At 71.0% G+C, this 227,360-nt stretch carries 214 protein-coding genes, 3 rRNA genes, 1 pseudogene and 2 riboswitches (1 of these 220 only partly in view); of the genes and pseudogenes, 77 read left to right on the forward strand and 141 right to left on the reverse strand.

Annotated elements, in window-relative coordinates:
- Positions 1–329 precede the first annotated feature (329 nt).
- The 3 genes from OG472_RS10250 to OG472_RS10260 form a co-directional block, all read right to left on the reverse strand.
- Positions 330–1,133 (reverse strand): lysostaphin resistance A-like protein, encoded by an 804-nt coding sequence (locus OG472_RS10250; RefSeq protein ID WP_401612875.1) that lies wholly within the window; start codon positions 1,131–1,133, stop codon positions 330–332.
- A gap of 20 nt (positions 1,134–1,153) precedes the next feature.
- Positions 1,154–1,399: a hypothetical protein gene (locus OG472_RS10255; protein ID WP_405829131.1), complete on the reverse strand. Its 246-nt coding sequence runs from the start codon at positions 1,397–1,399 to the stop codon at positions 1,154–1,156.
- 607 nt (positions 1,400–2,006) lie between these two features.
- Positions 2,007–3,026, reverse strand: coding sequence for a hypothetical protein (locus OG472_RS10260; RefSeq protein ID WP_405829133.1), 1,020 nt, complete (start codon positions 3,024–3,026; stop codon positions 2,007–2,009).
- Positions 3,027–3,236: 210 nt separating this feature from the next.
- Here OG472_RS10260 and OG472_RS10265 point away from each other — a divergent pair, with 210 nt between their 5' ends.
- On the forward strand, positions 3,237–3,572 hold the full coding sequence (locus tag OG472_RS10265; protein WP_401612866.1) for an Lsr2 family protein: 336 nt from the start codon (positions 3,237–3,239) through the stop codon (positions 3,570–3,572).
- A 103-nt stretch (positions 3,573–3,675) separates the two neighbouring features.
- Here the strand turns inward: OG472_RS10265 and OG472_RS10270 are convergent, their stop codons facing one another.
- Positions 3,676–4,155 (reverse strand): SLOG family protein, encoded by a 480-nt coding sequence (locus OG472_RS10270; RefSeq protein WP_405829135.1) that lies wholly within the window; start codon positions 4,153–4,155, stop codon positions 3,676–3,678.
- A gap of 57 nt (positions 4,156–4,212) precedes the next feature.
- Positions 4,213–4,464: a hypothetical protein gene (locus OG472_RS10275; protein ID WP_405829137.1), complete on the reverse strand. Its 252-nt coding sequence runs from the start codon at positions 4,462–4,464 to the stop codon at positions 4,213–4,215.
- Between the two features lie 2,192 nt (positions 4,465–6,656).
- Between OG472_RS10275 and OG472_RS10280 the strand changes: the two genes are divergently transcribed.
- Both OG472_RS10280 and OG472_RS10285 read left to right on the forward strand, forming a co-directional pair.
- Positions 6,657–7,121 carry a hypothetical protein gene (locus OG472_RS10280; RefSeq protein ID WP_405829138.1) on the forward strand — a complete coding sequence of 155 codons (465 nt, stop codon included), beginning with the start codon at positions 6,657–6,659 and terminating at the stop codon, positions 7,119–7,121.
- A gap of 58 nt (positions 7,122–7,179) precedes the next feature.
- Positions 7,180–8,466, forward strand: coding sequence for a hypothetical protein (locus OG472_RS10285; RefSeq protein ID WP_405829140.1), 1,287 nt, complete (start codon positions 7,180–7,182; stop codon positions 8,464–8,466).
- Here the strand turns inward: OG472_RS10285 and OG472_RS10290 are convergent.
- The 9 genes from OG472_RS10290 to OG472_RS10330 all read right to left on the reverse strand — a co-directional run bounded on the left by OG472_RS10290 (position 8,463) and on the right by OG472_RS10330 (position 12,085).
- Positions 8,463–8,591 carry a hypothetical protein gene (locus tag OG472_RS10290; RefSeq protein ID WP_266843005.1) on the reverse strand — a complete coding sequence of 43 codons (129 nt, stop codon included), beginning with the start codon at positions 8,589–8,591 and terminating at the stop codon, positions 8,463–8,465. The genes OG472_RS10285 and OG472_RS10290 overlap by 4 nt on opposite strands.
- A gap of 166 nt (positions 8,592–8,757) precedes the next feature.
- Positions 8,758–9,111: a hypothetical protein gene (locus OG472_RS10295; protein ID WP_401612849.1), complete on the reverse strand. Its 354-nt coding sequence runs from the start codon at positions 9,109–9,111 to the stop codon at positions 8,758–8,760.
- Positions 9,030–9,353, reverse strand: coding sequence for a hypothetical protein (locus OG472_RS10300; RefSeq protein WP_405829141.1), 324 nt, complete (start codon positions 9,351–9,353; stop codon positions 9,030–9,032). Before OG472_RS10300 ends, OG472_RS10295 begins: the two co-directional genes overlap by 82 nt.
- Positions 9,350–9,541 (reverse strand): hypothetical protein, encoded by a 192-nt coding sequence (locus OG472_RS10305; protein WP_405829143.1) that lies wholly within the window; start codon positions 9,539–9,541, stop codon positions 9,350–9,352. Before OG472_RS10305 ends, OG472_RS10300 begins: the two co-directional genes overlap by 4 nt.
- A 137-nt stretch (positions 9,542–9,678) precedes the next feature.
- On the reverse strand, positions 9,679–10,167 hold the full coding sequence (locus OG472_RS10310) for a hypothetical protein (protein ID WP_405829145.1): 489 nt from the start codon (positions 10,165–10,167) through the stop codon (positions 9,679–9,681).
- Positions 10,164–10,337 carry a hypothetical protein gene (locus OG472_RS10315; RefSeq protein ID WP_405829146.1) on the reverse strand — a complete coding sequence of 58 codons (174 nt, stop codon included), beginning with the start codon at positions 10,335–10,337 and terminating at the stop codon, positions 10,164–10,166. The genes OG472_RS10310 and OG472_RS10315 overlap by 4 nt, the downstream gene beginning before the upstream one ends.
- A gap of 682 nt (positions 10,338–11,019) precedes the next feature.
- Positions 11,020–11,445, reverse strand: a complete 426-nt coding sequence (locus OG472_RS10320) for an NUDIX domain-containing protein (RefSeq protein WP_328964208.1) — start codon at positions 11,443–11,445, stop codon at positions 11,020–11,022.
- A 31-nt stretch (positions 11,446–11,476) separates the two neighbouring features.
- Complete coding sequence (locus tag OG472_RS10325; protein WP_405829147.1) at positions 11,477–11,857, reverse strand: SDR family oxidoreductase; 381 nt, start codon at positions 11,855–11,857, stop codon at positions 11,477–11,479.
- Between the two features lie 24 nt (positions 11,858–11,881).
- A complete protein-coding gene (locus tag OG472_RS10330; RefSeq protein WP_328964206.1) occupies positions 11,882–12,085 on the reverse strand; it encodes a hypothetical protein in 204 nt (67 codons plus the stop codon).
- Positions 12,086–12,557: 472 nt separating this feature from the next.
- On the opposite strand from OG472_RS10330, the gene OG472_RS10335 reads away from it, so the two are divergent.
- Complete coding sequence (locus OG472_RS10335; protein ID WP_401612837.1) at positions 12,558–13,310, forward strand: NUDIX hydrolase; 753 nt, start codon at positions 12,558–12,560, stop codon at positions 13,308–13,310.
- A 112-nt stretch (positions 13,311–13,422) separates the two neighbouring features.
- Here OG472_RS10335 and OG472_RS10340 read toward each other — a convergent pair whose 3' ends face one another.
- From OG472_RS10340 to OG472_RS10360, 5 genes are read right to left on the reverse strand one after another with little or no spacing between them, the layout of a single operon-like run.
- Entirely contained in the window at positions 13,423–14,394 is a 972-nt protein-coding gene (locus OG472_RS10340; RefSeq protein ID WP_405829148.1) for an NUDIX domain-containing protein, read from the reverse strand.
- Positions 14,395–15,795 carry a glutamate ligase domain-containing protein gene (locus OG472_RS10345; protein WP_405829149.1) on the reverse strand — a complete coding sequence of 467 codons (1,401 nt, stop codon included), beginning with the start codon at positions 15,793–15,795 and terminating at the stop codon, positions 14,395–14,397.
- Positions 15,792–16,592, reverse strand: a complete 801-nt coding sequence (locus OG472_RS10350) for an NTP transferase domain-containing protein (RefSeq protein WP_405829151.1) — start codon at positions 16,590–16,592, stop codon at positions 15,792–15,794. The genes OG472_RS10345 and OG472_RS10350 overlap by 4 nt, the downstream gene beginning before the upstream one ends.
- 23 nt (positions 16,593–16,615) lie before the next feature.
- Positions 16,616–17,278 carry a gamma-glutamyl-gamma-aminobutyrate hydrolase family protein gene (locus OG472_RS10355; RefSeq protein WP_401612828.1) on the reverse strand — a complete coding sequence of 221 codons (663 nt, stop codon included), beginning with the start codon at positions 17,276–17,278 and terminating at the stop codon, positions 16,616–16,618.
- Complete coding sequence (locus tag OG472_RS10360; RefSeq protein ID WP_405834836.1) at positions 17,275–20,310, reverse strand: PEP-utilizing enzyme; 3,036 nt, start codon at positions 20,308–20,310, stop codon at positions 17,275–17,277. The genes OG472_RS10355 and OG472_RS10360 overlap by 4 nt, the downstream gene beginning before the upstream one ends.
- A gap of 746 nt (positions 20,311–21,056) precedes the next feature.
- Between OG472_RS10360 and OG472_RS10365 the strand changes: the two genes are divergently transcribed.
- The 3 genes and pseudogenes from OG472_RS10365 (at position 21,057) to OG472_RS10375 (ending at position 21,683) form a co-directional block, all read left to right on the forward strand.
- Positions 21,057–21,197 carry a hypothetical protein gene (locus tag OG472_RS10365; RefSeq protein ID WP_405829153.1) on the forward strand — a complete coding sequence of 47 codons (141 nt, stop codon included), beginning with the start codon at positions 21,057–21,059 and terminating at the stop codon, positions 21,195–21,197.
- 76 nt (positions 21,198–21,273) lie between these two features.
- Positions 21,274–21,492: pseudogene (locus tag OG472_RS10370) on the forward strand (transposase); the annotation flags it as partial.
- Positions 21,474–21,683, forward strand: a complete 210-nt coding sequence (locus OG472_RS10375) for a transposase (protein ID WP_405829155.1) — start codon at positions 21,474–21,476, stop codon at positions 21,681–21,683. The pseudogene OG472_RS10370 and the gene OG472_RS10375, both read left to right, overlap by 19 nt.
- A 374-nt stretch (positions 21,684–22,057) precedes the next feature.
- Here OG472_RS10375 and OG472_RS10380 read toward each other — a convergent pair whose 3' ends face one another.
- From OG472_RS10380 to OG472_RS10390, 3 genes are all read right to left on the reverse strand, one after another.
- Positions 22,058–22,399, reverse strand: a complete 342-nt coding sequence (locus tag OG472_RS10380; RefSeq protein WP_405829157.1) for a hypothetical protein — start codon at positions 22,397–22,399, stop codon at positions 22,058–22,060.
- Between the two features lie 653 nt (positions 22,400–23,052).
- Positions 23,053–23,196 carry a hypothetical protein gene (locus OG472_RS10385; protein WP_405829158.1) on the reverse strand — a complete coding sequence of 48 codons (144 nt, stop codon included), beginning with the start codon at positions 23,194–23,196 and terminating at the stop codon, positions 23,053–23,055.
- A gap of 243 nt (positions 23,197–23,439) precedes the next feature.
- On the reverse strand, positions 23,440–23,889 hold the full coding sequence (locus tag OG472_RS10390; protein WP_401612815.1) for a homing endonuclease associated repeat-containing protein: 450 nt from the start codon (positions 23,887–23,889) through the stop codon (positions 23,440–23,442).
- An 884-nt stretch (positions 23,890–24,773) separates the two neighbouring features.
- On the opposite strand from OG472_RS10390, the gene OG472_RS10395 reads away from it, so the two are divergent.
- The 10 genes from OG472_RS10395 (at position 24,774) to OG472_RS10440 (ending at position 36,732) form a co-directional block, all read left to right on the forward strand.
- The gene (locus OG472_RS10395) at positions 24,774–25,349 is read left to right on the forward strand and encodes a hypothetical protein (protein ID WP_401612812.1); all 576 of its coding nucleotides are present in this window, start codon (positions 24,774–24,776) and stop codon (positions 25,347–25,349) included.
- A 179-nt stretch (positions 25,350–25,528) separates the two neighbouring features.
- Complete coding sequence (locus tag OG472_RS10400) at positions 25,529–25,936, forward strand: hypothetical protein (protein ID WP_405829160.1); 408 nt, start codon at positions 25,529–25,531, stop codon at positions 25,934–25,936.
- Positions 25,933–27,102, forward strand: a complete 1,170-nt coding sequence (locus OG472_RS10405; protein WP_405829161.1) for a hypothetical protein — start codon at positions 25,933–25,935, stop codon at positions 27,100–27,102. The genes OG472_RS10400 and OG472_RS10405 overlap by 4 nt, the downstream gene beginning before the upstream one ends.
- Before the next feature lie 357 nt (positions 27,103–27,459).
- On the forward strand, positions 27,460–27,765 hold the full coding sequence (locus tag OG472_RS10410; protein WP_405941336.1) for a hypothetical protein: 306 nt from the start codon (positions 27,460–27,462) through the stop codon (positions 27,763–27,765).
- On the forward strand, positions 27,762–28,412 hold the full coding sequence (locus OG472_RS10415; protein ID WP_405829162.1) for a DUF3945 domain-containing protein: 651 nt from the start codon (positions 27,762–27,764) through the stop codon (positions 28,410–28,412). The genes OG472_RS10410 and OG472_RS10415 overlap by 4 nt, the downstream gene beginning before the upstream one ends.
- Before the next feature lie 322 nt (positions 28,413–28,734).
- On the forward strand, positions 28,735–28,932 hold the full coding sequence (locus OG472_RS10420; protein ID WP_405829164.1) for a hypothetical protein: 198 nt from the start codon (positions 28,735–28,737) through the stop codon (positions 28,930–28,932).
- Between the two features lie 222 nt (positions 28,933–29,154).
- The gene (locus OG472_RS10425) at positions 29,155–30,054 is read left to right on the forward strand and encodes a hypothetical protein (RefSeq protein ID WP_405829165.1); all 900 of its coding nucleotides are present in this window, start codon (positions 29,155–29,157) and stop codon (positions 30,052–30,054) included.
- A 54-nt stretch (positions 30,055–30,108) separates the two neighbouring features.
- Complete coding sequence (locus OG472_RS10430) at positions 30,109–32,400, forward strand: hypothetical protein (RefSeq protein ID WP_405829167.1); 2,292 nt, start codon at positions 30,109–30,111, stop codon at positions 32,398–32,400.
- 44 nt (positions 32,401–32,444) lie between these two features.
- Positions 32,445–36,149: a hypothetical protein gene (locus tag OG472_RS10435; protein ID WP_405941337.1), complete on the forward strand. Its 3,705-nt coding sequence runs from the start codon at positions 32,445–32,447 to the stop codon at positions 36,147–36,149.
- Positions 36,150–36,252: 103 nt separating this feature from the next.
- Positions 36,253–36,732 carry a hypothetical protein gene (locus tag OG472_RS10440; protein WP_405829171.1) on the forward strand — a complete coding sequence of 160 codons (480 nt, stop codon included), beginning with the start codon at positions 36,253–36,255 and terminating at the stop codon, positions 36,730–36,732.
- A 97-nt stretch (positions 36,733–36,829) separates the two neighbouring features.
- Here OG472_RS10440 and OG472_RS10445 read toward each other — a convergent pair whose 3' ends face one another.
- Together OG472_RS10445 and OG472_RS10450 are read right to left on the reverse strand one after the other, a co-directional pair.
- Positions 36,830–37,240: a hypothetical protein gene (locus OG472_RS10445; protein WP_405829172.1), complete on the reverse strand. Its 411-nt coding sequence runs from the start codon at positions 37,238–37,240 to the stop codon at positions 36,830–36,832.
- Between the two features lie 548 nt (positions 37,241–37,788).
- Entirely contained in the window at positions 37,789–37,971 is a 183-nt protein-coding gene (locus OG472_RS10450) for a hypothetical protein (RefSeq protein WP_401612787.1), read from the reverse strand.
- Positions 37,972–38,407: 436 nt separating this feature from the next.
- Here OG472_RS10450 and OG472_RS10455 point away from each other — a divergent pair, with 436 nt between their 5' ends.
- The 3 genes from OG472_RS10455 (at position 38,408) to lnt (ending at position 40,743) form a co-directional block, all read left to right on the forward strand.
- Positions 38,408–38,584: a hypothetical protein gene (locus tag OG472_RS10455; protein WP_319729209.1), complete on the forward strand. Its 177-nt coding sequence runs from the start codon at positions 38,408–38,410 to the stop codon at positions 38,582–38,584.
- Positions 38,585–38,653: 69 nt separating this feature from the next.
- A complete protein-coding gene (locus OG472_RS10460; RefSeq protein WP_405829173.1) occupies positions 38,654–39,121 on the forward strand; it encodes a nuclear transport factor 2 family protein in 468 nt (155 codons plus the stop codon).
- Positions 39,122–39,165: 44 nt separating this feature from the next.
- Positions 39,166–40,743: an apolipoprotein N-acyltransferase gene (gene lnt, locus OG472_RS10465; RefSeq protein ID WP_405829174.1), complete on the forward strand. Its 1,578-nt coding sequence runs from the start codon at positions 39,166–39,168 to the stop codon at positions 40,741–40,743.
- On the opposite strand, the gene OG472_RS10470 is transcribed toward lnt, so the two are convergent.
- On the reverse strand, positions 40,688–41,593 hold the full coding sequence (locus OG472_RS10470) for a Gfo/Idh/MocA family protein (RefSeq protein ID WP_405941338.1): 906 nt from the start codon (positions 41,591–41,593) through the stop codon (positions 40,688–40,690). The two genes, lnt and OG472_RS10470, sit on opposite strands and share 56 nt — an antisense overlap.
- Before the next feature lie 84 nt (positions 41,594–41,677).
- Between OG472_RS10470 and OG472_RS10475 the strand changes: the two genes are divergently transcribed.
- Positions 41,678–42,202 (forward strand): DinB family protein, encoded by a 525-nt coding sequence (locus tag OG472_RS10475; RefSeq protein ID WP_401612775.1) that lies wholly within the window; start codon positions 41,678–41,680, stop codon positions 42,200–42,202.
- A 137-nt stretch (positions 42,203–42,339) separates the two neighbouring features.
- On the forward strand, positions 42,340–42,870 hold the full coding sequence (locus OG472_RS10480; RefSeq protein WP_401612772.1) for a hypothetical protein: 531 nt from the start codon (positions 42,340–42,342) through the stop codon (positions 42,868–42,870).
- A gap of 43 nt (positions 42,871–42,913) precedes the next feature.
- Here the strand turns inward: OG472_RS10480 and OG472_RS10485 are convergent, their stop codons facing one another.
- From OG472_RS10485 to OG472_RS10520, 8 genes are all read right to left on the reverse strand, one after another.
- Positions 42,914–43,450 carry a hypothetical protein gene (locus tag OG472_RS10485; protein ID WP_405829178.1) on the reverse strand — a complete coding sequence of 179 codons (537 nt, stop codon included), beginning with the start codon at positions 43,448–43,450 and terminating at the stop codon, positions 42,914–42,916.
- A gap of 96 nt (positions 43,451–43,546) precedes the next feature.
- Complete coding sequence (locus tag OG472_RS10490; protein WP_351303116.1) at positions 43,547–44,215, reverse strand: uracil-DNA glycosylase; 669 nt, start codon at positions 44,213–44,215, stop codon at positions 43,547–43,549.
- A gap of 110 nt (positions 44,216–44,325) precedes the next feature.
- A complete protein-coding gene (locus tag OG472_RS10495) occupies positions 44,326–45,909 on the reverse strand; it encodes an ABC transporter substrate-binding protein (protein ID WP_405941339.1) in 1,584 nt (527 codons plus the stop codon).
- A gap of 152 nt (positions 45,910–46,061) precedes the next feature.
- Entirely contained in the window at positions 46,062–46,823 is a 762-nt protein-coding gene (locus tag OG472_RS10500; protein ID WP_405941340.1) for an SDR family oxidoreductase, read from the reverse strand.
- Positions 46,824–46,857: 34 nt separating this feature from the next.
- Positions 46,858–47,619, reverse strand: coding sequence for a 3-oxoacyl-ACP reductase FabG (gene fabG, locus OG472_RS10505; RefSeq protein ID WP_266610951.1), 762 nt, complete (start codon positions 47,617–47,619; stop codon positions 46,858–46,860).
- Between the two features lie 237 nt (positions 47,620–47,856).
- Positions 47,857–48,240 (reverse strand): DUF3037 domain-containing protein, encoded by a 384-nt coding sequence (locus OG472_RS10510; RefSeq protein ID WP_383574067.1) that lies wholly within the window; start codon positions 48,238–48,240, stop codon positions 47,857–47,859.
- Positions 48,237–49,076: a HipA family kinase gene (locus OG472_RS10515; protein WP_383574065.1), complete on the reverse strand. Its 840-nt coding sequence runs from the start codon at positions 49,074–49,076 to the stop codon at positions 48,237–48,239. The genes OG472_RS10510 and OG472_RS10515 overlap by 4 nt, the downstream gene beginning before the upstream one ends.
- Positions 49,061–49,708 (reverse strand): cysteine hydrolase, encoded by a 648-nt coding sequence (locus OG472_RS10520; protein ID WP_405941341.1) that lies wholly within the window; start codon positions 49,706–49,708, stop codon positions 49,061–49,063. The genes OG472_RS10515 and OG472_RS10520 overlap by 16 nt, the downstream gene beginning before the upstream one ends.
- A gap of 76 nt (positions 49,709–49,784) precedes the next feature.
- On the opposite strand from OG472_RS10520, the gene OG472_RS10525 reads away from it, so the two are divergent.
- Positions 49,785–50,258, forward strand: a complete 474-nt coding sequence (locus tag OG472_RS10525) for a pyridoxamine 5'-phosphate oxidase family protein (protein ID WP_405941342.1) — start codon at positions 49,785–49,787, stop codon at positions 50,256–50,258.
- Between the two features lie 21 nt (positions 50,259–50,279).
- Here the strand turns inward: OG472_RS10525 and OG472_RS10530 are convergent, their stop codons facing one another.
- On the reverse strand, positions 50,280–51,182 hold the full coding sequence (locus tag OG472_RS10530; RefSeq protein ID WP_405829184.1) for a LysR family transcriptional regulator: 903 nt from the start codon (positions 51,180–51,182) through the stop codon (positions 50,280–50,282).
- A 74-nt stretch (positions 51,183–51,256) separates the two neighbouring features.
- Between OG472_RS10530 and OG472_RS10535 the strand changes: the two genes are divergently transcribed.
- Positions 51,257–52,240 (forward strand): DMT family transporter, encoded by a 984-nt coding sequence (locus tag OG472_RS10535; protein WP_405941343.1) that lies wholly within the window; start codon positions 51,257–51,259, stop codon positions 52,238–52,240.
- A 46-nt stretch (positions 52,241–52,286) separates the two neighbouring features.
- Positions 52,287–52,544 (forward strand): hypothetical protein, encoded by a 258-nt coding sequence (locus OG472_RS10540; protein WP_401612749.1) that lies wholly within the window; start codon positions 52,287–52,289, stop codon positions 52,542–52,544.
- A 96-nt stretch (positions 52,545–52,640) separates the two neighbouring features.
- Here the strand turns inward: OG472_RS10540 and OG472_RS10545 are convergent, their stop codons facing one another.
- Positions 52,641–53,975 (reverse strand): aminotransferase class I/II-fold pyridoxal phosphate-dependent enzyme, encoded by a 1,335-nt coding sequence (locus OG472_RS10545; RefSeq protein WP_401612747.1) that lies wholly within the window; start codon positions 53,973–53,975, stop codon positions 52,641–52,643.
- Positions 53,976–54,010: 35 nt separating this feature from the next.
- Here OG472_RS10545 and OG472_RS10550 point away from each other — a divergent pair, with 35 nt between their 5' ends.
- Entirely contained in the window at positions 54,011–54,712 is a 702-nt protein-coding gene (locus OG472_RS10550) for a pyridoxamine 5'-phosphate oxidase family protein (protein ID WP_401612745.1), read from the forward strand.
- On the opposite strand, the gene OG472_RS10555 is transcribed toward OG472_RS10550, so the two are convergent.
- Together OG472_RS10555 and OG472_RS10560 are read right to left on the reverse strand one after the other, a co-directional pair.
- Complete coding sequence (locus OG472_RS10555; RefSeq protein ID WP_405829187.1) at positions 54,694–55,656, reverse strand: DMT family transporter; 963 nt, start codon at positions 55,654–55,656, stop codon at positions 54,694–54,696. The two genes, OG472_RS10550 and OG472_RS10555, sit on opposite strands and share 19 nt — an antisense overlap.
- 160 nt (positions 55,657–55,816) lie before the next feature.
- On the reverse strand, positions 55,817–56,791 hold the full coding sequence (locus OG472_RS10560) for a DMT family transporter (protein WP_383574047.1): 975 nt from the start codon (positions 56,789–56,791) through the stop codon (positions 55,817–55,819).
- 172 nt (positions 56,792–56,963) lie between these two features.
- On the opposite strand from OG472_RS10560, the gene OG472_RS10565 reads away from it, so the two are divergent.
- Complete coding sequence (locus OG472_RS10565; RefSeq protein ID WP_405941344.1) at positions 56,964–57,392, forward strand: SRPBCC family protein; 429 nt, start codon at positions 56,964–56,966, stop codon at positions 57,390–57,392.
- Positions 57,393–57,478: 86 nt separating this feature from the next.
- On the opposite strand, the gene OG472_RS10570 is transcribed toward OG472_RS10565, so the two are convergent.
- On the reverse strand, positions 57,479–58,096 hold the full coding sequence (locus tag OG472_RS10570; RefSeq protein WP_401612735.1) for a PadR family transcriptional regulator: 618 nt from the start codon (positions 58,094–58,096) through the stop codon (positions 57,479–57,481).
- 190 nt (positions 58,097–58,286) lie between these two features.
- On the opposite strand from OG472_RS10570, the gene OG472_RS10575 reads away from it, so the two are divergent.
- Positions 58,287–59,129 (forward strand): PhzF family phenazine biosynthesis protein, encoded by an 843-nt coding sequence (locus OG472_RS10575; protein WP_405941345.1) that lies wholly within the window; start codon positions 58,287–58,289, stop codon positions 59,127–59,129.
- Between the two features lie 42 nt (positions 59,130–59,171).
- On the opposite strand, the gene OG472_RS10580 is transcribed toward OG472_RS10575, so the two are convergent.
- The 3 genes from OG472_RS10580 to OG472_RS10590 all read right to left on the reverse strand — a co-directional run bounded on the left by OG472_RS10580 (position 59,172) and on the right by OG472_RS10590 (position 62,505).
- Positions 59,172–59,903 carry a hypothetical protein gene (locus OG472_RS10580; RefSeq protein ID WP_405941346.1) on the reverse strand — a complete coding sequence of 244 codons (732 nt, stop codon included), beginning with the start codon at positions 59,901–59,903 and terminating at the stop codon, positions 59,172–59,174.
- Positions 59,904–59,989: 86 nt separating this feature from the next.
- Positions 59,990–60,811 carry a CPBP family intramembrane glutamic endopeptidase gene (locus tag OG472_RS10585; protein ID WP_383574037.1) on the reverse strand — a complete coding sequence of 274 codons (822 nt, stop codon included), beginning with the start codon at positions 60,809–60,811 and terminating at the stop codon, positions 59,990–59,992.
- A 161-nt stretch (positions 60,812–60,972) separates the two neighbouring features.
- Positions 60,973–62,505: a glutamate--cysteine ligase gene (locus tag OG472_RS10590; RefSeq protein ID WP_401612723.1), complete on the reverse strand. Its 1,533-nt coding sequence runs from the start codon at positions 62,503–62,505 to the stop codon at positions 60,973–60,975.
- Between the two features lie 494 nt (positions 62,506–62,999).
- Here OG472_RS10590 and OG472_RS10595 point away from each other — a divergent pair, with 494 nt between their 5' ends.
- Both OG472_RS10595 and OG472_RS10600 read left to right on the forward strand, forming a co-directional pair.
- Positions 63,000–63,620 carry a hypothetical protein gene (locus OG472_RS10595; RefSeq protein WP_319731696.1) on the forward strand — a complete coding sequence of 207 codons (621 nt, stop codon included), beginning with the start codon at positions 63,000–63,002 and terminating at the stop codon, positions 63,618–63,620.
- Between the two features lie 261 nt (positions 63,621–63,881).
- Entirely contained in the window at positions 63,882–64,070 is a 189-nt protein-coding gene (locus OG472_RS10600) for a DUF5999 family protein (protein WP_030009772.1), read from the forward strand.
- 98 nt (positions 64,071–64,168) lie between these two features.
- Here the strand turns inward: OG472_RS10600 and gcvP are convergent, their stop codons facing one another.
- Entirely contained in the window at positions 64,169–67,054 is a 2,886-nt protein-coding gene (gcvP, locus tag OG472_RS10605) for an aminomethyl-transferring glycine dehydrogenase (protein WP_401612720.1), read from the reverse strand.
- Between the two features lie 224 nt (positions 67,055–67,278).
- Positions 67,279–67,377: riboswitch (glycine riboswitch) on the reverse strand.
- Positions 67,378–67,489: 112 nt separating this feature from the next.
- On the opposite strand from gcvP, the gene OG472_RS10610 reads away from it, so the two are divergent.
- Positions 67,490–67,855 (forward strand): PRC-barrel domain-containing protein, encoded by a 366-nt coding sequence (locus OG472_RS10610; protein WP_401612717.1) that lies wholly within the window; start codon positions 67,490–67,492, stop codon positions 67,853–67,855.
- Positions 67,856–67,967: 112 nt separating this feature from the next.
- Here the strand turns inward: OG472_RS10610 and OG472_RS10615 are convergent, their stop codons facing one another.
- The 13 genes from OG472_RS10615 to OG472_RS10675 form a co-directional block, all read right to left on the reverse strand.
- A complete protein-coding gene (locus OG472_RS10615) occupies positions 67,968–69,428 on the reverse strand; it encodes a DNA polymerase IV (protein WP_405941347.1) in 1,461 nt (486 codons plus the stop codon).
- Between the two features lie 44 nt (positions 69,429–69,472).
- Positions 69,473–70,111: a MerR family transcriptional regulator gene (locus tag OG472_RS10620; RefSeq protein WP_405941348.1), complete on the reverse strand. Its 639-nt coding sequence runs from the start codon at positions 70,109–70,111 to the stop codon at positions 69,473–69,475.
- 189 nt (positions 70,112–70,300) lie between these two features.
- Positions 70,301–70,774: a bifunctional nuclease family protein gene (locus OG472_RS10625; protein WP_030009777.1), complete on the reverse strand. Its 474-nt coding sequence runs from the start codon at positions 70,772–70,774 to the stop codon at positions 70,301–70,303.
- Positions 70,775–70,837: 63 nt separating this feature from the next.
- Entirely contained in the window at positions 70,838–71,599 is a 762-nt protein-coding gene (locus OG472_RS10630; RefSeq protein WP_401612710.1) for a MerR family transcriptional regulator, read from the reverse strand.
- 71 nt (positions 71,600–71,670) lie between these two features.
- A complete protein-coding gene (locus OG472_RS10635) occupies positions 71,671–72,615 on the reverse strand; it encodes an FHA domain-containing protein (protein WP_319732228.1) in 945 nt (314 codons plus the stop codon).
- Between the two features lie 85 nt (positions 72,616–72,700).
- Positions 72,701–73,567, reverse strand: coding sequence for a DUF881 domain-containing protein (locus OG472_RS10640; protein WP_401612707.1), 867 nt, complete (start codon positions 73,565–73,567; stop codon positions 72,701–72,703).
- A gap of 5 nt (positions 73,568–73,572) precedes the next feature.
- Positions 73,573–73,905 (reverse strand): small basic family protein, encoded by a 333-nt coding sequence (locus OG472_RS10645; RefSeq protein ID WP_030722407.1) that lies wholly within the window; start codon positions 73,903–73,905, stop codon positions 73,573–73,575.
- On the reverse strand, positions 73,902–74,810 hold the full coding sequence (locus tag OG472_RS10650; RefSeq protein WP_401612704.1) for a DUF881 domain-containing protein: 909 nt from the start codon (positions 74,808–74,810) through the stop codon (positions 73,902–73,904). Before OG472_RS10650 ends, OG472_RS10645 begins: the two co-directional genes overlap by 4 nt.
- A gap of 112 nt (positions 74,811–74,922) precedes the next feature.
- The gene (locus OG472_RS10655; RefSeq protein ID WP_401612701.1) at positions 74,923–77,418 is read right to left on the reverse strand and encodes a sugar phosphate nucleotidyltransferase; all 2,496 of its coding nucleotides are present in this window, start codon (positions 77,416–77,418) and stop codon (positions 74,923–74,925) included.
- A gap of 100 nt (positions 77,419–77,518) precedes the next feature.
- Positions 77,519–78,109 (reverse strand): CDP-alcohol phosphatidyltransferase family protein, encoded by a 591-nt coding sequence (locus OG472_RS10660; RefSeq protein ID WP_383574018.1) that lies wholly within the window; start codon positions 78,107–78,109, stop codon positions 77,519–77,521.
- A 137-nt stretch (positions 78,110–78,246) separates the two neighbouring features.
- Positions 78,247–78,363, reverse strand: a 5S ribosomal RNA gene (gene rrf / locus OG472_RS10665).
- Between the two features lie 76 nt (positions 78,364–78,439).
- Positions 78,440–81,563, reverse strand: a 23S ribosomal RNA gene (locus OG472_RS10670).
- Positions 81,564–81,847: 284 nt separating this feature from the next.
- Positions 81,848–83,372, reverse strand: a 16S ribosomal RNA gene (locus tag OG472_RS10675).
- The 16S, 23S and 5S rRNA genes sit together here, the layout of an rRNA operon.
- 732 nt (positions 83,373–84,104) lie before the next feature.
- Here OG472_RS10675 and OG472_RS10680 point away from each other — a divergent pair.
- Both OG472_RS10680 and ptsP read left to right on the forward strand, forming a co-directional pair.
- On the forward strand, positions 84,105–84,554 hold the full coding sequence (locus tag OG472_RS10680; RefSeq protein ID WP_361769327.1) for a PTS glucose transporter subunit IIA: 450 nt from the start codon (positions 84,105–84,107) through the stop codon (positions 84,552–84,554).
- A gap of 79 nt (positions 84,555–84,633) precedes the next feature.
- Entirely contained in the window at positions 84,634–86,304 is a 1,671-nt protein-coding gene (gene ptsP, locus OG472_RS10685) for a phosphoenolpyruvate--protein phosphotransferase (RefSeq protein ID WP_401609652.1), read from the forward strand.
- Between the two features lie 76 nt (positions 86,305–86,380).
- Here the strand turns inward: ptsP and OG472_RS10690 are convergent, their stop codons facing one another.
- Positions 86,381–87,280, reverse strand: a complete 900-nt coding sequence (locus tag OG472_RS10690; RefSeq protein ID WP_405941349.1) for a hypothetical protein — start codon at positions 87,278–87,280, stop codon at positions 86,381–86,383.
- 75 nt (positions 87,281–87,355) lie between these two features.
- Entirely contained in the window at positions 87,356–89,332 is a 1,977-nt protein-coding gene (locus tag OG472_RS10695; RefSeq protein WP_401609648.1) for an acetoacetate--CoA ligase, read from the reverse strand.
- 221 nt (positions 89,333–89,553) lie between these two features.
- On the opposite strand from OG472_RS10695, the gene OG472_RS10700 reads away from it, so the two are divergent.
- From OG472_RS10700 to OG472_RS10715, 4 genes are all read left to right on the forward strand, one after another.
- On the forward strand, positions 89,554–92,145 hold the full coding sequence (locus OG472_RS10700; protein ID WP_405941350.1) for a glycoside hydrolase family 31 protein: 2,592 nt from the start codon (positions 89,554–89,556) through the stop codon (positions 92,143–92,145).
- A gap of 151 nt (positions 92,146–92,296) precedes the next feature.
- On the forward strand, positions 92,297–92,770 hold the full coding sequence (locus OG472_RS10705; protein WP_401609643.1) for an SRPBCC domain-containing protein: 474 nt from the start codon (positions 92,297–92,299) through the stop codon (positions 92,768–92,770).
- Entirely contained in the window at positions 92,767–93,111 is a 345-nt protein-coding gene (locus OG472_RS10710; RefSeq protein ID WP_351162346.1) for a metalloregulator ArsR/SmtB family transcription factor, read from the forward strand. Before OG472_RS10705 ends, OG472_RS10710 begins: the two co-directional genes overlap by 4 nt.
- Before the next feature lie 36 nt (positions 93,112–93,147).
- Positions 93,148–93,585, forward strand: a complete 438-nt coding sequence (locus OG472_RS10715; RefSeq protein WP_401609641.1) for an SRPBCC domain-containing protein — start codon at positions 93,148–93,150, stop codon at positions 93,583–93,585.
- A gap of 87 nt (positions 93,586–93,672) precedes the next feature.
- On the opposite strand, the gene OG472_RS10720 is transcribed toward OG472_RS10715, so the two are convergent.
- Positions 93,673–94,182, reverse strand: a complete 510-nt coding sequence (locus tag OG472_RS10720; RefSeq protein WP_401609638.1) for an NUDIX domain-containing protein — start codon at positions 94,180–94,182, stop codon at positions 93,673–93,675.
- Between the two features lie 29 nt (positions 94,183–94,211).
- Between OG472_RS10720 and OG472_RS10725 the strand changes: the two genes are divergently transcribed.
- The 4 genes from OG472_RS10725 to OG472_RS10740 are packed head-to-tail and all read left to right on the forward strand — an operon-like array spanning position 94,212 to position 96,991.
- Entirely contained in the window at positions 94,212–94,934 is a 723-nt protein-coding gene (locus OG472_RS10725; RefSeq protein WP_405941351.1) for a M15 family metallopeptidase, read from the forward strand.
- A 13-nt stretch (positions 94,935–94,947) separates the two neighbouring features.
- Complete coding sequence (locus OG472_RS10730) at positions 94,948–95,316, forward strand: DUF962 domain-containing protein (protein ID WP_361769315.1); 369 nt, start codon at positions 94,948–94,950, stop codon at positions 95,314–95,316.
- Between the two features lie 32 nt (positions 95,317–95,348).
- The gene (locus OG472_RS10735; protein WP_405941352.1) at positions 95,349–95,804 is read left to right on the forward strand and encodes a Zn-ribbon domain-containing OB-fold protein; all 456 of its coding nucleotides are present in this window, start codon (positions 95,349–95,351) and stop codon (positions 95,802–95,804) included.
- Positions 95,801–96,991, forward strand: coding sequence for a lipid-transfer protein (locus tag OG472_RS10740; protein ID WP_401609631.1), 1,191 nt, complete (start codon positions 95,801–95,803; stop codon positions 96,989–96,991). The genes OG472_RS10735 and OG472_RS10740 overlap by 4 nt, the downstream gene beginning before the upstream one ends.
- 219 nt (positions 96,992–97,210) lie before the next feature.
- On the opposite strand, the gene OG472_RS10745 is transcribed toward OG472_RS10740, so the two are convergent.
- From OG472_RS10745 to OG472_RS10760, 4 genes are read right to left on the reverse strand one after another with little or no spacing between them, the layout of a single operon-like run.
- Entirely contained in the window at positions 97,211–97,837 is a 627-nt protein-coding gene (locus OG472_RS10745) for a GTP-binding protein (RefSeq protein ID WP_401609629.1), read from the reverse strand.
- Positions 97,818–98,282, reverse strand: a complete 465-nt coding sequence (locus tag OG472_RS10750; protein WP_401609626.1) for a DUF742 domain-containing protein — start codon at positions 98,280–98,282, stop codon at positions 97,818–97,820. The genes OG472_RS10745 and OG472_RS10750 overlap by 20 nt, the downstream gene beginning before the upstream one ends.
- Before the next feature lie 10 nt (positions 98,283–98,292).
- Positions 98,293–98,730 (reverse strand): roadblock/LC7 domain-containing protein, encoded by a 438-nt coding sequence (locus tag OG472_RS10755; protein WP_030016314.1) that lies wholly within the window; start codon positions 98,728–98,730, stop codon positions 98,293–98,295.
- Complete coding sequence (locus OG472_RS10760; RefSeq protein WP_405941353.1) at positions 98,727–101,552, reverse strand: nitrate- and nitrite sensing domain-containing protein; 2,826 nt, start codon at positions 101,550–101,552, stop codon at positions 98,727–98,729. Before OG472_RS10760 ends, OG472_RS10755 begins: the two co-directional genes overlap by 4 nt.
- 386 nt (positions 101,553–101,938) lie before the next feature.
- Between OG472_RS10760 and OG472_RS10765 the strand changes: the two genes are divergently transcribed.
- A complete protein-coding gene (locus OG472_RS10765) occupies positions 101,939–102,388 on the forward strand; it encodes a hypothetical protein (RefSeq protein ID WP_401609621.1) in 450 nt (149 codons plus the stop codon).
- Between the two features lie 10 nt (positions 102,389–102,398).
- On the opposite strand, the gene OG472_RS10770 is transcribed toward OG472_RS10765, so the two are convergent.
- The 3 genes from OG472_RS10770 to OG472_RS10780 form a co-directional block, all read right to left on the reverse strand.
- Positions 102,399–107,081, reverse strand: coding sequence for a hypothetical protein (locus tag OG472_RS10770; protein ID WP_405941354.1), 4,683 nt, complete (start codon positions 107,079–107,081; stop codon positions 102,399–102,401).
- A gap of 54 nt (positions 107,082–107,135) precedes the next feature.
- Positions 107,136–108,035 carry a hypothetical protein gene (locus OG472_RS10775; protein ID WP_401609615.1) on the reverse strand — a complete coding sequence of 300 codons (900 nt, stop codon included), beginning with the start codon at positions 108,033–108,035 and terminating at the stop codon, positions 107,136–107,138.
- 283 nt (positions 108,036–108,318) lie between these two features.
- Positions 108,319–109,824 (reverse strand): hypothetical protein, encoded by a 1,506-nt coding sequence (locus OG472_RS10780; protein WP_401609612.1) that lies wholly within the window; start codon positions 109,822–109,824, stop codon positions 108,319–108,321.
- A gap of 100 nt (positions 109,825–109,924) precedes the next feature.
- On the opposite strand from OG472_RS10780, the gene OG472_RS10785 reads away from it, so the two are divergent.
- From OG472_RS10785 to OG472_RS10800, 4 genes are all read left to right on the forward strand, one after another.
- Positions 109,925–110,719 (forward strand): LamB/YcsF family protein, encoded by a 795-nt coding sequence (locus tag OG472_RS10785; RefSeq protein WP_405941355.1) that lies wholly within the window; start codon positions 109,925–109,927, stop codon positions 110,717–110,719.
- Positions 110,716–111,336: an allophanate hydrolase subunit 1 gene (locus OG472_RS10790; protein WP_401609608.1), complete on the forward strand. Its 621-nt coding sequence runs from the start codon at positions 110,716–110,718 to the stop codon at positions 111,334–111,336. The genes OG472_RS10785 and OG472_RS10790 overlap by 4 nt, the downstream gene beginning before the upstream one ends.
- A complete protein-coding gene (locus OG472_RS10795) occupies positions 111,329–112,195 on the forward strand; it encodes a biotin-dependent carboxyltransferase family protein (RefSeq protein ID WP_405829217.1) in 867 nt (288 codons plus the stop codon). The genes OG472_RS10790 and OG472_RS10795 overlap by 8 nt, the downstream gene beginning before the upstream one ends.
- Positions 112,196–112,343: 148 nt before the next feature.
- Positions 112,344–112,511, forward strand: coding sequence for a hypothetical protein (locus OG472_RS10800; protein WP_405941356.1), 168 nt, complete (start codon positions 112,344–112,346; stop codon positions 112,509–112,511).
- Between the two features lie 82 nt (positions 112,512–112,593).
- Here the strand turns inward: OG472_RS10800 and OG472_RS10805 are convergent, their stop codons facing one another.
- Positions 112,594–113,991, reverse strand: a complete 1,398-nt coding sequence (locus OG472_RS10805; protein ID WP_401609600.1) for a HEAT repeat domain-containing protein — start codon at positions 113,989–113,991, stop codon at positions 112,594–112,596.
- A 332-nt stretch (positions 113,992–114,323) separates the two neighbouring features.
- Positions 114,324–114,746 (reverse strand): ankyrin repeat domain-containing protein, encoded by a 423-nt coding sequence (locus OG472_RS10810; RefSeq protein ID WP_327412789.1) that lies wholly within the window; start codon positions 114,744–114,746, stop codon positions 114,324–114,326.
- A gap of 316 nt (positions 114,747–115,062) precedes the next feature.
- Here OG472_RS10810 and OG472_RS10815 point away from each other — a divergent pair, with 316 nt between their 5' ends.
- The gene (locus OG472_RS10815) at positions 115,063–115,257 is read left to right on the forward strand and encodes a hypothetical protein (protein ID WP_007262923.1); all 195 of its coding nucleotides are present in this window, start codon (positions 115,063–115,065) and stop codon (positions 115,255–115,257) included.
- 72 nt (positions 115,258–115,329) lie between these two features.
- Positions 115,330–116,943 (forward strand): hypothetical protein, encoded by a 1,614-nt coding sequence (locus OG472_RS10820; RefSeq protein ID WP_401609597.1) that lies wholly within the window; start codon positions 115,330–115,332, stop codon positions 116,941–116,943.
- 39 nt (positions 116,944–116,982) lie between these two features.
- Here the strand turns inward: OG472_RS10820 and OG472_RS10825 are convergent, their stop codons facing one another.
- The gene (locus OG472_RS10825; protein ID WP_401609595.1) at positions 116,983–118,485 is read right to left on the reverse strand and encodes a PLP-dependent aminotransferase family protein; all 1,503 of its coding nucleotides are present in this window, start codon (positions 118,483–118,485) and stop codon (positions 116,983–116,985) included.
- Positions 118,486–118,731: 246 nt separating this feature from the next.
- Between OG472_RS10825 and OG472_RS10830 the strand changes: the two genes are divergently transcribed.
- From OG472_RS10830 to OG472_RS10840, 3 genes are all read left to right on the forward strand, one after another.
- Entirely contained in the window at positions 118,732–119,502 is a 771-nt protein-coding gene (locus tag OG472_RS10830; RefSeq protein WP_401609593.1) for a glycerophosphodiester phosphodiesterase family protein, read from the forward strand.
- Positions 119,503–119,570: 68 nt separating this feature from the next.
- Positions 119,571–120,980, forward strand: a complete 1,410-nt coding sequence (locus OG472_RS10835) for an MFS transporter (protein WP_405829222.1) — start codon at positions 119,571–119,573, stop codon at positions 120,978–120,980.
- A 313-nt stretch (positions 120,981–121,293) separates the two neighbouring features.
- Positions 121,294–121,668, forward strand: coding sequence for an RNA polymerase-binding protein RbpA (locus tag OG472_RS10840; protein ID WP_007262928.1), 375 nt, complete (start codon positions 121,294–121,296; stop codon positions 121,666–121,668).
- Positions 121,669–121,777: 109 nt separating this feature from the next.
- Here OG472_RS10840 and fxsA read toward each other — a convergent pair whose 3' ends face one another.
- The 4 genes from fxsA to OG472_RS10860 all read right to left on the reverse strand — a co-directional run bounded on the left by fxsA (position 121,778) and on the right by OG472_RS10860 (position 125,740).
- Complete coding sequence (gene fxsA / locus OG472_RS10845) at positions 121,778–122,371, reverse strand: FxsA family membrane protein (RefSeq protein WP_401609590.1); 594 nt, start codon at positions 122,369–122,371, stop codon at positions 121,778–121,780.
- A 67-nt stretch (positions 122,372–122,438) separates the two neighbouring features.
- Positions 122,439–123,224, reverse strand: coding sequence for a polyprenol monophosphomannose synthase (locus OG472_RS10850; protein WP_401609587.1), 786 nt, complete (start codon positions 123,222–123,224; stop codon positions 122,439–122,441).
- Positions 123,225–123,553: 329 nt separating this feature from the next.
- The gene (locus OG472_RS10855) at positions 123,554–125,173 is read right to left on the reverse strand and encodes an amidohydrolase (RefSeq protein WP_401609585.1); all 1,620 of its coding nucleotides are present in this window, start codon (positions 125,171–125,173) and stop codon (positions 123,554–123,556) included.
- 126 nt (positions 125,174–125,299) lie between these two features.
- Entirely contained in the window at positions 125,300–125,740 is a 441-nt protein-coding gene (locus OG472_RS10860) for an Lrp/AsnC family transcriptional regulator (protein WP_030011705.1), read from the reverse strand.
- A 217-nt stretch (positions 125,741–125,957) separates the two neighbouring features.
- Here OG472_RS10860 and OG472_RS10865 point away from each other — a divergent pair, with 217 nt between their 5' ends.
- On the forward strand, positions 125,958–126,419 hold the full coding sequence (locus OG472_RS10865; RefSeq protein WP_401609584.1) for a hypothetical protein: 462 nt from the start codon (positions 125,958–125,960) through the stop codon (positions 126,417–126,419).
- Between the two features lie 34 nt (positions 126,420–126,453).
- On the opposite strand, the gene OG472_RS10870 is transcribed toward OG472_RS10865, so the two are convergent.
- Both OG472_RS10870 and OG472_RS10875 read right to left on the reverse strand, forming a co-directional pair.
- Complete coding sequence (locus OG472_RS10870; protein WP_405829224.1) at positions 126,454–127,545, reverse strand: phosphotransferase family protein; 1,092 nt, start codon at positions 127,543–127,545, stop codon at positions 126,454–126,456.
- Positions 127,546–127,560: 15 nt separating this feature from the next.
- Complete coding sequence (locus OG472_RS10875) at positions 127,561–128,694, reverse strand: hypothetical protein (RefSeq protein ID WP_405829226.1); 1,134 nt, start codon at positions 128,692–128,694, stop codon at positions 127,561–127,563.
- Positions 128,695–128,867: 173 nt separating this feature from the next.
- Here OG472_RS10875 and OG472_RS10880 point away from each other — a divergent pair, with 173 nt between their 5' ends.
- Positions 128,868–129,575, forward strand: a complete 708-nt coding sequence (locus OG472_RS10880; RefSeq protein ID WP_405941357.1) for a 2-phosphosulfolactate phosphatase — start codon at positions 128,868–128,870, stop codon at positions 129,573–129,575.
- A gap of 987 nt (positions 129,576–130,562) precedes the next feature.
- Here the strand turns inward: OG472_RS10880 and OG472_RS10885 are convergent.
- The 5 genes from OG472_RS10885 to OG472_RS10905 all read right to left on the reverse strand — a co-directional run bounded on the left by OG472_RS10885 (position 130,563) and on the right by OG472_RS10905 (position 134,960).
- Positions 130,563–131,735, reverse strand: coding sequence for an acyl-CoA dehydrogenase (locus OG472_RS10885; protein ID WP_401609571.1), 1,173 nt, complete (start codon positions 131,733–131,735; stop codon positions 130,563–130,565).
- A 147-nt stretch (positions 131,736–131,882) separates the two neighbouring features.
- Positions 131,883–132,599 carry a TetR/AcrR family transcriptional regulator gene (locus tag OG472_RS10890; protein ID WP_405829230.1) on the reverse strand — a complete coding sequence of 239 codons (717 nt, stop codon included), beginning with the start codon at positions 132,597–132,599 and terminating at the stop codon, positions 131,883–131,885.
- 99 nt (positions 132,600–132,698) lie between these two features.
- Positions 132,699–132,851: an SCO1431 family membrane protein gene (locus OG472_RS10895; protein ID WP_327412804.1), complete on the reverse strand. Its 153-nt coding sequence runs from the start codon at positions 132,849–132,851 to the stop codon at positions 132,699–132,701.
- Between the two features lie 171 nt (positions 132,852–133,022).
- Positions 133,023–133,457 carry an SPW repeat protein gene (locus tag OG472_RS10900; RefSeq protein ID WP_401609565.1) on the reverse strand — a complete coding sequence of 145 codons (435 nt, stop codon included), beginning with the start codon at positions 133,455–133,457 and terminating at the stop codon, positions 133,023–133,025.
- A 126-nt stretch (positions 133,458–133,583) separates the two neighbouring features.
- Complete coding sequence (locus OG472_RS10905; protein WP_405829232.1) at positions 133,584–134,960, reverse strand: peptidase C39 family protein; 1,377 nt, start codon at positions 134,958–134,960, stop codon at positions 133,584–133,586.
- A 108-nt stretch (positions 134,961–135,068) separates the two neighbouring features.
- On the opposite strand from OG472_RS10905, the gene OG472_RS10910 reads away from it, so the two are divergent.
- Positions 135,069–135,704 (forward strand): uridine kinase, encoded by a 636-nt coding sequence (locus OG472_RS10910; protein ID WP_401609561.1) that lies wholly within the window; start codon positions 135,069–135,071, stop codon positions 135,702–135,704.
- 387 nt (positions 135,705–136,091) lie between these two features.
- The gene (locus OG472_RS10915) at positions 136,092–138,011 is read left to right on the forward strand and encodes an AAA family ATPase (protein WP_405829234.1); all 1,920 of its coding nucleotides are present in this window, start codon (positions 136,092–136,094) and stop codon (positions 138,009–138,011) included.
- Positions 138,012–138,094: 83 nt separating this feature from the next.
- Here the strand turns inward: OG472_RS10915 and OG472_RS10920 are convergent, their stop codons facing one another.
- The 11 genes from OG472_RS10920 to ribD all read right to left on the reverse strand — a co-directional run bounded on the left by OG472_RS10920 (position 138,095) and on the right by ribD (position 147,301).
- Positions 138,095–138,502, reverse strand: coding sequence for a hypothetical protein (locus OG472_RS10920; RefSeq protein WP_405941358.1), 408 nt, complete (start codon positions 138,500–138,502; stop codon positions 138,095–138,097).
- 94 nt (positions 138,503–138,596) lie between these two features.
- On the reverse strand, positions 138,597–139,670 hold the full coding sequence (locus OG472_RS10925) for a hemolysin family protein (RefSeq protein ID WP_401609554.1): 1,074 nt from the start codon (positions 139,668–139,670) through the stop codon (positions 138,597–138,599).
- Positions 139,667–141,103, reverse strand: coding sequence for a hemolysin family protein (locus OG472_RS10930; RefSeq protein ID WP_401609552.1), 1,437 nt, complete (start codon positions 141,101–141,103; stop codon positions 139,667–139,669). Before OG472_RS10930 ends, OG472_RS10925 begins: the two co-directional genes overlap by 4 nt.
- 199 nt (positions 141,104–141,302) lie before the next feature.
- On the reverse strand, positions 141,303–141,767 hold the full coding sequence (locus OG472_RS10935; RefSeq protein WP_383574402.1) for a PH domain-containing protein: 465 nt from the start codon (positions 141,765–141,767) through the stop codon (positions 141,303–141,305).
- Positions 141,768–141,811: 44 nt separating this feature from the next.
- Complete coding sequence (gene hisG / locus OG472_RS10940) at positions 141,812–142,660, reverse strand: ATP phosphoribosyltransferase (protein ID WP_401609549.1); 849 nt, start codon at positions 142,658–142,660, stop codon at positions 141,812–141,814.
- 56 nt (positions 142,661–142,716) lie between these two features.
- Positions 142,717–142,998 carry a phosphoribosyl-ATP diphosphatase gene (locus OG472_RS10945; protein WP_383574398.1) on the reverse strand — a complete coding sequence of 94 codons (282 nt, stop codon included), beginning with the start codon at positions 142,996–142,998 and terminating at the stop codon, positions 142,717–142,719.
- Positions 142,999–143,056: 58 nt separating this feature from the next.
- Positions 143,057–143,542 carry a 6,7-dimethyl-8-ribityllumazine synthase gene (ribH, locus tag OG472_RS10950; RefSeq protein ID WP_007262951.1) on the reverse strand — a complete coding sequence of 162 codons (486 nt, stop codon included), beginning with the start codon at positions 143,540–143,542 and terminating at the stop codon, positions 143,057–143,059.
- Positions 143,543–143,595: 53 nt separating this feature from the next.
- Positions 143,596–144,885 carry a bifunctional 3,4-dihydroxy-2-butanone-4-phosphate synthase/GTP cyclohydrolase II gene (locus OG472_RS10955; RefSeq protein ID WP_401609545.1) on the reverse strand — a complete coding sequence of 430 codons (1,290 nt, stop codon included), beginning with the start codon at positions 144,883–144,885 and terminating at the stop codon, positions 143,596–143,598.
- Positions 144,882–145,538, reverse strand: a complete 657-nt coding sequence (locus OG472_RS10960; RefSeq protein ID WP_401609543.1) for a nicotinamide riboside transporter PnuC — start codon at positions 145,536–145,538, stop codon at positions 144,882–144,884. The genes OG472_RS10955 and OG472_RS10960 overlap by 4 nt, the downstream gene beginning before the upstream one ends.
- Positions 145,535–146,164: a riboflavin synthase gene (locus tag OG472_RS10965; protein WP_401609541.1), complete on the reverse strand. Its 630-nt coding sequence runs from the start codon at positions 146,162–146,164 to the stop codon at positions 145,535–145,537. Before OG472_RS10965 ends, OG472_RS10960 begins: the two co-directional genes overlap by 4 nt.
- Positions 146,165–147,301, reverse strand: a complete 1,137-nt coding sequence (gene ribD / locus OG472_RS10970) for a bifunctional diaminohydroxyphosphoribosylaminopyrimidine deaminase/5-amino-6-(5-phosphoribosylamino)uracil reductase RibD (protein WP_405941359.1) — start codon at positions 147,299–147,301, stop codon at positions 146,165–146,167.
- A 148-nt stretch (positions 147,302–147,449) separates the two neighbouring features.
- A riboswitch (FMN riboswitch) is annotated at positions 147,450–147,580 on the reverse strand.
- Positions 147,581–147,877: 297 nt separating this feature from the next.
- On the opposite strand from ribD, the gene OG472_RS10975 reads away from it, so the two are divergent.
- The 3 genes from OG472_RS10975 to OG472_RS10985 all read left to right on the forward strand — a co-directional run bounded on the left by OG472_RS10975 (position 147,878) and on the right by OG472_RS10985 (position 152,010).
- The gene (locus tag OG472_RS10975; protein ID WP_405941360.1) at positions 147,878–150,229 is read left to right on the forward strand and encodes a chitinase C-terminal domain-containing protein; all 2,352 of its coding nucleotides are present in this window, start codon (positions 147,878–147,880) and stop codon (positions 150,227–150,229) included.
- 78 nt (positions 150,230–150,307) lie between these two features.
- On the forward strand, positions 150,308–151,207 hold the full coding sequence (locus OG472_RS10980) for an RNA polymerase sigma-70 factor (RefSeq protein WP_405941361.1): 900 nt from the start codon (positions 150,308–150,310) through the stop codon (positions 151,205–151,207).
- Between the two features lie 53 nt (positions 151,208–151,260).
- Positions 151,261–152,010, forward strand: a complete 750-nt coding sequence (locus tag OG472_RS10985) for an SDR family oxidoreductase (protein ID WP_401609533.1) — start codon at positions 151,261–151,263, stop codon at positions 152,008–152,010.
- 612 nt (positions 152,011–152,622) lie between these two features.
- Here OG472_RS10985 and OG472_RS10990 read toward each other — a convergent pair.
- Positions 152,623–153,774, reverse strand: a complete 1,152-nt coding sequence (locus OG472_RS10990; protein WP_401609532.1) for an ROK family protein — start codon at positions 153,772–153,774, stop codon at positions 152,623–152,625.
- 55 nt (positions 153,775–153,829) lie between these two features.
- On the opposite strand from OG472_RS10990, the gene OG472_RS10995 reads away from it, so the two are divergent.
- The 4 genes from OG472_RS10995 (at position 153,830) to OG472_RS11010 (ending at position 159,157) form a co-directional block, all read left to right on the forward strand.
- A complete protein-coding gene (locus OG472_RS10995; RefSeq protein ID WP_405941362.1) occupies positions 153,830–155,068 on the forward strand; it encodes an MFS transporter in 1,239 nt (412 codons plus the stop codon).
- Between the two features lie 93 nt (positions 155,069–155,161).
- On the forward strand, positions 155,162–156,559 hold the full coding sequence (locus OG472_RS11000) for a uracil-xanthine permease family protein (RefSeq protein WP_401609528.1): 1,398 nt from the start codon (positions 155,162–155,164) through the stop codon (positions 156,557–156,559).
- Between the two features lie 76 nt (positions 156,560–156,635).
- Positions 156,636–157,313: a DUF5995 family protein gene (locus OG472_RS11005; protein WP_405829250.1), complete on the forward strand. Its 678-nt coding sequence runs from the start codon at positions 156,636–156,638 to the stop codon at positions 157,311–157,313.
- A gap of 374 nt (positions 157,314–157,687) precedes the next feature.
- On the forward strand, positions 157,688–159,157 hold the full coding sequence (locus OG472_RS11010) for a beta-propeller fold lactonase family protein (protein ID WP_405941363.1): 1,470 nt from the start codon (positions 157,688–157,690) through the stop codon (positions 159,155–159,157).
- A gap of 163 nt (positions 159,158–159,320) precedes the next feature.
- Here the strand turns inward: OG472_RS11010 and OG472_RS11015 are convergent, their stop codons facing one another.
- The 3 genes from OG472_RS11015 to OG472_RS11025 all read right to left on the reverse strand — a co-directional run bounded on the left by OG472_RS11015 (position 159,321) and on the right by OG472_RS11025 (position 162,502).
- The gene (locus OG472_RS11015) at positions 159,321–161,018 is read right to left on the reverse strand and encodes a flavin monoamine oxidase family protein (protein WP_383574372.1); all 1,698 of its coding nucleotides are present in this window, start codon (positions 161,016–161,018) and stop codon (positions 159,321–159,323) included.
- Between the two features lie 40 nt (positions 161,019–161,058).
- Positions 161,059–161,859, reverse strand: coding sequence for a carbon-nitrogen hydrolase family protein (locus tag OG472_RS11020; RefSeq protein WP_405941364.1), 801 nt, complete (start codon positions 161,857–161,859; stop codon positions 161,059–161,061).
- A 199-nt stretch (positions 161,860–162,058) separates the two neighbouring features.
- Positions 162,059–162,502: a hypothetical protein gene (locus tag OG472_RS11025; protein ID WP_405941365.1), complete on the reverse strand. Its 444-nt coding sequence runs from the start codon at positions 162,500–162,502 to the stop codon at positions 162,059–162,061.
- Positions 162,503–162,955: 453 nt separating this feature from the next.
- Between OG472_RS11025 and OG472_RS11030 the strand changes: the two genes are divergently transcribed.
- The gene (locus tag OG472_RS11030) at positions 162,956–163,672 is read left to right on the forward strand and encodes a GNAT family N-acetyltransferase (protein WP_401609514.1); all 717 of its coding nucleotides are present in this window, start codon (positions 162,956–162,958) and stop codon (positions 163,670–163,672) included.
- A gap of 92 nt (positions 163,673–163,764) precedes the next feature.
- Positions 163,765–164,064 carry a WhiB family transcriptional regulator gene (locus OG472_RS11035; protein ID WP_383574364.1) on the forward strand — a complete coding sequence of 100 codons (300 nt, stop codon included), beginning with the start codon at positions 163,765–163,767 and terminating at the stop codon, positions 164,062–164,064.
- A gap of 89 nt (positions 164,065–164,153) precedes the next feature.
- On the opposite strand, the gene OG472_RS11040 is transcribed toward OG472_RS11035, so the two are convergent.
- Together OG472_RS11040 and OG472_RS11045 are read right to left on the reverse strand one after the other, a co-directional pair.
- Positions 164,154–164,609: an Lrp/AsnC family transcriptional regulator gene (locus tag OG472_RS11040; protein WP_361764872.1), complete on the reverse strand. Its 456-nt coding sequence runs from the start codon at positions 164,607–164,609 to the stop codon at positions 164,154–164,156.
- A gap of 16 nt (positions 164,610–164,625) precedes the next feature.
- Entirely contained in the window at positions 164,626–166,101 is a 1,476-nt protein-coding gene (locus tag OG472_RS11045) for an amino acid permease (RefSeq protein WP_401609511.1), read from the reverse strand.
- Between the two features lie 445 nt (positions 166,102–166,546).
- Between OG472_RS11045 and OG472_RS11050 the strand changes: the two genes are divergently transcribed.
- The 7 genes from OG472_RS11050 to OG472_RS11080 all read left to right on the forward strand — a co-directional run bounded on the left by OG472_RS11050 (position 166,547) and on the right by OG472_RS11080 (position 176,098).
- Complete coding sequence (locus OG472_RS11050; protein ID WP_401609509.1) at positions 166,547–167,566, forward strand: GDSL-type esterase/lipase family protein; 1,020 nt, start codon at positions 166,547–166,549, stop codon at positions 167,564–167,566.
- 118 nt (positions 167,567–167,684) lie between these two features.
- Positions 167,685–168,638, forward strand: coding sequence for an SCO0930 family lipoprotein (locus OG472_RS11055; protein WP_405943164.1), 954 nt, complete (start codon positions 167,685–167,687; stop codon positions 168,636–168,638).
- A gap of 139 nt (positions 168,639–168,777) precedes the next feature.
- Positions 168,778–169,602 (forward strand): LytR/AlgR family response regulator transcription factor, encoded by an 825-nt coding sequence (locus OG472_RS11060; protein ID WP_401609507.1) that lies wholly within the window; start codon positions 168,778–168,780, stop codon positions 169,600–169,602.
- A gap of 196 nt (positions 169,603–169,798) precedes the next feature.
- Entirely contained in the window at positions 169,799–170,074 is a 276-nt protein-coding gene (locus OG472_RS11065; protein ID WP_362814223.1) for a hypothetical protein, read from the forward strand.
- Between the two features lie 144 nt (positions 170,075–170,218).
- Positions 170,219–171,976: a cation acetate symporter gene (locus OG472_RS11070; RefSeq protein WP_401609504.1), complete on the forward strand. Its 1,758-nt coding sequence runs from the start codon at positions 170,219–170,221 to the stop codon at positions 171,974–171,976.
- A gap of 5 nt (positions 171,977–171,981) precedes the next feature.
- Entirely contained in the window at positions 171,982–173,217 is a 1,236-nt protein-coding gene (locus OG472_RS11075) for a sensor histidine kinase (RefSeq protein ID WP_401609703.1), read from the forward strand.
- Positions 173,218–173,302: 85 nt separating this feature from the next.
- Positions 173,303–176,098, forward strand: a complete 2,796-nt coding sequence (locus OG472_RS11080) for a LuxR C-terminal-related transcriptional regulator (protein ID WP_405941366.1) — start codon at positions 173,303–173,305, stop codon at positions 176,096–176,098.
- Here OG472_RS11080 and OG472_RS11085 read toward each other — a convergent pair.
- The 29 genes from OG472_RS11085 to OG472_RS11225 all read right to left on the reverse strand — a co-directional run bounded on the left by OG472_RS11085 (position 176,062) and on the right by OG472_RS11225 (position 205,317).
- The gene (locus OG472_RS11085) at positions 176,062–176,595 is read right to left on the reverse strand and encodes a sigma-70 family RNA polymerase sigma factor (RefSeq protein ID WP_401609498.1); all 534 of its coding nucleotides are present in this window, start codon (positions 176,593–176,595) and stop codon (positions 176,062–176,064) included. The genes OG472_RS11080 and OG472_RS11085 overlap by 37 nt on opposite strands.
- Positions 176,596–176,835: 240 nt before the next feature.
- Positions 176,836–178,278, reverse strand: coding sequence for a GuaB1 family IMP dehydrogenase-related protein (locus OG472_RS11090; RefSeq protein ID WP_401609495.1), 1,443 nt, complete (start codon positions 178,276–178,278; stop codon positions 176,836–176,838).
- Positions 178,279–178,414: 136 nt separating this feature from the next.
- On the reverse strand, positions 178,415–179,575 hold the full coding sequence (locus tag OG472_RS11095) for an XdhC family protein (protein ID WP_405941367.1): 1,161 nt from the start codon (positions 179,573–179,575) through the stop codon (positions 178,415–178,417).
- Positions 179,575–180,891, reverse strand: coding sequence for an IS701 family transposase (locus OG472_RS11100; RefSeq protein ID WP_405829263.1), 1,317 nt, complete (start codon positions 180,889–180,891; stop codon positions 179,575–179,577). Before OG472_RS11100 ends, OG472_RS11095 begins: the two co-directional genes overlap by 1 nt.
- A gap of 72 nt (positions 180,892–180,963) precedes the next feature.
- Complete coding sequence (locus OG472_RS11105) at positions 180,964–181,611, reverse strand: TMEM175 family protein (RefSeq protein WP_401609487.1); 648 nt, start codon at positions 181,609–181,611, stop codon at positions 180,964–180,966.
- Between the two features lie 116 nt (positions 181,612–181,727).
- Entirely contained in the window at positions 181,728–182,069 is a 342-nt protein-coding gene (locus tag OG472_RS11110; RefSeq protein ID WP_030656331.1) for a nuclear transport factor 2 family protein, read from the reverse strand.
- Between the two features lie 12 nt (positions 182,070–182,081).
- Positions 182,082–183,593 carry an ATP-binding protein gene (locus OG472_RS11115; protein ID WP_401609484.1) on the reverse strand — a complete coding sequence of 504 codons (1,512 nt, stop codon included), beginning with the start codon at positions 183,591–183,593 and terminating at the stop codon, positions 182,082–182,084.
- Positions 183,590–184,846, reverse strand: coding sequence for an MFS transporter (locus OG472_RS11120; protein ID WP_405941368.1), 1,257 nt, complete (start codon positions 184,844–184,846; stop codon positions 183,590–183,592). Before OG472_RS11120 ends, OG472_RS11115 begins: the two co-directional genes overlap by 4 nt.
- Positions 184,847–184,900: 54 nt before the next feature.
- Positions 184,901–185,731, reverse strand: coding sequence for an FAD binding domain-containing protein (locus tag OG472_RS11125; RefSeq protein WP_405941369.1), 831 nt, complete (start codon positions 185,729–185,731; stop codon positions 184,901–184,903).
- On the reverse strand, positions 185,728–188,133 hold the full coding sequence (locus tag OG472_RS11130) for a xanthine dehydrogenase family protein molybdopterin-binding subunit (protein WP_405941370.1): 2,406 nt from the start codon (positions 188,131–188,133) through the stop codon (positions 185,728–185,730). The genes OG472_RS11125 and OG472_RS11130 overlap by 4 nt, the downstream gene beginning before the upstream one ends.
- A 5-nt stretch (positions 188,134–188,138) precedes the next feature.
- Entirely contained in the window at positions 188,139–188,669 is a 531-nt protein-coding gene (locus tag OG472_RS11135) for a (2Fe-2S)-binding protein (protein ID WP_405834840.1), read from the reverse strand.
- Positions 188,666–189,280 (reverse strand): NADPH-dependent F420 reductase, encoded by a 615-nt coding sequence (locus OG472_RS11140; RefSeq protein WP_405829269.1) that lies wholly within the window; start codon positions 189,278–189,280, stop codon positions 188,666–188,668. The genes OG472_RS11135 and OG472_RS11140 overlap by 4 nt, the downstream gene beginning before the upstream one ends.
- A 27-nt stretch (positions 189,281–189,307) precedes the next feature.
- Positions 189,308–190,801: an aldehyde dehydrogenase family protein gene (locus OG472_RS11145; protein ID WP_405829271.1), complete on the reverse strand. Its 1,494-nt coding sequence runs from the start codon at positions 190,799–190,801 to the stop codon at positions 189,308–189,310.
- Positions 190,802–190,833: 32 nt separating this feature from the next.
- Positions 190,834–191,574 carry a type 1 glutamine amidotransferase domain-containing protein gene (locus tag OG472_RS11150; protein WP_383574328.1) on the reverse strand — a complete coding sequence of 247 codons (741 nt, stop codon included), beginning with the start codon at positions 191,572–191,574 and terminating at the stop codon, positions 190,834–190,836.
- A gap of 69 nt (positions 191,575–191,643) precedes the next feature.
- A complete protein-coding gene (locus OG472_RS11155) occupies positions 191,644–192,405 on the reverse strand; it encodes a P-loop NTPase (protein WP_401609466.1) in 762 nt (253 codons plus the stop codon).
- Positions 192,406–193,665, reverse strand: coding sequence for a PP2C family protein-serine/threonine phosphatase (locus OG472_RS11160; protein WP_401609464.1), 1,260 nt, complete (start codon positions 193,663–193,665; stop codon positions 192,406–192,408).
- Positions 193,647–194,102, reverse strand: a complete 456-nt coding sequence (locus OG472_RS11165; protein WP_401609698.1) for an ATP-binding protein — start codon at positions 194,100–194,102, stop codon at positions 193,647–193,649. Before OG472_RS11165 ends, OG472_RS11160 begins: the two co-directional genes overlap by 19 nt.
- Before the next feature lie 15 nt (positions 194,103–194,117).
- A complete protein-coding gene (locus OG472_RS11170; RefSeq protein ID WP_215147958.1) occupies positions 194,118–194,429 on the reverse strand; it encodes an STAS domain-containing protein in 312 nt (103 codons plus the stop codon).
- Positions 194,430–194,445: 16 nt separating this feature from the next.
- Positions 194,446–196,584: a glycogen debranching protein GlgX gene (gene glgX / locus OG472_RS11175; RefSeq protein WP_405829275.1), complete on the reverse strand. Its 2,139-nt coding sequence runs from the start codon at positions 196,582–196,584 to the stop codon at positions 194,446–194,448.
- Positions 196,581–196,931, reverse strand: a complete 351-nt coding sequence (locus tag OG472_RS11180) for an STAS domain-containing protein (RefSeq protein WP_030008823.1) — start codon at positions 196,929–196,931, stop codon at positions 196,581–196,583. Before OG472_RS11180 ends, glgX begins: the two co-directional genes overlap by 4 nt.
- Positions 196,932–196,968: 37 nt before the next feature.
- On the reverse strand, positions 196,969–198,792 hold the full coding sequence (locus OG472_RS11185) for an AGE family epimerase/isomerase (RefSeq protein ID WP_401609459.1): 1,824 nt from the start codon (positions 198,790–198,792) through the stop codon (positions 196,969–196,971).
- Position 198,793: 1 nt separating this feature from the next.
- Entirely contained in the window at positions 198,794–199,252 is a 459-nt protein-coding gene (locus OG472_RS11190; RefSeq protein WP_383574318.1) for a VOC family protein, read from the reverse strand.
- Positions 199,252–199,863 (reverse strand): DJ-1/PfpI family protein, encoded by a 612-nt coding sequence (locus OG472_RS11195; protein WP_401609456.1) that lies wholly within the window; start codon positions 199,861–199,863, stop codon positions 199,252–199,254. The genes OG472_RS11190 and OG472_RS11195 overlap by 1 nt, the downstream gene beginning before the upstream one ends.
- The gene (locus tag OG472_RS11200) at positions 199,856–201,460 is read right to left on the reverse strand and encodes a GMC family oxidoreductase (protein ID WP_401609454.1); all 1,605 of its coding nucleotides are present in this window, start codon (positions 201,458–201,460) and stop codon (positions 199,856–199,858) included. The genes OG472_RS11195 and OG472_RS11200 overlap by 8 nt, the downstream gene beginning before the upstream one ends.
- 10 nt (positions 201,461–201,470) lie before the next feature.
- Positions 201,471–201,842 (reverse strand): nuclear transport factor 2 family protein, encoded by a 372-nt coding sequence (locus OG472_RS11205; protein ID WP_351297093.1) that lies wholly within the window; start codon positions 201,840–201,842, stop codon positions 201,471–201,473.
- 13 nt (positions 201,843–201,855) lie between these two features.
- Positions 201,856–202,311 (reverse strand): nuclear transport factor 2 family protein, encoded by a 456-nt coding sequence (locus OG472_RS11210; protein WP_327412859.1) that lies wholly within the window; start codon positions 202,309–202,311, stop codon positions 201,856–201,858.
- 23 nt (positions 202,312–202,334) lie between these two features.
- Positions 202,335–202,769 carry a nuclear transport factor 2 family protein gene (locus tag OG472_RS11215; protein WP_383574312.1) on the reverse strand — a complete coding sequence of 145 codons (435 nt, stop codon included), beginning with the start codon at positions 202,767–202,769 and terminating at the stop codon, positions 202,335–202,337.
- Positions 202,770–202,812: 43 nt separating this feature from the next.
- Complete coding sequence (locus tag OG472_RS11220; protein ID WP_405941371.1) at positions 202,813–204,450, reverse strand: thiamine pyrophosphate-binding protein; 1,638 nt, start codon at positions 204,448–204,450, stop codon at positions 202,813–202,815.
- A gap of 42 nt (positions 204,451–204,492) precedes the next feature.
- Positions 204,493–205,317, reverse strand: coding sequence for a type 1 glutamine amidotransferase domain-containing protein (locus tag OG472_RS11225; RefSeq protein ID WP_401609449.1), 825 nt, complete (start codon positions 205,315–205,317; stop codon positions 204,493–204,495).
- A 281-nt stretch (positions 205,318–205,598) separates the two neighbouring features.
- Here OG472_RS11225 and OG472_RS11230 point away from each other — a divergent pair, with 281 nt between their 5' ends.
- The 5 genes from OG472_RS11230 to OG472_RS11250 all read left to right on the forward strand — a co-directional run bounded on the left by OG472_RS11230 (position 205,599) and on the right by OG472_RS11250 (position 209,043).
- A complete protein-coding gene (locus OG472_RS11230) occupies positions 205,599–205,871 on the forward strand; it encodes a UBP-type zinc finger domain-containing protein (RefSeq protein WP_404961104.1) in 273 nt (90 codons plus the stop codon).
- Positions 205,868–207,595, forward strand: coding sequence for an FAD-dependent oxidoreductase (locus OG472_RS11235; protein ID WP_401609444.1), 1,728 nt, complete (start codon positions 205,868–205,870; stop codon positions 207,593–207,595). The genes OG472_RS11230 and OG472_RS11235 overlap by 4 nt, the downstream gene beginning before the upstream one ends.
- A gap of 68 nt (positions 207,596–207,663) precedes the next feature.
- The gene (locus OG472_RS11240; protein WP_383574304.1) at positions 207,664–208,173 is read left to right on the forward strand and encodes a hypothetical protein; all 510 of its coding nucleotides are present in this window, start codon (positions 207,664–207,666) and stop codon (positions 208,171–208,173) included.
- A gap of 73 nt (positions 208,174–208,246) precedes the next feature.
- Positions 208,247–208,567, forward strand: a complete 321-nt coding sequence (locus OG472_RS11245) for an antibiotic biosynthesis monooxygenase (protein WP_319722270.1) — start codon at positions 208,247–208,249, stop codon at positions 208,565–208,567.
- Between the two features lie 5 nt (positions 208,568–208,572).
- Positions 208,573–209,043, forward strand: coding sequence for a group II truncated hemoglobin (locus tag OG472_RS11250; protein ID WP_401609440.1), 471 nt, complete (start codon positions 208,573–208,575; stop codon positions 209,041–209,043).
- Positions 209,044–209,173: 130 nt separating this feature from the next.
- Here the strand turns inward: OG472_RS11250 and OG472_RS11255 are convergent, their stop codons facing one another.
- The 7 genes from OG472_RS11255 to fmt form a co-directional block, all read right to left on the reverse strand.
- Positions 209,174–209,599 (reverse strand): barstar family protein, encoded by a 426-nt coding sequence (locus OG472_RS11255; RefSeq protein ID WP_401609437.1) that lies wholly within the window; start codon positions 209,597–209,599, stop codon positions 209,174–209,176.
- The gene (locus tag OG472_RS11260; RefSeq protein ID WP_401609435.1) at positions 209,596–210,060 is read right to left on the reverse strand and encodes a ribonuclease domain-containing protein; all 465 of its coding nucleotides are present in this window, start codon (positions 210,058–210,060) and stop codon (positions 209,596–209,598) included. The genes OG472_RS11255 and OG472_RS11260 overlap by 4 nt, the downstream gene beginning before the upstream one ends.
- Positions 210,061–210,109: 49 nt before the next feature.
- On the reverse strand, positions 210,110–210,331 hold the full coding sequence (locus OG472_RS11265; RefSeq protein WP_189740325.1) for a CarD family transcriptional regulator: 222 nt from the start codon (positions 210,329–210,331) through the stop codon (positions 210,110–210,112).
- Positions 210,332–210,433: 102 nt separating this feature from the next.
- Positions 210,434–211,483 (reverse strand): sugar-binding domain-containing protein, encoded by a 1,050-nt coding sequence (locus tag OG472_RS11270; RefSeq protein WP_361764715.1) that lies wholly within the window; start codon positions 211,481–211,483, stop codon positions 210,434–210,436.
- A 91-nt stretch (positions 211,484–211,574) separates the two neighbouring features.
- Positions 211,575–212,261, reverse strand: coding sequence for a ribulose-phosphate 3-epimerase (gene rpe / locus OG472_RS11275; RefSeq protein WP_401609432.1), 687 nt, complete (start codon positions 212,259–212,261; stop codon positions 211,575–211,577).
- A 146-nt stretch (positions 212,262–212,407) separates the two neighbouring features.
- The gene (locus OG472_RS11280) at positions 212,408–213,868 is read right to left on the reverse strand and encodes an RsmB/NOP family class I SAM-dependent RNA methyltransferase (protein ID WP_401609430.1); all 1,461 of its coding nucleotides are present in this window, start codon (positions 213,866–213,868) and stop codon (positions 212,408–212,410) included.
- A gap of 140 nt (positions 213,869–214,008) precedes the next feature.
- Positions 214,009–214,953 carry a methionyl-tRNA formyltransferase gene (gene fmt, locus OG472_RS11285; protein WP_405941372.1) on the reverse strand — a complete coding sequence of 315 codons (945 nt, stop codon included), beginning with the start codon at positions 214,951–214,953 and terminating at the stop codon, positions 214,009–214,011.
- A 308-nt stretch (positions 214,954–215,261) separates the two neighbouring features.
- Between fmt and OG472_RS11290 the strand changes: the two genes are divergently transcribed.
- Positions 215,262–215,810: a hypothetical protein gene (locus OG472_RS11290; RefSeq protein WP_383574289.1), complete on the forward strand. Its 549-nt coding sequence runs from the start codon at positions 215,262–215,264 to the stop codon at positions 215,808–215,810.
- A gap of 157 nt (positions 215,811–215,967) precedes the next feature.
- Here the strand turns inward: OG472_RS11290 and OG472_RS11295 are convergent, their stop codons facing one another.
- From OG472_RS11295 to carB, 9 genes are all read right to left on the reverse strand, one after another.
- Positions 215,968–218,106, reverse strand: a complete 2,139-nt coding sequence (locus OG472_RS11295; RefSeq protein ID WP_405941373.1) for a primosomal protein N' — start codon at positions 218,104–218,106, stop codon at positions 215,968–215,970.
- 53 nt (positions 218,107–218,159) lie between these two features.
- Positions 218,160–219,368, reverse strand: coding sequence for a methionine adenosyltransferase (gene metK / locus OG472_RS11300; protein ID WP_079404387.1), 1,209 nt, complete (start codon positions 219,366–219,368; stop codon positions 218,160–218,162).
- A 196-nt stretch (positions 219,369–219,564) separates the two neighbouring features.
- Positions 219,565–220,779 (reverse strand): bifunctional phosphopantothenoylcysteine decarboxylase/phosphopantothenate--cysteine ligase CoaBC, encoded by a 1,215-nt coding sequence (coaBC, locus tag OG472_RS11305; protein ID WP_401609422.1) that lies wholly within the window; start codon positions 220,777–220,779, stop codon positions 219,565–219,567.
- A gap of 107 nt (positions 220,780–220,886) precedes the next feature.
- Positions 220,887–221,159 (reverse strand): DNA-directed RNA polymerase subunit omega, encoded by a 273-nt coding sequence (gene rpoZ, locus OG472_RS11310; protein WP_004948662.1) that lies wholly within the window; start codon positions 221,157–221,159, stop codon positions 220,887–220,889.
- 75 nt (positions 221,160–221,234) lie between these two features.
- Positions 221,235–221,798 carry a guanylate kinase gene (gene gmk, locus OG472_RS11315; protein ID WP_361764747.1) on the reverse strand — a complete coding sequence of 188 codons (564 nt, stop codon included), beginning with the start codon at positions 221,796–221,798 and terminating at the stop codon, positions 221,235–221,237.
- Positions 221,799–221,859: 61 nt separating this feature from the next.
- On the reverse strand, positions 221,860–222,183 hold the full coding sequence (locus tag OG472_RS11320) for an integration host factor (protein WP_030008746.1): 324 nt from the start codon (positions 222,181–222,183) through the stop codon (positions 221,860–221,862).
- A gap of 304 nt (positions 222,184–222,487) precedes the next feature.
- Positions 222,488–223,330 carry an orotidine-5'-phosphate decarboxylase gene (gene pyrF, locus OG472_RS11325; RefSeq protein ID WP_401609419.1) on the reverse strand — a complete coding sequence of 281 codons (843 nt, stop codon included), beginning with the start codon at positions 223,328–223,330 and terminating at the stop codon, positions 222,488–222,490.
- Positions 223,327–224,436: a quinone-dependent dihydroorotate dehydrogenase gene (locus OG472_RS11330; protein WP_401609417.1), complete on the reverse strand. Its 1,110-nt coding sequence runs from the start codon at positions 224,434–224,436 to the stop codon at positions 223,327–223,329. The genes pyrF and OG472_RS11330 overlap by 4 nt, the downstream gene beginning before the upstream one ends.
- A gap of 99 nt (positions 224,437–224,535) precedes the next feature.
- Positions 224,536–227,360, reverse strand: partial view of a carbamoyl-phosphate synthase large subunit gene (gene carB, locus OG472_RS11335; RefSeq protein WP_401609414.1) — the 3' portion only. It continues 484 nt past the right edge of the window; only the last 2,825 of its 3,309 coding nucleotides appear in the window; its start codon lies off the right edge, out of view; it ends in the stop codon at positions 224,536–224,538.

A 227,360-nucleotide genomic window follows, 5' to 3' on the forward strand; every position in this document is an offset into this window, starting at 1 on the left:
CAAGGTGAAGCGGACTTCCGCACCGAGCCGCCGTGCGGCTCACAGGCGGCGAGGACGAGCCCCATCGGGAGTGGAGCCGCAGGAACATCCTCAATGCCCTGAGGCTCTCGCCTCTCCGGCCTCTTTGCGTGCTCTGACGAGCGCGAGGCTCAGATGGCGCGATTCAGGGGCGACTGCGCTTCGAATAGTTACCTTCAGCCACACCCCCGGTGGCCGGATCGCCCCAGTCACCACGAACATGCCCTCCGTACGCGGGACCGGTGGCTGGCAGGCCGTCAGGTCCAGTGCGGAGGGCACCATCGTTTTCCAGAAGAGGCTGAGTACCTCGCTCACTGCATCGCGGACTCGTCTCCCGGGGCCTGGACTGCGCCTGGCGCGGTCAAGCCGGCGACCCGCCGGTAGAGCCCAAAGGCACAACCAGCGAAAGCCAGGTACAGGAGCACTGCGGAGACGGGGTTCGCCAGAGCGAAGAGCGCCTGTGCTGGGACAAGGGCGGCAGCGAGGTTGAAGCCCAGGTGCAGGAGCACGCAGGGCCACAGCACGCGCGTGTGTTCGTAGATCAGGGCCAGGAGCACCGCCAATGGCAGGGTCGAGGCGAACTGCACGGCGTTGCCGTGCAGCAGGCCGAACACCACGGCGGTGACCAGCGTGGAAGCGAGGATGCTCACCCGCTTGCGCAGCAATGGGTAGACCAGCCCTCGGAACAGGGCCTCCTCTCCCGCAGGAGCCGCGACCATGGCGAGCAGCAGGGTCGCCAGCACTCCAGCCGCGTGCCTCGTCTGGTTCGACGCGTCGAAGCCTGTGGACCCGGTCGCGGCGTAGATCCACAAGGCCAGCGACTGCCCGGCGAGGAATGCCAGAACCGCGCAGCCGACGGCGGTCCACCCGAAGCGCGGAATTTCCATGCTCGGTCGCGGGGCCGGCGCATGCGCGAGCCACTGGGGCCGCTGGATCCTCACTGAGCCGACCAGGACGACAACAAGCATGCCCAGGACGGAGGTCGCGACGATCGGCTCGCCGATGAGGCGGACTGCGACGGTGCCCAGACCGAGGTAGGCCGCGATGACGGCGAACGGCACGAGGGCGCACCACCCGATGCCGAGCAGACGCGAAGTGGTCGGTGGCGTCGTCATGGTCTTCTCCTCTACGGGGCTCAAGCAGCCGTGGTGATCTGTTCGTTGATGACGGCCTGGACGCGGGTGTCGCCGCGGAAGGTGTTCAGCTGCAACGTCGCCGTGAAGCGCAGCGTCCCGAGCTGGGTACGGCTGGCGCGCTGCACGAAGCTCTGGATCACGTCGAACTTCTCCTCAGCGACGTTCCACCACAGGCAGGACAGGCAGGACGGGCCGGACCGGGTGACCAGGCGCAGGTAGTGCGATTCGGATCCGATCCGGTCCACGCGCAGGCCCAGGGACTCGATCGCGATCTCGACGACCGGCGTGGTGAAGCCGTACCGAAGGGCTTGAGGCCCTCGGTCCGGCGCACCAGCTCGAACAGCGGCTGCAGATCTTCAAGGCCGGCGTCACAGTCGGCGTCCGGGCCGAGCACGAGATCGCCTTTGGGGCCATCGGCGCTGACGGCGAGCAGGGCAACCTGCGTGGTCTCCTGCAGCACGGCGGCCAGGCCGTCTCTTCCGGATCTTGCCGGACCCGCGACGCCCGGCACCGCACCTGATCCCCCAGACTCCCTCCGGAGAGACCCCCAGGTTGTCGGGGCGCCCGAGTACGTCCAGTACACGCTGCACCCCTCCGCCTTGCCATGTACGGCACCGGACGCCGCGGGCCCGGCCGACAAGATCCGAAAGGGACGACCTAGGTCGCCCAGCTTCTCGGCCTTCGCGACGCGAACGCCGCAGGCCTGCTGGTGTCCGATGGCGCTGAGACCGTCGTGCTGCTCCAGGCTGGTGATGATGTCGAACCACCTCGGCGCGCGGCCGGAACCGCTGACGAAATCGTCGGGGCCGGCAGGCCGGTTGACGAGGACGACCGGGTGGCCGTTGATCCCCATCATCCGGTTGGCCAGCAGCCCGTACGTGCCCGGGGGGCGTCCAAGAGGTACACCCACGGGGCCAGAGGCTGGTCCCCGGCGATCTTGCCGGCCTGGGCGAAGGCCTTGAGCACGATCGCGAAGCCCTCGAAGGCCCGGAGGAAGACCGGGTGATGCGGCTCGGTGCGCAGCAGCTGCATCAGCATCGACTGCTCGACGTCGATGTCGATGTCGATGTCGATGTCGATGTCGATGGCATCGGGGTCGGCGTCGAACCCACCCCAGGGATTGGGGATGGTCTTCGGCGCGGCGACGCGCAGCAGGCGGGCAATCGAGATCGCATCGCGCACCAGCTGGCGGTTCTCGTACGGCACGGGCATGACGTCGGAGACAGTGCCGAGGCCGGCGAACAGACGCAGCAGGCGGATCTCCCAGAGCTTCCCGGGCCGGTACACGCGGGTGTACGCCTCGATCACCCGGTAGAGGTCGTGGGCACCGCAGATCCCGGTATGGGCGTAGGTCTCGTCGATCCGGCACGGGTCGACAGTGATGTCCGCGGTCGAGCCCGGCGCGAGCTCCTCGTGGTGGCCGGTCACCAACGTCGTCCAGCCCAGGGCACGCGCGGCGGCGATACCGCGGTGGGAGTTCACTCCGCCGTCGCAGGTGAGCAGAACCCGGGTATCAGGCCACTTCGCATGGATCTCGGCGACGCCCTCGGGCGCGAGCTCGCGGCCGCGGCGGTAGTCGGGCAGGTGCAGCTCGACGTCGAAGCCATGCTCGGACAGGCCTGCGTGGCCGAGGACGCCAGAGGAGATGCCGTCCATGTAGAAGTCGGGGGCGATGCTGATCTTCTTGCCCGCGCTCCGGGAGTCATGAAGGGCTTCGACCATCTCGGCCAGGTCCAGGAGTTCGTCGTGCTCGGTGGACTCGATCTCCTTCAGGTACTGATCCGACCATCCTCTGCGTTGGCACAGCAGCATGAAGAGGTCGATGTCCTCGTCGGCGAGCGAGTGGTCGTCGACGGCATGAAGCGTGGACATCGTGGAGGCCCTCTCGATCGGGGTCGCTGGTCGGTGGAGAACGGGGCATGAGACGCCTTTCAACGTTACTGCGATTCTAGCAGTAACAGTCACTTCTTCTGCCAATTCACCAGCACCTTTGAGCATCATTCGGGCCCCAAATGGCACACTTATGTCGAACGATTGCGACAGGCTTTCCAAAGTCCTTGCGCATCAGCTACTCTCGCCAGTATGGCTATTCGAAGCATTGTCGAGTCAGATCTCAGCGGTAAGCCGGATGCGGCTACCGTGACCTTCGGCCTGGGAGACACCTGGTACGAAGTCGATCTCACAGCTGAAGAGAAGAAGAACCTTGAGGCTGCGCTGAAGTCGTACATGGAGGTCAGCCGGAAAGCCGGGAAGCCTGCACCCAAGAAGCGAGTCGTACCTGAGACGACTGCCGAGGAGCGAGACAAGATCCGCGAGTGGGCCAAGGAGAAGGGCCACGAGTTCGCGGATCGGGGGCGCATCCCGAAGAAGGTCATGAAGGCCTACGACGAGGCTCACGGCATCGATCGGAGCAACTAGCGCTGAGCCTGATGTTCGCCTCCTGGCCGACTTCTCCCGTTCGCCCCCGGAGGGCCCTGCAGCACACTGCAGGGCCCTTCGCGCGTCTTCAGACCGGGATGGATCACGTTGGTCGCCTTGATCCCCGCAGCTCGCGCTCGAGCCCTGCAGTGGATGGTGCCGTGCGAGAAGTGCCCCGATGCATCCGGCATGAGCTGCTCCTGGCTTCGCTTCGGGCATCCGGGCTGCCGGCAGAGGTTGAGGAAGGCCGTGCACAGCACCTGAGCCCCGGCCTCGCGGAAGACCTGGGCGGCGCCGACCATCTCCTGGTTCCGCTGGAAGCCGGCTGCTCCCCTGTGGCCGACCAATCGGCGGGAAGGATGGTGATCTCGGAGCCTGCTTCCCGCCACATCAGTTCAGCCATGCTGTCGGCCCCCTTGGGACAGTGCCCCGAAAGAAGCACCGGCCGGGTGGCGTTCTTGGGCCCCCAGCCGCGCCAGGCGTCGCTGAACGTCTCACGCATGCTCTTCGCGTCGTTCCAGCTGCGGGAACCGGTGACGAGGACGACGCGCGAGGACGATTCTGGAATCATTTCAGCAATCATTCGAGTCTCCTCTCCTTATGACTCGGTGGTCTCCACAGCTGGAATCGAGAGCTGTGGTCATGACGTCTGGGCAGGCGCGGCGGCCTGCATGCCGCTGCCCCATTCCGGCCAGCCGGTACTGGACCCGATCACGGCCAGGCCCTTCTCCCGATGGAGCTCGACGCGGATCTGATCGTCACTACACATCGGCATGAGGTGGGCGATGTACATCCCGTCACCGCTGCGGGGGATGCTCACGGTGACGACCGTTCTGTTCTCGTCGTCGGTGAAGTCGACACTATCGACGTCCCTGACTTCGCCGGAGCGCATGCTCGGCGACGGCTTCGCTGTTCGACTGCTACAACTTCGGCACGCAGCAGGCTCCTTTATCGCAGGACGAGTTCAGGCTGGGACCGTGTCGATGTTGTGCCTCTGCGTGGACTCGGGTGGGGTGGCGACCATCGAGTGCGGACCCCGGTGGGGTCCGTGCGATCTCGATGTTCAGCTCAGCTCCCGCGCCAGCCCTGCTGGCTGACGACCCGGAAGATCCCGCCTGAGTGATCCACCCCTGGCCGGATCGCAATGCGATCCACCGCGCGGAGCGTCACTTCTCGCCTGAGCCAGGCGCTGCCCGCCCGCCTATCCACTGCCGCACCCTTCAGCCCTCTCCGCTCGCTGGTCCGCACGTCTGTGGACAACTGCGGCGGGGCAGCGTTGGGGTTCGCCTCTCGAGCGCAGGGCTGGGCATGGCCAGAGGGAACGCCGGCGGCCGAGGGACCGGCGAGCTCAGCGACCGGTGGAAACCCGTCGGGCTATGCCTGACACGTCATCGGAGCGCAGTAAAGAGGCCGAGCGGAGCGAGGGTCCGCAGGGCACGCGTTATCACTTTCCCTTATGCCCTTTCACTTCCTTGTCGCCGTCCCCGCTGTTCCACGACTGGAGCATGAGCGGAAGCCTGGAACATCAGGGGAAACGGTCCGTACCCTCTCGACTCGTACCCCTCCCCCCTTTCGTGCGGCGGGAGTACGGGTCTGGCCGTTTCGCCTGGTCGTCACACCTTCTGGCCGTACCGCTGTTTCGTCGTTCCGGATACGGCCGTACCCCTGTGCCGATCCGTCCTCGTGAGGCACGAACGAGGCGGGGTACGGGTCTGCTCCCGACGGCGCACAGCTCCGGTTCACCACCGTGCTGCCGCAGGCGGCACAGCCCTCGCCTAGCAGCGGATCCGTCCTCGCGCGACGCCGTCGCTTCGGCCGTGGATAACGCTCTGCTTCATCGCTCGCCGCTGACGGCGTAGCCGGCCTCGCACCATCGTGTTGCTGGTTGCACCGACCTGGATTCGCCGTGCTCTGGCAGTTGCTCCGGTGCTGCCGCGGCGGCGTGCCAGCACGTGACGCACCGCGCCGGAGGCGGGCGTTCGGCACTACCTCGTCGACACACGATCCGGCCCCGGGCCGTGTTTCGTTTCGCGCTTGCGCGGCGAGCCCGGGGCGGTCTCTCGTGGATGCATCAGAAGAAGAGAGCCCCGGCTGCGGCGACCATCTGCCCATCGGGCACAGCGAGCAGCTCGAGGAGTATCGGAGCGTTGTCGTCTTCCTCCAGGGGGCGCCTCCGCAGCAATGCCTCCGAGCCCCTTCCACCCCACGGCCCGTGCTGCGCAAGCACTTCGTTCCTCGCACGCTCGCTGGGTGTGGGGCCTACTCCCCCCGTCGACCCTTCTCACTCTGCGCGACCGTGTCGGCTCGATGACGCCGCCGTGCCGACCGCCGCGCCAGCGCTGTGTCGGTGTCTCGCTGGCAGCTGTGCCGGCCACGCTCCGCCAGCGGTCCGTGACTGTCTCAACGTACCCGCCGGATGGCTTTGGCAAGGGGGCGGTCAGGCCTCGCGGCCCCGTGAAACAGCACTCCCCTCGCGTCTCTGCGGTGACCCATCGGAACACGCAGGGGCCGCGACTGGGACACGTATAAGACACCGACTGATGCTGCTGGGTCTTTCAGAGTCCCGCGCGTGTCCGCACAGTGTCTCGTGCGCGCTCCAACAGTGCCGCCCCGGTGTCGCATGCAGTGCCCTCGGAGGACACGTCTGCGTCGGGGAGCCGCGTGGTGTCTCTGAGGAGGCACGGTCGGGACACCAGTGGGAGCTTACGCGTACCTCCGTTCGGCTTCCCCAAGACCACGCCCTGACGTCAGGTGTCTCGCAGGTGTCCCGTGGGAGCCCTTGCTGTGTCGCATGTGGGACTCATAGGCGCACGGTGCCGTCGGCTTGCGCCCAGTCGTCTGCGGCAGGGGCGCTGCAGCGTCTCGCAGGCGTCCCCGCCAGAGACGACCGGGGGCATTAATGGCGTCCGACTCGCGTATCGAATGGGACTTGCATGGGACTCAATAGGGACACTAGAGTGAGCTCATAGTGATTCGAATCCGAATGGAAACATGAAGGGCGGTGAGTCCATGTGACAGAGCGAGAGACATCCGGCGAACGACTGGATGGAGTGCAGGAGCGAGCGGAAGGGCGAGGTGAGTGCAATGGCGAATCAGCCGAGTGAACCTCGCAAGATCCGCTGGACCGTGCCCGCTGCCGACACCTCGGTGATCGAGTGGCTCGATCAGCAGGAGAACATCTCGCAGTCGCTGCGACTGCTCATTCGGGAGTCCATTCAGCGCGACGGATACGTCGACGTCTACTACAAGCCCGTCGAGCAGCTGCCGCGTCGCGGCCGGCCGCCGCTGGAGAGCACCGAGCAGCGCGAGGACGACGAGGCGGTCACCGAGCGCCGTCCGGCCGCCATTCCTCGCCGGCCACAGCCCGTGGTCGCCGACCAGGCCGACGCCGTCGTCGAGAAGACAGCACCAGCGCCGGTAGCCCAACCCGAGCCGGTTCCCACACCTGTCGAGACGGTCGAGGATCCTGCGGTAAGTGCCCCCAGCCCAACACCGGAGCCGCCGAAGCTGGCCTCCATTGACGAAATCATGGCGAGTACTCGGCGCTGAGTGACGCGGTGAATTTCATTTTCCAGGCAGACAACACAGACACCGAGGGACCTGATTCATGAGCGCCAACAGCAACGACATCATCACCCTCACCGGCGGCATCGACGTCGGCAACGGCTACGTCAAGGGCGTCATCCAGAATACGAAGCGGGAGATCTTCGACGAGATCGATCTGCCCAGCGCAGTCGTCTCGACTTCCCGCACCTCGCCGAAGGTGCCGCTCCCCGACGCGGATGCGGCCTCCGTGATGGCCGGCGACTTCTACAACCAGCTCGACTGCTCGCTCACCACAACCCTGGTAGCGGCGTCGGACCGCCGAATCTTCGGCCGGGCAGCGCTGAGCGTGCGCGGCTCGAAGTTCACCGAGTTCGAGGTACTGGGCAAGCACTCCAAGGCTGATCAGGAGCTGAGCAAGGTCCTGGTCCTGGGTGCCTTTGCCGCGAAGGCCCTGCGCGACTACGTCCGCGAGAACGGCACGCTGCCCGATCACGAGCTGCGCGTGCACGTGCGCGCCGGCCTGGCGCTGCCGATCTCCGAGTTCGTCGCGCGCCGCCACGCCTACGCCGCGGAGTTCATCGGTCTGCTGGGCAGCTCCGACCCCGCGGTGCACCTGGTGACGATCAAGAACTTCAGCACCCCGGTCTCGGTGCGCCTGCAGTTCGTCGACATTCAGGTGATGGCCGAGGGTGCCTCCGCGCAGTTCGCCATCACCGACAAGGGCGAGCCGCTGGCCCAGGCTCTTCTCGATGATCTGCGCACTCGCGACGCCTCCGTCGTGGAAGGGGTCACGGCCTCCGATCTGGTGGCGGTGCAGAACACCATCGGCGTCGACATCGGTGAGGGCACCGTGAACTTCCCGGTCTTCACCGATGGGCGGTTCAACCCCGAGGCGGCAGCCACGCTCGACGAGGGCTACGGCACCGCGCTGATGAACGCCATGGAGCGCATGAGTGAGTCGGACGCCACGCTGCAGTTCTCCTCACGCAAGCAGCTGGCGGACTTCCTCCACGCGAAGCCGTCTGTGCTGGTGAAGAATCGTCACCAGCGCGCCGCCGGCTTCGTCGAGGACGAGGCCGGCTACCTGGTCGACGAGATCGTCTCCTCCTTCGGCGACGTCCTCTCCCAGGCCGGTGCGACGACCGAGGTCGTCTACGTCTACGGCGGCGGCTCGGGTCCTATCAAGCACCTGCTGCACCCTGCGCTTCTGAAGGCCGCTGGCGATGTGCCCGTGCTCTACCTCGACTCGAGCTACTCGCGACACCTGAACCGCGAGGGCCTGTACATCGCGGCACGGCACGTCGAGCAGCAGGCCGTCGCCGCGAAGCACGCGGGCAAGCACAGTTAAGGAGGTGGCCTGATCCTCAGGCTGATGCCAGAGATCGCGCTTTCGACTGCGGCGACACCCTGCTCGGCGAGGGCGTCGTCGACATACTTGATGTAGAGCAGGGTGTGCTCGGTGCGCTCAGGCATGGCGATCTCCCCCGGAAGATGTGATGGATTCGGCAGTGAGACCCCCGGCGCTGCTCTGCAGCGGAGCGCCTGGCTCACGGCTGTACTCCTGGCGTGGACGTGATCTTCCGAAGGCCAGACCGGATCAGCTCCGCTGATCATGCAGAAGGGGAGAGCCCCCAGTCGGCTACGGCTGGGTACTGCCGTCCGGCACGAGGATCGTGATCCGGTCCTGGCACAGTTGCCGGCCACCGTTCGAGAAGAGACGACTCAGGCTTCCTGTGACCGTGCCTTCCTGGTCGGGCCCGATCTTCGGCCGCCCCCTGGCGTGCGGGTCGCCGGTGTAGCTCGGGTTCGACGCATCGATGGGCGTGACCGTGCAGCGCAGCCGCTCGGGGCGTGGCGTCCGGTCTGCCTCGTGTGGATCGGTGATCCGGACCTCGATGTCGTTGGTGAAGGTCAGGTGGCGCCAGAAGGGGTTGCCGTGATGGCGACGCGCACCGTGTGTGGCCACTGGTGCCCGTCGGGCAGCATCGACCACCACTCCTTCCACTGTGCCTCGCTGCTCGCGCTGCCGGTGTACGGCGCCCAGGCCGCGCCGCGCGCGTAGTTGAACCCAAACCGCATCAGGTGCCACCCGGCGGCGATCTGCAGTCCTTCCGTGTTCGCGCCGTCGGTGACGGCGTCCAGGTAGATACCGGCGGGGTGGTTCTCCCGACCGGCCGCGCCCCGCTCCGTGAGCGGGATCATGTGGCGTTCGGTCGCGCTGCCCTCGGCGGTCATGAACCGCAGCGTGGCGCCCCCACCGGCGAGCGGATACGCCATCCGGATTTCCGCGACGGTCGGTCGGGCGCGGCGGCGGCCTTCTCCCGCTCGTGGGCAACCGCGCCGACCGCCAGCGCGAGCGCGCCCTTACGGGTGGTGCTATGGCTGCCGACCTGCCGCCGCTCGCCGCCGACTTCGCGCACCATCCAAACCGGTTCCGCGTACCTGGTGACCTGGTACACCGCACAGGTGCATTGCGGAAATCGGCGTGCGGTCAGTGCCCCGCCTCGCCTCGAACCGGGAGGGACCGGCCAAAGGCCCCGGATCCGGAGGCGCCGTGGCGTTAGAACGGAGGGCGGAAGAGGCCGCGGTCTTCGCACGAGCCGCACGGCGGTTCCGGGGTGTGCGGGGTCTCGCCGGACACGTATGACAACGGAGCCAGGGCGGTGGCGAGGTCGACCTTCCGGCCTCGGACAATCTCGGCGGCTGGGACATCGATGCGGAAGCCGCCGGCCGGGTAGTCCGGGTGGTCGGAGAACACCACGGCACACATCCAAGCGCCGGAGTGGCGCTTGCGCGGCAGCGGCTCCTCCTCGACACCCTCAGGCAGAGCCTCCTCCTGGAACTCGATCGGCACCACGACGACGCGGTAGGCCTGGTGAGTGCGCGGCTGCTGCCAGGGCAGTTCGACGAGCAGGTCCTTGGGCCACTCGTCGATGGTCACGGGCAGAGTTGACAGGTAGTGGTTCAGCGAGCCTTCGGGGGCCTGGGCCAGCCGGGTCCGCTCCTGCTCTTCGGTCTCGATGCAGCCGATGCGGCTGAGGAAACTCATGATGGTCCGTGCTCCTTGGTCAGTGCTTGTGCTGGGGGTGGGCCGCCCGCATGGGTTCGAAAGAAGACGAGTTCGTCGAGTTCGCAGCGCCCGCCGTAGATGTGTGCGGCCTCCAGGGCGGCGAGGCCGATGCCGATGAGGAGGGAGCTGGCGGCGGGCGAGCCCGTCATGGGTTCGCCCGAGATCGCAGTTGAAGGAGAGAAGCAGCCGCTCAGCGTGTTTCGCTGTATCCGCACTCGGAGCACGTGTGCGTGGCCTTCTTGCCAGCGCGGATGTCGTAGGCGCTCGACTCCATATCGCTGGCGCAGTTCGGGCAGTTCATGGCTCGACTCCTGGCGGGACAAGGACGTTCTTCAACGTCAGATCCGGATCAGCTCTGCTGATCCCTTGTGCTCACTGCCTTCACAGGGCGAGTAGGGCGAGTAGGGCGAGCCACGAAAAACACAGCACCCCGGCGCCGCACCTGCCCGAAGGCAGGGCGCGCACCGGGGTGCTGGGGAAGTTGGAGCTGCAGAGATCTCCAGGGACACGCCGCAGGGATCACCTGCAGCGCTCAGGAATCGAATCCCTTCCGTGGTCGGTCTGCATGGTGTGCCCACTGGCGTACGCCGAGGATCAGCCGGCGCACTGCGGACTTGATCCGCTCCGTGCAGAAGTCTGCGGTGGGCTTGTCAGGCCAACCGCCATACGGCTAACCGGCTTCCTTCGAAGGTGACGGGCTGCTCCGCCTGGACGTGAGATCCGAACACACCAGCTCACCCCACGGCCCTTGCACAGCTCGTGATCGACCAGACGGTCTTCCGCGCTGTCACGCGGCATTCGCGGCCAGAAGGCCGAATCTCCAGCGCCGCTTCACGCCCATTCGGACATGACCTCCTGGATCAGGGGCAGCACCGTGGGAGGCTGGAGGTTGAGGGTGGCCAGGGCCTCGGGGGTGGTGAGGGGGGTCTCGACGAGTTCGTAGGTGCCGCGATCGACACGCGTGAACTCGCTGCCGGTACGGTCATCGAAGGCCCAGGTGCGGACCTCGGCGAGATAGATGTGCTGGATCTCTTCGCGTTCGGTGTCGGCGAGAGTGCCCAGCAGCCGGACGATATGAGCCTTCCCGGCAATCTCCTCGTGGATCTCACGGTGGAGAGCCGCTTCCGGGGTGGGGTCGCCGTCCTCGATGCCGCCGCCGACGAGGACGTGGTAGACGTCGCGGCCGGGGACGGTGCGGCGGATGATGAGCATGGTGTGGGCCGGGGTGATCAGGACGGCACGCACGCGTTCTTTCACTGTGTCTCCTCAGGCGTTGCTGTCGAGGAGATCAGTTCATCATCCAGCCGCCATCGACGTGGAGACTCTGACCGGTGATGAACCCGGCCGAAGGACTTGCCACGAAGGCGACAGCGGCGGCCAGGTCATCCGGCCGCCCGCGGCGGGGAACGCACTGGCGGGCGATCTGGTGCTCGGGGGACACCCGGGCGGAGGGCGGGAGGGCATCTTCAGCAGGAACCTGGATCGCTCCGGGCAGGACCGAGTTGACGGTGATCCCGCACTCGCCGACCGCGACGCCAGTCGAGCACTCGGCCCCCTGTTCTTGCCCCGGGAGGGACCCGCCCGGAAACCTTCCGGTTAAAGACTCACCCCATCGACTATCAAGTGGCGCACATATATTCGCAGGCGCCGCAATTCCTCTTGTGCCCATTTCGGTAGCTTAGGTTTATGCGGGTCAGCCATTCGACTTCACCTCTTCGTACTGGACGCAATGGGTAACCACGGACGTACCGGGAACCGGCTTACCGTTCACTATGGTCAGCGTGCTCACAATCTGCGTGTCGTAGTCGAGACACTTACGGTCGTCACACCCGCTGAGGCTCAGCAGGAAGAGCGGCACCAGGAATGCCACGACGACAAGCCGCCACCGGATACTCATCAAACTCTCCTTAACGCCAACGGGCCACATACCGAAATTGGTATGTGGCCCGTGACAGAGTCGCTATTTAGCTTTCCTCGCGCAGAAGGTATCGGGCGAGTCTCAGAATGTCCTCAGGCTCAGCGTCCACCTGTAGCCGGGATGACTGAACCAGGCTTACGGCCGTCCGATACACATCCGCACGCATGGCAACCTCTTCGGCTTCGCGGATTTCTCGGCTGGTCGGCTCAGGCAGCGCCATGAGCGAGACCCTGAAGAAGGTTGGCAGCGTCAGCATGCGTCAGAACCACAGTGGCCACCGTGCGGCCCTCAGCGTTCCATCTGTACTTGGCGGAGCACTCAGAGGAGTACGCCGACACCTGACTCCTGAAGGTGTAGCTGTGGCCAGCATGGACATTCTGGAAAGAGACCGTCATCCTTCGATCCGGACCAATCTGCTCGCACGTCGCACGCGATGTGAGAGCATAGGTCAGTGACTAACGCATTCTCTGGTGTAGAGATTTTCGATGTCCGTCGCATCCGCTTCGTCGAAAAGGCGTGGCACCCAATTTCTGAGCCAGACCGCCTGACTATGGAACGTGCTTGGTCTGAAGCGGTTCAGGAAAATCCGAACCTTTTCGACGGGCCCACAGTAGCTTGCATGAATGTAGAGTGGAAGGAACCAGGGAGTTTGGTTCTCTCCTGGGCAAGGGCGGCATACAGATACCGTATGCTGCGTCAGATTTCCGACGCTCCCTCCGTTTCATCCGTTTTCGTGTGCGTTGCTCAGCCGACGGAGGACGGGCGTCTTTTGGTGGCCCGCATGTCTTCTTCAACGTCCACCCCCGGCCGATGGCAACTGCCGGGGGGCTCCATGGAGCCCCCTCTTAGGGGTGAGTCTCTCGACGTGGCTCTGCTTCGCCGACATGCGGCCCGAGAGCTTATGGAGGAGCTCGGCATCGACACATTGCCTGAATCCCTGTCTTTGTGGGTTGTCACGCGTGGCGCGCGGGGTAGTGTCGGTTTTGTGTTTCGCGCTCCTGCTCTACCTGCCGAATTCCTGCATCAACGATTTGCGGCTTTGGTGTCCTCGGAGCGAGAACAGGGTCGGGCTTCTGAACTCGACAGGATCGCGCTGATCGACTCCGAGGCCGAGTTGTCCTGTCTTGCTGGGGAACAAGTGGACTACCTGCAGCCGATCGTCCGCCGGAATTTTGAGTTTTCTGCTTCTTCTGGTTCCGCCTAGTTCCTGTCGAGGGTCTGGGCTGGGTTCGCCCTCCCAGGGGAGGCCCGTCGGTTTTCTCTCTGTGCAGGTGCGGCGTGTGCTGCCTGGTCCGATGGCCAGGCAGCACTTGCAGTCATTCCTCGGTGAACTCCAGGCCGGTTTCAGGCACGTACTGGGCGGGACGTGTCGTGAGGGGAGGCCAGATCCGTGAGACTGCGTGTGCTTGTGCGTCTCCCTCCGGCCCCCAGCCGAGCAGCAGGTTCGCCTGTCGAGCAGGAATGAGTACTCGTTGGTACTTCTCCCCGGTGTCCCGGTCTGGGGCTGCGGAATCGAGGCCCCGCAGGAGTGCTCCCAGGCGCAACTGAGCGTAAGGCGGACGGCCGTGCTCTCGCACTTGCTGATAGCCCAGCGGGTAGGGGGTGCTCAGCCTTGCTTGCACTTCTTCCTCCGCCTCGCGGGCCAGGGTTTCGCAGGGGCTCTCCCCGGCTTCGGGGCGCCCTCCCGGCAGGCTCGGAACGCCGTGCCGGTCGAGCATCACTAGAACACGGCCATGTGGATCGACGAGCCATCCCCAGGTCTGTTGCACTGGTATCTCTTCGGGCGGTGTGAGGCGGGGATGCCAGGTGAAGCGGGATCGGGTTCGCTCTGCTTTGGTTGCGGGTTGGAGAAGGTTGCGGCCGTCGACAAGCCTCAGGGGCTCCTGGCGGGTCGGCGACATGGTGTTGAGGATCGTTGCCCGGCAGACGGCTTTCAGCCGTGACGCGGCAGAGGGTGTCATGGCAGCGGTTGCCTGACCCACTGGGGTCAGGCAGTGTCCGGCTGCGGGTGGAGCACTGCTGGGAGACAGGCGTGCGGACATGACATGGACGGTCTGCGGTCCGTCGTAACCCTCGGCTTCGTCGATGGCCAGGAGCGTTGTCTCTGCGAGGGAGAGGTTCAGGCCAGCTGCCAGACGTCGTGCTGCGCTGTAGGGGTTCTCGCGGGTCCGAATTCTGCTATGGGGTAGGTCCCCGGGGCGGGGGCCGCCCTGCGTGAGCAGGACGGCCCCTTCGCGCGTAGTGACCAGCAGGGCGGTGACGCGTGCCGGTCGGCGGCGGGTGGACATCTACTCTCCTTCTTCCTGTGCGGGACTGCCGAGGGCGTTGATGGCCTGCCGGTGCAGCGTGGCGAATTCGGCTGCATTGGCGTCGTAGCCGGCGGTGGCGATGACGAGGCCCTTCGCACCATCTCCCGGAATTGGCAGGTCCATGTCATTCTTGATGGCGTGTGCGACGGTTCCCGAGCGGCGAAGCAACTCGGTAAGCCGGACATCAGCGTCCGGGTCCTCCCCTCCCGGGGTCGCGTTGTCGCCGACAGGCAGGACCCATACCGCGTCTGCCCCGGACAGCGATTCCGGCCAGGCGGTCAGGTCACGCTTGTTGCGGCGTCCCCAAGGGGCCACCGCGATGACGAGGGTCCGGTCGGGGTGGGCCTGGCGGAGGGCCTGGATGAGGGCACGGACCTGGTCCGGCTGACGTGCGTTGTCGTCCACGACGACCAGTCGCTCGTCCGAGTGCACGACGCTCATGCGCCGTCCCGGCAGACGGAAGTCAGCCAGTCCGGCGGCAATGTCGCTCGTCTGGAGCCCGAGGTGCAGCGCGGAGACGATGCCGCAGGCTGCGCCGGGAATCAGATGTGGTCCGGGAGCGGGGACGGTCCATGTTCCGGCATCGCGCCCGCCATGGGTGAGCCGGAAGGTGGAGTCCTTGGTGTCCTGCCGCAGAACGTGAACCTGCCACGGACCGCCGGCTCCGATCACCTCGATCTGCCCGGCAGTTCCGGCAGCGGTGAGGTGGGGGGACATCAGGCCTGCCACCTCGGAGGGCATGACGATCAGGCCGGGAGGAGTGGGTCCTTCGGTGAGAAACTTGGTCATGCTCCGCTCGAACCCGGCCGTTCCGGCGCCGAGATCGTCCTCGTGGTTCTGCACCATGTTCAGGGCGATCACGATCTCAGGGGTCAGAGCGCTGTAGGCACTGCGGTACTCGCAGGCTTCGACCACGGCCCATTCCCCGGTCGTGAGTTCTCCGCCGCACAGCAGCCCCGGCACATCGGCTCCGATGTAGGCGGAAGGAGCGACACGGGACAGGATGCGGTGAACCATGGCTGTGGCAGTGGACTTGCCCAGCGATCCGGCGACGGCCAGGATGCGCTTGCGGTGCTCGGAGAACAGGTGCTGGACGAATTCCAGGCGCGCCATCTGATGGATGGAGGCGGCTGTGTCCACGGGTACGGCCGCGCTGGAGACGAGCAGGTCGGCGTTGTGGGGCACGTGATTGCGGCCGAGGGTCACCGGTACGCCGTGGGCGGTGAAGATGTCAGTGCGGTGGTTGGGCACCAGGTCGTCGCCGGTCACTCGCATGCCGGCGGCCAGGGCCAGGGAGGCGGCGGGGGCGATTCCCTTGCCACCGAGACCGCTGAAGTGCACGGCCGTCGGGAGTTTGGTGCTGGGGAGGGTGTTCGTCATCGGTTGTCGCCGTCCTTTTCGGTGGTGTCGAGTGCGCAGATGGCGGCCAGGTGCCCGAGGCGGTGCAGTTCCTCGTAGCGGTCCTTGTCTTCGGGGGTGTCGACCTCCAGCCAGCCGCCGCGGACAGGCACGGTGTGGGCTGTTCCGCCAGCGTTCAGCCAGGCGCTGAGGAGAGTGGTGGTGTCCCAGCGCTCGGCTGCACTGTCGGCGTCGAGGGCGTCGCGGTAGAAGGAGATGAGCTGTCGGGCCCCGTCCGGGTCCAGACGCAGGAGTCCCATGAACTGCGCATGCACCTCGTGCAGGCCACGAGGGGCGCCGCCGATGTCCAGCAACCTTCCGTCGGCGTCGAGGATGAGGCGCTCGGCGTCGGCGAGGGGGTTCGTCATGCGCTCGCTCCACACGTCGAGCCAGGCGGTGTTGACCGGCAGGGTCAGCGGAGCGGGCGGGGCGCTGAGCAGAGTGGTCAGGACACGAGGCTCGACAACGATGTCGCTGTAGGAGATGACAGCGCCGTCCTCCAGCAGGCCTGCGTCTGCGGCTACCAGGAGGCTGGCGGCCATGTTGGTCTGGGCCCACCGGGGGCTGTGCAGGGTCCGGCAGTCGGGAGCGGCCTTGCCGATGAGGTCTGCCTGGTAGCCGGTGACGATGGTGATGTCACTCAGCCCTGCGGTGCGGAGGGCGTTGAGAAGCCGGGTCAGCATGGGGATGCCGGCCAGCGGCACGAGGGATTTGGGGCGCTGGTCGGTGAGCGGGCCGAGACGTGAACCGCGGCCGGCGGCGAGGATGATGGTGCGCATTTACGGGTGCTCCTTGTCTGGGATCAGTGGGGCGGATTCATGGAGTGGTCGAGGATGTAGGTGAGGGCGTCAGTCGCGGGACCTGCGGGCAACTCACGCTCGGGGTGCCACATCAGTCCCCACCAGGGAAGGTCACGGTGGGCGAACGCCTCGACAGTGTCGTCCTCCGCCAGGGCGAGGGGACGCAGTTGTTCCGGCAGACCGTCGGCCGGGATGGCCCAACGGTGGTGGGAAGCGACGTTGAACCTTTCAGGCCACTGCCAGGGGGCGTCGCCTGTGCTTCTGACGCAGTGGCGGGTACCAGCGTGGCCGTGCTGTCCGTCCACGAGCCGGGCACCGAAACGGTGGGCGATGGATTGAGCGCCACGGCAGATGCCGATGACTGGTGTCCGCAGTTCCTCCGCCTGCTCAAGGAGCCACGTCTCGACGCGGTCTCGCTCAGGGGCCACGTCGTCCGGGTCCGGGACGGACGGCAGATCGTTGCCGCCGGTGAGGATCACCGCTGTCAGGGGCAGGTCCCGCAGTGTGCGCTGGGCGGTGGTGAGATTGTTCGGTACGGGCAGGAGGCGTCGGTTGCTGAGCGCTTCCAGGGCGTACCACTGGCGGTCCAGGTAGTCGCCTTCTTCGGATCGGTGCGGGTAGCGGACGTGGCGCTGTGTGATCGCGATCCATCCGGGGCCTTTCACCGGATCACCTCCAACCGGCGTGCGTCGCAGTCGACGACCAGGCGGTCGGCGGCGGCGCAGGCCGCGTGGGACTGGGGGCCGGCTCCGATGGCTGCCGGGATGCCGAGTTCCGCGCACCGGATGGCCATGTGGCTGTTGGCGCCGCCGTAGGCGGTCACCAGTGCTCCCGGCCGGTGAGCGAAGATCCAGTCGTAGCCGGGGTCGGCGGATTCGATGACGATGATGCTGCCGGACTCCGGCGGGCTGGCCGGTGCGGGAGCAGCGTGCACACGTCCGTCCACGCGTCCGGTGCCGATGAAGTTGGTGCGCCCCGATCCCCGGCGGAAGCAGTGCAGGTCGCCGGTGTCGGTGATGACCTCGGGCAGTTCCACCTGCGCCTCCGCGGCCCCAATGGCCCGACGGCGAAGTACGGTCGCAGGCCAGGTGTCCGAGGGTGTGGTCAGGAGGTCGGCGATGGTGAGGTGGGTGATGTCGTCGCGGCTCAGGCCAGCGGTTGCACCCAGCGTCGCGATGGTTTCCAGTGAGGCGCTGACCCATGCCGCGTAGACGGCCTTGCCGTGTTCGCGGGCGGTTATGGCCTTGTGGAAGAAGTCCTCAGCGCCGTCCGCGTCGATCCCCAGGGGCTCCAGTACACCAGTGACCTGGTGGCTGAGTTCCGGGGACCACGGAGCGCCGCAAAGGGGCTCGGCGCGGTAGGGCTGCTCCAGCAGGGGGCGGAGGTAGCCCTCCGGGTCCTGCCCGTAGCTGGGGACCGTGAGGTCGTAGGTGCCAGGTCGGATCCATCGGTTCCGGTCGACGAACGTCTCCCAGCTCAGGCGGCCCGCGGCAACCTCGGCGGCGTCGCGCTGCATGCGTGTGGTGACGGTCCCGAGACCCCGCATCCAGTCGTCGTAGCGGTCGGCCTGCCCCGCCTCGCGCAGCGAGCGCAGCAGGTCGACGGCTACGAAGCCGGCGCGGGCGAGATGAGCGAAGACCTGGCCCGCGCGGCGCGTCCGTTCGAGGGTGGCCTCGAGGCGACTGGGGTGGGTGTCCTTCTCCGTCGGCAGGCCCAGCTGGGCGAGATCGTTCATGTCGCCCGTCAGCCGGACGATGCCGGCCCGCGTGATGCGCAGGAGGTGGTCGTGCAGGTTGTCGAGGGTTGTCTGGCTGACTCCCGACTGGGTGAGGTAGGAGGTGCGTCGGCTCAGGTCCGGCGTCCAGCAGGTGGCCGCGATCTCGAATTCGATCTTGTCGTGTGAGTCCGGGTCCTGGCTCAGTCGGGCGATCTGTGCCTGGAGCACCTCGCGCGCCTGCTTCTCGCTGAGGTCGGCCGGCAGGAAGGAGGCCAACGACGCGCGCACGTCGATGTAGGGGTGTCCGGCCAGGGTGTGCATGAGCGGGACACCACGCAGATCGCGGTACCCGTACTCCTGCCGCTGACGTGCCCATGACAAGTCAGTGATGAAGTGGCGGTAGAGCGAGATGGAGAGCGGGCGAGGTCGCCGGCCCAGCATCTCGGCAGGGTTCCAGTCCGCCATACAGGACAGGGCGGGCCGGTCTCCGAGCAGACGGTTGTCCGAGATGCTCATGTCCTCGACTGTCCGCCGGGCTGCCGACAGGATGGCGGTAATCTGGGCGTCGTCAGTCGTCCGGCCCCGCCCCGCGGCAAGCGGCCTGACCTGCAGCAGGTGCACGCCGTCTTCGGTGATCGCCAGTTCGGTGTCGAGGCGGTTCGTCCCTGCCGCATCCTCCGTCTGGGCCGCTGCCCCCAAAACGCGGGCGGCGAAGTCCGGCAGGCCGTGAGCGGACGGGTTCTCCAGAACACGCTCCAGGCTGTCCCGGTGGACGTACCAGGTGTCGACGTGGTCTCCGGTGCCGCTGGTGACCATGTCCGTGCGCCCCGAGGTGCTGTCGAGCGCCGCCACGTAGTAGGACGCTCCGGACACTGTGCGGGTGGTCACCACTGCGGCAGCGAGCACCGGCTGCAGAAAGCGCTGGACGAGCACCTTGTTGGCGGCGTCGGGGGCCGGGTAGGAGGCGAACACCTTGGTGATCGCCTGGGCCAGAAGCGTGTCACCGCCACCGGTCACAGGCACACTGTCGTATTCGCCGGCGGCCGAGCGCTCCCAGGAGTCTTCAGCTACGGCGCAGCTGCGGACGATCACGGGCGAGGTGCCGTAGACGCGGCGGATGTCGCGGAGTGCGGCTGCCCGGTTGTCTTGCCACGCCGTCCAGGTGAGCGTGTGGCCACGGTCGACATGCACTTCCGGCAAGACGGGAGCAAGCCTGCGCAGCGACACGTCCTTCCCTCCGAGCAGGAGCCGTGCCCGCTGGTCGCCGTCGGTCAGGGGCACCAGTCCGTACTCACATCCGTGGAACGGAACGTGATGCTCCTCGATGAGGTGTCGGACAGTCTCGATCATGGTTGCCTGGGCGCGCGGCGGGCAGTTGACGATGCAGGCGGCGTGGGCGCGCAGAGCAAGATGTCCGAAGCTGTAGGCGGCTCCCTCGTCGGCCTCCTTGCCCGTCCACACCCTGATTCCCTGGTCGTCAAGGAGGGCACGGCTGCACTCGGCGGTGGGCAGTGCCCTCAGCTGGCACCACAGCACGGAGGCGAAGGCGGTACGGTCCGGCAGCGACCGGAGATCGGTGTCCGTGTCCTGGAGTTCGACGACCCTGACACGGGTGCCAACAAGTTCGGTCAGGACCGAGGCGAGACGGTCGTTGTCGGACCACGGTCCCGCCGTCCTCGCCGGTCGGGGAAGTATCACGGCCACCTGCTTGGCCGGCGGGAAGCCGGTAGTGGCGTCCTTCGCAGAAGAGTCGTGGTCGTGCAGGGCGCCGGCGGGCGCCGCAGCCGGACCGATCCGGCGGGCCAGCAGGTCGATCTGCGTGGTCTCACCCGTGTTATCGGCCCCATTGAAAGCGACCGACAACTTCGTGGATTCGTGATTCATCAGGTTTCTCCTCCTACAGTGTGGGCAGCACAAAGCGCTGCCCACCACATGGGTGTTCAGGGAAAAGGGGTCAAGTGCGGGATCCGGCCTGAACACGGCCAACCCCGATGGGTTCAACACACAACACAGCGCCCGGATCGATGACATCGTCCGCGCACAGCCAGGTGATCTGGGCTGAGACATTCAGCTGTCTCTCATGCCACCACCCGGATCGGCTCCGCCGATCACATGATTTCCTCTTTCAACGCTTCATCCGAACCAGCCGCGCTGATCGAACACTTCGTCATTCCCAGTCCCGGATCGGCTTCGCCGATCTCCTCCTACAGCGCGGGCAGCACAAAGCGCCGCCCACCACATGGGTGTTCAGGGAAAAGGGATCAAGTGCGGGATCCGGCCTGAACACGGCCAACCCCGATGGGTTCAACACACAACACAGCGCCCGGATCGATGACATCGTCCGCGCACAGCCAGGTGATCTGGGCTGAGACATTCAGCTGTCTCTCATGCCACCACCCGGATCGGCTCCGCCGATCACATGATTTCCTCTTTCAACGCTTCATCCGAACCAGCCGCGCTGATCGAACACTTCGTCATTCCGAGTCCCGGATCGGCTACGCCGATCTCCTCCTACAGCGCGGGCAGCACAAAGCGCCGCCCACCACATGGGTGTTCAGGGAAAAGAGGTCAAGTGCGGGATCCGGCCTGAACACGGCCAACCCCGATGGGTTCAACACACAACACAGCGCCCGGATCGATGACATCGTCCGCGCACAGTTGAGTGATTTGGGCTGAGACATTCAGCTGTCTCTCATGCCACCACCCGGATCGGCTCCGCCGATCACATGATCTTCTCTCTCAACGCTTCATCCGAACCAGCCGCGCTGATCGAACACTTCGTCATTCCCAGTCCCGGATCGGCTTCGCCGATCAAACTCGCGTTCTTCGCTGATGTACCGGCCACTCCCGACCAGACCCCGGCATGATGTCCCCCAGCTCGGCATCCACTTGGTCTGCTTTGGGGCGTGTCTTCAAAGGGTTCTGATGGGGGATCACGTCGGCATGGTGCGTCGTCATGAGCTGACGGATGTGGAGTGGGAGGCGCTGGCCGGGCTGTTGCCGCGGTCCTCCTCGGGACGGCCGAGGTTGGACGACCGGCGGGTGCTGAACGGGATCGTGTGGAAGCCGCGGACAAGGTCGGCGTGGCGTGATGTGCCGGCACGGTACGGGCCCTGGAGGACCCTGTACACGCGTTTCCGCAGGTGGGCGCTGGACGGGACGTTCACGCGAATGCTGGCCGCAGCCGGCCTCTCGGCTTCGTCCTCACCGGCGGCAACGCCTCCGACTGCACCCGCTTCGAGGAGGTCATGGACACCATCAAGGTCCGCCGGGCCGGGCCCGGGCGACCCCGAACCCGCCCGGACCACGTCCTGGGCGACAACGGCTACAGCTCCCGCAAGACACGTGCCTAACTGCATAAACGCGGGATCGGCCACACCACCCCGAACGCCGCGACCATCCGAGATCCGTGACCTTGACCCTGCGGAGCACCAGGGCCATTGCGAAGACGAGGAATGACGGACGGCACGACACCGAGCCGGCGGATCAGGGTGAAAGACCGCCGCGGCACCGGGCGGAGCGGAAGGTGTACCGATCGCCCCGAACCCGGGCGGTCACCCAGTCGAGCTGGCCGGGCTCGATCGGGACCGGGTGCTGCTCGCCTGTCGCCGGGTCGGCGACTGTGGCGATCACGGGCGCTGTGCCCTCCGCGGGTCGGTCGGGTATCCGTCGGCCCGCTCGGCGAGCGCCTGGGCGAAGTCGGCGGCGGCCGTGGTGGTCTCGGTGCTCAGGCGTCGGCTTTCGTTCGCTGGGCGATCTCTTCGCCGAGTAGGTACGCCTCGCCCCACGGGTTCGGCTCCTCGACGGGGCGGCGGTGCCTGATGTCGCGCAGCCGTTCGCGGCGGCGGTCCTGGACGTAGCCGCGGCAGTGCAGGGCGTCGTGACGGGAGGTGGGCCAGTTCGAGGCGGTCGCGCACCACCCGCAGTGCGGCGTGCGGGTCAGGCTGCGCCAGATGGCGAGGGTGAGCAGAGTGGTGGCGCAGCCGAGCGCGCGCCGATCGCGAGCATCATGTCGGGTCTCCGTCCGTCGTGGTGGTGTTGGCGGCGAGGAAGGCGCCGGCGGCGGCATCTTCGCTCGTGTCGTGTGTGAGGTCCTCGGGTGCCTCCTGGACCTTGCGGTTCGCGGTGGTGGCAATTCACCACCGGGATGGGTGCACAGCCTTGGAGCTGACCGGTTGGGGCCAGCGCTTGCTGCGCCCTGGCGGGTCGTACCCCAGGCAGCGCCAAGGTTTGGGTAGTTCGCGCCGTGCATTCCGGCGATGGCCGCAAAGTCGTCGGCGAGGCGCTCGGCCTCGACCATGACCTGCCGCAGGGCCCGCGAAGCGATCGCGCCCGTGCGCGAGGGGGATGGCGATGCCTCTGCAGATCCACTTCCGGATCGACTGCGTCGATCCAGGTCAGTCACCACCCAGCCCCTGCTCGCAATAGAGCTCGCTGATTCGGGCCACGGCTCCAGCTGGACGTTCGTAGACCGGCAGCTTGCTGATCGCGATGTCGAGGTCTCTGACATCCGGCAACAGCGCGGGCCGCGGTATCGCTGCTCCTTCGACGGTGAGTGTGCGCCGGAGCAGTCGTCGTATCCATCCCCGGACTGCACGGGCACGTCCCCCACAGGGTGTGGGGCTCCTCCGAGCACGAGGGCCAAGCGGCAGCCGGGGCAGTTGATCGAGTCGGGGACCCGGCCGGGGGTGAGGTGCGACATGTGGCCCTGCTCCCACAACTTCACCCCGCCGGTCGTCTCCAGTCGATGGTCGGGAACGGGATCTCGACCGGCTCCCCGTGCCAGAAGTGCGTGGTCAGGGTGCCCTTGATCGGCGTGATCCGGAACCGCTCACCCTCCCGCGGCTCTCGCCCTCGTACAGCCATCCATCCGTCGACCCCCAGCCGCGCGCCTTGCACTGGTACTCGGCCTCGGCCTCCTCACGCGTCTTGTACGTGGTGATCGTCGCCTTATGCCGCTCGCTGCGCAGGTGGTTGCATGAGTCCGACCAGCCCGGGGTGCGCACGCAGTACGGCCTCGGTCTCGGCGTGAAACCCGGCTCCGTCTTCTCGCAGCACGGCTCAAGAACGCAGACGGCGAAGACGTCCACCATGAATCTCCTTCCCACTTCAGCTGCAAGCCAGCTCTGTGGCTCGTGACCAACTGCCCATCCGGAAGCGGATGGTGGCGGCCGACGGAACATCAGACTTCGGATCTGCCGGATCCGTGCGCCAGGCCTCGTAGGCCGCCAGCGTCGTGGATCCCGTTACCAGCAGACATCGGCGGATCGCGGCGATGAGCTGTTCCTGGGTCCACTTCGTCGTCGCGAACTGCAGTTGCTCCGGCTGTGCGACCGTGTCGAGTCCCGCGAGTTCTATCGCGCGGTTCCAGCTGCCGAAGCGCCGTTCGTAGAGCGGAGAAGAGGGGTCTGCGTCCCCGCGGCGCTGCTCGAACTCGCGACGTCCGAGGAGCCTCTCCCCCTGCGCCAGGCGGATGAGCACGCGGAGAAGCTGCTGGTCGCTATAGACGACCGGACCTGGCTTCATGGGCGCGGGGACGTGCGCAGCACGCATAGTCATGTCCGCCGCTCTCCTTCCGGAAGCGGACGCGCGTCAGAGTGTGGCCCCCTGCATGAGCTGCTGGTCGCAGGCGATGGACGCGAGCACTGCGTTGAAGGTCCGAGGGAGCCGACCGCAGCAGGTCGAGTCGTCCATATCGACTGCGAGGCACGGCAGTTCCCCCAGCCAGGCTGCGCCCTGCTTGTCGACGTAGACCGGGTCCTCGTCCTCGAAGACGGTCGGTACCAGGTCTTGTGCTCATCACTCACGTGCAGCGTGAGCGTCAGCAGATCGACGTCGGCGGTGGTCCGAGCAGAAGCAAGAGCAGTCATGGCGAGCAGTCCTTCGCGGGAGGAGATGAGAAGCCCACGAACAGCCGCCCGACAGGGGGCCACCCGTAGCCGACACGCGCACGGCGCCATCGCAGAGCCCTCCGGATCAGCTCTGTTGACCCCCAAGCGCCAAACAGGCCCGCAGGCACTCCGCACGCCCTAGTCCCGCTCTGCACAGCCTCTACATCCTCTATCTCGCGACATTCTGACTCATCGCAGACCATCATTCAATGACCACTCGAATGAGATACCATCATAGATCAGTGGATCCAATCAGACTGGTCGGCAACAGGGGATGCGAGGCGAGAAGAGATGAGGACCTGGAGGACGGGGAAGGCTGGACTCTCCACTGCGGCGCTGACTGCGGGCGTCGTGCTCGTTGGGTGCTCCAGCGGCAACGGCGGAACGGCCAAGGAGGCACAGCCATCGCCTGCATCAAGCCCGCCCGCGAGCACAGCCAAGGTCGCTGACAAAGCTCTCAGCAAGGCACTGGACAAGCTCGCCTTCCAAGGCGCCGGAAGCTCCAGAGAGGACGGCGGAGCCTGCCTGGCCAGCGCAGTGCGGAAGGCGGGAATGTCGGAGGAGGCGCTGGCCTACATCGTCAAGGCCGACAGCGACGACATAGGCGCAGTCATCGGCGGACTGAACAAGGTGAGCGAGGACGACGCCGCGCTCCTGGCCTCGCGGTCACTGCGCAAGGACTTCGACGGATGCATCAGCGAGGCCGCACTTCCGGACAGCGGTAGCCCCAAGGCTCAGAGCTACGCGCCGCCGGAGGCAGCCGCGAAGCCAGTGGTGGGCAAGCCGAACCTGAAGCCGGCATACCCAGTCCGCGCGGATCAGCCAGTCAGCTCGTCCATCGAGCTCACCAAGGGCCTGGTCTCGATGTTCTCCTCCTACGCCCGTGACGAGGGCCAGAAGAAGACCTACGCGGCGGCCGGCCAGTGCCTGTCGACCTTGGTGTACAAGGCAGGCTTCAGCCAGGAGGCGCTGCACTTCTTCGCCGGCGGTGCGCCGCTCGGCACCGGGTCAATCGTCGAACACCTGCCGAACGACAAGGACAAGGCGATCTGGCAGTCCCCGAGGTTCACCCAGGAACTTGTCGACTGCACGACGAACACGACGCCGACTCCCCTGCCCGCCTCCTGAGCGGGCACTCATCAGGCAGAGGACCACCGGCTGCGGCAATGCGTGGCGAGGGGGGCGACTGGGCACGTCTTCGACTCTACCGATGCTCGACAGGACATAGAGAGTGGCAGATGCCTTATCCACTAGCGTCGATAAGGCGACTTCACGGATTGGCAAGGCAAGGCATGGAGAAGCCGCAGATGACTGCCGCACACGAGTTGGAAAAGACAACGCAACCTGTGCGCGGCCCGAAGAAGAAGCTGCCGGGCGGGACACAGAGCAGCAGCGGTGGCCGCCAGGGCATGTTCGTCCGGCTGAGCTCGGACGACAAGCAGCGCGCGGAGTACTGGGCCGACAAGCGCGGGTTCTCCTCGGTGAGCGAGTACGTGGCCGAGGCGGTGGTCGAGAAGATCCGGCGCGAGAACCTCGACTATGACCTGCCGACCCTGGAGATCGCGCGGCTCAACGAGCTCGTCGATCAGGTCGCGGCGCTGGCGACGAACTCGGCGAACCTCGAACGCGTCGTCACCACGGGCTTCGACTCGCTGATCGGGCTCACCCGCGGCGACAACTACCTGCTCGACGAGGAGGACGGTGAGCTCGTATGAACCGGGACTTCGCAGAGATGCTGGAGGCGGCCACGCCCACCGACGAGGTGATGGATGTGGACACGTCCTTCCTCGACGCCTACCGGCGTGGTGGGAGCGAGGAGTTGAAGCGCGTCCAGGCTCAGGCCGCACCGCCTGAGCCTGAGGCGGCAACACCCGAGCCGGAGGCCCGGTTCGACGAGACCGGCGACATCGACTCTCAACTCGAGGTTGAAGGTCCGCAGGCTGGTCTCGATGGGGAAGCCGAAACGGATCGTCCGAACCTGGAGCCGGACCGCGAGCCCGACGTTGGCGACTCCGAGCGGGCCGGTCGATCCAATCAGCGCGGTGGCGCTGGCGGCGGACAGAACACCGCTGACGGGGTGCTCCCGGGCGGTGTGCCGGCGGGTCCTGCCGCCGATGCCGTTTCCGCTCCCGGGGCACATCCGGACGTGGAGGGCGCCGCTACAGCCGAAATCGCTGCTCATGACGGCGTCGCCGCACCGGACGAACCCGAGCGGGTGGGGCCCGGATCGCCGCAGTTCACCGGTGATCAGGGCGCCGTGCAAAGCGCGCCCCCGAAGGGGGGCTCGGGCAGTACAGCCGAGACCGCCACGCTCCCCCAGTCGGGCTTCCGGCTCGCCGGCGTGCAGAGCCAGCCGCACATCAAGGCACTGCCCGACAGCGTCATGAACGCGCTGCGGGAGCAGCTGCGAGCAGCCGCAGTCCGTGAGCTGGGCGTGAGCGACAGCGCCGCTCGGGGGTTCAGCCGGCGGCTGAGCCAGGGCACGCTGGTGATGGCGTTCCTGTTGGCACAGCTCGACCTGCACCTTGATGCCGATCCTGCCACCGAGCGCGCCGTGGAGCTGTTCCGCTCCCGCGACCCGCTGCTGGGCGGCGTGTTGACACGATTGATGAGCATCGAGGCTGTCGAACGCGAGCGGGACGGGTTGTTGCGCAAGCTGCGCGACGAGCTGGGCGAGGTGCGCCAGACCAGCGCGGTGATCGAGCAGGCGCTCGCATACTCCATCGCCGACCGCACGGAGAACTTCCTGCGGGGCTCGCACAACCTTCATGACGCGCCGATCACGCACAAGGAGGCGATCCATCTCCGGGACATGGCCCGTGAGGCGACCAGGAAGCAGTTGAGGCTCGAACGCGAGCGGGAAGGGCGGCCGTTCCGATGACCGCGACGAGCAGGGAGAAGCTCTTTCCCGTCCGTCAGCGCTGCAAGGCGTGGGGTTGTCGGGTCTCTGCGTCCAGGACCCGGGTGTGCCTCGGCTCGTACTGCACTCCGCGGTGTACGGGTATGGCCGCGCCGGCCTCGCGCCCCGAGGACGCGCCGCGCGGATGCCGGACGCAGCGCGAAGGGGCGTGGGCATCCAAGCGCCGCTACCGGAGCGAGCAGGAGATCCCCTCGAAGCTCCGGGAAGACGCGTCGACGGGCGGACGAGGGCGACGGGAACGGGTCCGGCAAGGGCCTGGGCCGGAACGCTGAGCCGTTCATCTTCGAGGGCGCGAACAAGCGCCCCGAGCACCCGACGATGAAGTGGCTCATGAAGCAGCTGGAGAAGCGCGACGTGGGTACAGGTGCGACCCGCACCTCGGCGTACTCGGAGGTCACCAACGACAAGGCGAAGTACCCCCTGCTGACCGAGAAGGGCCGGAAGCTCAGGCCGGCGCAGGCCGGCGAAATGAGCTGGAGGCTCCTGCCGGGCATGCGCATCGGTGATCTCGGGCTCACCGAGAAGGTCTACGCCGACATGCGCGACATCGCCGCCGGGATCGCGACGCCGAGGAGCGCCTGGCCGTCGTCGCCGACTGGGTGCGCGAGGACATCGCCACGATGACGAAGAACGCCTCGTCCATGCGCGCCGAGCTGGGCCTGAAAGAGCAGGTCGGCGTCGCCCGCGCCGAGGGCGTGTGGCAGGCCGCTCCAGGTGGCCCGACGAAGGTCGCCTTCAAGAAGGTCTGGTCGGGCCACGAGTTCAGCGATGACGAGGTGGCAAAGCTGCTCGCGGGCGAAACGATCTCGTTCGAGGCGAGGCCGAGGGAGAACAAGCCCTTCCCGGCCACCGGTGCGCTCGGCGTCGGCACATTCAAGGGTCGCAAGTTCGTCGGGTTCCAGCTGGAGGTGCCGGACAAGCCGACGAAGTGGTCTGGCCGGACGTTCACGCCGGCGGAGGTCGCGGTGCTCCTGGCGGGCCAGGCGCTGGAGATCGACGACTTCGTCAGCGCGCGGACGGGCAAGACCTTCGGTTGCAAGGTCACCTGGGACGCGAAGGCCAGGAAGATCACCCCTGATTTCGGCTCCGACGACGAGCCACCTCGGTCCTGGTGCCAGGTGACCTTCACCGATGCGCAGCGCAAGGACCTCGCGGCCGGTAAGACCATCCAGGGCACGGGCTTCGTCTCGGCCAAGGGCAGGACCTTCGACGCCCGCATCTCCTGGAAGAAGGAGGGCGGCAAGAAGAAGATCGTCCCGTCGTTCGGTTGATGTCGGCCGGGCACTGACGAGTAGCAGCGGGTCCCGGACCTCGGGGCCCGCTGCCGCCATTTCACGACAGGAACGAGGATGCGATGGGAACGATGCGCGAAATCGCGTAGCTGGACGACTTCAGGATGCTGGCGCGGCACCCGCAGCGGGATCCGTCCGGGCCCTGGAGGGGTTTGAACGAGCAGCTCGCCCTGCTGAGCGAGCGCCTGCACCACGAGGCGCCGGCGGTCCCGGGGTTGGTCCAGCGGCTCGTCACGGCCACGGCCGGCACCCCGACGCTCTGGCGTATGCGCGCGTGGTGCGTCAAGTGCACCACGCGCGAGTGCTCTCGGTGCTCGATCCGGCCAAGGAGACGCTGCGCGGCGCCGGGCACACACCCCCTCGGCACTCGGAGCAGGCAGTGCTCGACGGAATGCCGGTTCGTCAGGAAGGCCTCGACCAGAGCGGCTCCGCCGATGCGTTGGCCGTGCTCGGCCTAGGCGACGACGTTCCGCGCTTCGAGGCGGAAGCGATGGACTGAGCGCCACCGCTTCCGCGGTGCGACTGATCTGTCAGCCGCCCAAACGACACTCGATGACCCGGATCCACTAGTCAGACTCGCCCCACGCCACCACCCGAGCCCCTTTCGCGCTCGTTTCGAATGGCTTATCTAAGATAGGATGCCATTCGCGTGCCTCATGTATGAAGACTTCTCGATAGGTCGAGCAATGGCCATTGCGGTCGCAAGGGGGATGGAAGATTCATGGCGAAGCTGTCCTACAAGGTGCCAAGTTCGCTGAACAGGAGCTTTCTGGATCACGAGATCACGCTCAGCAAGGGCGGCTGGGCGGCGAAGCCCTCCCCGATCAAGCAGCTGCTCTTCTTCGCTGGCGGCATCCTCGCCCTGCTGTGGTTCAGCACGTCGACGTTCGTCGCGAGCTCGGGCCCAGTCGCCATCACGTTCTTCGTCCTCTGGGGACTGGCGGCGATCGCCTACTTCGGCGGGCTGATGAAGACGAAGGAGCTGCGCATCATGCGGGTGCCGGCCTTCCTTGCGTATCTGCCCCGCACGGCCCGCCACGTCCTCACCCGTCGCAGCTCGAACCCCACGGACTTCTACTCGATCGTCGGCATCGACGGGATCGACGAGGACGGGCTGATCCGTTTCTCCGACGGCGGCGAAGGCCGGGTCTACCTGGTCGTCGGCTCAGCGAGCTATCTGCTCTTCGACGAGGACCGGATCGGGATCCTCGACCGGGTCGACTCCTTCTGGCGCAAGGTTGAGACGGCCTGCGAGCACAGCTTCATCACGACGAAGGAGCCGCAGCGGATCTACCACCAGGTGGCGAACCTGGAGCAGCGCAACCAGGCCCTTCAGATCCGTGACCCCGATCTGATCGAGCTGCAGAACGAGCAGTACGACATCCTCACGCAGCACGTGGGCGGGAAGTTCCCCTCGATCCACCAGTACCTGCTGCTCAAGGGTAAGAACACCGACGCACTGCGCAAGGGACACCAAGTCCTCCAGGCCGAGGTCGGCGGCTCCACCCTCATGATCAAGGAAGCCACGATGCTCGACCGCGAGGAGGTCGAGCCGATGCTGCGGGTCTTCTACCAGGGCATCGACGACGACCTGCTCGATCTCAAGGCGTCGCTGAACTGACAGCGCCAGGCCGACCCACACGACGAGGAACGAACGAAGGACACCATGGCGCTGATGACGAAAGTCCGGGCACAGCTCGGCATCCCGGGAAAGAAGCCTGACGGGACGAACGAGAGCGCGGAGCTCCTGGTCGATGATCTGCCCGCGGACGACGCTGCTCAGGCTGAGGGCGTGCGGAACACCGCGGCAGCTCACGGCGTGGCCGACGAAGCCGCCGAGCCGAAGAAGAACTGGTGGCAGCGTCGCCGGGAGGTGAAGCACCTCCAGGGCACATTCGACGCCTATCCGCATCTGCTCGCGCTGAAGCCGAAGGAGAAGTACCTCTTCCGCTCCGACTACTTCGAGGTCGACGGCTCGGTCGCCTGCATCCTGGCGTACTTCCACGACGACGCCGCGCACGACAACTTCGCCGCCTTCTGGGGCATCGATCGGATCCCGGACGGCCTGGACGAGCGGGTCACCGCGGTCGTGCTTGAGCAGGTCAAGCGGATGGACGACAAGTGGATCGACTCCTATACGAAACAGTCCGAGAAGCTGGAACGGCTCGATGCCAACGAGCAGGAGGAGACGGGTACGACCTCTTCCAAGCGCAAGGCCGCGAAGATCTCCGGTGACCTCGGGGTCACGATCGGAGAGCTCCAAGACGGCGCGAGCTACCTCTCGGTGCACAACCGGCTCTTTCTCAAGGCCCCGGACCTTACGACCCTGGACGACACGATCGACCGGGTCACTCGCCTGTACATCGACCGCTTCGGCACGCTGAAGGCTGCGCCCTACGCCGGCGAGCAGCGCCAGGAGCTCTCGAGCCTGTGGAAGAACAACGAGAAGAAGAAGGGCAAGGGCTTCCACTTCACCTCGACCGAGCTGGCCGGCTCGTACTCGCTGGTGACCAACGGCCTCAACGACAAGGGCGGCGAGTACGTCGGCTACATGGTCGGCGACGTCAACAACAGCGCCGTGCTCATGGACGTCAACGCCTACGACCACCACGTGATCGTCGCCGACGCCACCCTCAGCGAGTACCTCGACCGCCAGCGGGTGGCCAACATGTGGTGTTCGAAGATCTCGCAGGCGGCGCTGCTGAACAACCGCCAGGTCGTCCACCTCGTCCTTGACGGGGCGAACCTCGACAAGCTCGGCCCGAGGTTCGAACGGCTCACCTCGCGCGTGGACCTGAACCAGGGCGACGTGAACATGTTCGAAATGTTCGGCGAGGAGGAGGACGAGCTGACGGTCTTCTCCGCGCAGATGGAGAAGCTCAAGCTGATGTTCGAGCAGCTCTACGAGAGCACCGATGGTGCCGTCGGCTCGATCATCCGCAGTGCCCTCGAAGACACTGCCACGGACTTCTACATCGAGCAGGGCATGTGGCGGCACAACGCCAAGGAGCAGCGTAACCGCCTGCGCGTGGTGAACATCCCGCACACCCAGGTGCCGCGTCTTCAGATGTTCGTCTCCTACCTGGCGACCGCGCACAAGGCGCTGTTGAACTCCAGCAAGACCGACCCGGACCAGCTGCGCGCCTACAACGTGCTCAGAGGCATCGCCAACGCGATGCTGAGCACCAACGGCGACCTGTTCAACAACCACACGGCCTCGGCCGTGGACGGGGTCCGGGATTCGCGGCGCGTGGTCTACGACTTCTCTCGGCTCATGCGCCGCGGCAAGGGCGTGGCGATGGCGCAGCTGGTGAACATAGTCGGCTTCGCCGTCGGCAAGCTGGGGCTCGGCGACACGGTGATCATCCACGGCACCGAGCACATCGACGACCGGGTGAAGAAGTACCTCAAGGACCAGTTCGACCACATGCACGAGCGCGGCGGCCGGGTGGTCTACAGCTACAACGACGTCGACAAGATGCTGGCCGACAGCGACTTCAACAAGTTCGACGCTGCGGACTACACGCTCTTCGGCCCGATGCGCGACAAGACAGTGGCGGAGTACCAGAAGCAGTTGCACCAGCGGATCCCGCCGGATCTCGCCCAGCTCATCACGACCAAGGACGAGAACCTCACGTACCTGCGCCGGGGCGTCTCCAACGTGGTCTTTCACCTGGATTTGGCACTGGGGATCAACCCCTACCGCGAGGCCCAACGCAGGCAGGTCCGACGGGAGGCGGCCAGGGCCGAAGAGGCGGCGCGGATGGACTCGATCATGCACGACAAGCCGGCACCGGGCGCGAACCTCACCAGCATCCGGAAGCACAGCGAGGGCGACGGCAGTGAGGCTGACGCGGGCCAGGCTGACGCGATCAAGCGCAACGACGGCAAGAGCCTGCGGCAGCCCGCGAACAACGCAAGGCGACCAGCGGCAAGGCCCAGGCCCAAGAAGCTGGAAAAGACATGAGCGAGGTCAGCACTGATACGAGGACGAGGAGTAGAGGAGAGACCATGAACGGGACGATCACGGCGGTGGCGAGGCTGCGCGCCTGGGCCGGCCACAGCGTGGGTGCAGTCCGCCCGGGCAGGCTCGCGCGCGGGCTCGCCCTCATGCTCCTGGCGGCGCTGCTCGTGCCGGTCTTCATGATGGCGACGTCTTCGCCGGCGTCTGCGGACGACAAGAAGGAGCGCGACAACTACAGCCTCTACCAGCTGGCCTCGAACGCGAGCTCGTACTTCAGCGAGAAGAACTCACCGCAGAACGACAAGGGCATGCACGAGAACTGGAAGCCGGTCATGTCCAGCCCGGCCTCGGGCGGTTCCATTCTCGGCTACGCCGACCCGGAGTTCAGCCTGGGCGACATCGTGGGCTGGTTCTTCGCCGAGGTGTCGGGGTCCTCGCAGACTGTCACCTACGAGACCCTGGCCGCGAAAGACGGCAAGGGCAACGCCAAGTACTCGGGCATGCTCGACTACGCGCACTTCGGGGCGGCCAACAACGACCTCGGCCTGGACACGATGTCCTCGGGCATCGGCGGCCAGATCGTGAGCGTGATCGGGGGGTCGATCATCTGGGTCCTCTACGCCCTGGCGCTGGCGGTCGGCACGCTGTTCTACGTCATCATCCAGTTCCTGAAGCTCATCAACCCCTTCGTGTGGTTCTACAACGCGGTGGCGGCGGTGAATCCGACCCTTGCCGAGGGTATGACCGGAGGCGATACCGGAGGCGGCGCGCTCTCGGGTCTGCAGCACTGGATCAGCGGCTGGTACAAATTGCTCGTCGAGATCTCGTGGCAGGCGCTCGTGCCGATCTTCATCGGCTTCCTGCTCATCGGCCTGGTCATGTTCAAGAAGATGGACCGGGGCTCGGCGATCAAGAAGCTCATCGTGCGCGTCGTCTTCATCGGCGTCGGCCTGCCGCTCGTCGGGTCGATGTACTCCAGCGTGCTCGGAAAGTTCGACGACTCCGTTCTTGGTCAACACGCCGGCCCGACGCGCGTCGTGCTGAGCACCTACGTCGACTTCGAGGCGTGGATGATGAACGACCGCCTGGGGATCCCGGACCAGGCCACTGTTTCCTGGGACGAGGACCAGGCCAGCCCGGACGCGATGATGGCCGTGCGCACGAGTGCGCTGGCGATCAACAAGCAGTCCCACGGGGCGACGTTCAACGACATCAACATCGGGACGAAGGCCAAGGACGCCGAGTCGGCTTGGAAGGACGGCACCGTCTCCGTCACCGGAAGTGCCTCGGACGACTTCAAAGCGGTGTTCTCGACCTTCGGGATCATCGGCAAGTACATCGCGAGCAACGAGATCGCGGCCTCCGACTTCGAGTCGGGGATCAAGACCTCGATCACGCAACTGGACGAGAGCGCGGATACCAAGAAGCTCTGGTTCATCGAGAAGAAGAGCTACGGCGACCCGAAGGAGTTCGGTGAGGAAAACGGGCCGAAGCCCGTCGATCACCCGGTGATCTCGGCCGACGGCACGGGCTTGACCTCCTCTCGTCCCGGTAAGGATTCGACGGTCTTCACCACGACGGGGACGAAGGGTGGCTGTGGCTTTACAGTGGCCAAGACGCCCTCCTCATGCAACCTGTCTCCCCTGGCGGCGTACAACTACCTCAACACCGGGTTCAATCCCGGCTCACTGGCCATGTACTCGTCGAACAACGCCACCAGCGGGTTCACCCGCGAGAACCACATGGCCGTCAGCCAGGTGGGCACGGGGCCGGCGAAGTTCATGTACTGGAGCAACTCGGCCACGGTCCTGGGCTCCATCGTCCTGCTCGGCTTCTGGTACGCCATCGGCATGCTGGCCGGGGCGATCAAGCGGACCTTCAGCCTGGTGGCCGCCGTACCGTTCGCGACGCTGGGCGCCATGCAGGCGATCGCCAAAGTGATCGTCTACTCCACGGCGATGATCCTGGAAGTCCTCGTCACGCTGTTCATCTACCAGTTCGTCTCGGAGTTCCTGATCTCGGTCCCGGACATCATGGCTGGCCCCGTGTCGAGCTTCATGAGCCCGGGCGGCCTGTGGGGCAACGCTGCGCTCGGCGGGATCATCGTGGTGGTCCTGACCCTGATCTCCTCGCTGGTGATCATGGGCATCACCTTCGCCCTGCTACGGGTGCGCAAGACCGTGCTGCAGGCGCTGGACGAGGTGGTCACCAAGCTCGTGGACAAGTTCCTCGAGACGAACAACACGCCGAAGCCGGACAAGGGCGGGCTGATGCCCGCTCTGGCCTCGGGTGCGGGGGCTGGCGCGGGCATGGCCATGGGCAACAAGCTCGCCGACGGGTTCAACAGCAAGACCAGCGGTCCGGCGTCCCCGAACACGGGCAAGCCCACAGGCAAGCCCACGGGCAAGACGGCGCCGACGAACGCCGGCGGCACGAACGGTGACGCCATGGAGTTGACGTCCGGTAAGCAGCAGCTGACCCTCGAGGGTGGCGGGCAGGACGGACCGGATGGCCCGGACAGTCCGGCGCTGGATGGTGGTCCTGGTGGTGGCTACGGCGGTGGCAGTGACGGCGTCAAGGCTCTGCCGGGCGGCACCGGTCCCGCCGGTGCTCTGGGCGCGGACGGTCGCGACGCACACGCCGACAACGGTGGTCCGCTGCAGCTGCCGCGTGGCGGAGCGGGCAGCCCGCGCTCGGACAAGCAGACGGCGCAGAGTCTGAGCAACCAGGGTGGCCTGTCGAATCTCGGGTACGGCGACAAGGTCATCCGCGGTGAGGTACTTTCCTCGTCGACGGAGCCGTCGAGTTCTCGTGGTGATGCTCAGGGCCAGAGCGGCGCCGGCGGCACGGGTTCTGTCCCGACCAGCGGAAACGGTAAGGCTGCCGCCGGTCAGACGGAACCGACGCAGTTCGGCACGGGTTTTGTCCCGACCAGCGGAAACGGTAAGGCTGTCGCCGGTCAGACGGGACCGACGCAGTTCGGCACGGGTTCTGTCCCGACCAGCGGAGGTCGTGAGGCTGTCGCCGGTCAGACGGAACCGACGCAGTTCGGCACGGGTTCTGTCCCGACCAGCGGAAACGGTAAGGCTGTCGCCGGTCAGACGGGACCGACGCAGTTCGGCGCGGGTTCCCAGGGTGCGCACAGCCAACAGGGCAGCAACCAGCAGGCTGTACCGCAGCGCTTCAGCGGCGACGCCGTGCCTGCCCCGGATCCTGCTCCGACGCAGCCGGGTGCGCCGAGCACGCGTCCGAAGGGCGCCGCTCCGGGCGCCACCCCTGCCCCGGCTCGGGCCGGGACCCCCGGCCGGCCGCCGGCACGGCAGAAGCAAGCCGAGGCGCAGGCGAACCGTGACCGGCCGCGGTCCGTCATCAACGCCCGCCGCGACGGCGCCCCGGCTCCGAAGCAGCCAGGGGCCAGTACCTCGGCTCCGAAGCAGCAAGGGGCCAGTGCCCCGGCTGTGGGTCAGCCAAGGGCCGGCGCTCCGGCTGTGGGTCAGACTCCGGCTGGGACGCAGGCACCGCGTCAGCCGCGTTCGACCCAGGCGTCGCCGCCGCACCAGACGCCCGCCCCGTCGGCTCCTGCTCCGCGGCCGCCAGCTCCTGCTCCGCGGCCGTCAGCTCCTGCGCCGGATCCTGCGCCGCCGCAGGCTCCGGTTCCGCCTCGGGGTGCCGATCCGACCCCGAACGTGGAGACCCCGAAGCCGCGGCAGCGGCAGCGGCAGCGGCAGCGGCAGCGGGGCGAGGGGGACTGATCGTCCGATCGAGGGCGAGCGTGGAGGCCTGACGCACCCGGTGAGAACGATCATCCTCACCGGGTGCGTCGCCCTTTGAGCAGCGTGAGGAGAAGGAGGGGGCATGAGGCTCGGATCGAGGCTTCGCGGCGAGTTCCCGCGTGGCTGGTGGAGCTCGGCGCGATGGTGGGTCACCGGGATCCGTGAGCTGGCACTGAGTACTGCGGCGGCTGTGGCTACCGTGGTGTTCGTCGGCGAGATGGTGCGCGCCGTGCGGCATCGCGACGAGCCGAGGATCCTGGCGCGTCTGGCCGGCACGTTCGAGGGGTACGTGTCGGGCCTTCTGGTCAACGGCGCAGGCTTGGGCGTTTTGGTCACCATGGAGATCGAGGATGATCTGCCTGTGGTGCTGATGGTGCTGCTGTCTGGGTGGTGTCTGTCCAACATCGGCGTCAGCGCCGTGGTGCTCGTCGTGGTGGCCCAGTCGAGGATTCGGAGGCCAGAGGCATGGGCCGAACTCGATTTCGTCGAGCGGCATGCCCCGAAGTACGGCCAGCCGCCGGAGACGATCGAGGAATACCGGGCGCTGCACCTTCAGGAGTAGACGTCAGAGGCTTGACCAGCCGAGGAAGGACAGAACCCCGTGGGCGCGATGCCCACGGGGTTCTGCGCTGCTCGGCCGGCCGAGCGGGACGTCGACGCTACTTCTTGCACTTGGTCTTGAAGCCGTCCAGCAGAGCCTTGCCAGCATCGGAGTTGTCACGCACGTACGCGCTACCGCTGATGCTGATCGAGGTTTCGCTGGTTGCGATGGGCTCGCTGCCGGTCCGCTCGTTGCGGGTGTCGTCTCCGACGACCGTCCAGATGATCTGGGACTGATCCTTGTTGAACTCGCCGGTGCTGGTCACGCCCGGCTTCTGGTAGACACCATCGCAGTTGTACTCATGATGCGAGACACTGTTGCCCTTGACGACCAGCTGGCCGAGGTCGGACGTGCCGTTGATGTCCTTGACGTAGTAGGTACCGTCGAGCTTGCTGGCGCTGTCGCTGCTTCCGCCGCAGGCGGTGAGTATGAGTGAGCTCGCGGCCAGGGCCGCGATGGACACGGTCATCTTGGCCCGCGTCCTACGTGCAGTGCTGGTGATCCTCATGGCGTTTCCCCTTCGTTCGTCATTCAAGTCGGCTTGAGACACAAGGCCAGTCAAAATAACCTATGGATAGGTGACTTTGGCGGATCGCGACCGTCTGTCAGGTGCCTTATAGGAGGTTGTCGAGCCGATGCTCAGTCAGCGCTGGCGCGAACTCGGCCTGATTGAGCGCGTGTTCGCCGTCCCGGATGCGCCACTGCAGACGCTGCACGGGCGGGGCGTCTGCTTCTTGGACTGCCAAGGTCGCCGAGTTCACCCAGCTCTGCGTACGCTCCCTGCAGCTGTTCCTCGTGGTGTGCCGACCTGACCCTGAGGCGGCCAGCCCGCTCTTCCCACCCGCGCACCCGCGACTCGCGGTCGAGCCTGGTCTTCCCCGCGATCCAGGCACGAAGCTCGGTTGGGTCGACGTCACTCGGGAGCCCGGTGGCGAAAGGCCCCGCGGGTTCCGGCTCATGCGGCCTGCCGAGCTCTACGCTCTGCGCCGCGAGTTCTGCCACCCGAACTGGCCGACCTCAGACCCCGACCTTGAACGGCGGAAAGAAGCCCTGGAACGCGACGGGCCAACGGCGCTGCCCGCGCTGCGCGTCCAGTGGCAGTTCCAACGCGAGTTCGGTAGGGGGCCGGTGAAGCTCTTCCCACCAAAGTACGAATCCCATCGAAATCTCTCCCTCCCCGGATTCATCGCGGAGCTGCACACGGCGCTCCTCGCCACCCATGACCACGAGTACCTGTTCCCAGCGATCAGCGGCGGGCTGCTGGCCGACACAAACTTCAGCTACTCCTACTGGCGGCCGGTCGCGCGCGGGCGACCAGCCTCCGAGGAGTTCGCGAGGATTCGCCCGGGCCAGCCCCCGCTGGCCGTCTCCCGCCGCCCCCCTTCCAGAGGTCCCTGCGACCGCGTACGCCGGGAAGCGGCTGTACCTGCTTCGCCACGGCGGCAAGGAGTGGCTCGACGAAGATCGACACAGTCGCATCGCCGTGGAGACCCGCATGGGCCACGAGGTCGCCGGCGCCCCGCTCCACCCCTTCGCGTGAACCGGAAGCCGCTCGGGAACGTTCCCGGGCGGCTTCCGCGTCGTTGTGCCTGAGAGACCTGAAGAGACCGGAAGGCAAGCAAGCAGGGGGTGTCCCATGGGTCGAGTGGTGCTGGAGCGTTTTCCGGCCGGAAGTCCGCGGGGGAGCTGGCCCGCCGAGGAGTACGCGGCGCAGCGCATGCGGGAGGGGGTGCCGGCCGAGGTGGTCATGGACCTGGACAGCGATGCGTTCCTCGTCGTGGTCCGCCAGCGGGAGGCCCGTTCCGGTCACTGAGCGCCCGCGGGAAGATCCGGTCCGCGCACGCCCCTTGGCCTCGCGCCCGCACAGCCCCACACTGACCCGATGACTCAGCGTGTGGATCTCGCGACGGTAATGGACCGGCTGGCGATCGACGAGGTGGTCACGGGCTACGCGGTGGCCGTCGACGACGGCGACTGGACCGCCTACCGCGCCCTCTTCACCGCAGCCGGGCGGGTCGACTACAGCTCGGCGGGCGGGATCGAGGGCTCGGTGGGGGAGGTCGCGGACTGGCTCGCGGAGACCATGAAGCTCTTCCCCGTGCGTCAGCACCTGATCGTCAACCGGCTGGTCCGGCTGGAGGACCTGGGCGGTTCGCCCGGCGACAGCGCCGAGGTCCGGGCGGACTTCCTCAACCCGATGCGCCTGGCGGGGCCGGAGTCCGATCCCGCGGTCACCGCTCCCAACTTCGTCGCCGCCGGACGCTACGCCTTCGCGCTCGCCCGCACCCGTGACGGCTGGCGGCTCACCCGCGTCACCGTGCACGAGACGTGGCGGCACATGTCCGCCTGAGCCTGCCCGGCCCTGCACTGCCAGACTGGAAGCGGAGGCGCGCCATGATCGCGATGCGGAACGAGTGGATGCGTCGATGGCGCGCGCCCGCCGCGGTCGCCGCCGGAGCGCTGCCCGCCCTCGCCTTCCCCGCCCCCGCCCTCTGGTGGTTCGCCTACGTCGCCCTCGTGCCCTGGATGCTGCTGCTGAGGTCGGCCCCCACCGGGCGGCGGGCCGCCCTGGAGGGCTGGCTCGGCGGCGCGGGGTTCATCGTGGCCGTCCACCACTGGCTGCTGCCCAGCCTGCACGTCTTCCTGATTCCGGTGGCCGCGCTGCTGGGGCTGCTCTGGATCCCCTGGGCGCTCCTGGTGCGGAAGCTGCTCGGCGGGGTCCCGTCGGCCGGCCGGGCGGTGTCCGCGCTGGTCCTCGTACCGGCCGGATGGCTGCTGTCGGAGCTGGTCCGGTCCTGGCAGGGGCTGGGCGGGCCCTGGGGGCTGCTGGGGGCGAGCCAGTGGCAGGTGCCGCCCGCGCTGCGGCTGGCCTCCGTGGGCGGCGTGTGGCTGGTCAGCCTGCTGGTGGTGGCGGTGAACTGCGGCGTTGTGCTGCTGCTGGCGGTGCCGGGGGCGCGGATCCCGGCGGTGGCCGGGATCACGGGGTGCGCGGTACTGACGGCTGCGGTGTGGGTGTGGGCGGCGGGCCCGACGGAGTCCGGCCGGCTGCGCGTGGCCGTCGTACAGCCGGGCCCGGTGCCGGACGGCCCCGACAGCGCGGAGCGGCGGTTCGCGGCCGGTGAGCGGCTGACCCGGCCGCTGGCCGGGCAGCGGGTCGACCTCGTGGTGTGGGGCGAGAGCAGCGTCGGCGAGGACCTGACGGCCCGCCCGGACCTGGCCCGGCGTTTGGCCTCGCTGTCGGCGGAGGTCGGGGCCCCGCTGCTGGTGAACGTGGACGCGCGGCGGGCGGACCGGCCGGGGATCTACAAGAGCGCGGTGCTGGTGGGACCCGGCGGCCCCACCGGCGACCGGTACGACAAGATGCGGCTCGTCCCCTTCGGGGAGTACGTGCCGGCCCGGGCCCTGCTCGGCTGGGCCACCTCGGTCGGAAAGGCGGCCGGCGAGGACCGCGTGCCGGGCGCGGCCCCGGTGGTCATGGACCTGCCCGCGCGCCCGGACGGGGCCGGCGCCTCCCCCACCGGGGTCCGCCTGGGCCCCCTGGTCTGCTTCGAGTCGGCCTTCCCCGACATGAGCCGGCGCCTGACCCTCGACGGGGCCTCGCTGCTCATCGCCCAGTCTGCGACCTCCACCTTCCAGGAGAGCTGGGCCCCGGCCCAGCACGCCTCACTGGCCGCCCTGCGCGCCGCCGAGAACGGCCGCCCGATGGTGCACGCCACCCTCACGGGCATCAGCGTCGTGCACGGCCCCTCCGGCGAGCGGATCGGCGCGGCCCTGCCGACCTCCGCGAGCACGGCGGCGGTGTACGAGGTCCCGCTCGCCCGGGGCACGACCCTCTACGGCCGCTTCGGCGACTGGCCGGTGGGGGCCGCCCTCGCCGCGCTCGCGGTGTACTGCGCGGTGGCGGGCGTCGGTTCGCTCAGGAGGCCTGCTCCAGAGCCGACTCCACCACCTGCTCGCACAACCGGTGGGTGAGCAGCGCGTCCCGCGCGCTGAGGGTCTTGCCGGCCTCGACGGCCTCCAGGAAGTGGTCCACGACCTGCTCGATGCCGCGCTGGCGGGCGACGGGCACCCAGTCCCCGCGGCGCCGCACGGTCGGCTGGCCCTTGTGGTCGATGACCTCGGCGAGGTTGACGACCTGCCGCTTGGTGTCCCGGCCGGACACCTCCAGGATCTCCTCGGCGGAGCCGGACAGCCGGTTCATGATGCCGAGCGCGGTGAAGCCGTCACCGGACAGCTGGAGCACCACCTGGTGCATCAGCCCCTCGCGCACCACGGCCCGCACGTCGACGCGATCGGTCTCCCCCGGCAGCAGGAAGCGCAGGGTGTCGACGACGTGGATGAAGTCGTCCAAGACCAGCGTGCGCGGGTCCTCGGGCAGCCCGATCCGGTTCTTCTGCATGATGATCAGCTCGCGCGGGTGGTCGGCGCACTGCGCGTAGGCGGGCGCGTGTCGGCGGTTGAAGCCGACGGCGAGCGAGACCCCCTGCTCCTCGGCCAGTTCCACCAGCCGCACCGAGTCCGCGAGCTCGTAGGCGAGGGGCTTGTCCACGTACGTCGGCACGCCGGCCCGCAGCAGCCGCGTGACGATCTCGGGGTGGGCCGGGGTCGAGGCGTGCACGAAGGCCGCGTCGAGCCCCTCGGCGAGCAGCGCGTCGAGGTCGGTGTGCCGGCGCGCGGCGGGGACGTGGTGGATCGCGCCGACCCGCTCCAGCGTGGCGGGGGTACGGGTCTGCAGGTGCAGCTCGAGGCCCGGGCGGGTGGTGAGGACGGGCAGGTACGCCTTCTGCGCGATGTCGCCGAGTCCGATGCAGCCGACCTTCACCGGGAGACCTCCAGGTTGATCCTTGTGGGACTTCAGCAGCTTAATCCCTGGTGGCAAGGGCCCTGTTCACCGAGGATGTCCCTCATGACCACCAGTTCTGGATCACATCGCACCGAGCCCGCGACCACCGCCGACGAGCGGGACATGCTCGACGGCTGGCTCGACTACCACCGCGCGACCCTCGCCTGGAAGTGCGAGGGGCTCCAGGACGAGCAGCTGCGCCGCACCCCGCTCGCACCCTCCGAGCTGAGCCTCCTGGGCCTCGTACGGCACATGGCGGAGGTGGAGCGGTACTGGTTCCGGGAGATCATGCTCGGCGAGGACCTTCCCGAGCTGTACTGCACCGACGAGGACCCGGACGGCGACTTCCACTTCGCCGACGACACCACCTGGGCCGAGAACGAGCAGGTGTGGCAGACCGAGGTCGAACTGGCGCGGCAGGCCGCCGCCGGCCGTCCGCTGGACCTGCTGTCGCAGGCCGAGAGCCACCACCGCGGCGAGGTCTTCAGCCTGCGTTGGGTCTACACCCACATGATCGAGGAGTACGCGCGCCACAACGGCCACGCGGACCTGCTGCGCGAGCAGATAGACGGCGCCACGGGCGACTAGGGCCCCGCTTCCGGCCCGGGCGTGACCGAACCGGATCGGGCCGGATCCGCCGGACACCCCGCTCGCCGTCACCCGTGCGGGGTGAATATCCGCTCCGGGTTTTCGCAACGGGGTCCTCGCACAGCAGAGTTGCGCGGGTGCATCCAACCCGAACCACGACAACCCTGCTGCTCGGAGTCGCCTGTGCCGTCTCGGCCGTCTCCGGCTGTGTGAACGTGAGCCCCGGTCCCGTGCGGCCGGCGGCGGTCCCCGCCACCGGCGAGCCGCCCCGCCACGAGCCGCGCGGCAGGCCCGGGGCCGCACCCGTGGTCGTCCAGGCGCCCGCTCTGGAGGCGCTGAAGGCGGCTCCGGAGCAGCCCGCGCACCCGGTGGCCCCCGCACCCGCCCGGCCGGCCGCCCGGCAGCCCGGTCAGGGCGCCTCCGGCGGGCCCGTACCGGCCGTGCCGCCGGTCCCCGACATCCCGGAGCCGCCGAAGCCTGCCGGGCCCGCCTCCGGGCGGCCTGGCGGCCGCCCCGAGCATTCCCGGCGCGATGCCGAGGTGGAGCGCGAGCTGGTACGGAAGCTGCCGGTGCGGCCGGCCGACGTGTGCGCGCTGGGCCGCCGGCACGGCCGCTGGCACCCGGACAGCCCGGAGGCCCGCATCTGCGCGGGCGTGCGCGACGGCTGACCGCCGGGGCCTGTCATGCGGGATCGGGGCGGGACGCGGCGCCCTACGGGGACTGCTCGGGAAACGGCCGGGGCCCGGCGCCCGGTTCCGTGGCCAGGCGCCGCTCCAGCCGTGCGATGGCCTCCCGCACGCCGTTCCCGTACCCGTCGTCCGGGAGGGCCCCGGTGGCCGCCCGGGCCCGCGCCAGGTGGACCCGGGCGGCCTCCGGACGCTGCAGCTTCACGTAGTCGGCGGCCAGGCTGAGGTGCAGGGACGGGTAGAACACGCGCATCGCGAGATGCGGCTCCCGCGGCGCCCTCCCCCCGTCCCGGGCCCCGGTGACGGGCGGGTCGCGCAGGGCTTCGGCGGCGGTCAGGGCCCGCAGGTCCCAGGCCAGTTCGTCGGCGGGATCGTCCTGGGCGTCGGCCATGTAGTGGGCGAGGGTGCAGCGGTGGAGGTCGTCCCCCTCCTCGCCGATCTCCGACCAGATCGCGCCGAGCCGGTTGCGGGCCTCCTCGCGGTCCCCGGCGTGCAGCAGGATGACCGCCTGGCCGATCCTGGTCATGACGGCGTCCTCCGACGCCTCCTGCTGCTCCGTCACCGCGGCCTCCGGCTTGCTCCGCCAGACCTGCTCCGGGTCTGATCATCACGAAGCTAGCCGGAGGTGGCGGCAATGGCGCCGAGGCGCGGTGTGGCGTCAGCCGAGGTCCGGGATCCGCCAGTCGATCGGCTCATGGCCCTGCGCGGCGATGGCCTCGTTGATCTGCGTGAAGGGCCGGGATCCGAAGAACTTCTTGGCCGACAGCGGGGAGGGGTGGGCCCCCTTGACCACGACGTGCCGCTCCTCGTCGATCAGCGGGATCTTCTTCTGGGCGTAGGCGCCCCACAGGACGAAGACGGCCGGGTCGGGCCGCTCGGACACCGCGCGGATCACGGCGTCGGTGAACTTCTCCCAGCCCTTGCCCTTGTGCGAATTGGGCTCGGCCTCCCGGACGGTGAGGACCGCGTTGAGCAGCAGGACGCCCTGCTGCGCCCACGGCATCAGGTACCCGTTGTCCGGGACCGGCAGGCCGAGCTCCTCCTTCATCTCCTTGTAGATGTTGCGCAGCGACGGCGGGGTCTTGACCCCGGGCTGCACGGAGAAGCACAGGCCGTGCCCCTGGCCGGCCCCGTGGTAGGGGTCCTGGCCCAGGACGAGCACCTTCACCTGGTCGAAGGGAGTGGCCTCCAGGGCGGCGAACACCTGCTCGCGGGGCGGGTAGACCGGCCCGTTCGCCCGTTCCTTCTCGACGAACTCGGTGAGTTCTTTGAAGTAGGGCTGGTCCAGCTCCCCGCCGAGGACGGGAAGCCAGGACTCGGGCAGCATCTGGGTCACGGCGAAAACCTCCGGTACAAGTTCGTGCAACTGCTCCAGAACCTACCGGGGGCCACTGACAACGCGTCGGCCGCCCGGGGCGGCTGCCCCGGGCGGGGTCGCTACCAGCTGGTCTTGCGGTACAGCTCCCACATCTGCATGGCGGTCTGCGGGTCCAGCGCGCGCTCGGCGCCGGCGATGTCCTCCTGCGCGGCGACGTACAGCTTGCCCTGCCACAGGGGCAGCAGCCGGACGTCCTCGGCGAAGATCTGCTGTGCCTTCTCGAACTGCTGGACCCCGGCGGAGCGGTCGCCGTCGCGGCGGGACTTGGGCAGCAGGTCGGTCAGGATCTCCGCGGGCTCGTACGGGGTACCGACCGCGTTCTCCTTGCCGACGAACGGCGCGATGAAGTTGTCCGGGTCCGGGAAGTCGGGGAACCAGCCTCGGCCGAAGATCGGGTACTCCTGGCCCTTGTAGCCCTCCTGGAAGGCCTTCCAGGGCTGGCTGCGCAGGGTGATCCGGAAGAGCTGGCTCTCGTCCAGCTGCCGCTTGAGCTCGGTGAACTCCTCGGCGGTGGAGGAGCCGTACCGGTCGGTGGTGTACCAGAAGGTCAGGTCGACCGGCGTGGGGACCCCGGCGTCCTTGAGGATCTTCTTGGCCTTGGCGGCGTCCGCGGCGCCGTACTTGTCGTAGAACGGCGTCTTGTGGCCGACCACGCCCTTGGGAACCATCGAGTACAGCGGCTCCGCGGTGCCCTGGTAGACCTTGGAGACGAGGGTCCCGCGGTCGACGGTCTGGGCGATCGCCTGGCGGACCGCGAGCTTGTTGACGGCCGGGTCCTTGGGGTTGAAGACCAGGTAGCGGATCTCGGCGCCGACGTTCTCGACGACCTGGACGCCCTGCGCGTGCGCGGCGGGGGTCTGCAGGTCCGTGATCTCCGTGGCCGACAGGCCTCGGTAGGTGGCGTCGATCTCCTTGGCCTTCAGGGCCGAGACCATCTTCTGGGAGTCCTGGAAGTAGCGGATGGTCACCGCCTTGTTACGGCGGTTGGCGAAGCCCGCGTAGGTCCCGTTGTTGCCGAGGACGGCCTCGCTGCCCTCCTTGTACGACTCGAGCACGTACGGGCCGGAGCCGGTGATCTTGCCGTCCTGGCGCACCTTGTCGGCGGGGTAGTCCTTGGGCGCGACCAGCGAGGCGGCGGGCGAGCCGAGGACGTACGGGAAGGTGGCGTCCGAGGTGTTCAGGTGGAAGACGACCGTCTGGGCGTCCGGCGTCTCGATCTTGTCGAGGCTGCCGAAGAGGTCCTTCGGGCCGACCTTGGAGCCGATCGTCTTGATGCGGTCGAGGGAGTACTTGACGGCCTTGGCGTCGAGCGGCTCGCCGTTGGAGAACTTCAGGCCCTTGCGCAGGGTGCACCGGTAGGCCTGGCTCGCGCCGTCCGTGAACTCGCAGCTCTGTGCGGCGTCGGGCTGGGGCTTGGTGGAGCCCGTGGGGAACGCCAGCAGCGTCTGGTAGACGTTCCGGTACAGCTCCCAGGAGCCGTCCCACGCCGCGGCGGGATCGAGGGTGCTCGGTGCGCTCGTGGTGCCGACGACGATCCTCTTGGCGTCGTCGTCGTGGTCCTCCGACAGCAGGCCGCATCCGGCGAGCAGGGATATGGACGCAAGGGCCGCAGTGATCTGCAGGCATCTGGTCCGGTTGAACACGTGCACGCTCCTCGATCAGCCAGGGGTGCGGCAGACCCTACCGCAGTGCCCCACGAATCCAATGGGGTGGTTTCGTGGGGCACTTGACCGGTTCCGTGCACATTCGATACACATTTACCTCCCTTTCGGAGGGAAATGTGTCCGGTTATCGGTCAGTGCACTCCAGCATTGAGGAACATCCCACCGTCGACCACCAGAGTTTGGCCCGTGATCCATTCCGCTTGTGCAGATGTAAGAAACGCGGCGGCCCCTCCGATGTCCTCCGGGTGCCCCAGCCGGCCGAGCGGATAGGCGGCCGCGGCCTCCTGCTCCCGGCCCTCGTAGAGCGCCTGCGCGAACTTGGTCTTGACCACCGCGGGGGCGATCGCGTTGACCCGGACACCCGGTGCCATCTCGTGGGCGAGCTGGAGGGTGAGGTTGACCATGGCGGCCTTGCTCATCCCGTACGCCCCGATGAAGGGCGAGGCCGAGACGCCGGCGATCGAGGCGATGTTCACGATCGCTCCGCCGTTGTCCTTCTGCCAGGCGTGCCAGGTCCGCTGGGCGAAGCCGAGCGCCGAGATCACATTGGTCTCGAAGACCTTGCGGGCGACCCCGAGGTCCAGGTCCGCGATCGGCCCGAAGACCGGATTGGTGCCCGCGTTGTTCACCAGGAAGTCGACGCGGCCGAAGGCCTCCATCGTGCACTCGACGGCGACGGCCTGGTGGGCCTCGTCGTGCGCCTTGCCGGCGACCCCGATCACCCGGTCCGCACCGAGCCGCTCGACGGCCTCCTTGAGTGCCTCCTCGTTGCGCCCGGTGATGCAGACCCGGTCGCCGCGGGCGACCAGCGCCTCGGCGATGCCGTAGCCGATGCCCCGGCTCGCCCCGGTGATGAGCGCGACCTTGCCGCTGTCGATACCGTCGTACGTCATGACGTGCGCCTGCCTCTCGTGATCTCTTCGCTCGTCAGTTGAGCGGGCCGCCGGCGACGTACATGACCTGGCCGGAGACGAAGCCGGCCGCCTCGCCGGTGAAGAAGGCGATGGCATTGGCGATGTCGTCCGGGCGGCCGACGCGCTGGACGGGGATCTGGGTGGCGGCCGCCGCCTGGAAGTCCTCGAAGCCCATGCCGACGCGGGCGGCCGTCTGGGCGGTCATCTCGGTGACGATGAAACCGGGGGCGACGGCGTTGGCGGTGACCCCGAACTTGCCGAGCTCGATGGCCAGGGTCTTGGTGAAGCCCTGCAGGCCGGCCTTGGCCGCGGAGTAGTTGACCTGGCCGCGGTTGCCGAGCGCCGAGCTGCTGGAGAGGTTCACGATGCGGCCGAACTTGGCCTCCACCATGTACTTCTGACAGGCCTTGGACATCAGGAAGGCACCGCGCAGGTGCACGTTCATGACGGTGTCCCAGTCGGTCTCGCTCATCTTGAAGAGCAGGTTGTCGCGCAGCACGCCGGCGTTGTTGACCAGGATGGTCGGGGCGCCGAGCTCGCTCGCGACGCGCGCGACGGCGGCCTCCACCTGCGCGCCGTCGGAGACGTCGCAGCCGACCGCCAGGGCCTTGCCCCCGGCCGCCGTGATCGCCTCCACGGTGTCCTTGCAGGCCGCCTCGTCGAGGTCGAGTACGGCGACGGCCCGGCCCTCGGCGGCCAGGCGTACGGCGGTGGCCGCGCCGATGCCCCGGGCCGCCCCGGTCACGATCGCGACGCGCTGCTCGGTGGTGGACATGCTGGATCTCCTCGCCCTTGAGAGACGGCCGCCCAGAGGTGAGCAACCGCTTAGTAGCTTCAGCTGAGGAGACGCTAGGAGCCCCGGCACCCGGTGTCAACGGCGGCACTTCGGGACGCGCCACCGTTCGAGGTGCCGGGGCGCATTCAGCCCCGCCGGCGTTTGAGGCGCGGCATCCGGGGCAGCGCCCCGCCAACGGCGCCGCACCGGCCCACCGGCGGGACCGGCGACCAGTGGTCAGCGGACCAGCAGGTCGAGCAGCCGCTCCACTTCCGCCGCGGGGTCGGCCGTCAGGCCGGTGTGCACCGGACCCGGCTGCACCACCGTGCTCCGCGGGGCGATCAGCCACCGGAACCGCCGCCCGGCGTCGTCCCCCGCCGCCTGCCCGGCGGACTCCCCGCCCGCACACACGCCCTCGACCCCGCGCAGCGCCGCCCGCACCCCGGCCACATCGGCCCGGGGATCCAGCGCGAGGAGCTTCGCCTCGTCGAGATGGGTGCGCGCCGCCACGTACGCGTGGGCCCGGCAGTAGACGATCACACCGGCGTTGAAGCACTCGCCCCGTTCCATCCGGGGCACCACCCGCACCAGCGCGTACTCGAACACGTCCCGCTTGGTCACTCGTCGTCGCTCTTCTTCTTGTGGGGCAGGGGGGCGAGGCGTTCGGCCAGCCAGCCCGGCGGACCGGACCGCTGCTTGACCTCGGCCTCCATGGTGATCCTCTCGTGGATCGTGGCCGCGCGCGGCAGCAACGCCTCCACGTAGGCGCGGCGCAGCGCGTCGGTGGAGTCGAAGCCCGGCTCGTCGACCAGCCATTCGTCGGGGACGTCGGCCGCGACCTCCGTCAGCAGTTCCTCGGTGACCAGCGGCGCGAGGGCCGCGGCCGCGGCCTCGATGTCCGGGCCCACGGGGGCCAGTACGTGGTCGGAGGCGTTGTAGGGCTTGGCGGCCGCGGCCGTGGCGGTCGGCCAGTTGTGGTGCCAGATCATGGTGGCGCCGTGGTCGATGAGCCAGAGGTCCCCGTGCCAGACCAGCATGTTCGGGTTGCGCCAGGACCGGTCGACGTTGTTGATGAGGGCGTCGAACCAGACCACGCGTCCCGCCTCGACCGGGTCCACCTGGTAGGCGAGCGGGTCGAAGCCGATCGAGCCGGGCAGGTAGTCCATGCCGAGGTTGAGTCCGCCGCTGGCCTTGAGCAGCTCCTGGACCTCCTGGTCGGGCTCGCCGAGCCCGATGACGGGGTCGAGCTGCATCTGGACCAGGGTCGGGACGCGCAGCCCCAGCCGCTGGGCCAGGCGGCCGCAGATGACCTCGGCGACCAGGGTCTTGCGGCCCTGGCCGGCTCCGGTGAATTTCATGACGTAGGTACCGAGGTCGTCGGCCTCGACGATTCCCGGGAGCGAGCCGCCCTCACGCAGGGGCGTGACGTAACGGGTCGCGATCACTTCGGACAGCATCCGCCCAGGTTACGGGGATCAGTGGACGGGGCCCACTGCTCGAGGAGGTCTTCGGCCGTGGTGATGGACGCCACGAGTGCGAGGGAGTTGCGGATCACCTCGGCGGTGCAGGAGGCGGGCACCCCGGCTATCGCGTCGGCGGGGACCACGACCTGGTAGCCGAGGTTCACGGCGTCGAAGACGGTGTTGGGGATGGCGATGTTGGAGGAGACGCCGGTGACGACGAGGGTGCGGATGCCGAGGTTGCGCAGCAGGGGGTCGAGATCGGTGCCGGCCATCGGGGAGAGCCCGTGCAGCCGGCGGACCACCAGGTCCTGCCCGGCGACGACGATGGGGGCGGCGACCTCCACGGCCCGGCTTCCGGTCAGTTGGCGCACGGACAGCCTTCCCGCAGCCCGGAACAGCCGGGCGTTGGTGTTCGCACCGAGCCCGTCGGGCCGCCGCTCCGCGACGGCGTGCAGCACCTGTACGCCGGCCCCGCGCGCGGCGTCGACCAGTGCGGCCACCCGCCCCAGCATCCCGGAGTCCCGGGCCTCCTTGGCGAGCTCGGGAAGCGCGCTCTCCTCGCCCACGACACCGTTCTGGCACTCGACGGTGAGCAGCGCGGTGGTGGCGGGATCGAGAACGGGCATGGCTCCCCCTGGCGTGGCGACGGAAGAGCCCTCATGATTCCTGACACACAGTCAGATGTGAAGGGGTGCAGGACGGATGGACGAGTCACGAACCGGAAGCCCGCAGCGGCGGGGCCGGCGCATCATGATGAGCGACGCGGAAGTGGACTCCTTCCTGCGCGAGCAGAAGACCTGCCGTGTCGCGACGGTCTCCCCCAACGGGCGTCCGCACGTGGGCGCCCTGTGGTTCGCCTGGGACGGCGGATCGCTGTGGCTGTACTCGATCACGCGCAGCCGCCGCTGGTCCGATCTGCGCAAGGATCCGCGGATCTCCGTGGTCGTCGACTCGGGCGAGTCGTACGACGAACTGCGCGGGGTGGAGCTGTCCGGCAGCGCCGTCTTCGTGGGCGAGGCCCCGCGCACCGGCGAGCCGTGCCCCGAACTGGCGGAGGCGGAGCGGATCTTCCCCGTCAAGAACTTCGGCATCGAGGAGATGCCGCACGACGGGCGGCACGCCTGGATCCGCCTGACCCCCGACTCGATCGTCTCCTGGGACTTCCGCAAGCTGTAGAGCGGGGGCCGGGCGGGCGGACTACGGGAGTCCGGCGGCCGCCTCCCGCAGGGCGTCGACGGCGGCCCGGATCGAGGGCCGCCGGTCGGCGTCCGCGCGCCAGACGGCGTACACGTGGCGGCGTACGGAGTCGCAGACCGGCAGCAGCCGCACCCCCGGCGGCACCGGGCCGCGGCCCAGCCTCGGCGCCACGCACACGCCGAGTCCGGCCTCCACGAAGGCCAGCTGGGTGTGGTGCTCCTCGGCGATGTGCGCGATGCGCGGCTCGACGCCCGTGCCGCGCAGGGTGAAGACCAGCCACTCGTGGCAGAACTGCCCCTCGTTCCAGGAGATCCAGTCGTCGTCGGCGAAGTCGGCGAGCGAGATCCTGCTCCGGTCGGCCAGCGGGTGACCGGCCGGGACCGCGATGTCGACGGAGTCGTCCAGCAGGTGGGTCCGGGTGAGCTCGGCGGGCACCGGCATCCGCTTGTTGTGCCAGTCGATGGCCAGCGCCAGGTCCAGGTCCCCGCGCACGACGGCGGCCATGCTCTCCTCGGGCTCCTGCTCGCGCACCCGGGCCCGCACGTCCGGGTGCCCGGCGCGCAGCGCGGACAGGGCCTGCGGCAGCAGCCCGCGCATGGCGGTCGGGAAGGCGCCGATCCGCAGCTCGCCGACGGCGCACCCGCGCTGGGCCTCGACGTCGGCCTGGGCGAGCTCCACCTGGGAGATGATCCGGGCCGCGTGATCGGCGAGCAGCCGCCCGGCGTCGGTGAGCCGGACCCCGCGCCCGTTCTTGGCCAGCAGCGGCTGGCCGACCTCGCGCTCCAGCTTCGCCATCTGCTGGGACACGGCGGAGGTGGTGACGTGGAGCCCGTCGGCCGCGCCGCTGACCGAGCCGTGGCGGGCGAGGGCATCGAGGGTGCGCAGGCGCTCCAGGTTCAACATGTAAGCAATGCTACGCCGTGGGCTGGAGAAACTTTCGCTTGTCCTACGAAGTTGACGCGAGCACAGTAAAGGCCATGAGCGCACCGACAGCCCCGCGGCCCACCCTCTCCACCACCGCCACCCTCCCTTCGAGCGCCACCACGGCCGCCACCGCCGCCGGCCGGCGCACCAGGCTCCTCGACTGGCGCGTCCGGTTCGCGGTCCTCTCGGTCGTCTGGGGCTTCAGCTTCCTCCTGATCAAGGTCGGCACGGAAGCGTACGCACCCTTCCAAGTGGCCCTGGGCCGGGTCCTGTTCGGCGCGCTCGCCCTCCTCGCCGTGCTGCTGGTCCGCCGGGAGAAGCTGCCCCGGGGCCTGCGCACCTGGGGCCACCTCAGCGTGGCCGCGCTCCTGCTCAACACCCTCCCGTTCTCCCTCTTCGCGTACGCGGAGCTGAGCATCCCCTCCACCCTGGCGGGCATCTGCAACGCGACCTCCCCGCTGTGGGGCATGGCGCTGTCGATGGTCGCCCTGTCCGAGGACCGCCCCACGCGCCGCCGCTTCGCGGGCCTGGGCCTGGGCTTCCTCGGCGTCCTCATCGTCCTCGGCGCCTGGCAGGGCTTCGCCGGCGTCGACGCCCGGGGCACCGCGCTCGCCCTGCTGGCCTCGCTCTGCTACCCCATCGGCTGGATCTACGTCCGCCGCACGCTGTCCGGTGCCCCGGGCTCCCCGGTCGCCCTGACCGGCGGCCAGCTCATGGTCTCCACGCTCCAGCTCTCGCTGGTCAGCGTCCTCTTCACCGCGGCGCCGACCTCGTTCCCGCTCTGGCCGACCCTCTCGGTGATCGCCCTGGGCGCCCTCGGCACGGGCATGGCCCTGCAGATGCAGTACGGCCTGGTGACGGAGGTCGGCCCGACCACCGCCCAGATGGTCACCTACTTCATCCCGGTCATCGCCACCGCGGCGGGCGTCCTGGTCCTCGGCGAGCAGCTGCACTGGAACACCCCGGTCGGCGCCGCGATCGTCCTGGCCGGAGCCGCCCTCAGCCAGACCCGCCCCGGGGCCCGGAAGCCCGTCTGACCAGTGCTAATGTCCGGGCGATCAGCACATCGCCCGGAGGCACTCCTTGAGCTTGGCCGTCGTCCTGCTGACCGTCGGACCCACCGCGATCGTCGCGGGCGGCGGGGTCGCGCTGAACATCCGCGGCGCCGCCGCCGCGCTGGAGCGCTGGGCAGCCGCCAACGCCGAGCTCGCGATGCACGCCCGGGGAGATCTCGGCCCGCCCCGGCGGGTCGCCTCCGCCGTGTTCTACCGCTACCTGGGCTCGGTGATCGCCCTGTGCGGAGTCGTCTTCAGCCTGGGCGGCCTGCTCGAACTCGCCTGACCCCGGCCCGCCCGGACCGCCTCCCGCAGTCCTGTCGGCAGGACCGGGCCGGGCCGGGCGACACCGGGCCGCGGGGCCGGGTGCCGCCGGGCCCGGTCAGTCGTTCCGCCCGCCCGCCACCCCCGTACGGACGGCCGCGGCCACGGCGTCCGCCAGGCCCGGCACCTCCGAGACCCCCAGCTGCGACACGGTCAGCCGTACTCCCGGTCCCGCCTCGACCCGGAAGATCGCCCCGGGGGCGACCGCCCATCCCGCGGCGAGCAGCCTCGTGACCACCACCGTCTCGTCGGCCACCGGCACCCACACGTTCAGTCCGCTCCGGCCGTGCGCCCGCACCCCGCGCTCCCGCAGGGCCGCGACCAGGGCGTCCCGCCGCTCCCCGTACGCGCGGGCCACCGCGGCGGGGTCCACGGAGTCCGAGGTCCACAGCTCCACCACCGCGTGCTGGAGCAGCCGGCTCACCCAGCCCGGGCCCAGCCGCTGGCGTCCGCGTACGCGATCCAGGGTCACGGCGTCGCCCGTGAGCACGGCGAGCCGCAGGTCGGGCCCGTAGGCCTTCGCCGTGGACCGGATCAGCGCCCAGTGGGCGGTCACCCCGCCCAGCGGGTGCAGCGGCAGGTCGACGATCCCGTGGCCGTGGTCGTCCTCGATGAGCAGCACCCCGGGGTGGCGCGCCAGCAGTTCCCGCAGCTCCTCCGACCTCTCCGCGCTCACCGCGGCGCCGGTCGGGTTCTGCGCCCGCGAGGTCACCACCAGCGCCCGGGCCCCGGCGGCGAGCGCCCGGGCCACCGCGTCGGCCCGTGGCCCGTCGTCGTCCACCGCGACCGGCAGCACCCGTAGGCCCAGCGCCGGGACCAGGTCGAGCGAGCCTCCCCAGCCCGGGTCCTCGACCGCCACTGCGTCGCCCGGCCGCAGGTGGGCGACGAGCACCCGTTCCATCGCGTCCAGCGCTCCCGAGGTCACCGCCACCGGGCCGGGCGGCACGCCGTCCGCATCGAAGTCCGCCCGGGCGAGCCGGGCCAGGTCCGGCGTGACCGGGTCCGCTCCGTAGAGGGTCGGGGCCTGCGCGTACCGCCGGGCCGCGGCCGCCAGCGCCCCGTCCAGGGCGGGGAGCAGCGACACGTCCGGATTGCCCTCCGCGATGTCGCGCACGCCCGCCGGCACCACCATCCGCAGCGCGTCCCGCGGGGTGCTGGAGGGGCGGGGCCGCACCCTGCTTCCCCGCCGCCCGTCGGTTTCGATGACCCCGCGCTCGCGCAGTGTCCTGTAGGCAGCCGCCACGGTGTTGGGGTTGACGCCCAGTTCGCCCGCCAGCTCCCGCATCGGGGGCAGCAGCGATCCGGGCGGCAGCGCGCCCGATGCCACGCCGGCCTCGACGCTGGCCGCGATATCCGCTGTGCCCCGCCCTGTGATCCGATACTCTACTAGCACAAACCCAAGTATGCACTAGTGCAATGGAGTCGGCAATGACCGCCACGCCCGCCACGGGGACGACGACCGAGAGCACCGGGACGACCGGCGCGTACGAGCCCACCGACCGCACGGTCCCCACCCGGTCCCGCGACCGGGCGCGCTACGACCGCGAGACGGTGCACTCGATACTCGACGAGGCCTACATCTGCCACCTGGGCTTCGTCCGCGACGGCGCTCCCGTCGTCCTGCCCACGCTGTTCGCCCGGGTCGGCGAAGCGATCTACATGCACGGCTCGACCGGCTCCCGCCCCCTGCTCGCGGCCGGCAAGGCCGATCCGGGCCTGGCCGTCTGCGTGACCGTGACCCACGTCGACGGTCTCGTGCTGGCCCGCTCGGCCTTCCACCACTCGCTCAACTACCGCTCGGTGATCGTGCACGGCACCGCCCACCAGGTCACCGACGAGGCGGAGTGCCGGATGGCCCTGGACGCCCTGGTCGACTCCGCCGTCCCGGGCCGCTCCGCCGACATCCGGCCCGCCAACGCCAGGGAACTCGCCGCCACGGCGGTGATCCGCGTGGATCTGACCGAGGTGTCCGCGAAGCTGCGTACCGGTCCGAGCAACGACGACGCCGAGGACCTGGGCCTGCCGTACTGGGCGGGCGTGGTCCCGGTCGCCCCCGCGTTCGGCGCTCCGGTGCCCGCCGCGGACCTGGCCCCCGGCATCACCGTTCCGGACTACATCACCGCGCTCTGAGGACTCCGCTGCACGGCGGTGGGTGCGGCCTCCTCCGGACGGCGCGATTCCGCCGCGATGAGGGCGCCCACCGCCGTCAGCAGCAGTACGGTGCCCAGCACCACGGCGGCGGTCAGCCGCTCCCCGAGCAGCAGGACGGCGATCGCCGCTGCGCTCACCGGCTCGATCAGCATGATCACCGAGACGGTGGCGGCCCGTACGGCGGCCGCCCCGGTGAAGTAGAGCGCGTACGCCAGCGCCGTCGGCACGGTGGCCACGTACACGAGCAGCCAGAGCACCCGTCCGAGATCGGCGGTGTGCGGCAACAGCCCCTCCACCGCGGCCAGCGGGAGCAGGCACACCGTGCCCACCGCGACCGACCACGCGGTGGTCACCAGCGGGTCCCCGCCGGCGCCGCGCTGCCCGAGCCAGCGGGCCCGCAGGGTCATCGCCGCGTAGCCGGCGGCGGACAGCAGGGCCCAGCCGACGCCGAGCGGCCGCACCTCGCCGCCCCCGCTGCCCAGCACCAGGACGGCGAGCCCCGCCAGCGCGCCGAGGACGGCGGCCGCGCCGCCGCGGCCGAGCCGCTCGCCCATCCAGTACCGGGCCCCGAGCGCGATGAGCACGGGACCGGCGCCGAGCGTGACCACGGTGCCCACCGCGAGGCCCGTCTCGCGCACCGCGGCGAAGTACGCGGCCTGGAAGAGGGTGAACAGCAGCCCGGTGCCGATCAGCGATCCCGCCGAGGGCCGCGTCCGTCCCGGCCCGGTACGGGACCCCCGTACGGCGAGCACCCCCAGCAGCACCACGAGCCCGCCCGCGCACCGCCAGAACGACAGGGCGAGCGGGCCGAGGTCACTGGCCAGGAAGAGGAGTGAGGCGGCCGCCCCGGCGGTGCCCCAGGCGGCTCCGGCGACGACGAGGTACAGCAGACTGCGCCCGGCAGCGGGCGAATGGTTCGACACGAGACTCTCCGCGCATGCGTGAAGGATGAAAGAAGCAGGTCATCGCTTCGCGGGCAGCGCGAACCGGCCCGGGAACCCCCGGGCCGGGTCATGATCGTCGAGGCGCCGCCCGCGCTAGGCGGCGGGAGGCGGAAGCACGGTCGAATGCATGATCGCCACCCTAGGCCGTCGTGGTCTCGCGGTCCAGGAGGGCCGGACCGCCCACGGCGGGCGGGACCGGAGGAACCGGCGGGGCCGGCCGGGAGGACTGGGCGATGAAGGCCCCGCCCAGCACCAGTGCGCCACCGACGATCTGCCAGGTCGAGAGGTACTCGCCGAGCAGGATCCAGGCCAGCACGGTGGCGACGACCGCCTCCAGGAAGGCCACCACGCCCGCCACCTGCGGCGAGAGCTTGCGCACCGAGACCACGCCGGTCAGATACGCGAAGACGGTCGCGACCAGCACCACCCAGGCGAGCAGCACCGGCGCGGGCATCATCGTGCCGCCCACGGAGGCCTGGCCGCCCAGCACCTGCCAGTCGATCTCCCACGGCCGGGCGATCACCGTCATCACCAGGGCGCCGACGAGCATGCCGTACGCGATCACCCCGAGCGGGTCGGGGGCGTCGTCCCCGTCGGCGCCCTGGTCGGCGAAGACGAAGTAGAAGGCCTGGCAGCAGGCCGCGGCGAGGCCGAAGAGCACGCCGAGCGGGTCCAGGCTCAGCCCGGCCCAGATCTCGACCACGCAGGCCAGGCCCACGACGGCCACGGCCGCGCCGGCGGCCGCGCCCCGCGTCACGGGCTTGCGCTGCACGAAGCGGATGTAGCCGAGCAGCAGCGCCGGGCCCAGGTACTCCAGCAGCAGGGCCACGCCGACCGGGATCCGGGACAGGGAGGCGAAGTAGAAGGCCTGCACACCCGCGACGGCGATCAGTCCGAAGCCGGCCAGCAGCAGGGGCTTGCGCAGGACGAGGTCACGGTGGCGCCAGGCCAGCGGGGACAGCACGAGCGCTGCCCCGGCCACCCTGAGCCAGACCATGTGGAGGGGGTCCAGACCCGCCTCGATCAGCGGCTTCGCCGCAACTCCGGAACCACCGAACGCGAACGCCGAGACGAGGGCGAGGCCCAGGCCGGCGTTTTTCCCTGACGCTTGCATCCCGCCATCATGACAGGGTCGGTCAGTACCGTCACGGCGGTGACGCCTGTTGAGACGGAGTCGATATCGCGACCCGCCGGCCCCCACGGTTTCTGACAGGTCGTCAGTATTGAATGTTCCGCCCGCCGGGGCTACCTTCCGCCGCACGTACCCGACGAGAAGGGGTGGTCGCATGGCTGAAGTCACCGCGGAATCACGCATCGAGGCGCCCGCCGCGATGCTCTGGTCCCGGCTCACGGACTGGGACGCGTACGGCCAGTGGAGCATGACCCACACGAACTTCCCGAAGGGCGGACCGGAGACCCTCGCGATCGGATCCACCTTCGCCGAGAACATGAAGATGATGGGCTTCCCGGCCGAGATCCTCTGGACCGTCTCGGAACTGGAGGACGAGCGCCTCTTCGCCATCACCGGCAAGGGCCCGATGGGCGTGGCCGTCCTGACGCGGTACACCCTGATCCCGGATGGCGGGGCCACCACGGTCCGCATCGACGGAGAGTTCACCGGGGCCGCCGTCTCGCTGATGGCGGGCAAGCTCAAGGACTCGGCCACCGCCGCGCTGAACGAGTCGCTGCGCAAGCTGGCCGCCCTGGTGGCCTGACCGCCCGCCTCCCACCCCGTACGCGTCAGCGCGCCCCGCGAGAGGACTCGCGGGGCGCGCTGCGTGGAGCCGGGGCCTTCCGGCCCTCAGTGCTCGTCGGCCAGGATCAGGTAGAGCTTCTTGCGGGCGTCGTTGATGACCCCGAGCGCCTTCTCGCGCTGCTCGGGCGAGCCGGTCTTGAAGACCTGCCCGAAGGCCTCCATCAGGCCGATTCCGGCCGTCCGGACCTCGTGCATCGCCTCGAAGTCGAAACCGCGCCCGGCGTCGGCCCACGGCGCGTCCGGGCCCGACTCGGCCTCGGTGCGGCCGGCGTCGGTGAGCGTGAACAGCTTCTTGCCGCCCTCGCTCTCATTCGTGATGAGCCCCTCGTCCTCGAGCAGCTGCAGGGTCGGGTAGACCGAGCCCGGGCTGGGCTTCCAGGCCCCGCCGCTGCGCTCACCAATCTCCTGGATCATCTCGTAGCCGTGCATCGGCCGGTCGGCGAGCAGCGCCAGGATCGAGGCGCGCACGTCACCGCGCCGGGCCCGGCCGCCGCCCCGCCCACCGCGCCCGCCGCGGCCTCCGAAGGGCCCGCCGCCGAAGGGCGGCCCGAACGGCCCGAAGGCGGCGCGCAGCCCCCTGAACTCCTCCCGACGGTCCGGCCCGCAGTGGCCGTGACCCCGTCCGTGCTCATGCCCGTGGTCGTGCTGTCCGCGTGAACGCATGACTGCGCTCCTTTCGTCACTTTGTCGTTCCTTCGTCATCGGTTGTCCGATGACTCAACTATCGTTGATCCATCGCGATGCGTCAACGATATATCGGAACCTGTCGTCAACGATCGAGGGTGCGACGGCCGGTCCAGTCACCCCGGATTGGCCTTTGTCGGTGATCGGCGAACCGTCCTACCGTCGCCCCATGCGCATCCGAATCGTCGACGCCTTCACCGACCGGCCCTTCCACGGGAACCCCGCCGGAGTCCTGCTCCTCGACACCGCCTTCCCCCCGGACGCCTGGCTCCAGCAGGTCGCTTCCGAGGTGAACCTCTCCGAGACCGCCTTCGCCCATCCCCTGCCGCCCGGCGGGGACGCCGACTGGGCGCTGCGCTGGTTCACCCCGGCCGCCGAGGTCGACATGTGCGGCCACGGCACGCTCGCCACGGCGCACGTCCTGGCCTCCGCAGGCCTCGCCGCGGGCCGGATCCGCTTCGCCGCGCGCTGCGGGATCCTCACGGCCGAGACCGCCGAGGACGGCACGGTCACCATGGACTTCCCGACGTCCTCACTGACCCCGGTCGCGGCGCCGGCCGCCGTGGACCACGCGCTCGGCGGGGCGCCGATCCTCTCCGTGCACGACACCGCCGCGCACATCGGTGACCTCGTGATCGAGCTCGCCGACGAGAAGACCGTCCGCGAGCTGACGCCGGACCACGGCGCCCTGCGCGCCTTCGCCAAGCGCGGGGTCATCGTCACCGCGGCCGCCGAGGATCCCTCCCGCGGGTACGACTTCGTCTCCCGGGGCTTCTTCCCGGCCTTCGGGATCGACGAGGACCCTGTCACCGGCAGTGCGCACACCGCGCTCGCCCCCTTCTGGGCCGAGCGCCTGGGCCGCACCGAGCTGACCGGTCTCCAGGGCGGCGCGCGCCGCGGTCTCGTACGGGTGACCCTGGCGGGCGACCGCACGCTGCTGACCGGCCGGGCCGTCACCGTCGTCGACGGCGAGCTCTTCGCGACCCCGCCAGGGGCCGAACAGGCGGTGTGACCACGGGGCACGGCCCCGGCCGCAGGGCAGGGCCGGGCCGGGTCAGCCCGCGGACCCGTCCCCGTCGCCCGTCCCGTTCCCCTTCACCCGCGGCTCCGATCGCGCCTTCGCATCCGCCTTCGCGCGCGCGGCGCTCCGCCACTTCTGCTCCTGCTCCTCCCAGGCCGCCGAGTCGATCCGCTTGCGGTAGACCTGCTCCGGCTCCGCCGCGCCCAGGTGCACCGTCCACACCCACAGGACGGCCGACACCGCGAAAAAAACGCCCGCCAATGCCAGATAGGAGGCCACTTCCTCGGACTCGGAGGCACCGTCCATGTGCGCGAAACCGGGTACGCCGATGACGAGCGCGTTCACCCACCACGCGAGCGCCCCGTTGAACAGGACGAGGGAGATCCAGTACACGACCCGCATGCTCCTCGCCGGGCCGCTCACCTCCCCCAGCAGGAGGAGGCGCCGCAGCGAGACCGGCCCGGTCCGGTGGCGGCCGCCCGTGTCCGCCTTGGCGCGGCGCACCGACGCGTAGCACTCGTCCAGCCAGCGCCCAGGCTCCGGGTCGGGGGTGGGGGCGTCGGTGGGCGCCAGCTGCTTGGCCTGGATCCAGCCGCTGAGGAACTGGATCTCCAGCTGGGCCTTCTCCAGTCGCCTGCGGTAGTGGTGGTCGGAGCTGCGTGCCTCGCGGCGGTCCCGGATGAGGAGGCTGGCCCCGCCCACCAGGCCGCTGACCACGGGCACGAAGAACGGCGCGAACGGGATCAGGGAGTCCAGAACTGCCACCGGGCGCGCCTCCTCACTCCCCTCCAGCGTGGCACCGGTTCGGCCTCCGCCCCCGCCCGGCCGGGCCGATCGGGTGAGCCGCCGCATCACGGCGTGGGCAGCCAGCCCACCTTCCCCGCGAGCAGTGCGTAGCCGCCGAAGGCCACGATGTCGAGCAGCGCGTGCGCGACGACGAGCGGTCCCACCCGGCCCCAGCGCCGGTAGGCGAGGACGAAGACGACGCCCATCACCATGTTGCCGATGAAGCCGCCGATGCCCTGGTAGAGGTGGTAGGAGCCGCGCAGCACCGAGCTGGCCAGCAGTGCGGCCGTCGGCGACCAGCCGAGCTGGTCGAGCCGGCGCAGCAGGTAGGCCAGCACGATGACCTCCTCCACCACGGCGTTCTGCAGCGCGGAGAGGATCAGTACGGGGAACTTCCACCACACGTCGGGCAGCGCCTCCGGCACCACCGTGAGGTTGAATCCGGCGGCCCGCGCCCCCAGGTAGAAGGCGAGCCCCGCGCTCCCGATCCCCGCGGCGACGAGCGCGCCCCGGGCCAGGTCTCCCAGGGGCCGGGTGCGGTCGAAGCCCAGCACCCGCAGCCCGGGGGCGCCCTCGCGGGTCAGCAGGTGCGCCACCAGCAGGACGGGGACCAGCGCGCTCGCGATGCCGAACAGCTGCCACGCCAGGTCCAGCCAGGGCCGGCCCGGGGCCTGCGAGGCGTTGAGCGTGGCGGCCTGGTCCTTCAGGCCCCCCGGCTTGGTGAGCGAACCGATGAAGCTGATGAGCGCCGAGACACCGCTCGCGCCCAGCGACAGCGCGAGGACGAGCAGCGTCTCGTTGCGCAGGAGACCCCGCCGCCCGTCCTCGTCCAGCCTCACGAACACCGGCTCCGGATCCGCCCGCACGCCCGACTCCCGTCCTGCCATCCCGTTGCGACCACCCCATACTGCCTCCTCGGGCGACCGGGAGGATCACTGCGGGGGGACAACGGGATCAACGGGACGGCGAGACCGGCAAGATCGGCGGGACGACCCGACGGCTCCGGCCACGCGCGCCGGTCACGCTCCGACTCCGGCCACGCACCGGCTCAGCGCGCCGCCGGCACCGAGGGGCTCACCTCCTCCCCCAGACCCACGGGCCAGGTGTGCACGGGGTCGCCCTTGTGCATCAGCTCGCTGTACCTCCGGGTGGTCGCGGCCAGCGCCTCGTCCCGCTCCAGCCCGGCCGCCATGGCCCGGTGGTAGGTGTCCACCTGCCAGGTCGCCCCGTTGACCCTCCGCCGGCAGCGCTCCTCGATGATGCCGAGGTAGTGGTCCCGGTCCGCGGGCTCGATGCCCCAGGCGTCCAGCCCCGCCGCCGCCATCGGCAGCAGCTCGTCCAGGACCAGCCGTACGGCGGGCACGCTCGCCAGTCCCCCGGCCCGACCCCGGCGCGGCCACCGCAGCCGTGCGTCGATCCCGTACCGGCAGGCCGCGTCGAAGTTCGCCTCCGCCTCGGCGAAGGGCAGCCGGGTCCACACCGGGCGCGGCTCGTCGGCGAGGGTGCGGACGAGCCCGTAGTAGAAGGCGGCGTTGGCGACGACGTCGGCGACCGTCGGCCCGGCCGGCAGCACCCGGTTCTCGACCCGCAGGTGCGGCACCCCGTCCGCGACCCCGTACACGGGCCGGTTCCAGCGGTAGACGGTCCCGTTGTGCAGGACCAGCTCCTGCAGTGCCGGCACCCCGCCCTCGGCGAGCACCCTCAGCGGCTCCTCCTCGTCGCATATCGGCAGCAGGGCGGGGAAGTAGCGGACGTTCTCGGCGAAGAGCTCGTACGCCGAGTCCACCCACCGCTCCCCGAACCAGGTGCGCGGCCGCACTCCCTGCGCCTGGAGTTCGGGCGGCCGGGTGTCGGTGGCCTGTGTGAACAGCGGCGGCCGCGACTCCCGCCACAGCTCGCGCCCGAACAGGAAGGGCGAGTTGGCGCCCACGGCTATCTGTGCGGCGGCCACCACCTGCGCCGCGTTCCACACGGCCGGGAACCGGGCCGGCGTCACCTGCAGGTGCAGTTGTACGGAGGTGCAGGCGGCCTCCGGCACGATCGACCCGGAGGTCCAGATCAGCCGCTCGACCCCGTCGATGTCGAGCGTGAAGTCCTCCCCGCGCATCATCAGGATCTGCTCGTTCAGCAGCGAGTAGCGGTCCACGGCCGACAGGTTCGCGGTGACCAGGTCGGAGCGGGAGATCGTCGGCAGAATGCCGATCATCACCACACCGGCGTCGATCTCCGCGGCCTGCCGGTGGGCATAGCCCAGCCCCGCGCTGAGTTCCTCGGCGAGCTGGTCGAATACCCGGCCGCCGAGCCGGTGCGGCAGAACGTTCACCTCCAGATTGAACATTCCCAGTTCCGTCTGGAAATCAGGACTCGCTATCCGCTCCAGCACCTGGGCATTCACCATTCTCGGCAACCCGTCGGCGCCCGCGAGATTCAGCTCGATCTCCAGTCCCATCATGTTCTTCGGGCGATCGAACCTCTTCTCCGCCAGGAGTCGCTCCAGCCCCTCCAGACACTCGTGAAGCTTCCTTCGATACCGCTGCCGATCGGACAGGTCGAATCCGCCCGCCACGACCTTCTCCCCCATCGAAGCGTCCCTCCTCGAGTGGGCCCGGCCCGGGACACCCAGGCGCGCATTACGGTCGATGATGCCCCGCCTCCGTGATCCATAACGCGGTGGGGGCGTGCGTGGCGAGGAGCGCGCGCCGGTTTGGCCGAAGGGCGCTTCGGCACATTCACCTGGCAAGTCGCTTCGCGCAAATTCCTCTTCGACTTTGCACGCGCCGCAAAACCGATGCTTTCCAGCCGAGCCCCCGTCCGGTAACCTCCGAGGTCAGCGCGGCACGTTCGCGCACATCCGGCATGAATGCCATGTCAGCGGGACCGGTAAGCGTCTTGTCGGCAATAGGCGGGACAGCTAGCCGAAACACTGCGTGAACACATGTCGTATAAACTCCGCAAACGAGGCAGAGAGTTGGCGCGCGGCCATTGCCCCTCGGCCCCCCTCTGGCCCCAGAATGCGACAGCGCCGTCCGCACCTGCCCCCGTTCCACAGGTCTCCCAAGTGAGAGGCGACCCACCATGCCGCTGCATGTCCCTCCGGCTCCCGCGCCCGCCCTGCGCAGCGTCCTCGCGGCACTCGGTTCTCCCACCGCCGTCCACGAGGCGCACACCCCGGCCCTGCGCGCGATCCAGGGGCCGCTGACCGCCGAACTCCCCCTTCCGGTGCACGTCCTCGACCGGCTGGGCATGTCCACCCTCGCGGCCGGCGGCAGGCCGCCCCGCACGCGGCTCACGGGCTGGCGGTTCCTGATCCGCAGTGGGGACCGCCACGTCGCGGCGGCCGACACCCGCCTGACCCCCGACGGCTGGACCTTCTCCCATTTCTTCGAGGGGCCCTACGTCGCCGCCACCGAACGCGCCCTGCGCCAGGCGGAGTCCCTCGGTACGAACTACCAGCCGCGGCTGCTGTCCGTACCGGAGCTCTACATGCTGACCCTGTGGCTGCACGGGGCGGTCGGCGCCGACGCCTCCGCCGGGCTGCCCGCCGGCGAGGACCTGCTGGTGCCGCTGGCCCCGGCCCCGCCCGGCATCGCCGCGTACCGGCCGCATCCGGTCTCCGAGCTGCTGCCCGTGCTCACCCACCGGCTGACCCCCGCCACGGCACCCCTGCCTCCGTCGCTGGCCGCGCCCGCCGCCTGACCCGGATAACCCATTCGGCCTAGTCCGCTCGGGTCACGTGCGAACCATCCAAAATGATAGGGGAGTTGGCCTGAACCGCCCGCACGAGTGATGCGTCATCAATCTGTGAGGACAGCTGCGGGGAAATCCCTGCGAAGCGGCTGTCGTGGGGGAAGACTGATGACACGCTCCCCGCGGGTGCGGGGATGACCCAGGGGGACGGCCATGAATCACGCATCGAGCCGTAGCACGCAGACCACACCGCAGCGAAAGAACGCATCCATGTGCCAGCACCAGCCAGCCTGCCCGTCAGCCGAATCCGCCGACCGGGAGGCTGCTCGCCCGGTGGCCAACCACCCGGAGCAGGGCTGGAGCCTGCTGTGCAATGGCGTCCTGCTCTTCGAGGACACCGGTGAACTGCTGCCGGACGGCCAGATCATCGCCCCGCACCGCCCGCTCGCGGCGGCCTAGGCGCTGAGGACGGCCCGGCACGGAAGCCACGACGAAGGGGCCGGTCCGGGAGATTCTCCCGGACCGGCCCCTTGCTCATGTCACTTCACCGCTCGGTGTCAGTGGTCGTACTCGTCCAGCGGCGGGCAGGAGCAGACCAGGTTGCGGTCGCCGAAGGCGCCGTCGATGCGGCGGACCGGCGGCCAGTACTTCTCGGCGGCCGTGACGCCGCCCGGGAAGACGGCCTCGTCACGGGTGTACGGGTGGTTCCACTCGCCGCCCAGCGCCGCCGCGGTGTGCGGGGAGTTGGCCAGCGGGTTGTCGTCCGCCGGCCACTCACCGGCCGCGACCCGCTCGATCTCGCCGCGGATGGCGATCATCGCGTCGCAGAAGCGGTCGATCTCGGCGAGGTCCTCGGACTCCGTCGGCTCGATCATCAGCGTGCCGGCGACCGGGAAGGACATCGTCGGGGCGTGGAAGCCGTAGTCGATCAGACGCTTGGCGATGTCGTCCACGCTCACGCCCGTGGACTTCGACAGCGGCCGCAGGTCGATGATGCACTCGTGCGCGACCAGGTTGCCCGGGCCGGTGTAGAGCACCGGGTAGTGCGGCTCCAGGCGCTTGGCGATGTAGTTGGCACCGAGCACCGCCACCTGGGTGGCGCGCTTGAGGCCCTCGCCGCCCATCAGGCGCACGTACGACCACGAGATCGGCAGGATGCCGGCCGAACCCCACGGGGCGGCCGAGATCGGGCCGACGCCCGTCTCCGGGCCGGCGGTCGGCTGGAGCGGGTGGTTCGGCAGGTACGGGGCCAGGTGCGCCCGGACACCGACCGGGCCGACGCCCGGACCGCCGCCGCCGTGCGGGATGCAGAAGGTCTTGTGCAGGTTCAGGTGCGAGACGTCGCCCCCGAAGTGACCCGGCTTGGCGAGGCCCACCAGAGCGTTCAGGTTGGCGCCGTCGACGTAGACCTGGCCGCCGGCCTCGTGCACCTGGGCGCAGATGTCGGCGACGTGCTCCTCGAACACACCGTGCGTGGAGGGGTACGTGATCATCAGCACGGCGAGCTCGTCGCGGTACTGCTCGATCTTGGCGCGCAGGTCGGCCGCGTCCACCTCGCCGTCGTCGGCGGTCTTGACGACGACGACCTTCATGCCGGCCATCACGGCGCTGGCGGCGTTGGTGCCGTGCGCGGAGGACGGGATGAGGCAGATGGTGCGCTGCTCGTCGCCGTTCGCGCGGTGGTAGGCGCGGACGGCCAGCAGGCCGGCGAGCTCACCCTGGGAGCCGGCGTTGGGCTGGATGGACACCTTGTCGTAGCCGGTGACCTCGCAGAGACGTTCCTCCAGCTCGGTGATGAGCGTGAGGTAGCCCTCGGCCTGCTCCACCGGGGCGAAGGGGTGCAGCTGGCCGAATTCGGGCCAGGTGACCGACTCCATCTCGGTGGTCGCGTTGAGCTTCATGGTGCAGGAGCCCAGCGGGATCATGCCGCGGTCCAGCGCGTAGTCCTTGTCCGAGAGCTTGCGCAGGTAACGCAGCATCGCGGTCTCGGAGCGGTGCTGGTGGAAGACCGGGTGCGTCAGGTAGTCGTCCGAGCGCAGCAGGCCCTCGGGCAGCGTGTCGTCCGTGGTCGCGTCGAGCGCCTCGATGTCGGCGGTGACGCCGAAGGCGGCCCAGACGGCCTCGACGTCGGCGCGCAGGGTGGTCTCGTCACAGGCGAGGGAGACGTGGTCGGCGTCGACCGGGTGCAGGTTGATGCCACCCTCGCGGGCGGCGGCGACGACCTCGGCCGCACGGCCCGGAACACGGGCGGTGACCGTGTCGAAGTACGAGCCGTGCACGATCTCGACCCCGCCGGCCGTCAGGCCCGCGGCGATCAGGGCCGCGTAGCGGTGGGTCCGGCGGGCGATCGTCCGCAGGCCGTCCGGGCCGTGGTAGACGGCGTACATGGCGGCCATGACGGCGAGGAGCACCTGCGCGGTACAGATGTTGCTGGTGGCCTTCTCGCGGCGGATGTGCTGCTCGCGGGTCTGCAGCGCCAGGCGGTACGCCTTGTTGCCGTCCGCGTCCACCGAGACGCCGACGAGGCGGCCGGGCAGCGAACGGGCGTGCTTGTCCTGGACGGCCATGTAGCCGGCGTGCGGTCCGCCGAAGCCCATCGGGACGCCGAAGCGCTGGGTGGTGCCGACGGCGATGTCCGCGCCCAGCGCGCCCGGGGAGGTCAGCAGGGTCAGCGCGAGCAGGTCGGCGGCGACGGCGACGATGGCGCCGAGCTCGTGCGCCTGGTCGATGACCGGCTTGATGTCGCGGACGGCACCGGAGGCGCCCGGGTACTGGATCAGCACGCCGTAGACACCGCGCTCGGCGACCTCGGCCGGGATGCCCTCGGACAGGTCGGCGACGACGACCTCGATGCCGATCGGCTCGGCGCGGGTCTCGATCACGGCGATGGTCTGCGGCAGCGCGTCGGCGTCCACGAGGAAGACGTTGCCCTTGGCCTTGCCCACGCGGCGGGCCAGCGTCATGGCCTCGGCGGCCGCGGTGCCCTCGTCGAGCAGCGAGGCGCCCGACGTCGGCAGCCCGGTGAGCTCGGCGACGACGGTCTGGAAGTTCAGGAGGGCCTCGAGGCGGCCCTGCGAGATCTCCGGCTGGTACGGCGTGTATGCCGTGTACCAGGCCGGGTTCTCCATGACGTTGCGGAGGATCACCGGGGGCGTGAAGGTCCCGTAGTAGCCGAGACCGATCATCGAGGAGAGGACCTGGTTGCGGTCGGCGAGCGAGCGCAGCTCGGCGAGCACCTCGGCCTCGGTCCGCGCCTCGGGCAGGTCGAGCGCCTCGGCGGTCTTGATCACATCCGGTACCGCGGCGGCGGTCAGTTCGTCCAGGGAGCCGTAGCCCACATGGGCGAGCATCTTCGCCTGCGCCTCGGCATCCGGGCCGATGTGGCGCTGTTCGAAGGGGATGCCTCGCTCCAGCTGGGAGAGCGGAATGCGGTTGGCGGTCATGTACGGAGGCCTCCTGGTCGTATGACCTGCGAGGGGCACCACGGCGCGGGCACCCGGACGGCCTCCCCCTCTGTCATCTGCACCTGAGAGTTTCACCGGAGTCGCGGGGGTCGCTCCCCCAGCCATCGCTGGGATGCGGCCCCGGAGAGCTCCGGCTTTCACCGTCGGTGAGGAGTGGGACCGGCACTGCACGCCCGGTACCCGCCCCTGCTTTCCAGAGTGGCCTCGTCCGTGCGGTACGTATGCCTGAGAGATTCCGGGGAGGATTTGCTCCTTCGGCGCCTCCGTCTTGCTCACTCGGAGGACTCTCCCGCACAGGGTCGACAGCCATCACCCAGCCTACCAGCGAGGATCCGGGGCCTCCCCGAGTGGCCTCCGCTGCCGTTATGCACTTCTGTAGTCATTACGGAGGAGTTGCGACCATTTGGAGGGACCGTGCAGACCGACATCGATCCGCGCAGCCTGATCGGCCGCAAGGCGTTCGACCGCAATGGCACCAAGATCGGCACCGTGGACGAGGTCTACCTCGACGATGCCACGGGCGTCCCGGAATGGGCGGCCGTCCGTACGGGCCTGTTCAGCCGGGACGCCTTCGTCCCGCTGGAGCCGAGCGAGATGGTGGGCGACACCTTGCGGGTGCCCTTCGAGCGCTCCCTCATCAGGGACGCCCCGGACTTCGGCGTCGGCCGCCACCTCTCCCCCGAACAGGAGCTGCAGCTCTACCACCACTACGGCCTGGACACGACCCTGCCGACGGACTTCCAGCGGGACTTCGGCCGCCTGGCGGGCGACGAGGGCTGAGTCGGGAGCCGGGGGCTGAGACGAGGGCTGCGCGGGCCCGGCGGCGTGGGCCGGCGGCCGTGAGGCGGAGCCCGGACCGGGGCGCGCGACGCCCCGCCGCCGGGCTTCCCGATCAGGCCGGGCCGGCCGCTCCCGGCTCCCCGTCCCCCACCAGCGGCAGCGGATCGGAAGGCTCCAGCTCGGGGTCCTCCACCCGGAAGGTCCGCACCCGGCCGGGCTCCGATCCGGGCTGCTCGAACCGTACGGTCACCCGCCCGACCCCGCTGCCCTGCACCCACCCGGGCCCGTACACCGTGTGCCGTACGTCGCTCCCGGCCGGCCAGCGCCGCTCGGGAGCCGGCTCGGGCTCCCCGGGCGGTTCGGCGGCTGCCGGGGCTCCGGAAGCCTCGGAAGCCCCCACAGGCGCGGCAGCGGCTCCGGTCCCGTCGGCGACGGCCGTCCCGGCCTCCTCGCCCGTCCCGCCCGCGCCGCCCGCTCCATCCGCCCCGTCCGGCTCAGTGGCGAGCGACTGCGCGAAAAGGTCCTCCTGCGTGTAGTCCGCGAGGCCCGTCACCCCCACCCCCAGCAGTCGCACCCCTCCCGTGGTGTCCACGCCCTCCAGCAGCCGCGCCGCGGCCTCCCGCACCACAGCGGGGTCGTCCGTGGGCCCGCGCAGCGTCTCGGACCGCGTCAGCGTCGAGAAGTCGTACCGCCGCACCTTCAGCACGATCGTCCGCCCCGAGTGCCCCGAGCCCCGCAGCCGCTGCACACACCGGTCGGCGAGCCGCTGCACCTCGGTCCGGATGCGTACCCGGTCGTGCAGGTCCACGTCGAAGGTGTCCTCGACCGACACCGACTTCGCGTCCCGCTCCGCGACCACCGGCCGGTCGTCCAGCCCCAGCGCCATCCGGTACAGGCCCACGCCGTGCGCACGCCCGAGCATCCGGACCAGCTCGTCCTCCCCGGCCTCCGCGAGGTCCCCCACCGTGGTGATCCCGGCGCGGCGCAGGTGCTCCCCCGTGGCCGGCCCCACCCCGGGCAGCGTCCGTACGGACATCGGGGCGAGCAGCTCGCGCTCGGTTCCCGGCTCGATCAGCAGCAGCCCCGCCGGCTTGGCCTCCTCGGACGCCACCTTGGCCAGCATCTTGGACCCCGCCAGCCCCACCGACCCGCTGAGCCCCGTGGCGGCCCTGATGTCGGCCCGCAGCCGCTCCCCCGTCGACCGGGCGGTCCGCGAGTCGAAGGCCACCCCGCCCGCCTCCAGGTCCACGAATGCCTCGTCCAGGCTGAGCGGCTCCACCAGCGGCGACAGCTCCCGCAGCAGGGCCATCACCACGTCACTGACCTGCCGGTAGAGGCTGAAGCGCGGGATCAGGTAGGCGCCGTTCGGGCAGAGCCGCCGCGCCTGCGCCGTCGGCATCGCGGAGTGCACCCCGAACCGCCTGGCCTCGTACGACGCCGTGGCGACGACCCCGCGCGGCCCCAGCCCGCCGACGATGACGGCCTTGCCCCGCAGACTGGGCTTCGACGCCTGCTCCACGGAGGCGTAGAAGGCATCCATGTCCAGATGCAGAATGGTCGGCGCGGCTCTCACAGCCCCGATGCTGCCCTACGGCACTGACATTGCTCCGGCCCGGATCAGACGGCGCGGTTGCGGCGGGCGGCCAGCTCGTCCGTCGGGTTGTGCCCGACGAGGGTCTCGCCGGTGTCCACCCGCTCCCCGTGCAGCTGCGAGAGCGCGCTCTCGACATCGCGCCACACCACGCCCACGGCGATGCCGAAGACGCCCTGCCCGCCCTGGAGCAGGCTCACGACCTGGTCCGGCGAGGTGCACTCGTACACGGTGGCGCCGTCGCTCATCAGCGTCAGCCGCTCGAGGTCCGAGAACCCGCGGTCACGCAGGTGCTGCACCGCCGTACGGATGTTCTGCAGCGCCACCCCGGTGTCCAGGAAGCGCTTGACGATCTTGAGGACCACGACGTCGCGGAAGCTGTAGAGCCGCTGGGTGCCCGAACCGTAGGCGGGGCGCACACTCGGCTCCACCAGCCCGGTCCGCGCCCAGTAGTCCAGCTGCCGGTACGTGATGCCGGCCGCGGCACACGCCGTCGGCCCGCGGTATCCGATCTGCTCGGGCGCCGGGTCGCCGCTCACCGGTCCGACCGGCGTCGACTCCGGCTGACGGCGCGCGGAACCCACCGCTCCACCGTGCAGCGGGTACGGCCCAGCGTCACTCCGTACGGGGGTGCCCCCGGTCGTACCGTCGCCCGTGATCCTCACGCCGACCCTCCGTCCTTGACCTGCCACCTTGAAGGTAGGCAGTCACCAGGGGTGCGTCAACGATCGCCACACTCGGCACGCCGAGTGATAATCACCCTGAGAGTGGTTTCCCGTATCCCGTTATGGGGAAAGGCTAATCGAATGGGCTGAAAGTTCGCCGCGGATCGCGCGGGCGACGCGGCCCACGCCTCACTGCGGGCCGGTGCCGAAGTCCTCGGGCGAGATCTGGTCGAGGAACTCGCGGAACTTCTCCACCTCGTCCTCCTGCTCGTCCGGAATGGCGATTCCGGCGTCGTCCAGCACGCCGTCACTGCCGTAGATCGGCGTCCCCGTCCGCAGGGCCAGCGCTATGGCGTCGGAAGGCCGCGCGCTCACCTCGACCCCGCTGGCGAAGACGAGCTCCGCGTAGAAGACGCCCTCCCGCAGATCCGTGATCCGGACCTCGGTGAGCTCCTCGCCGATCGCCTCCAGCACGTCCTTGAACAGGTCGTGCGTCAGCGGTCGGGCAGGGGCCATCCCCTGCTGCGCGAAGGCAATGGCGGTCGCCTCCCCTGGACCGATCCAGATGGGGAGGTATCGATCGCCTCCCACTTCACGCAGGAGCACGATCGGTTGGTTGGAGGGCATTTCCACCCGGACACCCACAACGTCGAGCTCGTTCACACAGCAACCCTAGGACCTGCCCGGCAGGTTTGGGTAGTCGGGGCTCCACTCCGACCAGCGCGGTCACCTCGGCCGAACTCCCAGAGCGGTCTGCACGAGGGCCTCGTGGAGCCGTACGGACAGCCCCGCCAGCTCCTTCAACGTGGCCTCTGCATGCGCTCTGGTCTGCGGGTTGCGGTGCCGGCGCAGCGGTGCCACGACCTGCTCCACCAGGCCCGCCTCCCGGTCGGCCGCTGCCTTCATCGCGCGCAGGTGCCGCGGCTCCAGCCCGAAGCGCCCCAGATCGGCCACGAGCCGGGCCACCGTGACCGCCTCGGCGTCGAAACCACCGCCCGGCGCCTCGGCCAGCAGCCCGTACGACTCCCACTCGACCAGCTGGACCTCGTCCACCTCGGCGGCGGCGATCAGCTCCGCCCGGCCCACGCGGGCCGCGGTGGGCCGCTCCCGCCCGACCTCGCCGTACACGGCCACCGGGCTGGTGGGATCGTCGGAATCCCCGTGCGCGGTGGGCGCCGGGATGCGGATCTGCTCACCGCGGGCGAGCGCGTCGAGCTGCTCGCGGATGACCTTCAGCGGCAGGTAGTGGTCGCGCTGCAGACGCAGGATGCGCGCGAGGCGCTCCACGTCCTCGGTGCTGAACTTGCGGTATCCCGAAGGGGTGCGCCGGGGCTCGACGAGCCCCTCCGCCTCCAGAAAACGGATCTTCGAGATGGTGACTTCGGGGAACTCGTCACGCAGCGTGGTGAGCACCGTGCCGATGCTCACCAGCCGCCCGGCCGAGCCGGTGGCGCCGTTTCCGGCACCCCCTGTCGGGTTGCGCAGCATGGGACCTTCCCTGGGAAGCCCCCGGACGGGGTCCGGGGGTGGGGGTCCCCCCGGACGGAGTCCGGAAGGGGTCAGATGCCCCGCAGGCTCGCGTAGAAGACCAGCCGGTACTTGCCGATCTGCACCTCGTCGCCGTTGTGCAGGGCGACGGAGTCGATCGGTTCCCGGTTCACGTACGTGCCGTTGAGGCTGCCCACGTCGGAGACGGTGAAGCCGCCGTCCGGGCCCCGGCGGAAGTCGACATGGCGCCGGGAGACGGTGACGTCGTCCAGGAAGATGTCGCTCTGCGGGTGCCGGCCGGCCGTGGTCAGCTCGCCGTCCAGCAGGAAGCGGCTACCGGAGTTGGGACCGCGCCGCACGATGAGCAGGGCGGAACCGGGGGGCAGCGCTTCCACCGCGGCCTGGGCCTCGGGGGACAGCGAGGACGACACGTGCGTTTGTCCCGACACCTCGGCCTCGTAGGCCTCCAGGCCCGAGATCGAGATGGTGGACGTGGTCTCCGAGGCACGCTCCGGCGTCAGACCCGGCCGCAGCGGCGCCCCGCAGTTGGAGCAGAACCGGCTGGCCGCATCGCTGCGGTGTCCGCACCTGCTGCAAATCTGCTCGGCCGACATGGACGGCTCCTCGCGCCGCGGCTGCCCCGCGGAGGCATTGGTGGCGTACGGGTCGGGGGCGAACCCTCCACCCGCAGTTGAGGTTGATGGTTCACCGAAACCTATGCCTCCGGTACCGGCAGGGTCAACGGACGACGCGCCGTGTGCGCCCGAAACATCACCCGGGCCGGCAACCTCGTCGCGGAAGAGCGGCCGGTCGCCCTGCCCTTCCACGTCGCCGTGCCCCGCACGGTGCCGTGCCGCACCGCTGTCCTCGCGGTTCTTCTTGCCGAACAACTTCTCAAACAACTTCACGGGCGATTCCCCTTGACCGAAACAGACCCGCCCGTGGGGCAGGACGAACTCCGAATGCAGACACCTGCCGACCCGGACATTCTCACAACGTCCGTAACCACCAGACAGTTTCCACCACGCACCGCGACTTCAGTGCGCCGACCCCCCGCAGGCATCCGCCCGCGTGAGCCGCTCCACCCTCCACTCCCGTTCCTCACGATGACGACCGAGCGTAGTCAGGCTGCTTCGCAGCCCGCAAGGCATCCACAACGATCTTCGCCGACCGTGTGACGGCAACGGTCGCCTGCTCCTTCTCCAGCGTCTGGACGACACCACCGGGGATGTTGAGCGCGGGCTCCAGATCCTGGGGCTTGCCGATCACCCTGAACTCGTAGGGTTGCGTGATCTTCTTACCGTCGATGGCGATTGCGCCGTTCTCGTCGGAGAAGTACGAGCCGGCCACGATGCGCACGCCGTTGATCTGGATCGCCTCGGCCCCTGCCGCCCGCAGCTCCTGAAGGGTGTCCAGCAGCTGGTCGGACTGCACCTGCCCCGTGGGATCGGTGATCTTCAGCGTGATGCCCGGTCCCTGCGCTGCCACCGTACCGGCCAGGATCCCGAGTTGACGCTCCTTCTCCACGGTCTGCTTGCGGGCCTCCTCGGCCTGGTTGGAGCTGCTCTCCAGCTCCTTGCGCTGATCCTCCAGCGCCTGCTTCTCCTCTTCCAGGCGCTTGGTCCGCCCGTCGAGCTCGTCCAGGATCCGTACGAGGTCCTCCTGGCGCGCCCCGCGCAGCGCGCTGGAGTCGCTGTTCGACCGGACTTGGATGGCCAGCCCCAGCCCCAGGACGAACAGCAGCAGCGCGACGATCAGTTGGGCCCGGCTCACCCGCGGCGGCCACAGCCCGGCCGCGAGCCGCTGCCGGCCGGTCTCCTCGGTCTGAGCGGCGGCCTGCGCGGGCTCCTGCTCGGGCTCCTGCTCAGGCTGCTGCTCAGGCTGCTGCGCGGGCTGCGCAGGCACGTCCTTCGGCGGCTGCCCTGCAGGCTCCGGCCCCGACTCCTCGGGACTGTCGTTCGTACTCATCGGCCTCACGCCCGGAACACGTGCCGGCGGATGGCCGCGGCGTTGGAGAAGATGCGGATGCCGAAGACCACGACCACGCCCGTGGACAGCTGCGAGCCGACGCCGAGCTTGTCACCGAGGAAGACGATCAGCGCCGCCACGACCACGTTCGACAGGAACGACACCACGAAGACCTTGTCGACGAAGATCCCGTCCAGCATCGCGCGCAGACCGCCGAACACCGCGTCCAGCGCCGCCACCACGGCGATCGGCAGATAAGGCTCCACCACGGCCGGTACTTCGGGCCGGACCAGAAGTCCGACCACCACTCCGGCCAAGAGGCCCAGTACCGCGATCACGATGCACCCTTCTGCTGCTCTACCGGTGTAGCTGTACGTACGGTCAGGCTCGACGCGGCCGGCAGCCGCACCTCGTCCGCGGCGGACAGGGTGTAGCGGATCCCGTAGCTCTCCTGCAGCACGTGCAGGTACTGGCCGTCCGCGGAGTCCTGGAAGGTCGTGCCGAGCCGCTTCTTGTCCCCCACCGCCAGCACCTCGTACGGCGGCACCAGCGGCCTGTTGTCGACCAGTATCGCGTCACCCGCGGCCCTGATCGCCGACAGTTCCGTGAGTCGCTGCCCGTTGATGGAGACGGCTTCCGCCCCGGACTGCCACAGCCCGTTGACGATCTTCTGCATGTCGCGGTCGCGGAGCCGGCCCGTGTCCGAGAAGCCGGCGCTCTCACGCGGCTTGCCACCGCCTCCGGAAGAGGCGCCCTTCGCATCGTCCACGACCAGCTTGATCCCGGGCCCGCGGACCTCCGTGGCACCGGCCAGCAGCGCCACGAGCTCGCCCTGGCCCCCGCCTGGCTGCTTCAGCGCCGCACGCTGGCGGGCCGCGACATTCGTCCTCAGGCTGTCGATCTGCCGCTCCAGGCCGTCCGCGCGCTCGTCGGCCCGCTCCACCCGGTCGATCAGCTCGTGACGCTCCTTGGCCAGCACGGGAGCGGCTATCCGCGCCTCGGCCGCACCGAGCGTGACGACCATGGCGGTGATCACGAGCCCGGCGGCGAGCCCCAGTTTGGCCTTGAGGGGGCGGGGCAGGCCCGCCGTTCCGTCCGCCTGGCGCCGGGCCGTGGTCTCCGCGTAGCCCTCGTCGAGACTGTGGTCCATCACGTGCGTCAGCAGCGACATGGAAGCGTCCGGGCGCGGGGGCGCAGAAGACGCCGGAGTCCGGTTGTGGGGCGGCTGCGACATGCCGCACATCGTCGCATGTCGGCGCCGTACACACCCAATGCGTCCGTCCGGCGGACCGGAGCGGGACTCCCGCACCCGGCCCACCGGACTCTGTCCTACGCGGTCACGCGACGACCGGCGCTCAGTGCCCGGCCCCGTCCACCACGGCCGCCCACTCGTCGAGCAGGGCCTGCGCGGTGGCGTCGTCGGGACCTTCGGCCCACAGGTGGGTGACCGCCTCCGCCGGGTCCGGCAGGACCAGCGCCCACCGGCCGTCGGCCTCGACCACCCGTACCCCGTCGGTGGTGTCCACCTGCCGGTCGCCGGCGGCCTCCACGACCCGCCGCATGACGAGCCCCTTCACCGCCCACGGCGTCGGAACGTCGCGCTTGAGCACGTGGGCCCGCGGAATCCGGGCGTCGATCTGGCTCAGCGTGAGCTGGGTGCGCGCCACCAGACCGAGCAGCTGCACGAAGGCCGCCGAACCGTCGAAGACGCTGCTGAACTCCGGAACGATGAAGCCGCCCCGGCCGTCCCCGCCGAAGATGGTGTTCTCCGCCCGCCCGACCCGGGTCAGGTCGTCGGGCGACGTCGTCGTCCACTCCACCTGTGTGCCGTGGTACGCCGCCACCTGCTCGGCGACCCGTGTCGTGGTCACCGGCAGCGCGACCTTGCCGCTGCGCTTCTCCGCGGCCACCAGGTCGAGCATCACCAGCAGCGCGCGGTCGTCCTCGATGATCCGTCCGCGCTCGTCCACGAGGGAGATCCGCTCGCCCACCGGGTCGAAACGCACCCCGAAGGCCGCCCGCGCCGAGGCGACGATCTCCCCGAGCCGCACCAGCCCGGCCCGCCGGGACTCGCTGGTCTCGGTCGGCCTGGACTCGTCGAGCCCGGGATTGATCGTCAGGGCGTCCACACCGAGCCGCCCGAGGAGGCTCGGCAGTACGAGCCCGGCGCTGCCGTTGGAGGCGTCCACGACCACCTTGAGCCCGGCATCGCCGATCCCGGTGGTGTCCACCCGCCGCAGCAGCGAGCCCGTGTAGGCGTCGAAGACGCTGCCCGGGAACTGCAGGTCGCCGATCTCGCCGGGGAAGGCACGCCGGTACTCCTGGCGTGCGTACACCCGGTCCAGCTTGCGCTGCTGCTGGAGCGAGAGGTCCGCTCCGCGCTCGTCCAGGAACATGATGTCCACGGAGTCCGGCACACCCGGCGAGGTCCGGAGCACGATCCCGCCGGCGGTGCCTCGCGCGGTCTGCTGCCGCGCGACCGGCAGCGGTACGTTCTCCAGGTCCCGTACGTTGATCGCGCTGGCCTGCAGCGCCGAGATCACGGCCCGCTTGAGCGCTCTCGCGCCTCGGGAGTGGTCACGGGCCGTGGTGACCGTCGCCCCCTTCTTCAGGGTGGTCGCATAGGCGCCGGCGAGCCGGACCACCAGCTCGGGGGTGATCTCGACGTTCAGGATCCCGGAGACTCCCCGGGCACCGAACAGATGGGCCTGCCCGCGGGACTCCCAGATGACGGACGTGTTGACGAAGGCGCCGGCCTCGATCGTCTTGAAGGGATAGACCCGCACGTTCCCCTGAACGATCGATTCCTCACCGACGAGGCACTCGTCACCGATGACGGCCCCGTCCTCGATCCGCGCGGAACGCATAATGTCGGTGTTCTTGCCGATGACACAGCCGCGGAGATTGCTGTGGGGCCCGATGTAGACGTTGTCGTGGATGACGGCCCTGTGCAGGAAGGCCCCGCTCTTGACGACGACGTTCGATCCGATGACGGTGTGCTCGCGGATCTCCACGCCGGCCTCGATCTTGGCGTAGTCACCGATGTACAGCGGCCCGCGCAGCACCGCGTCCGGACTCACCTCGGCGCCTTCGGCGATCCACACCCCGGGCGAGATCTCGAAGCCGTCCATCTCGATGTCGACCTTGCCCTCGAGCACGTCGGCCTGCGCCTTGACGTAGCTCTCGTGGGTGCCCACGTCCTCCCAGTAGCCCTCGGCCACGTAGCCGTAGATGGGCCGGCCTTCCTTCATCAGCTGCGGGAAGACATCGCCGGACCAGTCGACGGAGACATCCGGATCCACGTAATTGAAGACCTCGGGCTCCATGACGTAGATGCCGGTGTTGACGGTGTCGGAGAACACCTGGCCCCAGGTCGGCTTCTCGAGGAAGCGCTCGACCTTGCCCTCCTCGTCCACGATCGTGATGCCGAATTCCAGCGGGTTCGGCACCCGGGTCAGGCACACCGTGACGAGTGCGCCCTTCTCCTTGTGGAAGCGGATCAGATCGGTGAGGTCGAAGTCGGTGAGCGCATCGCCGGAAATGACGACGAAGGCGTCATCCTTCAAGGCCTCCTCGGCATTCTTCACACTGCCGGCAGTGCCGAGTGGCTTCTCCTCGTTGGCATAGGTGAGCTCCATTCCGAGCTCTTCGCCATCCCCGAAGTAGTTCTTGACGAGCGACGCCAGGAACTGCACGGTGACCACGGTCTCGCTGAGCCCATGGCGCTTGAGCAGCCTGAGCACGTGCTCCATGATCGGCCGGTTGGCCACCGGCAGGAGCGGCTTGGGCATGCTTGAGGTCATGGGACGAAGACGCGTACCTTCGCCACCGGCCATCACGACGGCCTTCATGTCGGAAGAATCCTCCTTGAGAGATGACAGTCGTGCCGACTCTCACCCGTCTCGGTCGGTGACTCCGCGACTCTTCCGCGTCATCCGGCGCCGGTCGGGCTCAATCGGCCGTGGCGTCAGCCTTCACGAGACGGCGGACTTGAACCACGTAAAGGATTCCTGCCCACCAATAGAGGGTTGTACCCCATCCCGCGAACGCCCATCCGAAAACTGACCCCAACCAGGCCAACCAACCCGTGCCATCACTGAGCAGCAGCAAGGGAAACGCGTACATCAGGTTGAAGGTCGCCGCCTTGCCGAGGAAGTTGACCTGCGGCGGCGGATAGCCGTGACGGCGCAGGATCCACACCATGACCAGCAACATCAGCTCACGCAAGAGCAGTGCCCCGGTGAGCCACAGCGGCAGCAGCTCGCGATAGGTCAGACCGAAGAGCGTCGACAGGATGTAGAGGCGGTCCGCAGCCGGATCCAGCAGCCGGCCGAGCTTGCTGATCTGATTCCAGCGCCGCGCGAGCTTCCCGTCGAGGTAGTCGCTGATCCCGCTGAGCATGAGGACGGCCAGGGCCCATCCGTCGTACTCCGCAAGGATCAGCCACAGGAACAGGGGCACGCCGGCCAGGCGAGCCATGCTCAGGACGTTCGGAATGGTGAAAATTCGGTCAGTCTGAACCCGAGTCTCCTGGACCTCCACCCGGGGGCCTCCACTGTGACTGTAGAAAACGGTCGTTCGATGCCCCCTGACCCTACAGGAGACCGCACACGTGTCCTGAACGCAGAAAAGCCCCGCACCGAACCCGAGGGTTTGGTGCGGGGCTTCCCGCAATGATTGTTCGGCGGCGTCCTACTCTCCCACAGGGTCCCCCCTGCAGTACCATCGGCGCTGAAAGGCTTAGCTTCCGGGTTCGGAATGTAACCGGGCGTTTCCCTAACGCTATGACCACCGAAACACTATGAAATTTGAACGCTGGCATGGACACAGCTGTTCGTTATTTCAGAACTAACACAGTGGACGCGAGCAACTGAGGACAAGCCCTCGGCCTATTAGTACCAGTCAGCTTCACCCGTTACCGGGCTTCCACATCTGGCCTATCAACCCAGTCGTCTACTGGGAGCCTTACCCTCTCAAGGAGGTGGGAATACTCATCTTGAAGCAGGCTTCCCGCTTAGATGCTTTCAGCGGTTATCCCTCCCGAACGTAGCCAACCAGCCATGCCCTTGGCAGGACAACTGGCACACCAGAGGTTCGTCCGTCCCGGTCCTCTCGTACTAGGGACAGCCCTTCTCAATATTCCTACGCGCACAGCGGATAGGGACCGAACTGTCTCACGACGTTCTAAACCCAGCTCGCGTACCGCTTTAATGGGCGAACAGCCCAACCCTTGGGACCGACTCCAGCCCCAGGATGCGACGAGCCGACATCGAGGTGCCAAACCATCCCGTCGATATGGACTCTTGGGGAAGATCAGCCTGTTATCCCCGGGGTACCTTTTATCCGTTGAGCGACGGCGCTTCCACAAGCCACCGCCGGATCACTAGTCCCGACTTTCGTCCCTGCTCGACCCGTCGGTCTCACAGTCAAGCTCCCTTGTGCACTTACACTCAACACCTGATTGCCAACCAGGCTGAGGGAACCTTTGGGCGCCTCCGTTACCCTTTGGGAGGCAACCGCCCCAGTTAAACTACCCATCAGACACTGTCCCTGATCCGGATCACGGACCGAGGTTAGACATCCAGCACGACCAGAGTGGTATTTCAACGATGACTCCACCCCAACTGGCGTTGGGGTTTCACAGTCTCCCACCTATCCTACACAAGCCGAACCGAACACCAATATCAAACTGTAGTAAAGGTCCCGGGGTCTTTCCGTCCTGCTGCGCGAAACGAGCATCTTTACTCGTAGTGCAATTTCACCGGGCCTATGGTTGAGACAGTCGAGAAGTCGTTACGCCATTCGTGCAGGTCGGAACTTACCCGACAAGGAATTTCGCTACCTTAGGATGGTTATAGTTACCACCGCCGTTTACTGGCGCTTAAGTTCTCAGCTTCGCACGCCCGAAAGCGCACTAACCGGTCCCCTTAACGTTCCAGCACCGGGCAGGCGTCAGTCCGTATACATCGCCTTACGGCTTCGCACGGACCTGTGTTTTTAGTAAACAGTCGCTTCTCGCTGGTCTCTGCGGCCACCCCCAGCTCAGGAAGCAAGTTCCTTCACCAGTGATGGCCCCCCTTCTCCCGAAGTTACGGGGGCATTTTGCCGAGTTCCTTAACCATAGTTCACCCGAACGCCTCGGTATTCTCTACCTGACCACCTGAGTCGGTTTAGGGTACGGGCCGCCATGAAACTCGCTAGAGGCTTTTCTCGACAGCATAGGATCATCCACTTCACCACAATCGGCTCGGCATCAGGTCTCAGCCTTATATGAGGGACGGATTTGCCTACCCCTCGGCCTACACCCTTACCCCGGGACAACCACCGCCCGGGCTGGACTACCTTCCTGCGTCACCCCATCGCTTACCTACTACAAGTCTGGTTCGTCGGCTCCACCACTTTCCTTTCCCCGAAGGGTCCGGAACGGCTTCACGGACTTAGCATCGCCTGATTCGATATTGGGCGTTTCAAAGCGGGTACCGGAATATCAACCGGTTGTCCATCGACTACGCCTGTCGGCCTCGCCTTAGGTCCCGACTTACCCTGGGCAGATCAGCTTGACCCAGGAACCCTTAGTCAATCGGCGCACACGTTTCTCACGTGTGTATCGCTACTCATGCCTGCATTCTCACTCGTGAACCGTCCACAACTAGCTTCCGCTGCTGCTTCACCCGGCACACGACGCTCCCCTACCCATCACAGCGGGCGTTGGCCCTATTGCTGCAATGACACGACTTCGGCGGTACGCTTGAGCCCCGCTACATTGTCGGCGCGGAATCACTTGACCAGTGAGCTATTACGCACTCTTTCAAGGGTGGCTGCTTCTAAGCCAACCTCCTGGTTGTCTCTGCGACTCCACATCCTTTCCCACTTAGCGTACGCTTAGGGGCCTTAGTCGATGCTCTGGGCTGTTTCCCTCTCGACCATGGAGCTTATCCCCCACAGTCTCACTGCCGTGCTCTCACTTACCGGCATTCGGAGTTTGGCTAAGGTCAGTAACCCGGTAGGGCCCATCGCCTATCCAGTGCTCTACCTCCGGCAAGAAACACACGACGCTGCACCTAAATGCATTTCGGGGAGAACCAGCTATCACGGAGTTTGATTGGCCTTTCACCCCTAACCACAGGTCATCCCCCAGGTTTTCAACCCTGGTGGGTTCGGTCCTCCACGAAGTCTTACCTCCGCTTCAACCTGCCCATGGCTAGATCACTCCGCTTCGGGTCTAGAGCGTGCAACTCAATCGCCCTATTCGGACTCGCTTTCGCTACGGCTTCCCCACACGGGTTAACCTCGCTACACACCGCTAACTCGCAGGCTCATTCTTCAAAAGGCACGCAGTCACGACCGTCATTCCGAAGAATGACGGCGACGCTCCCACGGCTTGTAGGCACACGGTTTCAGGTACTATTTCACTCCGCTCCCGCGGTACTTTTCACCATTCCCTCACGGTACTATCCGCTATCGGTCACCAGGGAATATTTAGGCTTAGCGGGTGGTCCCGCCAGATTCACACGGGATTTCTCGGGCCCCGTGCTACTTGGGAGATGAGCAAGCAAGCCGCTGATGTTTCGTCTACGGGGGTCTTACCCTCTACGCCGGACCTTTCGCATGTCCTTCGACTACATCAACGGTTTCTGACTCGCCGACCGGCCGGCAGACCGATCAAGCTCATTCCCACAACCCCGCATGCGCAACCCCTGCCGGGTATCACACGCATACGGTTTGGCCTCATCCGGTTTCGCTCGCCACTACTCCCGGAATCACGGTTGTTTTCTCTTCCTGCGGGTACTGAGATGTTTCACTTCCCCGCGTTCCCTCCACATGCCCTATGTGTTCAGGCATGGGTGACAGCCCATGACGACTGCCGGGTTTCCCCATTCGGACACCCCCGGATCAAAGCTCAGTTGGCAGCTCCCCGGGGCCTATCGCGGCCTCTCACGTCCTTCATCGGTTCCTGGTGCCAAGGCATCCACCGTGCGCCCTTAAAAACTTGGCCACAGATGCTCGCGTCCACTGTGTAGTTCTCAAACAACGACCAGCCACCCATCACCCTGCTCCCTCAAGGAGAACAAGTTCACTGGGGCCGGCACTGAAGACATGACCTTACGGCCGTACCTTCAGGACCCAACAACGTGCCAAGCATCCCCGTTCATCCGTCTCCTCTTTCCACGCCGAAGCAGTACTCGAGAACCATCAGACCGAAGATGCCAACTAATCAACGTTCCACCCATGAGCTGACCGTGCAGAACGTTTGTCTGCAATCGGTACTGTGCTCCTTAGAAAGGAGGTGATCCAGCCGCACCTTCCGGTACGGCTACCTTGTTACGACTTCGTCCCAATCGCCAGTCCCACCTTCGACAGCTCCCTCCCTTACGGGTTGGGCCACCGGCTTCGGGTGTTACCGACTTTCGTGACGTGACGGGCGGTGTGTACAAGGCCCGGGAACGTATTCACCGCAGCAATGCTGATCTGCGATTACTAGCGACTCCGACTTCATGGGGTCGAGTTGCAGACCCCAATCCGAACTGAGACCGGCTTTTTGAGATTCGCTCCACCTCACGGTATCGCAGCTCATTGTACCGGCCATTGTAGCACGTGTGCAGCCCAAGACATAAGGGGCATGATGACTTGACGTCGTCCCCACCTTCCTCCGAGTTGACCCCGGCGGTCTCCTGTGAGTCCCCATCACCCCGAAGGGCATGCTGGCAACACAGGACAAGGGTTGCGCTCGTTGCGGGACTTAACCCAACATCTCACGACACGAGCTGACGACAGCCATGCACCACCTGTATACCGACCACAAGGGGGGCACTATCTCTAATGCTTTCCGGTATATGTCAAGCCTTGGTAAGGTTCTTCGCGTTGCGTCGAATTAAGCCACATGCTCCGCCGCTTGTGCGGGCCCCCGTCAATTCCTTTGAGTTTTAGCCTTGCGGCCGTACTCCCCAGGCGGGGAACTTAATGCGTTAGCTGCGGCACCGACGACGTGGAATGTCGCCAACACCTAGTTCCCAACGTTTACGGCGTGGACTACCAGGGTATCTAATCCTGTTCGCTCCCCACGCTTTCGCTCCTCAGCGTCAGTAATGGCCCAGAGATCCGCCTTCGCCACCGGTGTTCCTCCTGATATCTGCGCATTTCACCGCTACACCAGGAATTCCGATCTCCCCTACCACACTCTAGCTAGCCCGTATCGAATGCAGACCCGAGGTTAAGCCTCGGGCTTTCACATCCGACGTGACAAGCCGCCTACGAGCTCTTTACGCCCAATAATTCCGGACAACGCTTGCGCCCTACGTATTACCGCGGCTGCTGGCACGTAGTTAGCCGGCGCTTCTTCTGCAGGTACCGTCACTTTCGCTTCTTCCCTGCTGAAAGAGGTTTACAACCCGAAGGCCGTCATCCCTCACGCGGCGTCGCTGCATCAGGCTTTCGCCCATTGTGCAATATTCCCCACTGCTGCCTCCCGTAGGAGTCTGGGCCGTGTCTCAGTCCCAGTGTGGCCGGTCGCCCTCTCAGGCCGGCTACCCGTCGTCGCCTTGGTGGGCCATTACCCCACCAACAAGCTGATAGGCCGCGGGCTCATCCTTCACCGCCGGAGCTTTCAACCCCCGCCCATGCAGGCAGGAGTGGTATCCGGTATTAGACCCCGTTTCCAGGGCTTGTCCCAGAGTGAAGGGCAGATTGCCCACGTGTTACTCACCCGTTCGCCACTAATCCACCCCGAAGGGCTTCATCGTTCGACTTGCATGTGTTAAGCACGCCGCCAGCGTTCGTCCTGAGCCAGGATCAAACTCTCCATGAATGTTTACCCGTAATCGGGTGCACACATCACTTAGAGCGGGCACGTCATGTCGGAATAAGACCGACGCGCCACAACGTCCTCGCTGTGTAATTGCCTGCCAGTGCCCGAAGGCCCGACAGGACTTTTTCAAAGGAACCTCATCCACCGAAGTGGACGGGGTATCAACTTCTGGCGTTGATTTTTGGCACGCTGTTGAGTTCTCAAGGAACGGACGCTTCCTTTGTACTCACCCTCTCGGGCTTTCCTCCGGGCTTTCGTTCTGTGTTCCTGCGTTTCCGACTCTATCAGACTCTCTCGGGCCCGACTTCCTCGATGCTTTCCAGTTCCCGCGCTTTCGCGCTTTCCCTTTCCGGCGATTCCGACTCTATCAGCGATTTCCCGGCCCTCTGACCACTCGCCGTATTACCGAAAAGGCATACGAAAAGACGGACGGAGATCAAGATCGTTGAGGAAGAGGAGGAGTCCCGTCCATCTGCCGTTCGCGAAAAGTTCACACGAGGCGTCCTGGCGGGAGTCACGACAGTACAGGCCCCGTAGTGCCCAAGCAAATCGATTCAGGCGTATGGTCTAGTCCACCGGTCTAGTCCACTAGTCTCCGTGCCTAAGGGTCAGCCCGGACCGGGACCTACATCGGGCGAACCCGAACATCAAGTGACATATCCTTCAGAAGAGTACGCCGTTCGCGACAGGCAGTGACGGCGACACGATGAGCCCCACCCCTGGGAGGCCCCCATGACCAGCGTGACGTCCCCACTTGCCGGGATCGCCATCGGACTCGCGGCAGTGCCCGATCCGGTGTTCTCCGGCGCGATGGTGGGACCGGGCACCGCCATCGACCCCGTGCGCGAGCCCTCGGAGGCGGTGTCCCCCGTCGACGGTGTGGTCGTCTCCCTGCACCCGCACGCGTACGTAGTAGTCGACAGCGAGGGCCACGGCGTACTCACGCACCTCGGGATCGACACGGTTCAGCTCAACGGCGAGGGCTTCGAGCTGCTGGTGAACAAGGGCGACACCGTGACCCGCGGCCAGGCCGTCATCCGCTGGAACCCCGCTGCGGTCGAGGCCGCCGGCAAGTCGCCCATCTGCCCCGTCGTGGCGCTCGAGGCGACGGCCGATTCTCTCTCCGACGTCGTCGACTCCGGCGATGTGAAGGCTGACGACGCACTCTTCAGCTGGCAGTGACGCTTCCGCCCGTCATGGGCGAGTGAGTCGGACATCCACCGCGGCGGCTCGGCCCGCCGCTCAATCGGAGACGGGTGAAATGGAGACAACGCTGCGAGGCGTCGGCGTGAGCCACGGTGTGGCGATCGGCGAGGTGCGGCACATGGGCACGGCGGTCCTGGAACCGCCGGCCAAGCAGATCACCGCGGACGAGGCGGAGCGCGAGCAGGGGCGCGCCCGTCAGGCGGTGAGTGCTGTGGCGGCCGATCTGATCGCGCGTGGCCAGCTGGCCGGTGGCGAGGCCCAGCACGTGCTCGAGGCCCAGGCGATGATCGCCGAGGACCCTGAGCTGATGGCGGACGTCGACCGGCGGATCGCCGTCGGCAGCACAGCCGAGCGGGGCGTGTACGACGCCTTCGCCGCCTACCGCGATCTGCTCGCGGGGGCCGGCGAGTACATGGCCGGCCGGGTGGCCGACCTGGACGACGTGCGCAACCGCATCGTGGCGCGGCTGCTCGGTGTGCCGATGCCCGGCGTGCCCGACAGTGACGAGCCGTACGTGCTGATCGCGCGGGACCTGGCTCCCGCCGACACGGCGCTGCTGGACCCGACGCTCGTCCTCGGTTTCGTGACCGAGGAGGGCGGGCCGACCAGCCACAGCGCGATCCTCGCGCGGGCGCTGGGCGTGCCGGCGATCGTGGCGCTGCCGGGTGCCGGTGAGATCGCCGAGGGTACGGTCATCGCCGTCGACGGCAGCACCGGTGACCTGTTCGTCGAGCCCACCGCGGAGAAGCGGGCCGAGCTGGAGGCGGCGGCCGCCGAGCGCAGGGCGGCCCTCGCCGCCTCGTCGGGTCCGGGTGCGACCTCCGACGGCCACAAGGTGCCGCTGCTGGCCAATGTCGGCGGTCCCGCCGACGTACCGGCGGCCGTCGAGGCGGGGGCGGAGGGTGTGGGTCTGTTCCGCACCGAGTTCCTGTTCCTGGACGACAGCAAGAAGGCGCCGTCGGAGGAGAAGCAGATCGAGTCCTACCGCAAGGTGCTCGAGGCGTTTCCCGAGGGGCGTGTCGTCGTGCGGGTGCTGGACGCCGGCGCCGACAAGCCGCTGGACTTCCTGACTCCGGCCGACGAGCCGAACCCGGCGCTCGGCGTACGCGGGCTGCGCTCGCTGCTGGACCACCCGGACGTGCTGCGTACGCAGCTCACCGCGCTGGCCAAGGCGGCCGAGGGGCTGCCGGTCTACCTCGAGGTCATGGCCCCGATGGTCGCCGACCGCATCGATGCCAAGGCGTTCGCGGACGCCTGCCGGGAGGCGGGGCTCAAGGCCAAGTTCGGCGCGATGGTGGAGATCCCCTCCGCCGCGCTCCGGGCGCGCTCGATCCTGCAGGAGGTCGAGTTCCTGTCGCTGGGTACGAACGACCTCGCGCAGTACGCCTTCGCCGCGGACCGGCAGGTGGGTGCGGTGTCGCGGCTGCAGGACCCGTGGCAGCCGGCACTGCTCGACCTCATCGCCATGTCGGCCGACGCGGCCAGGGCCGAGGGCAAGAGCTGCGGTGTCTGTGGTGAGGCCGCTTCGGACCCACTGCTGGCCTGTGTGCTGACGGGTCTGGGTGTCACCTCCCTGTCCATGGGTGCCGCGTCGATTCCCTATGTGCGGGCGACGCTCGCGAAGTACACGCTCGCCCAGTGCGAGCGTGCCGCGGCGGCCGCCCGGGCGGCGGACAGCGCCGAGGAGGCCCGCGTGGCCGCGCAGGCGGTGCTCTCCGGCGAATAGACCGGACGGATCGTCGTTCCCCGAGGGGCCCTCGCCGGTGGCGAGGGCCCCTCGGGCGTCGAGGGCTTTGGACGGCCTAGTGGTGGGGGCCCGGGGTGTCCACTTCGTAGCCCGGGCAGTATTCGACGCCTGGTTCTGGGGCGACGGGCTCCCCCGTGTCGGCGTCCGTGCAGTAGGCGTTGAAGACGGCTGCGGCCGAGAGTGCGACGAGGCGGCCGCGGTCCAGGCGCCAGCCGTGGACCCGGTCGCGGTCATTGACGGTGCTCCGCACCACCAGTCCCCCGGGTCCGCCCTGGGCGAGCCCGGCGGCCAGCACGGTCACGAAGTCGAGGCCTTCGCGGCCCTCGATGCGGGGCGGGGTGTCCGGGTCCTCGGTGGTCTCGGCGTGGAGGACGGCGACGAGCTGTTCCGCTTCGGTCGGGATGCTGCAGACGAAGTGGTGGTGGCCGGGCCCGGCGCCGGCGACGAGGCGTTTGAGCGCGTCGGAGGCACGGTCGAAGGAGGCGTGGCCGATGTCCTCGCCGCAGTCCGCGCAGCGGCCGATCCCGGCGAGGAGGGTGGTGGCGTATTCCCAGGTGGCCTGGCGGACCGCCTCGTCGATGAGGAGCGGGACGATCTCGTCGACGGGCTGGCCGGTGTACGGCAGGACGGCGCTGCTGCCGGCGAGCTCCGCGGTGAAGCGGGTGCGGGTCTCGGCCGTGTCGGGGTCGAGGCCGTGTTCCCCGCAGTACTCGGCGTACTCGTCGGGGTCGAAGAGGGCGACGGTGGTGTGGATGCCCCGGGCCGCGAGGGACCGGAGCAGGCCGTCGACGTGGCGGAGGTACTCGGCGTAGTCGGCGGGGTGGTCGAACGTGAAGCTGCGGTAGCCGCACATGGCCGCGAAGTCCCCGGCGTCGGCCAGCAGGCCGAGGGTGCTGGGAACTTCGCGGCGCAGCGTGCGGCGCCTGTCCGTGTCGTGGTCGTTCCTGCGTGGCATGGCTCCCCCTGAGTGATGCGATCTCCTGCTCACTCAGAGTAATCGTCACCACTGACAGTGACCGCGGCGAATGCGTCAGCCGCGGGTGCGGGCCAGCTCCTCGTAGAAGTGGAGGAGGTCCAGGTTGTCCACGGAGCCCGGGTTGACCGCCTTGGCCAGGGGCGTGCCCTGGAGGAGGCGCTTGACCGGGACCTCGATGCGCTTGCCGGTGAGGGTGTGCGGGATGCCCGGGACCTCGATGATCTCGTCGGGGACGTGGCGCGGGGAGAGTTCCTCGCGGATCGTGGCCTTGATCCGGGCGCGCAGGTCCTCGTCGAGGGTGGCGCCGGGGGCGAGGTGCACGAAGAGCGGCATCCAGTAGCCGCCGTTCGGCTCCTCCAGCCCGATGACCAGGGACTCCTTGATCTCGGGGAGCCGCTCGACGGCCTCGTAGATGTCGGCGGACCCCATCCGGACGCCCTGGCGGTTGAGGGTGGAGTCGGAGCGGCCGTGGATGATCACCGAGCCGTGGTCGGTGATCGTGATCCAGTCCCCGTGGCGCCAGACCCCCGGGAACATCTCGAAGTAGCTGTCGCGGTAGCGGCTGCCGTCGGGGTCGTTCCAGAAGTGGATCGGCATGGACGGCATGGGGTTGGTGACAACGAGTTCGCCCACCTCGCCCGTGACCGGCTTGCCCGAGGGGTCCCAGGACTGGAGGTCCGTGCCGAGGCAGGCCGCCTGGAGCTCGCCGATGTGCACGGGGAGGGTGGGGACGGCGCCCGCGAAGCAGCTGCAGACGTCGGTGCCGCCGCTGACGGAGGCGATCCAGAGGTCCTCGGCCACCTCGTCGTGGAGCCAGCGGAAGCCGTCGGGCGGGAGCGGGGAGCCGGTGGTGGCCACGCACTTCACGGCGGAGAGGTCGAAGTCGCGCGCCGGGTGCACCTCGGCCTTGCGGCAGGCCATGACGTACGCGGCGGAGGTGCCGTACAGGGTGGCCTTCGTCCGCTCGGCGATGCGCCACTGGGCGCCCGTGTCGGGGTAGCCGGGGCTGCCGTCGTAGAGGACGACCGTCGTGCCGGTGAGCAGTCCGGAGACGAGGAAGTTCCACATCATCCAGCCGGTGGAGGTGTACCAGAAGAACCGGTCCTCCGGCCCCAGGTCGCAGTGCAGGCCGAGCTGCTTGAGGTGTTCGAGGAGGATGCCGCCCTGCGACTGGACGATGGCCTTGGGCAGGCCCGTCGTACCGGAGGAGTACAGCACCCAGAGGGGGTGGTCGAAGGGGACCGCCTCGAAGACGGGCTCGGTGTCGGCGGCGGTGAGGGCGGACCAGTCGAGGGCGCCCTCGGGGGCGGGCGTGCCGAGGAGCGGGATGTGGACGACCGCGCGCAGGGAGGGGAGCTCGGCGCGGAGTTCGGCGACGGTGTCGCGGCGGTCGTGCTGCTTGCCGCCGTAGCGGTAGCCGTCCACGGTGAACAGGACGACGGGCTCGACCTGCTGGAAGCGGTCGAGGACGCTGCGGGCGCCGAAGTCGGGGGCGCAGGAGGTCCAGACACCGCCGACGGCGGCGGTCGCGAGGAGGGCGACGGTGGCCTCGGGGATGTTGGGGAGGTAGCCGCTGACCCGGTCGCCGGGGCGTACGCCGAGGGCGCGCAGTTCGGCGGCGAGCGAGCCGACCTGGCGGCGGAGCTCGGCCCAGCTGACCGGGGTGACCTCGTGGGTCTCGTCCACGTACAGCAGGGCGGCATCGCCGGCGCGGGCCGGGTCCTCGGCGGCGCGCAGGGCGTGCTCGGCGTAGTTGAGGGTGGCTCCGGTGAACCAGCGTGCGCCCGGCATGGAGCGGTCGGCGAGGACCGATTCGTACGGGGTGGTGAAGCGGACGTCGAACCACTCGGCGACGGCCTGCCAGAAGGTGTCGAGCTCGTCGACGGACCAGCGGTGCAGGGCGGGGTAGCCGCCGTCGGCGGGGGCCCCGTGGCGCTCGGCGGCCCACGCCTGGAAGGCGGTGATCCGGGCCGCGGCGATCCGGTCGGGGCCCGGCGCCCAGAGGGGTTCCGGCTGCGTGGCTGAGGTCATGGGTCGGCTCCCGGTCAAGTCTGCGGCTCGCGCTTCGTGTGCGTACGGTGCCATCGCGCGGGGGGTGTACGCGCGGCGGCTCACAGGGACGATGCCATGTGATCGACCGCTGCACCAGGTCTGTCCTGGCCGGTCGGGTGACCTGCGGAGGGTGCCGCTGCCGGGTGAACGGCAGTTGAACGCAGTCCCCTCGGCCGGGGGCCGGTGGCAGGGTGAGCGGCATGAACGGTCGTGATCTGGTGCGTGCGGTGAAGGACATCGGTACGGAGCGCGGACGGCGCGCCTGGCTTTCGGCCTGGCGCCACCGGCGCGCGGACACGGTGGGGCTCCCACGCCGGGGCGCGGAGCGGGCGCGCGTGCCGGGGCTGCTGACCGGCACGGAGCCCCGCCCGGGCGGGGGTGTGCTGCGGTTCGCGCGCTCGGAGCTGCTGGTACGGGTCACGGTGGGCGGCGCGGTGTTCTGGGGCTGGGACGGGGCCGGGCCGACGCCCTCGTACGCGGTGGTGGGCGACGGGCCGGAGCCGGATCCGCGGGCCGTGCTGGAGCCGGACACCGGGGGCGGCTGGCGGGTGGTGTCGGAACGGGTCACGGTGGCGGTGTCCCGGCACGGGGCGGTGGAGGTGCGCACCCCGGGCGGGACGGTGCTGCGGCGGGAGGCGCCGCCGCGGTGGTGGGAGCCGGTTCCCCTCGCCGGGGAGGCTGCGGGTGGGGCCGGGGCACCCGGGGCCGGGACCGTCGGCGGCGGCGCGGTCGGGGACGAGGCCTACGGGAACGGGACCTCCCGGGACGGGACCTACCAGGAAAGGGCGGTGGGGCACGGGACGCCCGTGGACGGGACTGGCGGGCGGGCCGTGGGCGGAGGCGGGATCTCCGGGGACAGCGCGGTCGCGGAGGGAAAGGCTGCGGACGGGTCCGGCGGGCGCGGGGTGGGCCTGGGGCGTGGGGGCCGGTGGGTGCAGCGCAGTGAGGTGGCGGCCGATGCGCGGTTCTTCGGGCTGGGCGGGCGGGCCGCGGGGCCGCGGCTGCGGGACGGGACGTACCGGCTGTGGAACACGGACCCGAAGGGGGGCTTCGGGCCGGGTGTCGATCCGCTGTACCTGACGATGCCGGTGCAGATGGTGGTCGCGGACGCGGGGACGCACCTGCTCTTCCACGACAACACCTGGGACGGGCGGGTGGTGCTGCGGGAGGGCGAGGAGGGTGCGGGCTCGGGGGCGGACCGCCCCGGGGCGAGCGAACTGCGCATGGAGGGCGGGCCGCTGCGGTGCTGGGTGCTGGTGGGGACGCCGGCGCGGGTGCTGCAGGGCTGGTCGGCGCTGACGGGTGCGGCCGCGGTGCCGCCGGAGTGGGCGCTGGGGTACCAGCACGCGCGGTGGGGGTTCGGGAGCGCGGCGGAGGTGCGGCGGGTGGTCGAGGGGTACGCCTCGCGCGGGCTCGCGCTGTCGGCCGTACATCTGGACATCGACCACTACGACGGGCACCGGGTGTTCACGGTGGACGAGCAGGCCTTCCCCGATCTGCCGGGGCTGGCCAGGGAGTTGCGGGAGCAGGGGGTACGGCTGGTCTCCATCGTGGATCCGGCGGTGAAGACGGGGGACGCCGTGCACGTGTCGGGGGCTGCGGTGGGGCCGGCGGGCGCCTTCGTGCGGGACGCGCGGGGCGAGGAGGTGCGCGGCGAGGTGTGGCCGGGCGAGTGCGCGTATCCGGACTTCACGGATCCGGCCGTGCGGGAGTGGTGGGGCGGGCTGTACGAGGAGAGGCTCGCGCAGGGCTTCGCCGGTTTCTGGCACGACATGAACGAGCCGGTGTCCTTCGCGCCGTTCGGGGACGCCACGTTGCCGCGGTCGGCGCGGCACGCGATGGACGGGGCCGGCGGGGACCATCGCGAAGGGCACAACGTGTATGCGCTGGGCATGGCGCGGGCGGGGTGGGAGGGGCTGCTGCGGCTGCGCCCGGCCGAGCGGCCGTTCCTGTTCTCCCGGTCGGGCTGGGCGGGGATGCAGCGGTACGGGGGCACCTGGTCGGGCGATGTGGAGACCAGCTGGGAGGGGCTGCGGGCCTCACTGGCGCTGGCGTTGGGGCTCGGATTGTGCGGGGTGCCGTACTCGGGCCCGGACGTGGGTGGTTTCGGCGGCTCGCCCTCGCCGGAGTTGTACGTGCGGTGGCTGCAACTGGGGTCGTACCTGCCGCTGTTCCGGACCCACTCGGCGATCTGGGCGGGACGGCGGGAGCCGTGGGAGTTCGGGCCCGAGGTCGCGGAGCAGGCGGCGGCGGTGATGGCGGAGCGGGAGCGGCTGCGGCCGTACTTCGTGACGCTGGCGCACCTGGCGCGGCGGACGGGTGCCCCGTACGTACGGCCGGTGTGGTGGGGGACGCCGGAGGAGCGGCGACTGCGGGACTGCGAGGACGCGTTCCTGCTGGGCGACGCGCTGCTGGTCGCGCCGGTGCTGGAGTGCGGGGCGGACCGGCGGGCGGTACGGCTGCCACGGGGCCGGTGGTACGACACCGCGACCGGGGCGGCGTACGAGGGCCCGGGACAGATCCTGCTGGACGCCCCGCAGGGCCGGATCCCGGTGCTGGCACGGGCGGGGGCCCTCCTGCCGGTGCGTGCCGCCTCCGGGGACGGGGTGCAGCTGGAGGTCTGGGCTCCGGCGCGCGGGCGTACGGGAGGCGGGGTGGTGATCCGGGACCCGGGGCCGGGCTTCGAGGCGGGTGAGGTGGAGCGGTACACGGTGCGGTGGCTGGGGGACGCGGTGGTGGTGGAGGACGAGACGGGGAACCGGGTGGAGGGGGTCACCGTACGGGGCCTGTAGGCGCACCGGACCGGTGGCCGTACGGACCGGTGGCCGTGCGGGACCAGGGCGTCGTAGCCTCCTCCGACGGATACGCAACCATCGGTTGCATATCCGTCGGAGGAGGGCTAGCTTTACATGCAACCGAAGGTTGCGAAAGAGGGAGACGGCCGTGGAGTACGGGAGCATCGAGCGCGAGCTGCACATCGACGCCTCGCCCGAGGTGGTGTTCGAGGTGCTCAGCAGCCCCGAGCACATCCGGGAGTGGTGGAGCGCCGAGACCACCGCGTTCGAGCCGGCCGCGGGCGCGACGGCCCGTCTCACGTGGACGGATCAGGACACCGGGCGGCGCCAGTCCGCGCCCTTCACGGTCGTCGAGGCCGACCCGCCCCGGATGTTCTCGTTCCGGTGGACCTACGACGAGACGGAGACGGAGGCGGCGGGTCCGGGCAACTCGCTGCTGGTGACCTTCGAGCTCGCCCCCGCGGGGACGGGAACCACGGTCCGCTTCCGCGAGAGCGGCTTCCGCGAGCGGGGCTGGGAGGCGGCCGTGCTCGAAGCCCACTACAACGACCACCGGCAGGGCTGGGACTTCTACCTGCCGCGCCTGGTCGCGACCGCCGACCGGCTGGCGGCCGCACGATGAGCACCGCCGTCGACGACGACCTGTGGTCCGCGATAGGCGACCCGACCCGGCGCCGGATGATCGACCTGCTGCTGGCCGACGGCCAGGGGACCGCGACGACCCTCAGCGCGCACCTGCCGGTGACCAGGCAGGCCGTGACCAAACACCTGGCCGTGCTCGACCGGGTCGGGCTGGTCCGGTCCGCGCCGGCGGGACGGGAGAAGCGCTACCAGGTGGACGAGGCCCAGCTGGCCCGGGCCGTGGCGCAGCTGAACTCGGTCGGCGAGATGTGGGACGCCCGCCTGCGGCGCGTCAAGAGCCTCGCCGAAGCGATCCAGCGGGCCAAGGACGCAGAAAAGTGACACGGAGAAGCGACACGGAGAAGTGAGGAGAGCGAGATGGTGGACATCCTGCACCGGGTAGGCATCACCGCGAGCCCGGAGAAGGTGTACGAAGCACTCACCACGGTCGAGGGTCTGGCCGCGTGGTGGACGACCGACACGAGCGGGACCGGCGATGGCGTCCTGGAGTTCCGGTTCGGCGACCTCGGCGGCTTCGACATGAAGGTGCTCGACCTGCAGCCGAACGCACGGGTGCTGTGGGAGGTCGTCGACGGTCCGGCCGAGTGGGTCGGGACCACGGTCGGCTTCGACCTGACCCAGGACGGCGAGTGGACGATCCTCATGTTCGCGCACGCGGGCTGGCGCGAACCGGTCGAGTTCATGAACCACTGCAGCACCAAGTGGGCGATCTTCCTGATGAGCCTGAAGTCCCTGCTGGAGACGGGCTCCGGCGCGCCGCATCCGCGCGACGTGCAGATCGGCAACTGGCACTGACGCCACCGCTGCGGGGCCGTCACGAGCCCGACGCCCGAAGGCCGGACCGGCTCTCAGGCGTCGGGCTCAGGGCATCGGGCATCGGGCTCAGGTGTACTTGCCCGCGAACCAGGACGCCGCCGCCTGGGTGTGGAGGGGGAAGGCCAGGGGTGACGGGGCGTGCAGGACGTGCCAGCCGGTGGTCTCGTCCGTCGGCTTCGAGGCGGGGAGGTCCGCCGCCGGGCGGACCGGGAGGAGGCCGAAGAGGAGGAGGTGGCCCGCCGGGGAACTCAGGGCGTCGGCCAGGGTGACCTCGGAGGCCGGGGCCGTGATGCCGGTCTCCTCGCGAAGCTCGCGGACGACCGCGTCGCGCCAGTCCTCGCCGAAGTCGATGAAGCCGCCGGGGAGGGCGACGCCGCCGAGGGCCGGTTCGATGGTGCGGGTGATGACCACGAGGCCGGTGCCGTCAACATCCTCGACGGGGAGGAGGGTGACGGCCACGGGGAGCGGGTTGCGGTAGGCGGTCGCCCCGCAGGCGGTGCAGGAGCGGGGCCACGCCTGGGTGGAGTAGGGCGCTCCGCAGGTGGAGCAGTGCGAGTCCTTCAGCTGTGCCGGCATCCGGCGATGGTATGCCAAGGGGTATGCGGATGACGGCTGTTGTGGGTGTGCTCGCGGTGCTGGCCGGCGGGGCGGCGGCGCCCACCGGGAACGGGGTCGGACCCGGGTCCGGGCACGGGTCCGGACCCGGTTTCGTGGCGCTGCGCGAGGTGGATCCGAGCGTCCGGCAGGACATGCGGTACGCCGGTGCGCGGAATTTCACCGGTGGGGTGGTGGACGGGTACGAGGAGCCGGTGTGCCTGCTGGCCCGGCCCGCCGCCGAGGCGCTGCGGCGGGCGCAGCGGGGTCTGCTGCGGCGCGGGTATTCGCTGTGGGTGTACGACTGCTACCGGCCGCAGCGGGCGGTCGACCGGTTCGTGCGGTGGGCGCGGGAGGCGGACGGCCCGGACGACCGGGCGGCGAAGGCGGAGTTCTATCCGAACGTGGAGCGGAGCCGGCTCATTCCGGAGGGGTACATCGCGGAGAAGTCCGGGCACAGCCGCGGGAGCACGCTCGATGTGACTCTGGAGGAACTGTCGGGCCGGCCGGTGGACATGGCGACCGCCTTCGACTTCTTCGATCCGCTCTCGCACACGGATGATCCGCGGGTCACGGGCGCCGCGCGCGCCCACCGGCAGTTGCTGAAGGGGGCGCTGGCCGAGCAGGGGTTCGTGAATCTTCCCGAGGAGTGGTGGCACTTCACGTACAAGCCGGAGGCGTATCCGGACACGTATTTCGATTTCCCGGTCGCTGTCGCCTCCGTCCGCCCGTGAGTACCGTGCCCGCATGACTTTCAGCTCGTACGAGGAATTCTGGCCGTACTACGTCGCGATGCACTCCCGGGCCGCCACCCGCTGGATCCATCTCACCGGCACGCTCACCGGGCTCGCGCTGAGCGTCTACGGGGTGGCGCGGGGCCGCAAGCGCTACCTCGCCGCGCTCCCCCTGATCGGGTACGGGACCGCCTGGCCGGCGCACTTCCTGATCGAGGGGAACAATCCGGCCACCTTCGGCCATCCGGGATGGTCGCTGCGCGGGGACGCGCAGATGATCCGGATGATGCTGGCCGGGCGGGACGCGGAGCTGGGCGAGATCGCCCGGAAGTGGCTCGCCGAGAACCCGTGCCAGGGGTGCCCGCCCGTGACAGACTTCTGACGATCCGTCAGAAGTCTGGCTAGGGAGGGGTCTTGGCACGCACACGCACACCCGTCGTGAAGGGGTGGTTCACCGAGGACGGTCCGGACGGCGGCTTCCGGCTGCTCGGCACCCGCTGCTCGGCCTGCACCGCGGTGTTCTTCCCGCGCGAGGACGCGTACTGCCGCAATCCGCACTGCCCGGGGGACGGCGAGCTCACCGAGGTGCCGCTGTCCCCGCGGGGCCGGGTCTGGTCCTGCACCGACGGGCGCTACCGGCCGCCCGCGCCGTACGTGTCCGACCCCGGCGTGCCCTGGGAGCCGTACACGCTGGTCGCGGTGGAACTGGAAGCCGAGGGCATGGTCGTGCTGGGGCAGGCGGCGCCCGGGGTGGGGGTCGCCGATCTGCCGGTCGGGACGGAGGTCGAGGTGGTCGGCGGCGTGCTGAACGAGGACGCCGAAACCGTCTGGACCACCTGGCGGTTCAAGCCGGTGGGAGGGGCCGCATGAGCGCCGACATCGCCGTCCTCGGGGCCGGAATGCACCCCTGGGGCAAATGGGGCCGCAGCTTCGTCGAATACGGCCGGACCGCCGCCCGGGCCGCGCTCGCGGACGCCGGGCTGGACTGGACGGACGTGCAGTCGATCGTCGGCGCCGACACCGTGCGCTCGGGCTACCCGGGCTACGTGGCCGGCGCCACCTTCGCGCAGGCCCTCGGCTGGCAGGGCGCACGGGTGACCAGCGTGTACGCGGCCTGCGCCTCCGGGGCGCAGGCGATCGGCGCGGCCCGCGCGCAGATCCTGGCGGGCCTGGCCGACGTGGTCCTCGTGGTGGGTGCGGACGCCGCGCCCAAGGGGTTCTTCGCCCCGGCGGGCGGCGACCGGCCGGACGATCCGGACTGGCTGCGGTTCCGCGTGCTGGGGGCCACCAACCCGGCGTACTTCGCGCTGTACGCCCGGCGCCGGATGGCCGTCTACGGGGACACCCCGGAGGACTTCGCCCAGGTCAAGGTGAAGAACGCGGCGGCGGGGGTGCTCAACCCGCACGCCCGCTACCGCAAGAGCGTGAGCGCCGAGGAGGTCGCGGCCTCCGCGGTCGTCGCCGACCCGCTCCGGCTGCTCGACATCTGCGCCACCTCCGACGGGGGCGCGGCGCTGGTGCTGAGCAGCATGGACTTCGCGCGTGCGCGCGGGGTGGCCGATCCGGTGCGGATCCGCGCGGTGTCCACGGTGACGCCCACGTATCCGCGGACGGTGCTGGACCTGCCGGACATCGCGACCGACTCGGCGGTGGCCGTGGATCCGGCGGCCGGATCCTTCCGGTCGTCGATCGCGCGCGCCGCGTACGAGGAGGCGGGGCTGGGTCCGGACGAGCTCTCGCTCGCCGAGGTGTACGACCTGTCCACCGCCCTCGAACTGGAGTGGTACGAGGACATCGGGCTGTGCGGGGAGGGCGAGGGGGCGAAGCTCGTCCGGGAGGGGGCGACCGCGCTGGGCGGCCGGATCCCGGTCAACACCAGTGGCGGGCTGGCCTCCTTCGGGGAGGCGGTGCCGGCGCAGGCCATCGCGCAGGTGTGCGAGCTGACGTGGCAGCTGCGCGGGACGGCCGGGGACCGGCAGGTACCGGGGGCGAGGGCCGGGATCACGGCCAATCAGGGGCTGTTCGGGCACGGATCGGCCGTCGTCGCCGTGCGCTGAACAGCCCGTGTTGTCCGAACGCTTGACGGCCCCCTGCGGCAGGTTCACACTCGCTCCACAGTCCCGCGCCGCGACCGGGACCCCGAACCCCCCGTGAGAGCTGCGGCCCGTACCCCAGTCGGCGGGGGTACGGGTCGCCTCCATGTCGGGCCGTCGTACGGGTGCCGGTCCCGGGCCCCTCGTACGGGCCTCGCGACGGCCCTTGTGCGGGCCCGCCCGTCAGGCCCCCGCGGACAGGCTCCGGCGCCGCTCGCGAGCCAGGGACATCGCGTGTTCCACGACCCCCACCAGCACGTCCTTCACGGATTCCCGGTCCCGTGCGTCGCACAGCAGCACCGGTACCCCGGGGTCGAGGTCGAGTGCCGTCCGTACGGTCTGGACGGGGTGCCGATCGGCTCCGTCGAAGCAGTTGACCGCGACCACGAACGGGATCCCGCGCCGCTCGAAGTAGTCGACGGCCGCGAAGCAGTCGGCGAGGCGGCGGGTGTCGGCGAGGACCACGGCGCCGAGCGCGCCCTGGGCCAGCTCGTCCCACAGGAACCAGAAGCGGTCCTGCCCGGGCGTGCCGAACAGGTACAGCACCAGGTCCTCGCGGAGCGTGATGCGCCCGAAGTCCATGGCCACGGTCGTGGTGCTCTTGCCCTCCACTCCCCCGGTGTCGTCGACACCGACGCCCGGCTCGGAGAGCCGTTCCTCGGTCCGCAGCGGTCTGATCTCGCTCACCGCACTGACCAGGGTGGTCTTGCCCACCCCGAAGCCGCCCGCGACCAGGATCTTCAAGGTCAGCGGCTCGACCGGCGACACCGCGTGCATGGCACCGGTGCGGCTAAAGCGCCCGAAGGCCATCGATCACCTCACGCAGAATGGATTCATCGGGCAGTTCGGCCGGTGGTACCGGCCTGGTCACATGGACCAGTTCCTCGTCGACCAGGTCGCCGATGAGGACGCGTACGACCCCGACCGCGAGGTCGAGGTCGGCCGCGAGTTCGGCCACCGACTGCGGCCGGTCCCGGCACAGCCCGAGGATGTGGGCGTGTTCCGGGGAGAGGGTCATGTCCCAGACCGGATCGTCGGCCGCCGCTTCGGCGACGACGAGCGCGATCAGGTCGAGGCGGTGCTGACCCGCGTGACTGGTCCGGCCGCGGGTCATGGCGTACGGGCGTACGACGGGACCCGCGTCGTCGTCGAACCAGTGCGCGTGGTCGGGGCCGTCGGCCGACGGATCGACGGGGAAGCCGATGCCGGCGGCGATGTCGGTGCCGGTGGAGTGGTCCTGGCCTGAATCGCTCATGCCGTACGACTCACCCTCCGGCTGGCAGCCCGGTGCGCGGGGCGGTCGCCAGGTGGTCGCCCACTCGCTTGACCATCAGCGTCATCTCGTACGCGACCTGCCCGACGTCGGAGTCCGCGTCGGCCAGCACGGCGAGGCAGCTGCCGTCGCCCGCGGCCATGACGAAGAGGAAGGCCTCGTCGAGTTCGACCACGGTCTGGCGGACCCGGCCGGAGTCGAAGTGCCGGCCGACGCCCTTGGCCAGGCTGTGGAAGCCGGAGGCCACGGCCGCCAGGTGCTCGCTGTCCTCGCGGGTCAGGTCCTTGGAGCTGCCGGTGGGCAGGCCGTCGCCGGAGAGGACCACCGCCTTGCGGATGGAGCCGACCCGGTCGACGAGCTCGTCGAGGAGCCAGTTGAGCGGGCCGGAGCCGCGGCCCCTGGTGTCGTTGCCGGTCTGCGGTGCGGTCATCGACCGTCCCCTTCGTTCTCGTTTCCGTGACCGCCGGCGGCGGAGGTGCCTGCCTCGGTCTCGGACTGCTGCGGAGCGTGCTGGTTGCGGCCCGCCGTCCAGCCACGCTGGAGTGCGGACATGCGCGTACGTACGTCTTCCGCATCGCGGTCGGCCACCTGGTCAGTGGCGGCTTCGGCGGGTGCGGCGGACGGGGTCTTCTTCAGCTGGGGTGCCAGGCTGGCCTGGCGGACCCGGCGGGGCAGCCCGCCGGTGCCCGGGCCGGGTGCGGGGTCCGTGTCACCGGATCCGGCCGTCGGGGCGGAGCTGGGCTGCGGGACCACCGACACCGGGCGTTCCACCCGGCGGCCGTGATCGGCGACCAGGGTCGGGGCGGGGCGGCGGCGCGGCAGCGGTACGGCTCCCGGGGTGCGGGGGGCATCGGGTCGCGAGGCCTCCACGCGGTGGGTTTCCAGCCGGACGGGGCCGGTGGGGGCGAGCGATTCGCGGTCGCGGTCGTTCTTGCGGGCGCCGCCCCGCTCGGTGTGGCGGTCGGTGTGCGGCCGGTCGGCCGGGCGCAGGCCGAGCAGGGCGCTGCGCGGGGTGCCGTTCGGCGGGGTCTCGTCGTCGAGGGTGGCCATGACGGGGCGGCCGGCGGCGCCGGTGCGGCGCGTGATCCCGGGGGTGGCGTCGTCCAGGACGGCGGGGTCGTCGAGGCCGTCCAGCGGGTCCAGGCCGTGGCCCACGAGCGGGGCCTCCAGCTCGACCGGGCCGCGCAGTTCGGCGGCGGGGAGCGGGCGGCCGGACGGGGCGCGCTCCACGGCGACGGGCGCGGGCCGCTCGGGCGTCGTCCGGCCGGTGTGGACGGCGTTCGCGGGCGAGGCGGCCCGTACGGACGTGGCAGCCGCGCGGGCGCCGTCGAGGCGCACGCCGTTGCCGTTGGTCTCGGGGGCGTCGGTGAGCAGCGCCACGGGGAGGAAGACCACCGCGGTGGTGCCCCCGTACGGGCTGGGCTGGAGGACGACCTTGACGCTGTGGCGCTGCGCGAGGCGGCTGACGACGAACAGGCCGAGGCGGTCGGTGTCGGAGAGTTCGAACTCGGGGGTCTCGGCGAGCCGCAGGTTCGCGTCGAGCAGTGCCTCCGGGGTCATGCCGAGGCCGCGGTCGTGGATCTCCAGGGTGAAGCCGTTGGCCACGCGCTCGCCGTGCACCTGGACCGCGGTGTGCGGCGGGGAGAACACCGTGGCGTTCTCGAGGAGTTCGGCGATGAGGTGGGTGATGTCGGCGACGGCGGGGCCGACGATGCCCAGGCGCGTGAGGCGGCGCACCTCTATTCGCTCGTAGTCCTCGACCTCGGCGACGGCGGCCCGTACGACGTCCATCAGCTGGACGGGCTTGCGCCACTGGCGGGAGGGCGCGGCGCCGGAGAGGATCACGAGGCCCTCGGCGTGGCGGCGCATGCGGGTGGTCATGTGGTCGAGGCGGAAGAGGTCGGCGAGTTCCTCGGTGTCCTCGGTGCGGCGTTCCATGGTGTCGAGGAGCGTCAGCTGGCGGTGCAGCAGCACCTGGTTGCGGCGGGCCAGGTTGACGAACACCTCGGAGACACCGCGCCGCAGGTCGGCCTGCTTGACGGCGGCCTCGACGGCGGCGCGCTGGAGGGTGTTGAGGGCCTGGCCGACCTGGCCGACCTCGTCCTTCTCGTATTCGAGGTGGGGCGCCTCGGTCTCCACGTCCACCGGCTCGCCGGCGGCGAGGCGGCGCATCACGCTGGGCAGCCGGACGCCGGAGGCCTCGTGGGCCTCCTTGCGCAGCCGGGACAGGTCGCGGACGAGGTCGCGGCCGATGCGCACGGAGAGGACCAGGGACACGATCAGGGCGAGGAAGCCGAGCACACCGGCGGCGGCGGCCTGGACCATGACGTCCATGGCGACGGGCTCGATGCGCTGCTGGTAGCGGTCGCCCGCGGCCGTGTTCATGGCTGCCAGGTCTTCGAGGACCTTGGCGGCGGCCTCGTCCCACTGGGCGGGGGTGACGCTGCGCGGCTTGTTGACCGCGCCGCCTGCGATGAACCGTTCCTCGGCGTCGCGCAGGGGCTTGGTCTCGGGGTCCTTCCAGTACTTCTCGAAACGCTCCCGGTCGTCGGCGGGGAGGGTGACGAGGTTGAACTCGTAGAGCAGCGCGCGGTTGGCGGCGAAGTCGGAGACGTGGCGCACGTCGGGTGCGGTCACGTTGCGCGCGGCGAGGGCGGAGGCGACGACGGCGTCCTCGCGGGAGAGCAGCTCGCGGGCGCGGCTGATGCCGACGAGGGCGCGGCCCTCCTTGTCGACCTCCACGTTGTCCAGACCGTGGAGGTTCATGAGGAAGTCGTAGCAGGGGTCGACCAGCCGGTTGTAGAGCTCCAGGGCCTGGGTGGGGTCCAGGGCGTTCTGATCGACGGAGCGGCGCATGGCACCGATGCCCTGGAAGGCGCCGACGATGGAGCGCAGGCGCTGGGCGCTCTGCGAGCTCAGCTCGTCGATGACCTTGGGGTCGCGTGCGCTGACGCTGATCTCCTCGACGGCCGCGTCGGTTTCGGCGCGGCGCTTGGTGAGTTCGGCGGTGGCCGTGGCGGCCCGCGGGTCGCCCAGGACGACGAGGGTCTGGCGCCGTTCCTTCTGGATGACGCGGACGACGTCCTCGATGGGGTAGCCGACCTTGTCGATCACGTAGGCCACGTCGAAGAGTTGGATCGCCTCGCGGCCGGTGATGACCGTGGCGAAGCCCCAGAGAGCGGTCAGGGAGACGAGCGGCACAAGGAGCAACGCCACGATCTTCCGGCGGATGGACTTCCCGCGAAAGCGCATGGCCTCCCCAGCCTCCCCCAGGTCAACCCCGTTACCGGGGGTCGGTGTTCCGTCATTTAAACGGCGTGAGCCTACTACTGCTCCGGAGTAGGTTCGAAGGCGTGTCCGGACGTTTTCGGCCGGACCCCCGGGCGAAGATCACCAGTTGTCCGACACTTCCGGTCAAGTGCAGCCCGATATGTGGCAGATGACACTCGGTGGGGCGTCGGTTCCTGCAACCTGATGGATGGCTGGAATTGTTCGTTCCGCGATCATTGGGGCGCGTGGAGGCTTCCGCGATCCGGGAATCTCTCGGTGCCGCCGGACGTCTGTCTGTTCGAGGGCCACGTCGGGGGTAGACGTGGTGGGTAGGCATGACGGACCGCGGCGTGGGGAGTGAGCGGACCATGAGCAGTGACGAGCGCGGCGGATCGGTTTCGGGCGCGTACGCCGGAGCGGCGGGGCGGGGGCTGTGGGTGGAGGAGCCGGCCCGCCGGCGCCGGATGCCCGATCCGGTGCGGACCTCCGCGGTGCGGGCGGTGTTGATCGTGGCCGTGACCCTGACCCAGGCGGCGATCACGTTCTTCCTGACCCTGACCGGCTCCTGGCTGGCCCTGCCGATGGCGCTCGGCGCGATAGCGGGGACGATCGTGGCCACGTGGGGCGTGCTGGACGTGTGGATCACCCGGCAGACCTGGAACCAGCGGTACGGGGTCCTCTCGGAGCCGAGCAGCACGGCGCGCAGCCGCCGCCGCGAGGCCCGCAGGGCTGCCCGGGCCGCGCGCGAGGCCGCCCCGGGCCGAATACCCCGGGACGACGGCCCCCTGACGGCCTTCGGCCGCTCCGCGTCCCCCTGACGCGTGCGCGTCAGGAAGGGACGCCGCTGCGGCGGAACATGCGGGTGGCGGTGATCTCCCCGTGGATGGTCTCCTCCTCCGGGGACTGCTGCGGCAGGCCCGGGCGCAGGTGTTCCTCGACGCTGATGTACTTCAGGCCCGCCCGCAGGTCCGCGTCGTTGCGCAGCCGGATCACCAGCGGGAACTCGGCGAGGGCCGTGGTGTCGAACAGGCCCGTCGTGTAGAGCAGCTGGACGCCGAGCGCGTCGGAGACGGCCCGCTGGAGCTCCAGCAGGTACGTGGCGTTCGCGCGGCCGATCGGGTTGTCGAGGAACAGCGTGCCTGCGTGGCGGTGCTTGTCGCGGCCGCGGTCGTTGCTGCGCAGCGCCGCCATCGTGCAGTAGAGGGCGATCGCGGCGGTGAGCAGCTGCCCGCCGGAGAAGACGTCCCCCATCTGGCCGACGGGGACGCGTTCGGCGCGCAGCACCGCGTCCGGCTTGAGGATCTCCACGGAGATGCCCTTGGGTTCGAGGGCCGCCTGGACGCCCCTCAGCAGCAGGGACATGCCGTCGCGGCGGCCCTCGCCGAAGGAGGCGGTGCTGTTCTTCTTCACGGCCGCGCGGGTGGCCTCGTCGATGACCTCGCCGAGCCGTTCCGTGAGCGTGGCCTGGTCCGGCTCCTCGAAGCGGATCCGCAGGAACTCCTGGCCCGACCATTCGCCCAGGCCCTCCGGCAGCTGGGAGAGGCGCTGCGCGGAGCGGAGCGTGGCCAGGGACGATTCGACGAGGCCGCGCAGGCGGTCGACGATGCTGTCGCGGTTGCGCTCCAGCTGCGCCAGTTCGTCGGTGAGGACGCGAAGCCGGGGGGCGAAGGCCGCCGCCCAGGCTGCCGCGTGCTCGGGCAGGGCGGCGGCGGGCAGTTCCCGGATCTGCTGGCGCGCGGGGGTGCGTACCTGCTCGTAGCGGGTGGCGTTGGCGTGCCGGACCAGGATGTCGCTCGCCTCGCGCACCGCGGACTCGGCGGCCGAGAGGTCGGCCGCGCAGGCGCGCAGGGAGCGGCGGGCCTCGGTGGCCGACTGGCGGGCCTCCTCCAGGGTGCCCGGGTGGGGCACCGGCTCCTGCTCGTCCTCGGCGTGCGCGTGGTCGCGCAGGAGGTCGCGCAGCAGGGCCGCGGTCTCGTCGAAGCCGCCGGCGCCGTCCTCGGCGGTGCGGTGGGCGCGCAGCAGGTCCGCGTGGGCGGCGCGGGCGCTCTCCACGGCCGCGGTGTGTGCGGCGAGCTGGGCGGTGGCCGTACGGAGCAGGGCCTGGGCCTGTTCGACGTCCTCGGGTACCAGTTCCTCGGGCAGTTCGGTGTGCGCCCCGCCCTCGGCGGGGGCGTGCCGCTCGGCCTCGCCGCGCAGTCGGCCGAGCTGCTCGCTGGCCGTGGACGCGCGGGTCTCCAGCATCTGCACGAGGGACTCGGCGCGGGCGGCGGCGGCCTGCCGGGAGGGGCCGTCGGCGCCGTCGGTGCCTTCGAGGAGCTGGGCGGCGCGGGTACGGACCTTGTTGGTGAGGCGGTCGAGTTCGGCGAGGGCGGCGCTCTCGTCGCTCTCGGCGCGGGCCTGTTCGGCGCGCAGGTCGGCGCCGACGCCCACCTTCTCGTAGAGCTGGGAGGCCGCGCGGTAGGCCTCGCGGAGGTCCGGGAGGGGCACCCGCGGGCCGTCCGCGTCCGCGCCGGGCAGCTGGTCGGGGGCGCCGGCGATCTCGGCGCGCTCGGCGCGCAGGGCGCGGGCGGTGCGGCGGGCGTCGTCGGCGGCGCGCTGGGCGGCGCGGCGGTCCTCGTCGGCGGCGCGGGCGCGGTCCAGGCAGACCTCGGCGCGGGCCTCGGACTCGGCGGCCTCGTCGGCGAGTTCGCGGAGCCTGGCCTGCCAGCCGGCCCGCTCGCGCAGGCGGAAGGCGAGCCCGGCGAGGGCGTCGGCGACGCGGCGGGCGCGCTGGGCGGTGTCCTGGCGCTCCTCGCGGACGCGGGCGGCGTCGGCGGCGGCCTCGTCGGCCTCGGCGCGTACGGTACGGGCCTCCGCGAGCTCGGCGTCGGCCTCCTCGGCGAACCCACGGGCGGCCGCGGCCTGTTCCGCGAGCTCGGCGAGGCGGCCGGGCGGGCAGCCGGTGCGCCAGGAGACGAGGCGGGCCGCGAGTTCGCGGTCGCCGGAGAGGCGTGCGGCGAGTTCGCGGATCTCGGTGTCGCGGGCGCCGGCGCGGGTGCGCAGGGCCTGGCGCTCCTCGTCGGCGGCGTGCTCGTCGTGCATGGCCGGGTTCGGCGGGACGAGGAAGACAGCGGTGTCGGTGTCTGCCGCGGGCGGTACGGGCGCCAGCAGGGCGGCGGCGGTCCCGACGGCGACGGTGGAGCGGGGCAGCAGGGCGGCGCCGGAGAGGACCTCGCGGGCCCGGCTGTGGGTGTCGGGGTCGGTGATGACGACGCCGTCGACGAGTTCGGGGCGGGCGGCGAGGACGGCGGCGTGGTCGGCGGGGTCGACGGACTGGGCGAGGTAACGCCAGCCGGGAAGGGCCGGGATGCCGTGCTCGCCGAGGTACTCGACGGTGGCGAGGACGTCGGGGCCGGGCGGCAGGAGGCCGCCGTCGCCGAGCGCGCCGAGGATGCGGGAGTCGTCGGCGGCGGCGGTGCGCAGCTCGAACAGCTGGCGTTCCGCCGAGGTGACCCCGTCTGTGAGCAGCCGGCGGAGGTCGTCGGCGTTCCGGTCGAGGTCCGCGACCGTGAGGCCCTCGCCTCCGGCGGTCGCGGTGTGGCCGGACTCCGGGGTGTCGGAGCCGGTGCCCGCGCCTGCGCCGGCCGGCGTACCGGACCGGGGGCGCGGGAAGGCCGGGGCGTGCGCGGAGGGCAGGCCGAGGAGCTCGGCGAGGCGGGGGGAGGCGGCGAGGGAGGCAGCCGCCCGGTACTCGGCGTCGTGGGCGGCCTCGGCGGCGTCGGCGGCGTCCGCTGCACGGGCGGCGGTGAGCTCGGCGCGGGATTCCGCGGCGGCGGCCTCGCGGGCGGCTTCGGCGCCGGCGCGGGCGGCCTCCCGGGCCTCGTCCCAGGCGGCCACTGCGGTCTTCTCGGCGTCGGTGGCGGCGAGGGCCGCGCGCGCCGGGTCGGCGTCGGGGGCGGAGTCGTCGAGCCAGCCGGCGCGGACGGCCTCGGCGGTCTCCTGCTGGACCTCGGCGAGGCGCGAGCGGAGGTGCTCGGCCTCGCTGCGGGCCCGCTGGGCGGCCGTGGCGGCGGCGGTGGCGTCGCGGTGGGAGTCCTCGCCGGTGGCCTGGAGGGCGGCGGAACGCTCCTCCTCCTCGTTGGCGAGCCGTTCCCCGTGCTCGGCGGCTGTGTGCAGGGCCCGTACGAGCTCGCCGGCGGCCGTGGCGCGTGCGGCCAGCGCCGGGGCGGCGTCCCGCTCGGCCTCGCGGATCGCGGCGGCGACGCGGGCGGAACGGTCGGCGGCTGCGCGGTGGCGGAGCACGATCTCGGCGGCCTGCCACGCGGAGTGCAGCGTGCGGGCTTCGAGGAGTTCGCGGCGCTGGGCGGCGGCGGCCTTGTCGGCGACGGTCAGGGCCAGCGAGGCGTGCCGGTAGGCGAGTTCGGCGGAGACGGCGGCGGTGCGGGCGCGGGCGGAGTCGGCGGCGGTGACCTGGTGGGCGGCGGCGGTGACCTGCTGGGCGAGGTCGGCGGCGCGGCCGCGTTCCCCGGCGGCGCGGGCGGACAGCCGCCGGGCGAGGGTGCGCGTACGGCGTTCCGCGCCCGCGTGGACGTCGCGCAGCCGGGAGCGGGTCCCGGCGGCCTCGACGATCTTGGTCAGCAGGTCCACCGAGCCGGCGGTGAAATCGCGTTCGGCCATGAGCTCGGCGCGGCGGCCGAGCTTGTTGCCGAAGCCGTGGACGAGGTCGGCGAGGCCGTCGGTATCGCGGGTGTCGGTGACGGCGCGCAGCAGGAGGTCGGTGAAGTCGGAGTCCTTCTTCACCGCGAAGAGGCCGGCCGCCTCGCCCTCGTCGGCGTTCATCTCGCGCTGGTAGCGGAAGAGTTCGGGGTCGAGGCCGAGTTCGGTGAGGTGCTCGTTCCAGCGGTCGTGGATCTCCTCGAAGTACACCTCGAGGTGCGGGTAGGCCTTGCCGGCCTCGGTCAGGGCGTCGCGGAAGCCCTTCATGGTGCGGCGGCGGCCCTGGGCACCGGAGGCGCCCTCGACGGGCGCGCGCACGGCGGTGGCCTCGGCGACGGGCAGGTTGTCCAGGCCGAGGCCCGGGCCGGGGCGGAAGGAGTACCAGGCCTCGGCGAACTTGCGCGGGTCGTTGGAGACCTGGCGGCCGCGCCATTCGCTGACCTTGCCGACGACCACGCACTCGCCGGTCTGGGTGTGCTGCCACTCCAGGGCCACGTGGCCGCAGTCGTCGGCGAGCAGGAACTTGCGCAGGACGCCGGAGCTCGCGCCGCCGAGGGTGTTGCGGTGGCCGGGCAGCATCACCGAGAAGATCAGCTTGAGCAGGACGGACTTGCCGCCGCCGTTCTCCAGGAAGAGCACGCCGGCGGGGGCGGGGCGGCGCGGCGGGCCGGTGGGCTCGTCCTCGAAGAACTCCGCCTGGGCCGGCGCCGGGTGGGGCACCGGCTCGCCGACTCCGCGCAGGTCGAGCACGGTGTCGGCGTAGCGCGCACCGGCGGGCCCGATGGAGTAGAGGCGGATCCGGGACAGCTCGTACATGGCGGCGGACTCTCGTGGTGTCTGGTGACTCAGGGCGTACGGAGGACGGGTGGCTCAGGCGTGGAACGGGAGCCCGGCGTCGGCGGCCAGGTCCAGGTCGTCGCCTTCGGGCGGCGGCAGGAGGGTGGCGGAGCCGTCGGAGACGGGGACCACGCCGAGTTCCAGCAGTTCGGCCATGGCCGCACTGCCCGCCATGTCGCGGACCTGGAGCTGGTAGCGGGGGGTGGTGCGGTACGTGCCGCCGGACTCGTCGCCGGTGCGCTGCAGGAAACCGGAGTCGGTGAGGAAGGCGGCGGCCTTGCCGACGATGCCGGTGGTGGAGCCGGCCAGGCGGCGGGCGTCCTTGGTGGCGCCGGTCGCGCTGCGGCGGGCGTAGACGCGCCAGGCGGCCTCCAGGCCGGGGGCGTCGGAGGCCGGGTCGGTGTTCTCACCGCTCTCCTCGGCGCGCTCCTCCAGACGGCGGCAGGTCTGCCGGACGAAGGAGTCGACGCCGTTGACGGTGATGCGGCCGATGTAGCCGTCGTCGGCGAGGTCCTCGGGGCGGGGGAAGGCGAGGGCGGCGACGGCGAGGTGGGCCAGGCCGTGCAGGAACCGGTCGGCGGAGTCGGCGGCGGTGCGGCGGGCGTAGTCGCCCATCCGGACGGCGAAGACGGAGTCCTCGCCGGCGGCCACGGCCATGCCCGCGCGCGGGGACACCTCCAGGACGACGAGGCCGAGGCCGGTGGCGACGGCGTCGGCGAGGCGGCCGAAGCCTGGGTCCTCGCGGTAGCGGCGGAGCAGCTCGGCGTACTCGGCGTCCCGGGCGGGGAGCAGCTTGGGCTGCAGCCCGAAGGCGACGAGCCGGGCCGCGTCGGCGGCGTCGGCGGGGGTCACCGCCGGGCCCGCGGCCGCGACGGGGGTCGCGGGAGCCGCGGGCTCGCTCCACGCGGGGTGCTCGGCGTGGTGGTCGCTCACGGGTGGGTCTCCTCGGCGGTGCGGGTGGTTCGGGCGGTGCGGGCGGGTTCGCTGCGCGGAGCCAGCGGGGGCCGATTCAGCCTCGCCGGCGTTTGAGCAGGGGGCACCTCCCAGCGGTAGCTGGGGGAGGGTCCGGGCAGAGCCCGGTGCCCGGCGGAGCCGGGTTTCCTGGGGCTCCGCCCCAGACCCCGCTCCTCAAACGCCGGAGGGGCTGAATCGGGTGCCGGAGGGGCTGGAGCGGAAGCCGGTGAGACTGCGACGGGCCCGGCCAGGGCAATGGCGGTCATGAGGCCTCCGCGCGGTCCGCGGCCATGCCGGCGGCGTCGAGGAGGGCGGTGCCGACGATGAGGTCGGCGCCGCCGAACTCGGGGTCGTCGAGCTGCGTCCCGTCGTCCACCGCGAAGAGCAGCCGCTCCTCCCCCTGCCGGTACGCCGTGCCGACGGCCGGGCTCGCCGCGTGGACGGCCAGCAGGGCCACCAGGTACGGCAGGTCCGCATCGCTGCGCCGGGCCTCCGCGAGGAGCCCCGAGAGCCGCCGCGGTGCGTCGTGCGGGAGGTCGAGGAGCTGCATCGCGGCGGCGAGCTGCTCCTCGCTGAAACGGCTGTCGTCCGGGGTGGCGATGAGGTCGGGTTCGGGCATCTCCGCGCCGAGGTGCTCGCGCTCCACGGGCGGGGTGAGCAGGATCTCGACCAGGTCGGCCACGCGCACCGAGACCGGCGTGCGCAGCCCGGCGCCGGAGGCGAAGAAGGCGTCGGTCACCCGGCTCGCCTGCTCCAGGGGCAGCGGCAGGAGCGGGGCCACGAGCTGGCCGTACAGGTCGATGCCGGAGCGCGGCGCCGGGGCGGCGAAGGCCTGGCGGTCCTGCTCGGCACGGAACAACGGGCCCGCGTCCAGCAGCCGGGACTGGAGCTGGGTGTGGCGGCGGATGCAGTCCTTGACGATGTCGACGAGCTCGGCGGCCCGCCGCTTGCTCTCCGGCTCCTCGGCCTCGTCGCGCGCCTTGCGGATGTTGGTGAGGATCGCGTTCTCGTGGCGGTAGCGGTCGGCGACGTGGTCGAGGGCCTCGGCGATCATGTCGGGCACGGCCTGGAGCCAGTCCACGGCCCGGACGTTGCGCCGGGTCGCGTCCAGCGTGCGGCGCAGGGTCTCGGCGTACTGGACGGTCCGGTAGCGGGCCTGCTCGGCGGCCAGCTGGGCGTCGGCCAGCCGCCCGCGGCTGATCAGCACCTCCAGCTTGACCTCGGCGGCGATCTGGGCGCTGGTGACGTCGGTGTCGAGGGCGCCGACCAGGACGTTGACGGCCTCGTCGGTGGTGCGCAGGTAGACGGCGCCGCCGTAGCCCGGGACCTCCTCGATCAGCTTGAAGTCGTAGTCCCGGCGGACGTAGACCCCGTCCGGGCCGAAGGTGCCGTAGATCGCGCGGAAGCCGCGGTCGACGCTGCCGACGTTGATCAGGTTCTCCAGCACCCAGCGGGCCACCCGCTCGTGCTCGGCCGCCGGGCGGGAGGGGGCCTGGGCCGCGACGCGCGGCAGCAGCCTGGCCACTATCTGCTCGTGGTCGGCGCCCGTGTCGAAGTCCATGTTGAGCGTGACCAGGTCGATCGCGGCCAGCGCGACCTCGGCCATCGCGTAGACCCCGTACTCGCCCGCCAGATTGGCCTTGCGTACGTCGAGGTCGTGGAGCGGGGCGGTGCAGGCGAGGGCGCGCAGCCGCCGGGCCAGGCCCTCGTCGGCGGCCGGGCCCGGCGCCGGGGACGGGAGGGTCTTCGCCGGGGCTGGGAGAGTCACGGACAAAGACTAGGCGCTGTTGCTGACAACATCCCAAACGGCATGGTTCGGCCGGATCGTCCCCGGCCGGTCCGTCGGACGCCTGCTCTACGCTCAGCGCATGGATTCCATGATCGCATCCTCTCCCCTGGTCGACCTCAACGCCGACCTCGGCGAGGGCTTCGGGCGCTGGACCCTCACCGACGACGAGGCACTGCTGTCCGTCGTCACGAGCGCCAACGTGGCCTGCGGTTTCCACGCCGGGGACCCGTCCATCATGCGCCGGGTCTGCGAACTGGCCGCCGAGCGGGGCGTGCGGATCGGCGCACAGGTCTCCTACCGCGACCTGGCCGGCTTCGGACGGCGCGCGATGGACGTGCCGGCCGGCGAGCTGGCGGACGAGGTGGCCTACCAGATCGGCGCGCTGGAGGTGTTCGCGCGGGCGGCCGGCTCCCGGGTGTCGTACGTGAAACCGCACGGCGCGCTCTACAACCGGACCGTGCACGACGGCGACCAGGCCGCCGCCGTGGTCGCCGGCGTCCGGCTGGCCGCCGGGTCCGGTGCCACCGGGGGCCTGCCCGTCCTGGGGCTGCCCGGATCGCTCCTGCTCGCCGCCGCCGAGGGGGCCGGGCTGGCCGCCGTGCCGGAGGCCTTCGCCGACCGCGCCTACACGCCCGCCGGGACGCTGGTGCCGCGCACCGAGCCGGGAGCGGTGCTGCACGATCCGGACGCGGTGGTGGCGCGGGCCGTGCGGATGGCCGCCGAGGGGACGGTGACGGCTGCCGACGGGTCGCCGGTCCCGGTGGCCGCACGCTCGCTGTGCCTGCACGGGGACACCCCGGGCGCGGCCGTGCTCGCGCGGCGGGTCCGGGAGGCGCTGGCCGCGGCCGGGGTCCGCGTGGAGGCCTTCGCGTGAGGCCCCTGGTGGTGGGCGGCGAGGCACTGCTGATCGAGCTGGACTCGGCCGCGGAGGTGGCCGCGCTCCACGCCGAGCTGCTGCGCCGCCGGGACGAGGGCGAGCTGGGCCCCGTACGGGACCTGGTGCCGGCGGCGCGGACCGTGCTGCTGGACGGGGTGCGGGACCCGGCCGCGCTGGCGGTCCGGATCGCCCGCTGGGAGGTGCCCGCGCTCGCGGAGGCGGAGGGGCCGCTGGTGACCGTCCCGGTGCGGTACGACGGCCCGGACCTGGCGGAGGTGGCCCGGCGGTGGGGGGTGTCCCCGCAGGAGGTCCCGGGGATCGTCGGCGGCACCGGCTTCCGGGTGGCCTTCTGCGGCTTCGCCCCCGGATTCGGCTATCTGACGGGGCTCCCGGAACGCTTCCACCTGCCTCGGCGGGACACGCCCCGTACGGCCGTCCCGGCGGGCTCGCTGGCGCTGGCCGGCGAGTACGCGGGCGTGTATCCGCGCTCCTCCCCCGGCGGCTGGCAGCTGATCGGCTCCACGGACGCGGTGCTCTGGGACCCGGAGCGGGAACCGGCGGCGCTGTTCGCGCCGGGCGTCCGGGTGCGGTTCACGGAGGCGGGCCGTGGCTGAGCTGCTGGTGGTGCGGCCGGGCGCGCTGACGACGGTCCAGGACCGGGGGCGCCCGGGATACGCGCACCTGGGCGTCCCGCGCTCGGGTGCGCTGGACACGGCGGCGTACGCGCTGGCCAACCGGCTGGTCGGCAACCCGCCGGACGCGGCAGCGCTGGAGACGACCCTGGACGGGACCGTGCTGCGGGCGCTCGCCGCGACGGTCGTGGCGGTCACCGGCGCCCCCTGTTCCGTACGGATCTCCGGTCGCCCGGCGGCCTGGGGAGCGGCGGTCCGGCTGCCGGCCGGGGCGGAGCTGGAGGTGGGCCCGGCGGAATCGGGGCTGCGCAGCTATGTCGCGGTACGGGGAGGCCTGGCCGTCCCGCCGGTCCTCGGCAGTCGCTCGGCGGACCTGCTGTCGGGCCTGGGGCCGGCCGTCCTGTCGGCCGGGATGCGGCTGGCGGTGGGCCCCGCCGGGCCGGATCCGGTGCCCGGGGCGGACCTCTGCGCCCTGCCCGGGCCGCCCGCGGAACTGCTGCTCCCGCTCCGCCCGGGGCCGCGCGCGGACTGGTTCGCGCCGGCTTCACTGGCCGGGCTGTGGCGTGCGGAGTTCCGGGTGTCGGCGAGGTCCAACCGCATCGGCCTGCGCACTGAGGCGGGCCCTCCGCTGGTCCGGGCCCGGCCCGGGGAGCTGCCGAGCGAGGGCATGGTGCTGGGCGCGGTCCAGGTCCCGCCGGACGGCCTGCCGGTGGTGTTCCTGGCCGACCACCCGGTGACGGGCGGCTACCCGGTGGTGGGCGTGGTCCCGCCGGGCCCGGCGCTGGACGCGGCGGCGCAGGCCCGTCCGGGGACACCGGTGAGGTTCCTGCGGTCCCGGTGAAGCGTTTGCGGGGGCTCCGGCCAAGTACGGAGTGAGGGGCCGGCCGGGCCCCCGGCGCAGGGGGAGGAACCAGGGTGCGAAGCCCAGGACGGAGGACCGGGCCGCCGGGCCCCGGCGCATGCTCCACCGGTCGGGCGTCGGGACGGGCGTGAAGGGGACGGCGGAGGTGACGCCGTGCGAGGGCACCGGCGTTCCGAGCGTCGAGGAGGAGCAGCGGCAGGAGGAGGAGATGCAGAAGGCGCTCGAACGCCTGCAGGGCGTCGCCACGGCGCCTCCCGGCGGCCCCGTGGCGGCGCCCGTCACCCCGGCGCCGTAGCCCGGCGGCCCGGGCCCGCACAGCACTCGGCCCGGCCCCTTCTCCAGGGGGCCGGGCCGATGCCTGTCGTGGTGGCGGGGTGCTACACCGCGGACTCCGGAGCGATCCGGCTGCGTACGGCCGACTGGACGTCCTCTTCCTCGGCCGGGTCCGTCGCCAGGCGGCGCAGCCGGGGTGCGACCCGGGCGTCGGCGGTCTCGGCGTGGCGGGCCGCCACCTCGCGGGTGGTCTCCTCGCAGTCCCAGAGGCATTCGACGGCGAAGCCCGCCGCGAAGGAGGGGTCCGTGCTGGCGAGGGCCCGTGCGGCCCGGCCGCGCAGGTGGGACGAGGCCGTCTCGCGGTAGATGTGGCGCAGGACGGGGGCCGCGCAGCCGATGGCGAGGCGGCCGGCTCCGTCGACGAGGGCATAGAGCCGCCGGGTGTCGGGGCCCGAGCCGCGGACCGTGGAGCGCAGGGCGCCGAGGACCAGTTCCGCGTCCTCGGATCCGCCCCGGGCGGCGAGGATGGCCGCGGCGGCCGCGCCCAGGGCGTCGGGGCGGTGGATCCAGCGCCGGGCCCGTTCGACGGCCCCGGGGCCGCACATGCGCTCGTAGGCGGCCACGGCGGGTTCGTCGGCGGCGGCCTCGATGAGGTCCAGCACGGCCGGGTTCTCCGGCTCGGCGAGGACCAGGTGGTGCAGGGCCGTGGCGCGGGCGGCCTCGCCGGAGGCGCCGGCGGCGGCCGCGAGGATGGCGGAGCGGTCCTCGGGCGCCGCCACGGCGGCCAGGCAGCGCGCGGCGGGCACGTGCAGCGGTGTGCCGCGGCGCAGCCCGTCGGCGGCCCAGTCGAAGACGGCCTGGACTCCCCAGCCGGGCCGGGGGCCGTTCGGGTTCAGCTGGCGCTGCCAGCGGTCGAAGGAGCCCTGCTGACGGGCGGCGCGCAGGCGCTCGCCGTGCTGCGGGGTCTCCTCCCACAGGCACCACGGCCGGGGCTCGTAGGCGTCGCGGACGGCGGCGGCCAGCCGCGCCTCGCCCTCCGCCGTGGCGGGGAATCTGGCGAGGACGGGCGCGGCCAGGGACCGCAGGCCTTCGTCGTCGTCGCGCAGGGCGAGCTCGTCGAGGGCCCAGGCCCAGTTCGCCCCTGAGGCGGCATACCGGCGCAGGAGCATGAGCGCGTCGTCGCGGCCGTACGAGGCCAGGTGGCCGAGGACGGACAGGGCGAGGCCGGTCCGGTGGTCCTCTTCGTCGACGAGGTCGTCGGCGCTGAAGAGGTGGTTCTCGATCTCGCCCAGGGGACCGTTGAGGTCCAGGTAGAGCCGGGCGTAGTACAAGGAGCGGTTCTCGACCTGCCAGTCCTGGCGCGGGTCTCGGAGCACGCACTGGTTGAGGGCCTCGAGGGCCTCGACCCTGGGTGCCGCGAGTGCGTGCAGCGTGCCGTCGCCGCGGCCGCGCTGGAGGAGCCCGAGCAGGGTACCGCTCGGCGCTATGACTGGTTCGAACATGGGAATGGCCTCAAATCAAGCTGGGGACGCAACCGGGAATCGGGATTCACAAGGCCGCGTAACAGCATGTGAGGACGTCCGCCGTCATGTTCCGCTCGATGTAGACCATTGCCTTCTCACTCTCGTCAGTTCTTCGTGACCATGGTGGCCGGGTCGGGCCGGGACACTCTTCGTGTCCTACCCGCTCCGGCCCGCCCCCCGTGCTCGCGAATCGAATCCGACGCCATGATGGCCCAGCCGGTTTGTGCACCGCGACCACATTTACGGCCGCCGTGACCAACCTGTGAGGTCGGGAAGCGGCCGGGCCCGGCCAGATCCCCGGCAAAAGCGGACTACTTGGCTCCGAAAAGTTCCAGCAGGTCGGCCTTGGCGAACATGCGCGCCGTGTCCACGGCGGAGGGCGTTCCGGCGTTCGGATCGGCCCCGCCGGCGAGCAGGGCGCGGATGACGGCCTCCTCGCCCTTGAAGACCGCCCCGGCGAGCGGGGTCTGGCCGCGGTCGTTGGCGCGGTCGGCCTCGGCGCCGCGGGCCAGCAGGGCCGAGACCGCCTCGGCGTGGCCGTGGTAGGCGGCGAGCATGACGAGGGTGTCGCCGCGGTCGTTGGTGAGGTTCGCCGGGACCCCGGCGTCGAGGTAGGCGGTGAGCGTCTCGGTCTCACCCTGACGGGCGAGGTCGAAGATCTTGGTGGCCAGTTCGATGACGTCCTCGTCGGGGACGCCCTGGGAACCGGCGCCTTCTGCAGCCTGCTCGCTCATCGTTCGTACCGCCTTTCACTCGTTGCTGACATGGTCCGCCCCGCAGCCCCGTCCCCAGGACGGGCGGGCAGGGGGGTGCACGGCACTGCGTCCGTACGGGTGAATCGCCAGAGTAGCGCCCTGGCCTGCACATGTCCGGGCCGGGCCGAGGCAAGGATCACCCTCGACCCCCTGCGCGCCGGACGCGCCAGCCGGGCTGAGCCGGTCAAGTGAAAAACCTGGAGATTCACCCGTATGCACCTTTTGTCGCATTGATACTTGCTGTGAGCCTGGAAGAACTGATGGTGACTGTCCCCACCAACCAGGAGAACCTCTCATGGTCCTGTCCATCTCAGGCGTGGTCCTGCTCGGCATCATCTGCTTCCTCTTCTTCAAGAAGGACGGGATGAAGCTGACGCACGCGTTCGTGTGCGCGCTCTTCGGTTTCTTCCTCGCCGGCTCCGCCATCGCCCCGAGCATCACGGCGAGCACGGCGAGCCTCGCGAGCCTGCTCGGCGGGATCAAGCTCTAGGCCGGCCCCATCGCGCAGCGCCACCAGCAACACCCGAAGCACCCGTCACACCCACAACTCCAGGAGACGCCCGTGGCCCGGCGCCCACTTCCCCGCATCCTCAACAGCGGCACCGCGTCGCTGTCCCGGGGCCGCGACCTCGCTCGCACGGCCGCCGACACCGCCACGGACGTCCTCCATCCGCTCCTCACCATCGGACGCGGGCTGCGCATCCTGGCCTCGGCCGGGCGGCGCAGATGGTCCGAGACCCCCAAGGACAAGCGTGGTCCCGCGCTGTTCCTGGGAGCCGCCTGCGTCCTCGTGGTCGCGCTCGTCCCCTACGGTCCGCTCCTCGCCCTGATCACCCTCATGGCGGCCGCGGCCTGGCAGGGACGCGACCGCACCCCGGTGAAGACCGGGCCCAGCGATGCCGAGACCGAACGGCTCGGCTCCCTCTACGAAGCCCTCGTGCCGTACTTCTCCATCCCGGAGGACCCGAACCCCCTCTTCGCCCACGGCGGGGACTGGGACAAGGCCTTCAGCGGCTACGAGTTCGACGAGGCGGGCCGCATCACCCGGCTCCACATCCGCTACCCGGCCTACTTCACCGATGGCGAGGCCGCCTCACGGGCCCGGATCGAGGCACTGCTGCACGCCAAGTCCGGGCGCGGACGGGAGTATCTCTTCGACTGGGACGAGGAGGGCAACCAGCTCGACCTGAGTGTGCTGGCGGCGCTGCCGACGGGCATCGCCGCCCAGCCGTTCGTCACCTCGCCCGGCGAGACCGTGCTCGGCTTCACCGACGCGTGCGGCGTGCAGCGCACCCTGCCCGTCCTGGAGGGCGACGAGCCCCGCGACGTGCCGCCGGTGATCTGGCGCACCGGGCCCCGCTCCACCGAGCCCCACCTGCTGGCCGTCGGCCAGCCCGGCACCGGCACCTCCACCCTGCTCCGCTCCCTCGCCCTGCAGGCCCTGCGGCACGGCGGCGACGTCCTGATCGTCGACGGCGGCGGCAGCGGCGACTACTCCTGCCTGTCGGGCCGCGCCGGCGTCCTCGCCGTGGAATGCGGGCCGACCGGGGCACAGGCCACCCTGGAGTGGGCCGCGCAGGAGACCGAGCGGCGGCTCATCGCCACCCACCGGGCCCGTGAGTCCGGCCGGCCCGCGCCCGAGGACACCCGGCGCCCGCTGTGGATCCTGCTGGACCAGCCGAGCGTGCTGGCCCACCTCGCGGTCGCCGAAGGGGGCCCCGACCCGCTCGCCCAGCTGCAGGTGCCGCTGCGGCACGGCCGGCCCGCGCACGTCACGGTGGTGGTGGCCGAGCACTTCGACCACCTGGAACTGCTGAACGACGCCGTCTGGCAGCACACCCGCGCCCGGATCGTCCTCGGGCCCGCCGGGATCCAGCAGATCGCCGACGTGCTGGGGCTGCCGCCGCACACCACCCCGACCGCCCAGGTGCCGGCCGGCCGCGGGTACGCCCGGCTCGGCGCGGGTCCCGTACACCGGCTGCAGGTGCCCGCCACCCCGGACCCGTACGACGAGGCCGCGAACGCGGTGTTCCGCCAGGCCGTGCGGGAGCTGCTGCCGGACCGGCAGCAGGGCCCGGGCCGCGGCCCGGGCAGGCCCCTGCACGCCCTGCCGCCGGCCCAGGGCTCGGCCGTCGGCGTCTCGGGGATCCCGGAGGTCCCGGCCGAGGCGCCGTGACCCCGGCGCGCTCCCGCTGCACCGGGGCCGGGGCCGCTGTTACGCCACGAACGTGCGCGGCGGCTCCGCTCCGCTGCCGCCGGCGCCCGTTCCGACGAGCCGGGCCGCCGCCGCCAGCCGGGAGGCTGCCTCCTCGGCCACCGGCCCGCCCACGGTGAACGGCAGCCGGACGTAGCCCTCGAAGGCCCCGTCCACGCCGAACCTCGGCCCCGAGGGGACCCGTACGCCGACCCGCTCCCCCACCTCGGCGAGCCGCGAGCCCGACAGGCCGCCCGCGCGGGCCCAGAGGGTCAGCCCGCCCTGCGGAACCTCGAACTCCCAGTCCGGCAGCTCCCGGCGGACCGCCGCGACCAGCGCGTCGCGGTTCTCCCGGGCCTGGTCGCGGCGGATCCCGACGGCCTCCCGCCAGCCCCCGGTGCGCATCAGCCAGTTCACCGCGAGCTGCTCCAGCACGGGCGTGCCCAGGTCGGCGTAGGCGCGGGCGGCGACCAGGCTGCGGATCACGTCGGGGGCGGCGCGGACCCAGCCGATCCGCATGCCCGCCCAGAAGGCCTTGCTGGCGGAGCCCACGGTGATGACCGTGCTGCCGGACGGGTCGAAGGAGCAGACCGGGCGGGGCATCTCCAGCTCCGGGTCCAGCTGGAGTTCCTGCATGGTCTCGTCGGCGACCAGGACGGTGCCGGCCGAGCGCGCGGCCGCCACCATGGCGCGGCGCTGCTCGTCGGAGGCCAGGGCTCCGGTCGGGTTGTGGAAGTCGGCCACGACATAGGCGAGGCGGGGGGCCGAGTCGCGCAGCACCTGCCGCCAGACGTCCATGTCCCAGCCGCCCAGCCCGTCCGCCATGGCGACGGGCACGAGGCGGACCCCGGCGGCGCGCATGAGCTGGAGGATGTTGGCGTAGGACGGCGACTCGACGGCGATCCGCTCCCCGCGCCCGGCGAAGAGGCTGCAGATGGCGTCGATCGCGCCCATCGCACCGGTGGTGACCATGATCTGCTCGGGCATGGTGGGGATGCCCTGCTCGGTGTACCGGTCGGCGAGCATCCGGCGCAGCGCGGGCAGGCCGGCCGGGTAGTCGCCGTGGGTGTGCGCGTACGGGGGCAGCTCCTCCAGGGCGCCCTGGACGGCCTTGGTGAGCCAGGGCTCGGGGGCGGGGAGGGCGGCGCAGCCGAGGTCGATCATCGAGCCGAGCGACTCGGGCGGCAGCGGCTCCAGGCCGCGCGCGGGCAGCGGGTTCCCGGCCGGTACGGAGGTCCAGCTGCCGGCGCCCCGGCGGGACTCCAGGAACCCCTCCCCGCGCAGGGCCTCGTACGCCGCGGCGACGGTCGTGCGGCTGAGGGAGAGGGCGACGGCCAGCTCCCGCTCGGCGGGGAGCCGGGCGGCGACCGGGACGCGGCCCTCGAGGACGAGGAGGCGGATGCCGTCGGCGAGGGTGCGGTACGCGGGCAGTTTGCGGGCGCCGGGGACTGCGGGGCGCTCCTGCTGCGAGGTGATGAGACGGGCGAGCTGCGCGGCGCCGACCGCCGAGGTCCATTCGGCCATTGCGTCCGGTCCACCTTCGTCGGATTGGCCTCGACGGCGGGCGCCGGTAGCCGGGATTGGATTGATGTCTGCGGGCACAGCCTGTCACGTGCCAGTCCACTTGCACCAGGGGTGTCATTTCGGGGCGCCGGGTGGGACACCGGAGGGGCGCCGGAGGACCATCGGCGGGACCGGTTCGGGCGGCGCCCCGTCCGCCGTTCACCTCGCGTACCACCGTCCACTCACGTCCCGGGGGATACTGCCGCCGTGACGCACGTACGCCTTCGCCATCCGTATCTGGACCACCCGGCTCCGATCCCCTTCGCTCACCGGGGAGGTGCCGCGGACGGGCTCGAGAACACCGCCGCCGCCTTCCGCCGGGCCGCCGAAGCGGGCTACCGGTACTTCGAGACCGATGTGCACGCCACGGCCGACGGGAAGCTCGTCGCCTTCCACGACTCCACGCTGGACCGGGTCACCGACGGCCGGGGCCGGATCGCCGAGCTGTCCTGGAAGCAGGTCCGCGAGGCGCGCGTGGCGGGCACCGAGCCGCTGCCGCTCTTCGAGGAGCTGCTGGAGGAGTTCCCGGACGCCCGCTGGAACATCGACATCAAGGCCGAGTCCGCGCTGCACCCGCTGGTCAACCTGATCGCGCGGACCGGGATCTGGGACCGGGTCTGCGTGGGCTCCTTCTCGGAGAGCCGGGTGGCCCGCGCCCAGAAGATCGCCGGCCCCCGGCTGGCGACCTCGTACGGCGTACGCGGGGTGCTCGGCCTGCGGCTGCGCTCGTACGCGATCCCGGCGGCGCTGCGCGTGGGCGCGGTGGCGGCGCAGGTGCCGGAGACCCAGGCGGGCATCCGCGTGGTCGACCGGCGCTTCGTGCGGACCGCGCACGAGCGGGGCCTCCAGGTCCACGTGTGGACCGTGAACGAACCGGAACGTATGGAGGCTCTCCTCGACCTGGGTGTCGATGGCATCATGACCGACCGGATCGACATCTTGCGCACGGTGCTGGACCGGCGCGGGGCCTGGGCCTGACACGCTCCTCGGCCGCCGCGCGGGCACGGGGGCCGCTGCGGTACGGGGACCAGCGAGGGGGACACCAGGTGAGCGCGGAAGACAGCAGGACGACCGAGGAAGCGGAACCAGCGGAACCGGGAGCCGAGGACGGCAGATCGGCCGCGACGGGCGCTGCGGCGACGGCCGCGCGCAAGCGCGAGCAGCGGGGCTGGTACTTCTACGACTTCGCCGTGTCGGTGTACTCGGCGAGCGTGCTCACCGTGTTCCTCGGGCCGTACCTGACCTCGGTGGCCAAGGCCGCCGCGGACGCCGAGGGCTTCGTCCACCCGCTGGGCATCCCGGTGCGGGCCGGATCCTTCTTCGCCTACTCGGTGTCGGCTTCGGTGATCCTCGCCGTGCTGCTCATGCCGCTCGTGGGCGCCGCGGCGGACCGGACCGGGCGCAAGAAGCCGCTGCTGGCGGTGGCCGCCTACGTCGGCGCCGCGGCGACGGCCGGGATGTTCTTCCTGGGCGGTGAGCGCTACCTGCTGGGCGGGCTGCTGCTCATCGTGGCGAACGCCTCGCTGTCCGTCTCGATGGTGCTGTACAACGCCTACCTGCCGCAGATCTCCACGCCGGACGAGCGGGACACCGTCTCCTCCCGGGGCTGGGCCTTCGGTTACACCGCGGGCTCCGTGATGCTCGTGATGAACCTGGTGCTCTACATGGGCCACGACTCCTTCGGCCTCACCGAGGGCATGGCCGTACGGATCTGCCTGGCCTCGGCCGGCCTGTGGTGGGGCGCCTTCGCCCTGATCCCGCTGCGCCGGCTGCGGGACCGGGCCGTGGTCCGGGAGCCGGGGGCCGGGCCGGCGGTCAGCGGCTGGAAGCAGCTCGTCGCCACCCTGAAGGACATGCGGCGCTACCCGCTGACGCTGTCGTTCCTGCTGGCCTACCTGATCTACAACGACGGCGTGCAGACCGTGATCTCCCAGGCCTCCATCTACGGCTCGGAGGAGCTGGAGCTGGACCAGTCCACCCTCATCGGGGCGGTGCTGCTGGTGCAGGTCCTGGCGGTGGCCGGGGCGCTGGGGATGGGCCGCCTGGCGCGGATCTACGGTGCCAAGCGGACGATTCTGGGCTCGCTGGCCGCGTGGGGCGTGACCCTCGCGGTCGGATACTTCCTGCCCGCCCGGACCCCGGTGTGGTTCTTCGCGCTCGCCGCGATGATCGGACTGGTGCTGGGCGGCAGCCAGGCGCTGTCGCGCTCGCTCTTCTCTCACCTGGTGCCGGCGGGCAAGGAGGCCGAGTACTTCTCGGCGTACGAGATGAGCGACCGCGGGCTGAGCTGGGTGGGTCCGCTCGTCTTCGGCCTGACCTACCAGCTCACGGGGAGCTACCGGGACGCGATCATCTCGCTGGTGGCCTTCTTCGCACTGGGATTCGTGCTCCTGGCGCGAGTGCCGGTGCGGCGCGCGGTGGAAGCGGCAGGCAATCCTGTACCGGAGCGGATCTGAGAGCGGGTCCGCGAGTGCGCACGGCCCGGATCCACGAACGAATTCCGAACGAATTTAGACGTTGAAGCAAAGGGCCGGTAGTGTACGCCTTTGGCCTGCCAGGCGGACCGTTACTGCGCGCTAAAGATGCGTGGACGTTGGGTGACATCTGCTGCCAGATGTGACAAAACGGGCATTGGTGGGTACAACAAGGGGCGGCACGACGGGCGACGCACGACCCGGAGCGGGAATCTATACCGCCGACCGGACGTTGACCGGATGACGACGACAGCGACACCTGTCCTGTGGGCGACAAGCCCGGGAGGCACGATTCATGAGTGAGCGAGCTCTCCGCGGTACGCGCCTCGTGGTTACCAGCTACGAGACGGACCGCGGCATCGATCTGGCCCCGCGCCAGGCGGTGGAGTACGCATGCCAGAACGGACATCGATTTGAGATGCCGTTCTCGGTTGAGGCAGAAATTCCGCCGGAGTGGGAGTGCAAGGCGTGCGGCGCCATGGCACTCCTGGTGGACGGGGACGGGCCCGAAGAGAAGAAGGGCAAGCCTGCGCGAACGCACTGGGACATGCTCATGGAGCGACGCACCCGCGAGGAGCTGGAGGAAGTGCTGGCCGAAAGGCTTGCAGTCCTGCGTTCCGGCGCCATGAACATTGCCGTGCATCCGCGGGACAGCCGCAAGTCCGCCTGACAGCCGGACGGATACACAAGCCGAGGGGCCCCGCCACACAGTGTGGCGGGGCCCCTCGGCTTTTCTCCTGCGCTCTGCCCGGTCGGGCCGGTGTTCTACGGGGTCTGTTCTACGGGGTCAGGGGCGGGCGGTGGCCCGTGTCCGGGCCGCCCGGGCCCCCGGGCCGGTCCTCGCGGATGACCTCGCCCTGGACGATCTTGCCGTCGGGGTAGTGGATGCGGGCCTGCTGGAAGGCGTCGCCGAAGCTCCCGGCCGGGGCCGAGGCCATCTTCCGCTCCAGCGAACGGGCCGCACGGCGGCCGATCCAGGCCCGGACGGGCGGCAGCAGGAGGAACAGTCCCGCCACGTCGGAGAGCAGACCCGGCATCATCAGGAGCAGGCCCGCCAGCATGGTGAGGCCGTTGCCCTGGCCGGGCTGCTGCGGGGCGGGCTGCTGCCCCTGCTGGGCCTGCTGGAAGGTGTCCGCCAGGTTCTTGAAGGCGCGCCGCCCGGCCCGCTTGATGACCACGGCGCCCAGCACCATGGAGCCCGCGAGCAGCGCGGCGACGCCCAGCCCGCCGGCCACGTCCGCGACCAGGGTGAGCAGCCAGATCTCCAGGATCAGCCAGGCGGCGATCGCCAGGGGGAGGAAGGTTCGGGCGGGCGAACGCCGCCGGGGGGCCGTCGAGGTCCCCGGCCGCAGGGATCCAGTGCCGGTCGTCATACCAACCAGTGTGCCTGGGGCCGCATAAAAGTGTCCTCAGCCGGAGGTACCGGACCGCCCCTAGGGGTCAGCGCTTGGAGTCGGGCTTGCCGCCGTCCTTGCCCAGCAGCTTGGCCGCCTGGGCCTTGAGGCCCCACTGGGTGACCCGCCAGAGCGCCTCGACCACGATGTCCTTGCTCATCTTGCTGTCGCCGAACTCACGCTCGACGAACGTGATGGGCACCTCCACCACGCGGAAACCCTTCTGCACCGCCCTGCGGGCCAGGTCGACCTGGAAGCAGTAGCCCGCGGAGGCCACCTCCTCCAGGCCCAGGCCCTCCAGGGTCTCGCGGCGGAAGGCGCGGTAGCCGCCGGTGACGTCGCGGATCGGGACGTTCAGCATCAGCCGCGAGTACGTCGAACCGCCGCGCGAGAGGATCTCCCGGCTCTTGGGCCAGTTGACGACGCGGCCGCCCGGCACCCAGCGGGAGCCGAGGACCAGGTCGGCGCCGGCCAGTGCGGTGAGCAGGCGGGGCAGCTCCTCCGGCTGGTGGGAACCGTCGGCGTCCATCTCGACGATCACTCCGTAGCCGGCGTCCAGGGCCCAGAGGAAGCCCGCCAGATAGGCCGCGCCGAGCCCTTCCTTGCCCTTGCGGTGCAGCACGTGCACGTGGTCGTCGCCGACCGCGAGCTCGTCGGCGAGCTTGCCGGTGCCGTCGGGGCTGTTGTCGTCGGCGACCAGGATGTGGGCCTCGGGCACCGCCGCGCGGACGCGGCCGACGATCAGCCCGATGTTCTCCGCCTCGTTGTAGGTCGGAATGATCACCAAGGCCGTACCGAGCGGCCCGTAGGTCCGCTGTCCGCCGTCGCTCACTGAGTCCCCTTTTGTGCGCTTGCACGTCCTGTACGTCTGGTCGCAGAGGATGACTTTAGAACAGTGATCGGGGCCCGCGGTCCTTCGGGCCGGTCAGACGCCCGCTGGCTGCGGGCCACCGTGACCGTTGTCTACTGGACCGCCGGGCCCCGACCCGGGGCCACCCTCCCCCAACTGCCACTGGGGGTGCCCTCACCGGCGAAACCTTCCCTCGCCCCCGAGGCGCGGGCGCGCTGAGCAGACGGATCCGTCCGGCACGGACGTCCTGTGGTGGACCCGGCCGAACCTATCCGGGTCCGACCGCCCGTACCGAACCGAGGCACACCGGATCACCCCTGTGGGCGTACGAATACCTCCCGCCCGCCGACGACGGTGGCGAGGCACACCGGCAGTGCGGATCCGGGGGTCAGGTCGGGCAGTCCGGGGGTGCCCGAGCGGGGGTCGGTGGACCAGCGGGCGACCCGGTCGTCGGGGGCCTGGACCACCAGTTCGCCGGTCTGCCAGACCGCGTAGTCGGCCGGGGCGCCCGGTACGAGGACCCCCGCGTCGTCGCGGCCCAGCGCCCGCCAGCCGCCCCGGGTGTGGGCGGTGAAGGAGGCCCGTACGGAGATGCGGTGCTCGGGGGTCCGGTGGAACGCGGCCGCGCGGACCGTGCCCCAGGGGTCGAGCGGGGTGACCGGTGCGTCCGAGCCGAAGGCCAGCGGCACGCCGGCCTTGAGCATGGCCGCGTACGGGTTCAGGGTGCGGGCGCGCTCGGCGCCCAGCCGGTCGGCGTACATGCCGTCCTCGCCGCCCCAGGCCGCGTCGAAGGCGGGCTGCACGGAGGCGGTGAGCCCCAGTTCCGCGAAGGCGGCGATGGCGGCGGGCGTCATCATCTCGGCGTGCTCGACCCGGTGCCGGGCGGCGCGGACCCGGGCCAGGCCGACCTTCTCGGCGGCCGCCCGGACGCCCTCGACGACGGCGGTGATCGCGGCGTCGCCGATGGCGTGGAAACCGGCCTGGAGGCCCTCCTCGGTGCAGGCGGCCACGTGTTCGGTGACGGCCTGCCGGTCGAGGTAGCCGGTGCCGGTGTGCGAGGCGTCGGCGTAGGGGGCGTGCAGGCAGGCGGTGTGCGAGCCGAGGGCGCCGTCGACGAAGAGGTCACCGGCCGCCCCGACGGCCCCGAGCGCCTTGGCCAGCTCCAGGTCCCGGTCGGCCCAGTATCCGAAGACGCGCGGCCCGGGCCGCTCGGCGGCCAGGGCGAGCAGGCCGGTGAAGTCCTCGGCGGAGGAGATGTCGGGCCCGCCGCACTCGTGCAGGGAGCCGATGCCGAGGGAGGCGGCCCGGTCGAGGGCGGCCCGCTGGGCCTCGGCGCGCTGGGCCGGGGTGACCGCGGCCAGGGCGGCCCGCCGTACGGCGTGGTGGTCGTCTGCGGTCAGCGGCTGGTCCCCGTCGGGCCGCACGGCCGGGACGAGGTCGAGCAGGGCCGTGGTGACCACCGCCGAGTGGACGTCGATGCGGCTGAGGTAGAGCGGTCGGCCGCCGGCGGCCTCGTCCAGCTCGGCCCGGCGCGGCGCCCGGCGCTCCGGCCAGCGGGCCGCGTCCCAGCCGTGCCCGAGGAGCACCCGGTCGGCCGGCCGGCTCGCGGCGTACGCGCGTACGAGGTCCAGCGCGGCCGTCAGCGACCGCGCTCCGCTGAGGTCCAGCCCGGTGAGGGCCAGTCCCGCGGAGGTGGTGTGGACGTGGGCGTCGGTGAACGCGGGCGTGACGAGCGCCCCGCCGAGGTCGACGACCTCGTCCACGCCCTGCGCGAAGGCGTCGGCCGCGCCCTCGGAGCCGACCCAGGCGATGCGGCCGCGCTCGACGACCATCGCGGTGGCGAAGGGGTCGGCGGGGCTGTGGACCTCGCCCCCGCGGAGGAGGACGGTGCGGGTGGGGTCGGTGGGGGCGGGTGTCGCGCGCTCGGTCATGGGGACAAGTTTCGCGTGTTCGCCGGGCGCACATGGACGCGGGTGCGGGGCGGCCCCTGCGGGCCGCCGTTCCCCGGCCCGCCCCTCCGCCGGGCGGGGCCGGGTCGTGCAGGGGACGCGGAAGGATCAGACGCGGGGCGGGCGGGCCTCGTAGGGGGTGGACAGGACCACCGTCGTGCGCGTCGAGACGTGGGCGAGGGCGCGCAGCCGGCCCAGGAGGTCCTCCAGCTCCAGGGGCGTGGCGACGCGCACCTTGAGGATGTAGTTCTCGTCGCCCGCGACGCTGTGACAGGCCTCGATCTCGGGGACGCCGGCCAGCCGGTCGGCGATGTCGTCCGGGGCGCTCGGGTCGAAGGGCTTGACCGAGATGAACGCCGTCAGCGGCAGGCCGACGGCCTCCGGGTCGACCACGGCCGCGTACCCGCGGATCACCCCGCGCTGCTCGAGACGGCGTACTCGCTGATGGACTGCCGACGTGGACAGTCCCGTGGCCTTGCCCAGATCCGTGTAGCTCATCCGCCCGTCCCGTACGAGCAGATCCACGATCTGGCGGTCCAGCTCCTCCATTGCGCTCATAGCCGCTCAACTTAAGGCCCAAGGGCACTCCAAGCCCAGTGGTGTCCGCCCACTGGAGGCATCTGCGCCAGGCATGTGACCAAGGCCACAGGGGTATGCAGGCGCAGGCCGGTCTGATGTGGTTACTCGTGACGCTCGACGGGAAGTGCTTGCTGTGGCCGAGGCCGTAGAACCTGCCCGCCCGGCCCACCCAAGGGGGAGTACATCCATGCTGAACACCAAGCGCGCCGGTCGCACCGAACCGGAGCCCCTGGAACCGCTCGAGTCCGAGGACGGCTCGTACGCCGAATACCCGGACGACCTCGACGGATTCGAGATCCACCACGCGATCTGCCCCGACTGCGGCCAGTCGATCGCCCTCGTCGCGGACGAGGAGTTCCTGCCGCAGCACGCGCTCTGCCTGACCCCGTGGAACCCCTTCGGACTCACGGTGTGCGCGGGCACCGGGCGGCCGGCCACGGACGCGCTGCCCACCGTCGGCGCGATCCAGCCGGTGGAGGCCACGGAGCTCGATTCCGTCGTCCTGTCGACCCTGCCCCAGGGCCTGGACTGGCGGACGCAGCCCTTCTCGCACGTGGGCGGCCCGGGTTCGCGTCCGGTCCGCGTGGTGAGCCCGGTGCTCCCGCAGCCGCAGGCGCAGACGCGGCAGCAGCACGCCCAGGCGGCCTGACCACCGCCCGGGCGTCCCGCCCCTGCTCCGACCCCTACCAGTACGTTCCCTGCACCATGGCGGCCAGGCTGGCGTGGTGCAGGATCAGGCTGTCCGGGTCCGCGGGGATCTCCACCTCGCCGAAGTGCGCCTGCCGGTAGGCGATGCGCAGCATCACGATGGCGTGCCGCAGGGCGGCGTAGAGGGTGTGGAACTCCATGTCGCGCGGGGTGTGGCCGGTGAGTTCGGCGTACCGGCGCTCCAGGTCCTCGCGGCGCAGGAAGTCCGGCAGTCCGGGCTGTCCGAAACCGACGGTCAGGTCCTGGAAGAACCGGTGGAGGTAGACGGTCCAGCCGAGGTCCACCTCGCGCGGGGCGCAGGCCGCCATCTCCCAGTCCAGGACGGCCACCGGCGTGAAACCGTCGTAGATGACGTTGCCGATGCGGGCGTCGCCCCAGTTGAGGACCGCGGGGCCCTCGTCCGCCGGCCACAGCTCCTCCAGGCGGGCGAAGGCCCGCTCGATGAGCGGGGACGGGGCGAGTCCGCCCACCACCCAGGCGTAGTAGGCGCGTTGGCCGTCCACGTGCCGGCGCAGGGGACTCCCCTCACCCGCGGCCAGGAGGAACTCGGCCTCCTTGGCCGGGAATTGGTCGTGCAGACGGGCCAGCAGCGAGATGCTCGCCTCCTGGAGCCCGGCGCGCTCGGCGTCGGTCGCGGCGTGCAGCCAGTTCCCCTCGTAGGTGTACGGCATGACGTCGGGCGGGACCCGGCCCTCGGCACGGGCCATCACGAAGAACGGCGCCCCCAGCGGCCCCGGATCCTCCTCCAGCCACTGCACCCGCGGGACGGGCAGGTCCGTGTGCTCGGCGACCAGACGCATCACCCGGTGCTGGCGCGGCATGTCGTACGTCGGGAAGACGGTGTAGGCGGCCGGGTCGGCGGCGAGCCGCAGCGCGCAGGCGCGGAGCGGGGTGTCGGGGTGCTCTATGTCGAAGAGCAGGGTCTCGCTGGACATCCCGTTGGATCCGGGGACCGAGACGTTGGTGACCTTCGCTCCGGGCAGCCTGCCGTCCAGCCAGACGGCGAGGCGCCGGCCGAGCTCTTCGGGCTCCCGGGTGGAAGTGCGCGGGCGTGGTGCGGTGGCCATGGTCGATCCCCTTTCCTACTGGGCGACGGAGGAGTAGTCGGTGAAGCCGCTCGGGTCGTGGCGGCCGAAACTGCCGTGCTCGAAGATGCCGTGGCCGGTCTGCCCGTCGAGGGTGAAGCGGGCCGAGTGGTCGGTCACCCCGAAGGCGGCCATGGGGTGGGCCGCGGGGTCGGACAGGTCGTAGGTGCGGCGGTCGGTCCAGCCGCGCCCCTGCCAGGTGCCGTGCTGCCAGTCGCCGGCGGGCGGGTAGCCGGCGCCGACGGCCAGCGGCGAGCTGTTGAGGATCTCCACGCCCAGTTCGAGGGGCTTGCGGGACGGGTCGGTGAGATGGACGACGGCCCGCTCGGGGTGGCGGCCGCCCGGCCGGTAGCGGATCTCGGTGTGCGGCCAGCCGAGCTGGACGTCGTGGCGGCCGCTGCCCTCGGGGAAGACCTGCACCGCCTCGTTGAGGGTGCGGTGCCCGTCGGCGTCCTCCTGGGCGATGACCATGACGAAGCGGTCCTCGAAGCGGACCGGGATCCAGAGCCAGTGGAAGCCCTCGGGCCGGTACTCCTCGGCCGCCCTCCCCCCGTCCTCACCGGGTATCGGCCGCACCCCCCAACTCCGGTCGCGGGTACCGGTCCACTCCCCCGGCGTGAGGACGAACTCCTCCCCCTTCGCCCGGATGACCCCGCTGACGCCACCGGCCTGGACGAAGCGGCGCCCCTCCAGCATGAGCCGGTCGCCGCGCCGCTGGACGTGGTGCGGCTCCCAGACGGCGGGGAACTCGGCGGTCCAGGTGACGTCGTACGAGAGCCCGTCCGGGTCTGCCGGGTCCGCCGCGCAGCGCAGCGTGAGCCGCTTGAGCGGAACGTCGACGGTGATGGACAGCGGCCCCACCGAGAGGTTCATCCGATCATCCGTCAAGGCATCGGAGGCCCGGACGGCGAGGAGCTCGTCGCCGAGTCGGAGGGTGGCGTAGGCGTCGATCACCCCGGCGTTGGGGTAGACGCCGAGGCCGAGGATGAGGACGGCACGGCCGGCATGGTCGAAGACGTGGAAGATGCAGCGGTCGTAGGCGTTGCGGTCGCCGCTGACGAGGTGCTTCATCGACAAGGGGGCCTGGTGGATGGGGTACTCGTCGAGGGCGACGGGCCGGTCGGCGGACATGGCGGACCTCCTGGACGGACGACTTCGGGGGGCGGCTCAGGCGAATATGACGGTACGTCAGAAACGCCACCCAGGACCACCCTTCTGGCACGCTCTGACACCCCGGCACACCACGCCGCCCTGCCGTCAGGCCTGTCGGAGTCAGCGATGCGGGCCTCCGCGAGAATGGCGGGATGAACCATCGCTTCGTCGGTATTCCGGAGCTGAACGATGTTCCGCGCGTTGCGGTCGTCGTAGACGTGATGCGGGCCTTCACCGTGGCTGCCTGGGCGTTCTCACGTGGCGCCGAAAGGATCGTCCTGGCCGCGTCGGAGGGTGAGGCACTGGCCTTGAAGGAGGGTCGTCCGGGTTGGCTGGCTCTGAAGGACGGCGCTCCGGCACCGGGCTTCGACGCGGTGAACTCACCCGGTCTGATCAGGTCGCTCGATCTGACCGGTCGCACGGTGGTGCAGAAGACGACGGCAGGAACCGTCGGCGCGCTGGCCGTCGCGAGCGCGCCGCTGGTCTTGTGCGCGAGTTTCGTCGTGGCCGGCGCGACAGCGCGGTTCCTGAAGACCGAGGGTTCCGGGCCGGTGACGTTCGTCGTCGCCGGCGACGACGGCCAGGCCGCCGAGGACCTGGCCTGCGCTGAATACATCGGCCAGCATCTCGCCGGAGGCGATGCCGAGGCGGCCCCGTATCTCCACCGCGCGAGGACCTCCCGGGCAGCCGCCGACCTTGCCGACGGCGTGCAACGCGGATACCAGGGTGTTCACCCCGACGATGTCGACCTGCGCCTGGAGCTGGACAGGTTCTCCTTCGCGATGGTCGCCCGCCAGGAAGACTCTCTGACCGTGCTGCGTCCCGCCGCGGCGCCCGCCGGATCAGCCGACGCCGGCTGACCTGCTGCCACTCTTCGGTCATCCCGCTTCGGCGGGCGGGGAGCCCCTCGTTCCGGCCGACGCGACCCTCGGTGCCCTGCCCTGCCGGGGAATCCGAGAGGGGCCACCAGGCACGGCTCGCAGCCGCCGAGCCGTGCGAACCGCGCACCGATCGGTGGCGGCTTATGCCCGGCCCACAGACGGCCGGCAGCCGCCAAGCCTCGCGTACCGCGCACCGATCAGAGGCGGCTCGTACCCAGCTCCAGACGGCCGGCAGCCGCCGAGCAATGCGATGTGCGCAGCGACCTGATGCGCCCCCTGACCGGGGCCGGCGGTCACCGACGCGCCCGTCCCTGCCTCGATCGCCCGGCCCGTTCTTTCGGGCTTTCCCGGCTGTCTTCGATTTTCCGTGGCGGGACGGTCGGTCAGGGGTGGCCGCAGGCCATCGCGCAGCGACGCGACGAAGGAGCGCCCTTGAGGGACCGGCCCGACACGGAAGACGATGAGACCGACGGAAAACCCCCAGCACCTCTCCGATCCCCCGAACGCCCGACCCCCGGCCCCCGACCCCCCGGGGACGGCTCGAACGGATACCCGTACCCCGGGGGCGATTACCCGGCCCTTCGCTCCCGCGTTGGCCGTGCATGACCATGCTTCAGTCTTCAACCGGCCGAAGGCGTCGGCCGACGCCGCCGGGATTCGAAGAATCGGTTCAGCGGCAGCATCCCCACCAGCGGGAGCAACAGCAACAGCAGCAACAGGCTCCCGATCCGCCGATCTACCGCGAGCTGCTGGCCCGGTGGGCCGATGCCGGCCGCACCCTGCCCGGTCGGCGCGACCCGGAATGGTCCCGGCTCACGTCCTCCCCGGTCTGGCCCACCACGAGCAGCGGGCTGTACTGACCCGCACGGCCCTTCACGGCTTCACGGCCGTTCGCGGCCCTTCACCGCCCCGCACCGCAACGGCCCCGCACCGCCCCCGCCCCACGACCGCCCCGGGCGGCCAGGATCAGCGGGTCTCCGGTCCCGCCAGGTGGCGGGCGATGACCATGCGCTGGATCTGGTTGGTGCCCTCCACGATCTGGAGCACCTTCGCCTCGCGCATCAGGCGCTCGACAGGGAAGTCCGCGGTGTAGCCGTAGCCGCCGAGGACCTGCACCGCGTCCGTGGTGACCGCCATCGCCGCATCCGTGCAGAACAGCTTCGCCATGGCCGCCTGGCGGGAGAACGGCTTGCCCGCGTCCCGCAGCCGCGCCGCTGCGAGGTACAGCGCGCGCCCCGCCTCGATCTTGGTGGCCATGTCGGCCAGCATGAAGCGCAGCCCCTGGAAGTCGGCGATCGGGTGCCCGAACTGCTTGCGGTCCAGCGCGTACGTGAGCGCCTCGTCCAGCGCCGCCTGGGCGACGCCGATGGCGCAGGCGGCGATGCCCAGACGCCCCGCGTCCAGCGCGGCCAGGGCGATGGTGAAGCCCTGCCCCTCCTCGCCGATCCGGCGCGCGTCCGGCACCCGTACGCCGTCGAAGTGCAGCTGGGCGGTGGGCGAGCCCTTCATGCCCATCTTCTTCTCGGGCACGGCCGCCGTCAGGCCTTCCGCGTCACCGGGGACCAGGAAGGCGGTGATGCCCTTGGGGCCCTCGGCGCCCGTCCGTGCCAGGACGGTGTAGAAGTCGGCGACTCCGCCGTGGGTGATCCAGGCCTTGGTGCCGGTGATGATCCAGTCGTCGCCGTCGCGCACCGCCTTGGTGGTGAGCGAGGCGGCGTCGGAGCCGGCGGCCGGCTCGGACAGGCAGTAGGCGCCCAGCAGGCCGCCGCCGAGCATCGCGGGCAGGTGCGCGCCCTGCTGCTCCTTGGTGCCGTAGCCGGCCAGGCCGTGGCAGGCCAGGGAGTGCACGCTGACGCCGAGGCCGACGGTCAGGCGGGCCGCGGCCAGCTCCTCCAGGACCTGGAGGTAGACCTCGTACGGCTGCTCGCCGCCGCCGTACTCGCCGGGGTACGGGAGGCCGAGCAGCCCCGCCTCGGAGAGCAGCGTGAAGACCTCGCGGGGGAACCTCCCGGAGTCCTCTTCCTCGGCGGCCTTCGGACGGATCTCCCGCTGGGCGATCTCGCGGACGAGGGCGAGGAGGTCGCGGGACTCCTCGGTGGGCAGCTGACGGTCCACCGGCTGCGGGGCGCGGTCTGTCATGGCGGCGCTCTCCTCCCTGATAGGGCACGGCGGCGACGCGTGAGGTGTGGGACGCGCCGCCGGGTCTCGGTGCTCTCACAGCCGATGGTGCCCTCCCGGATCACGGAATGGGCTGTTCAGCGGCTGCGGCGGCTTGAGTATGCCCGATCAGGGGCTTCCCGTCACCGGGGCAAGATCGTCACGCTGACCGAACGGTCCTTCGGTAGCGGGAGGTGCCGGACACTCCGGGACGAATTCCTCGATCACCGTCAGTGTCGCGCGCAGCTGGCGCACGAGAAGGGCTCCGAGCTCGGCGCGATCGGGCTGCCCCACCACGTCGATCCCGCCCGGCCGACCGATCCCACCCAGCCCGCCGATCCATTCCAGGGTGACCCCCTCGACCGAGGAGAGCCAGCCGACGAGGGCGAGCCGGGCGACCTGCGGGAGTGCGCGGTGCCCGTACGCGCCTTCGGCGATGGTGGCGACCAGCTCCTCGCGGACGGCGTCGCGGATGGCGAGCACCTCGGCGTCTGCGCCGACGCCGCCGGTGACGATGGTGCGGTAGGCGGCGCGGTGATGCTCGGCGTAGTGCAGGTAGCCGTCGATGGTGCGGCGGACGCGCTCCGCGTTGGGGAGGTCCGCGTCGCCGCCGGCGCGGGCGACGAGCTCGGCGACCGAGTCCTCGACGATGGCGAGGTAGTAGCCGCGCTTGCTCTTGAAGTAGTAGTAGATCAAGCCCTTGGCGACGCCCGCGTGCTTGGCGATGTCGTCCACGGAGAGCGCGTCGTACGAGGTGTCGGCGAACAACTTGCGCCCGGTCGCTATGAGTTCGGCCCGGCGAACCTGCGAACGCCCGGTCGCACCCCGCTGTTGACCACTATCCAAATTCAGCCCCAGCCTCGAACCGCCACAACGTGCCCGAAGTATGGCAGCACTTACCGGCGGTACTGAGGATGCAGGCGGCCTCGCCCGGGGCGGATGCGGTTACAGCCAGCCGACCTGGGTGACGAACATGGCGACGACGACCACGAGGGTCCAGCCGAGGACGTGCTCCAGCCAGGAGGAGTCGTCCTTGGGGCCTCCGGTGCGCACGAGGTCCAGGGCGGGGGCGGTCGGGGCGGCGCTGTCGGCAGTCATGATGTCCAATGTGCCAGCGTTCGCGGCCTTCGCGGTAGATGACGATGGTCACGTGGTGGCACGCATCACACCGCCGGGCCCCCGCCGCTCCCGAAAGGAAGGGTGCGGCGGGGGCCCGGCGCCCGGTTGACCGTCTTCGCCAGACGCGGGAATCCTCAGATGCGGGGATCCTCAGATGCGGGTATCGCGGTTGCGACCCGCCATGCCCGCCATCGCGAGGCCGAGGCAGAGTGCGACGGCTCCGGTGATCACGTTGCTGACCACCGAACGAGTCGTGTCCATCTCTCCGGCGATGGCCCACGGGGCGATGATCGTCCACGCGCCGAGTGCGACGGCGGTCCAGGCCATCGCATGGGTGCGTTCGTAAGCGGACCCCAGACCGCCCATGCACAGGCAGAACGCCAGGCCGGCGATCAGGTTGTTGATGGCCAGCGGGGTCAGGACGCTGAACCCGGCTATCCACGGCGAAGCCGCCAGGTACAGGCCCGTGACCAGGGCCAGTGCTTCAACGGCTTGCGCGGCAGGGGTGCTGGTCACCCGCTCGAACCGAGTGCGCATCTCGGCAAGGTCCGGGTGGTGCTCGATGCTGCTGGGATGAGTGGTCATGGCGGACTGCCTCCTACAAGGAGCCTTATATGCCCTTTATGCCCATATTCTTCCGATTAAGCCATCCTGACCAGCGGAGCTTCCCCGGAATTTTCCCCTGGCTTCCCCGGAGCCCTCTCCGAGCCCTCAGAGCACGCCGACCGCCGTCAGCGCGGCCGCGTGCGCCGCGCCGAGAGCCGCCGGGAAGTAGAGGTAGCAAATACCGCCCGTACCCGAGGCGACCTTGCCGGCGGCCGCGTGGCGCTTGGTGCGCAACCAGATGGTCTCCCATTCAGAGCGCTTGTAGACGCGGCGGACGGCGGGATTGTCGGGCGAGTTGGGGTCGTTGGCGATCACGTCCCCGGCGGCCGTGAAGCCGATGACGGTCATCAGGTGGCCCGCGGTGCCGTAGCCCGCGCCGGTGAGCTCCTCCGTGCGGAAGGACTGCGAGGTGATGGCGGGGATGCCCGCCCGGACCAGGGTCTCCAGGTCGGACATTGCGGTGAGGCGGGTGACGACGCCGGCGAGCCCTCGGTAGGTGGCCGCGTACGCGGGGTTGAAGGGCCAGTTGCCGCAGCCCTTGTAGGCGGCGTCGTAGGTGGAGCGGGCCGCGTGGCAGACCTGCGGGTCGGCGTACCTCGGGTTCACCCAGGTCAGGGCGGTGTCGCTGGCCTTGCCGCCCCAGTACTCGATGATCATCTGCGAGGAGGTGGGGCTGCACCAGGCCTCGCCGCCGTTGTCGTACTCGGGGTACTGCCCGGCGTGGGTCTCCTGCGAGTAGCGCGGGACCTCCAGCTCGTGGGCGCGGCCGGAGGGGGCTGAGGGGGCGGAGGCGGGAACCGTGAACCGGTCCGGGACGTCGGAGACCATCGCGCCCGCCAGCCACACGGTGGGGCCGCGGTCCGCGCCGGGCTTTCGGTGCAGGGTGAGGCGCAGCTGCCAGTCCGCGATCCGCAGCCCGGCGGCCGCGGCCGGTGCATCGACGGCCAGGGTGTCGGTCCAGACGGTGGACTTGCCGTCGGTCTGACCGTCCACCGACGTGCGGCGGATGTCGCGGTCCCCGGAGGCCCACCGCCCCATCACGTACCAGGGGGTGGGGCTGCCGTCCGTGTAGGTGCCGCGCAGCTCGATCTGGATCCAGGTGCCGGCCGGCGTACGGGCGTTCCAGGAGGCGATGGCCTCGGTGGCGGGCACGGTGGAGCGGTGCACCGGGGAGGTCCAGGTGGCGTACTCCCAGACGCTCTTCCTCCCGGTGTGCGGATCGGCGTACTCGGTGCGGCCGGCGGCGGTCTTGATCTCCAGGCCGGGACGGGCGCCGCCGACGGCGGTGGTGCCCTTGTGGGTGCCGGCCAGCCAGTGGGCGAAGGAGTACCAGAAGCGGTTGTCGACGGTGCGGCCCGCTGCCCGTGGGGTCGGCCGGGCCGCCGCCGAGGCGCTGCCGCCGGGGACACCGGCGGCGGTCGCCGCGGTGGCGACCGCGAGTGCGGCGACGAGTACGGCCCTGCGTGGCGTGGATGCTGTCATCGCGAGGTTCCCCCGGGGTGGGTCGGCGCTTCGGTGGCTCACCCTTCCAGTTCCCGGTGGCCGTACGCCGAAGCCACGGGTCGTGTCGGGCTTGTCTACGCTGGTCGGGTGGAGCCACACCAGTCACTTGAGTCACTCGCCCGGGAGCTTGCCGCATTGCCGGTCTCCCTCGGCCCGGTGCGTCTGATCGGGATCGACGGTCACGCCGGATCCGGGAAGAGCACCTTCGCGGGGCGGCTCGCCGAAGCGCTGGGCGGGGCGCCCGTCCTGCACCTGGACGACGTGGCCAGCCACGAGGAGCTGTTCGGCTGGGAGGACCGGCTGCGCGCGCAGGTGCTGGAGCCGCTCGCCGAGGGGCGGCCCGCGCTGTGGGCCCCCTACGACTGGGTGGAGCGCCGTTTCGGGCCGGAGCGGGTGCTGGATCCGGCGCCGGTACTGCTGATCGAGGGGGTCGGGGCCGGCCGGCGGGCGCTGCGCCCGCATCTGGCGGGGCTGCTGTGGATGGAGACGCCTCGTGTGCAGTCCTGGCTGCGGGGGCGAAACCGGGACGGGCGTGAACTTTCCGACTTCTGGGACGGATGGGAGCGCGCGGAGCGCGCGCACTTCTCCAATGACCCTTCGCGCCCCTTCGCCGACACCCTGGTGCGCCAGTGCGGTACGGGATACGAGTGGTCTTCCGGGGCCGGAGCGACGGCGGGAACCACCGCTTCCGTCACCGACGGTGACGAACTCCCCCGGGCCTGAGCAGCCCGGAAAATCCCCTCCGCCAGGCCTCCACCGACCTGCTTGACCTGGGGCCCGCACCGGCCTTACGTTCTCAATGCGCGGCCTTACGGCTGCCGCAGACACGAAGCCCCCGATTGTTCCCCCGTGATCGGGGGCTTCGTTCTGCCCGCGAACCCCCTCCCGCGGCTGTCCCGGGAGGCGAATCCGCCCCGCTTCTTCACCCTGAGTCACCGAGCGCCCTCGGGGCGCACGCCCGAACCCGCCCCGTCGCGCCCTACGTAAGGTGCGAAACCGCAGGTACGATGCAGCCCTGATTTCAGCGACGCCAGCCGGGGGCAACGGTCAACTCGCGCGCTCGAAGCGGGGGTTGCCGCGCACCACGGGGGCAGGCTTGTGGGGGACGTGATGGATTTCGGCACGCCGGGCAGCATGCACGCCCCGGCCGAACTCGCCTGGCTGCGCGGAGTCGACGCCTGCACCATGGGCGCGTATCCGCAGGCCGAGGAGGAGTTCCGGGCGGCCGTACGACTCGATCCCTCGATGGCCGACGCCTGGCTGGGGCTGCACGCGCTCCGGGTGGACACCGGCAACGCGTTACTCCGGATGTACGCGCACCGGGACCGCTTCGGCGAGCAGCGGGCCCGGCACCGGAGGACGCTGAACTCCTGGTACTGGCTGGGCTGGTGGGTGCAGCCGGTGCTGGAGAGCCGGCGGGACCTGCTGCTCGCCCACGCCTCGCACTGGCTGGACGGCCGTCACGTGCCCGAGCTGGACCAGGCCCTCGCGGCGCTGCCGCCGGTGGACACCGACTCCCAGGTGCGGTTCCTGCACGCCTGCCGGGCCTACCTGGTCAAGGACTGGGATCAACTGGTCCGGCACACCGAGCCGCTGGTGAACGATCCGCTGCTGGGGATCGAGGCGGGGCTGTTCGGCGGTATGGCCCGGGTCCGGCTGGAGATGTACGGGCAGGCGGAGCCGATGCTGTCGGCGGCGCTGATGCGATGTCGCAGCGAGCAGCCGCAGCGCAAGGAGCTGCGGTACTGGCTGGCGCGGGCGCACGAGGGCACCGGGCGCAGCGCGGCGGCGCTGCCGCTGTACCGGGCGGTGCACCGGGTGGATCCCTCGTTCATGGACACCGCGGCCCGGCTGACGGCCATCGAGGACGGCGACGACACCGACGGCATGGCCGATCTGGCGGGTCTGGCGGGGTACGCCGGCTACGGGGCCTACGCCGGGCACGGCCCGTCCCCGGCCGGCGGGGACTTCGCGGCGGTCGCGCTGGGCGGCGGGCCCGTCCAGGACATCGCGGCCGACAACCAGGCCGAGCCGGACCCGCTGGCTCCGCCGACCCCCCCGGCGGGCCGGGTGGAGGGCGCCCGGCGCAAGGTGCCCGTCCCGCCGCAGGGCGGCCCCGAGGGGCTGCCGGCCGGGCCGGCCGACCCGGCGGCGCTCGCCGAGGCGCTGGCGGAGCTGGAGCGGATGGTGGGCCTGGAACCGGTCAAAAGGCAGGTGAAGGCGCTCTCTGCGCAGCTGCACATGGCGCGGCTGAGGGCTGGTCAGGGGCTGCCGGTGCAGCCGCCGAAACGCCACTTCGTCTTCTCGGGGCCGTCGGGGACGGGCAAGACGACGGTGGCGCGGATCCTGGGGCGGGTCTTCTACGCGCTGGGGCTGCTGGGCGGGGACCATCTCGTGGAGGCCCAGCGGGCGGACCTGGTGGGCGAGTTCCTGGGCCAGACCGCGGTGAAGGCGAACGAGCTGATCGATTCGGCGATCGGCGGGGTGCTGTTCGTGGACGAGGCGTACTCGCTGTCGAACTCGGGCTACAGCAAGGGCGACGCGTACGGGGACGAGGCCCTGCAGGTGCTGCTCAAGCGGGCCGAGGACAACCGGGACCACCTGGTGGTGATCCTGGCGGGCTATCCGGCGGGGATGGACCGGCTGCTGGCCGCCAATCCGGGGCTGTCCTCGCGGTTCACCACCCGGGTTGACTTCCCCAGCTACCGGCCGCTGGAGCTGACCGCGATCGGCGGGGTGCTGGCGGACGCGAACGGGGACCACTGGGACGAGGAGTCGCTGGAGGAGCTGCGCAGCATCAGCGGGCACGTGGTGGAGCAGGGCTGGATCGACGAGCTCGGCAACGGGCGGTTCCTGCGGACGCTGTACGAGAAGAGCTGCGCGTACCGGGACCTGCGGCTGGCGGGCTTCGCGGGTGAGCCCTCGCGGGACGACCTGGCCACGCTGCGGCTGCCGGACCTGATGCAGGCGTACGGGGAGGTGCTGTCGGGCCGCGGCCCGCAGGAACGGCCGGAGCCGCCGCCGCTGTGAGCCGGGCCGGGCCGTGACGGCTCCGCCGGGCCGCGGCGCGGGGTCCTCCTGTCGCGGCCGGATGCGGCGGGTGCCGTCCTGCGCTACGGCATGTCCGGGGGTGCTCCGGAGAAGGCCGCGATGGCGTTGAGGACCAGCCAGAGGACGAGCAGGGGGATCACGAACCAGAGGACGGAGAGCGGGCGTCCGCCGTTGCGCGCGGCCCAGGCCGCGTCCTGCAGGCTGCCGAGGTCGCCCCGCAGCAGGGCGTCGGCCTCCGCCGCGAACGCCGGATCCGCCTCGGTCAGGTTGAGGAGCGCCGCCGTGAGCCGGTCGGCCGCTTCCGGTACGGAGGGGTCACGCTCGAAGGCGGCCAGGAAGGCCAGGCCCTGTTCCGTCAACCGGTCGCGCAGCAGCGCGCGGAGCCGGCGCGCCACCGGGGAGGCCACGTCCGGGTCCTCCCTCAGCAGGGCCACCATCCTGGCGGCCGTCTCGCCGTGCTCCCCTGACATCCGACCGCCCCCTCCCGCATACGGTCAGTAGTGCCCCGGCACCCGGCCGTCCAACCCGCCGGACCCGCCGCGGGACGGCGGGTCCGGCGACAGGTCAGCCGGTCAGTGCCCGCTCCGGGCGAGGTCCCGGACGGCCCGCCGGGACGCGGTGTGACGGGTCGCGGACCTCGCCGACCAGCATTTCCAGGACGTCCTCGAGGGCGACCAGGCCCAGGACCCGGCCGCCGGGGTCGGCGACCTGCGCCAGGTGGGTGGCGTCGCGGCGCATCACGCCGAGGGCGTCGTCCAGCGGGACGGTGGCACACAGCGTGGTCATCCGGCGCCAGACCCGCTGGGGCACGGCCCGCTCCCGGTCTTCCAGGTCCAGTACGTCCTTGACGTGCAGGTAGCCCATGAAGGCGCCGCTGGCGGCCCGGACGGGGAAGCGGGAGTAGCCGGTGCGCACGGTCAGCTGCTCGATCTGGCGCGGGGTCACGTCGGGGCCGACCGTGACCAGGCGGTCCCGGTCGAGGAGGACGTCGCTGACGGGGCGGCTGCCCAGTTCGAGGGCGTCCTCCAGCCGCTCCTGCTCGACCGGCTCCAGGAGCCCGGCCTGCCGGGAGTCCTTGAGGAGCCGGCCCAGCTGGGCGGAGGTGTAGACGGCTTCGACCTCGTCCTTGGGTTCGACCTTGAAGAGCTTCAGGACGAGCTTGGCGCAGGCGCCGAGCGCGGTCGTGACCGGCCCGCACAGACGGGCGAAGGCGACCAGGCCGGGGCTGAACCACAGGGCGGTCTTCTCGGGGGCGGCCATGGCGAGGTTCTTGGGGACCATCTCGCCGATGACCAGGTGCAGGAAGACCACGGCGGCGAGCGCGAGCGCGTAGCCGAGGGGGTGGATCAGGCCCTGCGGTACGTGGACGGCGTGGAAGACGGGCTCCAGCAGCCGGGCCACGGTGGGTTCGGCGACCGCGCCGAGGGTGAGCGAGCAGATGGTGATGCCGAACTGCGCGGCGGCCATCATGCGCGGCAGGTTCTCCAGGCCGTGGAGCACCTGGCGGGCCCGCTTGGAGTCGGCGGCGAGGGGCTCGATCTGGCTGCGCCGCACGGAGACGAGTGCGAACTCGGCGCCGACGAAGAAGCCGTTGGCGAGGACCAGCAGCAGGGCGAAGAGGAGCTGGAGCGCGTTCACCGGGAGGCGCCTTCCAGCTCGGCCCGCTGCGGGGCGCCTTCGCCGCGCCGGCCGGAGCCGACCAGGCCGGCGCCGCCGGCCACGGAGGCGGAGGCGGACCGGTACCCGCCGGCGGCGGGCACCGCCGTCAGCCGGACCAGGCGTACGAGCTCGGCGCGGTTGCGGCCGACCCGGCGGACGGACAGCTTCCATCCGGGGAGATCGGCGCGGTCCCCGGGGGCGGGGATCCGGCCGAGCAGGTCGGCGACGAGGCCCGCGACGGTCTCGTACGGCCCTTCGGGCACCTCGAGGCCTATCCGGCGCAGGGTCTGCACCCGGCAGCTGCCGTCGGCCTCCCAGGACGGGCGGCCGTCCTCGGCGGCCACGGCGGCCAGTTCGGGGCCGCCGTCCTCGGCGAGGTCGTGCTCGTCGCGGACCTCGCCGACGAGCTCCTCGACGATGTCCTCCAGCGTGACCACGCCGGCGGTGCCGCCGTACTCGTCGACGACCACGGCCATCGGCTGTTCGCTGCGCAACCGTTCCAGCAGCGGCTGCACCGGCAGGGAGCCGGGCACCAGCAGCGGGGCGACGCAGATCCGGCTCACGGTGGTGCGGTCGCGGTCGGACTCGGGCACGGCGAGGGCGTCCTTGAGGTGGACCACGCCGGTGACCTCGTCGATGCGGTCGCGGTAGACCGGGAAGCGGGACAGGCCCGTGGCGCGGGTCAGGTTCAGCACGTCGGCCGCGGTGGCCGTGTGCATGAGGGCGCTGACCTTCACCCGGGGGGTCATGACGTGCTGGGCCGTGAGCTCGCCCAGCGAGAGGGTCCGGACGAAGAGGTCGGCCGTGTCCTGTTCGAGTGCGCCCGCCTGGGCCGAATGGCGTACGAGGGAGACCAGTTCGCCGGGGGTGCGGGCGGAGGCCATCTCGTCGGTCGGCTCCACGCCGAGCGCCCGCACGAGGCGGTTGGCGACGGCGTTGAGGCCGGCGATGACCGGCCGGAAGGCGCGGGAGAAGGCGTTCTGGGGGCCGGCGACGAAGCGGGCCACCTGGAGCGGCCGGGAGACCGCCCAGTTCTTCGGTACGAGCTCGCCGACGACCATCTGGACGGCGGAGGCGAGCAGCATGCCGATGACGACGGCGACGCCGGGGACGGCTCCCTTCGGCAGGCCGGTCGCGGCGAGCGGCCCGGCCAGCAGTGCGGCGAGGGCGGGCTCGGCGAGCATGCCGACCACGAGGGAGGTGATGGTGATGCCGAGCTGGGTGCCCGAGAGCTGGAAGGAGAGCTCTTTCAGGGCCTCGACCACCGTGCGGGCACGGCGGTCACCGTCGGCTGCGGCGCGCTCGGCCTCGGGTCTCTCCACGGTGACGAGGCCGAATTCGGCTGCCACGAAGAAACCGTTGGCGAGGATCAGGGCGAATGCCGCCGCGAGCAGGAGTAGCGGAATGGTCATGCCGCCGCCTCCGGAGGGAGGGCGGCGCGGGTACTACCGGACGATCCGTCCATTGCTGGAGGGAGTCACTCCTCAAGTTGCAGGTGCCCACGGACCTCGGGGTCCCGGGGCCGGTGGGAGGGCGCATGCTGCGCCCCGCCACCAGGGTAGTCATTGAGATCCCGGCCGCAACGGTACGCAGCGACGAGGATGGGCGGTCTCAGTTGTCGTTCGCGCCGGTTCCGCGGGAGTCGGCGAGGGCGCGCAGGGCGCGGGCGTCGCCGATCGCCTGCTGCTTGGCGACACCCGGCTGGATGCCGAGGACGGGCAGGCTGGTGCCGTCGCTGAGGTCCAGGAAGACCCACGGGTCGCCGGGGCGGAGGTTGACGCGCAGGATCTGCGCCCACTCCAGGCGGCGGGTGGTGGTCAGGTTGACCACGGTGACTCCGGCCTCGTCCGCGACCACCTTGGGACGGCTGAGCAGGACGAGCACGGAGGACAGCAGGACGGCGACGAGGACGAAGCTGATCCGCTCGCCGGGCTGCAGGCGCTCCAGCATCACCGCGATGGAGGTGATGGTGGCGAACATGGCGAGGCCGACGCCCAGCAGGACCACCCGGGTACGGGTCGGCCGGAAGGTGACCGGCAGGGCGGGCGGTTCGGGCTGGGCGGCGGGCTCGGCCATGGTGGTTCGGGTGCCTTCTGCAGTGGTGGTGCGGGTCGGACGGGTCAGAGCCGGCACGCGTGGATCGACGTGGTGAGGATCGCGCGCGCGCCGAGCTCGTACAGGTCGTCCATGATCCGCTGGGCCTCCTTGGCCGGGACCATGGCACGGACCGCGACCCAGCCCTCGTTGTGCAGCGGGGAGACGGTCGGCGACTCCAGGCCCGGGGTGAGGGCGACCGCGCGCTCCAGGTGCTCGGCGCGGCAGTCGTAGTCCATCATCACGTAGCTGCGGGCGACCAGGACGCCCTGGAGGCGGCGCAGGAACTGCTGGACCTGCGGGTCGTCCGCGTCGGCGCCGTTGCCCCGGATCACGACGGCCTCGGAGGTGAGGATCGGCTCGCCGATGACCTCCAGGCCCGCGTTGCGCAGGCTGGTGCCGGTCTCGACGACGTCCGCGATGATCTGGGCGACGCCGAGCTGGATGGCGGTCTCGACCGCGCCGTCGAGGTGGACGACGGAGGCGTCGATCCCCTTGTCGGCGAGGTGCTTGGCGACGATTCCCTCGTACGAGGTCGCGATCGTCATCCCGTGGAAGTCCTCGGGACCCTTCGCCGTGCCGGGGGTGGTGGCGTAGCGGAAGGTGGACCGGCCGAAGTTCAGCGGCAGGATCTCCTCGGCGCTGGCGCCGGAGTCGAGCAGCAGGTCGCGGCCGGTGATGCCGATGTCGAGCTTGCCGGAGGAGACGTAGATCGCGATGTCCTTGGGGCGGAGGTAGAAGAACTCCACCTCGTTCTCGGGGTCGACGACCACGAGCTCCTTGGACTCCTTGCGCATCCGGTAGCCGGCCTCATGGAGCATCGCCGACGCCGGTCCGGAGAGTGAACCCTTGTTGGGGACGGCGATGCGCAGCATGGGGCTTCCTTTGGTGCGTGGTTTGCGTGGTTACGGGCGGGTGTGCGTGCCGAGGATCAGAGGTGCGCGTAGACGTCGTCGAGGGAGATCCCGCGCGCGACCATCATCACCTGGACGTGGTACAGCAGCTGGGAGATCTCCTCGGCGGCGGCTTCCTTGCCCTCGTACTCGGCGGCCATCCAGACCTCGGCGGCCTCCTCGACGACCTTCTTGCCGATGGCATGGACGCCCTTGTGGACGAGCTCGGCGGTGCGGGAGGTGCCGGGGTCGCCTTCGGCGGCCTTGAGCTGGAGCTCGGTGAAGAGCTCTTCGAAGGTCTTGGAGGGTTTGTTCGCCATGATGTCCTTAGGGTAAGGGCTCACCCGGGTGTCCCCGTGCCGGGGTTCACTCCTTGGACTACCGCCAGGGTTCGCTGACGGTGCGCAGGGTCATGGCGGTGGAGACGGCGGCGGTGACCGCTTCGTGCCCCTTGTCCTCGTTGGACCCCTCGAGCCCGGCGCGGTCCAGCGCCTGCTCGTCGTTGTCGCAGGTCAGCACGCCGAAGCCGACGGGGACTCCGGTGTCGATCGACACCTGTACCAGGCCCTGGGTGACGCCCTGGCAGACGTAGTCGAAGTGCGGGGTGCCGCCGCGGATGACCACGCCGAGGGCGACGATCGCATCGTAGCCGCGACCGGCCAGCACCTTCGCCACGACCGGCAGCTCGAAGCTGCCCGGGACGCGGAGCAGGGTGGGCTCGTCGATGCCCAGCTCGTGCAGGGCCCGCAGGGCGCCGTCGACCAGTCCGTCCATGACCTTCTCGTGCCACTGGGCCGCGATCACGGCGACTCGGAGGTCTCCGCAGTTCTTCACGCTCAGTTCGGGTGCGCCCTTGCCGCTCACAGCTCTACTCCTCGGTGGTTCGTGGATGTACGTACGGGGGTGGTGGTGCTTGCTTACTGGTTGCCGCAGGCGGACGTGGTCACGGCCCCGTCCAGCCAGGGCAGGTCGTGGCCCATCCGGTCCCGCTTGGTGCGCAGGTACCGCAGATTGTGCTCGCCCGCCTCCATCGGCATGGCCTCCCGGCTGGTGACCTCGATGCCGTGCCGCTCGAGGGCGGCGGACTTGTCGGGGTTGTTGGTCAGCAGCCGGACCTCGTGCACGCCGAGGTCGGCGAGGATCTGCGCGCCGGCCGCGTAGTCGCGGGCGTCGGCGGGCAGCCCCAGTTCCAGGTTGGCGTCGAGGGTGTCGCGGCCGCGCTCTTGCAGTTCGTAGGCGCGCAGCTTGGACATCAGTCCGATGCCGCGGCCCTCGTGGCCGCGCAGGTAGACGACGATGCCGCGGCCCTCGGCCTTGATCCGCTCCATGGAGGCGTGCAACTGGGGGCCGCAGTCGCAGCGCTGGGAGGCGAAGATGTCTCCGGTCAGGCACTCGGAGTGCATGCGGACCAGGATGTCGGTGCCGTCGCCGATCTCGCCGTGGACGAGGGCGACGTGCTCGACGCCGTCGACCGTGGAGCGGTAGCCGTGCGCGGTGAACTCGCCGAAGGCGGTCGGCAGGCTGACCTCGGCCTCGCGGCGCACCTTGGGCTCGGCGGAGCGGCGGTAGGCGATCAGGTCCTCGATGGAGATGATCGTCAGGCCGTGCTTGCGGGCGAAGGGGATCAGCTCGGGCAGGCGCAGCATGACGCCGTCCTCGCCGGCGATCTCCACGATGGCACCGGCCGGGCGCAGGCCCGCGAGGCGGGCGAGGTCGACGGCCGCCTCGGTGTGACCGTTGCGGACGAGGACACCGCCCGGCTTGGCGCGCAGCGGGAAGATGTGGCCGGGGCGGACGAAGTCTCCGGGGCCGCTGACGCCGTCGGCGAGGAGGCGCAGGGTGGTGGCGCGGTCGGCGGCGGAGATGCCGGTGGAGACGCCGTGGGCGGCGCTCGCGTCGACGGAGACGGTGAAGGCGGTCTTCATCGACTCGGTGTTGTTCTGGACCATCTGGGGGAGTTCGAGCCGGTCCAGCTCGGGGCCCTCCATGGGGGCGCAGATCAGGCCGCGGCACTCGCTCATCATGAAGGCGATGATCTCGGGGGTGGCCTTCTCGGCCGCGATGACGAGGTCGCCCTCGTTCTCGCGGTCCTCGTCGTCGACGACGACCACCGGCCGGCCCGCCGCGATGTCGCGGACGGCCTGCTCGACGGGGTCGAGGCGGAAGGTCTCTTCGGGGATCTCGGGCACGGGCTTGAGGGTGGTCATGCCGTTGCTCCTTCCGGGGCCGGGGCGGGGGTGGTGGTGCGCGAGCGCTGGTACCAGTCGTAGGCGCCCCAGACCACGAGGCCGAAGTACACGACGTAGACGAGGCCGGAGAAGGCCAGGCCGTTGTTGAAGGCGAGGGGGACGCCGACCAGGTCGACGAGGAGCCAGGCGATCCAGAACTCGACGAGGCCGCGGGCCTGGGCGACCATCGCGACGATCGTGCCGACGAAGATGTACGCGTCGGCCCACGGGCTCCAGGACAGGTCCGGGTAGAGCGTGAACAGGCCGCCGACGGCGAGGGTGCCGAGCGCCGCTCCGGCGAGGAGCAGTCCGCGCTCCTTCCAGGTGGCGGTGCGCACGGCGATGGAGCCGTCCTGGGCCTGCTGCCGGCCGAGCTGCCACGCCCGCCAGCCCCACGCCGCCACCCCGATGACCAGGAGCTGCTTGCCGACGCCGCCGGCGAGGTGCGCGGAGGCGTAGGCGGCGATGAGGATCAGGCCGGACAGGAGCTGGGCGGGCCAGGTCCAGATGGAGCGGCGCCAGCCGAGGGCGAGCGCGGCCAGGCCCATCAGGTTGCCGATCATGTCGGACCAGATGACCTTCTGGCCGAAGACGGTGAAGGCCTCGGCGTTGAGCCAGGTCAGGGCGGTCACTGGTCGTCTCCCGTCGGATTCGCGCGCAGCGGGTCCACTCCGGCCGCCAGGAGGCGCTCGACGTACTTCGCGAGGACGTCGACCTCCAGGTTGACCGGATCGCCGGGCTGCTTGATGCCGAGCGTGGTCAGGGCGAGGGTGGTGGGGATGAGGCTGATCGTGAACCAGTCTGCGGCCGCCTCGACCACGGTGAGGCTGACGCCGTCGACGGTGATGGAGCCCTTCTCGACCACGTACCGGGAGAGGGTCTCCGGGAGGGCGACCTTGACGATCTCCCAGTGCTCGGAGGGGGTCCGGGAGAGGATCTCGCCGGTGCCGTCCACGTGCCCCTGGACCAGGTGCCCGCCGAGGCGTCCGCCGAGGGCCATCGGGCGCTCCAGGTTGACCCGGGAGCCCTTGGCGAGGGCGCCGAGGCTGGAGCGGTTCAGGGTCTCCTGCATGACGTCGGCGGTGAACTCGCCGTCGGCGGTCTCCACGACGGTCAGGCAGACACCGTTCACGGCGATGGAGTCGCCGTGCTTGGCGCCCTCGGTGACCAGGGGGCCGCGCAGCCGGAAGCGGGAGGCCTCCTCGAGCTGCTCGACGGCGGCGACCTCGCCCAGTTCTTCGACGATTCCGGTGAACACTCAGTGCTCCTTGGGGGCGGTGGTGGGGATGGCGGTGATGCGGAGATCGGGGCCCACGCGGACGGCCTCGGTGATGTCGAGGCGCAGGGCGTGGGAGATGTTCGTGATGCCTGCGTCGCCGAAGGCCGCGGGGCCGGCGCCGAGCAGGGCCGGGGCGAGGTAGCCGACGACCCGGTCGACGGCTCCGGCCTCGGCGAAGGCGCCCGCCAGGGTGGGGCCGCCCTCCAGGAGGAGGGAGCGCACGCCACGGGCGTACAGCTCCTCCAGGAGCCGGCGGACCGGGATCCGGCCGTCCTGCGGGGGCAGCCGCAGGAGGTCGACGCCGGGCAGGTGGCGGGTGTCGGCGTCCTCGGCGACGACCAGCAGCGTGGGCGCGGAGCCGTCGAGGATGCGGGCGCCCGGCCGGAGTCCGGCACGGGTGTCGAGGGCGACGCGCAGGGGCTGGGTGGCTCCGTCGATGCCGCGTACGGCCAGGTGCGGGTCGTCGGCGCGCAGGGTGCCGCCGCCCACCAGGACGGCGTCGGCCTCGGCGCGCAGCCGGTGGACGTCCGCGCGGGACTCGGCGGAGCTGATCCAGCGGCTGGTGCCGTCGGCGGCGGCGCTGCGGCCGTCGAGGGTGGCTGCGTACTTCCAGGTGACGTGGGGGCGGCCGAGCCGGACGGAGGTCAGCCAGGCGGTGTTGCCGGCCTCGGCCTCCGCCTCCAGGAGTCCGGCCTCGGTGTCGACCCCGGCGGCGCGCAGGGTGGCTGCACCGCCGCTGGCCTGCGGGTTCGGGTCGGAGACGGCGTAGACCACGCGGATGATGCCGGCCTCGACGAGGGCGCGGGCGCAGGGTCCCGTACGACCGGTGTGGTTGCAGGGTTCGAGGGTGACGTAGGCGGTGCCGCCGCGGGCCGCGTCGCCTGCGACGCGCAGGGCGTTGACCTCGGCGTGCGGGCCGCCGGCCCGCTCGTGCCAGCCCTCGCCCACGACGGTGCCGGAGGCGTCGGTGATGACGCAGCCGACGACGGGGTTGGGGCTGGTGGAGCCGAGTCCGCGGGCGGCGAGCTCGACGGCTCGGCGCATGGCACGGGTACCCGCGTCGGATGCGGGTGCTGCGTGCGCGGCGTGTGTCGCCACCGGGTCCTCCTGCCTCATCGGGCACGGACTCCGGGGCCTGTCGGGATACGACAGATGAAGCGGTACAGCTCACGGGGGACGCCGAGGCCGAAAAACGGTCCGATCGGGCATGTCCGCAGGGATATGCCGATGAACCGCCGACGGCGGCGTACCCGTGTCTGGCCCGCCGCGCACTGCCTCCCATCCGGACTTTAACCGTCGGTCCAGGAATCTCACCTGGTCAACCGGCCGCTGGCTGCGGACGGGTCGCGGACTATAACCGCCGGTTCGGAATTACACCGACCCCGGAGTGCGCTGCTACTGGTACTCCAGCCAGTTTGCCACGGGTGATCCGCCGCCATGCAGGTGATGCGGTGTGGCCTGGCTCACAGAGGGTGACCCGGGGGTGACCGCGGCCGGGACCCGGTCGAGTGGACCGGGGGTTGGTCCAGACCTATTGACGGGGTGGTCTAGTCCTCTTAACGTTCCCTTCATCTTCTCGGGAACAGCCCGTCAGATGTGCGCACGTCACGGGCCAACACGCTTCTGCACCACCCCTGTTGCTTCACGTTGTGTCCAGTTGTGTCCTGCATCCTCCCCTCCCCAGGAGGCACCATGCCGTCCCCCACACGCACGAGAGTGATGCTCCTGGCATCCGGCGCCGCCATCGCCGGACTGCTGGTGGGCGGGCTCTCGGCGGGCGTCTCGCACGCCGCCGACAACGAGAGCTGTCGCCCCGACGGGCTGTACAAGACGGCCGGCGTCGACGTCCCGTACTGCTCGGTCTACGACTCCGAAGGCCGCGAGAAGATGGGCGCCGACCACCAGCGCCGCGTCATCGGATACTTCACCGGCTGGCGCACCGGCAAGGACGGCGCTCCCGCCTACCTCGCCAACAACATCCCGTGGTCCAAGGTCACCCACCTGAACTACGCCTTCGCCCACGTGGGCGCCGACAACAAGATCTCGGTCGGGGCGGACAACGTGAACAACGCCGCCACCGGGATGACCTGGCCCGGCGTCGCGGGCGCCGAGATGGACCCGGCCCTCCCCTACAAGGGCCACTTCAACCAGCTGACCAAGTTCAAGAAGCAGTACCCGAACGTCAAGACGCTGATCTCGGTCGGCGGCTGGGCGGAGACCGGCGGCTACTTCGGCGACGACGGCAACCGGGTCGCCTCCGGCGGCTTCTACTCGCTGGCCACGAACGCCGACGGCTCGGTGAACCAGGCCGGCATCGACACCTTCGCCGACTCCTCGGTCGAGTTCATCCGCAAGTACGGGTTCAACGGCGTCGACATCGACTACGAGTACCCGACCACGATGAAGGACGCGGGCAACCCGCTGGACTGGCAGCTGGCCAACGCCCGCCGCGCCGGCCTGGTCCAGGGCTACGCGGCCCTGATGAAGTCGCTGCGCGAGAAGCTCGACCGCGCGGGCGCCGCCGACGGCAGGCACTACCTGCTCTCCGTCGCCGCCCCCTCCTCCGGCTACCTGCTGCGGGGCATGGAGACCTTCCAGGTCCAGAAGTACCTGGACTACGTCAACATCATGTCCTACGACCTGCACGGCGCCTGGAACGAGTACGTCGGCCCCAACGCCTCGCTCTTCGACGACGGCAAGGACGGCGAACTGGCCGCCGCGGGCGTCTACTCCACCTCCCAGTACGGCGGCATCGGCTACCTCAACACCGACTGGGCGTACCACTACTTCCGCGGCTCGATGCCGGGCGGCCGCATCAACATCGGCCTGCCCTACTACACCCGCGGCTTCAAGAACGTGCAGGGCGGCACCGACGGCCTGTGGGGCAAGGCGCCCGCGACCACCTGCCCGGCCGGCGCGGGCCTGACCAAGTGCGGTGACGGCGCGGTCGGCATCGACAACCTGTGGCACGACAAGGACACCAACGGGGTCGAGTCCCCGGCGGGCTCCAACCCGATGTGGCACGCCAAGAACCTGGAGAAGGGGGTCGTCGGCGACTACGTCACCAAGTACGGCTTCCCGGCGAACACCACGCTGACCGGCACCTACGTCCGCAAGTACGACTCCACCCTGGTGGCGCCGTGGCTGTGGAACGCGCAGAAGAAGGTCTTCCTCTCGACTGAGGACGAGCAGTCGGTCGGCGCCAAGGCCGACTACGTGGTGAACAAGGGCATCGGCGGCACGATGGTCTGGGAGCTCGCGGGCGACTACTCGTACAACGCGGCCAAGGGCCAGTACGAGATGGGCGACACCCTCACCGACACGATGTACCAGAAGTTCAAGTCGGCCTCCCCGTACGGCGCGAAGAAGTCCAACGCGGCACTGCCCGCCCAGGCCGTGAACATCAGGACGGAGTTCACCGAGTTCAAGCTGGGCGACTCCAACTACCCGCTCACCCCCAAGCTCAAGATCACCAACAACACGAACACGACGCTGCCCGGCGGCACCGAGTTCCAGTTCGACTACGGGACCTCGGCCCCCGACAACGCCTCCGACCAGTCGGGCTTCGGCACGAAGGTGATCAGCAGCGGCCACACCGGCAACAACGTCGGCGGCCTGAAGGGCGACTTCCAGCGGGTCTCCCTCAAGCTCCCGGCCTGGCAGACCCTGGCCCCGGGCGCCTCCGTGGACCTGGCGTTCAACTACTACCTGCCGGTCTCCACGCCCTCCAACTGGACGGTGAACATCTCCGGCACCACCTACGCCCTCGCCGGTGACCTGGCACGCGGCACCACGGTGACGGAACCGGGCGGCACCCAGCCCCCGACCACCCCGCCGACCACTCCCCCGACCACGCCGCCCACCACCCCTCCCCCGACGGGCGGGACCTGCACCAGCCCGGCGTACGTGGCGGGCACGGTCTACAACAGCGGCAACCTCGTCTCCCACAAGGGCCGCAACTGGAAGGCCCAGTGGTGGACACAGAACGAGGAGCCCGGCACCACCGGGGAATGGGGCGTCTGGAAGGACCAGGGCGCCTGCTGACCCCGGTCCGTGCGTGAGCGGGAGAGGACCCGGTGGCCCGGCGGCCACCGGGTCCTCTCCCGCGCCTAGGCTGTCCCGGTGAACACCCATGTCACCGCGACCGACGCGGACTTCGAGGAACACCGGCCCCGGATGTTCGGCATCGCCTACCGCATGCTCGGCTCCGCCGCGGAGGCCGAGGACACCGTGCAGGACGCGTACCTGCGCTGGGTGTCGGCCGACCGCGCGGGCATCCGGCACCCGGGGGCATGGCTCGCCAAGGTCGTCACGAACCTGTGCCTCAACCACCTCACCTCGGCGCGCGTCCGGCGCGAGGAGTACGTCGGCCCCTGGCTCCCGGAGCCGGTCCTCACCGGGGACGGGACGCTCGGCCCGCTGGAGTCGGCGGAGCAGCGGGACAGCGTGTCCATGGCCCTGCTGCTGCTCCTGGAGCAGCTCACGCCGGTGGAGCGGGCGGTCTACGTGCTACGCGAGGCCTTCGCGTACGGCCACCGGGAGATCGCCGGGCTCCTGGACCTCAGCGAGGCCAACTGCCGCCAGCTCTACCGGCGGGCGGCGGGCCGGGTGGCGGCGGAGCGGGCGGCCACCGAGGAACGGCGCTTCGAACCGGACCCCGAGCGGTGGCAGAGCCTCGTGGAGACCTTCCTCTCGGCGGCCCGCGGCGGGGACCTGGACCGGCTGGAGGGCCTGCTGACGGCCGACGTCCGGTACGTGTCGGACGGCGGCGGCGTGGTCGGCGCGGCGCTGCGGCCGGTCCTGGGGCGGGACAAGGTGGCCCGGTTCTCGATCGGGGTGCTGGAGAAGTTCGCCGCCGGCCTGCCGGTCACCGTCGCGGAGGTCAACGGCACGCCCGCGCTGCTCTTCGGCGAGGTGGCGGTCCTCTTGGTGGAATTCGAGGACGGGCTGGTCAGCCGCATCAGCACGGTGATCAATCCGGAGAAGCTTGCCTTCCTGCGGCGGCAGCTGTCACATTCCTGAGCTCTGTCCTGTCCCAGCTGGCGAAGAGACGTTCCCGGCGGAAGGCGGACCCCATGAGCACCATCCTCGTCACCGGAGGCACCGGCACCCTCGGCACGCTGGTCGTGTCCCGGCTGCGGGAGGCGGGCCACGAGGTCCGCGTACTGAGCCGGCACGCCCCCGAGCATCCGGTGGACCTGCAGGACGGCAGCGGACTGGACGCGGCGATGGCGGGCGCGGAGGTGGTCGTGCACTGCGCGAGCGACACGCGCCGCGCGGGCAAGGGCGACGAGGTGGCCGCGCGGCACCTGATCGACGCGGCCCGCCGGGCGGGGACGGTCGGCAACATCGTCTACATCTCGATCGTCGGGGTGGACGTGGTCCCGCTCGGCTACTACAAGGCGAAGCTGCGGGTGGAACGGATGCTGGAGGGATCGGGGCTGGGGGTGACCATCCTGCGCACCACGCAGTTCCACGACCTGGTGGCGCAGGTGACCGACGCGGCGGCGAAGCTGCCGGTCGTGCCGCTGCCGAAGGGGGTCCCGGTGCAGCCGATCGCCGTCGAGGAGGTCGCGGACCGGCTGGCCGGCCTCGCGGTCCCCGCCCCGGCGGGCCGGGTCCCCGACATGGGCGGCCCGCAGATCCGGCGCCTGACGGACCTGGCCCGCACCTACCTGGAGGCGACCGGCCGCCGCGGCCGGGTGGTCGCCGTCCCGCTGGCGGGCAGGACGTACGCCGCCTTCCGCCGGGGCGGCCACCTGACCCCGTCCCACGCGGTGGGCAAGCGCACCTTCGCGGAGTTCCTCGCGACCCGCGCCCGATGACAGGGCCGCCCCACCGGTCATGACGGCACAATCCCCCTCGGCCCTCCGGCGGCCTGATCGGCTCCGACGGGGGCGGGCGCGCCGGGATGCTCCCCGCAATGCACCGAACGCCACGCGCCCCACCCCTCCAACCCCCAGGGGGCTCCGGCAGGGGACGGGTGTGCGCCGGGATGCTCCCCGCAATGCACCGAACGCCACGCGCCCCACCCCTCCGACCCCCAGGGGGCTCCGGCAGGGGACGGGTGTGCGCAGGGGCGCTCCCCGCAGGGCGTCGAACGCAAGGTGCCCCGGCCCTCCGACCCCCCGACACGTTCGACGCCCGAGGAGACGCCCCGGAGCCACCCGGCCCCACCCCCACCGGCGAAGCCAACCGCCGCCCGGCCGGCCAGGCCAGCGGCACTCCCGGCCCCACCCCCACCGGCGAAGCCAACCGCCGCCCGGCCGGCCAGGCCAGCGGCACTCCCGGCCCCACCCCCACCGGCGAAGCCAACCGCCGCCCGGCCGGCCAGGCCAGCGGCACTCCCGGCCCCACCCGCACCGGCGAAGCCAGCCTCCGCAGCGCACCCCGCCCGGCAGGGCCACCGGCACGAGCGGCGCAGCCCTCCGCGGGTCCTACCCCCCGAACAACACCTCCTGTGCCGCCTCCCGTGCGGCCAGGCGGGCTCCGGCCAGGACCGCCGGGTCGCCCAGGCTCGTGGCGCGGATCTCCGTCGGGACCGGGGTCAGCTTGGCCACGCGGTGGGCGACCCGGGCCGCCAGGGCAGGGCCGCCCGCGCGGCCGAGTTCGCCCGCCAGGACCACGCAGCCGGGGTCCAGGATCGCCGCGGCTGCCGCCGCGCCCAGCGCGAGCCGCTCGGCCAGGGCCTCGAGGAACGCCTCGCCGGCGGCTCCGGCCACCGCCTCCTCCGCCGGGCCCGCGAAGCCGTGTTCGCGCGCGAGCGCGGTCACGCCGTCCCGGCCCGCCAGGGCGTGGAACCCGCCCCCACAGTCGGCGGCCGAGGGCAGGGCTCCGGTGCCCGGTACCGGGAGGAAGCCGATCTCGCCCGCTCCTCCGGAGGCGCCGCGGCGCAGCCGGCCGTCGAGGACCACCGCCGCGCCCACCCCCGCGCCGAGCCACAGGAGTACGAAGGAGTCCAGGTCGCGGGCGACGCCCAGGCGTTGCTCGGCGAGGGCGGCCAGGTTGGTCTCGTTCTCGACCACCACCACGGCGGGCAGGGTCCGTTGGAGGGCGGTCACCAGGTCGCGGTGCCAGGCCGGCAGGCCGCTGGTGTCGCGGAGTTCGCCGGTGGCCGGGGCGACCAGGCCGGGGGCTCCGATGACGACGGTGTGCAGTGCCTCGGCGCCGGCCTCGTGTGCGGTGCGCAGCAGGGCCGCCACCGCGTCCTCGGGTGCGCCGACGGGCAGGGCGGCCTCGGCCAGGGAGCGGCCGAGCAGGTCGGTGACGACGGCGGTGACCCGGTCCGTGCGGACGTCCAGGGCGGCGAGGTGGGCGCGGTTCGCGACGATCCCGTACAGCTTGGCGTTGGGGCCGCGCCGCTGTTCGCCGGACTCCCCGACGACCTCGATCAGCCCGGCTCCGGTGAGCCGGTCGACGAGGTCGGCGACCGAGGGGCGGGAGAGCCCGGTCTTGGACTTGAGCTGGGTGGCCGTCAGCGGCCCGGACTCCTGGAGGAGTCGCAGGGCGAGGCGGTCGTTGATGGCCCGGGCCGTGCTCGGCGAGGCGGGGGACGGTACCGGGGCGGGGGCGGAAGTCACGGCGCCCATCCTAGGGAGTCGGAGCCGTTATCTATCAGGCAGGGTCCCTGATAGTTTATTTGTCATGACCGGGGACAACGACCTCAGCCCGGCGCGCCTGCGCCATGCCCGCTTCGCCATCGCCGCCGTCTTCTGCGCCCACGGCGCCGTCACCGGCTCCTTCGCCACCCGCATTCCCTGGATCCAGGACCACGCCCAGCTCAGCGCGGGCACCCTGGGGCTCGCCCTCGCCTTCCCCGCCCTCGGTGCGGCGCTCGCGATGCCGCTGGCGGGGCGGATCAACCACCGGTTCGGAGCCCGCGCCGCACTGCGCGGGCTGCTGGCGATGTGGACCCTCTCCCTGATCCTGCCCAGCCTCGCCCCGAACCTGCCCGCCCTGTGCCTCGCGCTCCTCGTCTACGGGGCCACCGCCGGCATGTCGGACGTGGCGATGAACGCGCTGGGCGTGGAGACCGAGAACCGGCTGCGCCGCTCGATCATGTCCTCGCTGCACGGCATGTGGAGCGTGGGCGCGCTGCTCGGTTCGGCTGCCGGCATGGTCGCCGCACACAGCGGGACCGACGCCCGCCTGCACCACCTGGTCGCCGCTCTCGTCCTCACCGCGGCCGGGCTGGTCGCCGTACGGGGGGTGCTGGACCTCAGGAGCGACGGGGAGGCGCAGGCGCCGCCGCACTTCGCACTGCCCCCCAAGTCCGCGCTGCTCATCGGGGCCATCGGGTTCTGCGCGGTCTTCGCCGAGGGCGCGAGCCTGGACTGGTCGGCGGTCTACCTGCGGGACGTGCTGCACACCGACGCCGGCCTGGCGGCCGCCTCGACCACGGCCTTCGCACTCACGATGGCCGTGGCCCGGCTCGCCGGGGACCGGGTGGTGGACCGGTTCGGGCCGGTGCGCACGGTCCGGGCGGGCGGCGTAGTGGCCACCGCGGGCGGGCTGCTCGTGGTGCTGGTGCGGCATCCGGTGGCGGCCCTCGCCGGCTTCGGGATGATCGGGCTCGGCATCGCGGTGGTGGTCCCGCTGGCCTTCGCGGCCGCGGGGCGCAGCGGGCCGGCCCCGGCGCAGGCCATCGCGGGCGTCGCGACGATCACGTACACCTCGGGGCTGATCGCGCCGTCGGCGATCGGCGCGGTGGCCGACGCGAGTTCGCTGGTGGTGTCCTTCGGGCTGGTCACGCTGCTGGCGTTCGCGCTGGTCGTGGGCGCCGCGGTACTGCGCCCGCGGCCGCCGGTGGGGCAGTCTGGGGGCGGGACCGGCCAGAAGGCCGGTCCGGCCGATCGGGACGAACCCATCGATATCCGGCCGTAATATGTCGACTGGCCGCAGCGGCACGATCCGTGCGCTGCGGCCTCGACGTGTGAGCGGCCGGCGCTGTCGCCGTCCGGAGAAGAGGAGTGGAACATGGGCCTCGGCGTGGGCTGGACCCTGCACGGAGACGGGCGGACCCCCGCCCCCGGCGCGGTGGTACGGCCGGAGGAGCGGCTCTCGTGGCCGCGGACCGCCGGGCTGGGCGCCCAGCACGTCGTGGCGATGTTCGGCGCGAGCTTCGTCGCGCCGGTCCTGATGGGCCTGGACCCGAACCTGGCCATCATGATGTCCGGCATCGCGACGGTGATCTTCCTCCTCGCGACCCGCGGCCGGGTACCTTCCTACCTCGGCTGCTCGCTGTCCTTCGTCGGCGTCGCGGCGGCGATCCGGGCGTCGGGCGGGGACAGCGCGGTCGTCACGGGCGCCGTGTTCGTCGTCGGCGTGGCGCTGTTCCTGGCCGGTCTCGCGGTGCAGCGCTTCGGCGCGCACATCATCCACACGGCGATGCCGCCCATCGTGACGGGTGCGGTGGTGATGCTGATCGGCTTCAACCTGGCGCCGGTGACGGCGTCGACGTACTGGCCGCAGGACCAGTGGACGGCCTTGCTGACGATGCTGTTCACCGGGTTCGCCGTGGTCTGCCTGCCCGGTTTCTGGTCGCGCATCGCGATCTTCCTGGGGCTGGTCTTCGGGTACACGATCTCCTGGCTCTTCGACCTGCTCTTCGGGAAGATCCACTCGACGGTGGGCGGGGAGGCGGCCGTGGACCACTGGCGCCTGGACCTCTCCGCGGTCACGAAGGCGGACTGGATCGGCCTGCCGTCCTTCCACGGGCCGTCCTTCGAGTGGTCCGCGATCCTGATCGCCCTGCCCGTGGTGATCGCGCTGATCGCCGAGAACGCGGGGCACATCAAGGCCGTCGGCGAGATGACCGGCGACCCCCTCGACGACAAGCTCGGCACGGCCATCGCGGCGGACGGCGCCGCGTCGATGCTGTCCACGGCGGTCGGCGGCCCGCCCAACACCACGTACTCCGAGAACATCGGCGTCATGGCGGCCACCCGGGTCTACTCCACGGCCGCCTACTGGGCCGCGGCAGGCTTCGCGCTGCTCTTCGGACTGTGCCCCAAATTCGGCGCGGTCGTCGCCGCGATCCCGGGCGGGGTGCTGGGCGGCATCACCGTCATCCTGTACGGCATGATCGGCCTGCTCGGCGCCCAGATCTGGATCAACGGCCGGGTAGACCTGCGCAATCCGCTGAACCTGGTGCCGGCCGCGGCGGGCATCATCATCGGGGTCGGCGGTGTGAAGCTGCAGATCACCGACAGCTTCGAGCTGGGCGGCATCGCGCTGGGCACGATCGTGGTGATCGCGGGCTATCACGCACTGCGCCACTTCGCCCCCGCGCACCTGAAGCCGCAGGAGCCCCTGCTCGACGCGGGCACGTCCGCCTACGACGCCGGCGGGGAGGCGGAGGACAAGCCCCGTTGACGGGGTTTCGCCCGAACCGGGGAAGCGTACGGCCAAGTTCCCCGGATCCGCGTCGGCGCCTGCGACTCTGCCTCCCATGGAAGCGGTGCTGGCGCGGATGCGCGCCCTGGAGGAGCGGCTCCCGCCGCAGGACGGTGTCGCCGTCTTCAACCGGGTCTACCTGACGGTGACGGAGACCCTGCACCATCGGATCGAGCACGGGTGTTTCCCGGCGCCCCGGCGGGCGGCGACCCTCAGCGTGCGGTTCGCGGAGCGGTACCTGACGGCGGTGGAGGCGGACCGGGCCCCGGCCTGCTGGCGCCCGCTGCTGCAGTACCGCCGCCACCCCGGGATCCGGCCGCTCCAGCACGCGCTGGCCGGGATCAACGCACACATCGGGCACGACCTGGCGCTCGCCGTGGTGGCCACGTGCGGTGAGCTGGGCTGCGAACCGCGGGCCCTGGAGGCGGACTTCGACCGGGTCGGCGACACGCTGGTCTCGCTGGAGGAGCACATCCGGGAGGTCCTGATGCCGGGCCCGGACCTGCTGGAGATCGCCGACCCGCTGACCCATCTGATCGGCTCGTGGAGCCTGGAGCGTGCCCGGGCCGGGGCCTGGTCGGCGGCCCGGCTGCTGTGGACGCTGCGCCGGGCGCCGGAACTGGCCGAGGAGTTCGCGGACTCCCTCGACGCGGGCGTCGGCCTGGTCGGCCGCTGCCTGCTGACCCCCGTCAGGACGCCCTCGGAAGCGGGCCGGTCCCCGAGCCGGGCCTGACCGCACGCCCCGGGCGGGCCGCGGGCCCCGTCGCCCGGGCTCACGCGATGGCCGGCTTCACCACGCACCGCCTCCGGGCGCACGAACCTGCGCGTTCGCCGGCGCTCCGCTTCGCCGCACTGTGCACGTGCCTCGCCGCGCCACCCCGCGCCGGATCAACGAACTCCTGAGACCGCCCCGGCCCATGGTCGGGGCGGTCGCGTGTCCCCGCCCTACCAAATATGGCGAACTGTCATAATCCGTCCCGTTCTGTCAGCCCGGCCGGGAGGATTGCTGTGACTATCTGTCAAACCGTGAGGGGGGTGGGCGCGCAGGAGGCCCTCCCGTCGTCGGCGCCGCCTGGTCTTCGAGTGCGCCGCTCGTGGTGGGGTGGGTTGCCGCGGGCGCTGGTGGCGGGTCTCGTCCTGGTGGCCGGCCTGGCCCTGCCCGTGGTGGCCCCGCAGCCCGCCCAGGCCGTGCCGCCCGGCACCTACGCCTACGTCGCAAATTTCAACTCTGCCACGGTGTCGGTGATCGACACGGCGACCGACGCGGTCGTCGCGACCGTCGACGTCGGCAATGCGCCGTGGGGGGTGGCGGTGTCGCCGAACGGCACCCGCGCCTACGCCACCAACCGCGTCGATGGCACGGTGTCCGTGATCAACACCGCGACCGACACGGTCGTCGCCACCGTCAACGTCGGCCTTGAGCCCCTGGGGGTGGCGGTGTCGCCGGACAGCGCCCACGCCTACGTCACCAACTTCGGCTCCAACACGGTGTCCGTGATCAACACGAACAGCAACACGGTCGTCGCCACCGTCCCCGTCGGCGATGCTCCCATCGGGGTGGCGGTGTCGCCGAACGGCACCCGCGTCTACGTCACCAATTCCGACGAAGACACGGTGTCCGTGATCAACACGAACACGAACATGGTCGCCACCATCCCCGTCGGCGACTACCCGTTCGGGGTGGCGGTGTCGCCGGACAGCACCCTCGCCTACGTCACCAATTCGGACGCCGACACGGTGTCCGTGATCAACACCGCCACCAGCGCCGTCGCCACCGTCTCCGTCGGCGATGTGCCCCAGGGGGTGGCGGTGAAGCCGGACGGCACCCGTGCCTACGTCGTCAACGCCAACGCCAACACGGTGTCCGTGATCAACACCGCGACGAGCGCGGTCGTCGACACCATCTCCGTCGGCCATGCGCCTCGAGAGGTGGCGGTGAAGCCGGACGGCACCCGCGCCTACGTCACCAACGCCAACGACGACACGGTGTCCGTGATCAACACCGCCACCGACGCCGTCGTGGACACCGTCCCCGTCGACGACCTCCCGTTCGGGGTGGCGATCGGGGTCGTGCCCCGGCCGGCGCCGGCACTGACGCTGATCAAGCTCACCGCCGGCGGGACGTTCACCCAGGGCGGGCAGGGCACCTACACCCTCACCGTCACCAACACCGGCGACCTGCCCACCGACGGCAGCACCGTCACCGTCACCGACACCCTCCCCGCCGGTCTGACCCCGGTCAGCTTCTCCGGCACCGGCTGGACCTGCACCCTCACCCCCCTGACCTGCACCCGAAGCGACGTCCTCGCCCCCGGCGCCGCCTACCCGCCCCTCACCCTCACCGTCCGGATCGCCCACAACGCGCCGAAGCAGGTCACCAACACCGCCACCGTCACCGGCGGCGGCGCCACCCGCACCGGCATCGCCACCGCAACCACCACCGTCGACGGGAAGCAGCAGCCGAAACCCCCGCACCACGACCACCCAGGCCACGGGAAGCCCGACCACGGCAAGCCGGGTCACGGAAAGCCGGGCCACTACCTGCCCGGCCACGGCCACCGCCCCGGCCCCCGGTGACCGCACACCGGCATGACTCACTTGCCTGAACGGCCGAACTCGCGCTGACCTGCACATTCTCTTGGCAGCCCCAGAGAGGAAGGCCGGCGGGCATGAGAACGGGCCGCCGCCCCGCGTGCTGACGTTCGCGGGGCGGCGGCCCGTGATCTGGGGCCGGGAGGGGTCAGTCCTCCGGGAGTTCGACCGGGGCGATGTCGTCGTAGACGTCGCCCGGGCCCGGGTTGGTGGAGTCCGTGGAGCCGCCGAGGTGGTGCATGACGCCCCAGACGGCGTTGAGGGCGGTCTGGACCGCGCCCTCGGCCCAGCCGGCCGTCCAGGAGATGTCGTCGCCCGCGAGGAAGATGCCGCGCTTGTCCTCGGGGAGGCGGTCCTGCATGAAGTGGGTGAACAGGCGCCGCTGGTAGCGGTAGTGGCCGGGGAGGTTGGCCTTGAACGCGCCCATGAAGTAGGGCTCGTCCTCCCAGGAGACGGTGACCGGGTTGCCGATGATGTGACGGCGGATGTCGACCTTGGGGTAGATCTCGCCGAGGGACTTCAGCATGACCTCCATCCGCTCGTTCGCGGACAGCGGCAGCCACTTGAGGCTGTCGTCGCACCAGGTGTACGAGAGGCAGATGACGGCGGGCTTGTCCGGGCCGTTGTCCAGGAGGTAGGTGCCGCGGGTCATGCGGTCCGTGAGGGTCATCGACATGACGTCACGGCCGGTCTCCTCGTCCTTGTCGAGCCAGAAGGGGCGGTCGACGGGGACGAAGAGCTTCGAGCTCTCCATGTAGTGGGTGCGCTCGATCGCCGTCCAGTGGTCGATCGGGAACAGCGTGTCGTCGCACTCGATCTTCGACAGGAGCATCCAGGACTGGGCCGTGAAGATCGCGGCGCGGTACGTGCGGATGTCGCCGGAGGAGTCGGTGACCGTGATGCGGTTGCCGGCCGTGCGGTGCAGGCGGGTGACCGCCGGACGCGGGGTGCCGTCGTGCAGGGTGGACAGGGACGTGCCCTGGGCCCAGTGGACGATCTTCTCCGGCTCGCGCTCCCACAGGCGCAGCGGCAGCTGCTGCGAGCCGCCCACGATGCCGCGGTGGTGGTCGTCCGCCTCGGTGTAGACGACGCGCAGGATCTCCAGGATGGAGTTCGGGAAGTCGGTGTCCCAGCCGCCGGTGCCGAAGCCGACCTGGCCGAAGATCTCGCGCTTGCGGAAGGACTTGAAGGCCTCCGACTTGCAGAGGAAGCCGTAGAAGGTCTCGTCGTCGAGCTTCTCGACGAGCTTGGCCCAGATCTCGCGGATGCGCGGGACGTCCCGCTCGCGCATCGCGGTGTTCATGTCGGAGAAGTCGGCGCCCTCGTCGAGGCAGGCGTTCCAGGCGGCGGACACGTCGCGGTAGATCTGCGGGAGGTCCGCGATCGTCTCGGCGTAGTGCGTCTCGCCCTTGAGGTCGACGACCGTCGAGGGGGTGGACTCGGCGAGCGGGTTCGGGAAGGGCTCCGTGACCAGGCCGACGAGGTCGATGTAGTGCTGCAGGGCCGTGGAGGAGGGCGGGAAGCGCATGGCGCCCATCTCGGCGGTGAGGCCCTCGGTCTCGGCGCCCTCGAAGCCCACGGTGCGCAGGCGGCCGCCGATCTGGTCGGCCTCGTAGACGACGGGCTTGAGGCCCATCTTCATCAGCTCGTAGGCCGAGATGATGCCGGACAGCCCGCCGCCGATGACGGCGACCTCGGTGCCGAGTTCGGTCGCGGGTATCTGGCCGAGCCCCGCCGGGTGGGCGAGGAAGTCGTCGTACGCGTACGGGAAGTCCGGGCCGAACATGGTGATCGGCGGCTGTCCGTCGCTGTGCGGGACGGCGGTGGTGGGCACCGTGGACGTCATGGGGGTACGTCTCCTTGCGGCAGGGCTGGGGGAAGAGGGCTTAGACGAGGGAGGCGTAGAGCCCGGGGCGGCGGTCGCGCAGGTAGGGGTTGTTCTCGCGCGATGCGGCCAGCAGCTCGGGGTCGGCCTCGCCGAACACCATCTCCTCGCCGCGGCCGGCCCGGGTCCGGGTGACCCCGTCGGGGCTCGCCAGGCAGCTGAGTCCGACGAACTCGAACTCGCCTTCCGGGCCGGTGCGGTTGACGTACGCGATGTACATCTGGTTCTCGAAGGCCCGTACGGGGACGAGCTGTTCGGCGACGAACTGGAACGGGTGCATCTGCGCGGTCGGCACCAGGAGGAGGTCGGTGCCGGCGAGCGCGTGCGCCCGGACGTTCTCGGGGAACTCCACGTCGTAGCAGATCATGATGCCGATGCGGAGGCCGCCGAGGTCCGCCTGGACGACGGGGGTGTCGCCGGGGGTGAAGGCGTCCTGTTCGAAGCAGCCGAAGAGGTGGGTCTTGCGGTAGTTCGCGAGCCGCACCCCGTCGGGGCCGATGAGCTGTGCCGCGTTGTAGACGGCGTCGTCCGCCCGCTCCGGGTAGCCGTACAGGACGGCGATGCCGTGGCGGCGGGCGATCTCGCCGATGGCGACGGCGGACGGGCCGTCGGCCGGTTCGGCGAGTCCGGGGATGTCCTGGAGGTCCAGCGCGTAGCCGGTCAGGAACATCTCCGAGGTGACGAGGAGCCCGGACCCGCTCTGTGCGGCCTGTGCCGCTGCCTCGTCGAGCGCCTTGAGGTTCTGGGCGGTGTCGCCGAGAACTCCGGAGCTCTGGAGGAGGGCGGTGCGCAGCGCAGGCATGGACTACCTCTGTGACAGGAGGGGTGGGGTCATACGAAGGTACGTTCGCGCGTTGCACCCGGACAAGCCGTGACCGTTGCGCTGCGCGCATCGATTCGTTGCGCGTTCCGCGAGAGGTGCGGCGATTCGTTGCGCGGGCCCCCCGGAGGCTCCCGGGGAACCCCTGGGGACCGGCGCGGAACCCCTCGGCGGGCCCCTCCTACGAGGCCTTGCGGAAGGCCGGGTGGCCGGCCAGGAAGTGCAGGTCGTCGAGGATGTCGGGGGTGTGGTCGGAGACGACGCGGCCGCTCCAGGTGTCGACGAGGGCCGGGACGGTCAGGGTGCCGTCGAAGTGGTGGCCGGCGGCCTCGTACGCGAGGCGCAGTGCGGTGTACCCGGCCGCTTCGGTGCCGCAGCCGGTGGCGGTGCCGACGAGCGTGTCGGTCTCGGTGCCGGTGCCGGTGCCGGTGCCGGTGCCGAGGACCGTGGTGGCGACGGAGCCCTCGATGCCCAGCACGGTGAGGGCGGCGGCCACCCGCAGGGAGCGCGGACAGTCGGCGCGGAGGTAGAGGCGGTAGCGGTGCGGGACGGGGGAGAACCCGGCCCCGATGCGGCCGCGCAGGGCGGGGGCCGGGCCGGTGCGGGGCAGGACGGTGTGGGACATGGCTCTCCTGGGGCGGCGCGGGCGGTGGCCCGGGCGCAGTGCGGCCGGGCCGGCATGGCGCCCTGGGCGGCAGGGCTCCGCCTCGGGCGGGGCGGTGCTGCGCAGGGCTGTGCTCCGGGCGCGCACGGCGCACGCCCGGTCCGGGTCACTCGTCTCCGAGAGGGGTCAGCCGCGCGGGCCGAATGCGCTGCACACCCGCAGGAGGTCGATGTGCAGGCGCCGGGTCAGCCACCAGCGCCGCAGGGTCGGAGTTCCCGCTTCCGCGGTCCGGGGCGTGTCCACCGGTCCTCCACCCCCGTCCTGTCCTCGGCGGCCCGCTGCGCGGTGGTTAGGCTTCCCGCGGCGGGCTCGGTCCGTCGTGGCCGTCCCCCGCAGTCTCGTGGCGGCGCCCGGGGCCGTCAAGAAGGCGGTCGCGGACGATCGCCGCCACCCGCCGTAAGGAGTCCCGCAGCCATGTCCCCCGAGACCGGCACCCTGCCCGACAGCGCCGTACTCGACAATCCCGTCTGGGCCGCACTGACCGGAACGCACCGTGGTCTCGCCGAGCTGGGGCCCGCGGGTCTGGCCGGCCGGTACCCCTTGGACACGTCCCCCTTCGCGGGGCTCGCCGACCCGGCGGATCCCCGGGCGTGGGCGGACCTCGCCGCGCTGATGGGGCCGGGGCAGGTGGTCTGGGTGACCGGGCTGCTGACCCCGCCGCCGCACTGGGAGACGCTCATGACCGTGCCGGGCGTGCAGCTGGACGGCCGGGCGGTGCGGGCCGAGGCCGAGCCGGAGGCGGTCCCGCTGGGCCGCGGCGACGTACCGGAGATGCTGGAGCTGGTCGGGCTGACCCGTCCGGGCCCGTTCCTGGACCGGACGGTCGAGCTGGGCACGTACCTCGGGATCCGCCACGAGGGAAGGCTCGTCGCGATGGCCGGGGAGCGGATGCGGCCGGCCGGCTGGTCGGAGATCAGCGCGGTGTGCACCCACCCGGACCACCGGGGCCGGGGCCTGGCCGGCCGGCTGACCCGTGCGGTTGCGGCGGCGGTACGGGAGCGCGGGGACAGCCCGTTCCTGCACGCGGCGGCGGAGAACACCGGTGCCGTCCGGCTGTACGAGTCGATGGGCTTCACCCCGCGCCGCCGCCCGCTCTTCCTGGGCCTGCGCACTCCGGCCCGGGAGGCCTGATCCGGAGGGCGCCCGGATGCGTACCGGGCGTGGCGGTGTTTCAAGGGGCGGCGAGCGGTCACACGCGGGACATCCCGAAGAAAGGAACCGTCATGACCGACGTGTCGCGCCTGCCCGGCGCCGTCCACCACTCCTGGCAGTGGCAGACCGGGGCGGCCTGCCGGGACCTGGGGTCCGGCCGCTTCTTCCATCCCGCCGGTGAGCGGGGCGAGGACCGCGAGGAGCGGGACGCCGCCGCCAAGCGGGTCTGCGCGGCCTGCCCGGTCCGCACGGCCTGCCTGGAGCACGCGCTGCGGACCCGCGAGCCGTTCGGCGTCTGGGGCGGCCTGACGGAGGAGGAGCGCCACGCGCTCCAGGGCCCGGCGGGGATGACCCTGGCGGCGCGGGCCTAGACCGAAAGCAGCGGGCTTGGACCGAAAGGCGGGCCGGGGCCCGGCCGGCCGATGCCGACCGGGCCCCGGCCCGCTCCGGAGGAGACGGCCTACGCGGGGGCGCCGGAGGTGAAGCGGCGCAGCAGCGGGGAGAGGACCAGGACCGACTTGGTGCGCTCCACGAAGGGCTCGCCCGCGATGCGCTCCAGCACCCGCTCGAAGTGCCGCATGTCCGAGGCGAAGATCTGGACGAGGGCGTCCGCGTCGCCGGTGACGGTCGACGCGGACACCACCTCCGGGTAGCGCGCCAGTCCTCGCCGGATGTCGTCCGGCGAGGTGTTGTGGCGGCAGTAGATCTCGATGAAGCCCTCGGTCTCCCAGCCCATGGCGGCGGGGTCCACGCGGACGGTGAAGCCGGTGATGGCGCCTTCGGCGCGCAGCCGGTCCACGCGCCGCTTCACGGCGGGGGCGGAGAGCCCGACCTCGGAGCCGATGTCCGCGTAGGAGCGGCGGGCATCCTCGGCGAGGGCGTGCACGATGCGTTCGTCGAGATCGTTCAGTCGCACGGGGGGTGAATCACTTCTATTCAGCGGCCTCCTCGGCCGTGGCGGCCAGGGCGGCCACAGTGGCCAGGCTGGAGCGGCGCATGCCGTAGAAGAAGTAGATCACGAGCCCGACGGCCATCCAGCCACCGAAGACCAGCCAGGTGATTCCGGGCAGCTCCGTCATCAGGTAGGCGCAGAGGAGGAAGCCCACGATCGGGGTGACCGGGAAGAGCGCGACCTTGAAGGTGCGGTTCATCTCCGGGCGGGTCTGGCGCAGGATGATGACGGCCACGTTGACCAGGGCGAACGCGAAGAGCGTGCCGATGCTGGTGGCGTTCGCCAGCTCACCCAGCGGGATGAAGGCGGCGAGCAGTCCGCAGAAGAGGCAGACGATGATCGTGTTGACGCGGGGGGTGCCGGTCTTCGGGTCGACCTTGGCGAAGGCCTTGGGCATCAGGCCGTCGCGGGACATGGCGAAGAGGATGCGGGTCTGGCCGTAGAGGACGGCGAAGACGACGCTGGCGATGGCGACGACGGCGCCCGCGGCCAGGATGACGCTCCAGAAGGAGTGTCCGGTGACGTTCTCCATGATCTGGGCCAGGGCGGCCTCGCTGCCCTCGAACTCCTGCCACGGCATGGCGCCGACGGCGACCAGGGCGACGAGGCAGTACAGCGCGGTGACGATGGCGAGCGAGAGCATGATCGCGCGCGGCAGGTCCTTCTTCGGGTTCTTGGCTTCCTCACCGGCGGTGGAGGCCGCGTCGAAGCCGATGTACGAGAAGAAGAGCATGGAGGCGGCGGTGCTGATGGCGGTGACGCCGAGCGGGGCCAGCGGGGTGTAGTTGCCGGCCTTGATGCCCATGAAGCCGATGACGCAGAAGAGCACCAGCGTGACGATCTTGACGCCGACCATGATCGTGTTGATCCGGGCGCTCTCCTTGGCCCCGCGCAGCAGGAAGACCATGCAGAGCAGGACGACGACCAGGGCGGGCAGGTTGATGTAGCCGCCCTCGCCCAGCGGGGCGGAGAAGCCCTCGGGGATGGTGAAGCCGAGCGTGCCGTCGAGCAGCTCGTTGAGGTACTGGCCCCAGCCGACGGCGACGGCCGCGACCGAGACGCCGTACTCCAGGACCAGGCACCAGCCGCAGACCCAGGCTATGAGCTCGCCCATGGTGGCGTAGGCGTAGGAGTACGAGGAGCCCGATACGGGGATGGAGCCCGCGAGCTCGGCGTAGGAGAGCGCCGAGAACAGCGCGGTGAGGCCCGCGATGATGAACGCGATGAAGACGGCCGGGCCGGCGATCGGGGTGGCCTCTCCGAGGACGACGAAGATGCCGGTGCCCAGGGTGGCGCCGATGCTGATCATGGTCAGCTGCCACATGGTGAGCGAGCGCTTGAGTGCGCCGCCCTCACCCTGGCCGCCCTCGGCGACCAGCTGCTCCACCGGCTTGCGGCGGAGCAGCGGGTGGACGGGCTTCGAGTCGAGCGGTGGCGCCTGGCCGTGGTCGAGCACGAGGGGACTCCTTGTCACTGCGGATCGGGGAGGTCGGGGATGAGGCGTCGACCGCGACGATCCGGAGCAGGACAGGGCCCGACGGGGGAAGGGCCTGAGCATGGGGGGACCGCCGAGCAGGCGATCCGCCACTCCACGTACAGCGAGTGAGCCTACGAGCTGAGTGATACCGCCCGTAATGCACCATCCTTGCACATTGGCGCACGATCGTTGCGCGGATCTGTCCGGGATGGCCCTTTGTTGCGTGTGGATGATCGATCGCTGCGCGGCCCTCCTCGAACCCCGTTTCTTGACACTTCGTCAGATGTGTCGCAGCGTGCCGCCTGACGGCATTGGTGCGACCGGAGGCGGTGGATCCGGGCCCGCGCGGGGTACGGGTCGCCGAGACCGCGACCGGGAGCGAAAGCTCCCGGACCGGGACCGCGGGCACGATCGGAGGCGAAGCGTGAGCAGACCGGGCACTGACCAGCAGTGGCCGTGGCAGGATCCGCACCCCTTCCTGCGCGGGGTCGCCTGGCTGGACAAGGGGCGCCCGGTGCGGGCCGACCCGGCGGACACCATGCGGCTGCCCTGGGACACCGGCGAGCGGGCCACCCTGCCCATAGGGGTCCGGCTGGAGTTCACCACCGGGACCGCGTGGGCGGTGGAGATCCGCTACCGGGCGACCGTGCCCGGCCCCACCGACGCCCTGCGCGACCTCGCACACGGCTTCGCCCTGTGGGACCGGCACGGGGTGGTCTCCGAGGTGTTCACCGAACCGGCCGCGGAGGCGGTCGTACGGATCGACCTGGGGGGCGGCAACGGCCCGTTCACCATCCACCCGCCCGAGACCCAGTCCCCGCTGGTCCTCGGCCTGCGCGGGATCGGCGGCCTCCTCACCCCTGCGCCGCCCGCCCCGCGCTGGGTGGTGCACGGCGACTCCATCACCGAAGGCTGGTGGTCCACCCGCCCCGCGCACGGCTGGCCCTCGGTCACCGGCCGCGCACTCGGCTGGGACACCGTCAACCTCGGCTACGCGGGCGCCGCGCGCGGCGAGCTCACCACGGCCGAACAGCTCGCGGGCCTGCCCGCCGACGTCCTCACCCTCGCCTTCGGCACCAACTGCTGGTCCCGGGTGCCCTTCTCGGCACCCCTGCTCTACGAGACCACGCGCGCCTTCCTCGAACTGGTCCGGCAGGGGCACCCGCGGACCCCGCTGCTGCTGGTCTCGCCGGTGCTGCGGCCCGACGCGGAGCGCACCCCGAACAAGCTCGGCGCCACCCTGGGCGCCCTGCGCGACGCGATGGAGCGCGCCACCCGCGACCGGATCAGCGCCGGGGACGACCGGCTCGCCGTCCTCCCGGGCCGGGACCTGCTCGGTCCCGAGCACCTGGAGGACGGGCTGCACCCCAACGACAGCGGACACCAGGTACTCGGCCTCGCTGTGGCCACGGCTCTGCGGCGCGCCGGGTTCGGCGCGGGGTGAGTGAAACAGCCCACACGAACTCCCTTGAACAGATCTCTGCCATCAGGGCGTGTCCTGAGCACAGTTGCCGCCGCCGGGGGCGACGGCACGACAGACACCACACGTGGGAGAGATCAAGATGGGCATCAAGCGCGGAACCACCCTTGCAGCCGTCGCGATGACGGTCGTCCTCGCGGCGACCGCCTGCGGTCCGTCCGACGACAAGGCGGCCGACTCGGCCCAGCCCGCCGGTGCCGCCTCCCAGGCTCCCGCCGCCGACGGGGGATACGGGGCCCCCGCCGCGGACGCGGGATCGGGCGCCAAGCCCGGCGGGCAGCTGGCCACCGCCAACAACGACAAGCTCGGCGCGGTGCTCACCGACAGCGCGGGGCTCACGCTCTACCGCTTCGACAAGGACACGGCCAAGCCGCCGAAGTCGAACTGCGACGGGGACTGCGAGAAGACCTGGCCGGTGGTCGCCGCCGGCGATGCCACCGCCGCGGCGGGCATGGATCCCTCGCTGCTCGGCGAGGTCGTGCGCAGCGACGGCAGCAAGCAGCTGACGGTGGCCGGCTGGCCCGCGTACCGCTACAACAAGGACGCCAAGGCGGGGGACTTCAACGGCCAGGGCGTCGGCGGGGTGTGGTTCGCGCTCGCACCGGACGGAAAGAAGGCCGCCAAGGGGGCGGCGACCGAGGCGGCACCGCCGGCCGCGGGCGGCGCCGCCGAGGCCGACGGGAAGCTGTCGGTGGCCAAGGACCCCAAGCTGGGCGACCACATCGTCGACGGCAAGGGTATGACCGTCTACCGGTTCAAGCCGGACACCCAGTGGCCGATGACCTCCAAGTGCGTGGGCGACTGCCTGACCAAGTGGCCGGTCGTTCCGCCGGTGGAGAAGGCCAAGGACAAGGGGATCCCCGAGAAGAACTACTCGGTGCTCAACCGCCCGGACGGCCTGAAGCAGCAGAGCGTCGACTGCTGGCCCGTCTACACCTTCACCGGTGACAAGAAGCCCGGCGACATCAACGGCCAGGGCGTGGGCGGCACGTGGTACGCCGTCTCCCCCGAGGGCAAGCTCATCACCATCCAGTAGTCCCGTGGTCCCGTAGTCCCGGGACTGCTCCGAGACCCTCCAGGCCCCCCACCACGGTCGCGCGGCCCCTGCCCCCATCCCCCGGGGCGGGGGCCGCGCCCCGTTCCGCCGCGGGGCGCCGGTACCTAGACTCGGCGGCATGCTGCGCGTACTGGCCGTCGACGACGAGAAGCCGCTCCTGGAGGAACTCCTCTACCTGCTGCGCTCGGACCCCCGCGTGCTGAGCGCGGAGGGCGCCTCGGACGCCACCGAGGCCCTGCGCCGCGTCACCCGGGCGCTCGAGTCCGGACCGGACGGGGCCGACGGCATCGACGTGGTCTTCCTCGACATCCACATGGCCGGGCTGACCGGTCTGGACATCGCCCGGCTGCTGGCCGGGTTCGCGCAGCCGCCGCTGATCGTGTTCGTCACCGCCCACGAGGGCTTCGCCGTACAGGCCTTCGACCTGAAGGCCGTGGACTACGTGCTCAAGCCGGTGCGCCCCCAGCGGCTGGCCGAGGCCGTGCGGCGGGCCTGTGCGCAGCTGGGCCGCACCGGGGAGGCGCCGGTGGCCGCCGAGCCCGCGGCGAGCCCGTCGGCCGTGGTGCCGCCGCGCCGCCCGGCGGCCGAGGTCACGGTCGCCGACCGCGCCCCGGAGCAGATCGCGGTCGAGCTGGGCGGCGTCACCCGCTTCGTGGCGATCGCCGACATCGCCTACGTCGAGGCGCAGGGCGACTACGCCCGCCTCCACACCGACGAGGGCAGCCATCTGGTCCGGATCCCCGTGTCCACGCTGGAGGAGCGCTGGGCGGCGCGCGGGTTCGTACGGATCCACCGCCGCCATCTGGTGGCGCTGTCGCGGATCGACGAGATCCGGCTGGACGCGGGCACGACCAGTGTCCGGGTCGGGGCGGCGGAGCTGCAGGTCAGCCGCCGGCACGCGCGGGAGCTGCGGGACCTCCTGATGCGGCAGGCCACTGGCTGAAAGCGGTGGCCGGCCGGGCCCGTACGGGCCGCCCGTCCGCCGGCGCCCGACCGTCCGGCGCGCGCGGGAGCCGTTCGTCGCTCCGGGAGGGACGTACGGCGATCCGCCGGAGCCGTCGGCCGCACCGGCGGCGTGAACGGCCCGCCTCCGCCGACACCCCTGCGTATCGTGGATCTTCCGGCGCGGGAGGAGCGAGATGTCCGAGATCCAGGCGCTGGTCGACGCCCTGAGCGGACTGCCCCGTACCCGGCCGGCCGGGCCCGCCGAGGCGGAGGCACTGCTGGCCCGGCTGCGCAGCGCGGCCGCCCGCTGGGCCGACATCCTGTACGAGGCCCGCGAGGGGGTCCGCGAGCAGGTGCCGCCGCGTGCGGAGGCGGCCCTGACGCTGGCCTTCCGGCGCGCGGAGGAGTCGTACGTGGAGCTGGAGATCGCCTTGCGGGACTGCGCCGAGCACCGCGACCCGGCCGTCTGATCCACGAGCGGCGCGGGGTCCCGGGCGGCGCGCCGGCACCGGCGCCGCAGGGCCGGATCGTGCCTGTTGCCACGTCTCGGCTCGTGCGTAGACTCCGGTCTCCACTCACTCCGCCCCACTCGCCTCCGCCGAAGGACCCGACCGGTGAACCAGACGTACGCGCTGACCGCGGTCGCCGTCGTCGTGGTGGTCACCGTCCTGGTCGGCGCGCTGGGCCTGCGCATATCCCGGACCACCTCCGACTTCTACGTGGCCTCGCGCACGGTGGGGCCCCGGCTCAACGCCGCGGCCATCAGCGGGGAGTACCTCTCGGCCGCGTCCTTCCTCGGGGTGGCGGGGCTGGTGCTGCTCCAGGGGCCCGCGATGCTCTGGTACCCGGTGGGGTACACAGCCGGGTACGTGGTCCTGCTCGCGCTGGTGGCGGCCCCGCTGCGGCGCTCCGGCGCGTACACGCTGCCCGACTTCGCCGAGGCCCGGCTGGAGTCGCAGGCGGTGCGGCGGATCGCGGTGCTGTTCGTGGTCGGGGTCGGCTGGCTGTACCTGCTGCCGCAACTGCAGGGCGCCGGGCTGACGCTGGAGATCCTGACCGGGGCCCCGCACTGGGTCGGCGGGCTGGTCGTGGCCTTCGTGGTGAGCGCGGCGGTGGCGGCCGGCGGGATGCGCAGCATCACCTTCGTCCAGGCCTTCCAGTACTGGCTCAAGCTCACCGCCCTGCTGGTCCCGGCCTTCTTCCTGCTGGCCGCCTGGGCCGGGGACGGGGCGCCGCGGGCCACGTTCGACGCCCCGGCGGTCTTCCGGGAGCACACATCGGTGACCCTCGCGGAGGACGTGCGGCTGTCCCTGGACGAGCCGCTGACGGTCACGGTGACCGGGCAGGTGGACGGGCACGGCTACGTGGCGGTCCCGGTGACCCTCGCCCCCGGCGGGCATTCCGTACGGGCGCACGCGCGGCTGGAGTTCGCCCCGGACACGCCCGTCCCGGACACCCGCGCGGAAGCCGGTCTCGGGGTGTCCAGCTGGTCGGAGCCGCTGTCCGGGGACCGCCCGGAGCACCGGCTGTACGCCACGTACGGGCTGATCCTGGCCACCTTCCTCGGCACGATGGGCCTGCCGCACGTGGCGGTGCGCTTCTACACCAGCCCCAACGGGCGGGCCGCGCGGCGCACCACGCTGGTCGTCCTCGGCCTGGTCGGCGCCTTCTACCTGCTGCCACCGGTGTACGGGGCGCTGGGCCGGATCTACGCCCCCGAACTCGCCCTGACCGGAGACGCGGACGCGGCGGTGCTGGTGCTGCCCGAGCGGATGCTGGGCGGGCTGCTCGGCGAGCTGCTGGGGGCGCTGCTCGCCGGGGGCGCCTTCGCGGCGTTCCTCTCGACCGCTTCGGGGCTGACGATGGCCGTGGCCGGGGTGCTGCACCAGGACGTGCTGCCGGCGCGCGGGGTGCGCAGCTTCCGCTCGGCGGTGCTCGTGGCGATCCTGGTGCCGCTGGGCGGGAGCGTGGCGGCGACGGAGGTGCCGGTGGCCGACGCGGTGGGCCTGGCCTTCGCCGTGTCCGCGTCGTCGTTCTGTCCGCTGCTGGTGCTGGGCATCTGGTGGCGCGGGCTGACCCCGCCCGGGGCGGTGGCGGGGCTGGTCACCGGCGGCGGGGCCGCGCTGAGCGCGGTGCTGGCGACCCGGACGGGGCTGGCCCCGGCGGGCTGGGTGCACACGCTGCTGGCGTGGCCTGCGGTGTGGTCGGTGCCGCTCGGGTTCCTGACGATGGTCGCGGTGTCGCTGGCCACCCGGTCGCGGGTCCCGGCCGGGACGGCGGCCACCCTGGCCCGGCTGCACCTGCCGGAGAACGTGGCCGTGGACCGGGCGTGGGGGGCCTCCCGGCGGAGCGAGGGGGAGGGTGCGCGGTGAGCGCGGTGTGTCCGGCCGTGCCGGCCCTCCTGGCGGTGGCGGGTGCGGTCCTGCTGCTGGCAGCGGGCTGGGCGGCCGGCCGCCGGCACGCCCGGCGCGGTGAACGGGCGGCCGGGCTGGACCTCGGGACGCCGGTGGAGCGGGCCACCTTCCACACCCTGCACACGGCTTCGCTGGCCGCTCCCCCGCTGCGCGCCGGGCTCACCGAGGACGCCGCCCGCAAGGCCGCCCGGCGGCTGCGGTCACTGCTGGGCACCGAGGCCCTGTGCCTCACGGACCGGGAGTCGGTGCTGGCCTGGGACGGCCCGGGCGCCGACCACCACGAGCGGCGGGCGATGGCCCGGGTGGCGGTGATGCTGGAGTCGGGCCGCAGCCAGAGCGTGCGGACCGAGTGCCAGCGGCCCGGCTGTCCGCTGAAGTGGGCGGTGGTGGCCCCGCTCACCGGCGAGGACGGGATGCTGGGCGCGCTGGTGGCGTACGGGTCACGGGAGTCCGCGGTCCTGGTGCGGGCCGCGACGGAGGTCGCCCGGTGGGTGTCCGTACAGCTGGAGCTGTCCGAGCTGGACCGCTCGCGGACCCGGCTGATGGAGGCGGAGATCAAGGCGCTGCGGGCGCAGATCTCCCCGCACTTCATCTTCAACTCGCTGGCGGCGATCGCCTCGTTCGTCCGCACCGATCCGGAGCACGCCCGGGAACTGCTGCTGGAGTTCGCGGACTTCACCCGGTACTCCTTCCGGCGGCACGGGGACTTCACCACGCTCGCCGAGGAGTTGCGCTCCATCCAGCAGTATCTGGCGCTGGCCGGAGCCCGGTTCGGCGACCGGCTGAAGGTGACCTTGCAGGTGGCGCCCGAGGTGCTGCCGGTGACGCTGCCGTTCCTGTGCCTGCAGCCCCTGGTGGAGAACGCCGTGAAGCACGGACTGGAGGACTCCACCGCGGAGTGCCGGATCACCATCACCGCGCAGGACGCGGGCGCGGAAGCGGTGATCACCGTCGAGGACAACGGGGTGGGAATGGATCCGGCCCTGCTGCGCCGGATCCTGGCCGGGGAGCACAGCGGTTCCTCCGCCGGCATCGGGCTGCCCAATGTCGACGAGCGGATCCGGCAGGTGTACGGGGACGAGTACGGGCCGGTGATCGAGACGGGCGTGGGCGCCGGCATGAAGGTCACCATCCGAATCCCCAAATACCGTGCAGGTGTGCACAGTTCACCGTCGGGACATCATCTCCCCCGCCCCTGAGCAGCCGATCCCGTGTCATCCTGGGAGGGGCGCGGCGCGACCGGTGGGGGCACCCCCGGCAGTGACTGCGGAAGGGATCGCCGACGTGCGGGTCGGGCGAGAGCAGCTTCGTGACGAGTTGCGGCAATGGGTGCGCGGGGGCGCCGAGGGAACAGGGGCCTTCCTGGTCGTGGAGGGCGAGGCCGGCGCGGGCCGGACCGACTTCGTACGGGACGCCCTGACACGGGCGGCGTCCCTCGGCTGCCGCGTGCGGTACGCGGCGGCGGACGACCCCGGCGTGGAACTGCCGCTGCGCGCCGCACTGGACTGCCTGCACCCCCGCGGCCCGGACCGGGCCGCGGCCGTCGCCCTGCTGCGGGAGGCCGAGGAGGCGGCGCGGCCCGGCGGCGCACTGCTGGCCGCCATGGACCTGCTGACGGCCGCGGTCGAGGAGTGGTGCGCACAGCGGCCGCTGCTGCTGGTGCTGGACGACGCGCACCGGGCGGACGCGGCCAGCCTGCTGCTGTGGCGGCACCTGGCCGACCGGGCGGTGACGGGCCGGCTGCCGCTGCTGCTGGCGGCGACCCGGCGTCCGCTGCCCCGGCGCCCCGAGGTGGAGGAGCTGTGCGCGACCCCGGGCGGGCGCACGCTCCGGCTGGAGCCGCTGTCCGCGGCGGAGACGGCCGGGCTGGTCCGGGACCTGCTGGGGGCCGGGCCGGGGCCCCGGCTGCGGGAGGCGGCGGAGCAGGCGGGCGGCAATCCGCGGCTGCTGAGGGAGCTGCTCGCCCACTGGTCCGGGCTCGTCCGTGTCGACGGGGACTGCGTGGAACTCCTGGTCCCGGAAGAGGAGTTGCCGCCGCCGCCCGCCTCGCTGACCCGGGAGCCGGACCGGCTCTCCGAACCCGCGCGCACCACCCTGCGGCACGCGGCGCTGCTCGGCCCGGCCTTCACCGCGCGCGAGCTGGCCCTCGTACGGGGCGCGCCGGCCCGCGAGCTGCTCGCGGAGCTGGAGGAGCCGATGGCGGCCGGGCTGCTGGCGGACACCGGCGGCTCCCTGCGCTTCCGCCACCCGGCGCTGCGCCTGGCGATGTACGCCGGGACCCCCGAGGCCCTGCGCGCCGCCCTGCACCAGGACGCGGCGCGGGCCTTCGCCGAGGCGGGGCTGGACCCGGACCGGACCGCCGAACAGCTGGTGCGCGGCGGCCGGCTGGCCCCGTGGGCGGTGCGCTGGCTGGCGGACTCGGCGCCGGCGCTGATCGCCGGGGCGCCGGGCGCGGCGGCCGAGCTGCTGGAGCGAGCCATCGCGCAGGGCGGCCTGCGGGAGCCGGAGACCCGCGACGCGCTGGAGGAACGGCTGGCGGACGCGGCGCTGATGCTGCGCCGCCCCGAGTCGGTGGACCTCCTCGACACGCTGCGCGGCCGGACTACGGACCCCGACCGGCGGGCCGGGGTGGACTTCAAACTGGTCTCCGCGCTGATGATCCAGGGGGACATGGCCCGGTCCCTGGCGGTCACCGAGCGGGCGCTGGCGGAGGAGTTCCCGTCCGCCGCCCTGCGGTTGCGCCTGGAGGCCTGCCGGGTACTGGCCATGGCCGATCTGCACCGCGCCACCGAGGCGTACGCGCTGGCCGGGCCGGTGGTGGAACGGGCGCGCCGGCTGCGCGATCCGCTGTGCGGGGCGGAGGCCCACCACGCCGCCTCCTACGCGCTGTTCCACCTGGGCCGCGGCCGGGACTCGCTGCGCCATGTCGCGGAGGGGATCGCCTGTGCGCGGCGCAGCCCCGAGGCCAATGACATGCGGTTGCTGCTGCTGGCGAACCAGGCGGAGGGCCACATGCGGTTCGACGAGCCGGCGACGGTGGTGGCGGCGCTGCGGGAGGCCCGGGAGCTGGCGGCGGCGACCCGTTCGACGGGACGGCTGGTGGTGACCGAGGCGCGGCTCGCCGAGTTCCACTACCGGCTCGGCGACTGGGACGAGGCCCTCGCCGGGGTGGCCCGGGCGTGCGCGCTGCCCGTCTCGGACGGCTGGCTGCCGGTGGTGGTGCACGGGCTGCGGGCGCTGGTCCTGGGCCACCGCGACGAGCGGGAGGCCGCGGGGGCCGAGCTCGAAGCCCTGCCGGCCGCTGCCTTCGCCTCGCCCGCGGCCCGCCGCTACGCCTCCCACGTGCTGCTGGCCCGGGCGCTGTCGGCGGAGCGGGACGGCCGGCCGGCCGACGCGCTGGAGGCGCTGGCGCCCGCGCTGGAGGAGGGGGTCGAGGAGGCGGTGGCGTACGACCGCCCCTGGGTGCTGTCGGAGATCGTCCGGCTGGCCCTGGAGTGCGGGGAGGCGGCCACGGCCCGGAGGGCGGTGGAGTGCTGCGGGCGGGCGGCGCGGACGCTGGCCGAGTACCCGGGGCCGGCGCTGGCCCTGCTGCGCTGCCAGGGCCTGTTCGCGCAGGATCCCGAACTGCTGGCGCAGGCGGTGGCGCGGGCCGAGCGCGGAGGGTGGCCGCTGGTGCTGGGCCACACCCTGGAGGACCTTGCGGTGGCGCGGGCCTGGCACGGCGATCTCTCCGGGGCCAGGTCGGCGCTGACGCGCGCGGCGGCCGCGTACGAGGGCCTGGGCGCCCGGTGGGACATCGCCCGGGCCGATGCCCGGCTGCGCAGCCTGGGTGTGCGCAGGGGCAGCAGATCGGCGCGGCGCAGGCCGGCGAACGGCTGGGAGGCGCTGACCCCGGCCGAGCTGAAGGTGGCGCTGCTGGTGGCGCAGGGCCGCTCGAACCCGGAGATCGCGAGCGCGCTGTTCCTCTCGCCCAGGACCGTGCAGACGCACGTGTCGCACATCCTGGCCAAGCTGCAGGTCCGCTCGCGGGCGGCGGTGGCCGCTCAGGCGGCGACGCGGCCGGGTCCGCCGGGCCCGTAGCCGGGCATGGCGGCGCGCAGGGCCCGCAGGGCGTAGTGCGTACGGGACTTCACGGTGCCCGCGGGCACCCCGAGCGCTTCGGCGGCCTCGCAGACGGAGGCCCCTCGGTAGTAGATCTGCACGAGCACGGCGCGGTGCTCGGGGCTCAGTAATCGCAGGGCCCGGCGGACGTCGAGGGCGGCGACGGCCTGCTCGGTGCGGTCGTCGGCGGCCGGGGAGTGCGCGAGGGCCTCCGGGCCGACCTCGGTGGGCCGCACCAGGCGGGCGCGGCGGGCGTCGATGGCCAGGCGCCGGGCGACGGTGTAGAGCCAGGGCCGCATGGAGGCGTGGCCGCTCTCCAGCGCCTCCGGGTGCTGCCAGGCCCGGAAGAGGGTCTCCTGCAGGAGGTCCTCGGCGCGGTGCCGGTCGCCGAGGGTCAGGCCGAGGAGGAAGCCGTAGAGCGCCTTGCCGTGCTCGCCGTGCAGCCGGGCGAGGGCGTGCGGGTCGGTTCTGGCCACGGGGTGCCCCTTCCTGGTCGGGACCTCAGCGTGACCGAACGGCGCCCAGGAGTTATCCGCCGCTTGGCGTATCCGGTGCCCGCCTGCGCCGAACGGTCTCCCGCCACGCCGAACGGTCACCGCGACCGGTTCGGACGGCCGCTGCGCGGAGCGGTCCCCGACCCGCCCTTCCAGCCCCGGGAACGGCCGTGGCCCCGGCGCCGCCCAGGGAGGGGCGGGGCCGGGGCCACGGGGAAAGAGCTAGCTCCAGCTGGCGTGGAGCGGCTTGCCCTCGGCGTAGCCCGCCGCGGACTGGATGCCGACGACCGCCTTCTCCTCGAACTCCGCCAGCGAGCCCGCACCGGCGTACGTGCACGAGGAGCGGACACCGGCGATGATCGAGTCGATCAGGTCCTCGACGCCCGGACGCGACGGGTCGAGGAACATGCGCGAGGTGGAGATGCCCTCCTCGAACAGGCCCTTGCGGGCGCGGTCGTAGGCCGACTCCTCGCTCGTGCGGTTCTGCACCGCGCGCGCCGAGGCCATGCCGAAGGACTCCTTGTAGAGGCGGCCGTCGGCCGACTGCTGGAGGTCGCCCGGGGACTCGTAGGTACCGGCGAACCAGGAGCCGATCATGACGTTGGACGCGCCGGCGGCCAGCGCCATCGCCACGTCGCGCGGGTGACGGACGCCGCCGTCGGCCCACACGTGCTTGCCGTGCTTCTTTGCCTCGGCCGCGCACTCCAGGACTGCGGAGAACTGCGGGCGGCCCACGCCGGTCATCATGCGGGTGGTGCACATGGCGCCGGGGCCCACACCGACCTTGATGATGTCCGCGCCGGCGTCGATGAGGTCCTTGACGCCCTCGGCGGCGACGATGTTGCCGGCCACGATCGGGACCTGCGGGTCGAGCGCGCGGACGGCCTTGATCGCGTTGATCATCGATTCCTGGTGGCCGTGGGCCGTGTCGATGACGAGCGTGTCCACGCCCGCGTCGAGCAGCTGCTTGGCCTTGGCCACGAAGTCGCCGTTGATGCCGACGGCGGCCGCGATGCGCAGCTTGCCGTTGGCGTCGGTCGCCGGGGTGTAGAGGGTCGCGCGCAGGGCGCCCTTGCGGGTGAGGATGCCGACGAGCTTGCCGTCCTTGTCGACGGCGGGGGCCAGCTTGCGGTGGCCGGCGTCGAGCTTGTTGAAGGCCTCGCGGGGGTCGATGTCGGCGTCGAGGAGCAGCAGCTCCTTCGACATGACCTCGGAGAGCTGGGTGAAGCGGTCGACGCCGCTCAGGTCGTGCTCGGTGACGACGCCGACCGGGCGGCCCTCGCCGTCGACGACGACTCCGGCGCCGTGGGCGCGCTTGGGCAGCAGGGACAGCGCGTCGGCGACCGTCTGGGTGGGCGCCAGCGTGATCGGGGTGTCGAGCACGTGGTGGCGGGTCTTCACCCAGGAGATGACGTCGGTGACGATCTCGATCGGGATGTCCTGCGGGATGACGACGATGCCGCCGCGGCGGGCGACGGTCTCGGCCATCCGGCGGCCCGCGATGGCGGTCATGTTGGCCACGACCAGCGGAATGGTGGTGCCGGTGCCGTCGGGCGAGGAGAGGTCGACGCCCTGGCGGGAACCGACCGCGGAGCGGCTCGGAACCATGAACACATCGTCGTACGTCAGGTCGTACGGCGGCTTCGAGTCATTGAGGAAACGCACGTGCTGAACATCCCAGTCGATCGGAGGTACCTCGACGGGTCAGCCGAGGAAACGCACGTACTTCATTCTCCCACGGCCTGGCGTTTACACAGTCCGGGCCGATCGTCCAGGACATACCGGGCCGCATGGTTGTTTCCTACGGGACCTTGGTCACGGCCGGCCGGGCCGGCCCTTCCCTCCGGTGCACCGGGCCGCGGCGCCGGGCCAGCGGGAGAACCGTTCCTCCGTGCCGGACCGCCGTGAACTCGGCGGCGATGGCCAGGGCGGTCTCCTCGGGGGTTGCGCCGCCGAGGTCCAGCCCGATGGGTGAGCGCAGCCGGGCGAGCGCGGAGTCCGTCACCCCTTCCTCCCGCAGCCGTCTCTCGCGTTCGGCGTGGGTGCGCCGCGATCCCATGGCTCCGACGTAGCCCACGGGCAGCCGCAGGGCCAGTTCCAGCAGCGGTACGTCGAATTTGGCGTCGTGGGTGAGGACGCACACGGCGGTACGGGAGTCCAGGCGGCCCGCCTCCCATTGCGCGGCCAGGTGCCGGTGCGGCCAGTCGACGACGACCTCGTCGGCGTCGGGGAAGCGCTCGGGGGTCGCGAAGACGGGCCGGGCGTCGCACACGGTGACCCGGTGGCCGAGGAAGGCGCCGATCCGCGCGAGGGCCGCGGCGAAGTCGATGGCCCCGTAGACGAGGAGGCGGGGCGGCTCGGCGGTTGATTCGACGAGCAGGGTGAGGGGCTCCCCGCAGAGTCCGCCGGCGGTGCCGAGCTCGGCGGTGCCGGTGCGCCCGGCCAGCAGCAGGGCCCGTACCTGCCCGGCGGCGGCCCGGTCCAGGGCGGGGCCGCCGGCGAGCCCGCCCTCGTAGGAGCCGTCGGCGTGGACGGCGAGCGCCCGGCCGAGCTGGCGGGGCGGGCCGGAGACGACACGGGCGAGCGCGGCGCGGGTGCCGCCGGCGGCGGCGTCGAGCACGGAGCCGAGCACGGGCCGGACCGGGTCGAGTCCGCGCACCGGGGTGACCAGTACGTCCAGGACTCCCCCGCAGGTCAGGCCCACGGCGAAGGCGTCGTCGTCGCTGTAGCCGAAGCGGTGCAGGCCGCCCTGGCCGGAGGCGATCGCGTCGAGGCACAGCTCGTGCACGGCGGATTCCACGCAGCCCCCGGAGATGGAGCCGAGCGCGGTGCCCCGGGCGTCGACGGCGAGGGAGGCACCGGGGCCGCGCGGGGCGCTGCCGCTGACGGCCACGACGGTGGCCAGTGCGAACTCCCGTTGGGCGGCGCACCACGCGCGTAGCTCGTCGGCTATGTCGAGCATCAGCGGATGTACTCGCGGCGCGGGGCCTGGCCGGGGAGGTACGGGCGCGGCGGCAGCGCGGCCGGGGCCGCCGGCCGGGCTGCGGCGGTCCGGGCCGCCGTGGCGGCCGGCCGGGTGACGGCGGCGCGGGCGGGTCCGGGGTATCCGTCGGGCAGATGCGGCCGGGTGCCGAGCAGTGTGGCGGCGTGGGCCACGCTCGCGAGGGTGGCGTGGTGGTGCCAGCCGCGGAAGGAGCGGCCCTCGAAGTCGCGGATGCCCACCGGTTCGCAGGTCTCGGCGAAGTCCAGGGAGACCCTGTCAATGAGTTTGGCGAGCAGGAAGAGCTGGGCGAGGGGCCGGTCGCCGATGTTGGTGATCCAGAACTCGGAGGGCAGCAGGGCGGCTTCGGTCCAGGCTCCGAGCAGCAGCAGCGGGGTGGGCGGCGCGGGGACGGGCCGGTCCTCGCAGGGGGTGGCGAGGATCGAGGCCGAGGTCAGCAGGGTCACCGCGCCTTCGGCCCGGCCGTGCCGGGTCCATTCGACGACGCGGCGCTGGGACCGGAGGGAGTCGATGAGTTCGCGGGCGGGAGCGGTGTGCGGTCCGGGTTTGTGGCGGCCGGCGCCGCCGAAGGAGACGGGCAGGGAGCCGTCGACCTTGAAGACGAAGGGGATGTCCTGCAGCGTGAAGGACTCGATGCTCTGCGGCAGATCGCCGTTGGCGACCTCCATCACCACGGGCCGGCGCTGGAGTTGCCAGGTCGCGGCCATCCGCTGGACGGCGTGTACGGCGTCCTGGGCGGGGGTGAGGGAGCGGGCGGTGTCGGGGATGCCGGCCCGTCGGCGGCGCAGGAGTTCGCTGGTCCAGGGCCCGGGGAGGGTGAGGGTCCATTCGACCGGGAAGCTGGCCTCACTGGAGGCGAGCCAGATCCCGCTGGCCTGCTGACAGTTGGCGGTGCGGCCGAGCTGGGGGACGAACTGCCGGCCGACGCCGACCGAGCGGTCGCCGGCCTTCTCTATGACCATGGGCTGGAGCACCCAGGCCAGGGGGCGCTGGGCGGTGCGTTCGAGGTGCTGGGCGAGGGAGCGGCGGACCGGGGTCCAGTCCCAGGGGGACTTGCTGATGAACTGCTGGAGGCTCTGCTCGACGGAACTGGCCCCTGTTCCGGCGATGTTACGGATTGTTTTCTTCCCGGTGGTCCGCACCAACCCGTTCAGATAAACGCGGGCCCAGTTTCGCTGGTCCCGCCGGGGTAAGGACTCGAAGAGCAGAGAGATCAGGACGTCGATCAATTCGGAGATTTCCTTCGTGGAATCCTCCGGCAGGACTACGCGAGCCATCTGGGCCTCCCCCGCGACCAGCTAGATCCAATACCCTACTTGACCGCGCAGAACGGCCGTAGGCCCCGGCGGCTACTTCCTGAGGTCGCTGGCAGTTTCGAGCCGCTCTTCCTCTACCACGAGGGGGATGGGGATCTGGTTCGCCGCATAGTAGATCGCGATCAGGAAATGTGCGACAAGCGTGAGTGTTGCGGAGTAGAAGGCCAGCGCGACGGTGAGGGGGTAGGCGATGGCACCGAGACCGAAGCGCACCCGTGTGGCTCGTGCGCCCTCCCGGTCCACCTGCTCGTGGAAGAGGTGGCCGACCCGGGTGACGTACCACCAGAAGGCCAGGAACGCCGTGGCGTAGGCCACGGTGACGCCGCTGTAGAGGACCGCGGCCGCGTTGGCGGAGCCGCCTTCCTCCATGAGGTGTTCGGCGAGGACGTTGGTGGTGTAGGGGACCACCGATACCACCATCAGCACCAGGAGATTCAGGAACAGCAACGGGCGGTCGACCCTCTTCAGGTGACTGAAGATGGTGTGGTGGTTCACCCACATCACACCGATGATGAGGAAACTCACGACGTAGGCGGCGTAATGGGGCCACTGTTCCCGGACGCCGTGCCAGAACTCTGATCCCGTTTCTTCCGGAACCTTCAATTCCAGAACAAGGATGGTGATGATGACGGCGAATACTCCGTCACTGAATGCCTCGATCCGCCCGGTTTCGTTTTCCATTGCCTCCCCTTTGCCACCGCTCGCATATATGCGCAGTCTGCAAACGCACGGTATGCCACACATACGGGGAGGGCGTTCTCCCGCCCTCCCCGCACACGCTACCCAGATTTCGGCCGTCAGCCGCCGAACCCGGCAGTCTGCCGCCAGATTCGGCCATCGCGGACGACAAGTGTCCCGAACGCGTGCTCCGGTTCGCCGTTCAGGTTCATGATCGCCCGGTAGAAGATGGTGTCCTCGGTCTCGATGTACTCCTGGAGTTCGACGAGGGTGGGCTTCACCGTGAGATAGCCGGTGAACGTCTCGCGAACGGCTTCGATGCCCACCGAGACCCCCTCGAAGCGCAGCAGCACGGCGTCGTCGGTGTAGTTCTTCATCACCGCCTCGATGTCCAGGGCGGCCAGCGCTTCCATCTGGCGGACGAACACCGGGTGCAGCTTGGAGATGTCGTACTTGGCCATGTCGACTCCGTTTCAACTGGGTGGGGTGCCCTCGACGGGTGCCGTATCGGGCGTTGTGGCAGGTGAGACGCAGGACTGGGCGCTGCCGGCGAAGGGCAGCCGGACCACCATCCGGGTCTCGCCGGGGCGCGAGCGCGCGGTGATCGAGCCGTGGTGGCGCTGGGTCACGATGCGGTAGCTGAGGTGCAGCCCCAGGCCCGTTCCCTTGCCCACGTCCTTGGTGGTGTAGAAGGGTTCGAAGATCCGCGGCAGGGATTCCCCGGGGATGCCGCGGCCGGTGTCGGAGATCTCCACGACCATGCAGACGCCCTCGGCCCGGGCGCGCAGGGTCAGTACGCCCGCGCCCTCCATGGCCTCGGCGGCGTTGTCGACCAGGTTGGTCCACACCTGGTTCAACTCGCTCGGGTAGCCCGTCAGTTCGGGCAGGCCCGGCTCGTACTCACGCACGATGCTGATGCCGGTGAGCTTGGCACGCAGCACGACCAGCGTGTTCTCCAGTCCCTCGGTCACCGAGAAGCGCTGTTCGGGTGCCCGGTCGAGATTGGCGTAATCCCGGGTGGCGGAGACGAGTTGGGAGATCCTCGGCCCCGCCGCCCGGAGCTCCGCGGCGAGCGAGCGGATCTCCAGCAGCGCCGCCAGGTGGTCCAGGGCGCAGGCGAGGGCCGGCTCGCCGACCCCCTCCAGCCGCTCCAGCAGCCAGCCCAGTTCCAGTCCGAGGTCCGAGATCCCGGAACCGAGCAGGCCGGGCCGTTCGGTGCCCGCCTCCTCGGCCCAGTCGGCGATCTCCTCCTCGGCGTCGGCCTGGGCGAACGGGTCGGTGGTCGCCGGCGGCGGCAGCTTGTCCAGTTCCTCGGCGAGCCGGTCGAAGACGGCCCGCTCCGCGCCGGTGGCGGCCGCGCCCCAGGCCTGGGCGGTCCGGGTGAGCCGATCCAGGGCCGGCGCCAGCTCCTGGGCGGCCCGGGCCACGGCGGCCGCCGGGTTGTTCAGCTCGTGCGCGAGCCCGGCCGCGAGGGTGCCGAGGGCCTCCACGGTGGCTCGTTTGCGGGCCTGTACCTCGGAGGACTTGATGCGCCAGGCCAGTACGGGGATCAGTACGGCGGCCACTCCGTGGCAGCGGGTCAGCATTTCGAAGAACACCGGCTTCGGGTACGCCACGACGGTGGTCGACGGCCCGCTCGCGGCCGCGGTGGCCACGTACGAGCCGTCGGTCAGCAGGGGCAGTTCGCCGGTGAACCGGTGGGCGGCGGACGGTTTGCCGTCGTGCTCCTCGGCGGAAGCGCTCTCTTCCTCCGTGGAGTGGCGGGTGAGCACCTCCTCCCGGCCGTCGACGACCTTGGTGACGACCAGCCCGCCCGAGAGCAGGACGTGGAAGCCGGCGGCCTCCTCACCGTCCCGGAAGAGCACCTCCCCGTCGGAGAGGACCCGGGGTTCGGACACCGAGACGAGCCAGTCCAGCTGGTCCTCGGTCAGCCCCTCGAAGATCTCCAGCGAGCGCAGGGCGGACCGCAGTTCTGCCGGGTTCATACCGTGCCCTCCTCTGCCCTGGTGCGGGCGGCCAGCCGCAGCGTGGCCAGCAGGGCCAGCGCGCACACCCCGGCGACGGCGGCCATGAAGCCGACGGAGGTGCGGTGCAGCCCGTGGATGTTGGTGAGCATCCCGGCGAGGACCGCCGGCACGCTCATCGCGAGGTACGCGAAGACGTATACGGCGGCGGTCAGTTCACCGCGGTGCGCCGGTTCGGCGAGCGTGCTCAGCGCCCGGAAGGAGCCGAGGAAGGCGGCGCCCCAGCCGCTGCCGAGGACCGCGGTGGCCGCCAGGAACACCGCGGCCGAGCCGAGGCCCAGCGCGAGCAGCACCAGGCCGAGCCCGGCGAGCAGGCCGAACAGCCCGAGCACGGCGGTGCGCAGCGCCGCGGTGGCGCCGAGCATCAGCTGGGCGACGGTGGCGGCGCCCGCGAGCAGGGCGACCGTGGCGCCGCCGACGAGGTAGTTGGTGGACTCCAGCAGCGAGAGCGCCAGGTGCGGGCCGAGCGAGAGGTAGAAGCCGCCCACCGACCAGACGGCGACGATGGTGAGCACGAGGACGGCGAACCGGCCGCGGGCCCCCTCCGGTACGCGGATCCGGTGCGGGACCACGCGGAAGCGGCCCCCGGCGCCGGGCGCGCTCTCCCGCATCCTGACCACGCCCACCAGGGTCACGGCGAAGGCCGCGACCAGCAGCAGGTAGCTCAGGACGGTCGGTGCGGGCGCGTACTGGACGAGCAGTCCGGCCCCGATCCCGCCGAGCCCGATGCCCACGGTCGGACCCGCGCTGTTGACCTGGGCGCCGAGCGCGGGCCTCGAGGCGGGGCTGAGTTCCAGCAGGGCCGCGCCCATCGCCCCGGTGGCGAGGCCCACGGCCAGGCCCTGGACGGCGCGGGCGGCGAGGAGCAGCCCGAGCCCGTCGGCCGCGGCGAACAGGGTCATCGAGACGATCGCCAGGACCAGTCCGGCGCCCAGCACCGGGCGCCGGCCCAGGGTGTCGGAGAGGGACCCGAACAGCAGGAGCCCGGCGAGCACGGTGACGGCGTACAGGGCGAAGACCACCGTGATCACGCCGGAGGACAGGCCCCACTCCTGCTGGTAGAGCACGTAGAGGGCGGAGGGCACGGAGGAGGAGAGCATCAGCAGGACGAGGACCGCTCCCACCACCCAGAAGCCGGAGCCTCTGGGCGCACCGGCCGCGGGTGCGGCCGGGTGCACGGTGATCCCCGTGGTCGTCTTCGATGGTTCGGCCACTGCTTCACTCAACTCCCCCGTGACGGGGCCCTTGCCGGGCCCCTGGATGGGCGATCAGGCGAGTGCCTGCTCGGCCCTCTGCAAGGCTCGGGCCGTCAGTACCCCCGCGAGGTGGCCGAGGTACTCGGCCGAGGTGCCGCGCCCGGGGACGAAGAGCTCCCGGGGTTCGGCGCGGAAGGCCGCGAGCACGGCGTCGGTGCTGTACGGCCCCCCGCGCAGCCGGTCTTCGACCCCGCGCAGCCGCAGCGCGCGGGAGGTGGCCCCGGTGACGGCGATGCGCGGCCCGTCGGGAGTGATCCGTACGGCGGTGGCGCACACCGGGTAGCGGGTGGCCCGGTCGGCGGTCTTCTCGAAGGCGGCGGCCCGGCCGGCGGCGGGTACCAGCAGGGCGGTGAGCACGGCGTCGGCAGGTGCGCTGCCGGCCGCGAACTCCTCGGCGGGCAGGGCCGACCGCCCGTCGGGGCCGGCCGTTTCGACCACGGCGTCCGCGGCGATCGCGGCGACCGGCAGGTCGGTGGCCCGCCCGGCTGCGGCGAGGTTGCCGCCGACCGTGCCGAGGTTGCGGACCTGCGGGTCGCCGTTGGAGCGGGCCGCGGCGGCCAGTTCGGGGGCCTCGGCGAGCACCAGCGGGTCCGTGGCGAGCTCGGCGAGCGTGGTGAGCGCCCCGATCCGCAGCCGCCCGCCGCCGGGGTCGCGCCGGACGCCCCGCAGTTCCTCCAGCCGCCGGATGTCGACCAGCAGGCGGGCGTGCTCGGCTCCCGTGCGCAGGTCGGGCAGCAGGCTCTGGCCGCCGGCCAGGATCCGGGCGCCGCGCACCCCGGTGAGCAGGGCCAGCGCCTCGTCGAGGCCGGCCGGCCGGACGTAGTCGAATTCGGTGAGGATCACTGCGTTTCCCCTCTCAGGCGGCGCCAGACCTTCTCGGGGGTGAGTGGCATGTCGATGTGCCGGACGCCCAGGTCGGAGAGGGCGTCGACGACGGCGTTGACGACGGCCGCCGCGGGCGGGACGGTGGCGATCTCGCCGGCGCCCTTGGCGCCGAGCGGGTTGTGCGGGCTGGGCGTGACGGTCTTGTCGAGCGCGAAGAACGGCACGTCGGCGGCGCGCGGCAGGGCGTAGTGGTTGAGGTCGCAGCTGACGAGCAGCCCGTTCTCGTCGTACTCGGCGGCCTCCATGAGGGCCTGGCCGAGGCCGTGCACGATGCTGCCCTCGATCTGCCCGTGGACGATCTTCGGGTTGCCGATGTTCCCTGCGTCGTCGACGGCCGTGTAGGCCACCACCTCGGTCTCGCCGGTCAGTTCGTCGATCTCGACGACCGCGACGTGTGTCCCGAAGGGGTAGTTGAAGTCCGGCGGGTCGAAGTGGGTGGTCTCGTCGAGGGCCGGCTCGATCTCCGGGGGCAGCCCCCAGCCGTACCACATGGACATGGCCAGCTCGGCGAAGGTCTTGGCGTTCTCCGGGTTGCCCTCTTCGTATACCTTGCCGCCCTCGTAGACGACCTTCTCCTCGGGGACGCCCAGGAACACCGCGCCGGCCTTCACCAGCTTGCTCTTGATCTTCCGGGCGGTGAGGGCGACGGCGGGCGCGGCCATGCTGTAGGAGCGCGAGCCGTAGGTGCCCTGCCCGTACGGGGCCTTCTGGGTGTCGCCTTCGAGGACCTGGATCGTGTCCGGGTCGATGCCGAGCTCGTCGGCGGCGACCATCGCGAAGACGGTGCCGTGGCTCTGGCCGGTGGAGGCGGAGCCCACCGTGACGGTGACCTCTCCGGTCGGGTGGACGCGGATGTTCGCGCTCTCCCAGGTGCCGCCGAGCATGCCCTCCTGGGACATCCGGGTGGAGGGGCCGACGCCGCAGATCGCGACGTAGGTGGCGAGGCCGACGCCCAGGCGCTTGCCGCGGGTGCGGGCCTCGGCCTTGCGGGCGGGCATGTCGGCGTAGCCCGACAGTTCGATCGCCCGGTCGAAGTTCAGCTCGTAGTTCCCGGAGTCGTAGGTCCAGCCCAGACCGTTGTCGTACGGGAACTTCTCCTTCGGCACCAGGTTCTTGCGCCGGACGGCCGCCGGGTCCATGCCGATCTCGGAGGCGTACCGGTCTACCAGGCGCTCCATGAGGAAGGCGGCCTCGGCGCGCCCGCTGCCGCGCTGGGCGCCGAGCGAGACGGTGTTGGTGAAGGCGGCGTAGACCTCGCAGAAGGCCGCGCCGATGTCGTACATGCCGCTGATGGAGCGGCCCATCAGGGCGGTGGCGACACCGGGGCCGATGGTGGAGGGGTAGGCGCCGAGGTTGGCGTAGCTGGTCGCGCGCACGGCGGTGATGCGGCCGTCGCGGGTGCCGGCGAGGGTGACGTGCTGGCGGTGGTCGCGGCCCTGGACGGTGGAGTTCATCAGTCCGGTGCGGGTGTCCACCCACTTCACGGGCCGGCCGAGCGCCTTGGAGAGCAGCAGGACCAGGGCCATGTCGGGGTACAGGTACCCCTTGGTGCCGAAGCTGCCGCCGACCGTCGGGGCGATCACCCGGAGTTTGTTGAAGGGGATGCCGAGGACCAGTGCGGAGAGCAGGAAGCGGTGGTTGTGCGGGCCCTGGGTGGAGGCGTAGAGCGTGTATTCGCCGGTGGCGGCGTTGAAGTCGCCGACCGCGCCGCGGGGCTCGATGGGGCTGTTGATGGTGCGCTGGTTGACCAGGTCGAGCTCGACGGTGACCTCGGCCTCGGCGATGGCCGCGTCGGTGCGGTCCTTGTCGCCGCAGGTCCAGTACGCGTTCAGGTTGCCCGGGACCGCCTCGTGCAGCTGGGGCGCGCCCTCGGCGAGCGCCTCGTCGGCCCGGGTGACCACGGGCAGCGGCTCGTACTCGACGGCGATGGCGGCGAGCGCCGCGGTGGCCTGGCGCGGGGTCTCGGCTACGACCACGGCGATCGGGTCGCCGACGTGCCGCACGGTGTCGCCGGTGAGGACCGGGCGGGCGCCGGGAAGTCCGTAGGGGTGGGGCGGGAAGTGGCTCTCGACCCCGCCGGGTATCCAGATGCAGGGCAGCGGCATCACGTCGGTGAAGTCGGCGGCCGTGGCCACCTTCAGCACGCCGGGCAGCTGCTCCGCGGCCTTGGTCTCGATGGAGAGGATCTTCGCGTGGGCGACCGGGCTGCCCAGGATGGCCATGTGGGCGGTGCCCGGCAGGTCGATGTCCGCCACGTACGTCGCCTCGCCGCGCAGCAGCTGCGGGTCCTCGCGGCTGTCCAGCGGCTGCCCGAGCACTCCGCCTCCCACGGCAGGGGCGTCCCCCGTCACTGCGGTCATGTCCCTCACACCTCCTGTCCGGCAGCGGTGGACGCGGCGACGGCGACGGACTCGGCGAGGGCCGCGGGCTCCTCGGCCCGGGCGGCGGCGCAGGCGCGCTGCACGCCCCGCACGACGCTGTGGTAGCCGGTGCAGCGGCACAGGTTCCCGGTGAGCCACTCGCGGATCTCGGGCTCGGTGGGTGCCTCGCCGCCGGCGGTGGTGTCGACGAGTTCGCCGAGCGCCATGACCATGCCGGGGGTGCAGAAGCCGCACTGGGTGCCGTGCTCCTGGCGCAGTGCCTCCTGGAGTCCGGTCAGTTCGCCGCCGGGGGTGGTGACGCCCTCGATGGTGGCCACCTCGCTGCCGGCGGCCGAGGCGGTGAGGACCAGGCAGCTCTTGACGGACCTGCCGTCGAGCCGGACGACGCAGGAGCCGCACTGGCCGGTGTCGCAGCCGACCTTGGTGCCGGTGAGTCCGAGGCCGTCGCGGAGCCGTTCCACGAGCAGTTCGTTCGGCTGTGCCGAGAACTGCTCCGGTCTTCCGTTCACATTCAGTGTGATATCCATGCCAGCGCCTGCGCTTCCGTGAGCGGCCGGTTGAAGAGGGGCCCGCCGGGCTGCTGGAGAATTCCTCCGGAGTGCAACGGGCCGGTGTCTACGGGCGCGAATCCCAGATCCGTGATGATTCCCGCGACGATTTCCTTCGCTTTCGCGTCGTCGCCCGCCGTGTAATGCGCCAGGCGCTCCCCGGATGCAGTGCCGGCGACGGCAAGGGTTTCGAAATGCATGGTGTTCAGGGATTTCACGACCTGGGCATCGGGGTACCACTCGGCGACCAGGTCGCTGGAGCCGCGCCCACCGAGGTCGGCGGGGGTGCCGGGGCCGCCGAACGCGTTGGTGGCGTCCACCAGCACCTTGTCCTGCACGACGCGCGGCGGGAGCAGCCCCCGGACGCCGTCGAAGGGCACCATCAGCACCAGGAGTTCGGCCTGGGCAGCGGCCTCGGCGGGGTGCGCCGCCGAGGCCGCCCGTCCCAGCTCGGCCACGAGCGGGCCGAGGGTCTGCGGGCCCCGGGCGTTGGCGAGGACGACCTGGTGGCCCGCCGCCACCAGGATCCTGGCCAGGGTCGAGCCGATCCGCCCGGTGCCGATGATGCCTGTGCGCATTGCCGCTCCTTCGGGAGGGAGGGGACCTCAGTCCATGCCGATCCAGACCGACTTGGTCTGGGTGTAGCTCTCCAGCGACTCGGGGCCGCACTCGCGGCCGTAGCCGGAGGCCTTGTAGCCGCCGTAGGGCACGGAGGGGTCGTACTGGTTGTAGCAGTTGACCCAGACCGTGCCGGCCTTGATCTGCGAGGCGACCCGGTGGGCGCGCCTGAGGTCCTTGGTGTGGACGCCGGCGGCGAGGCCGTACGCGCTGTCGTTGGCGATGCGTACGGCGTCCTCCTCGGTGTCGAAGGGGATGATCGACAGGACCGGGCCGAAGATCTCCTCCTGGGCGATCCGCATCCCGTTGTCGACGCCGGTGAAGACGGTCGGCAGGAAGTACAGGCCGGCCGAGAGTTCGCCGGAGGCGCCCTCGGGGGTCCAGCCGGTGCCGCCGGTGCGCAGGACGGCGCCTTCCTTCTCGCCCACCTCGATGTAGGAGCTGACCTTGTCGAACTGGCCGCGGTGGGCCAGCGGCCCGAAGAGGGTGGCCGGGTCGCGCGGGTCGCCGGGCTTGAGGGCGGCGGCCCGGCGGACGAGGCGTTCGACCATCTCGTCGTGGATGGGCCGGTGCAGGAGCAGCCGGGAGCCGGCGGTGCAGATCTCGCCCTTGTTGTAGTAGATGCCGAAGAAGGCGAGTTCCTCGGCGGCGTCGAGGTCGGCGTCGGCGAAGACGATGTTGGCGGACTTGCCGCCGAGCTCCATCGTCACCTTCTTCAGGGTGCCGGCCGCCTTGCGGATGATGGACTGGCCGACCGAGGTGGAGCCGGTGAAGGCGATCTTGTCGATGTCCGGGTGGTCGGTGAGGGTCTCCCCCAGTTCCACGCCGGGACCGGTGATCACGTTCAGTACGCCGTCCGGGATCTCCGCCTCCTGGAAGAGCTCGGCGATCTTCAGGGCGGTGAGCGGGGTGGCCGGGGAGGGCTTGTGGACCACCGTGTTGCCCGCCGCGAGGGCCGGCGCGATCTTCGTCATCGACAGCAGCAGCGGGAAGTTGAACGGGGTGATGGCACAGACCACGCCCAGCGGTTCGCGCAGGGTGTAGGCGAGCTGTCCGCCGGCCGGGGCCCGCGAGGAGCCGTCGACGCGGGTCACGGCGCCGGCGTAGTAGTGCATGAGCTGAGCGGCCATGGGGGCGTCGACCGTGCTGGAGAAGGCGAACGGCTTGCCCATGTCCACGGTTTCCAGCAGGGCGATCTCCTCCAGGTCGCGTTCGATGAGCTCGCCGACCCGGTTCAGCCGCAGCGCGCGTTCCTGGGCGGACAGTCTGCTCCACGGGCCTTCCTCGTACGCCTTGCGGGCTGCGGCGACGGCCGCGTCCGCGTCGGCGGCGGTGGCCTGGGCCACCGGCACGATCTCCTGCCCGTCCACGGGGCTGATGTCCGGTTCCGTGCGGCCGTCGCGGGCCGGGACCCATGTGCCGCCGATGAACAGTTTCCCGGGGTTCGCGAGGGGCTGGCCGCTCAGCTCACGCTTGGTCATGGCTGCCTTCCGGTGTCGGGTGCGGGGCGGTACTAGCCCTTCGCGAGCTGCCGTAAGAAGGTCTCGGCGAGGGCCTTGGAGGAGTAGGGGTTCTGGCCGGTCGTCAGCTTGCGGTCCACGACCACGTGCGAGTCCCAGATCGCTTCGGCCTTCTCGTAGCGGGCGCCGAGCCGGGTGAGCTCGACCTCCAGGATCAGCGGGAGCCGGCCGGCCATGTTGGTGACCAGTTCCTCGCTGTGCGAGAAGGCCGTCATCCGGTAGCCCTCGAACGGCCAGCGGCCTTCGCCGTCGCGCAGCGCGAGGAGCGAGGTGTGGCCGTGGCAGACGGTGGCGAGCGGCTTGTCCTGGGCGATGACCCAGCGCAGGATCTGCGCGAGCTCGTCGGACTTGGGCAGGTCGCCGATGGCTCCGTGGCCGCCGCTGACGTACACGCCGTCGTAGTCGGCGATGTCCTTCTCGGTGAGGTCCTCCAGCGCGAGCGGAGCTCTCAGCTGGGGGGTGTCCCCGATGACCCGGACGTACTCGGCGGCGTTGGCCGCGTCCTCGTCCGGCGAACCCTGGGGGCGGACCCACTGGAGGAACTGGGGATCGATGCTCGTCTGGTCGACGGTGGGTGCCTGGCCGCCGATCGTCGCCACGTCAACGGCGTGGCCGGCGGCCTTGAAGAGCTGATAGGGGACGACGAATTCCTCGGCCCAGAATCCCGAGGGATGCTGTTCGCCGTCCAGCAGGTGCAGTGTGGCCTTGGCCGTCATGACGACGAGAATCTTCATGATTCTCTCCTTGTTCTGGATTCGCTGCCGATTCAACACGCCCCCCGCAAGGGGCGTAAGGGGGAGACGTCAGGCCCGCGATACTTCGTCACGTGCGTCCAACGCCGAGATGATGGTGTGGAATTCACCGACCAGGGGGTGGCCGGGGTGGGCTTCTGCGAATATGCGTTCCCCGTACAGAGCCGCCATTTCCGGCGAGTACGGAAGGATTCCGGCCAGCGGCGCTCCGTAGACCTCCTCGGCGCGCCGCCGGGCGTTCTCCCGGTCGATGCCCTCGGGGGCCATGCTCAGCACCAGGATCCGCCGGCAGGTCAGGCGGCCGGCGAGGGCGATGGTCTCCTCGACCCCGGAGAGGTCGATCCGGTCCGCCCGGGCCATGATCATCAGTACGTCGGCGCTCGCCATGGCGGTCACCGACTCGTTGTTGAGTCCGGCGTGGGTGTCGAGCAGCAGCACGTCGAGCGCGTAGTACTCGGCCAGCCGGTCGAAGCCCTCCGGCAGCAGCCCCACGTCGTAGCCGCTGGTCATGATCTCGCGCAGGGCGGCCGTCCCGGTCCGGGCCGGTACGACGTACAGACCCCCCGGCCCCGGTCCGAAGCTGCCGCCCGCCTGCTGGGCGGTGGCCTCGATCTCGCAGCGGCCGAGCAGGTAGTCGGCGAGGGAGGCACCCGGTCCGAGCCGGAAGAGCAGGTCCAGGGTGGGTGACTGGATGTCGGTGTCCACCACCCCCACCCGGCGCCCCCCGGCCGCGATCAGCAGCGCGAGGTTCGCCAGAACCGAGGACTTCCCGGTGCCACCGCGGTGCGAGTGCACCACGATGGTGCGGGCCATCTAGGCCACCACCCGGTGCCCGGCGCCGTCCGCGTGCGGCCCCCGCGCCGCACGTGGCCGGTGCAGGGCCAGCATGGTGACGTCGTCGTGCTGTTCGGCGGTGCCGGTGTGTTCGCGCACCGCCAGGTCCATCCGGTCGACCACGTCCTTGCCGCTCACCAGCGGGCCGGCGAGCAGTTCCAGCATCCGTTCGTCGCCGAGGAAGCTGCCGTTCGGGCAGCGGGCCTCGGGCACTCCGTCGGTGAAGGCGAAGAGGGTGTCGCCCGGGTCCAGCTGGGCGTAGCCGAGGGTGTAGACGCAGTCGGGCAGGACCCCGACCGCCGGGCCCGTGACGTCCAGGGTCCGGGGCGGGCTGCCGTCGGCGGGCAGCAGCAGGGGCGGGTTGTGGCCGCCGTTGATGTAGACGAGGCTGCCGGTGAGCGGGTCCAGCACCCCGAAGAACAGGGTGGCGAAGTAGCCCTGCCGCAGGTGGTTGCGGGTGAGGTAGCCGTTGGTGGCGGTGACCGCGTTGAGCAGCGGCGTGGCGCCGACGACCGGGATGCGCCGGCTGCCGCCGGCGCGTCCGGCGGCGACCAGGTGCTGCAGGCCGCTGTTCTGTGCGGTGTGCCGGAGCAGGGAGCGGATGAGCGCCATGAACAGCGCGGCGCCGACCCCCTTGTCGCAGACGTCGGCGACGACGAACGCCAGCCGGCGGCCGCGGGATATCTCGAAGACGTCGTAGAAGTCCCCGGCGACCTGCCGGGCGGGCCGGAAGCGCACGTCGATCTCCCAGCCCGCCGGGACGGGCAGTGATTCGGGCAGGAAGCCCGCCTGGATCTCCCGGCCGATCTCCAGTTCCTTCTCGTAGCCCATGAGTTCGGCGCGGGCGTCGGCCTCCCGCAGGGTGCGGCCGAGTCCGGCGCGCTCCGAGCAGCTGTGCAGCCGGGCCCCGACGAGGGCGGGCAGGAAGGGTGGTACGAGGTAGTCGTGCCCGATCCGGACGTGTGCCTCCAGGGCGGCGAACTCCGTCACGGTCCAGACGACGACGATGGGGGCCCCGGCCCAGCGGCGCAGCCGGCGTACGGCCGTGCGGACGGACTCCCCGTCGGACTCGGCCGGGGCCAGCAGCACGTCGGCGACGGGCAGCAGTTCCAGCGGGCCCGCGAGCAGCTCCGTCAGCGTACGGGTGACGAGTTCCGCGTCCATGATCCGCAGCGCCTGCAGGAGCTCGGGCGGCGGTGGCGGGTACGCGTCGAGGATGATCACGGTCGTGGAGGGCATCGGTCCGTCTCCTCAGCCTTCACAGTCAGCGTGCTGATGTTGCGGCCGTCCCGGTGCGCATAGCTGAACTCGTCCACGCTGGTCAGCGCCAGGTGGATGCCGAGGCCACCGATCCGCCGGTCCTCCGGGGGGACCCCGGGGGCGGGCGGAAGGCGGCCTTCGACGGGGTCGAAGGCGGGTGCGGCGTCTTCGATGGTGATCTGCACCCCGCCCGGGCCGGAGCGGCCGCGGACGGTGATCCGTCCGTCGCCGCCCCGGTACCCGTGCATCACGATGTTCGTGGCCAGTTCGTCCACGGCCAGCCGGATCCGGTACGTGGCGCCCTTGCCCAGGCCCGCCCGGCCGGCCAGCCGCAGGACGAACGCGGCGATGTCGCCCAGTGCCCCCACCGTCGCGGGCACCTCCAGCAGGGAGGACGTCCTCGCCAGTTCGGCCATGCCGGTCACGGGTGGTCACTCATCGGAGAGCACGATGCTGCGGTCGAGTCCGGCCGTCCGGATGGTCCGGGACACGGGCTCGATGGCACCGACCACCTTGATGGTGACGTTGTTCGCGACCTTCTGCTGGGCGAAGACCAGGGAGCGCAGTCCGGCGCTGGCCATGTAGCCGACGCCGGCCATCCTGATCTCGACGGTGCTGGTGCCGTGCCCGGCGGCCTTCTCGATGGTCTGGTGGAAGTCCGGCGCGGTCTTGGCGTCCAGCTCGCCCGTCAGCTCGATGACGGTGGTGTCGCCCTCGATGCTCAGGGACACGGAAAGCGGCATGTCAGGTCTCCTTCGGTCACAGCATCTCGGGATCATTGGTACGGCCCACCAGGATCACGACCGAACGCGGGCCGATCAGGTACTTCCCGGCGTTGTCCAGCTCCTGCTCGCCGCCGGGGGTGCGGATGTCGTGCGGTGCCTCGGCCCCGGTGTCGGCGAACAGGTGCCAGCTCCGGCCTCCCGGCAGGGCGGGCAGTTCCAGGTCGTGCGACTCCCAGTGCGAGTTCATGGCCACGTACACCACGTCGTCGTCCCCGGTGCCGCAGCGGGCCACGGCGATCAGCCGGCTCTCGGAGGACCAGTCGGGCTGCCAGGCCCGCTCCCCGTGCCAGCTGATGTCCGGCAGGCCCAGGTTCTCGCGGACCTGGCCGGTGGGGTGGGCGGTGGCGCGCAGCTCGCGGTGGTGCTTGCGGAAGGCGATCATCTCCCGCGTGAACCGCAGCAGTTCGGCGTTCTGGTCGACCTGGTCCCAGTCGAACCAGGAGAGTTCGTTGTCCTGGCAGTACGTGTTGTTGTTGCCCTGCTGGGTGCGCGCGACCTCGTCCCCGGACAGCAGCATCGGGATGCCCTGGCTGGTGAAGAGGATCGCGAGGGCGTTCTTCATCTGCCGGGTGCGCAGCGCGTTGGTCTCCGGGTCGTCGGTGGGTCCCTCGGCGCCGCAGTTCCAGCTGTTGTTGTCGTTGGCGCCGTCGTTGTTGTTCTCGCCGTTGGCCTCGTTGTGTTTGTCGTTGTAGGAGACCAGGTCGGCGAGGGTGAAGCCGTCGTGCGCGGTCAGGAAGTTGACCGAGGCGGCGGTGCCGCGGCTGGAGTACAGGTCGGGCGAGCCGGCGATGCGGGTGGCCAGTTCTCCGGTGACCCCGGCGTCGCCCTTGAGGAAGCGGCGCACGGTGTCGCGGTACTTGCCGTTCCACTCCGCCCAGCGGCCGTACGCCGGGAAGTTGCCGACCTCGTAGAGGCCGCCGGCGTCCCAGGCCTCGGCGATGAGCTTGGTGTGCCGCAGCACCGGGTCGTAGGCAAGCAGTTCCAGCAGCGGCGGGTTGGGCAGCGGCGTGCCGTCCAGGGCCCGGCCGAGGATGGCCGCGAGGTCGAAGCGGAAGCCGTCGATGTGGTAGTCGGCGACCCAGTGGCGCAGGCAGTCGAGCACGTAGTTGCGCACGACGGGGTGGTTGCAGTTGACGGTGTTGCCGGTGCCGCTGAAGTTGAAGTAGTACCCCTCGGGCGTGAGCATGTAGTACGTGGCGTTGTCGAGCCCCTTGAAGGAGATCGTCGGGCCCTGCTCGTTGCCCTCGGCGGTGTGGTTGAAGACGACGTCGAGGATGACCTCGATGCCGGCCGCGTGCAGGTCCTTGATCAGGGTGCGGAACTCGTCCCCCTGCATCCCGTACCGCCCGGTGGCCGCGTAGCCGGCCTTGGGCGCGAAGAACGAGACGGTGTTGTAGCCCCAGTAGTCGAAGAGCCGCTCGCCCGTCTCCGGGTTGGAGCGCGGGTTGTCGCTCTCGTCGAACTCGAACACCGGAAGGAGCTCGATGCAGTTGATCCCCAGTTCCTTGAGGTACGGGATCTTCTCGCGGAGCCCGGCGAAGGTGCCGGGTGCGGTGACCTGCGAGTTGGGGTGCCGGGTGAAGCCGCGCACGTGGGCCTCGTAGACGACGAGGTCCTCGGCGGGGATGCCCAGCGGTGTGTCGTCGCCCCAGTCGAAGTCCTGGAGGCAGACGCGGGAGCGGTACTGGTAGCCGCGGCTGCGGTCCGGCTCCACGCCCCACACGTCACGGCCGGCGATCAGCCGGGCGTAGGGGTCGGAGAGGACCTGCCGGGCGTCGAAGCGGTGGCCGGTGACCGGGTCGTAGGGGCCGTCGGCCCGGTACCCGTACTCGATGTTCTCGTGGTCGAGGCCGAAGACGGTCATCGCGAACACGCTGCCGGTGCGGAATTCCTCGGGGAACTCCAGTTCGGCCATCGGCTCGGGCTCTCCGCGCTTGTAGATGACCAGGGTCATGGAGGTGGCCTGGTCGGAGAAGACGGAGAAGCTGACCCCGCCGGGGACCACGTTGGCCCCGAAGGGGAACGGTTTGCCCGCGCGGACGCGGTACCCGCCCACCTCGTGGGTCGGGTACGCGTCGACGCGCAGGACCTGCTCGGACCGGGTCTCGCTCATCGTGCGGCCTTGGCCTTGGCCTTGGCGGCCGCCGCGACGGCCTCGCCGGTCTCGAAGAAGTCGAGGAAGCCGGTGGCCGACATGACGAACCGGACCTCCTCGCTCACCCCGTAGAGGGTGACGGCGACGCCGGCGTGCTGCGCCTCGCGGTAGACGACGAGCAGGGTGCGCAGGCCGGCGCTGGAGACGTAGGTGACGGCCGTGAGGTCGATCTTCAGCGGCTTGCCCTCGCGGACGAGCGGCAGCAGGGCCTGGAGCAGCGAACCGGATGTCTCGCTGTTGATCTCGCCGGTGGCGACGAGCACGGTGCCCGTCTTGTTCCGGCGTTCCTTGACGTTGAGAGTCATTGCATTCCCCTCTGGTTGGGGCGCCCCCCGTTGAGCGCTACTTCTTGGCCACTGGACGCAGCCGCACCTTGACCTTCACCCGGCCCTGGACGTCGGGCAGCCGCACGGTGAGGGCGTCCGCGTCGAAGTCCGTGTAGGGCTTCTCGTCGATCTCCACGGACGCGATCCGCACCGAGCCGGCCGGGAGCAGGTCGGGCGAGACGCGCAGGACCCGGTCGGGCAGGTTGGTCGGGTCGGGCTGGAAGTGGAAGTCCATCTCCCGGCCGTTGATGAGCAGGTTGTTGTAGACGGCGGAGAGGTAGCAGAGCTCCGCCGAGTGGTACATGGACATCGAGTGGCTGCCCTTGAGGCGCTCGGTGCCGAGCAGGTACGGCGTACCGCTGGCGAGCACGTTGAAGTAGACGGCGCCCTCGTCGTGGTCGAGGAAGAAGGTGTTGTAGAAGGACTGCGCCTGCCGGGCCTCGCGCAGGTTCGCCTCGCCGCCGACCGTGCCGTTCAGGATGAGGTAGGCGAGGATCGCCTGCTCCTGCTGCCACCAGGCCTTGCGGTCGTGCCAGGCGAAACGATACGTCTCCTCGTCCCCGGACTTGATCCGCTCGACGACGTCGTACCAGCCGCCGCGCTGCACGTCGCTGCCGACCGCCGGCATGATCTCGCCGATCTTCCTGGCGAGGTCCTCGTACGCCGGCTTGGCCTTCAGCGAGTTCATCCGCATCAGGTTCCAGGCGATCTTCAGGTTGTGGCCGACGACCGCGCGGTTCTGCTGCCAGCTGTGGGCGGTGTCGTGCGACCAGTCGCGGAAGAAGCGCTCCTGGACGAAGGGGCTGTTCTTGTAGTCCGGGAACTTGTCCGCGATGGTGTCGAAGGTGTACTCGAGGAAGTCGGCGTACTTCTGCTCGCCCGTCGCCAGGTAGAGGTTGATCAGGTAGGCGGGCGCGTGGTCGCCGACCGAGTTCCAGTTCTTGCGCTCGGCGTTCTCGCCGAGGGACTCGTGGTCCGCGCTGAAGAGGATCGGGTCGATGTGCGAGTAGTAGCCGCCCTGCTCCGGGTCGAAGAAGAACTTGTCGAACAGCCGGATGGTGGCGTCCGCGTCGTTCTTGATCCGGACGTCACCGGTGACCCGGTACGTCTGGATGGGGCCGGCCAGCGCGTAGATCTGCTCGTACATCGGGATCGCGTCGTAGTCGTCGGAGAACTCCGAGGTGAAGAGCTTGCGCTCGCTGTCCCCGTCGACGCTGATGCCGTGGTACCAGAAGACCACGTCCTCCTCGCTGTCCACGACCCGCATGTGCTTGCGCAGGTACTCGGTGCCGCGCTCGGCGACCTCCAGGTACTCGTCCTTGCCGGTCAGCAGGTAGGCCGAGGCCATGCCGTAGACCAGGCGGGAGATCGTGTCGGTCTCCTGGACGTGGCTGGCGGTCTTGTCACCGCCGAGCCGGATCTCGGTGCGGTACTCGGTGAAGTCCACCGGCCCGTCGCCGAACTGCGCCCGCTTGTAGAAGTCGGCCAGCGACTCGATCTGCTTGATCCACCAGCTGGGCTCCTCGAAGCGGTAGTCCTCGGCGCCGCGGCCCAGGAAGACCAGGCGCTTGGCGTCGAACCGCCCGCCGCGCTCCGGGTAGTGGACTCCGTAGACGAAGAGGAACCGGCCCGGCGAGAGCATCTCGTCGATGTGCCCGGAGGCGTCGATGTAGGGCTCGTCCAGGTTGCGGACCAGCTCGGCGCTGGGGTCGCCGGCGAGCGAGACGTCGAACCCGCGCCCGTCGGAGGTCTTCAGACGCAGTACGCGCGACCCGGAGTCGAAGCGTTCGACGTAGCCGGCGATGGTGTCGGAGAAGGAGAAGCTCACGGCATCCGCCATGTCAAGCACCGTCCTTGTCGTGAGAGCCCTCGTGAGAGCGGTCGTCCTCATATCCCTGGCTGACCTCGACGATCACCCCGTCGGGGTCGCGGACCCACACGGTCCGCCAGCCGCAGATGAAGTCGTCGAAGTCCAGCGGCCCCAGGGTCACTTCGGCCGCGTCGCCGAGCGATGCCAGGAACGCGTCCACGCTGTCGGTCTGGAAGGCGAGGTGGCGCATCCGCCCCGGCGCCTGCGGCCCGTCCTCGTGGGCCTCGCGGGCCGGTTCGGCGTCGGCCGCGAAGAGCTCCAGGTACGCGTCCCCCTTGCGCAGGAACACGATCTTGGCCTCTCCGAGGTCGACCACCCGGGCCCGGGCGAAGCCGAAGTAGCGGGTGTAGAAATCCTCGGTGGTCTTCTGGTCCCTGCAGTTGAGCCCCACGTGCGACCAGACCATCGGCCGGTCCGCGGCGCCCGCCATCAGCCGGCTCCCCGGCCCCGTCCGGCCGCGATCAGCTCGATGATCCGGCGGGCGAACAGGTGGTGGTGGGCGCCGGTGCGGCCGGTGACCAGGTCCCCGTCCACCACCACGTCCTCGTCGACGTACTGGCCGCCCATGTTCCGGACGTCCCCGATGAGGTTGTTGTGGCAGACCACCTTGCGGCCGCGCACCTTGTCCGGGATCGAGGAGGCCAGCCACATGCCGTGGCAGATGATCCCCTTGAGGACCGTGGGCTCCTCGAAGAACCGGCGCAGCAGCTCCGTCGCCGGGGCCAGCACGTCCACGTCCTCGGTGTAGCGCAGCCGGTCGGCCACCATGCCGGAGGGCACGATCACCGCTGCGTACCGGCGCAGGTCCTCGTCGCTCAGCCCCTCCAGGGACTGGTTCACGGTGAAGGGCGCCCGGTACTCGTGCCCGGTGAAGGTGATGGAGTCGTTGCCCCACAGCCGGGTCAGGAAGTCGACCTCGGCGCCCTCCTCCGCGAACCGGTGCTGGTAGTAGAAGATCTCCGGCTCGTAGTAGTCGCTCTCGACCAGGACCGCGATCCGGGTCCCGGACAGCGCACCCTCGCGCAGCACCGCGTCAGACACGGGAGGCTCCCTTCAGGAAGTCCGCCGCGCGCTCGGCGATCATCGCGATGGCGGTGTGGCAGTTGCCCGACGGGACCGCGGGCATCACGCTGGCATCGACGACGCGCAGGTTCCGTACGCCGTGCACCCGCAGCTCGGGGTCGACGACGGAGAGGTCGTCGATGCCCATGCGGCAGGAGCCGGCCTGGTGGTGGTAGCTCTCCGACTTCTGCTTCACGAAGGTGCGCAGGTCGTCGTCGCTCACGTAGCCGGGTCCGGGCTGGAGCTCCTGCTTGTACCAAGGGGAGAAGGCGGAGGTCGCGAAGATCTCCCGGGCGGTCTTGACGCCCTGCACCATCCGCTCCAGGTCCCAGCGGTCGCCCAGGTAGTTCGGGTTGATCAGCGGGTGCGCCAGCGGGTCGGCGCTCGCGAGCCTGATCCAGCCGCGCGAGACCGGCCGTACGACACCGGGCAGGATGGACACCGTGTTGGGGTGGTCCTGGCCGACGATCACGTCGAAGGGCACGTGGACGAAGGCGATCTGGAGGTCGGGCGCGGGCAGTCCGGGCTGCGAGGACAGGAACAGAGCGCTCTCCGACAGGTTCTGCGCCGGCGGCGGGAGCTCCTGGGTGACCTCGGCCATCAGTCCGGTCAGGACGTGGTTGTGGAAGTTCTCGCCGACCCCGGGCAGGGCCGCGGTGACCTCGATGCCGTGCTCGCGCAGCTGCTCTGGGTGGCCGATGCCGGAGAGCAGCAGCAGCTTCGGGGACTCGATCGCCCCGGCGGCCACGATCACCTCCCGGCGGGCCCGTACGGTGTGCAGCCCGGGCGCCGCGACACTGCTGTGCGCGTCCCGGACGGTCCGGCCGGTGACGCCGGCGGGGGCCCGGAGCTGGGCGTACTCGACGCCCGTGCAGGTGTCCCCGTCGAAGAGCAGCCGGGTGCTCTGCGCGTTGGTGCGCAGGGTCAGGTTCGGCCGGCCGAGCGCGGGCTCCAGGTAGGCGGCGAGCACCCCCTGGCGGCGGCCGTCGGCCACGTCGATGTGGTGCCAGCCGGTGCCGAAGAGGCCGCGCCGGGGACCGTCGGTGTTGAAGTCGGCGATCTCCTCGTGGCCCAGCTCGACGGCGGCGTCGATGAAGGCGCGCGAGACCGGGTTGGGGCCGTGCCGCCCGGCGTTGGTGATCCGCTGCGGCCCCCGGGTGCCGGTGGTGGCGGCGGTGACGTCCTCCTGGCCCTCCAGCAGGGCGAAGTACGGCAGCACGTCCTCGTGGGCCCAGCCGGCCGCGCCCTGGTAGGCCCAGTTGTCGAAGTCCGAGGCGTGGCCGCGGATGTGCATCATGATGTAGAGGTTGCTGCTGCCGCCGGGGGCCTTGCCGCGCGGTTCGTACGTGCGGCGGCCGTCCAGGCCGGGCTGCGGAGTGCTGGTGTAGCCCCAGTCCACGGGACCGCCGAGGAGCTTGTACCAGGAGGACGGGTCGTCCACCTCGGGCGGGATCCGGGAGCCGCCCGCCTCCAGGACGAGGACGGAGACGTCCGGGTCCTCGGAGAGCCGGCCCGCGAGGACGCTGCCGGCGGTGCCGGATCCCACGACGATGTAGTCGTACTCTTCCACGCTCACGGGTCCCCCCTCAGCCCTGGCTCAGCACCTGGAAGGGAACCGTGTCGTGGTAGTTCGCCATGTAGGCGATCTTTCCGTCCACGATCCGGAAGAAGTTCATGACCTCGGCCTCGATGGGCTCGCCCGAGGCGCTGACCGCGGTCAGGTGCGAGACCGCCGCGGCCTTCTCCCCGTCGACGAGGAAGTGCACGGGCTCGTTCCGGAAGACCCGGTACATCGTGCCCATGCCCTTCATCATCGAGCGCAGGACCTCGAGTCCCTCGATGTGGCCGGCCAGCTGCTCGTCCATGACCTGGTCGTCGGCGAACAGGTCGCACCAGCGGTCCCAGTCCCCGGCGTTGGCGTACTCGTAGTACTTCTGAAGGATCTGTCGTGCGTCCATCGCGCTCATCCCCCTATCGGTCCCTGCGGGTTCCGTCCGGCGCGAACGGCGCCCAGAACTGGCTGAAGGCGGACGCCGAGTCCCCGAAGAGCCCGTCGCGGCCCTCGACGATCCGGCCGTCCTGCCAGCGCATGTAGTGGAAGACCGGGTAGTCCATCCGCTCGTACGGGGACCCGCTCGTCCCGTCCGCGCCGGCCCGCAGGGCGACGTTGCGGCACACGTCCGCGGAACAGTCCTCGCCGACGAGGACCGCCTCCAGGTCCATCCGGAAGGTGCCGCCCGTGAGCTTGTGGGTCTGGCCCATCAGCTCCAGGAAGGCGTCCAGGCTCTCGTACCAGCCGGCCAGCGGGTGGTTGCCCGGCACCAGCCAGCGCAGGTCCTCGGAGTAGTACTCCAGGATGCGCGCCCGATCGCCGGAGCCGAGGGCGGCGTAGGCCGCCCGCACCCGCTCCTGCGTCACTTCGGTCATGGTCGCTTCTCCTTCGCCGGCGGTCAGAGGGAGCCGGAACCGGGCATCGGCGCCAGGTCGTTGACGGTGTACTGCTTGATCAGCGGCCCGTTCGGACCGGCGACCACGGTCCACGTCTGATCGGCGTCGAAGCCGAGCCACTCGCTGCGGGCGGCCGGCGGGTTCCAGATCTTGGCCTGCCAGTTGACGAGGACCCGGACGACCGCCCGGTCGCCCTCGATGACGGGCTCCACCTTCGTGACCGTGTGCACCTCGTCGAAGAAGCGGTGGGTGACGGCCTCGTACCAGCGTCCGAAGCCCTCGTGTCCGAGGAAGGTGTCCTCGGGGACCTTGAACTCCAGGTCCTCGGTGATCAGGGCGAGCACGTCGGCCGCCCCCACGTGCTGGTCCAGCGCCACGTACCACTTGTCGGCGAAACTGCGGATCGCGTCCTCGGTCAGCTGCCGCTCGGCGGGCATGCGGTCTCCTCCTGTCCGTACGGGGACTTGCGTCGGATGGCTGTCAGATCTGGATGTCGACGAGGAAGGGGCCGGGGTGGGACAGCATCCGGCCCACGGCGGAGACCGCCTCGTCCGGCTTCTCCACGCGCATCCCGCCGGCGCCGAGCGACCGGGCCAGCCCGGCGAAGTCGATCTCGGGGTGCGAAAGGTCGAAGGAGCCCGGGAAGCCGTGTTCCGGGATGTCCCGCTCCCGCCAGTACTCGGCGATGTTGTCGTCCAGCAGCCGGTACTTGCGGTTGTTGCAGACCACGAACTTGGCGTCGATGCCGTGCCGGGCGGCGGTCCACAGCGCCTGGTACGTGTACATCGACCCGCCGTCGCCCGCGAAGCCGACGACGAGGCGGTCCGGGCGGGCCAGCTTGGCGCCGACCGCGCCGGGGAAGCCCACGCCGAGCGAACCGCCCCGGGTGAGGTGGTAGTCGCCGGGTCGCTCCGCCGGCAGGTACCGGGTGACCAGCGGCGAGGTGGTCAGTGCCTCGTCGAAGACGATCAGGTCCCCGCCGGTGCGCTCGGCCAGGGTCTTCAGGAAGACGGCCATCGGCGAGCCGTCGTCCGTGGCCGCCTGCGCCTCGCGGGCCCGCTCCCGGGTCCGTGCGTCGAACCGGGCGGACGCCGCGGCCCGCTGCTGCGGGCTCAGCAGCCGGTCCAGTACGCCGGCCAGCGCGCGCAGCGCCTGCTTGGGGTCGGCGGCCAGGCCCAGGTCCACGGGGTGGTTCTTGGCGATCTCGTAGGCGTTGAGGTCGATGTGGACGACCTTCGCGCCCGCCCGGAAGGGGTTCTCCAGCTCGGGGAAGACCTCCGGGAAGACATAGGTGCCGACGATCAGCACCCCGTCGGCGTCCCCGACCAGTTCCTTGCTGTGCGGGCCGAACATGTGGCCCGTCTGGCCGCGCCGCAGCGGGTGCGAGGCCGCGATGTTCACCTCGGACGAGTCGACCTCGTACACGTCGGCGCCCAGCAGCTCGACGACGGCGGCGAGCTCGTTCTGCGCCCCGGAGAGCGCGACCCCGTCCCCGACGAGGACCACCGGCCGCTGCGCGGAGGCGAGCAGCTCGGCCGCCCGGCCCACCGAGGCCGGCGAGGGCGCCACGTCCGTGAGCGGCACCGTGGCCGGCAGGACGGGCTCGGAGTTGAGCTCGTCCAGCACGTCCATCGGCAGCGCCACGAACACGGGTCCCCGGGGCGGGGTGAGCGCGATCTTCACGGCGCGCCGGACGGTGCGGAGCACGGAGTGCCGGTCGGTGACCCGGGTCGCGTACTTCGTCACCGGCTTGGCCATCGCCACCAGGTCGGACGCCATCTGGGCGTCCATGGCGTCGTAGCGCACCCCGGCGTCACCGGCGACCACGACGAGCGGGGTGTGGCCGCGCAGCGACTGGTAGAGCATGCCGATGCCGTTGCCGAGCCCCACCCCGGAGTGCAGCTGGAGCAGGGCCGCGCCGCCGGTCGCCCGGGCGTACCCGTCGGCGATGCCGGCGGCGACGGTCTCCTGGAGGGCGAGGATGTAGGTGAAGTCCTCCGCCGCGTCCACCGCGTCGAGGAATCCCTGTTCCACCGTCCCCGGATTTCCGAACATCACATTCAGGCCGTCGGCCTTGAACTGCTCGATCAGCCTTTCCCGTCCGGGAGTGGCTTCCATGAATTCCCCCTCAACTCTCCGATTTCTCTGCGGCCTCCGGGATTACCAGCCGTATCGGGTGAGACCGTCCTCCAGGACTTCCACGATCTTCTGCCCCGTGAGATACGAGTCGGGGGTGGAACGTCCGGTGACGAAGGGGAAGTCGACGATCACCGATACCGGCTTGCCGAAGTTCCCGTGATACGCGCCGCGCGGGCCCGTCGCATCGCGCAGGATGTACTCCAGCGGATACGGGGGCGGCCCCATGTTGAAGTCGGTCCCGAGGAATCCGGTGCCGTCCTTGTAGTCGTACTCCTTGCAGTGGCCGGTCACGTGCTTGCCCCAGATGATGCTCCGGCGGTCGCTCCAGTCCCGGGCGAAGGCCAGGCAGGCGACCCCGTAGCACTCGGCGGCCACGACCTTGCCGGCCTTCTTGAAGGCCAGGATCAGGGCGTGCACGCGCTCGTTGTTGGCGAGGTCCGCGATCGGGCCGCTGCCGCCGACGATGAGGATCGCGTCGTAGTCCGCGATGTCGGCGTCGAGCTTGTCCAGATCCCGGTGGTACTGCTCCAGCTTGCGCAGGTAGCCCTCGTCGCTCGTGTACGGACGCTCGGGGACCCACGCCTCGATGTCGAGCGGCGAGTCCAGTCGGCTCGACTGCTCGAACTCCCGTCCCAGGCGGGCGTTCTCCTCGCTGGTGACCGAGCGTCCCAGTGGAGGATCGATGTAGTTCGCGTCGAGGCTCGGCGGAAGAGCGTGTGCACGCTTTCCGGTCGGCGTGGCGAATGCGACCTCGTAGCCCCGCTCGTCGAACTTCGATACGGGTCCGATCAGTTCCTCGGCCCAGTAACCGTGTTCGGAGACAATGACCAGAATCTTTCTGCTCACGTATTCCTCCAGGCGCCGCCTGTTGTCGTTGGCGTCCCCCACACTGGCCGCGCCCGGGGCGTGCGTCAAAGCGCTGGTATGCGACTTCGTGAGGTAGCAGCCCAGGTCGTGGCAGCACCTCAGGAAGTCACCGGCAGACGTCAGGAAGTAGCTTCAGGACTACCTGACTTCGGCTGATTCGATGAACCATTACCGCGTCCCCGACCTATGGTCTGGACGCGCCGTGAATCACGGGCGCGCGGGCCGTGTTGGTGAACGAGCACGAGAGAGGGACGGGGACGATGACGATGGACCTGTTGTGCACACACATCGATCAGATACGTCCGGTGAAACCCACCGCCGCGGGCTGCGAGGAGTGCCTCGCAGCCGGCGACACCTGGGTGCACCTGCGGATGTGCCTCAGCTGCGGGCACGTCGGATGCTGCGACTCGTCGAAGAACCGTCACGCCACCCGGCACTACCGGACCACCGAGCACGCCATAGCCGCCTCCCACGAGCCCGGCGAGGACTGGGCCTGGTGCTACGCCGACAAGCTGATGCTGGACCCGGCATGAGCGCGGCGCCGGAGAGCTCCGCCGCCCCGGCCGTGTCCGCGGCGGCCGCCGCCGAGCGCGCGGAGAACAAGAAGCCGGTCATCCTGGCCGTGGACGACGACCCGCAGGTGCTGCGCGCCGTCCGCCGCGACCTGCGCAGCGCCTACGGCGACCGCTACCGGGTGCTCGGCGCCTCCTCGGCGGCCGACGCCCTGAAGATCCTGGACTCCCTCGACGAGCGCGGCCACGACCCGGCGCTGTTCCTCGTGGACCAGCGGATGCCCGACGTCACCGGCGTCGAGTTCCTGCTGGAGGCGGTCAGCCGCTTCCCGGACGCCCGCCGGGTGCTGCTGACGGCCTACGCGGAGACCGACGCGGCGATCACCGCCATCAACCGGGTCCGGCTGGACTACTACCTGCTCAAGCCCTGGGACCCGCCGCACGAGCGGCTCTTCCCGGTCCTGGACGACCTGCTGTCGGACTGGCTGGCCACCTACCGCCCGGCGTACGACGGGATCATCGTCGCCGGCCACCTCGTCTCCCCCGGCACCCACGCCGTCCGGGACTTCTTCACCCGCAACGGCCAGCCGTTCCGCTTCCTCAACGTCGAACGGGATCCCGAGGCGCTGACGCTGATCGCGGCCCAGCCCGACGGGGCGCTCCCCCTCGTCCGCTTCCCGGACGGCACGGTGCTCTCCGCCCCCACCGACACCCAGCTCGCCCAGCGCCTGGGCCTGGCCACCACCGCCTCGCGCCCGCACTACGAGTGCGTCATCGTCGGCGCGGGCCCGGCGGGCCTGGCGGCGGGCGTCTACTCGGCCTCGGAGGGCCTGTCGACCCTCATGCTGGACTCCCGCGCCCCGGGCGGCCAGGCGGGCACCTCCAGCCTGATCGAGAACTACCTCGGCTTCCCCTCGGGCCTCTCGGGCGGCGACCTGACCCGCCGGGCCACGATCCAGGCCTCCCGGTTCGGCGCCGAGATCCTGCACCCGGTGGAGGTGGTCTCGCTGACCCGGGACGACCCGGCGAAGATCCTCACCCTGGCGGACGGCACGGAGATCAGCGCGGAGACGGTCCTGCTGGCCACCGGCGTCTCCTACAACCGTCTGGAGGCCCCCGGCGCGGACCGCTTCGAGGGCGCGGGGCTCTACTACGGCGCGGCCACCACGGAAAGCTCCGCCTGCATCTCGCAGCACGTGTTCATCGTGGGCGGCGCCAACTCGGCCGGCCAGGCGGCGGTGCACTTCGCCAAGTACGCGGCCCGGGTGACGATCCTGGTCCGCGCGGCCTCCCTGGACGCGAGCATGTCCCGCTACCTGATCGACGAGATCGACCGCACCCCGAACATCGAGGTGCGGGTCCGCACCACGGTGGTCCGCCTCGACGGCGACGAACACCTGGAGCGGCTGACCCTCCACGACGCGGACACGGGCGAGAACAAGGAGGTCCCGGCCCGGTTCATGTTCACCTTCATCGGCGCCCGCCCGCACACCGACTGGCTCGCCGGCGTCGTCGAGCGGGACGAGTACGGCTTCGTCCTCACCGGCTCCGACCTGATCGCGAACGGCGGCGAGCTCCCGGCCGAGTGGAGCCTGGAGCGGGCCCCCTACCCGCTGGAGACGAGCGTCCCCGGCGTCTTCGCGGCGGGCGACGTCCGCGCCCACTCGGTCAAGCGGGTCGCCTCGGGCGTGGGCGAGGGCGCGATGGCCGTCTCGCTGATCCACCGCTACCGCTCGATGGGCTGAGAGCGCTGCGACATTCCCTGGGGCCCAGTCCTTGCGATCAAGAAGGTATCGGATGCAACGTTGATTACATGATTACAGCCGAACAGAGCGAACAGCTCCGCGCGTGGTTCGCCGAGCGCCTGCCGGTGGACGTCTACGAGTCCCTCGTCTCGGTCACGGCCGACCGCGAGGAGATCACGGTCGTCGGCGTCATACCGGCGACCGAGTCGGTCAAGGAGTTCCGCGAACGCACCCGCGAACAGCGCATCGAGGTGGCCCGCGAGGCCGAGTCCCTCTACCGCCGCAAGGTCGCCTGGGGCGTGCGGGCGGGTGAGGAGACGACGCTCTTCACCCACCTCGCCGTCCCGGTCATGACCCGCCTGCGCCAGTCCGAACGCCAGGTCCTCGACACCCTGGTCGCAGGCGGCGTCGCCCGCAGCCGGGCCGACGCCCTGGCCTGGTGCGTCCGCCTCGTCGGGCGCAACACCGACACCTGGCTGACCGAGCTGCGCGACTCCCTGGACAAGGTCCGCCAGGTCCGCGAGCAGGGCCCGGACGTCTCCGGCGAGACCGACTCCAGGAAGTCCGGGTCCGAATGACCGATCAGCCCCACTCCGGCGCATGATCGCGTAAGGCTGGCCGAGACCACCACCCAGGGAGAGGCACGCACCCATGACCACCACCGTCGAATACATCCGCTACCGGATCGCATTGGACGACCAGCCGGCCTTCGAGGACGCGTACGCCCGGGCCGCCGAGGCCCTGGCCGCATCACCCGAGTGCATCGACTACGAACTGGCCCGGTGCGAGGAGGAGAAGGAGCGCTACATCCTGCGCATCCGCTGGACCTCGATCGAGGCCCACCTGGGCGGATTCCGCAAGGGCGAGCACTTCCCGGCGTTCTTCAGCGCGATCCGACCGTACGTGACGGCCATCGAGGAGATGCAGCACTACCTCGTGACGGGCGTCGTGGGCACGGGAAAGGCCACCTGACGACGATGAGCACCACACCCACCATCTACGAGTGGATGGGCGGCGCGGAGGCGATGAACCGCCTCACCGACGCCTTCTACGCCCACGCCCTGCAGGACGAGATCCTGGCGCCGGTCTTCGCCGGCATGGACTCGGAGCACCCGCAGCACGTCGCGGTCTGGCTGTCGGAGGTCTTCGGCGGCCCCTCGGACTACACCGACCACCACGGCGGCCACCAGCACATGGCCACCAAGCACCTGGGCCGCGCGATCACCGAGGAGCAGCGCCGCCGCTGGGTGGACCTGCTCATGGACACGGCCGACGAGGTCGGCCTCCCGACGGACCCCGAGTTCCGCGGGGTCTTCGCCTACTACATCGAGTGGGGCACGCGCATGGCCCTGATCTACTCGGGCCCCAACCCGCCCCCGGTGGACGCGGCCAAGATCCCGGTCTGGTCCTGGGGCCAGACCCCACCGTGGATCCCGAAGACGGACTGAACGACGAAGACCCGGAGCGAAGCTCCGGGTCTTCCCACTTCCAGCCCCGCCGGCACACCCCAGCCCCGCCGGCACACCTCAGCCCCGCCGGCGTTTGAGGCGCAGGGGTCCGGGGCGGAGCCCCGATCTTTCAGCCCCGCCGGCGTTTGAGGCGCGGGGTCCGGGGCGGAGCCCCGGCAGCCGACCCGGGCCCGGCCTCGGCCAGCAGCACCGTCAGCCCCGGCCCGCCCTCCTGCTCCCGCCAGAAGTCCACGGCCTCCTCCAGCACCTCCACCAACGTCTCCCACTCGCCGGGGCGCGCAGCGGCATAGCCACGCCACGAGGTCACGGCCACCAGCCGCCCCGCGGCACCCGGCAGCCACGACAGGTCCCGCATCGCGTCCGCGAGCGCGTCCCAGTTCCCGCCGACCCACTCCGGCAGCCGCAAGGCGACCCCGCAGCGCCGCATCAGCTCCGCCTTGCCCCGTACGCCGTCCAGGTCCAGCCGTACGGTCGTCCAGCCGGCGGCGTCGGCCGCCGCGAGCGCGGGGGCGAGCGGCTGCGGGTCCAGGGTCATCGGAGAACCGCCTTGAAGGTGTCGTAGTGGTCGTCCGTGTAGAAGAACTCCCCACCCTCACCCGTCACGATCCGCCGGGCCCCGCGGTCCCGTTCCCCCGGGGTCCGCACCGTGAACTCGTGGTAGTAGCCGCGCTTCTGCCTGGGAAGGATCTTCTCGAAGTTCCCGAAGACGGCGTCGTCCTGCCGGTACGGATACGGCCCGCCCTTGTCGATGAGCGCGAGCACGTCACGTGCCTGCTGCGGCAGCGCGTCGGCCCGTACGACGGCCATGCCCTTCGCCCACGCGGGAGCGGTACTACTGCCGGGACTGGCGCCGCGGGCATTGGTACTGGCGTTGGCGCTGGCGGCGGCGGGCGCGGGCTTCTGCCCGCCACAGCCCACCGCGCCGACCAGCGCGGCACAGAGGAACGCGGCCCCCAGCAAACGCAGCAACGATCGGGGCACGTTCCGAAAGATCATGCACCGATCGTGCCAAATATCCGATTCGCTCGCGAATCGCCCGGTGGCCTCAGAGTGCGGCCATCTTGGTGTACGGACTCAGGATGCGCTTCTGGACCGAACCGAAGTCGACGAGAACAGCGATCCCCTCCTCGATTCCGACGACACGGCCGAGGCCGTGCTCATCGTGAGTGACCCGGTCGCCGACGCTGAACTGCCGGATGGGCTGTTCCACGGGGGCCTTGAACGGGCTGGACGGCAAATGGCGGCGAGGTACTGCTGACTTTGTCATTGGAACCAGTATGCGCCCAGCAGGCCGCCGCGCGGTCCGCCGTTCGGATCTCAATTCCGGCACCATCCGCACCAGCCCTGGCGGTGAAGCGCAGATCCGCCGCTACAGGTCGTCGGGATCGGCCCGGTCCAGCGCCGGCCGCAGCCCGGGCGCCGACTCGGTCAGCAGGTAGTCGGCGACGGCCGTGTCGGTGACGAGGCTGGTCACCAGCCCGGACCGGAGCACCGCCCCGATCGCGGAGGCCTTGCGCAGCCCGCCCGCGATCGCCACGACCTCCGGGATCCGCCGCAGCCGGTCCGCCTCGACGGTGATGCACCGCTCGCCGAGGTCCCGGCCGACCCGCCGGCCCTCCGAGTCGAACAGGTGGGCGGACATCTCGGCCGCGACGCCCAGCGAGGCGTAGTGGGCCCGCTCCTCGTCCGTCAGCATGTCGTGGACGGTGGAGATGCCCGTCTCCCACGAGCCGATGGAGACGGCCGCGACCGTCACCTTGTCGAAGTACTCGAAGGCCCGCGCGATCCCGGTCTGGTTGCGCAGCGCGGCCGCGGTCGCGGGATCGGGCAGCAGCATCGGCGCGTAGATCGGGTGCGCGTCGCCCCCCGAGACCTGGGCGGCCCTGCGCACGGCCTCGACCGAGCCGCGCTCGGCGGTCCCCGCGTCGTAGACGCCGGTCAGCTGGACGACGGTGCACTGCGGCAGCCGGTGCAGGGAGGCGGCCATGTGAATGGTCGACCGCCCCCACGCCAGGCCCAGTACGTCGCCCTCGTTGACCAGTTCGCCCAGCAGGTCGGCGGCGACCGCGCCCAGGTTCTCCGGGTCGGGCGCGTCCTCGGTGGCGTCGGCGGGCGACTCCACCACGACGGCGTGCCGGAGCCCGTACCGGGCCCTGAGCGCATCCGAACGCTCCGCGTCGAGTTCGGCCGGTACCCGGATCTCGATCCGTACGAGGTCACGCTCCAGGGCGGTCTCCAGGACCCTGGCCACCTTGAAGCGGCTCACGCCGAACTCCTCGGCGATCTGGATCTTGGATTTGCCCTCGAGGTAGAAACGGCGCGCCATGGCCGCCGCCTGCACCAGCTCCGCGGGTCCCATCCGCAGGGCTGACCGTCCCGCCGACATTGCAGACACCGCGTTCTCCTCACTGCTGTTCACACTCTCGACTCGCCGTTCATCCTGTCAGATCCGACGGCCGTTGATCAGCCTGGACAGCTCCCGTTCACCGAGCTGTTCATCAACCCTTGGCTCAGTGGTCGCAAGCCCACGGCGCGGCGGAGATCGCCGCACCCGCCTGGTCACGCAGCGTGCGCACGGCGGCGGCCGGATCGACCGCGCCGTAGACCGCGCTGCCCGCGACGAAGACGTCGGCGCCGGCCTCGGCACAGCGTTCGATGGTCGAGGCCGAGACCCCGCCGTCGACCTGCAGCCACAGCTCCAGACCGTGCTTGGAGATCAGCTCCCGGGTCCGGCGGATCTTGGGGAGCATGATGTCGAGAAAGGGCTGGCCGCCGAAGCCGGGCTCGACCGTCATGATCAGCAGCATGTCGAGCTCGGGAAGGATGTCCTCGTACTGTTCGATGGGCGTCGCGGGCTTGAGCGCCATCGACGCCCGCGCCCCCTTCGCCCGGATCTCCCGCGCGAGGCGTACGGGCGCCGCCGCGGCCTCGGCGTGGAAGGTGACCGAACCCGCACCGGCCTCCACGTACTGCGGGGCCCAGCGGTCCGGGTTCTCGATCATCAGGTGGAGGTCCAGCGGGATGTCCGTGGCCCGGCTCAAGGACTCCACGATGGGCATGCCGAGGGTGAGGTTCGGGACGAAGTGGTTGTCCATGACGTCGACATGCAGCCAGTCGGCCCCCTCGACGGCCTTCGCCTCCTCGGCGAGTCGGGCGAAGTCGGCGGACAGGATGCTGGGATAAATCTGCGCGGCCATGCCCCAAGCCTGCCATGCCTGCAGCCGGTTCCGGCCACGACCCCGCAAGTCGGGACGGGCGTAGCAGCGCTTAAGTGATCGACAAGAACATTTCACCTGTCCTTCGAGATCGGCGGGATCAGGACCCCCTGTCCCGCCGGCCTCCGCTACGCCGTGCGCCTCAGCAGTGCCAGGTACATCGCGTCCGTTCCGTGCAGATGGGGCCACAGCTGGACGTCGGGGCCGTCGCCGAGGGCCGGCACGCCCGCCATGAACGGCCTCGCGTCGATCAGTTCCGCGGACACCGGCGACGCGCCCGCGCCGCGCCCCTTCAGGACGTCGTCCACGACGACCCGGGTCTCCGCCAGGTGCGGCGAGCACGTCGCGTAGCCCACGACGCCGCCCACCCGGACCGCCGACAGCGCCTCCCGCAGCAGCCCGCGCTGGAGCGGCGCGAAGCCCTCCAGGTCCTGCGGGCGACGCCGCCAGCGAGCCTCCGGGCGACGGCGCAGCGCGCCCAGGCCCGTGCACGGGACGTCCATCAGGACGCGGTCGAAGGAGCCCGGACGCCACGGCGGCCGGGTGCCGTCCGCCGCGATCACCTGGTAGGGGCCGGGGTTGCCCGCGAGGGCGCGCTCCACGAGCCGCGCCCGGTGCGGCTGCTTCTCCGAGGCGAGCAGGAACGCGCCGCGCTGCGCCGCGAGCGCGGCGAGCAGCGCCGCCTTGCCGCCGGGACCCGCGCACCCGTCGAGCCAGCGCTCGTCGCTGCCCTCGACCGGCACGGCCGCCAGGGCCATCGCCACCAGCTGGCTGCCCTCGTCCTGCACACCGGCGCGGCCCTCGCGCACCGCCTCCAGCGCGCCCGGCTCACCACCCTCGGCCATCCGGACGGCGTACGGCGACCAGCGCCCGGGCAGCGCCGACTCCTCGCCGACCGCCTCCAGCAGCTCCTCGGGGGTGGACCGGCCGGGCCGCGCGACCAGCGTCACCTCGGGCCGCTCGTTGTCGGCCTCGAGCAGGTCCTCGATCCCGGCGCGCCCGCCGCCCAGCGCGTCCCACAGGGCGCTGACGACCCACCTGGGGTGCGAGTGGTAGACGGCGAGGTGCTCCTCGGCGTCGTCCTCGTACGGCGGCGCGACCCGCTCCAGCCAGCCGTCGAGATCGTGCGCGGCGATCTTCCGCAGCACGGCGTTCACGAACTTGGCGCGCCCGTCCCCGAGTACCACCCGGGCCAGCTCCACGCTCGCGGAGACCGCCGCGTGCGTGGGGATCCGGGTGCCGAGCAGCTGGTGCGCGCCGAGCGAGAGCACGTCGAGCACCGGCGGGTCCACCTCCCGCAGCGGCCGGTCGATGCACGCCTTGATGACGGCGTCGTAGGTGCCCTGGCGGCGGAGCGTCCCGTAGACCAGCTCGGTGGCCAGTGCCGCGTCGCGCGCCTGGAAGCTCTCGTCCTGGCGGGCCTTCTTCAGCAGCGGCGGCAGCACGAGGTTCGCGTAGGCGTCGCGCTCGTCCACCGCCCGCAGCACCTCGAAGGCCAGCATCCGGACGGGGTCCTTCTGGGGCCGCCGGTACGGCTTGGCCTGCCGCTGGCCTGCGGGGTTGCGACGGGGACGGGGCTGTTCGCTCACGTGAAAGGTGCTCCGGGTTTACGAGGTGCTGCGGTCATGACGTGAAAGGGCGGCGGGCGCCGCCCCGGCGGGGCGGCGATCCGTCGGGTGCCGGGCCCGCGCCGCCGCGGACGGCCCGGCTGGATTCGGCTCGGCTGGATTCAGCCTACGTCGGCCCCGCCGAGCCGCTCGCCGGGCGCGATCCGCACCCCGCGGGCCCAGTCGGCGCCGCGCATCGGCTTCTTGCCCTGGGGCTGCACCCACAGCAGTTCCACGGCGTGCGAGCCGGTGCCGACGTGGACGTGGTTCTTGGCCGGGGCCAGCTCGCCCGGCGCCAGGTCGGTGCGGTCGGCAACCAGACCCACCGAGATCAGCTTGAGCCGCTCCCCGCGGAAGACGGTCCAGGCTCCCGGCGCCGGAGTGCAGCCGCGCACCACGCGGTCGGCGCGCATCGCGGGCGCCGTCCAGTCGATCCGGGCGTCCTCCACGGTGATCTTGGGCGCGAGGGAGAGGCCGTCGTGGGGCTGTGCGACGGCGCGCAGGGTGCCGTCCTCGATGCCGTCCATGGTGGCGGCGAGCAGCCCCGAGCCGGCGAAGGCCAGCCGCGTGAGCAGGTCGCCGCTGGTGTCGGTGGGGCGGATCTCCTCGGTGAGGATGCCGTAGACCGGGCCGGAGTCCAGGCCTTCCTCGATGAGGAAGGTGGAGGCACCGGTGAGCTGGTCGCCCGCCATGATCGAGTGCTGGACGGGCGCGGCGCCGCGCCAGGCGGGCAGCAGCGAGAAGTGCAGGTTGACCCATCCGTGCTTGGGGATGTCGAGGGCGCTCTTGGGGAGCAGGGCTCCGTAGGCGACGACGGGGCAGCAGTCCGGGGCGATCTCGCGCAGCCGGGCCTGGAAGTCGGGGTCGCGGGGCCGGGCGGGCTTGAGGACCTCGATGCCGGCCTCCTCGGCGCGCTCGGCGACCGGGCTGGCGACGAGCCTGCGGCCGCGGCCTGCCGGCGCGTCGGGCCGGGTGACGACGGCGGCGACCTCGTGCCGCCCGGAGGCGATCAGGGCGTCCAGGGCGGGTACGGCGACCTCGGGGGTGCCTGCGAAGACGAGCTTCACTGGTGTCCTACCTCGCAATCTCGGCTGTCAGCAGCGCACCAGTCTATGGGGCATGGGCCAACGGGCGATCCGGCGGCCGTCCGTGGGCCGTCCGGCCCGGTTCCGCCGGATGCCCCACCAGGGCCCGCCTGCGGCGCCGAGGGGGCGTACGCAGACACACGCGCCCCTCGCATATGCCGACACGCCCCCACAGCGTGACCTGGGCGCCGGGTGACGCGTTGGTCAAGAGAGATTGACCAAAACGGGCCGCGTGTGAACGGTGTCTGCGGCCCGATCCGCCCTTCAGCACCGGTTCGAGAGGCTTCTTCATGGCCGACCACGCCACCCACGACGCCCAAGCCCGGGCCAGCCTGCACCTCCTGGTACGGGACATCGAGCGGGTTCGCCGGCAGGTGGATGCTCTGCGTACGCTCACCGCCCAGCTCGGCAACGTGTACCGCCCGCGCCGCTCCGGTCCCTCCACGGGCTTCGTCGTCTACGGCCGGGCACCCGCGCCCACCGTCCGCCTCGCGCAGGAGCTGCGGGACAGCGTGGAGACGCTGGTCACCGCCGCCGTGGACTTCGACCGCTCGCTCGGTTTCTCATGGGACGCGGTCGGCTCGGCGCTCGGCGTCACCAAGCAGGCCGTGCACCGCCGTTACGGTGCCCGGCGGGCGCAGTCCGCCGAGTCCGCGGAGCCGCTGGCCGAGGGGACGGCCGCCCGGCCCCTGGGGCCGCTGCCCACCGTGCCGGCCGCCCGCTCGGTGCCGCCGCAGCCGGTGCGCGAGGAGGCCCAGGCCGCGGCCGGCGGAGCCCCGGGCCGCTCGCTCGGGGAGGCTCCCCGCTCCCCCGCATTCCCCGGTCCGCGCAACGGCTGACCCGTGTCCCGCCGCCGGGACGCCGACCCCCGACGGCCGGCCGCCGCCGCTCGCCGCCCCTGAATCCGCCCCCGGCGGGATGACCCTCGCGTCTCCCGCCGGGGGCTTCGGCGTTCCCGTGTCCGCGTGCGTGGTGCGGCCTTCGCCGCCGGTCCGGTCAGCCGATGTCCGGCGGGTCGATGCGGACCCGCACCGCGTCGGCCGCCGCCACCCCCCGCGCCATCCGGGCCGCCTGCGCCGCTTTCAGGGCGGTCGCCAGGGCCGCGCCGCTGCCCGGCGGGACGCGGACCAGCGCCCGTTCCCCCGGGGACCGCTCCCCGCGCCGCCCGGGTATCGGGACCGGCCCCAGGATCTCCGCGTCCGGCGGCAGCCCGGCGCCCGCCAGGAAGGCCTCCACCGCCTCGCCCCGCCCGGCCACGGCCGCCATCCGCGAGACCGGCGGGAAGCCGAGCTGGGCCCGCTCCGCGAGCTCCCGTACGGCGTGGCCCACCGGGTCCCACCGCACGAGCGCCTGGACCGGCCGCAGCGTCGGCTCGGCGACCACCACGACCTGCCCGTCCCCGCGGACCAGCGAGGCGGCCCCGATCCACCGCCGCAGCGCGTCCTCACCCGCCCGCAGGTCGGGCCGGGTCAGCATCGCCCAGCCGTCGAGGAGCAGCGCGGCCGCGTACCCGGCGCCGGCCGCCACCGGCTCGGCGCCGGGCGTGCACACCACCAGCGCCGGCCGGTCGGGCACCTCGTCGAGGACGTGGTCGCGCCCGGAAGTCCGTACGGGCACGGCCGGGAAGGCCCGGCCCAGCTCCTCGGCCGTCCGCCGGGCTCCGACCACCTGGGCGCGCAGCCGGAACGAGCCGCACTCCTCGCAGTGCCAGGACGGCTCGCCCCGCCCGCACCACCCGCAGTGCAGTTCCCGCTCGTCGGGGGCCTCCAGCGGGCCCGCGCAGACCTTGCAGCGGGCGGGCGTCCGGCACCGCTCGCAGGCGAGCCGGGGCACGTAGCCCCGCCGCGGCACCTGGACGAGCACGGGCCCGGTCTTCAGACCCTCCCGTACGGTCTCCCACGCCAGGCTCGGCAGTCGTGCGGCGCGGGCCGCCTCGTCGCGGGCGAGCTGTTCGTCGCCCACGGTGCGGATCCGGGGCGCGCAGGCCCGTACCGTCTCGCGGCTGGCGACCAGCGGCCGGGCCCAGCCCGACTCGACCAGCTGCGCGGCCTCCACCGTGCAGCTCGTGCTCCCGGCCAGGAAGGCGCAGCCGTCGCTGACCGCGCGCAGTTCCAGCACCTCCCGGACGTGCGGGAAGGGGGCGTTGTCATCGCTGTGGCTGGAGTCGCCGTCGTCCCAGACGGCGACCAGTCCGAGGTCCCGTACGGGGGCGAACATCGCCGCCCTGGTCCCGACGACGGCGCGCACCGAGCCCCGGCTCACGGCGAGCCACTGGCGGTAGCGCTTCTCCGGCCCCGACTCGGCGGTCAGCAGCGCGTGCCGCCCCTCGCCGAGCAGGGCGGTCAGCGCCGCGTCGACCCGGGCGGCGGTACGTCCGTCGGGGACCACGGCGAGGGCCCCGCGGCCGGAGGCCAGGGTGGCGGCCATGGCGCGGGCGAGTTCGTCGGCCCAGCCGGGGCCGGGCAGGGCGGTCCACACGGCGCGCGGGGCGGCGCCGGTGGCCAGGGCCCGCAGGAAGGCGGGCCCCGCCCCGTACCGCTCCCAGCCGGCGGGCTCGGGCGCGGAGGGCGGGGGCAGGGGCTCCGGCGAGGGCTTGGCCTCGGCGCGGGCGCTCCGTGCGGGCAGGGCGAGCTGGAGCACGTCGGCGAGGCTGCCGGCGTACCGGTCGGCGACGGCCCGGGCGAGGGCCAGCATGGCGGGGCTGAGCACGACCTCGGGCGAGACCACGTGCGCGAGGGCGGCGAGGGCTCCGGTGTAGTCGGACTCGGCGCGGCGCTCCACGATGAAGCCGTCGATGAGGCCGCCGCCCTCGCGGCGGCCGCCGTGCACCTGGTGGGAGCCGGCCCCGAACCGGACCCGGACGCGGACGCCGGGCTGCGCGGCCTCGGAGAGCTCCTCGGGGACGGCGTAGTCCCAGAGCTGGTCGAGGTGGAGCACGCCCTTGTTGACGAGGATCCGGGCGACGGGCAGCTCGGCCGCGAGCGCGGCCCCCCGCCAGGTGCGCGGCTTCGCCTTGGGCGCCTTGGCCTTCGCCTCGGCGACCATCTCCCGGATCAGCGCGAGCTGCTCCGGCGGGGAATCATTCGCGCTGCTCACATCAGCATTCTTACCAAACCCCACTGACAGCCGCGGCATGCGAACGGCCCCGGACCAGAGGGTCCGGGGCCGTTCGTCACAAGCGGTGGTGCTTACAGACCGGCGGCCGCGCGCAGGGCGTCGACGCGGTCGGTGCGCTCCCAGGTGAAGTCCGGCAGCTCACGGCCGAAGTGGCCGTAGGCGGCGGTCTGGGCGTAGATCGGGCGCAGCAGGTCCAGGTCGCGGATGATCGCGGCCGGGCGCAGGTCGAAGACCTCGCCGATCGCGTCCTCGATCTTCTGGACCTCGACCTTGGCGGTGCCGAAGGTCTCCACGAAGAGACCGACGGGCTCGGCCTTGCCGATCGCGTACGCGACCTGGACCTCGCAGCGCGAGGCGAGACCGGCGGCGACGACGTTCTTGGCGACCCAGCGCATCGCGTACGCGGCGGAGCGGTCGACCTTGGACGGGTCCTTGCCGGAGAAGGCGCCGCCACCGTGGCGGGCCATGCCGCCGTAGGTGTCGATGATGATCTTGCGGCCGGTCAGGCCGGCGTCGCCCATCGGGCCGCCGATCTCGAAGCGGCCGGTCGGGTTCACCAGCAGGCGGTAGCCCTCGGTGTCGAGCTTGATGCCGTCCTCGACGAGCTGGGCCAGCACGTGCTCGACGACGAACTCGCGGATGTCCGGGGCGAGCAGCGAGTCCAGGTCGATGTCCGAGGCGTGCTGCGAGGAGACCACGACGGTGTCCAGGCGCACGGCCTTGTCACCGTCGTACTCGATGGTGACCTGGGTCTTGCCGTCGGGGCGCAGGTACGGGATGGTCCCATTCTTGCGGACCTCGGACAGCCGGCGGGAGAGCCGGTGCGCGATGTGGATCGGGAGCGGCATGAGCTCGGGGGTCTCGTCGCAGGCGTAGCCGAACATCAGGCCCTGGTCGCCGGCGCCCTGCTTGTCGAGCTCGTCCTCGTCGCCCTCGACCCGCTTCTCGTAGGCGGTGTCGACACCCTGCGCGATGTCCGGGGACTGGGCGCCGATGGACACCGACACGCCACAGGAGGCGCCGTCGAAGCCCTTCTTCGAGGAGTCGTAGCCGATCTCGAGGATCTTCTCCCGGACGAGCTGCGCGATCGGCGCGTAGGCCTTCGTCGTCACCTCGCCGGCGATGTGCACGAGACCGGTGGTGATGAGGGTCTCCACGGCCACGCGCGAGGTCGGGTCCTCGGAGAGGAGCGCGTCGAGGATCGTGTCGCTGATCTGGTCAGCGATCTTGTCGGGGTGGCCCTCGGTCACGGACTCCGAGGTAAACAGACGACGGGACACAACGCTCCCTGGGGTTGCAGCGGCTGCTGGCTGATCATTTGGCGGAACCACATCGGGGGCTGCGCCCGATCACGTTCCTTATGCAGTTTATCGGTCGCCACCGTTTCCGGGACCACCCGTCTCGCCTTATGGGAGCCGTGTGACCTGCGGCACCTCATTCTGACCCACGGAGGTGATCAGGAGAAGGGCAATCGGCTCAGGCGCGTCGCGGCTGCAGCCGGACGGCCACCTGATCCCAAATGGCTTCAGCCAGCGCCTCCTTCGGTCCATAGGGCACCTGAATCTCCGGCCCTTCAGAGGCCAGGATGACAGCCTCGTTCTCCTCGGAACCGAAGGTTCGCGCCTCGCCGACCTCATTCACGACGAGAAGATCACATCCCTTGCGAAGGAGCTTGGCCCGGCCGTTGGCCAAGACGTCGTCGGTCTCGGCGGCGAACCCCACCACCACCTGCCCGTCCCGGGCCCGGTCGGCCGAGATCTCGGCGAGAACGTCCGGATTCCGCACGAGGGCGACCGGCGCGGGATCCTGCCCGTCCTTCTTCTTGATCTTTCCGCCCGCGTACTCGGCGGGCCGGAAGTCGGCCACGGCGGCGGCCATCACCACGACGTCGGCGTCCGCGGCCGCCTCGAGCACGGCCTCCCGCAGCTGCACGGCCGTCCCCACCCGCACGACGTCCGCCCCGGCCGGGTCGGCCAGCGCGGTGTTGGCGGCCACCAGGGTGACGCGGGCCCCGCGGGCGACGGCCGTACGGGCGAGCGCGTAGCCCTGCTTGCCGGAGGAGCGGTTGCCGAGGAAGCGGACCGGGTCCAGCGGCTCCCGCGTGCCGCCCGCACTGATCACCACGTGCCGCCCCACGAGGTCCGGCTCGTCCACGCCGCGCGCCAGGACCCTGCGGCACACCTCGTAGATCTCCGCCGGGTCGGGCAGCCGCCCCTTGCCGGTGTCCTTGCCCGTGAGCCGGCCGACGGCGGGCTCGATGACGAGGGCGCCGCGCCGGCGCAGGGTGGCCACGTTCTCCTGGGTGGCGGGGTGCTCCCACATCTCGGTGTGCATGGCGGGGGCGAAGACCACCGGACATCGCGCGGTGAGCAGCGTGTTCGTGAGCAGGTCGTCGGCGAGCCCGTGGGCGGCCTTCGCCAGCATGTCGGCGGTGGCCGGGGCGACGACGACGAGGTCGGCGGACTGCCCGATGCGCACGTGCGGCACCTCGTGGACGGTCTCCCACACCTCGGTGGAGGCCGGGTTCCCGGACAGGGCGGCCCAGGTCGCCTCGCCGACGAAGTTCAGGGAGGCCGCGGTCGGCACCACCCGCACGTCGTGGCCGGACTCGGTCAGCAGGCGGAGCAGCTCGCACGACTTGTAGGCGGCGATCCCGCCGCTGACCCCCAGCACGACCTTCGGCTTACCCACCACGCACTCCCCTTCGAGCCTTGTCCACGTTCACCGTCGCTCCCCATGACACACCACAGGCCCGGCAGATGTTCTGCCGGGCCTGTGGTGAAAGGATTTCTCGCGCCTTACTGGGCCGGGGCCTCGATGGCCTCGGAGGTCAGCAGACCCGCGTTGATCTCGCGCAGCGCGATCGAAAGCGGCTTCTCGTGGACGTGGGTGTCCACCAGCGGGCCGACGTACTCCAGCAGGCCCTCACCGAGCTGCGAGTAGTACGCGTTGATCTGACGCGCGCGCTTGGCCGCGTAGATCACGAGGCTGTACTTCGAGTCTGTGGCCTCGAGCAGCTCGTCGATCGGCGGGTTGATGATGCCCTCGGGCGCAGTGATGGAAGAGGACACGCTCTACCTTCCGAAGAATGTGGGAAAGATCGAATCGATCAAGATCCGCTCGATCATGAAAAATCGACCAACGAATCAGACGACTTCCATCAAGGCTAGCAGCTCACGCGCCACGTCCTCGACGGAGGTGTTGACCAGGGTGGTGTCGAACTCCGACTCGGCAGCGAGCTCGATCTTGGCGGAGGCGAGCCGGCGCTCGATCACCTCGGCCGATTCGGTGCCGCGGCCGGTGAGCCGGCGGACCAGTTCGTCCCAGCTCGGCGGTGCCAGGAAGACGAGCTGGGCGTCGGACATCGACTCGCGGACGAGCCGTGCGCCCTGGAGGTCGATCTCCAGCAGTACCGGCTCGCCGCTGTCCAGGCGTTCCAGCACCGCGCCGCGCGGTGTGCCGTAGCGGTTGCCCGCGAACTCGGCCCACTCCAGCAGCTCGCCGTTGGCGATCAGCTTGTCGAACTCGTCGTCATTGACGAAGAAGTAGTGGACTCCGTGTCGCTCACCGGGCCGCGGCTTGCGGGTGGTGGCCGACACCGAGAGCCATACCTCGGGGTGAACCTTGCGCATATGCGCGACGACCGTGCTCTTGCCGACCCCTGAGGGGCCGGAGAGCACGGTCAGCCGCGGACGAACCTCTGCTGCCATAGAGCGATTATCCAGGTTCTCGGGACTGCCTGAGAACGCCGGGAGAACTTCAGTCGACGCCTTAGGCGCCGGTGCTGCCGAACTCGCGCTCCAGAGAGGCGATCTGGTTGGAACCGAGACCTCGGACACGCCGGGACTCGGAGATGCCGAGACGCTCCATGATCTGCTTGGCGCGCACCTTGCCCACGCCGGGCAGAGACTCCAGCAGGGCGGAGACCTTCATCTTGCCGATGACGTCGTTCTCCTGGCCCGTCTTGATGACCTCTTGGAGCGAGGCGCCGGAGTGCTTGAGTCGATTCTTGACCTCGGCCCGCTCCCGGCGAGCCGCGGCGGCCTTTTCGAGCGCGGCTGCGCGCTGTTCAGGGGTAAGGGGCGGAAGAGCCACGCCTACGTCACCTCGGATGTCGAACTGTCGGATACGGACCGGTGGGCAGCCCGAAGGCACCACACCTGGCGAGCTCCCGAACAGCGATGGAAACGCGTTCGCTGCACGTTCACTCTGCTCGGAGACTAGCGGCCAACACCGCTCCAGTCAGCGAGAACGGACGAAAAGTCCTGGTCAGCCTCCACTGAACCGTACATCACGGACAAAATACCTCTGTTTTGTCCGATGAAGAGCGTTCGAGTTTCGCCAAGAAGTGCGAGAGGCCGCGCCGCAAGAGACGCGGGCGGCCTCCACGGACGGTCGATTACGCGGTGACGGCCTCGCCGATCTCGTCGGCGAACCGGCGCGCGGAGTCGCGCAGCGCCGTGACGTCCGGGCCGTGCTTCAGGACGCCCCGCGACACGTTCGGGACGACGTTGCGCACGGCCTTGCCGAACACCGCCGGCAGATCCGCCGCCGTCGCGCCCTGCGCGCCGATGCCGGGGGCCAGCAGCGGCCCGTTGATGTCCAGGTCGAAGGAGGACAGGTCGCCCAGCGTGGCACCGACCACCGCGCCGAAGGACCCCATCGGAGCGGCGTCCGCGTTCTCCGCCGCCAGGTGCGCCAGCATCGTCGCGCCGATGGTCCGGCCGTCCTCCCGGACCGCCCGCTGGACCTCCGCGCCCTCCGGGTTCGAAGTCAGGGCGAGCACGAACAGGCCGGCCCCCGAGGCGCGGGCCAGGTCCACCGCGGGCTTCAGCGAGCCGTAGCCCAGGTAGGGGGAGACCGTCAGCGCGTCCGAGAACAGCGGCGAGGCCGGGTCGAGGAAAGCAGAGGCGTACGCGGCCATGGTCGAGCCGATGTCGCCCCGCTTGGCGTCCATGACGACCAGGGTCCCGGCCGCCCGGGCGTCCGCCACGGTCTGCTCCAGTACGGCCACGCCCCTGGAGCCGAACCGCTCGAAGAAGGCCGCCTGCGGCTTGAAGACCGCCACCGACTCCGCGAGCGCCTCCACGACGGTGCGGGAGAACCGCTCCAGGCCCGCGATGTCGTCGGACAGGCCCCACTGGGCCAGCAGCTCGGCGTGCGGGTCGATGCCCACGCACAGGGGTCCGCGGGTGTCCATCGCCTGGCGCAGGCGGGTGCCGAACGGGGTCACAGGGCTCACTTCGCGGCCTTTCGGGTCTCGGCGCCCACCGCTTCGGCGAGCGTCGCGTACGGGCTGACGGCCAGGCGCGCGGCCAGGCCCTTGTGGATGGCGCGGGCGTAGCAGGGGCCCTCGTAGATGAAGGCGCTGTAGCCCTGGATCAGCGTGGCGCCGGCCAGGATCCGCTGCCAGGCGTCCTCGGCGTTCTCGATGCCGCCGACCCCGACCAGGACCAGCCGGTCCCCCACACGGGCGTACAGGCGGCGCAGGACCTCCAGCGAGCGCTCCTTGACCGGGGCGCCGGACAGTCCGCCGGTCTCCTTCACGAGGGACGGGGAGGACTTCAGGCCGAGCCCCTCCCGCGCGATCGTGGTGTTCGTCGCGATGATGCCGTCGAGGCCCAGCTCCAGGGCCAGGTCGGCGACCGCGTCGACGTCCTCGTCGGCCAGGTCGGGGGCGATCTTGACCAGCAGCGGGACCCGGCGGTCGGTCACGGTGCGGTCCGCGGCCTCCCGGACGGCCGTGAGCAGCGGCCGCAGCGACTCGGTGGCCTGGAGGTTGCGCAGGCCCGGGGTGTTCGGCGAGGAGACGTTCACGACGAGGTAGTCGGCGTGGCGGGCGAGCCGCTCGGTGGAGGCGACGTAGTCCGCCACCGCCTCTTCCTCCGGCACGACCTTCGTCTTGCCGATGTTGACGCCGACGACCGTCTTGAAGACGGGCCGGCGGGCCGCCAGGCGGTCCGCCACGGCCGCGGAGCCCTCGTTGTTGAAGCCCATGCGGTTGATCAGCGCGCGGTCCGGCACGAGGCGGAACAGCCGCTTCTTGGGGTTGCCGGGCTGCGGCTCGGCCGTGACCGTGCCGATCTCGACGTGGTCGAAGCCAAGCATCGACATGCCGTCGATGGCCACGGCGTTCTTGTCGAAGCCCGCCGCGAGGCCGAAGGGGCCGTGCATGCGCAGGCCGAGGGCCTCGGTGCGGAGCTCCTCGTGGCGGGGGGCGAGGTAGGCCGCCACGAAGGTGCGCAGCACGGGGGTGCGGGCCGCGAGGCGGATCCAGCGGAAGGCCGTGTAGTGGGCCTTCTCGGGGTCCATCCGCTTGAAGACCAGGTTGAAGAAGAGTTCGTACATCGTCGAGAGGATCCCTCTGCGCTCATGGAAAGGGGGACACCCGTCGTGAAACCGGTGTCCCCCCTCCCGTTTCCGGGCTGTACGGGTTGTACGGACTGATCAGTCGCGGGCCGCGGTCAGGTGCTCCGCGTGCTCCTGGAGGGAGCGCACGCCCACGTCGCCGCGGTTGAGCGCGTCGATGCCCTGGACGGCCGCGGCGAGTGCCTGGACCGTGGTCAGGCAGGGGACGCTGCGGGCCACGGCCGCGGTGCGGATCTCGTAGCCGTCGAGGCGGCCGCCGGTGCCGTACGGGGTGTTGACGATCAGGTCGACCTGGCCGTCGTGGATCAGCTGGACGATGGTCTTCTCGCCGTTCGGGCCCTCGCCCTCGCTGAGCTTGCGCACCACGGTGGCGTTGATGCCGTTGCGGCGCAGCACCTCGGCGGTGCCGGAGGTGGCCATCAGCTCGAAGCCGTGGGCGACGAGCTCGCGCGCCGGGAAGATCATCGAGCGCTTGTCGCGGTTGGCGACGGAGATGAACGCCCGGCCCTTGGTGGGCAGCGGGCCGTAGGCGCCGGCCTGCGACTTGGCGTAGGCGGTGCCGAAGACGGCGTCGATGCCCATGACCTCGCCGGTGGATCGCATCTCGGGGCCGAGGACGGTGTCCACGCCGCGGCCGTGGATGTCGCGGAAGCGCGACCACGGCATGACGGCCTCCTTGACGGAGATCGGCGCGTCGATCGGCAGGGTGCCGCCGTCGCCGGTCTTCGGCAGCAGGCCCTCCTCGCGCAGCTCGGCGATGGTGGTGCCGAGCGAGATGCGGGCGGCGGCCTTCGCGAGCGGGACGGCGGTCGCCTTCGAGGTGAAGGGGACGGTCCGGGAGGCGCGCGGGTTGGCCTCCAGGACGTAGAGGATGTCGCCCGCCATCGCGAACTGGATGTTGATCAGGCCGCGGACGCCGACGCCCTTGGCGATGGCCTCGGTGGAGGCGCGCAGGCGCTTGATGTCGTAGCCGCCGAGGGTGATCGGGGGCAGCGCGCAGGCAGAGTCGCCGGAGTGGATGCCGGCTTCCTCGATGTGCTCCATGACGCCGCCGAGGTAGAGCTCGTGGCCGTCGTAGAGGGCGTCGACGTCGATCTCGATCGCGTCGTCGAGGAAGCGGTCGACCAGCACGGGGCGGGTCGGGGAGATCTCGGTGGACTCGGCGATGTACGACTCCAGCCGGGCCTCGTCGTAGACGATCTCCATGCCGCGGCCACCGAGCACGTAGGACGGGCGGACGAGGACCGGGTAGCCGATCTCGTCGGCGATGGCCTTCGCACCCGTGAAGGTGGTGGCGGTGCCGTGCTTGGGGGCCGGCAGGCCCGCCTCGGCGAGGACCTGTCCGAAGGCGCCGCGGTCCTCGGCGGCGTGGATGGCCTCGGGCGAGGTGCCGACGACGGGCACGCCGTTGTCCTTGAGCGCCTGGGCGAGACCCAGGGGGGTCTGGCCGCCGAGCTGGACGATGACACCGGCGATGGGGCCGGCCAGCGACTCGGCGTGGACGATCTCCAGCACGTCCTCGAGCGTCAGCGGCTCGAAGTACAGGCGGTCGGAGGTGTCGTAGTCGGTGGAGACGGTCTCCGGGTTGCAGTTGACCATCACGGTCTCGTAGCCGGCGTCGCTGAGCGCGAAGGAGGCGTGGACGCAGGAGTAGTCGAACTCGATGCCCTGGCCGATGCGGTTCGGGCCGGAGCCCAGGATGATGACCGCGGGCTTGGTGCGCGGCGCGACCTCGGACTCCTCGTCGTACGAGGAGTAGAAGTACGGGGTCTTCGCGGCGAACTCGGCGGCGCAGGTGTCGACCGTCTTGTAGACCGGGCGGACGCCGAGGGCGTGCCGGACCTCGCGGACGACGTCCTCGCGCAGGCCGCGGATCTCGGCGATCTGGGCGTCGGAGAAGCCGTGGCGCTTGGCCTCGGCGAGCAGCTCGGGGTAGAGCTTGTCGGCCGCCGTCAGCTCGTCCGCGATCTCCTTGATGAGGAAGAGCTGGTCGACGAACCAGGGGTCGATCTTCGTGAACTCGAAGACCTCTTCCTGGGTGGCGCCGGCGCGGATGGCCTGCATGACGGTGTTGATGCGGCCGTCGGTCGGGCGGACCGCGGTGCGCAGCAGCTCGTCCTTGTCGCCCGGGTCGCCGACGAAGGTGAACTGCGAGCCCTTCTTCTCCAGGGAGCGCAGGGCCTTCTGGAGCGCCTCGGTGAAGTTGCGGCCGATGGCCATGGCCTCGCCGACCGACTTCATGGTGGTGGTGAGGGTGGCGTCGGCGAGCGGGAACTTCTCGAAGGCGAAGCGCGGGGCCTTGACGACGACGTAGTCGAGGGACGGCTCGAAGGAGGCCGGCGTCTTCTCGGTGATGTCGTTGGGGACCTCGTCGAGCGTGTAGCCGATGGCCAGCTTGGCGGCGATCTTGGCGATCGGGAAGCCGGTGGCCTTGGAGGCGAGCGCCGAGGAGCGCGAGACGCGCGGGTTCATCTCGATGACGATGACGCGGCCGTCGGTCGGGTCGATCGCGAACTGGATGTTGCAGCCGCCGGTGTCGACGCCGACCTCGCGGATGATCGCGATGCCGATGTCGCGCAGCCGCTGGTACTCGCGGTCGGTCAGCGTCATCGCCGGGGCGACGGTGATCGAGTCGCCGGTGTGGACGCCCATCGGGTCGAAGTTCTCGATGGAGCAGACGACGACGACGTTGTCCTTGGTGTCGCGCATCAGCTCCAGCTCGTACTCCTTCCAGCCGAGGATGGACTCCTCCAGGAGCACCTCGGTGGTCGGGGAGAGCGTGAGGCCCTGGCCGGCGATGCGGCGCAGCTCGTCCTCGTCGTGGGCGAAGCCGGAGCCGGCGCCGCCCATGGTGAAGGAGGGGCGCACGACGACGGGGTAGCCGCCGAGGGTGTCGACGCCCT

The sequence above is a fragment of the Streptomyces sp. NBC_00207 genome, from assembly GCF_045160965.1.
GTDB lineage: Bacteria > Actinomycetota > Actinomycetes > Streptomycetales > Streptomycetaceae > Streptomyces.

Coding starts and splice junctions, on each gene's coding strand:
- OG472_RS10955 (WP_401609545.1), bottom strand. CDS start 144,885: ATGACCACCCTCAAGCCCGTGCCCGAGATCCCCGAAGAGACCTTCCGC.
- OG472_RS10725 (WP_405941351.1), top strand. CDS start 94,212: ATGACGGCTGTTGTGGGTGTGCTCGCGGTGCTGGCCGGCGGGGCGGCG.
- OG472_RS10290 (WP_266843005.1), bottom strand. CDS start 8,591: ATGCCTGAGCGCACCGAGCACACCCTGCTCTACATCAAGTATGTCGAC.
- OG472_RS11140 (WP_405829269.1), bottom strand. CDS start 189,280: ATGCGCACAGGCATCATCGGCACCGGGCGGATCGGCTCGACCCTGGCC.
- OG472_RS11210 (WP_327412859.1), bottom strand. CDS start 202,311: ATGACCGAAGTGACGCAGGAGCGGGTGCGGGCGGCCTACGCCGCCCTC.
- OG472_RS10765 (WP_401609621.1), top strand. CDS start 101,939: ATGAGCAGTGACGAGCGCGGCGGATCGGTTTCGGGCGCGTACGCCGGA.
- OG472_RS10305 (WP_405829143.1), bottom strand. CDS start 9,541: ATGGTGCGCGAAGTCGGCGGCGAGCGGCGGCAGGTCGGCAGCCATAGC.
- OG472_RS10595 (WP_319731696.1), top strand. CDS start 63,000: ATGCCGCTGCATGTCCCTCCGGCTCCCGCGCCCGCCCTGCGCAGCGTC.
- OG472_RS10390 (WP_401612815.1), bottom strand. CDS start 23,889: ATGACTATGCGTGCTGCGCACGTCCCCGCGCCCATGAAGCCAGGTCCG.
- OG472_RS11290 (WP_383574289.1), top strand. CDS start 215,262: ATGGCCGACCACGCCACCCACGACGCCCAAGCCCGGGCCAGCCTGCAC.
- gmk (WP_361764747.1), bottom strand. CDS start 221,798: ATGGCAGCAGAGGTTCGTCCGCGGCTGACCGTGCTCTCCGGCCCCTCA.
- OG472_RS10680 (WP_361769327.1), top strand. CDS start 84,105: ATGACCAGCGTGACGTCCCCACTTGCCGGGATCGCCATCGGACTCGCG.
- OG472_RS10905 (WP_405829232.1), bottom strand. CDS start 134,960: ATGACAGCATCCACGCCACGCAGGGCCGTACTCGTCGCCGCACTCGCG.
- fxsA (WP_401609590.1), bottom strand. CDS start 122,371: ATGACGACCGGCACTGGATCCCTGCGGCCGGGGACCTCGACGGCCCCC.
- OG472_RS10460 (WP_405829173.1), top strand. CDS start 38,654: ATGACTCAGCGTGTGGATCTCGCGACGGTAATGGACCGGCTGGCGATC.
- OG472_RS10275 (WP_405829137.1), bottom strand. CDS start 4,464: ATGCGCTCCGGCGAAGTCAGGGACGTCGATAGTGTCGACTTCACCGAC.
- OG472_RS10855 (WP_401609585.1), bottom strand. CDS start 125,173: ATGACCGAGCGCGCGACACCCGCCCCCACCGACCCCACCCGCACCGTC.
- OG472_RS10805 (WP_401609600.1), bottom strand. CDS start 113,991: ATGTTCGAACCAGTCATAGCGCCGAGCGGTACCCTGCTCGGGCTCCTC.
- OG472_RS10440 (WP_405829171.1), top strand. CDS start 36,253: ATGAGGCTCGGATCGAGGCTTCGCGGCGAGTTCCCGCGTGGCTGGTGG.
- OG472_RS10490 (WP_351303116.1), bottom strand. CDS start 44,215: ATGCTGCCCGAGTCCTGGCTTCCCGTCCTCGGCGGGGAGCTGGACCAG.
- OG472_RS11215 (WP_383574312.1), bottom strand. CDS start 202,769: ATGCCCGCCGAGCGGCAGCTGACCGAGGACGCGATCCGCAGTTTCGCC.
- OG472_RS10500 (WP_405941340.1), bottom strand. CDS start 46,823: ATGACGTACGACGGTATCGACAGCGGCAAGGTCGCGCTCATCACCGGG.
- OG472_RS10570 (WP_401612735.1), bottom strand. CDS start 58,096: ATGCGTTCACGCGGACAGCACGACCACGGGCATGAGCACGGACGGGGT.
- OG472_RS10770 (WP_405941354.1), bottom strand. CDS start 107,081: ATGTACGAGCTGTCCCGGATCCGCCTCTACTCCATCGGGCCCGCCGGT.
- rpe (WP_401609432.1), bottom strand. CDS start 212,261: ATGGCCGCGCAGATTTATCCCAGCATCCTGTCCGCCGACTTCGCCCGA.
- OG472_RS10990 (WP_401609532.1), bottom strand. CDS start 153,774: ATGGGCGCCGTGACTTCCGCCCCCGCCCCGGTACCGTCCCCCGCCTCG.
- OG472_RS10815 (WP_007262923.1), top strand. CDS start 115,063: ATGGTCCTGTCCATCTCAGGCGTGGTCCTGCTCGGCATCATCTGCTTC.
- gcvP (WP_401612720.1), bottom strand. CDS start 67,054: ATGACCGCCAACCGCATTCCGCTCTCCCAGCTGGAGCGAGGCATCCCC.
- OG472_RS10430 (WP_405829167.1), top strand. CDS start 30,109: ATGACGAAAGTCCGGGCACAGCTCGGCATCCCGGGAAAGAAGCCTGAC.
- OG472_RS10315 (WP_405829146.1), bottom strand. CDS start 10,337: ATGACGGGCTCGCCCGCCGCCAGCTCCCTCCTCATCGGCATCGGCCTC.
- OG472_RS10750 (WP_401609626.1), bottom strand. CDS start 98,282: ATGAGCGATTCAGGCCAGGACCACTCCACCGGCACCGACATCGCCGCC.
- OG472_RS11115 (WP_401609484.1), bottom strand. CDS start 183,593: ATGAACCCGGCAGAACTGCGGTCCGCCCTGCGCTCGCTGGAGATCTTC.
- OG472_RS11150 (WP_383574328.1), bottom strand. CDS start 191,574: ATGAAGATTCTCGTCGTCATGACGGCCAAGGCCACACTGCACCTGCTG.
- OG472_RS10425 (WP_405829165.1), top strand. CDS start 29,155: ATGGCGAAGCTGTCCTACAAGGTGCCAAGTTCGCTGAACAGGAGCTTT.
- OG472_RS10530 (WP_405829184.1), bottom strand. CDS start 51,182: ATGTTGAACCTGGAGCGCCTGCGCACCCTCGATGCCCTCGCCCGCCAC.
- OG472_RS10385 (WP_405829158.1), bottom strand. CDS start 23,196: ATGGCTGTACGAGGGCGAGAGCCGCGGGAGGGTGAGCGGTTCCGGATC.
- OG472_RS11185 (WP_401609459.1), bottom strand. CDS start 198,792: ATGGCGGATGCCGTGAGCTTCTCCTTCTCCGACACCATCGCCGGCTAC.
- OG472_RS11100 (WP_405829263.1), bottom strand. CDS start 180,891: ATGGCTCGCGTAGTCCTGCCGGAGGATTCCACGAAGGAAATCTCCGAA.
- OG472_RS10785 (WP_405941355.1), top strand. CDS start 109,925: ATGGATTCCATGATCGCATCCTCTCCCCTGGTCGACCTCAACGCCGAC.
- OG472_RS10475 (WP_401612775.1), top strand. CDS start 41,678: ATGACCACCAGTTCTGGATCACATCGCACCGAGCCCGCGACCACCGCC.
- OG472_RS10865 (WP_401609584.1), top strand. CDS start 125,958: ATGCTGAACACCAAGCGCGCCGGTCGCACCGAACCGGAGCCCCTGGAA.
- OG472_RS11130 (WP_405941370.1), bottom strand. CDS start 188,133: ATGACCGCAGTGACGGGGGACGCCCCTGCCGTGGGAGGCGGAGTGCTC.
- glgX (WP_405829275.1), bottom strand. CDS start 196,584: ATGAGCGAGACCCGGTCCGAGCAGGTCCTGCGCGTCGACGCGTACCCG.
- OG472_RS10945 (WP_383574398.1), bottom strand. CDS start 142,998: ATGGCGAACAAACCCTCCAAGACCTTCGAAGAGCTCTTCACCGAGCTC.
- OG472_RS11110 (WP_030656331.1), bottom strand. CDS start 182,069: ATGGCCAAGTACGACATCTCCAAGCTGCACCCGGTGTTCGTCCGCCAG.
- OG472_RS10690 (WP_405941349.1), bottom strand. CDS start 87,280: ATGCCACGCAGGAACGACCACGACACGGACAGGCGCCGCACGCTGCGC.
- OG472_RS10755 (WP_030016314.1), bottom strand. CDS start 98,730: ATGACCGCACCGCAGACCGGCAACGACACCAGGGGCCGCGGCTCCGGC.
- OG472_RS10840 (WP_007262928.1), top strand. CDS start 121,294: ATGAGTGAGCGAGCTCTCCGCGGTACGCGCCTCGTGGTTACCAGCTAC.
- OG472_RS11330 (WP_401609417.1), bottom strand. CDS start 224,436: ATGTACGAACTCTTCTTCAACCTGGTCTTCAAGCGGATGGACCCCGAG.
- OG472_RS11190 (WP_383574318.1), bottom strand. CDS start 199,252: ATGGCGGGCGCCGCGGACCGGCCGATGGTCTGGTCGCACGTGGGGCTC.
- OG472_RS11205 (WP_351297093.1), bottom strand. CDS start 201,842: ATGGACGCACGACAGATCCTTCAGAAGTACTACGAGTACGCCAACGCC.
- OG472_RS10550 (WP_401612745.1), top strand. CDS start 54,011: ATGACCGCCACGCCCGCCACGGGGACGACGACCGAGAGCACCGGGACG.
- OG472_RS10395 (WP_401612812.1), top strand. CDS start 24,774: ATGTCGGAGGAGGCGCTGGCCTACATCGTCAAGGCCGACAGCGACGAC.
- OG472_RS11005 (WP_405829250.1), top strand. CDS start 156,636: ATGGAAGCGGTGCTGGCGCGGATGCGCGCCCTGGAGGAGCGGCTCCCG.
- OG472_RS10345 (WP_405829149.1), bottom strand. CDS start 15,795: ATGACGAACACCCTCCCCAGCACCAAACTCCCGACGGCCGTGCACTTC.
- OG472_RS11060 (WP_401609507.1), top strand. CDS start 168,778: ATGCTGCGCGTACTGGCCGTCGACGACGAGAAGCCGCTCCTGGAGGAA.
- OG472_RS10935 (WP_383574402.1), bottom strand. CDS start 141,767: ATGGCCGAGCCCGCCGCCCAGCCCGAACCGCCCGCCCTGCCGGTCACC.
- OG472_RS10410 (WP_405941336.1), top strand. CDS start 27,460: ATGAAGTGGCTCATGAAGCAGCTGGAGAAGCGCGACGTGGGTACAGGT.
- OG472_RS10520 (WP_405941341.1), bottom strand. CDS start 49,708: ATGCCCGTTCTCGATCCCGCCACCACCGCGCTGCTCACCGTCGAGTGC.
- OG472_RS10330 (WP_328964206.1), bottom strand. CDS start 12,085: ATGAGTATCCGGTGGCGGCTTGTCGTCGTGGCATTCCTGGTGCCGCTC.
- OG472_RS11250 (WP_401609440.1), top strand. CDS start 208,573: ATGAGCACCACACCCACCATCTACGAGTGGATGGGCGGCGCGGAGGCG.
- OG472_RS11260 (WP_401609435.1), bottom strand. CDS start 210,060: ATGATCTTTCGGAACGTGCCCCGATCGTTGCTGCGTTTGCTGGGGGCC.
- OG472_RS10400 (WP_405829160.1), top strand. CDS start 25,529: ATGACTGCCGCACACGAGTTGGAAAAGACAACGCAACCTGTGCGCGGC.
- OG472_RS10260 (WP_405829133.1), bottom strand. CDS start 3,026: ATGTCCACGCTTCATGCCGTCGACGACCACTCGCTCGCCGACGAGGAC.
- OG472_RS11000 (WP_401609528.1), top strand. CDS start 155,162: ATGGGCCTCGGCGTGGGCTGGACCCTGCACGGAGACGGGCGGACCCCC.
- OG472_RS10600 (WP_030009772.1), top strand. CDS start 63,882: ATGTGCCAGCACCAGCCAGCCTGCCCGTCAGCCGAATCCGCCGACCGG.
- OG472_RS10895 (WP_327412804.1), bottom strand. CDS start 132,851: ATGACTGCCGACAGCGCCGCCCCGACCGCCCCCGCCCTGGACCTCGTG.
- OG472_RS10915 (WP_405829234.1), top strand. CDS start 136,092: ATGGATTTCGGCACGCCGGGCAGCATGCACGCCCCGGCCGAACTCGCC.
- OG472_RS10340 (WP_405829148.1), bottom strand. CDS start 14,394: ATGTCCACCCGCCGCCGACCGGCACGCGTCACCGCCCTGCTGGTCACT.
- OG472_RS10995 (WP_405941362.1), top strand. CDS start 153,830: ATGACCGGGGACAACGACCTCAGCCCGGCGCGCCTGCGCCATGCCCGC.
- OG472_RS10930 (WP_401609552.1), bottom strand. CDS start 141,103: ATGACCATTCCGCTACTCCTGCTCGCGGCGGCATTCGCCCTGATCCTC.
- OG472_RS11245 (WP_319722270.1), top strand. CDS start 208,247: ATGACCACCACCGTCGAATACATCCGCTACCGGATCGCATTGGACGAC.
- OG472_RS10365 (WP_405829153.1), top strand. CDS start 21,057: ATGATCTTCTCTCTCAACGCTTCATCCGAACCAGCCGCGCTGATCGAA.
- OG472_RS10985 (WP_401609533.1), top strand. CDS start 151,261: ATGAGCACCATCCTCGTCACCGGAGGCACCGGCACCCTCGGCACGCTG.
- OG472_RS10870 (WP_405829224.1), bottom strand. CDS start 127,545: ATGGCCACCGCACCACGCCCGCGCACTTCCACCCGGGAGCCCGAAGAG.
- OG472_RS10885 (WP_401609571.1), bottom strand. CDS start 131,735: ATGACAGACCGCGCCCCGCAGCCGGTGGACCGTCAGCTGCCCACCGAG.
- OG472_RS10875 (WP_405829226.1), bottom strand. CDS start 128,694: ATGTCCGCCGACCGGCCCGTCGCCCTCGACGAGTACCCCATCCACCAG.
- OG472_RS11020 (WP_405941364.1), bottom strand. CDS start 161,859: ATGCCTGCGCTGCGCACCGCCCTCCTCCAGAGCTCCGGAGTTCTCGGC.
- OG472_RS11160 (WP_401609464.1), bottom strand. CDS start 193,665: ATGCCCTCCACGACCGTGATCATCCTCGACGCGTACCCGCCACCGCCG.
- OG472_RS10435 (WP_405941337.1), top strand. CDS start 32,445: ATGAACGGGACGATCACGGCGGTGGCGAGGCTGCGCGCCTGGGCCGGC.
- OG472_RS10810 (WP_327412789.1), bottom strand. CDS start 114,746: ATGAGCGAGCAGGCTGCAGAAGGCGCCGGTTCCCAGGGCGTCCCCGAC.
- OG472_RS10565 (WP_405941344.1), top strand. CDS start 56,964: ATGGCTGAAGTCACCGCGGAATCACGCATCGAGGCGCCCGCCGCGATG.
- OG472_RS10900 (WP_401609565.1), bottom strand. CDS start 133,457: ATGACCACTCATCCCAGCAGCATCGAGCACCACCCGGACCTTGCCGAG.
- OG472_RS10745 (WP_401609629.1), bottom strand. CDS start 97,837: ATGGCCTTCGGGCGCTTTAGCCGCACCGGTGCCATGCACGCGGTGTCG.
- OG472_RS10655 (WP_401612701.1), bottom strand. CDS start 77,418: ATGAAGGCCGTCGTGATGGCCGGTGGCGAAGGTACGCGTCTTCGTCCC.
- OG472_RS10445 (WP_405829172.1), bottom strand. CDS start 37,240: ATGACCGTGTCCATCGCGGCCCTGGCCGCGAGCTCACTCATACTCACC.
- OG472_RS10250 (WP_401612875.1), bottom strand. CDS start 1,133: ATGACGACGCCACCGACCACTTCGCGTCTGCTCGGCATCGGGTGGTGC.
- OG472_RS10715 (WP_401609641.1), top strand. CDS start 93,148: ATGGTGGACATCCTGCACCGGGTAGGCATCACCGCGAGCCCGGAGAAG.
- OG472_RS10650 (WP_401612704.1), bottom strand. CDS start 74,810: ATGTGCGGCATGTCGCAGCCGCCCCACAACCGGACTCCGGCGTCTTCT.
- hisG (WP_401609549.1), bottom strand. CDS start 142,660: ATGCTGCGCATCGCCGTCCCCAACAAGGGTTCACTCTCCGGACCGGCG.
- OG472_RS11240 (WP_383574304.1), top strand. CDS start 207,664: ATGATTACAGCCGAACAGAGCGAACAGCTCCGCGCGTGGTTCGCCGAG.
- OG472_RS11065 (WP_362814223.1), top strand. CDS start 169,799: ATGTCCGAGATCCAGGCGCTGGTCGACGCCCTGAGCGGACTGCCCCGT.
- OG472_RS10325 (WP_405829147.1), bottom strand. CDS start 11,857: ATGGGCACAAGAGGAATTGCGGCGCCTGCGAATATATGTGCGCCACTT.
- OG472_RS11145 (WP_405829271.1), bottom strand. CDS start 190,801: ATGACCAAGCGTGAGCTGAGCGGCCAGCCCCTCGCGAACCCCGGGAAA.
- OG472_RS11220 (WP_405941371.1), bottom strand. CDS start 204,450: ATGGAAGCCACTCCCGGACGGGAAAGGCTGATCGAGCAGTTCAAGGCC.
- OG472_RS10825 (WP_401609595.1), bottom strand. CDS start 118,485: ATGGCCGAATGGACCTCGGCGGTCGGCGCCGCGCAGCTCGCCCGTCTC.
- OG472_RS10630 (WP_401612710.1), bottom strand. CDS start 71,599: ATGCTGCGCAACCCGACAGGGGGTGCCGGAAACGGCGCCACCGGCTCG.
- OG472_RS10405 (WP_405829161.1), top strand. CDS start 25,933: ATGAACCGGGACTTCGCAGAGATGCTGGAGGCGGCCACGCCCACCGAC.
- OG472_RS10710 (WP_351162346.1), top strand. CDS start 92,767: ATGAGCACCGCCGTCGACGACGACCTGTGGTCCGCGATAGGCGACCCG.
- OG472_RS10585 (WP_383574037.1), bottom strand. CDS start 60,811: ATGGCAGGACGGGAGTCGGGCGTGCGGGCGGATCCGGAGCCGGTGTTC.
- OG472_RS11155 (WP_401609466.1), bottom strand. CDS start 192,405: ATGGCCCGCACCATCGTGGTGCACTCGCACCGCGGTGGCACCGGGAAG.
- OG472_RS10285 (WP_405829140.1), top strand. CDS start 7,180: ATGAGCGCCAACAGCAACGACATCATCACCCTCACCGGCGGCATCGAC.
- OG472_RS11165 (WP_401609698.1), bottom strand. CDS start 194,102: ATGGCCGAACTGGCGAGGACGTCCTCCCTGCTGGAGGTGCCCGCGACG.
- OG472_RS10575 (WP_405941345.1), top strand. CDS start 58,287: ATGCGCATCCGAATCGTCGACGCCTTCACCGACCGGCCCTTCCACGGG.
- OG472_RS11095 (WP_405941367.1), bottom strand. CDS start 179,575: ATGCTCGACATAGCCGACGAGCTACGCGCGTGGTGCGCCGCCCAACGG.
- ribD (WP_405941359.1), bottom strand. CDS start 147,301: ATGAGGCAGGAGGACCCGGTGGCGACACACGCCGCGCACGCAGCACCC.
- OG472_RS10920 (WP_405941358.1), bottom strand. CDS start 138,502: ATGTCAGGGGAGCACGGCGAGACGGCCGCCAGGATGGTGGCCCTGCTG.
- OG472_RS10760 (WP_405941353.1), bottom strand. CDS start 101,552: ATGCGCTTTCGCGGGAAGTCCATCCGCCGGAAGATCGTGGCGTTGCTC.
- OG472_RS11230 (WP_404961104.1), top strand. CDS start 205,599: ATGACGATGGACCTGTTGTGCACACACATCGATCAGATACGTCCGGTG.
- OG472_RS10310 (WP_405829145.1), bottom strand. CDS start 10,167: ATGAGTTTCCTCAGCCGCATCGGCTGCATCGAGACCGAAGAGCAGGAG.
- OG472_RS10590 (WP_401612723.1), bottom strand. CDS start 62,505: ATGGGGGAGAAGGTCGTGGCGGGCGGATTCGACCTGTCCGATCGGCAG.
- OG472_RS11235 (WP_401609444.1), top strand. CDS start 205,868: ATGAGCGCGGCGCCGGAGAGCTCCGCCGCCCCGGCCGTGTCCGCGGCG.
- OG472_RS10695 (WP_401609648.1), bottom strand. CDS start 89,332: ATGACCTCAGCCACGCAGCCGGAACCCCTCTGGGCGCCGGGCCCCGAC.
- OG472_RS10535 (WP_405941343.1), top strand. CDS start 51,257: ATGAGCGCACCGACAGCCCCGCGGCCCACCCTCTCCACCACCGCCACC.
- OG472_RS10300 (WP_405829141.1), bottom strand. CDS start 9,353: ATGACCGCCGAGGGCAGCGCGACCGAACGCCACATGATCCCGCTCACG.
- OG472_RS11030 (WP_401609514.1), top strand. CDS start 162,956: ATGTCCCCCGAGACCGGCACCCTGCCCGACAGCGCCGTACTCGACAAT.
- OG472_RS11025 (WP_405941365.1), bottom strand. CDS start 162,502: ATGTCCCACACCGTCCTGCCCCGCACCGGCCCGGCCCCCGCCCTGCGC.
- OG472_RS10700 (WP_405941350.1), top strand. CDS start 89,554: ATGAACGGTCGTGATCTGGTGCGTGCGGTGAAGGACATCGGTACGGAG.
- OG472_RS10455 (WP_319729209.1), top strand. CDS start 38,408: ATGGGTCGAGTGGTGCTGGAGCGTTTTCCGGCCGGAAGTCCGCGGGGG.
- OG472_RS11265 (WP_189740325.1), bottom strand. CDS start 210,331: ATGACAAAGTCAGCAGTACCTCGCCGCCATTTGCCGTCCAGCCCGTTC.
- OG472_RS10415 (WP_405829162.1), top strand. CDS start 27,762: ATGACGAAGAACGCCTCGTCCATGCGCGCCGAGCTGGGCCTGAAAGAG.
- OG472_RS11015 (WP_383574372.1), bottom strand. CDS start 161,018: ATGACGTCCACGGTGCCCACCACCGCCGTCCCGCACAGCGACGGACAG.
- OG472_RS10280 (WP_405829138.1), top strand. CDS start 6,657: ATGGCGAATCAGCCGAGTGAACCTCGCAAGATCCGCTGGACCGTGCCC.
- OG472_RS11170 (WP_215147958.1), bottom strand. CDS start 194,429: ATGCCGCTTTCCGTGTCCCTGAGCATCGAGGGCGACACCACCGTCATC.
- OG472_RS11255 (WP_401609437.1), bottom strand. CDS start 209,599: ATGACCCTGGACCCGCAGCCGCTCGCCCCCGCGCTCGCGGCGGCCGAC.
- OG472_RS10880 (WP_405941357.1), top strand. CDS start 128,868: ATGAACCATCGCTTCGTCGGTATTCCGGAGCTGAACGATGTTCCGCGC.
- OG472_RS10975 (WP_405941360.1), top strand. CDS start 147,878: ATGCCGTCCCCCACACGCACGAGAGTGATGCTCCTGGCATCCGGCGCC.
- OG472_RS11055 (WP_405943164.1), top strand. CDS start 167,685: ATGGGCATCAAGCGCGGAACCACCCTTGCAGCCGTCGCGATGACGGTC.
- OG472_RS10270 (WP_405829135.1), bottom strand. CDS start 4,155: ATGATTGCTGAAATGATTCCAGAATCGTCCTCGCGCGTCGTCCTCGTC.
- OG472_RS10265 (WP_401612866.1), top strand. CDS start 3,237: ATGGCTATTCGAAGCATTGTCGAGTCAGATCTCAGCGGTAAGCCGGAT.
- OG472_RS11295 (WP_405941373.1), bottom strand. CDS start 218,106: ATGCCGCGGCTGTCAGTGGGGTTTGGTAAGAATGCTGATGTGAGCAGC.
- OG472_RS10560 (WP_383574047.1), bottom strand. CDS start 56,791: ATGCAAGCGTCAGGGAAAAACGCCGGCCTGGGCCTCGCCCTCGTCTCG.
- OG472_RS10730 (WP_361769315.1), top strand. CDS start 94,948: ATGACTTTCAGCTCGTACGAGGAATTCTGGCCGTACTACGTCGCGATG.
- OG472_RS11180 (WP_030008823.1), bottom strand. CDS start 196,931: ATGACTCTCAACGTCAAGGAACGCCGGAACAAGACGGGCACCGTGCTC.
- OG472_RS10525 (WP_405941342.1), top strand. CDS start 49,785: ATGGACGAGTCACGAACCGGAAGCCCGCAGCGGCGGGGCCGGCGCATC.
- OG472_RS10860 (WP_030011705.1), bottom strand. CDS start 125,740: ATGGAGGAGCTGGACCGCCAGATCGTGGATCTGCTCGTACGGGACGGG.
- OG472_RS11035 (WP_383574364.1), top strand. CDS start 163,765: ATGACCGACGTGTCGCGCCTGCCCGGCGCCGTCCACCACTCCTGGCAG.
- OG472_RS10350 (WP_405829151.1), bottom strand. CDS start 16,592: ATGCGCACCATCATCCTCGCCGCCGGCCGCGGTTCACGTCTCGGCCCG.
- OG472_RS10740 (WP_401609631.1), top strand. CDS start 95,801: ATGAGCGCCGACATCGCCGTCCTCGGGGCCGGAATGCACCCCTGGGGC.
- ptsP (WP_401609652.1), top strand. CDS start 84,634: ATGGAGACAACGCTGCGAGGCGTCGGCGTGAGCCACGGTGTGGCGATC.
- OG472_RS11105 (WP_401609487.1), bottom strand. CDS start 181,611: ATGGAAAACGAAACCGGGCGGATCGAGGCATTCAGTGACGGAGTATTC.
- OG472_RS10515 (WP_383574065.1), bottom strand. CDS start 49,076: ATGCTGTCCGAAGTGATCGCGACCCGTTACGTCACGCCCCTGCGTGAG.
- fabG (WP_266610951.1), bottom strand. CDS start 47,619: ATGTCCACCACCGAGCAGCGCGTCGCGATCGTGACCGGGGCGGCCCGG.
- OG472_RS10720 (WP_401609638.1), bottom strand. CDS start 94,182: ATGCCGGCACAGCTGAAGGACTCGCACTGCTCCACCTGCGGAGCGCCC.
- OG472_RS10640 (WP_401612707.1), bottom strand. CDS start 73,567: ATGAGTACGAACGACAGTCCCGAGGAGTCGGGGCCGGAGCCTGCAGGG.
- lnt (WP_405829174.1), top strand. CDS start 39,166: ATGATCGCGATGCGGAACGAGTGGATGCGTCGATGGCGCGCGCCCGCC.
- OG472_RS10380 (WP_405829157.1), bottom strand. CDS start 22,399: ATGCCGCCGCCGGCGCCTTCCTCGCCGCCAACACCACCACGACGGACG.